We start from the raw sequence: 190,561 nt of genomic DNA, 5'->3' as shown, positions 1-190,561 counted from the left end.
CGAGAACGGACAAAACAAATAAACGACCGGGCTTCCGCCCAACGTCAGATAACAATAACGCGGGGTGGAGCAGCCCGGTAGCTCGTCAGGCTCATAACCTGAAGGCCGCAGGTTCAAATCCTGCCCCTGCAACCAAATTCATCAAAAAAACCCCGTAGCACATGCTACGGGGTCAGACTGTTGACAAACCCGTCGATTTTTTTCGGCGGTTTTTTGCATTTTGGGAATTGGGGGCTCAGGTGATGTTTCCGCGAGGGTGGGGCGGAGTTTGAAGCTGGCTTGAAGCCCTCATCCGCAGGCTGGTTTGGGGGCTTTGGTCATTGCCATTGCGATCTTCTTGATGTTCTGCGCTGCGGCGGCAAGTAGGCATTGCCACCTCACCTTGATGAGGCCGCGGAAGCGGGCGTAGCGGTGCCCGTGAAGTTGTTTGGCATCGGCGAAGGAACGCTCGACCGTCTCCTTTCGTCGTTTGTAGATCGCCTTGCCCCAGGGGGTCTTTCGGTGGCTGTCGGTGCGCTCACGAGCATCTTGCCAGACATGCCGAGTGATGGTGCGCTCCGCCTTGGCGTTTGAGGTGCACGACGCCAGAAGCGGGCAGTCGCGGCAGACGGACGGGTCCGAACGGTAGTGCTTGTAGCCGTTGCGGTCAGTGGTGGCGTAGGTGAGCAACTGACCTTCAGGACAGCGATAACCGTCGGTTTCGGGCTCAAAGACGAACTTCGATTTGCGCATCATCCCGTCCTTGGGCGGGGTCGGATTGCGATAGCCGGTCACGCCGAGGATTTGCCTGTCCTCCAGCCCCTTGGCAATGCCGGTCGTCGCATAGCCCGCATCGAGCCCAACCGCACCGACATCGAAGCCGAAGCGCTCGCGTTGACGGTCGAGCCGCTCCAGATAGACGATACTGTCATGCACATTGGCCGGGGTCACATGCGTATCGGTGATGATCGCATGGCGGCCATCGACCGTGCGATGATCGAGATAAAAGAAGCCCTTGGGCTTGCCGTCGCGCACCATGTAGCCAGCCTCCGGATCGCTACGGCTGACCTTGGTTTCCTTCACCTCCGGCTCGCGCTCTTTTTCCTTTAGAGGTTTCTGGCCGCGTGCTGCACGCTCCACCTCGATCGCCCGATCGAGATCGGTCCAATAGTCGGCGCGTGACTTCTTCAGCATCTCAAGATCATATTTGCCCTTGTTGGCATTCGCCTTCAGATGGGTCGAATCCGTATAGAGCACCGTGCCATCCACCAGGCCATGCCCGATTGCTTGCTCCACGATCGCATCGAAGATGTCCTGAGCCACTGAGGTATCGTTGAAACGCCGACGGCGATTTTGGGAAAGCGTCGAGGCGTCAAAGACCGGATCGGTCAGCTTCATGCGCAAGAACCACCGATAGGCGACATTCACCTCGATCTCGCGCACCAACTGACACTCGGAGCGAACTCCAAACAGGTAGCCCAGAAACAGCGCCTTGAACATGCATGTCGGGTCGAGCGGAGGACGGCCATTGTCGGCACAGTAAAGATCGGCAACGCGATCATGGATGAAGGAGAAGTCGATCACCGCGTCGATCTTGCGAAGCAGATGATCCTTCGGCACCAGCCCATAGAGCGTCACCATCTCGAGAGCCGTCTGTTCGGGAGCAGGTTTCTTCAACATGGCCCAGTGAATCATAAACCCCCGGCCAAGACCAGGGGTTTGTCAGCAGTCTGACCCCGTAGCACATGCTACGGGTTTTTTGATTCCTGGGCGACGGTACATTCAGGCGGGAAGAGGAGCCAGGTCCAACGAGAACCTTATTCGCGCTTGAATTGTCTTTCTCCATATCAGCGGGACATTAGGATCATCCGGACCAGATCTTCCCAAAGGCTTTCGGAGAAGCCACGCAGCACAATGAGTTCAAATGACGAGTCATCCACGCGAGTAAGGTGTGTGGCGATGTGACCGATGAGCGTCGTGGCGGACTTCCCGACTGGGAAAACCTCAGGCCATAAATCTAACGCCGTTGCTTGCGTCAACATGCGCTGAGCCATACTGCCTTCAACGCGGATGCGTATACGTCCATGACTTTGGTCGACCCCCGTCGCGGTTGGTTCGAGGGCTGCGAAAAGTGCTTTCATGTCGGCGTATGGAAGCGGTGTGTCACTGACAATAAACCATTGTCCGGGTGCCACGGTGCGCACCGCGCCTGGTTGCAGATTGCGAAGCCGGGTCTCCATCTCAGGCGAGTCTGATTTGCTCAGAACGTGAATAATTGTGCCCTCTGCAACGGCTGAAAGCTGGATGGCGTTCAATGAAACGGGCTGCTTTGCAGCAAGTGCTGGGCGGAGTGTTGGGCAAAAATCACCCTTGAAATCAGACATGGAGCCTCTCATTCTGAGGGTCGAAGAAAACAGGATGGCAAAGGCGGGCTGCGGTGAATTCGTTGCGAATACCGTTCCAAACAACCACCTCTTCGCCATGTCGATTTACGCCATTTTTCACAAGCGCGAGACCGATAGTCGAGCCAAGATGCGGTGAAAATGCGCTGGAGGTGACATAGCCTTGGTCGTTTTCCAAGGTTGCGTCTTCATCCTTGGCGAGAATATGTGCGCCTGTGCGGAAGGATTGGAGAGGGTCGAGTGGCCTGACCCCGACAAGGCGCGGCCGGTTTTGCTCCTTAAGCCCTTCGCGCTCTAGCATATGCTTGCCGATGAAATCGGTCTTGTTTGGCGAAACCATTTTGGCCATGCCGAGATCGGCTGGTGTGACTGTGCCGTTGATCTCGTTGTGGGTGACGTGGCCTTTTTCGATGCGCAGCACCCCGAGGGCTTCAACGCCATAGGGCGTGATATTTTCAGACCTGCCAGCTTCCATCAGGGCGTCGGCAACGCTTTCGCCATAACCGGCTGGAACAGCGAGCTCAAAAGCGAGTTCACCAGAAAAGGAGATTCGAAACAACCGTCCGTGCAATTTGCCGCCAAATAGCGAGATTTCGCGTGCAGCAAGGTAGGGAAAGGCGTGATTGGAGAGATCAACGTCTACGATTTTTTGCAGAATGTCGCGGGCCTTTGGGCCTGCAATCGCCATTTGCGCCCATTGGTCAGTGACAGAGGCAAGGCGCACATCCAGATCGGGCCACAACACCTGAGCACAGAATTCGAGATGGTTCATAACGCCCGCTGCATAGGCGGTGGTGGTGGTCATGAAAAAGCGATTTTCCTCTAGTCGACTGGTGGTGCCGTCGTCGTAAATCATACCGTCTTCGCGCAACATCAAACCGTATCGTGCCTTGCCGACCGGGAGCTTCGAAAAGGCGTTGCAATAGACACGGTTGAGGAATTCGCTGGCATCCTCGCCGCAAATCTCGATTTTGCCGAGCATGGAGACATCGCAGAGGCCGGCGTTTTTGCGCACATTTAAAACTTCGCGGTCCACGCTTTCCCGCCAGTTAGTTTCGCCAGCGCGGGGATACCAGCTGGAGCGGTACCACAGGCCGGTTTCGACAAACACTGCGCCGTTTTTCTCGGCCCAGCCATGCAGGGGCGATTTGCGCACAGGCTGGAAATGATGAGCGTGATAGGCCCCGGTCAGTGCGCCAAAAGAGACAGGCGTGTAAAAGGGTCTAAAGGTCGTTGTGCCGACATCGGCTGGAGAAACGCCCTTTGCTTCGGCCAGAAGACCGATGGCGTTGACGTTGGACAGCTTGCCCTGATCGGTCGCCATGCCATTGGTTGTATATCGCTTGGCGAGTTCGACATGGCCGTATCCTTCATGGACGGCAAGGCCGAGATCTTTGCTGTGCACATCGTTTTGATAGTCAACAAAGGCTTTTGCCTTGATGCCCGGAATCGACCAAAGCGCTTTTGCGGGCTGGGCTATGATATCATTTTCGACCGAGCCAAACGAAGATGCTGTGACAGCAAAGCCCAGATCTTGCGCCAGTGCCGCAGCGTGTCTCGCGCCATCTTCCAGGCAGGCAGCGATGCCATGGACGGCAGAGGCTGCTCCAGCAAGCGCCAGCCCACCGAGATTGTCGGGGGCGAGAAAGGCAGAATGACTTTCTGACCAGACGGGCTTGCCGCCGCGATGGCAGGCAAGATGAATGATGGGGCTGAAGCCGCCAGACATCGCCAGCGCATCGATGGACAGGTTCTCGGTGTGCCCATTCGCGCGGATTTCGATAGACGACAGTGCTTTGCCGCCCTTTGCGTTCGAGACCACCCCACCTTTGATGACACGCGCCTTGCCGCGGTAGTCGGGATTTCCTTGGGGGCGGCTGTCAATGATGGCGGCGAGCGGCACGCCCTTGGTCTCAAGGTCGCGGGCAAGGGCATAGCCACTGTCATTGGTGGTGAAAATTGCGGTGGCGTCTCCTGGGCTTAAAGCGTATCGATTGAGATAGCTGCGCATCGCGCCCGCCATCATGATGCCGGGGATGTCATTGCCGCCAAACACCAGTGGCCGCTCCTCTGCACCCGTGGCAAGCAGCGCCCGCTTGGCAATAATGCGCCACAGGCGCTCCACCGGCACATTGCTGTTTGGATTGGGCAGATGTTTTTGCACCCGCTCGACTGCGCCGAAAACATTGCCATCATACCAGCCAAAAACTGTGGTGCGGGTTAGCACGGTGGCATTTGGCATGGTTTGGAGTTCCGCAACGCATTGTGCGGCAAAATCCGGGGCGCTGTTATTGCCGATTGTCGCGGTTTCTGAAAGAAGGCCGCCGCCGGCAATGGCATGTTCATCGACAAGAATAACCCGTAAGCCAGCGCGTGCAGCGGTGAGGGCAGCGGCTAGACCGGTCGCGCCTGCGCCAATCATCAGCAGATCGCAATGGGCCCAGCATTTGTCATAGATGTCTGGATCGGCTTCATAGCTTGCCTTGCCAAGGCCTGCGGCCTTGCGGATCAAGGGCTCATAAACCTTTTCCCAAAACGGCGCGGGCCACATGAACGTTTTATAGTAAAAACCTGCCCCTAGAAAGGGTGACAGAAGACTGTTCAAGGCACCAATGTCAAAATCCAGCGATGGCCAGCGGTTTTGGCTTTTCGCTTCCAGTCCGTCATAGAGTTCCTGCATGGTGGCGCGGGTGTTTGGCTCCGTGCGGCCCGCCGTGCCAATGGTCATCAGGGCGTTTGGCTCGGCGGCACCCGCCGTTAATATGCCGCGCGGGCGATGGTACTTGAAGCTGCGGCCAACCAGTTTCTGACCATTGGCCAGCAGGGCAGAGGCGAGGCTGTCGCCTTCAAAGCCCGACATCGGCTTACCATCGAACGTGAATGACAGGGGTTTGGTGCGGTCGATGAGACCGCCGGTCTTCAGGCGGTTATTTCTCATGCGCATGTCGCTTTCTGTTGCGCGGCGTCTTGGCAGGCGAATATTTCATGCGTGACGGTATCGCGGGTGACAACCAGCCAGCGGCGGCAGCCGGAGGTATGATGCCAATGTTCCTCATAGGCTCCGCGCGGATTATCGCGCAGATAGACGTAATCGAACCATACATCCGCTTTCGCATTGGCTGCTGGCCTCTGAAGTGCTGCACCTTTGATGGTGAATTCTTCTTTGGGTCTTGGCCCGCAATGCGGGCAGGGCACGAGACTTGCCATTTCAAATGTCCTTGATCCGCGTGGTTAATGAAGGTTCGGCTGGGCTCCCTGGCCCTTTTCATCAATGAGATAGCCGCGTCGGAAACGATCCAGCCGAAAGGCGGCAGCCGTTTCCTGCGGTGTGTCGCGGGCCAGAAGATGGGCAAAGCAAAAGCCAGAGGCAGGCGTTGCCTTGAAGCCGCCGTAACACCAGCCGGCGTTCAGGTAGAGATTGTCGATCGGAGTGCGGTCGATAATGGGTGATCCGTCCATCGACATATCCATAATGCCACCCCAAGCGCGCAAAACGCGCACACGCGACAGCGCCGGGATCATGGCTTTGCCCGCTTCTGCAACGTGTTCGACCGTGGCCAGATTGCCGCGCTGGGCATAGGAATTGTAACCGTCAATATCGCCACCGAAGACCAGACCGCCCTTATCCGATTGCGAAACGTAAAAATGTCCGGCTCCGAAAGTGACGACACCATCAATAAAGGGCTTGAGCCCTTCCGAGACAAACGCCTGCAACACATGGCTTTCGATTGGCAGCTTCAATCCTGCCATGCTGGCGACCTGCGAGGAATTGCCTGCCGCCGCCAGTGCCAGCTTGTTGCAGCCGATGAAGCCCTGGCTGGTCTCCACACCCACAACCCGGCCGTTTTCGCGACGAATGCCGGTGACCTCGCAGCCTTGAACAATATCGACCCCGCGTTGGTCGGCTCCGCGGGCATATCCCCAGGCCACGGCGTCATGGCGCACGGTGCCACCACGCCTTTGCAGCAAGCCGCCTTGAATGGGAAAACGGGCATTTTCAAAATCCAGAAATGGCAGCATGGCCTTGACTGCGGCTCGGTCCAGCAATTCGGCATCGACACCATGCAGGCGCATGGCATTGCCACGCCGGGTATAAGCATCGCGCTGGGCGTCGGAGTGGAAAAGGTTCAAGACGCCCCGTTGCGAAACCATGGCATTGAAATTGAAATCCTGTTCCAGCCCCTCCCAGAGCTTCATGGACAGTTCGTAGAATGGATTGTTGCCCGGCAGCAGATAATTGGAGCGGATGATGGTGGTGTTGCGGCCAACATTGCCAGAGCCGACATAGTTCTTTTCCAGAACTGCGACATTGCTGATCCCGAAGTCCTTGGCAAGATAATAGGCCGTCGCCAATCCATGCCCACCGCCACCGACGATAATGACATCGTAATGCGGTTTAGGGGTCGCGTCTCGCCACGCGGGCTTCCACGCTTTGTTGCCAAAAAGGCCGTTCATCAACAGGGAAAGAGCAGAATAGCGCATCTGGCAGACCTCAAAGCTTATGGCAGCAGCTTAGCGGCTCGCCTGAGAAGCACATTGCAAAAAAGAGACGTTTCGATATAGAAAAAGGACATGACATCCTCTGAGCCTAAAAATGTCCAGCGCATCGGTTTCGTGCTTGTTCCGAATTTCGCGCTGATGTCCTACGCCTCGGCAACCGAGCCGCTGCGGGCTGCCAATTTGATCGCCGGAACTGATCTTTACGACATGTGCCCTCTGTCTTTCGATGGCGCTTCGGTGAAAAGCTCATCAGGACTTTCGGTGCAATGCGAGGCACTTTTGGCGGCTGGCGAGCGATGTCATACGATTTTCGTCTGTGCTGGCGGCGGCCCACAGGACTGGGGTGTTGCCGAACACTCCTACGGCCTGTTGCGACGGCTGGCGCGGCAGGGTGTCAGGATTGGCGGCATTTCTAGTGGCGCTTATCTGTTGGCGGCGGCCGGGCTTTTGAACAATCGCGATTTCACCATTCACTGGGAGCATGCAACGGTGCTGAAAGAAGCCTTCGGCCACCTTTCACCCCGGCAGGCGCGTTTTGTCATTGATGGGGACCGGATCACCTGCGCTGGCGGTGTTGCACCGCTGGACATGATGCATGCGATGATTTCGGATCGAATGGGCGCGCATTTCGCAAGACGGGTCAGCGATTGGTATCTGCACACGGCGGTGGCGGAACCCGGCGCACCACAACGCGGTTCCACGGCGGAGCGCTTTGGCACACACCATCCCGCCTTGCTGACGGTGCTGGAGAAAATGGAGGCCACCATCGAAAATCCGCTGGATCGGCAAACCATGGCTAAACTGGCAGGCACCAGCGCGCGCCATCTGGATCGGCTTTTTGCTTCCCATCTCAAAAAGTCGTTTCTTGAAACCTACCGGGCTATCCGCCTTGATCACGCCAGACGGCTTTTGGAGCAGAGCGCGCTCTCTCTTGCTGAAGTGGCTTTTGCCACCGGCTTTTCCAGTGTGGGCCATTTTTCGGGATGTTTCAAGGCCCACTTCGGCCAGTCGCCGAATGTGCTGAGAGCAAAGATTTCCTCTGAATTAAAATAGATTTCCTTTAGAGTTTGTCAGGGAAAAGTGGAATCCGGTTTTCCCAAAAAGACAAACTCAAGCAAAGAATTTTAGAACCTGTCAGGCTCAATCTGAGCCTGACAGGTTCTAAAGAAGAAAACACGTCACATTGGAGGCCCCATGGTAGAACCGACGGTCAAGACCGAACATGCCCAGATCCTGTCACAAGACCCGCACGCCGTTCGGGAGCCGCGGGTCAACAATCTGGAAATGGCTATTGGCCATGAGGTGCGGGCCTATCGCAAAAAACTTGGCATCACGGTCACCGATCTGGCGTCAGCCACCGGCGTTTCGGTCGGCATGCTTTCCAAGATCGAAAACGGCAATATTTCGCCATCGCTCACCACATTGCAGACGCTTTCAAAGGCGCTGGGTGTGCCGATCACGGCTTTCTTTCGCGGCTTCGAAGAGCCTCGCAGCGCCACTTTCGTCAAGGCAGGCCAAGGGGTGAATATTGATCGAAGAGGCACGCGGGCCGGGCACCAATACAGTCTTTTGGGCCATATCGACAACAACACCAGTGGCGTCACGGTCGAGCCCTATCTCATCACCCTGACCACGGATTCGGATGTATTTCCGACCTTCCAGCATGAAGGCATGGAGTTTCTCTACATGCTGGAGGGCGAGGTGGTCTATCGTCACGGCGAGCAGCTTTTCACGATGCAGGCGGGTGACAGCCTGTTTTTCGATGCCGATGCGCCGCACGGCCCGGAGGAATTGGTCAAGCTTCCGGCGCGCTATCTGTCGATCATTTCTTATCCGCAACGGCGGATGACCAATGACTGAATATTGCCTAAGAAGAAAAAAATATTCCTAATAGTTGACGAGGCCAAATTTCCTGTGGTAGCCATTCGTTCAGAAACGAATGGAGGTGCCTGTCGATGTGCGGCATTGTTGGACTATTCCTGAAAGACAAAAGCCTTGAAGCGCAGTTGGGTGCGCTGCTTTCGGACATGCTGGTGACCATGACGGATCGTGGGCCGGATTCTGCGGGCATCGCCATCTATGGCGGCGCGGCTGCGGGCCGCGCAAAAGTGACCATTCAATCGGCCAATCCGGCGGTTGATTTTTCAGGCCTTGCGGATGCGTTGAAAGAAAACGGTATTGATGCGGCTGTCACGGTAAAAAGCACCCATGCGGTGCTGGATATTCCCAGCGACAAGCTGGACGGCATGCGCGCCGCTCTTGCTGTGATCCGCCCGGATGTCCGCATTATGGGGTCCGGTGACAGTGTTGAGATCTATAAGGAAATTGGCTTGCCGAAAGATGTTGTCGCGCGGTTTGGCGTGCGCGCCATGACAGGCAGCCACGGAATCGGTCATACGCGGATGGCCACGGAATCGGCGGTGACCACGCTTGGTGCGCATCCGTTCTCAACCGGCGCGGACCAGTGCCTAGTGCACAATGGCTCCCTCTCCAATCATAACAACCTGCGGCGTGAACTGGTGCGCGAAGGCATGCGTTTTGAAACCCAGAACGATTCCGAGGTGGCCGCCGCCTATCTCACAGCAGAAATGGCCAGAGGCAAGGATCTCGGTGAAGCGTTGAAAGGCGCACTTGATGATCTCGACGGCTTTTTCACCTTCGTGGTTGGCACCCGGTCGGGTTTCGGCGTGTTGCGCGATCCGATTGCCTGCAAGCCTGCGGTGATGGCCGAAACCGATCAATATGTTGCTTTCGGCTCGGAATATCGGGCGCTGGTCAATCTGCCGGGCATCGAAAATGCCCGGGTATGGGAGCCGGAACCGGCGACTGTCTATTTCTGGGACCATGAAAAGGCCGCCTGAGACTCGCCCCTTGCGACATATTGTGAAAGTCAACATCCATGCCAGTTTTCGATCTCTCCCATACGCCCTTGCGTGAACTGAACAGCGCACTTCACGGCCTGTCATCCGGTGCCAATGACACCGCATTTGAAGTGGTCAATCCGCGTGGCCATCATGCGGTTGCTGTCGGCATTGACAGTCCTGTGACTGTCGAGGTGCGCGGCTCGGTTGGCTATTATTGTGCCGGCATGAATGATGGTGGCACTGTGATCGTTCACGGCTCTGCCGGGCCGGGCATTGCCGAAAACATGATGTCAGGCACTGTCGTTATCGAAGGTGATGCGTCGCAATATGCCGGTGCCACCGGGCAGGGCGGGCTTTTGGTCATCAAGGGCAATGCGGCGTCGCGCTGTGGCATTTCCATGAAGGGCATCGATATTGTCGTGAGGGGCAATATTGGGCACATGTCCGCATTCATGGGGCAGTCCGGCCATCTGGTGGTGTGCGGCGATGCGGGCGACGCCTTGGGCGATTCTCTTTATGAAGCAAAGCTCTTTGTGCGTGGTTCGGTCAAAAGTCTTGGTTCTGATTGCATCGAAAAGGAGATGCGGCCGGAGCACCTTGAGAAACTGGCGGAACTCCTCGAAAAGGCAGGCATCACGGATGTCAGCCCGCAGGAGTTCAAGCGCTACGGCTCTGCCCGCACGCTCTACAATTTCAACATTGACAACGCCGACGCGTATTGAGGCGAGGGATTTTCCGATGAGCTATCACAACCCCTTCACCCCGCCGCGCAAATCCGCCACCTTCGACGATCACACTCTGGCGGAGATCCGTCGCGCTGCCGCCACCGGCATCTATGATATTCGCGGCGCGGGCACCAAGCGCAAGGTTCCGCATTTCGATGATCTGCTGTTTCTCGGTGCCTCCATCTCGCGCTATCCGCTCGAAGGCTATCGTGAGAAATGCGACACCTCTGTCACGCTCGGCACACGCTTTGCCAAAAAGCCGATCACACTGAAAACGCCGATCACCATTGCCGGTATGAGCTTTGGTGCTCTGTCGGGCAATGCCAAGGAAGCGCTTGGCCGTGGGGCAACCCTTGCCGGTACCTCGACCACAACAGGCGATGGCGGCATGACCGATGAGGAGCGCGGCCATAGCCAGACACTGGTCTATCAGTATCTGCCATCGCGCTACGGCATGAACCCGAAGGATTTGCGCCGCGCCGATGCCATCGAGATTGTGGTTGGTCAGGGCGCAAAACCGGGCGGTGGCGGTATGCTGCTGGGACAGAAGATTTCCGATCGCGTTGCCAATATGCGCAATCTGCCGAAGGGTATTGATCAGCGTTCGGCCTGCCGTCATCCGGATTGGACCGGCCCGGATGATCTGGAGATCAAGATCCTCGAACTGCGTGAAATTACCGATTGGCAAAAGCCGATCTACATCAAGGTTGGCGGTGCACGCCCTTATTACGACACAGCGCTTGCTGTCAAAGCCGGAGCCGATGTGGTGGTTTTGGATGGCATGCAGGGCGGCACGGCAGCGACGCAGGATGTGTTTATCGAAAACGTCGGCATGCCCACGCTCGCCTGCATTCGTCCCGCCGTGCAGGCCCTTCAGGATCTTGGCATGCACCGCAAGGTGCAATTGATCGTCTCCGGCGGCATTCGCTCCGGTGCGGATGTTGCCAAGGCGCTGGCACTTGGTGCCGATGCGGTTGCCATTGGCACTGCGGCTCTGGTGGCGCTGGGTGACAATGATCCAAGATGGGAAGAGGAATACCAAAAGCTTGGCACCACGGCTGGTGCCTATGACGACTGGCACGAGGGCAAAGACCCCGCCGGTATTACCACACAGGACCCCGAACTGGCGGCGCGCCTTGATCCGGTGGCGGCTGGCCGACGCCTTGCCAATTATCTCAAGGTCATGACGCTGGAAGCGCAGACCATTGCCCGCGCCTGCGGCAAGAACCATCTGCACAATCTGGAGCCGGAAGATCTGGTGGCGCTGACCATGGAGGCCGCCGCCATGGCCCAGGTGCCCTTGGCGGGAACAAACTGGTTCCCGGGAAAAGGCAGTTTCTAAACAGTAGACGGACGCATTTGGGAGGATGCGTCCGTTTTTTCGATGAAGTGTCTGATACCAAAAAAAGGGGAATGACGTGACACTGGACCTCTCCAAATTTGCTGCCGAAAAGGGCATCAAATATTTTATGATCAGCTATACCGATCTCTTCGGCGGCCAGCGCGCCAAGCTGGTGCCCGCAGAAGCCATTGCCGATATGCAAAAGGACGGGGCCGGTTTTGCCGGTTTCGCCACCTGGCTGGATCTTACACCTGCCCATCCCGATCTTTTCGCCATGCCGGATGCTTCTTCGGTGATCCAGCTGCCATGGAAAAAGGATGTCGCCTGGGTTGCCGCCGATTGCGTGATGGACGATCAGCCGGTGGAGCAGGCTCCGCGTGTGGTCTTGAAAAAGCTCATTGCCGAAGCGGCAGGCGAAGGCTTGCGGGTGAAGACCGGGGTGGAGCCGGAGTTTTTTCTGATTTCGCCGGATGGTGCTAAAATCTCTGACGACTACGACACGGCAGAAAAGCCATGCTATGATCAGCAGGCCGTGATGCGCCGCTATGATGTGATTGCCGAGATTTGCGATTACATGCTGGAACTGGGCTGGAAACCCTACCAGAACGACCACGAGGACGCCAATGGCCAGTTCGAAATGAACTGGGAATATGACGATGCGCTCCAGACGGCTGACAAGCATTCCTTTTTCAAATTCATGGTCAAGTCCGTTGCCGAAAAGCACGGGTTGCGCGCCACCTTTATGCCCAAGCCGTTCAAGGGGCTGACCGGAAATGGGTGCCACGCGCATATTTCGGTCTGGGATGTTGAGGGCAAGGTCAATGCTTTCGCTGACAAGGATATGCCCTTCGGGCTCTCCGCCAAAGGCAAGACGTTCCTTGGCGGCATTATGAAACATGCGTCGGCCCTTGCGGCGATCACCAATCCAACGGTGAATTCTTACAAACGCATCAATGCGCCGCGCACCATCTCGGGTGCCACCTGGGCGCCCAATACCGTCACCTGGACCGGAAATAACCGCACCCATATGGTGCGGGTGCCGGGGCCGGGGCGGTTTGAGCTGCGGCTGCCCGATGGTGCGGTAAACCCTTATCTGCTGCAGGCCATTATCATTGCCGCTGGATTATCAGGTGTGCGCTCCAAAGCGGATCCCGGCCGTCACTATGATATCGACATGTATCGTGAAGGCCATACCGTGACGGATGCGCCGAAGCTGCCGCTCAATCTTCTCGATGCGCTGCGTGAATATGAGAAGGATGAGGTGTTGCAGGCGGCGCTGGGCACGGAGTTCTCGAAAGCCTATCTCAAACTCAAACAGGGCGAGTGGAACAGCTATTGCGCGCAGTTTACCGCCTGGGAGCATCAGACCACCCTCGACGTTTGAATGCGCATCTGCACCACCAGACTGCACTGCGGCAAGGTCTGCTGTTGCTATCAAGATCGTGCGCGGCTAAATAACTTGGTACGCCATAATATCAAAAGCCAAAACTGCTTTCGCGCGCGCAAAAGCGGGGTGGCCAAACGAGGTGATACCATGACCGGTGCTTCGCAGGAAACTGCCATTCGCGTTGAGCGTCCGACCAAGACCCTGAGAGAGCTTGCGCTTGATAAGGTGCGTGATGCAATCGTGAACGGTTACTTCCGCCCCGGAGATCGTTTGGTGGAGCGGGATCTGTGCGCCCAACTCGGCGTGTCGCGCACCATTGTGCGCGAGGTGCTGCGCCATCTCGAATCCGAAGGGCTGGTGGCAAACCTGCCGAACAAAGGCCCGATGGTGGCCCTGCTTGATCTTGATGAAGCAAAACAGATTTACGAAATTCGCGGTGCGCTGGAGGGCATGGCGGCCCGCCTGTGTGCCGAACGTCGCGACCCCACCATTGTTGAGGCGCTGGAAGTCTCCCTTGCGAATATCCGCGAAAGCTACCTTGCCAATGATATGCCCGGTGTGTTGACGCATACCTCGTCTTTTTATCAGACGTTGTTCAGCAAGATCGACCGGCATGTCGCCTGGGGTGTGGTCAATTTGCTGACGGTGCGTATCAACCACCTGCGCTCCATGACAATCAAGACGAAAAGCCGTGGTATCGACGGCCCAGCGCAGATGGCAAAAATCATTGAGGCCATCCGGCAAGGGGATGGCGATGCTGCCTACCGGGCAGCCCTTGATCACGTTGCAAGTGCCTGTGCCATCGCGGAAGCCGTTCTGTCCGCGCAAAAAGCCGATTGAGCAAGGGCTCTCTGGAGTTTGGCGGGGAAACCGGGTTCCCGGTTTTCCTCACAGTCTATCCAATGATGGCCGCTACTGCATAATTCCTTAAATCGGAATCGATTTAAAGAGAAAATTATGCAGCAGATTTAAAGTGTTACAGCGTCCTTTGTGCGCCATATATGGCGCACGGCGCTGTAACCGGCTGCCCATGGCAATTTCTGCGTTTCCAGTTCTCACCTACCTTAATGACGCTCCGCTCCGATTCTCGAAATCACCATTTTCTCCAGATCAACAGCAATTCTTGAGCAGACTGTGAGAAACTTATGCGGAAAATCTCTGGATAATATCGATAGTTTACAGCGATTTATAAAAAATCTGCCGGCTCATTGACAGGTCAAGTCATTTGGTGTGATGGTATGCCATAATCAGCAATGCCAAGAACTGAACATCCCATAAACTGGAAACCTCATTCGCGGAAATTCCCACCTGCCCGTCTTCACACCCGATGGCAGCAGTGGTGATGCCTGTCCTGCCCATGCCGTCGCAGCTCAGGGCCTGTTGGCCAAAAAGCCCAAATGCATGGCCCGACGGCATACGCAGTATCAAACGAAATATCTGGGGCGCTCCCTTGGTGTCGGGATTGCGGGGTATATTTTAAATAACTGATAATAATGGATATTTTCCAATTTTGAATGAAGTTGGACCGTCTCTTGACAGTAATGTATTATGGTATACCATAAGCTATCACATTTACGGAGCGCGCTTATGTCCATTCAGATCCGCAAGACCCTGATGCAGGTCGAAACGACGTTGATTGAGGGGGGCAAGGCTGCTGCGACGCCTTTGAAGCTGTTCAGCGCCATTGCCGTCATCAAGAACCCCTGGGCTGGCCAAGGCTTTGTGGCCGATCTGAAACCGGAGATTCACGCGAATGCGCCCATTTTAGGTGAATTGCTGACGAGGATGATCCTTGATGCCGTTGGCTCTGGCGAGGCCGTCGAGGCCTATGGCAAGGCGGCAGTTGTTGGGCTGGATGGCGAGATCGAGCATGCGTCTGCGCTTATCCATACATTGCGGTTTGGCAATCACTATCGTCAGGCTGTTGGCGCAAAATCCTATCTCGCCTTTTGCAACACTCGTGGTCCGGGCAATGCGCCGATCATGATTCCGTTGATGGACAAGAATGATGAGGGGCGTCGCTCCCATTATCTGACCATCCAGACGGCCATTCCCGATGCGCCAGCGGCCGATGAAATCGTTATTGCCCTTGGTGCGTCGGTGGGCGGCAGACCTCATCATCGCATTGGTGACCGTTATCAGGATCTGAAGGATCTCGGTCAGGATGTCGCCAATCCGGCTGGTGTTTGAGGGTGGCACCGATGCAGGAGGCGGCCCCCCTATCCGATGTCAATGTTGCAAAGGCACAGGCTGCTTCATTTCCTCGCAAGATGACGAAAGGTGGGGCAGCCTATTTTGAAGCGGGTCAAGGCGAGGATCTGCTTCTCATTCATGGTGTTGGCATGCGGCTCGAAGCGTGGCAGCCGCAGATCGAGACATTTTCAAGAACGCATCGTGTCATCGCGGTGGATATGCCTGGGCATGGCAGCAGCGAACGATTGCCCGCTGGCAGCACGCTTGTGGATTTCGTCGGCTGGTTTGGCCGTTTTCTTGATGATCTTGCAATTGTGCGCGCCAATGTTGCCGGACATTCCATGGGCGCTCTGATTTCTGGCGGTGCAGCGGCGACATTTGGAGATCGCATTAAACGTGTTGGTTATCTGAACGGAGTTTATCGGCGTGATCCAACGGCAAAGGCGGCGGTTCTTGCCCGTGCTGCCGCCATCCGCACGGACGGCGTGGACAAGGAAGGCCCGTTATTGCGCTGGTTCGGTGGGGATGTGACGAGCCAACAGGCGCGGGAGTTGACGCGGGGCTGGCTGGAAATGGTAGATCTGGAGGGATACGCCGTTGCTTACACGGCCTTTGCGGGTGGCGATGAAACCTATGCCGATCGCTGGCCGTCTGTGCGCTGTCCGGCTCTTTTTCTGACCGGGTCGGATGATCCCAATTCCACGCCGCTGATGGCCGAACAGATGGCGGCGATCACGCCGCACGGTTATGCCCGCGTTGTCGAAGGGCATCGGCATATGGTCAATCTGACTGCGCCAGAGACTGTCAATGCACTGTTGGCCGAATGGCTGTCTATTGAGGAGGAGCCGCAATGACTGTTGCAACGCTTGATCCGCGCGCCTTGCGCGATGCCTTCGGCGCTTTCGTAACAGGTGTCACGATTGTGACCACCAGAGATGATGCGGGACATCCCATCGGCTTCACTGCCAATTCCTTCACCTCGGTTTCTCTTGATCCGCCATTGCTGTTGATCTGCCTTGCACGCACGTCGCGCAATTTCGCCGCCATGACAGGGACGAAGACATTCGCCGTCAATATCCTGTCGGAGGGTCAGAAGGATCTGTCCAACACATTTGCCCGCCCGGTGGAAGATCGCTTCGCGGCGGCGGTTTGGTCCGATGCGCCGCAGGGATCGCCGGTTTTTGCCGATGTTGCGGCATGGTTCGAGTGCTCGATGCAGGACGTGATTGATGCAGGCGATCATGTCATTCTGCTTGGCCGTGTCAGCGCCTTCGACAATAGCGGCCGCAACGGTCTTGGCTATGCGCGCGGCGGATATTTCACGCCAACATTGGCGGCCAAAGCGGTCTCGGCGGCAGCCGAGGGCGAAATTGCAATTGGTGCGGTGCTGGAACGCCATGGCGAGATTTATCTGCTGGGCGATGACGTGCTGTCTCTGCCCGGTTGTGTCATCTCAAGCGGTGATCCGGTTGCGGCGCTGACAGAGCTGCTTGAAGACCTGACAGGTTTTTCCGTCTCGACGGGTTTTCTCTACTCCGTTTATGAAGACAAGGCGGATGGATCTCAGCATATAGTCTACCACGCGCTGGCCGAGGGCGATGGCGTGCCGCGCAAGGGCCGTTTCCTGCCCCCAAGCGCACTCAGTGGCGCAAAATTCAATTCCAGTGCGACGGCGGATATCGTCAATCGTTTTGCACTGGAAAGCTCCATCGGCAATTTCGGCGTTTATGTCGGCAACGAGACCGCAGGCAAGGTTCATCCCATTTCCATGAAGGTGGCAAACCCATGAAATTTTCCCTCTTCGTTCACATGGAGCGGCTGGACGCTTCGCAGGATCACAAGACCCTCTATGAGGAGTTTGTGACGCTGTGCGAAATTGCTGATCGCGGCGGCATGCATGCCATCTGGACCGGCGAACATCACGGCATGGATTTCACCATTGCCCCCAATCCTTTCGTGACCATTGCCGATCTTGCGCGCCGCACCAAGACAGCGCGCCTGGGCACCGGCACGGTGATTGCGCCCTTCTGGCATCCCATCAAGCTTGCCGGTGAAGCGGCAATGACAGACCTGATTTGCGATGGGCGTCTGGATATCGGCATTGCTCGCGGCGCCTATTCCTTCGAATATGAGCGCCTGCTCCCCGGTCTAGATGCCTGGGGTGCGGGGCAGCGGATGCGAGAGCTTATTCCTGCCGTCAAGGGCTTGTGGGCTGGTGATTATGCCCATGAGGGCGAGTTCTACACATTTCCTGCCACCACCTCTGCGCCCAAGCCGCTGCAACAGCCCTTTCCCCCCATCTGGGTTGCGGCACGCGATCCCAATTCCCATGAATTTGCCGTGGCCAATGATTGCAATGTGCAGGTGACGCCGCTGTGGCAAGGCGATGACGAGGTGGAAACCCTGATGGGGCGCTTCAACGATGCCTGCGCCAAAAACCCGGAAAAACCGCGGCCAAAAATCATGCTGCTGCGCCACACCTATGTCGGCTCCGATGAAGCCGATATTGCGCAGGCGGCTGATGAAATGAGCGTCTATTACAATTATTTCTTTGCATGGTTTAAAAATGAAAAGCCGATCCATCAGGGTCTTATCGAGCGCATTGCGCCGGAAGATATTGCTGGAAATGCCATGCTGTCGGGCGATGTCATGCGCAAGAACAATGTTGTCGGCAATGCCGATGAGGTTATTTCCCGGCTCAAGGCCTATGAAGCCATGGGATACGACGAATATTCCTTCTGGGTTGATACGGGCATGAGTTTCGAGCGCAAGAAAGCCTCTCTGGAGCGCTTCCTGTCCGATGTCATGCCGGCTTTCAAGGAGTAGCACCATGCGCCGTTTCCAGTGCTATATCGATGGACGTTTCGAAGATGGCGAGGCGCAGTTTGCAAGTCTTGATCCGGCAACCGGCGCACCCTGGGCTGAGATGCCGGAAAGCCGCGAGGCGGATGTGGCCCGCGCGGTTGAGGCCGCACACCGCGCACTCTACCAAGACACAGCCTGGTCAAAACTGACAGCAACCCAGCGTGGGAAGTTGCTCTATCGGCTGGCGGACCTTGTGGCAGCCCATGCCGGGACACTGGCTGAACTGGAAACCCGCGATACCGGCAAGATCATCCGCGAAACCTCGGCGCAGATTGCCTATGTCGCCGATTATTATCGCTATTATGCCGGGCTGGCTGACAAGATCGAAGGGGCCTATCTGCCCATCGACAAGCCAGACATGGACGTGTGGCTGCGCCGAGAGCCGGTTGGTGTGGTGGCCGCGATTGTGCCTTGGAACAGCCAGCTTTTTCTGGCGGCGGTGAAGATCGGGCCAGCGCTGGCTGCGGGCTGCACCATCGTTGTCAAAGCATCGGAAGACGGCCCCGCGCCGTTGCTGGAATTTGCGCGTCTGGTGGATGAGGCAGGCTTTCCCGCCGGTGTCGTCAATGTCATCACTGGTTTTGGCACCTCTTGCGGCAATGCACTGACCACCCATGCCAAGGTTGCGCACATCGCCTTTACCGGCGGGCCGGACACGGCGCGGCATATCGTGCGCAATTCCGCCGAGAACCTTGCTTCGACGTCGCTGGAATTGGGCGGCAAATCGCCGATCCTCGTTTTTGCCGATGCGGACCTGGAGAGTGCAGCCAACGCGCAGGTGGCGGGCATTTTTGCCGCGACCGGCCAAAGCTGTGTTGCCGGATCGCGCTTGATTGTTGAGAGCAGCATCAAGGACCGCTTCCTTGCGCTCCTGAAGGCAAAGGCGGAAGCGATCCGCATCGGCGCACCGCTGGACATGACAACAGAAGTGGGACCATTGGCAACCGAACGCCAGAGAAAACACATTGCAAGCCTTGTGAGCGCCTCCGTGGAGGCGGGCGCGAAGGTGGTGACGGGCGGCGCACCCGTGGACGGTGACGGCTATTTTTATCGTCCGACCATTCTTGATTGTGACGGCATCCGCTCGCCATCGATGGAAAAAGAGTTTTTCGGCCCGGTTCTTTCGGTTGTTTCCTTTGAAACGGAGGCGCAAGCCCTCTCTCTCGCCAATGATACGGCCTATGGTCTGGCCTCTGGCGTGTTCACACAGAACCTGACGCGGGCGCATCGGCTGATGAAGTCCATTCGCGCAGGCATTGTCTGGGTCAATACCTATCGGGCGGTATCACCGATTGCGCCGTTTGGCGGTTTTGGCCTGTCGGGAGACGGTCGCGAAGGTGGGCTTGCCGCAGCGCTGGATTATACCCGTACCAAAACCATCTGGCTGCGCACCTCTGATGATCCGATCCCCGATCCTTTCGTGATGCGCTGAGCCATGGCTTTCGACAGCGCCACCATGACGCCGGTGTGTTTTTCATCACCTATCTGAAAAGAGCCGGACGAGACGTGCATACCAACAACAAACTCTCAAACGGAGTAAGGGAACATGAGATCGAAACTGGTAGTGTCCACATGCGTCGCACTTTTTGCTCTTTGCGCCAACGCGCAGGCGAAGGATCTGGTCTTTTCGAGCTGGGGCGGGACCACGCAAGATGCCCAGAAAGCGGCCTGGGCTGACAAGTTCACCGCCGCCACCGGCATCAAGGTGCTTCAGGATGGCCCAACCGACTATGGCAAGCTGAAAGCCATGGTCGAGGCAAATGCGGTGACATGGGATGTGGTTGATGTCGAAGGTGACTACGCGGCGCAGGCTGGCCCGAAAGGCCTGCTGGAAAAGCTTGATTTCAGCGTCATCGACAAATCCAAGCTCGACCCGCGCTTCGTGACGGATTATTCGGTTGGCAGCTTCTATTATTCCTTTGTCATTGGCTGCAATGTTGATGCGGTGTCTGCCTGCCCCAAGACATGGGCTGATTTGTTCGATACGAAGAAATTTCCGGGCAAGCGCACCTTCTACAAGTGGTCTGCGCCGGGCGTGATTGAAGCCGCGCTTCTGGCGGATGGGGTCGCGCCAGACAAGCTCTATCCTCTTGATCTCGACCGTGCTTTCAAGAAACTGGATACGATCAAATCCGATATCATCTGGTGGTCTGGTGGCGCACAGTCTCAGCAATTGATCGCCTCTGCGGAAGCGCCTTTCGGCAGCGTCTGGAATGGTCGCATGACAGCACTTGAGCAAAGCGGCGTGAAGGTGGAAACGTCCTGGACGCAAAATATTACCGCTGCCGATTCGCTTGTCATTCCAAAGGGATCCAAGAATAAGGAGGCGGCCATGAAGTTTATTGCCTTGGCCACCTCGCCGCAGGCACAAGCGGATATGGCAACAGCCACGGGTTATGCCCCGGTCAACATCGAATCTGCCAGACTGATGGATGCGAAAATCGCCAAGTCCCTGCCGGATCAGCAGACCGCAAGTCAGGTGAATGCCGATATGAACTATTGGGCGCAGCATCGCGATGAAATCGGCGAGCGCTGGTACGCCTGGCAGGCGAAATAACATAACGGCGCGGGTGGCCAACGCCGCCTGCGCAAATTTCCACGTTCGGGAGGTTAGAACATGGTGTCGCTTACCACTGAAACAGTCGGCCCGAAGGGAAGGCGGGCTTTTCGTCTTGGAAACTTTGCGGCGACCGTGCCGGCGCTTGCGCTTCTCATCCTGTTTTTTGTCATTCCCGTTTTGATTCTTCTGTCGCGTAGCGTCACAGATCCGGTTTTTGGCTTTAGCAATTATGCGGCCTTGCTGGGCAGTACCACCTATCTGAAGATTTTCTTCAACACCTTCACCGTGGCAGCATTAGTGACGGTGGTCTCTCTTATCATCGGCTTTCCCGTCGCCTGGGCCTTGGCCATCATGCCGTCGCGGCTTTCTTCCATCATCTTTGCCGTTCTGCTTTTGTCGATGTGGACCAATCTTTTGGCGCGCACCTATGCGTGGATGGTGCTGCTGCAAAGAACAGGCGTGATCAACAAGATGCTGATCGGCCTTGGCATCATTGATAAGCCGCTTGCGCTGGTCAATAATCTCACAGGCGTTACCATTGGCATGACCTATATCATGCTGCCCTTCATTATCATTCCGCTCTATGGGGTAATCCGCAAGATCGATCCCGCCATTCTTCAGGCCGCAGCGCTATGCGGCGCAACCCGCTGGCAAGCCCTGACAAAAGTGCTCATTCCGCTGGCCGCCCCCGGCATGATGGCCGGGGCATTGATGGTGTTTGTCATGTCGCTTGGCTATTTCGTAACCCCAGCGCTGCTTGGCGGAACCGCAAACATGATGCTGGCAGAACTGATTACGCAATTCGTGCAGTCGCTGGTCAACTGGGGCATGGGCGGAGCCGCCGCACTCGTTCTTCTCGTGGTGACGCTTGCGCTCTACGCGGTGCAGCTTAAATTTTTCGGTGTCACCGGGGCGGGGGAGCGCTGATATGCTTTTGAATTACAACAGCCTTGGTGTGTGGAAATGGGTGCTTTTGCTGATAACAGTGCTCACCGCAGCATTTCTGATTTTGCCGATTGTCTTCATCGCCGCCCTGTCGTTTGGCTCATCACAATGGTTGATCTTTCCGCCACCCGGTTGGACATTGAAATGGTATGCGGAGTTCTTTGCGGATCCAAGATGGCTGGAGGCCGCCTGGACAAGCCTTCGCATCGCCCTGATGGTCACGGTGCTGTCTGTTCTCATCGGTCTGGTGGCGTCTTTCGGGCTGGTGCGTGGCCGGTTTATCGGCCGTAACACGCTGCGTGCGCTGTTTATGACGCCGATGATCTTGCCGGTGGTGGTGCTGGCGGTGGCGCTCTACGCTCTTTTCCTGAAAATTGGCCTTGCCGGAACCACAACGGGTTTCGTGATCGCCCATCTTGTTGTGGCGCTGCCATTTTCCATTCTGGCACTGACCGGCGCGCTGGAAGGTTTTGACAAATCCATTGAAGATGCTGCCGTGCTGTGCGGTGCCTCGCCTCTGCAAGCGAAAATCCGCATCACGCTGCCTGCGATCAGTCACGGCCTTTTCTCGGCCGCAATTTTCTCCTTCCTGACATCCTGGGACGAGGTGGTGCTGGCGATTTTTATGGCCAGTCCAACATTGCAGACACTGCCTGTGAAAATCTGGGCCACGCTGCGTCAGGATCTGACTCCTGTGATTGCTGCCGCATCCACGCTGCTCATCGCGGTGACCATTCTTCTCATGCTGCTTGTCGCGGCTGTGCGAAAAGGACTGAAAACATGACCCAGCCGCTCCTGCAAATTCGCGGTATCCGCAAATATTACGGCCCTGTTGTTGCCGTTCAGGACGTCAATCTCAATGTGCAGCCGGGCGAGTTCATGACCTTTCTGGGGCCGTCGGGTTCGGGCAAAAGCACCACGCTTTATATTCTCGCAGGCTTTGAGCAACCGACAGCGGGCGATATCCTGCTGAACGGCGAGAGCCTGCTGTCCACACCATCGCACAAGCGCAACATCGGCATGGTGTTCCAGCGTTATACGCTGTTTCCGCATCTTTCCGTGGGCGAAAACATTGCCTTTCCGCTGAAAGTGCGCGGACGCAGCAAGGCCGACATTGATGCCAAGGTCAAAGAGATGCTGCGGCTTGTTCGCCTTGAGGGTTTTGAAGATAGAAAGCCGGTGCAAATGTCGGGTGGCCAGCAGCAGCGCGTGGCGCTGGCGCGCGCCCTTGCCTATGATCCGCCAGTGCTGTTGATGGATGAGCCACTGTCCGCTCTGGATAAAAAGCTGCGTGAAGAAATTCAGTACGAAATCCGCCGCATTCACCAGCAGACGGAAGTAACCATCCTCTACGTCACCCATGATCAGGAAGAGGCTTTGCGGCTTTCGGATCGGATCGCCGTCTTTTCCAAAGGGGTTATCGACCAGATTGGCACCGGGCCGGAGCTCTACGCTCATCCCGCCACCCGTTTTGTCGCGGAATTCATTGGCGATAGCGATTTTATCGCCTGCGATCTCCTCTCAGCGTCAGATGGTCGGGCGACGGTGTCGCTGGGCCGGGATACGGTTATCGAGCATGTTCCCATGCATGGTGATGCTGCTCCCGGCAAAAAAGCGGCCTTGATGTTGCGCCCGGAGCGGCTACAGCTCAGCCGCAAGCCATCCAGCACAGCCAATGGTTTTCAGGCCACCGTCAGCGATATCACCTTCCTTGGCAGCAACGTGCATGTGGCCGCCCATACCGGCTCGGGCGAGTCCTTGGCCGTGCGACTGCCATTCGGCCATGAAGCGATTGCGGGCCTTGCGCGCGGCGATCTTGTTCACCTTGCGTTTGATCCGGCGTCTGCTCAAGTATTCTGTTGAGCGAGAAGAAGGTTAGGCTCGCCCCGTCTGAAACCTTTCAGGCGGGGCGCACGCTGTTGCGCCACACGGGTGCAGCACCTAAAATCAGGCTCTGACGTTCACCTACGTCTTCACCGGCATGTTCCAGCAGATCAGCAATGGCATCGACTATTCGCGTCATCGGTTGAGCAAAGGTGGTCAACCGATAGCCAAGCCAGCTGGCCATCTCAATATCTTCAAAGCCGACCACGCACATGTCTTGTGGTATCCTCAAGCCGAATTCCTGGCGGGCTGCATCCATGAAGCCGCAGGCAATCAGGTCCGTGACGCAAAATATGCCCTCTGGGCGATCCCGCACCGCCAGCAATTGTCGGGCTGCTTCCGCTCCGGTGCGGTAACTGGTTGGTCCGATGCGCGTCAGGGTGCAGATGTGGCCAGCCCGTTCTGCCGCCGCCATGAACAGCTGTTCGCGGGCAATGAGGCTGGGCGATGCTAGGGTGGATGATACGATGGCCATGCGCGTGCACCCCGCCCGACTGAGCATATGGTGTGCATCATTCATGGCCGCAGCATAATCAATTGTGATGTGGTCTGCACCGTCCAATTGTTCCGCCCGGTTGATCAGGATGACATGCTGGCCGCTTTTGACGCAGGTTTCCACCAAAGACGAGGGCGGCGTGCCAGACAGAACAATGGTGGCGGAGGCCCGGTAATTCAGCGTTTGCCGGAGGGCGTCATCGGCATTGGCCTCGCCGTCTGAGGTGTTGATCACCATCACAGCGCGCCCTGCCAGTTGCAGCCTTTGCGTGAGGGCATCCAGCAGGCTTGCCGGATAGGGCGCTTTGAGATCAGCCCCCAAAATGCAGACCGGGCGGCTCTTTTCTTGGCTGAGACCGCGCGCCAGATGATTGACGTGATAGCTCAGGGCTTCCGCTGCCGCCAAAACGCGGGCGCGGGTCTGTTTTGAGACCGAGGCACCGGGCGTAAATGTTCGGGAGACAGCGGAGCGCGAAACGCCTGCGAGTTTGGCAACCTCGGCGGCACTGGCAATGGTTCTTTCTGGTGTTTTTCGCGGGTTTTTGCCGGGCGTCTGCGGTGTCATGGGGTTTCAAAGCCGAAGCCGGCCGCCTCCAGTACATGTGCCATCTTGTGCTTTCTTCTGTCCGTAACCCGACGAGTGGGATAATGGCTTTCGATGACAGTGCGATGACTGGCTTGCACTTATGTGCATAATATTTCTGTGGTGATGATCAGAGGAATTATGCAGTCGTTATGCAGCAGGTTTGAGATGTGACTGTGTGCCATGTGTGATAACACGCTGACCCATGAGCTCTCACGTGGTAAAGGATCTGAACATGGCACAGACACCCCGGCGACCCGTTAATCCAATGGATGCGGCGGAAGCCTTGTTTAAGCCCGCAAAAAAGGCAGCAGCGCCAGCGGTGGAAAAACCTGCCATTCCCAATGCCAGGGAAATGGTTTCCATTCGGATCGATAGTGATGTGCTTGCGCATTTTCAAGAAGACGGACCGGGCTGGCAAGATCGCATCAACGACGCGCTGCGGGCAGCGATGAAAAGCGCGTCATAACTGCATTTCATCGATGCGTCCTAGTTGGGCGGATGTTTTCCGAGCAGCAGTGCGGCGAGTTGCCTGTTTTTTAATGTGATTTTTTTATATAAAAAACAAATTGCTTTCAGGCTTAAGGTCTTTTACCCAAAAAGAACAAAAGCCCATTCGTGTAAATGAAGCGCTCATGTGTGCGAAAATTGGCGCGCCAAAACTGGCGGCTTTTGGCATAGCAGATTGTATGACCAAGTCTTTGAGGAAACATCATGAAAGCGCTTCTGTGCGAAGAACCGGGCCGTTTGCAGATTGTGTCGCGCCCCGCGCCGGTGCGGCGGGAGGGCGAGGTGCTGGTGCGCATTCGCCATGTTGGTATTTGTGGCACGGATTTTCATATTTTCGCGGGAAAGCATCCCTTTTTGGAATATCCGCGGGTGATGGGTCATGAGCTTTCGGGCACGGTGGAGGAAGCGCCCGCCGATAGTCCGTTAAAGGCTGGCGATCCGGTCTATATTGTGCCCTATCTGTCTTGCGGCCATTGCCATGCTTGCAACAAGGGCCTGACCAACGCCTGCTGCAACATTCAGGTTCTGGGTGTGCATTGTGATGGCGGCATGGCTGAATATGTTTCAGTGCCTGCGGCCAATGTGGTGCCCACCGGCAATATCCCGCTGGAAGATGCGGCGATGATCGAGTTTTTGGCCATTGGTGCCCATGGCGTCAAGCGCGGCCATATCACGGCGTCCGATCGGGTGCTGATTACCGGCTCTGGCCCGATTGGCATGTCAGCGATTATTTTCGCAAAAGCCCGTGGCGCGCATGTGACGGTGATGGATACGCGGCAGGACCGGTTGCGCTTTGCCGTCGATCAGCTTGGTGCTGATGCCATTTTATTGGCCGATGAACAGGCTGAGACAGAAGCCTTGCGCCAAACCGATGGCAATGGTTTTGATGTGGTGGTGGATGCCACCGGCAATGCTATCCCGATGCAGCGCGGCTTCAATTTCCTGGCCCATGGTGCGCGTTATGTGCTGCTCAGCGTGGTGCGTCAGGATATTACCTTCTCCGATCCCGATTTCCACAAGCGTGAAATCACCCTCTATGCCAGCCGCAATGCCCAGCCGGATGATTTCGCAGAAGTTGTGCGCCAAATGGAGGCGGGCAAAGTGCCAACGCGGGCGCTCAACACCCATCGAGGCCGTCTTGAAGACGCTGAGACTTTGCTGCCGGAATGGTCAAAGCCGGAAGCGGGGGTCATCAAGGCTATTCTCGAGGTGTGAGGGTAGCCTTCTATTCATGGTTATGGATGACCTCTAAAAACGCATCGCCATAGCGTTCCAGCTTGGATTGGCCAACACCGGAAATGCCAAGCAGGTCTTTGCTGTTCATTGGCCGCTCGGTGGCAAAGGCCACAAGCGTGGTGTCGGGAAAAACCACATAGGGCGGAATGGCCAACTCTTTGGCAATGCTCATGCGCTTTGCGCGCAGCGCCTCAAACAAAGCCATATCCGTCTCGGAAAGAGCTGATTTGGCGTTGGCAGAGCTGGGCGAGGCACTTCGCGACGCCTTGCCCTTGGTGGGGCGGTCCTTGCGAAAACGCACCTCGCGCTCGCGCTTGAACACAGTGCGGGCCTCGTCAGTCAGCGTCAAAGCACCATAGGCTTCGTGATTGACTGTGATGAGGCCTGCGGCCAGCAATTGCCGATAAACCGATTGCCAGGTCTTGACCGGCAAATCCTTGCCCGCGCCAAACACCGGCATATCGCTATGGCCAAAGCGGATGGTGCGCTCATTTTCATTGCCCATCAACACGTCGATCAAATGGCCCGCACCAAAGCGCTGACCGGTGCGATAAATGGCGGCCAGCGCCTTGATGGCAGCATCGGTGCCATCCCATGTTTCCACGGGCTTGAGGCAGGTATCGCAATTGCCGCAACTGCCCGCATGGGCCTCGCCAAAATGGGCGAGGATGGCTTGCCTGCGGCAGCCGGGGGTTTCACAAATTGCCAACAGCGCATTCAGCTTGGCGCGCTCCACCCGTTTGACATCGGTGCTGGAATTGCCTTCATCAATCATGCGCCCGCGCTGGATCACATCGGCCATACCATAGGCCATCCATACTTCCGATGGCAGGCCGTCGCGGCCAGCGCGTCCTGTTTCCTGATAATAGGCCTCCACCGAGCCGGGCAAATCCAGATGGGCAACATAGCGCACATTGGGTTTATCAATGCCCATGCCAAAGGCAACGGTTGCCACAAGGCAGAGGTTTTCCTCCCGCAAAAATGCATCCTGGTTGCGGTCGCGCAGCTCGCGCTCCATGCCGGCGTGATAGGGCAGGGCATAGATGCCTTGTGCATTCAGCCATTCTGCGGTGTCTTCCACTTTCGCCCGTGACAGGCAATAGACAATGCCGCTTGAGCCTTTGTGGCGCGATAAAAACCGCAAAAGCTGCTGGCGCGGCTGGTCGCGCTCAACAATCTCATAGGCAATGTTGGGCCGGTCAAACGAGGTGGTGAAGACACTGGCACTATGAAGCGCCAGCTTGTCGACAATATCGTCACGGGTGTGCGGATCGGCGGTGGCGGTCAGCGCGATGCGCGGCACGCCGGGATAGTGATCGGCAAGTTGCCCAAGCTCGCGATATTCCGGGCGAAAATCATGGCCCCATTGCGAGACGCAATGGGCTTCATCAATGGCAAACAGGGCAATTCTGGCATTGCCCATCACCTCCTTGAAGGCGGGGGTGACAATGCGCTCTGGCGTAACATACAAAAGATCAAGCGCACCATCGGCAATGGCCCGGCGCACCTCGACAAATTCTTCGCGGCTGAGCGATGAATTCAGGGCCGCCGCCCGCACGCCCAATTGCTTGAGCGCCTGCACCTGATCGCGCATCAAGGCAATCAAGGGTGACACGACAATGCCAACACCTTCCCGGCACAGGGCCGGAATTTGAAAGCACAGCGATTTGCCTGCACCCGTTGGAAACAGCACCACCGCATCACCACCGGAAACCACATGGCCAATGACATCGGCCTGCTTGCCGCGAAAGGACGGATAGCCGTAGATTTTTTGTAGGACGGAGAGCGGGGTGGGCGCGCTGGCGTTTTCAAACAGAGAATCGAGGCTGTTGTCCGTTTGCCGCATGCGGGTGCTGTCCATCAAAAGTTGAAGCTCCATGATTTGCAGTCGGTCTTGCGCGTTTTATAAAACGCACGGTGCTGTAAAGCCTGTCGCAGTGAATCCTCTTCAATGCAACCGGCTTTAGGCCGACATGCGTAGCAGATTAAAGATCGCCTCGCGGTCAAAGCCGCCAATGCCTTCGCGAATATCGGCATGGATTGCCTGGGCAACGGCATTTTCGTCGCGTTTTCGCAGCGCCTCAATGGCTTCCTGGTGCCGGTCGACCCGGTAAAGCTCTGAGACATGCTCCATGGCGATCCTGAGAAATGGTCCCAGTTGCAGCCACACGCTTTCGACCATGGGCATAATCATCTGATCAGGATGGGCCTGATAGATCGTGCGATGAAAAGTTTGGTTGAGAACCAGAGCCCCAACATTATCATTGTTCGAGATGGCCTCGTCCTGCGCTTTATCAAGCGCAACGAGTTCGTCGATCTGCCTCTCTGTGATATGAGCCACCGCCCGCCGCGCGGCATGTTGCTCAAGCGTTGAGCGCAGGGCAATCAATTCGCCGAGGCGCTCAGGTGTCATGTGAGGCACAACAATGCGTCTGTTATCGAGAACCTTTAAAGCCCCTTCAGAGCTCAGCTGGCGCAGGGCCTCGCGCACCGGCGTGGGGCTGATGTCCATGGCATCGGCGATGCCGCGGATGGTCAGCGCTTCGCCGGGTCGAATATCGCCGACCATGATGGTCTGGCGCAGTCGACGATAGGCATATTCGCGCGTGGTCATGCCCGCTGTTTGCTCAAGGGTCATCATAAATGGCTTGCTCATGGCAGTCTCGATGCGGGTTATCGGGTTTGTAGCCTTTATCAGGTGCTGATTGGCCCTGCTAAAGTCTCGCATTTTGTTTTCGTTTGTCTATTCGGAAAAGTTGAGTACCACTTTTCCAAAACGCACTCTACTGCATAATGCCTTAAACCGGAATCGATTTAAGGTGAAAATTATGCAGCAGATTTAAAGCGTTACAGCGTCCTTTGTGCGCCATATCTGGTGAGAGGTGCTGTAGCAACTTGACGGCTTCATGAATAGCAGCCATAGTCATTAATGTGATCACAAGTTTTGTTTTGTGATATTCATCTGACAGGAGTTTCCCATGCCTTCGAATATCGAGGCGATCGGCAGTGCCATTGATGTGTCTGCAATTGATAGTGTGCAGGCAGTCGTCTGTGATTTGAACGGTATTTTGCGTGGAAAGCGCGTGCCGGTTGATCAGATCGAGAAGGTTCTCAGCGGTGGCATTCGTATGCCCCTTTCCATTGTGGGTGTTGATATCTGGGGCGAAGATATTGTGGGCAGCTCCCACGTGTTTGCCAATGGCGATATTGACGGTATCTGTGCCTCCACAGGGCGCGGTGCCTTGCCAGTGGGCTGGACGCTAAAGCCCAGCGCCGTTGTGCCTTTGTGGTTGGTGAAGGAAGACGGCACACCATTTCTGGCCGATCCCCGGCAGGCGCTGGCCGCGATTGTACGGCAATATCATGAGCTGGGCTTGAGGCCGGTTGTGGCATCCGAGATGGAGTTTTATCTCGTCGATCCTGAGCCAGATCACGCCGAACCGCCGATTTCGCCTTATACCGGCAAAAGATTGGACTCCGACGCCATCCTTTCGATCGATGAGCTTGATGATTTTGGTGAGTTTTTCTCGGACGTTTACGCCGAATGCAAACGTCAGAATGTGCCAGCCGATTCGGCGGTTGCCGAAAACGGCATTGGTCAGTTTGAAATCAATCTGCTCCATTCTGACGATCCGCTGAAAGCCGCCGATGACGCTCTGTTTTTGAAGCGCATCATCAAGGGCGTCGCCCGCAAGCACCGACTGGCGGCCACCTTTATGGCCAAGCCCTATGGCGGGCGCTCCGGCAGTGGCATGCACATGCATTTCAGCATTATTGATGCGAATGGCAAGAATATCTTCGACGATGGCACGGCTGAAGGTTCGGACGTAATGAAACATGCGGTCGCAGGTCTTTTGCGCGGCATGGAAGAAACCACGCTGCTGTTTGCACCGCATTTCAACTCTTATCGTCGTCTGCGACCCGATACCCATGCGCCGACCCGGATTTCATGGGGTTATGAAAACCGCACCGCCGCCATTCGTATTCCCGGCGGCAAAAGCTCGGCCCGACGTATTGAACATCGCGTGGCGGGCGCGGATGCAAACCCCTATCTGGTTATGGCTGCGATTCTGGGGGCGGCGCTGGTGGGTATTCGTAACAAATGGATGCCCGCCGAGCCAACCTCGGGCCGCGCCTATCAGGGTCGGGGCGCAAGCATTCCAAGTGAATGGGGGGCGGCGGTGACAGCCTTTGAAAACGGCTCGATCGTGCCGGAAATTTTTGATGCCGAGCTTCGCGCCATGCTGATTGCCTGCAAACGTCAGGAAATTGCTGGTTTTGCTGAACAAGTGACCGATTTCGAATTCGGTGCCTATCTGGAAATTGTATGATGAGCGCACAAAAAACATCCTATGCCGGAAACGGTGCCTACCCCGACAGCTATTACGCCGCCTCGCGCAATATCGAGCGAACACCGAAGGTGCTGGAAGGCGAGGTTACAGCTGATGTGGCCGTGCTTGGCGCTGGCTACTCGGGCCTTTCCACCGCCATTCATCTGGCTGAAAAAGGCTATAAGGTGGTGGTCGTTGAAGGTGCCCACATCGGCTGGGGCGCATCGGGCCGCAACGGTGGACAATTGGTCAATGGTCTCAACGCCAGTCTCGATACCATCACCCGCCGTTACGGTCAGGAGGCCGGGGCTTTTGTTGGCAGTCTTGTTCAGGAAGGTGGCAAGATCATTCGTCGGCTTGTCAGCCAATATGATATTCAATGTGACCTGAAGCCCGGTAATATCTATGCCGCCTACACCAGCGCCCATATGAAAGAGCTGGAGCATAAAAAGGCGCTGTGGAAAAGCCATGGCATGGACGATCATCAACTGCTCGACAAGGAGATGATCCGCAAGCTGGTCAACACCGACGCCTATGTTGGCGGTATGCTCGACACCACCGGCGGACATTTGCATCCGCTCAATCTTGCTCTTGGTGAGGCCGCAGGCTTTGAAAGTCTGGGCGGGGTGATTTATGAGCATTCGCCAGCCGTCAAGGTCACTCATGAGGCCGAGAAGCCCGCCATCATCACAGACAGGGGGCGGGTGGTTGCCAACACTGTGGTGCTATGCGGCAACGCCTATCTGGGCCATGTCGTGCCAAAGCTGGTGTCGCGCGTCATGCCGGTTTCTACACAGATGATGGCCACTGAGCCTTTGGGCGAGGAGCGGGCGAGAGGGCTGATTCCGAGCGATATGTGCGTTGAAGATGTGCGCTATATTCTGGATTATTTCCGCCTGTCGGCGGATAATCGCCTGATTTTCGGTGGCGGCACAGTCTATGGCGGCACGGATGCTGCCGATGTGCGCGCTAAATTGCGCCCCAATCTGGAAAAAGTCTTTCCGCAGATGAAGGGCGTGAAGATTGACTATGCCTGGAATGGCAATTTTGCCCTGTCGTTTTCGCGCGTGCCGCAGATGGGCCGGATTGGCAAAAACACCTATTTTGCCCATGGCTATAGTGGTCATGGCGTGACCGGATCGCATCTTTTTGGCAAGATTTTGAGCGAAGTGATCAGCGGAGCCGATTCCAGCCGATTTGATCAATTTGCCAAACTGCCGTGGATTCCTTTCCCCGGAGGTCGCATGTTCCGGGCGCAATATTCCACCATCGGGTCGTGGTGGTATCAGTTCAAGGATGCCTTTGGTCTTTAAAGATGCAGATTAATAAGTGTTGCATACTAATCCAAATCGTTCTTTAGTGTGAAACTATCGATTGCTCCCTGGGAGAGGGTGCAATCGATATTCACGAAGGGCGTGAAGGATATGGGTGAGGAGGACCCGGAGTATGAAACCATTCACTGCATTGCAGCTTGGCAGCTTTGTGGTTGCCGCTGCCGTCCTTGGCTTTGGCTCGACTGCCATGGCCGCCGGAAAAATGGCCTGCGTCGACTTGGGCCGCACCGCATTTGACATTCCTGGTCTGACAATTCAGTCCAGCAGGACTGTTTCAATCGGAGATGTGATCGACAAGAGAGACAAATCGCCGATCAATCACTGTGTTGTGCGGGGCCAGATTGGTGCCCATACCGGCATTGATGGAAAATCATACGCCATTTCGTTCGAACTGCGTTTGCCCGATGACTGGAATGGTGACTTTGTTCACCAGTTTAATGGCGGCAATGATGGATTTGTTGTGCCCGCTCTGGGACAGGTCATGGGTGCTGATCGCACACAAACGGCGCTTGGACGGGGCTTTGCTGTGGTCTCCAGCGATTCTGGCCATGATGCCATGGCCAACAAGGATGCAGGGCTTGTTGGTGGTGCGCTCTTTGGTCTGGACCCGCAAGCGCGGCGTGATTATGGCTACACCGCCGTTGAGACACTCAATCCCGCCGCCTTGAAAATTGTCGAGACCTATTATGGCAAGCCTGTTCGGTTTCGCTACGGCATTGGTGGCTCCAACGGTGGTCGCCATGCGCTGGTTGAAGCAGAACGGATGCCCGGCGCGTTCAATGGCTTGTTGGTTGGTTACCCCGGTTATCGTTTGCCAAAAGCGGCTGTTCAGCATGGGTGGGATGTGCAAGCGATGAAGCCGATCACCGGTGATATTCGCACAGCATTCACACCCGCTGCCATGAATGTTTTGAAAAAAGGCATTCTGGCCGCCTGCGATGCGCTGGATGGTCTGAAAGACGGCTTTGTGGCTGACAGTGCGGCCTGCCAGCAAAAATTTGAGATTACGACATTGGAGTGCAAGGCCAACCAAACGGACGATTGCCTGAGTGCTGCACAGATCAAGGCACTTTCCACCATGCAAAAAGGGCCGCACAACAGCAAAGGTGAGCAGCTCTATAGTTCCTGGATCTGGGACACGGGCATGGCATCCGATAATTGGCGTGGATGGAAGTTTGATGGTGGAAAAGTACCGGACGGCACTGCTTTAATGCCGCGCATTGTGGCGCTGGGCGGGCCGTCTTTGGCCTATGTGTTCATGACGCCGCCAGTAAAAATCGGTGGCACAGTCGATGAGGTGGAGAATTTTCTGCTGCATTTCAACTTCGATACGGATGCGCCGAAAATCTTTGACAAAACGGCAGATTATTCAGAATCCTCCTATGATTTCATGGTGCCACCAGGGGCAGACAATCCCGATCTTGCGGCCTTTCGCGATGCGGGTGGCAAGATGATTGTCTTCCACGGCAATAGCGACCCGGTGTTTTCAGTGGTGGATACGATTGACTGGTACAAAAAGCTGGATGCCAACAATGGCGGCAAGGCAAAAAACTTTGCCCGTTTCTATGAAGTTCCCGGCATGCCGCATGGGGCAGGTGGCCCATCGACCGATGATTTCGATATGTTCGCAGCCTTGGTCAATTGGGTTGAAGATGGAAAAGCGCCGGAAGCCATTGTGGCCGGGGTGACGGCAGGCAACAAGGAAGGTCAGGAAACTCTGGGCGATGTGAAGCGCAAGCTTTGCCCCTATCCACAGGTTGCACGCTATACAGGCTCTGATCCAAAATCGGCCGATAGTTTTACTTGCCAATAAGAACCATCGGGTGGGCGCGTCTATTGGATTGCGCCCACCGGCCTGAACCCATCTTTGTGCCGCTCAAGCATCGGGGTTGCAAAGCAGCCTTCGACGATCTCTGTGAGGTTTGGCATTTCGGGCAGGTTTGGCGCAAAGGCGTCAAGCGCCGTTTTCCATCTGTCCGATTGCAGCATGGCGGCCCCGATCACGACCGGATTGATGTTTAGGGTTTGCAACAGGGACAATCCGGCCTTGATGGAGGTGCCACTGGAGATGACATCATCGATCAAAGCAACGCGCGCGCCTTCAATCAAGGGCAACATGCGTGGATCAATATAGAGCCGCTTGATCTGATCCGGGGTGGTGATCGATGATAGAGGCACGGAGAGCGCCTCCTGATACCAGAACTTGCGCGAGGTGCCGAGTGGCACATAGCGGCTGTGACCGAGCTTTTTTGCCACTTCAGAGGCCAGTGTAAGCCCCAGTGTCGGCAAGCCAATCACCATATCCGGCCTGTATGCGCGAAGTTTGGTCGCCAAATCTTCCGCCAAGGCATCGACCACGGCAAAGCTGGCCTGATTGATAATCAACGAGGCCAGCGCGTGGCGGCCATCTGCGAGCGGGCGGATGGGCAATTGCACCTGCCGTCCATCTGCCAATGTCGCCGGGAAGAAATGCTGAAGGGCAATGTCACTGGCGAAGGTGTGCGGTGGATGCAAGGTCTGCCAAAAATCATGCGGCTGCATTTTTATCCTCCGCATCTATCGGCAATTCACGCTCAACCAGTCGCGTCCAGAAGCGAACGCCTGAGACGATGGCATCATCGTTGAAATCATAGGCGGTGTTGTGGTGCAGCGCGCCATCCACAGCCGGGCCGTTGCCCAACCAGACATAGCAGCCCGGCGCTTCACCTGCAAAGAAGGCGAAATCATCGCCTGCGGTGGAGGGCGGAAATGTGGTGCGGACCTTCTCACCAAACACGTCCTTCGCGGCAACCAGTGCACGGGCTGTGGCATCGGGATGGTTGATGACCGGCGGAATACGGCGGATGAACTGATAGTCTGCCTTTATGCCAAACATGCTGGCCGTGCCATGGGCAAGACGGCCGATTTCCTCTTCCAGCTGATTGCGAACATCCGCGCTATAGGCGCGAGCGGTGCCGCCAATTTCGACTAGATCAGGAATGACATTCAATGCCTTGGGATCACCTGCCTGCACCGAGCAGGCGCTGACCACGGCAGGCTGGAGCGGATCCACCACACGCCCAACAATGGTTTGCAAAGCAGAGAGAAACGCACCCATAGCCGTGATCGGGTCGCGGCCCAGATGCGGCTTTGCACCGTGCGTGCCGGTGCCGCGAAAGGTGACGCGCCAGCTATCGGACGAGGCCAGTTGCGGACCTTCCACCACGGCCATTTCGTCGGTATCGAGGCCCGGCATGTTGTGCAGCCCATACACGGCATCGCAGGGAAAAAGTTGAAAGAGACCATCCTCCACCATGCGCTTTGCACCGCCGCGTCCTTCTTCGGCGGGCTGGAAAATAAAATGCACCGTGCCGGAAAAATTGCGCGCTTTGGCAAGCTCGCGCGCCGCCCCGATCAGCAATGTGGTGTGGCCATCATGTCCACAGGCATGCATTTTGCCCGCAAATTTTGATTTATAGGGGCGCTCTGCCACTTCCGGCATGGCCAGCGCATCCATATCGGCCCGAAGGCCAATGGTGCGGGTGCCATTGCCCACCTTCAAGGTGCCGACCACGCCGGTGCTGCCCAAACCGCGGTGCACGGAAAGTCCTGCTTCTGCTAAAAGCCTGGCAACGATATCTGATGTGCGCTCTTCCTCGAACCCCAGTTCTGGATGGGCGTGCAGATCATGGCGAAGGGCGGTGAGAAAGGCGATGTCATCGGTCATCGGGAGATCCTATTCCACTATGCCAAGAACGGGCGATGTCAGCACCGTACCTGTCAAGACATCGGCAATGCCGAGGTCGGTTTGATGCGGTCCCGCATTGCAAGCAAGTGTTGCGCCGAAACAGGCCTTGAAAATCAGGTAAGGCGGTTGCCAATCGACTATTGTGTCCATGCTGGCGCGAAGGGCGGCAAAGCCATCGGCCACGTCTGCTAAAGGTGCTTCAGACACCAGCCCGGATATGGGCAAGGGCAAAAGTGCCTGCACCACGCCACCACGGGCCGAGGCCATGCCACCACCTGCGGCAATCACGGCATTGGCGGCCACCGCCATATCCTCTTCATTGCCACCAAAGACCGTGAGGTTGTGGCTATCATGAGACACCGTGGTGGCAAAGGCACCTTGCCATCTGCCCCATTCGCGCAAATATCCCACTTTCGGCGCGCTGCTGGACAGGCCATGGCGATGGGCGACGGCAATCAGGGTGGCTCCCTTCGGCGGGGTGACAAAACCATCAATCACATCGGTTTCCGCCTCGCCCCAGCGGGTGAAGCGGGGGCGGTCAATGGTTGCCACCCGAACGCGTCGCCCCTGAGATCGATTGCGAAAATCATCGGAGGTGAGGGGGGCAATTTTCATCGATTGTTTAAATGTGTCTGAAGACGTTGGCTCAGGGCATTGGGCGAGCTGTCCAGCCTGGGCCAAAGTTTCGCCATTGACCAATACATATTGCGCTTGAAAATCGACCAGATTGTCAAAAATCACCAGATCGGCGCGGCGACCAGCGGCAATCAGGCCAAGGTCATCGCGGCCCAGACGCCTTGCGGCATTCAGGGTGGCGGCCTGCAAGGCCCATTCTGGCTTGAGGCCATAGCGGGTCAGTCGCCGCACCACATCATCCAGCCCGCCTGCACTGTGTAAGTCATCGGGAAACACATCATCGGTGCAGAGCGTCACGGTTTGCGGCAGATGGCCTAGCCTGTTGAGAGCGGCGACAAACTCTGGCAGCAGATGATCATGGGAACCGCGAAGCTCAATGACGAGGCCCGCCCTGAGTTTTTCCATCAGGTCATCGCCCGAGACCAACTCGTGGTCGGAGCTGACACCGGCGGCCATAAACGCCATAAGATCAGAGCCTGTGAGGCTGCGGGCATGGCCACAGACCGGTTTGCCGGATGCGAGACCGGCATGAACGATGGCGCTCATGCGCGCATCACCGTCGATCACGCCGCGCATGTTCATCACCTCGGCAATGCCGCCGATCTCGGATCGTTTGAGAAGATCACGGATAATGGTGGCATCAAAATCCGCTCCCGCCAGTTCCAGCCCCGGTGCCGATGGCACACAGGACGGAGCCAGCACGATAAACCGCAAAGGAAGATCACGGGTGGCGGCCATGGCCCATTCCACACCCGCCACACCATGCACATTGGCAAACTCATGCGGATCCCACACCACGGTGGTGACCCCGCGCGCCACCACGGCATTGGCATAGGTGGCAGGTGTCACCATTGAGCTTTCGACATGCATATGCGTGTCGATCAGGCCGGGACAGATGAAGCCACCTTTCGCATCAATTATCTCACCGGCATCGCTGCGTGATCTCGGCTTATGCACGGAGGCAATCAGCGGCCCAACAACACCCACATCGGCGGCACGATGCTCGCCGGTAACCATATCCACCACGATGCCATTGGTGATCAATCGATCAAAGGGCATTGCCCCTCGGGCGGCGGCTGTGGCGCGAAGCCGCAAGGCTGGATCGGCAAGATCAAGGGGTTCGGAACGTGTCATGGTTTTGCGGCCTCGGCTTTGAGGGCATCCAGAATGATGCAACGAATGGCATTGGCATTGCAATCGGCTGCAAAGGCGGCATTGAACGTGGCATGGCTTGCGCGGGTTTCCACCACCGTTCGCCCACGGGTAAGGGTGCCAGCCAGCTCAACCCCGATAAACGCAGGCTCAAACGTCACAAGGTCTGGCCGCACAAAGGCAACGGCAGCAGCCGGATCATAAAGCGCCATCCGGTCGCGGCCTCGCGAGACGGCAATGTTGATGAAACCTTCGGTGAGATCGGCCAAAAGTGCTGCATTTTTGCCCTTTGATGCACGAATGGGGACAACATCGTCCAAGTCAGCGTTGATTTTACGACAAAAATCGAGATCGATCATTTTAATGGGAAGGTTATGGGCCAGCACAATGGCCAAAGCTTCCGGATCGGCCAAGGCGTTAAATTCGGCAGAGGCCGTGTGATTGCCACGGGTGATGCCACCGCCCATCCAGACCAGTTCATCAATTTTGGCAGCCAATTCGGGCCGCGCCAGCGCAAGCGCTGCGATATTGCTCAAGGGCCCAAGGGCGAGAATGTGCTTTGGCCCATCACCTCGGCTTAACCAATCACACAGGGCGACAAATGCGGGACAGTCGGGCAAATCGTCAGCCTGTGGCAGGCACAAGCCTGTTGTGGGAATGCCGCTGTCGCCCAAAATTGTGGTTGCTGTTTCAAGCTTTGCCAACACGGGTTTTTCGCGCCCGGTATGGATGGGGCATGTCCAGCCGAAAGCTTTTGCCGCTCCTGCCGCGTTGCGGCGCACCTGCGGCAATGGCGCATTGCCAAAGCACAGGGAGATACCGTCGATTTCCGTGCCATGATGCATCACCACCAAAATGGCGGCAATGTCATCAAAACCCATATCGGTATCAATCCAAACACCCATGCTCTGTCCTCTACTGGCGCGATAAGATAGCGGCATTTTGAATGGGCAGATCAAACACCACATCCTCACCAGCACGATAGGCGGGCAAAGCGGCGTCTACTTCCGCTTTCACAACGCCAAAGGTGGTTTCCAACACATATTCGCGGGTGCCACCGGCAAAGGAGACACCACGCACGGTGCCGCGAAAAGTGCCTTGACCCAGCACAACAGCGCGGGGGCGAAAGGCAAGGCCCGCCGCATCGGGCAATGGGCCTTCAATCGGCAGCACACCCGCATTCGAATGCAGTTTGCCATCCTTGATGGTGTAGATATTTTCAAAGCCAACAAAATCGGCGACGAAATGCGAGACAGGAGCGTTATAAATCTCTTCTGGCGTGCCAATCTGCTCAATCGCCCCTTTGCGCATCACCACAATGCGGTCGGCCAGCGCTAAGGCTTCGGCCTGATCATGGGTGACGAAAATCATGGTGACGCCGGTTTCTCTTTGTACGCGTTGGAGTTCGGTGCGCATATCAAGACGCAGGCGGGCATCAAGGTTGGACAAAGGCTCATCCAGCAGCAGAACTTTCGGCTCCATTACCATCGAGCGGGCTAGTGCCACACGCTGCTGTTGGCCACCGGAAAGCTCTGGCGGTTTGCGTGCTGCGTAATCCATCAGCCCGACGGATTTCAGTCCGCTTTCCACCCGGTTGCGCAGGTCAATTCCTTTGATGCCCTTCAGCTTCAGGCCAAAGGCCACATTGTCAAACACCGTCAGATGCGGAAACAGCGCGTAGGATTGAAACATCAGGCCGATGTTGCGCTTGTTGGCGGACACGTGGGTAATATCGACACCGTCAAGGCGAATGGTGCCTCGGCTTGGGGCCAAAAGGCCTGCAATGGCCCGCATGGTGGTGGTTTTGCCGCAGCCCGACGGACCAAGCAGGGCCACAAGTTCGCCTTTGCCAATGGTGAGATCAAGATTGTCCACGGCGGTGGTGTTGCCATAGCGCAGTGTGAGTTTTTCAAGAGAAAGGGCGGTCACATCAGACATAGCGGGAAAATCCAAGAAAGCGTTCGGCAAGAAGGACTATGCCCATGGAGAGAAAGGCAAGCAGCGAAGACAGGGCGGCAATGGAGGGATCGAACACGATTTCCATATAACCCAGCATATCAATTGGCAGTGTTCTCACCCCCGGACCGGAGAGAAACAGCGACACCGGCACCTGATTGAAACTGGTGACAAAGCCGAGAATAAAGGCCGAGAGAATGCCACCGCGAATATTGGGCAGCACCACGCGAAAAAAGGCCCCGATGCGCGAGCAGCCCAAAAGCACCGCCGCCTCTTCCATATCAGAGCGCAGATTGCCAAGGCTTGCCGACACCACCCGCACGGCGTATGGCAAAACCAAAGCGGTGTGGGCCAAAAACAGCGCAAGCGTGATGGGCATGCCAATCGGCACGACAAAATAGCGCAACAGCGCAAGGCCGACGATAATGCCCGGCACAATCACCGGAGCCGAGACAATGGTGCGCACCGTCTCAGAAAAGGGCAGCCGATACCGCGACATGGCGTAGGAGGCCGGAACGCCCAGCAGCAACGCCACCAGCGTACCGCCAATCGCCAAAATCATTGAGGTGACAAAGCTCTGGCGGAAGCTTTCCACCGTAAAGACCTTGAAAATCCATTTCAGTGACAGGCCTTGCGGCGGAAAGGCCAGCGTATCGCCAGCCGAAAACGAGGCGGCAACAATGATCAGAAACGGCCCGATCAAAAAGGCGATCACCAGCCATAAGATCAGGTTGGAAGGGGTGAGCGAAAAGCGCAACTGTCTCATACATTTGCCTTTGCTGTTGCGATGCGTTTGAGCAGCAGGTTGGCGGCAAAACTCATGGCCACCAGCACAAGCGCGATGACACTGGCCGAGACGAAATCATTGGCCACCGTGACGCGCTGATAGAGCAGGGTCTCCAGCATCAGCACCTTGGAGCCACCCAGAATGGCAGGCGTGATATAGGCGGTGAGCGAGCCGGTGAACACCAGGGTGCCACCAATCACCAGACCTTCCTTGGTCAAAGGCAAAATCACTTTCCAGAAAATCTGAAACCAATTGGCCCCCAACACGCGGGCAGCAGGCACAACATCCTTTGGCAGGTTTTCCAAAGCACTGATCAGCGAAATGATCATCAGCGGCAAAAACAGCTGCAAAAGGCCAATGAACACGGCTATTTCGGTAAACAGAATACGGGCGGGACTATCGAGAATGCCAAGGCCTTGCAGCGCCTGATTGACAATGCCGGTGCGGCCCAAAATGACAATCCATGCATAGGTGCGCGCCACTGGCGAGATCATCATCGGCAACATCACCAGCCCGATCATACGGCCTTTGGAACTCGCGGGTAGCGACACAATGGCATAGGCCGCCGCATAGCCAAGAACGGCGGCAGCAGCGGTAACCTCAAGGCCCAGTTTCAAGGTGCGCCAGAAGACTGTGCGATTAAGCGTTTCTGAGAAAAAGGCACTGTAGGCCGAAAAGCTCCATCCGCCGCTCCCCTGAAAGCTCTCGGACAAAAGCAGAATAACCGGGACCAGAAACACCACGCCCGCAAACAATGCAGCTGGCAACGCCAACATCAGGGCTTCAGTGCGGTTTTGAAACATGTCTGGTCCTTTTGATCATCATACACGGCATGAAAATGGAAGGCGTTTTGAAACCCCTCCCCAATCCTCCCCACAAAGGGGAGGGGTCTTTTTGAGTGTCATCACACATCAAAAAACGCGCAGCGTTTAAGCTCTTACTGCCCAACCTTGGCGTTCCATTCCTTCAACCAGGCATCCCGGTTGTCGAGGGCAACAGCGGAGGGGATCAGATCGAGGCTTTTGGCGGTGTCTTCACCATAGGTGATGTTGTTGGCGACCGCATCCGACACCTTCACCTCCTTGTTGGCGGGGCTATCCACCAATTTTTCGGCCAGCTTGGTCTGCACCTCGGTCGAGAGCCAGAAATCCATGAATTGCAAGGCGAGATCCTGATGTTTTGAGCCTTTGGTCATCACCATCACATTCATGCCGCCGGTCTGGCCTTCTTTGGGGGTGGCCCAGGCCAAGGGCAGATCCAGCTTGGTAAAGGGTGCCCAGGAGAAGCGGCCAATCGGCGCCGCCCAGATTTCGTCCTGTTGCATCAATTGCACCAGCTGCGAGGATTTGACGTAGAAGGTAACGATGTCGTCTTTCTTCTCACCGATTGCGGCAATGGCAGCCTTCAAATCCGGGCTATCCTTGCCCAAAGCCTTGCCCAGCATGTAGAGCGCTGGCGGTCCCTGATTGGTTGTGATGTTCGGAAAGGCGATGTGCGATGCATATTCCGGCTTGAGCAGATCGGCCCAGGAATTGATCTTCATCTTGTCCGTACGATAAACAATCGATGTGGCGTAAAAGGTATAGCCCACACTCATGCCATCGCCATTGGGGTCTTTGGCAATATCGTAGAGCTTATTGAAGTTAGAGAGTTTAGACGTGTCGATCTTGTCAATCAGACCGGCGCGGCTGGCTTGCAAGGCATCGGCCATGGAAACAACGGCCATATCCACCACGGGATTTGCCTTGTTGGTTTCCATCTTGGCCAGACGCTCAACGCTGTTGCCGGTTTCCACCACCAGTTTGCAACCGCATTTTTGCTCAAACGGAGTATAAACAATGTCTTTGAACTCGTCTTGCGCAAAGGCATAGACCGAGATCGTCAAGGTCTTGTCGTCGGCATGGGCAAGGCTGGTAAAGGCACCGCTGGCAAGCAATGCCAGGGCTGATACACTCAGAGCTGTTTTCAGCATGTTCCTGTTCCTCTTTTATGGTGATGGGTGTTTGATACCGGGCCGGGACCGCTGGTCTGGCGGGTGATGAGCGACATGGGAACCCGCGTGTTTTCGCCAACCTCGTCACCGGATTTTCCATCGATTGCGCAAACAAGCGAGGCGATGGCAATATCGGCAATGCGCGGCATATCCATACGCACGCTGGTCATGGCGGGAGTGATGGCGGATGCCCAGAACAGATCGTCAAAGCCGGTGATGGTTGCCTGTTCCGGCACGCGAATATTGGCGCGGTGCAGCTCGGTCATGGCGCGAAGCGCATGAAGGTCCGAGACAGCGGCAAAAGCCGTTGTGCCGCTCTCGAATCTTTCTGCAAGGCCTAAAAGTGCTCCGGCTCCGTGCTTGGCTTCATGCTGTTCGATCCATAAAACATCCACGGTCGCGCAGCCTGACAGGGTGGAGCGCATGCCGCCAATGCGGTCATTTTGCACGTTGGAGGCTGGGTTGTTGCCGATCAACAGGATGTTGCGATGGCCAAGCAAGGCCAGATGTGTGCCGATCAAGGCACCGCCCTGCCAGTGATCGGCGGACACCGTATTGCCGGGTGTTGATGGACTATCAATCACCGCAAAGGGAATATCCATCGAGGCAATACGGGTGCCGCGCCTTGGCACAATGATCAGCCCATCAACGCCGCGCTCAATCAGCCGGTTGATCGCTTCTGTCTGCACGCCGACATCGCCGCGTGAGTCGGCAATCAGAATGCCGTAACCGCTCGCACTTGCCGCACGCTCAATGGCCTGGGCAATTTGCGGAAACAGCGGACTGGCAATATCGGGCAGCACCAGACCCAGAACGCCGCTTTTGCCGGTGCGCAAGGCCCGCGCCGCCTGACTGGGCACATAGCCCATCGCTTCGGCCATGTCGCGAATGCGCGGCACTAGGCTTGCCGAAACCCGCCCCTTGCCGGAGAGCGCGTTGGACACCGTGGCCACAGACACGCCAAGGGCGCGGGCAATATCACCAAGATTGATCGTCTGCTTCGGGTTTGGCGTGACGGACATGGCTAAGCGCTTTGATTAAACGATTAATCATACTTGCATAAGGCAGAGTCCGCGTTGATGTCAACGCTATTCCCCTCTAAAAAATCATGGGTTTTGACTCTGGAGTCTGTCGGGTTCAAATTGAACCACAGTACACGACACAAACGCCTTTATGTGCCGTTTACCCCCCTCTGGCTTGCCAGCCATCTCCCCCACAAGGAGGGAGATCGGATAGGCGCTCCCGCTCGTTTTTAACACTGAACCTATGATTTCCGACACATACAGCGCCGTGCGTTTTATAAAACGCACAAAGGACGCTGCAACGCTTTAAATATGCAGTAGGACGTATGCTGTTGAGCAATGGGGTTGCTTTTTGTCGATCTCCCTCCTTGTGGGGGAGATGCCCGGCAGGGCAGAGGGGGGTGAGCTATACGGTAAAACCTATGCGTCGTGTACTGTGAAATTTAACCAGACAGACTCCAGAGTCGCTTGTTTTCATTTGTCTGATCAGAAAAACCGGATTCCACTTTTTCCTGACAAACTCTAGAAACTCGGTGGCGTGCAGGCGCTGATCACTTCGCAGGGCACGGGGCCGACACAGCGAAAGCGGTGGGGCCTGCGGCTTTCAAAATAATAGGCATCGCCGGGACCAAGGATTTGGCGCTCATTATCCACCGTCACTTCCAGCCGACCGGACAACACAATGCCGCCTTCCTCGCCTTCATGGGTGAGAAGAACCTTGCCGGTATCGGCACCGGGCTGGTAGCATTCTTTTAGCATTTGCAGGCTGCGGCCAAACAGATTGTCGCCGATCTGTCGATAGGAAAGGCCGCCCTTGCCAATCTCCGTCAGTTCATCGGCGCGATAAAAGGCCTTGTTGGGCTTGTCTGGCTCAAAGGCGAAAAACTCGGCAAGACCAATCGGAATGCCATCGAGAATACGCTTCAAGGCCCCTACCGACGGATTGGAAGCATTGGACTCGATCAGCGAAATGGTCGAATTGGTCACGCCCACCCGCTTTGCCAGCTGCCTCTGGGACAGGTTGTTGCGTATGCGTAAGTAACGTAGCCTGTTGCCGATATCGACTGTCATGCTTGATCCGTTTCTGTTGTTCGAAATATCGCAAACATAGACATATCAGTCCTTTAATTTCAATGGATTAAGAATATCAAGAAAAGGACTTGTTCAGAAAATAAAATCATGGCGGTGATAGCCAGATACAAGGAGATTCCCATGACCGATCATGCCAAACCGAATGCGCCGGGCCTCGACAGTTTCTGGATGCCATTTACCGCCAATCGCCAGTTCAAAGCCGCACCGCGCATGCTCGCCGGTGCCGAGGGCATGTATTATACATCCGTAGACGGCCGCACTGTGCTGGATGGCACCGCTGGTCTTTGGTGCGTCAACGCAGGCCACGGCCGCCGCCAGATTTCTGCTGCCGTTGAAAAGCAGCTGATGACGCTGGATTTTGCCCCTACCTTCCAGATGGGCCATCCGATTGCCTTTGAATTTGCCGAGCGTTTGGCCGAGATTGCCCCAGGTGAAGGCGAAAACAAGCTGGATCGTATTTTCTTCACCGGCTCTGGCTCTGAATCGGTCGATACGGCGCTGAAGATTGCCATTGCTTACCAGCGCTCCATCGGTCAGGGCACCCGCACCCGTTTGATTGGCCGCGAACGCGGCTATCACGGCGTGGGCTTCGGCGGTATTTCGGTGGGCGGTCTGGTCAACAACCGTCGCGTATTCCCGCAGATCCCGGCAGACCATTTGCGCCACACGTTTGATCTGGAGCGCAATGCCTACGTCAAGGGCCAGCCGGACTATGGCATGGAACTGGCGGATGATCTGGAACGCTTGGTGGCGCTGCATGGGGCTGAAACCATTGCGGCCTGCATTGTTGAGCCTGTGGCAGGTTCCACCGGTGTTTTGCCCCCACCCAAGGGCTATCTGGAGCGCCTGCGCGCCATTTGCAGCAAGCACGGCATCCTGTTGATTTTTGATGAAGTCATCACCGGCTTTGGCCGTCTTGGCAGCCCGTTTGCCGCCAACTATTTCAACATTACCCCAGACCTGATCACCACAGCCAAGGGCATCACCAATGGCTCTATCCCCATGGGTGCGGTGTTTGCGGCGCGTAAAGTTCATGATGCCTTGATGCACGGTCCCGATGGTCAGATCGAGCTGTTCCACGGCTATACCTATTCCGGCCATCCGACAGCCTGTGCCGCCGGTATTGCCACAATGGATATTTACCGGGATGAGTCGCTGCTGACCCGCGCAACTGAGGTGCAGGATGCCTGGCATGAGGCAATCCATTCGCTAAAGGGCCTGCCACACATTATCGACATTCGCACCATTGGTCTGATTGCCGGTATTGAGCTCAGCCCCCGCAACGGCGAAGTGGGCAAGCGCGCCTATGACGTTTTTGTTGATTGCTTCGAAAAAGGCCTGCTGATCCGCGTGACGGGCGACATCATCGCCCTTTCGCCGCCGCTGATTATCGAAAAATCGCAGATCAGCGATATCGTCTCGATCCTTGGTGATGCGCTGAAGCGCGCAGCTTAATCCTCGACATGCATCCCCTTGGCTGCACATTCGCGGCCAAGGGGATGATCACTGTTTTTTGACAGATTTTTTGCTGCGGCAAAATTGATCTATGTCATGTTCTGTCAGGCCACAGCGGTTAAACAAGCGCTGTAAAGACATGCATTTTAGGTTTGGCCGTGACATTGCGCAAAAAAAAGACAACAGATCCCGGTGCCGAAAGGCTGAAGGCCATTGAAGCCCGCGTGGCGCGGCAACTTCGTAAGGCCGGATTGCTGGCATTTTGTGCCAGCATGCTTGCTCTGCTGCAAAGCCTTGTGGTGGGCATAAGCCTTGGTGCGCTGGCATCAAGTTCGATAGCACCGTTTACGACCGGCCTTGCCGCCCTGCTTTATCTTGGGCTTGGCTTTGTGCGCCATGGTCTGGATGCTTTAGGCGGGCGCGTCGCTTTTGTTGCGGCCCAAAAGGTGATTGCCGAGGAGCGCACGGCCCTGCTTTTGCGCGAAAGCCGGGTGTCGCCGCTATCAAGCCATGATTTTTCGTCTGCGCAAGGCGCGCAGTTGATTGCCAATAAGCTCGACATGCTCTTGCCCTATCTGTCGCGCTACCACATCGCTTCGTTTAAAACCCGCACAGTGCCCTTGGTTATTCTGGCCATTGTTGCTTATTATTCCTGGGTTGCGGCGCTGATTTTCATCATCGCAGGCCCGATGATTCCGGTGTTCATGGCCCTTATTGGGTATGCAGCCCGCGATGCCAGCTTGAAGCATCTCAAAGAAACCGGCTCGCTCAATGCATTGTTGCTGGAGCGGCTGAACGCTTTGGTGGACATCAAAGTGCTCGATGGCCGCGATATGATGGTCCGGCAGTTTTTTGACACCGCCGATAGCTTGCGCCAACGCACCATGGCCGTGCTTAGAATTGCCTTTTTATCGTCAACCGTGCTGGAGCTGTTTTCGGCCATCGGCATTGCCATGGTGGCGGTCTATGTCGGCTTCAGCCTGTTGGGTGAGATCAATTTCGGGGCCTATGGCACGCCGCTCACCATTGGTGGCGGTATTTTTCTGCTGTTGCTGGCGCCCGATTTTTTTGCACCTTTGCGCGAGCTGGCTGCCGCCTGGCATGACCGGGCCAGCGCGCTCGGTGTTGCCGAAGAACTGGCCGAGCTGGAAGCAAAGCCCAAAAGCTTCATGCTCGGCTCCGGCAATCCTGCGCCAGCACTGGTAGGTGCTGCCTCTCTTCAGACCCGCAACCTGTGCTACACCCGGCCAGACGGGTGCGTGATCACCTTTGCTGATTGCAAAATCCAAGCCGGAGAGACGGTGGCAATCACCGGCCCCAGTGGCATTGGCAAAAGCACGTTCCTCGCCTTGCTTGCAGGCTTGGTGCCCCAAAGCCAGGGCTCAATCACCGTTGCCGGGGTGCCCTTGGATGATGATACGGCAGATGCATGGCGAGCGCGTCTCGCCTGGGTGTCGCAAACCCCGCATTTTCAAAATGCCAGCCTGCGCGCCAATGTTGCAGGCGCAAAAACCTTTGATGCAGACCGTTGGAATGCGGCGATGACCGCCGTGGGGCTGGAGGCGCTGGTTGCCAATCTGCCGTATGGCGATTTGACCCGCCTTGGTGAGACTGGCAACGGCCTTTCGGGCGGCGAGGCGCGGCGGGTGATGCTGGCGCGCGCGCTTTATATGGATGCCGATGTGATTTTGGCCGATGAGCCAACCGCTGATCTCGATGGTGACAATGCGCGGCGTGTCACAGAGAGCCTGCTGGCCTTGGCACAGCGCGGCAAGACATTGATTGTTGCCACCCATGATGCGGCATTGGTGGCGCGCTTGAGCCGCGAGATCAGGCTGGGTGCTACACAATCTGAGGAGCAGGTGGCATGATGCGGCTGTTTCGTTTGTTTTTGCGCATTTGGCGGGCGCATCTTGGGGCTTTCTTGCTCGGCACGGTGTTGTCCGTGTTGGTGCTCAGTGCTGGCACGGCCCTTTTGGGCCTGTCTGGCTGGTTTATCACGGCAACGGGCATGGCCGGGCTGATGGGCATCGGCATTGCCTTTAACGTGTTTGGGCCAAGCGCTGGCATTCGTGCTTTGGCGCTGGGTCGAGCCGCGACGCGCTATGGTGAAAGAGTGCTGAGCCATGATGCGACATTGAGGGGCCTTGCGGCCTTGCGCGGCCAATTGCTGGCGGCAATGACCAAGGCTCCTCTGCGGGTGCTGGCCGCTCTGCGCGGATCGGAACGGCTGAACCATCTGACACTGGATGTTGATGCGCTGGATGGGCTGGCCCTGCGGCTGATCATTCCGCTCGCAACAACCCTTGTGGTGCTGACTGGCTTTATCGCCCTGGTGTGGTGGCTGGAAAGTGGCCTTGTCGCCTCATTACAGGCTATGAGCTATCTGTTGGGCTTGACGCTCGCCATTGTGCTGGTGCTGAAAACCACCAGTCAGCCCTCGCGGCTGGCGCAAAAAGCGCTTCAGGCATTGCGTGAGCGTTATATTGATGTGGTTCGGGCGCGGCCCGAATTAATGGTGTCCGGCACGCTGGCAAGCCGCAGCCGCAAGGTCTTGGAGGCGCAAGACAGATTGCAAAACGCGCAAGGCAAGATTGACCGGTTTGAGCGTCTGGCTGGCCTTTGCCTGAGCGGCGCTGGCACGGTGGCGGCTTCCGCCAGTCTTTATCTCGGTATCACCCTTGCCCAGCGCGGAGTGATCGATGCTCCCATGGCCGCCTTTGGCTTTTTCACCGCCCTAGCTCTTACCGAAGTGATAGCGCCGGTTCATCGCGGCCTCACCGAACTGGGGCGGATGAAAGATGCCGCACGGCGGATTGATGCGCAGATACAACACGGTGAAACGCTGCCCACACAAGCAGCCAAACCGGCACGGGTGGGCAAGGCTGATCAACCCGTTTTGGCGCTTTCAGGCGTGTGCTACAGTCAGTTTGGCCGCGCAATTTTGAAGGATTTTTCTCTCACTGTCCGTGCTGGCGAGACGGTGGCTCTCATCGGGCCAAGCGGCGTGGGCAAAAGCACGGTGCTCCTTTTGGCTCTTGGTCAACTCAGGCCGCAAGCGGGCCAGATCGATCTCGCTGGACACGATGTTTTTGCCCTGTCTGAGGCGCAGCTATTCTCGCTCTCGACCCTCTTGCCGCAGCGAAGCGCGTTGATGAGCGGCACGGTGATGGATGCATTGCGCCTTTCGCGCCCCGATCTTGATGAAGCGCAAGCATGGAATGTGCTGACAGCCGTGCAGCTTGCGCCTGTGATTGTCGATCGCGGCGGGCTTGATAGCAGGTTGGGGGAGGGTGGTTCTGGTCTGTCAGGCGGCGAGCAGCGACGTCTCTCACTTGCCCGCGTATTGTTGCGCAATCCAAGACTGCTTTTGCTGGATGAACCTACCGAAGGCCTTGATCATGCCACGGCACAGGCTGTTTTGGCTGGCATTCGCCAATTTCTGCCAGACGCCGCCATTTTGATGGCGTCACATCAGAGCGTGGAAAAGGCCGCAGCCGATCGAACTGTTTTGCTTAAGTGAGAGGAGGTGTGTCGCGGGGGTGCGGCGCATTGGCGCATTTTTATATCGCATAACTGCTTTTTGATTTCGATCAACTCTGACTGCCGATCCGGGGGGTAAATACCCCTCATATGCATTGCAAAATGTATCCTTCGGGTCAGAAAGAGCAAAGACAATGGAACTCAATATCATTGAGCTATCGCGCTTGCAGTTTGCCGCGACCGCGCTTTATCACTTCCTTTTCGTTCCCCTGACACTCGGGCTTTCGGTTATCGTTGCCATTATGGAAACCGTCTATGTGATGACGGGACGTCCCATCTGGCGGCAGATGACCAAATTCTGGGGCACATTGTTTGGGATCAACTTCGTCCTTGGCGTGGCTACGGGCCTCACCATGGAATTCCAGTTCGGCATGAACTGGAGCTACTACAGCCAATATGTCGGCGATATTTTCGGCGCACCCCTGGCCATTGAAGGCCTGATGGCCTTCTTTCTGGAAGCTACATTTGTCGGCCTGTTCTTCTTTGGCTGGGACAAGCTCTCGCCAAGGGCGCATCTGGTTGTTGCGTGGCTGGTGGCAATCGGCTCCAACATGTCGGCGCTGTGGATTTTGATTGCCAATGGCTGGATGCAAAATCCGGTTGGCGCGGTCTTCAATCCGCAAACCATGCGCATGGAAATGACCAGCTTTTTTGATGTTGTGTTCAACGAAACAGCTCAGGCCAAATTCGTTCACACGGTGTCGGCAGGCTATGTCACGGCAGCCGTCTTCGTGCTCGGTGTCTCCGCCTGGTATCTGCTAAAAGGCCGCCACGTTGATCTGGCCAAGCGCTCAATTGCCGTTGCCGCAAGCTTTGGCCTTGCCGCATCGCTTTCCGTTGTGGTGCTGGGCGATGAGTCTGGCTATGGCGTGAGCCACTCGCAAAAAATGAAAATGGCCGCCATTGAAGGCATGTGGGAAACTCAACCTGCACCGGCCAGCTTCACCCTGTTTGGCTTTCCCGATCAAAAAGCGCGCGAAACCCATTATGCTATCCATATTCCCTATGTCATGGGCTTGATTGGCACACGCTCCTTGACCACCGAAATTCCGGGCATTGACCAATTGGTCGCGCAGGCAGAGGTGCGGATTCGCTCCGGTCTGATTGCCTATGACGCACTGATGAATGTGCGCGCCAACAAGGGCAAGATGACGGATGCCGATAAGGCCGCCTTTGAAAACCACAGTGCGGATCTGGGTTTTGCCCTGCTGCTGAAGCGTTATAACGATGATCCACGCACAGCCACGCCTGAGCAGATTGTCATGGCTGCCAATGATACCGTGCCAACCGTCTGGCCGCTGTTTTGGGCTTTCCGCCTGATGGTTGTCCTCGGCTTTGCCTTCATCGGTGTGATGATCTGGTTCTTTTATATGGTGTCTTTCCGCAAGATGCAGTTCCCGCGCTTTGCTCTCTGGATTGCGGTTCTCATCATTCCGGCTCCATGGATCGCCGCGGAACTTGGGTGGATTGTTGCCGAATTTGGCCGTCAGCCCTGGACTGTGGACGGCGTCTTGCCCACCGCTCTGTCGGCTTCCAGCCTGAGTGTGACCGATCTTTTGCTCACCCTTGCAGGCTTTGTGCTGCTGTACACCGTTCTGTTTGTGGTCGAGATGGGCTTGATGCTCAAGTATATTCGCAAAGGCCCGCATATCGACGTGCATGAAACCGAAAACTGGCAGAAGCAGCACAGCGCTCGCCTTGCTCCCGCCACCATTCCTGCTGCGGAGTAACGATCATGATCCTCAATCAACTCATCGACTTTGACGTCTTGCGTGTGATCTGGTGGGTGCTGCTGGGCGTGTTGCTCACAGGCTTTGCCCTCACCGATGGTTTCGATATGGGCGTCGGTGCGCTGCTGCCCTTTGTTGGTCGAAACGATGTGGAGCGCCGTGTTGCCATCAACACCATCGGCCCTGTCTGGGAAGGCAATCAGGTCTGGTTCATTCTGGGTGGCGGTGCCATTTTTGCCGCATGGCCTCCGCTCTATTCGGCCAGTTTCTCGGGCTTTTATCTGGCCATGTTCGCCGTTTTGGCAGCCTTCATCCTGCGGCCTGTTGGCTTTAAATATCGCTCCAAGCGCGACAGTGCCACCTGGCGCAATTGCTGGGACTGGGCCCTGTTTGTGGGCGGTGCCGTGCCTGCGCTGATTTTTGGTGTGGCCATGGGCAATGTGCTGCAAGGCGTGCCATTTCGCTTCGATGACGATCTTCGGATTTTCTATGAAGGCACGTTCTTTGGCCTTTTGAACCCCTTTGCGCTTCTGGCCGGAGTGGTGTCGCTGATGATGCTGGTGACCCATGGCGCAGCCTGGCTCAACCTGAAAACCGAAGGTGCTGTGCGCGATCGCGCCCGTGCCATTGGCTCCATCACCTCGCTGATTACCATTGTGGCCTATATTCTGGCCGGTGTCTGGCTGGCAAAGGGAATTGTAGGCTATCAGGTAACCCTTCCCGCCGTGGCCGATGGTCCATCCAACCCGCTCTACAAGGATGCTGTTCAGGCCGGGTCGTGGCTGTCTGCCTATGCTGTCCGTCCGTGGATTGCCGTTGCACCTGTGGTGGGTATTCTGGGTGGCTTGCTGACATTCCTTGGTCTTCGGGCCGGTCGGGAAGTCTCGACGCTGTTGTTCTCGAAACTGTCGATCATTGGCGTGGTGTCATCGGTGGGGTTGACCATGTTCCCCTTCATCCTGCCATCGACCATTGATCCGCGCTCATCCCTCACGGTTTGGGATTCGTCTTCATCGCACCAAACCCTGTTTGTCATGCTGGTGGCTGCTGTGATTTTTGTGCCGATCATCCTTGCCTATACCTCATGGGTCTACAAAGTTCTGTGGGGCAAGGTCACGGAAGCCGACGTCAAAGCCAATTCGGAATCGGTCTACTAAACAGGCATTGTTCGGGCGCAGAACCGCTCTGCGCTTTTGCAACACGATGCTCTAACGGGAAAGGAAATATCATGTGGTACTTTGCCTGGCTTCTCGGACTGCCGCTGGCCGCCATGTTTGCCGTCTTGAACGCCATGTGGCTGGAAATGCAGGAGGATGCACGCACAATGAAACAGCCTGCATCGAAAGCCAAAAAATAAGTCGGGATCATAGATTCTGAGAAAAAAGGGAGAGGCGAAATGCCTCTCCCGTATGTGTTTTGGATCAGAAGGGATAATGCTGATTTGGATCTTCAATGGTGATCCAGCGCAGATCGGTGAACTCGGCAATGCCTGCCTTGCCACCGAAGCGGCCATAGCCTGAGCCTTTCACGCCGCCAAAGGGCATTTGGCCTTCGTCGCCAACTGTTGGACCGTTGATGTGGCAAATGCCCGATTCAATGCGCGAAGCCACGCTCAAAGCGCGCTGAATATCGCGGCTGAAAACGGCCGATGACAGGCCATATTCGGTGTCATTGGCGATGCGAATGGCTTCTTCTTCGTCTTTGACGCGAATGACAGGCTTGACGGGGCCAAAGCTTTCTTCATCAAAGCTGCGCATGCCTTCCTTGACGTGATCAAGCAGGGTTGCCGAGACAACGCTGCCGTTGATCTGGCCACCGGCGGCGAGATTTGCACCCTTGCCAACCGCATCATCAATAAAGGCCTGCATTTTGACAGCCGCTTCCGGGTTGACCAGTGAGCCAAGCACGACATGGCCGCGCGGATCGCCTGCCGGCAACGAGGCAACGCGGGCCGAGAGCTTTTGCACGAATTCATCGGCCACAGACTCCACCACAATCAGACGCTCGGTGGACATGCAGATCTGGCCGTTGTTGGCATAGCAGCCAAATACGGCAGCGTTGACTGCACCATCAATATCGGCGTCTTCCAACACAATCAGCGGAGCCTTGCCGCCAAGCTCCAACAGGGCTGGCTTGAGATGGCGGCCGCAAAGCTCGCCAATGATCCGGCCAACCTTGGTGGAGCCGGTGAAGTTGACGCGACGCACTTCCGGTGCCGCCACCAGCGCTTCCACCACCTGGGCTGCGTCTTCTGGCGCATTGGTGATGACGTTGATGACGCCATCGGGAAGACCGGCTTCCACCAGCACTTCGCCGATCAAGACGTGAATGGCCGGGCAAGCCTCAGACGCTTTCAAGATGGCGGTGTTGCCGCAGGCGATTGCCATGGCAATTGCGCGTGTGCCAAGGATGATGGGTGCATTCCAGGGCGCAATGCCAAGGCACACGCCTGCCGCCTGACGGGTCGCCATGGCCAGCGTGCCGGGCTTGTCAGACGGAATGATCTCGCCCTGAATCTGCGTGGTCATGCTGGCCACTTCGCGCAAGATTCCAGCCGCCAGCATGGCGTTAAAACCAGCCCAAGGTGCGGTGCCGCCGGTTTCTTCGATCATCAGCTTGGCAAATTCGCCTGTCTTGGAATCCATAATGTCAGCGGCCTTCAAAAGCAGGGCGCGCCGGGCGTTGGGGCCGGTCTTAGACCAGGCCGGAAAAGCCGCCTGTGCCGCTGCAACGGCCGCTTTGACATCTTCGATGCTGGACGCAGGCGCGCGGGTGGCAACTTTGCCGGTGAACGGATCAAGACGATCAAATGTCTTGCCCGAGAGAGCGTCGACTTTTTTGCCGTTGATGATCTGTTTGATTTCAAACATGGTTTTCCTCCTGTATGTGGTCTTCTGTGTTTAAATCGGGTAGTGTTTTGGGTCAGATGAAACGGTCATCCAGCGCAGTTCGGTGAATTCATCCAGCGCCGCTTCTCCTCCGAAACGGCCATAGCCAGAGGCCTTGACGCCGCCAAAAGGCATGTGTGGATGATCTTCAACAGTTGCCGAATTGATGTGTAAAATGCCGGTTTCAACCCGCCGCGCCACGGCCATGGCCTTTGGCACATTGCGGCTGAACACCGCACCGGACAGGCCATATTCGCAATCATTGGCAACCGTGATTGCCTCATCCACATCGGCCACGCGCATGATGGACACCACAGGGCCAAAACTCTCTTCGCGGTAAAGGCGCATGGTGGGCGAAACATGGTCGATCACCGTTGCATCCATCAGCGCGTCGTGCACCTGCCCGCCAACCACCACTTTCGCACCTTTGGTAACGGCATCATCAATCATTGCTGCAATGCGGCGGCCGGAATCGGCAGAAATCAGCGCGCCAAGCGGGCGGGTCTTGGCCATTGGATCGGCGGCGGTTAGTGTTTTGGCTTTTTCGACAAACAGGGCCATGAAGGCATCTGCCACCGCATCAAGCACAATGATGCGTTCCGTTGACATGCAAACCTGACCTTGATTGAAAAAGGCACCAAAGGCCGCAGCCTTCGCGGCTTCATCCAGATCGGCATCGTCCAGCACAATCAACGGTGCTTTGCCGCCCAGTTCCAGCAGGCAGCGCTTTAAATGGCGGGCGGCCATTTGGGCAATGATGCGGCCAACGCGGGTTGATCCGGTAAAATTCACCCGGCGCACGACGGGGTGAGCAATCAGTGCTTCAACAATCAAAGACGCATCCGCAGGCGCATTGGAAATGATGTTCAAAACACCATCCGGCAGGCCCGCCTGATGCAAGACATCGCCTAAAAGCCTCTGGGTGGCGGGGCACAGTTCCGAGGTTTTCAAAATCACCGTATTGCCGCAGGCCAGCGCCAGCGCAATGGAGCGCACAGCCAGCAGGATGGGCGCATTCCATGGCGCAATTGCCAGACAGACACCCGCAGGCTGGCGGATTGAAACCGAATAGGGTTCTGGCAGCGGATCGGGAAGCGGTGCTTCCTCCATATAATGGGTCATGCTGGCGGCATCGATCAGGATTTTTGCGCCATACTCTATATTGAATTCGCACCATTGGCGGGTGGCACCCGTCTCGGCCATCATCACCGGGATAAAAGCCTCCTTTTGGTGCAGCAGTAATTCTGCGGCTTTTTCGAGACGTATTTTGCGCTCGAACGGAGAGGTCGCTGACCAGCCGGGAAAGGCGGACGCTGCACTCAAAGCAGCGCGATCCACATCGTCAACGGTGGCCGCGCTGGCAATGGTGACAACATCACCGGAGATTGGATTGGTGCGTGTGAAGGTGGCGTGCGACACTGAGCCACTGGCTTTCCCGCCCAACAGGAGATCGGCGCGAAAAGGTAAGGCGTGAGTGTGACCATGCGCGGGCGCACTGACGTTTTTCATATCTGAAGATAAGCCCCGCTTCGACCCCATGCTGATCGCCTCCTCCCAAAGGCTGAATGGGAGCTTACAGCATTGTCAGCCAAGAAGAATGTCTATATCTGGTCTATAATTGTAGAAAAATGGGTCTTTGTTGGCGCGAGGCGGGAGGGATATGCATGGCTGACGAATTTGCCCTGATGCGCCATTTGCGGGCTGAGGTGTGGGAGCCAGCCTTGTCGGAGCGCAGCTTTCGCACCGGTGCTGCCCCCCATCGTTGGTTTGTCCATCTGGTTTTCCTCAGCCATGGTCGTTTGACACTGGAGGCGAATGATCAGCTTGAGGTGCTGGATGGGCCAAGTCTGGCTTTGGTGCCGCCTTCCCATGGACGGCGTCTGCGTCTGGCGGCTGGCTCACGGGCGTATGTGGTGGGGGCCGCGATGGATGTTATGACCCAAGCCATTGGCGATTATCCCGAATCGCCTGCCATTCGCCGCTTTATCAGCCACGCCAGTTTGCTGAAGGGCATCGATACCGGTGCGCGGCACTCTCTTGAGCAGCAGTTTCAGGCGCTCATTGCCGAAGTGCAAGCCCAAAGTCAGCCGTCACAGATGGCTGTCTCGGCCCATTTGCAACTTCTTTTGCTCTGGGCCTGGCGGCACAACACACCGGATGAGCCAGCGGCTGTGCTCTCACTGGGCGGCGGCACACTTTTGCAGCAATTTCGGCAATTGGTCGAAACCGAGTTTCGCCAACACCGGCCGATTTCTTATTATGCCCAGCAGCTTGGCATTTCCATGGATCGCCTGCATGCCATTTGCAGCCGCAATCTCAATCGCGCCCCGCTTGAATTGCTGCATGAGCGCCTGGCGCAGGAAGCCCGTATCCGACTTGAGCGCTCCGACCGCAGTGTGCGCGACATCTCCGATGGACTGGGCTTTAAGGATCCAGCCCATTTCAGCCATTTCTTCAAAGGTAAAACCGGCCTGTCACCGGCGCGCTACCGCAAGGCGGTGCGCCAGACATCAGCTCCATCTGCGGCCCGCGTCAATGTTGAGTATCATGATTGGCCGTGAGAGCTATTTTAGCCGCTTGCCATCCGCATCAAACAACAGGCATGTGGCGGCGGAAAGGCCAAGGGTGACAGAGGTTTGCCGCGCACCTATCTGCCGCTGACGCTGCTCAACAATCAGCGGTTCGCCTCCTCGCAGCTTGGCGTAGAGAAAGCTGGTGCTGCCGAGGTTTTCCGATACATCCACCTCGACGCTCAATTGGGCATCGCCTTGGCCCTCAGCCAGAAAATGTTCCGGTCTGATACCCAGATTAACATTTTGGCCAAGAGTGACGGCATCCGAAATTGGCAGGGTCAGTTTTGTCTCAGCCTGGGTTGCAAGCGCAATTGTCACCTGACCATTTTGGCGATCGACAATGGTTGCCGGTAGAAAATTCATTTTGGGTGAACCAATAAAGCCCGCCACAAACATATTGTCCGGGTCATCATAGAGGCTCAAAGGTGTGCCGACCTGCTCCACCTTGCCAGCGCGCAACACGACAATCTTGTCGGCCAGGGTCATGGCTTCCACCTGATCATGGGTGACATAGATGATGGTGGTGTTGAGCTCCTTGTGCAGACGGGCAATCTCGATGCGCATGTTGACGCGCAATTCGGCATCGAGATTGGAGAGCGGCTCGTCAAACAAAAACACGTCGGGTTGACGCACAATCGCCCGGCCGATGGCAACCCGCTGGCGTTGACCGCCAGAAAGCTGCCCCGGTTTGCGGGTCATGAGCGCATCCAGCTCCAGAATTTTGGCAGCATCCGCAACGCGGCGATCAATCTCGGATTTTTCCATGCCCGCAAACCGCAGCGCAAAGCCCATGTTTTGCTCGACCGTCATGTGCGGATAGAGCGCATAGGTTTGAAACACCATGGCAAGGCCGCGCTTGGACGGATCAACATCATTCATCTGCTGGCCGCCGATGGTCAGCGTGCCGGAGGAAATATCCTCCAGCCCGGCAATCATCCGCAAAAGCGTGGATTTACCGCAGCCGGACGGGCCAACAAACACCACGAATTCCCCGGATTTGATCTCCAGATCGACGCCCTTGATCACTTCAAGGGCACCATAGGTTTTGCGAATGGCGGCAAGCGAGACATCAGCCATGGGTCTGCCTCATGCAACGGTAAAGGTGATGGATTGGCTGCCAAATGGACGGCAGGTGGCGGTGAGCGTGATCGTGCCTTTCTCGTCGCCCGCCTCAATCCAAAGGCCGGTAACGCCACCCTTGAAGCTGGAAAGCTCTGGCCCGATCAGGCGGCCCGGTCCCTTCAGCTTAAGGGAGACAGGATCATCGAAGAAGGGCAGGACATTGCCGCCCTGATCAAGAGCCCGAAGGATGACCCGCACAGTGTCTTTTTCGCCCGCACTCAAATCGGTCGCGTCCGGCGCAATCTGCAAGGTGGTTGGCAGCGGATCGGCGGGCAATTCGACGGTTTTGACCGCTTTTCCATCGACAAAGCCAGTGATGGTGCCGCCCATCCATCGCAGGCCCCAGGTGCCGAACTCTTCCTTGGTCATGCTGCGCTCGTCGATAATCACCGGCGGATGGGCAAGATGAGGATAGGTCTGGCGGTCGGGCGAGACGCGCTTGGTCAGCGTTTTGCCAAGCGAGATTTCAACATAATCGCAATTGGTGAGAATGATCAGCGGCAAAACGCCACCGATATTGCGCTCGCCGCGCGCCCAGAAGGTCACGGGTTGCAAAACAACGCCCCCCGATGGATCACCCTGAGAGGCATAGGCATAGGCCGCAAGCTTTGGCTCGCGGTACATGTCCATCACACCATGGTAGCAGATACGGTCGCCAGAGCCGAAATCCTTGTGGGTGTTATAATCAAACATGCACCAGCCGGTGCAGCCGGAAATGGCGGGATCGCCCGCTACGGCATTGAGCATGAGCAGGTGGCGGGTGACGTGCTCGGCCTGCCGCTGCTCCTGATCCCAGCGCTTTGTAGGATACATATGCCCGTTATATTCGGTGATCATATAGGGCACTTTGGTTGACAAGCCGGTGATTTCTGCCTGCTCGCGGATGACCAGACGACCACGATTGTTGCCGGGCATTTCTTCCATGCCCAGAACAAAATCATTCATGGTGTAGACATCTTCCAGCAATTCGCTGTTGGGAATGCAGCGCACCCCGCCGGTCTGGCGGGTGGTGTCGAGGGCGCGGGCAACGCGGTTGGTCTCGACATAAAAGTCGTGATTGTCTTTGGATTCGTTGATGCGCACGCCCCAGATGATAATCGAAGGATGGTTCCAGTCACGCTCAATCATGCGGCGCACGTTCTGGATGGATTCCTGCTGCCATACCGGGCCGCCAATATGCTGCCAGCCGGGAATTTCTTCAAACACCAACAGGCCAATCTCGTCGCAGCGATCCAAAAACCACTTGGATTGCGGATAATGCGAGGTGCGCACAATATTGCAGCGCAGATCAAATTTCATCTGATCGGCGTCTTTTTCCTGGCCTCTGCGCCCCATGGCATAGCCCAGATGCGGCCATGCCTGATGGCGGTTCAGCCCGCGCAGCTTGATGTTTTGACCATTGAGGAAAAAGCCATCGGTGCGAAATTCAACCGTGCGGAAGCCAAAGCGGCTTGAGACGCTGTCTTTGCCGTGCTCGGTGGTGATCTCGGCCGTCAACGTGTAAAGCACCGGATTGTCGAGGTCCCAAAGGGCGGCCTGTTTGATGTTTTCCAGCGTGATCAGCGTGTCTTTGCCAGCAATCGCCGCATCTGCGCTGGCAAGCGTTGCGCCGTCCTTGTCGGTGATGGTGACACGCACCGTGCCGCTTGCATCCTGCTGGGTGTGATTGGCCAACATGACTTTGACTGTGACGGTTTTGCTGTCATTCAGGGCATCGGGTGTTTCGATCTTGATGTTATGGATCGAGACGGGATCGGTGACTTTCAGCCACACATCGCGGTAAATCCCGGCATAGGTGAGATAATCAATCTGACCGCCAAAGGGTGGGATTTCCGGGTTCTCCGAGCCGTCGATCTTGACCGTCAGCAGATTGTCACCGGCTTTTAAATGTGGGGTAAGACGCGCTTCAAACGGGGTATAGCCATCCTTGTGGGCAATAATCTCGACGCCATTGAGGGTGACCACAGAATCGGCCATGGCGGCATCAAACACCAGTGAAACCTCACGGCCTTCAAAACCCGGCTCCCAGGCAATCACCTTCTGATAGGTGAAGGCCTTTTGATAGAGCTTTTCATCAAAATAATTATAGGGAAGCTCAACGGCGGTGTGCGGCAGGCGCACGGTTTCGCCGCTCTGCGGGGCATGGACCCAGGCCGGTTCAAACCCGTGCAAAAATGTCCAGTTGGCATTGAAATTTTCATAACGACGCATGGTCATACCTTTATTTAACTGAGCCAAGCATGCCTTGTACAAACTGGCGCTGCATGGCGAAAAACACGAGCAATGTGGGAAGGGTTGCAAGAATGGTACCGATCATGACGGTGCCATATTCAGGAAAATAGGCCGAGGCGAGCGACGAGACGACCAGGGTGATCGTCTTGGAATCGTTGGATTGCAGCACAATCAGCGGCCAAAGATAATTGTTCCAGTTGAGCATGAAGACGATGACAAAGGCGGCCGCAAAGGTTGAGCGCATCACCGGCAGATAGATATAGAAAAATATCTGCCATTCTTTCAGCCCGTCCATTTTGGCGGCATCGCGCAGCGCCGACGGAAATGCTTTTGAAGCCTGCCGGAAGTAGAAAATGATAAAGGCAGACGCCAGCGTGGGCAGCACAATGGCAACATGCGTATCAATCAGCCCCATTTTCGAGATCAGCAAAAACAGCGGGATCATCAGCGCAGCAAAGGGGATCATCAGCGTCAGCAGCACAACGGCATAGATCTTGTCGCGCAGTTTGGAGCGAAACATTTCAAAGCCATACCCGGCCAGCGACGACACCAGCAGGGTGATGAGCGTGCCGAAAACGGCAATCTTCACCGAATTCCACATGATCAGCGGCACATTCAAGGCGGTGAAGAAACTGCCGATGTTGTCAAACAGCGCAGATCCGAGCGAGAGTTTGCCACGGATAATGTCTGGCGTTGTATTGGTTGCGCAAATGACCATCCAGATGAAGGGAAACACCGAGATAAAGGCGGCCAGCGATAAAAAGCTGTATTGCAAAAAGGAGCCGGTATGAGACCGCAAACGATGGACGTTCATGGGCGCTCCTTTGCTGCAAAAAACTGCACCATGGATAACAGCGCCACCATCACCACAATCACATAGGACACAGTGGCGGCGTAGCCAAAATTGGGCATGAATTTGAAAGTCAGGTTGTAGATGTAAAGCGACAGCGTCAGCGTGGCATTGGCCGGTCCGCCTGTGCCTTCCGTCAGGGTGTAGACCTCATCAAACAATTGCAATGTGCCAATGGTGGAGGTGACGGTGGTAAACAGAATGACGGGTTTGAGCATTGGCACCGTGAGGTGCAAAAAGCGGCGGTGAGCGGGAACTCCATCAATCCTTGCGGCCTCATCAATCGAGCGATCGATGTTTTGCAAGGCTGCCAGATAGAAAATCATGTTATAGCCGGTCCAGCGCCAGATCAGGGCGATGATAATCAACACCTTGGCCCAGAAGGGATCGGATATCCAATTGATGGGAGAGGACAAGACCCCCATCAGCATGAGTGTGTTGTTGATGACGCCATCGACCGCGAACATGCTTTTGAACAGGATGGAATAGGCCACCAGCGATGACACGCAGGGCAAAAAGATCAAGGTTCGATACAGGCCGGAAAAGCGCAGCTTCGGATTGTTCAGCGCAACGGCCAAAAGCAGGGCCAGCACCAGCATGATCGGCACCTGAATGACAAAAAATGTCATCGTGTTGCTGAGCGCTTTCAGAAAAGTCGGATCGTTGAAAAGGCGGGTGATGTTGCCGAGGCCGTTGAACTTCATCATCATGCCCCGACCGGAATAGAGGGACAAAATGAGGGAACGAACAATCGGGTAGAGCATGAACACCGATATCAGTGCCAAAGCGGGTGCCACAAACAGCCAACCGTTGACATCGTAATATCGGCTCAATCCGCCACGTTTTACCGCTGCCATGATTTCAATCGCTTTGAAAAGATGTGTGATGAAATGGCCGCGCAGCACGACTGCCACGCGGCCGCCCGGGAGGAGGGCTTATTGGATTTGCTGCTCGGCCTGAGTGGTAATATTCTTGATCACCGTATCAATCGGTGTGCCGTTGATGACGGCGGGCATGTTGGCAATCACAGCCTGATCCACTTCGCCGGTGAAAATGCCATAGTTGACAGGCGGAATTTCACCCAGCCATTTCGAGAATTTCAACCAGACTTTATCGCCACCAAAAAACGGATCGGGCTGGTTGTAGGCCTCGCCTTGGCGTGCTGCCAAAAGCGAACCGACTGCGCCGCGTTCTGTGAGGATTTTCTGGTAAAAATCGAGATCCTTGCCGTAAATCTCGTTAAGAAAATCAATAGCCTCGTCTTTTTCCTTGGATTTTTCCAGCACATACCAGCTTGAACCGCCAAGATTGGAAGCCCCGACCGCCCCTTGCAAATCCAGTTTCGGAATGGGTGCAACGCCCCATTTCCCAACCTGATCGGCTTGAGTCTTGATGCTGCCGGTGATCCATACACCGCTGACCACGGTTGCAACATCGCCGGAGTTGAAGGCGTTGACGGCTTCTGTCCAGCCGCTGGTGCGCTTGATGAGGCCGTCTTTCGTCAGCTTGGCCTGAATTTCCATTGCAGCCTTGAGAGGCGCATTGTTTTCAACATTCAGGTTGCCTGCCTTGTCAAAATACCATTCACCACCCGATTGCATGATCAGACGGGTGAGACCATTATCGCTCATATCCAGTGTGAGCATCTGCTTGCCGGTCTTTGCCAGCACCTGCTTGCCGATTTCGATATATCGGTCCCAGGTGATGTTTTGCATATCTTCCGGCTTGAAGCCGGCCTGTTCCAGATAGTCTTTGCGATAGTACATTCCGGTGACACCGGAATCGAAGGGCATGCCATAGACCTTGCCGTCCACGGTCATCAGGTTGACCTTATAGGGCGCAAACCCGCTGTAATCGACCTTGCCCGACATGGAGGCAAAAGCGCCGGGGAATGATTGCAGATATTTTTGTGCGCCGTAATCTTCGATCAGCACAATATCCGGTAAAGCGTCGGTGGCCCCTGAGGCAAGCCCAGTTTGCAGTTTTTGCTGAACGGATTCCTTGGAAAAATCCACCACGTTAAAGGTTGTGTCGGGGTGCTTCGCCGTGTAGCGCGCGCCCGCTTCCTTCATGATGGCAACATTGAAATTCGGATCCCAGCACCAGATGGTGATTTCACCGGCCATGGCGGCTGTTGCCGTCAGCAGGCTTGTGCCTGCAATGGCCAATCTGACTGCTGCTGCTTTGCCTGAAAAATACCGCACGCTCATCCTCCCAAAACGAGTGCCTTACACGGCTCCCAACCGTCGAACAGAGAGTAAGTCGAAAAGGAAGAAAAACACAAGAAAAAATTTACTAAATATTTTTCACGGTAGATGATGCCAGTTTACGTCTCGGCAACGACAGGAGGGCGGCAGCTGCCGCGCCATTGCATTTTTGTCGGAATGATCACGTGTTTGGTGTAGTCGCGGCCGCTTAAGCGCTCGACCAGAAGATCCACTGCGGTTTCGCCGATATGTTCACCGGGAATATGCATGCTTGAGAGAGGTGGATTGAGAAATTGCGTGACAGGAATGTCATTGAATGACGCAAGAGCTATGTCGTTGGGAATGGCAAGACCCGCCTCTTGAATGGCCCGATAAGCGCCAATCGCCATATTGTCATTGGCGCAGAGAATGACATCCGGCTTGGGATCGAGCTTCAGAAGAAGCTGGGTTTGCTCATAGCCGGTTTCCAGCCTCAGGCTGCGGGAATCGGTGTTTTGCTGATAGCCAGGTGCCATGAGCCGCGGATCAAACGTCCCCCGCGTCTTATGCCAATCCATATAGGCTTCACAACGACCACTTTGCACGGCCGCATTCTGGTCCAGATGGCCGTAGCTGCCAATAAAACCAATGTGTTGATAACCTGCCGAGGCCAGACCATTGAGAATTTTGGTGGTGGCGGTGCCGAGATCAGACAGGACGCAATCGTAATCGTCAAGGCGCGGATTGATGTCGGCAAAAACAATGGGGCGCGACGACTGGATCAGGTCTTCCATCGTGGCGAGCGAGTGTTTGCCAATGACAATCATGCCGCCCGCCGATTGCAAGACTTTGGATTCTTTCAGATCCTGGGTGCGTAAAACCTTGATGATTTCCAGTTGATGCTCATTGCAGCGCCGCTCTATGCCCAAACGCACGCCGACATAATAGGGATCGGCGAGCTCGTCTTCCGGCTCGAGAAAATGCACGATGGCAATCGGTGCCCGCGCGCCAGAGGGGGAGGGTGCAAGGCCATAAGGATTGCTGCGGCGATTTCGGCTGCGCGGCGTCTCATAATTCAGCGCTTCTGCCGTCTCAATGATCGCCTGCCGTTTGCTCTCCGAAATCGACAGGGTTTGATCGTAATTCAACACGCGCGAGACGGTGCCGGAGGAAACGCCAACAGCTTTGGCGATTTCGCGCAATGTGACCATGGGCTGCCCCTCCGAAAATTCTACAGCATCGCGCCATAGTCAGGAATAAATTGGTAAAAATTTACTACTGAAACTCCAAGGTTTACGCAAGTTCAATGATGATACCCCGAAAGGCTTTGGCTATCGGGAATTACAGGGGCTGCGCATGGCAGATGCCATCCACAACGGCAAGCCAGCCGCCAGAAGACTGCTGCTGCGCATCCACATGATGCATGCCCTTGCCGTTCCATCCATTTCCAGCGGCCTGGAAGATGGGGCTGTTGGCGCATTCCTGCTCGGCGTAGGCATCAACTGTCAGCTGATGAATGGCAAAGGCCCGCACCGCACCGCCGTAACGTTGCCCACAGTCCTGCGCAAAGCGATGCAGCACGCCGTTGATGCTGACCACCCGGCCCGCCGGGCGGGCGCGGCGGTTGTCGCGCGCTACTATGGGGCTTGCCGGGTGCCTGTGCCATGGCCCGAACAGATGATCGGCATGAAACAGGCTTAAATGATCGTGGGTGCTGGGGGTGGTGCAGCCAAACATCCACCAGCGGCCCTCAAACTGAAAAGGCGTTGGGTCAGCGAGTGTGCCGGTGACAAGATCGGCAACATGCACCCATTGTGTGGGGAAAGGCTCGGCGCGATAAAGTCGCACGGCACCGGCTCCCAATGTTTCCGGCACCATATAGATCTGGCCCGCGTGTTCAAAAACCAAAGGATAAGACAGGTGAAATGTCTCTCGCAACACCACGCCCTGATAGGTCCATTGCAGGGCATTTTGGCTGGATGCATATCCGATTTCACCCAGTCCACGCTCGTGGTTCAGGATTTCGAAAAACAGATGCCATGTGCCGTGATGGTGGATAAAAAACGGATCGGCAATGAAGCTGGCGCGAACATCATTGATTTGTGCGCGTGCCATTGCGGGATGGGCAATGTCCGGGTGTGGTGAAAGTGACAAGGGGCTTTCGCCCACAAAGACGCTGATCGACCATGGATCCTTGGGCAAATCTGCTGTTGTCATGGCAGACGGCCTATGGTGCGGCAATCCGTGGCCCATTTCATCTTATAGGCTTCCGGGCCGCGCAAGTAGTCAAACTCTGCAAAGCCACAGGCCACGGCTTCGCGAAGGGCCGCATGAATCATCAGCGTGCCCGGCGAGAATTGTGCAAAGGCCGATTTGAATCCGGCGTTCCAATAGCCCAGACTGTTCGGCCCCACCATGCACAGGTTCAGCCCGATCAGGTGACCCTGTGCCCAAAGGCCAAAAACCATGGCATCCCCGGTGTGAAAAAGGCGCGGCAGGGCTGCTTTGACAAAAGCGGCCGCCGTGGGTGTGTGGGCAAACAGGCTGGCCGCGCCAAACCGCTCACGGTGCAATGCTAAAAACAGGTCCGAAAGGTTGAGATGACCATGGCGCGAGGGGGTGAGCTTTTCCACAAACAGGCCATGGGCGGCGGCGCGCTTTTCCGCAGCTTTCAGTGTTGTTTGAAAACGCTTGCTGCGGGTTTCAAGCCATTTTTCATATCCCCTTGAGATATCCGCAAATGGGCAGATCGTGGCGGGTGCCGTTAAGGCTGCCCCCGCCGCACATGCCGCATCCGCTCTGATGCAGTCGAGTTCTAACCGGGCAGGCTGAAGCAGCGATAGATGGTGTCTGGCATAAAGCAAAAGGCCTTGAGCGGTGGCGTGGTCGTTAGCCGAGACCACCACATCATTATAATCGCTGAGGTTTGTGGCGAAGCGGCAGGTCTGGCTGTCCTTGACAAGGGCGAGCACGCCAACAAGCTCATTGTTGCGATAGGCCGTGACCACCCAAGGCGATAGGTGCGGCTGGGCATCGAGGGCGGCAAGATACCACGCGGGACTGCCAAACGCGCGGTTGCAATGGGAGCGGCGCAAAAGCGCCTGCCACGCAGGCGCAAGGGCTTCAACGGCGGTGCGGGTTTTGAGCGTGTCGTAACGACAGGTGATGATGCTGAGGTCCGCAGCCACCACCGCGCGCTCCGGGTGTATCAAGGTGGCAAGCCCAAACACCGCATTGGGTGTGGGCCTTACTGTCTCACTCCAACTGACTGTGCGGACCGATGGTAACATCTCGATCATGCCTTGCAGGGTTTTATCACGCAGCAAGGCCATCACCGCCCCACCCGGCAGAGGATAGCGCTGATGAATATCCTTCAGAAATTGATCTGGTTGCAAACAGGATTGCACCAGAAGATCCATCTGACTGAAGCCAAGGGTGTCAAAGCTCATGCGATGCGCGGCCGGGCCGCCGTGCAGCCGGGATGCGGCTTCGACCAGAACAGGGCCATGCTGATCGACAATGATTTCGCAATGGCCTGCGCCATGGACAATGCCCAAGGCATCCAGCACCTGAGCGGCAAAGGCAAACAAGCGCTCTGCAAGCGGACTGTCGGCATTGAGCAATTCCTTGGTGCTGATCAACCCGATGGTGTCGTAATCGGCCTCAGGTTTGCCATAGGCCCAGACACCCGCAAGGCGGTGGTTTCCGGCAACGCTCACGGTATCCAACACATATTCGGTGCCGCACACATAGGCTTGGGCCAGCACCGTGCGATTGATGTGGCCCATCGTGTCGGTCTTGTCGTAAATATCCGCAAAGGCCTGTGCCACCGCATCGCGTGATCGGCACAGGCGCACACCATCGGCCCCCTTGGACTGCGGCGGTTTCAGCACCACGGGCAGCGGACAATGCTGATCGACCCATTTGAGAATATCATCTAGCCTGTCGGATTGCATTTGGGGCGGGGCGCGGAGGCCTGCCCGGCGCACCTGCTCGATCATGATGAATTTATCGCGCCGGGCCAGACTTAAAGCCGTGCCATTGCCGGGCAAGCCAAGTGCTTCTGCCAGATGATCGGTGAGGATGGTGCCGCGCTCTGATCCGGCAAGAACGTGTGTCACACCCTCATGGCGCAGAGTTTCGACCAGTTGCGCCATATCATCTTGCCAAAACAGCAGACGACGGAAGGTGTCGGGGTCGAAAACCGTGCCTTCCTGCGGGGCAATATCGGGGGTGCTGCCCACCATGATGGCGGAAACGCCTTTTTGGGCAAAGGCCAAGGCCAGATTGGAACCGGCATCATAGGGATCCACAATGGCAACGGTGCGGGGCGGAGCATTTTCGGATCGAAAGCCGGGTGCAGCTTTGGTCGAGAGGTCCGCCATTACATGCTGTCCATCCCTTCAAGGCAATGCCCCATTTTTGCTGCCTTGGTGGCAAGGTAATGGTGATTTTCCGGCCGCGGTGTTGGCCGCAGAGGCAGGCGCTCCACAACGGCAATGCCAAGCGCCTGCAGGGCCTCCATTTTGCGCGGATTATTGGTCATCAGCTTTACTCTGCGCACGCCCAGATGCATCAGCATGGCGGCGGCACTGTCAAAGCTGCGCTGATCGGCGTCAAAGCCCAACAGCAGATTGGCATCGACCGTATCGTGCCCTTGATCTTGCAGGGCATAGGCGCGCAATTTGTTGGCAAGGCCAATGCCGCGTCCTTCCTGACGAAGATAGAGGATGATCCCAGCGCCTTCCTCGGCAATGCGCTGGCGTGCGCCCGCCAGTTGCTCGCCACAATCGCAGCGATAGGAGCCAAACAGATCGCCCGTCATGCATTCCGAATGAAGACGCACCAGTGTGGGCTTTGCGGGGTCGATCTCGCCCATCACCATCGCCACATGCTCCTGCGCCGTCTGCCGGTCTTGAAACACGATCATGCGATATTGCCCGTCTTGCGTTGGAATCATGGCCTCTGAGAGAGGTTGCACGGCATCTTTGATATGGACTTGGACGTTCATAAGGGTACCAACATAAATTTACGACTGTGCAGAGAATATTGCACACAAATAGGTTGCAATCAAACAATATAATGTCTTATGCTTGCATTACTTGTTGCTTAATATTGGTCACGGCAATGCTCTGTCCCTTTATACACATCAACTTTGCGATGCAGGATGCAACACTGTTGCAGCCGCTATCTCTGGATGCCGGGAATGTCTCTTGCGGTGCCGATTGGCAGCGTGTTCATCGCTTGCGTGAGCGTTATGATGCGATTGCGGTGGGCGGGCGAACATGGAATCTCGACCAACCTCGTTTAACCGTGCGGGCCGAGCGGTTGGGGCGGGAGCCAAAGCGCCAGCCTGTGCGGGTTATCTTTGCCGGTTCGCAGCCCTGTGCCATCCAGCCAGCGTCGGTGCAGACATTTGTTATCGGCAATGGAGGATTTTTCGAAGGCTGTGATCACGCGTCTGATACGGTATCTTTGCCCATGCAGGGCCATGATTTGCGCCAGCCCCTCCAGGCGCTTTACAGACATGGTGTTCGCAGCCTGCTGGTGGAAGGTGGGCGTACGCTGCTGCACTCGTTTTTTCGCCAGGGCTTTGCCGATGTGGTGACCGTTTTTGTCCGCGCCTCGTCGGTTGATAGCGCTGTTCAAGCGGCGTGTGCGGAATTGGGCGTCACGTTTGCTGATCTAAGGGCAAAACCCTTCGGTGAAGGGTTTCTGCTTGAGGCAGGGCGCGCTCACGCCCATGGCTTGCGCGAGGGATTGGAGCAGGCATCATGAAGAGCCGGCCTTCTCCCGTTCGCTTTGTTATTTTTGCTGCCCCCCGCACCGGCAGCAATCTGCTGTGCAGTTTGCTGAATGCGCATCCTCACATTCTCTGTCACCATGGCATGTTTAACCCCGGCGGCATCCACCATGCCCGTGATCGCGGCGATCTGGCGGCGGCCTTGGGCACACCGCTTGAGCGCGATGCAGACCCTTTGAGCTTTCTGGACAAGATCTGGCAAACGGCAGGCCGTGAAGCCGCGGTAGGCTTCAAGATCAATCGCGGTGAAGATCTCTTTGCCAGCGATGTGCTGCTGCGTGATCCGAGCGTACGCAAGATCATGCTCAAGCGCCGCAACCGGGTACGCGCTTATGTGTCCGAAAAACTCGCTCAGATCACGGGTGTTTGGGAAAGCTATGATTCGAGCGTGGTAGCGGAGCCGCCCAAGCTTGAGGTTGATGCGCAGGCTTTGCAAAAGCACGCGCAAAACAACGCCGTCTATTATGCGCAGATGGAAGCGGTGCTGACGGCGACCGGGCAGGGCTGGTTTGAAACCCATTACGAATTGCTGGGCGACTGGGCCGAGGTCACGCGCATTCTGGCCTATCTCGGTATCGAAGCCACTGCTCCTCTCACGCCCACATGCCGCAAGCGCGGGGTGGATGATCTGGGCAGGGTGATTGCCAATCTGCCGGAGCTATCGGAGGCGCTGCGCGACACCCCTCTATTTCAAGATATTCACAGTCGGGATGTGCCTGACATTCATAGTCATCAACCTGTTAGATGAGGATATTGCAATGACCTATGCAAAGATGAGTGCAAGGGCGAACCCGGATGAAATCTTCACGCGCCATAGAGGGCCGGTCACCTCGGTTGCCGCGATTGCTGGCACAACGGCCGCGGTCAGTGCCGCTTATGACGGCGCAGTTGCACTGTTTGATTTCAAGACGCACACTGTAGAACTGCTGGGCTACCACCGCCATCTCGTCAACCACATCACGGTGGACAGCGAGGGCAAGCGGGCAGCATCATCCTCGTCTGATTACGATATTTACATCTGGGATCTGACCAAGCGCCGCCTGCAACAGGTGTTGCGCGGCCACAATGATGATGTTGAGTGCTTTGTGTTTGTGGATGCGGATACGGGGGTGTCGGCCTCGCGTGATCGTCGCATTATCGTGTGGAATTTGAAAACCGGTGCCATTCGCCGCGTGATCGAGGGGCATGAAAAGGATGTTTTGTCGGTCAGCTATCATGATGGCCTGATCTATTCCTCCGGCGATGACATGACGCTGCGGCAATGGAATCTGCAAACCGGTCAATTGTTGCGCACCTGGGGGCCGTTTGAAACGGAAACAGACACCTGCGCCATTGATCTGCTGCATGGTCGCGCCGTGCTGGGCTGCGATGATGGTGTCATCCGTCTTTTTGATGTGCGCAGCGGCGACAGCATTGCTGTGATTGAAGCGCATAGCTCGGCCATCAAGAAGGTCGCGATTTCTCCAGTCAATGGCGATATCCTGTCTTGCGCCTATGATCAGCGAATCCGCATCTGGGATGCGCATACATTTACCGCCAAGGTCGAGCTTCAGCCGCATGCCACCAAATGGGAGCGTTCGTTCAGTTGGGCACCGGATGGCCGCTCGGTGCTGGCAGGCACATTTGATGGCACCGTTGTGCAATGGGATGCGGCAACCGGCGAGCGCCTGAGTGAGCTGGGCGGTGGACCCGGCGACGATGGCAATGCCTGTTTCAACGAAATTTCGGGTGCGGCTGACGGCACGGTTGCGACGGTTACCGATGATGGTTTCGTGCGTTTGTTGCAGCTGACAGATAAGGACGCCAGCCTGCTTTCGTGCATTGAGCCGCAAGGTGGCCGCCGTTTGATGAATGCGGTGACGCTTGATCCATGGTCGGATCGTGTCATCACCGGCGCACATGACCATAAGCTTCATGTGCTGAAGCGCACATCAGATGGTCTTGCTGCCGTTGCAAGTGTGGAATTGGGGCAGGGGCCGATCAATTCTCTGCGGGTTGCCCATCAGCCGGGGCATGAGGGTGCAATTTATGCCGCCTGCTACAGCGGGGCGATTGCAAGGATTTCAAACGATGGCGGGAGCATGACGGCCTATCCCTTGCATGATGGCGCGGTCAAGGCGCTGCGCCTGCATCCAACCGCAGATCTCGGTGTCAGCTGCGGGGCCGATGGCAGCCTTGCCACCTGGACGCTGGATGGTGAGCTGGTCAACGCCTTCGCAGGCCATACGGCCATTGTTGACGATGTGGATTTCTCACCCGAGGGCGACCAGATCGCCAGCGCCTCGCGTGATTTTACCCTCAATGTTTACAATGTCGCAGAAGTGCGGCTGACCCATGCGATCGAGCTCGGTTGGCGCTCGCCCAAATGCCTGTGCTTTTGGGATGCCAAAACGGTGATTGTGGGCGATTATTGGGGCGCGCTTCTGAAGGTTGATCTTCGCACTGGCACGGTGCAGCGCCAGACCATTGCCGCCAATGGCATCAGCTCGCTCTCGCGCGGTTTTGGCGGGCTTTTGGCCTCCTCCTATGACGGCGGCGTTTACCTGATCAAGGTTGATGATCTGTCTGTCACCAATGTCTATCGGGCCATGGTGCAGCAGATAGCGCCGCCCGCGCTTGAGGTGTCTGCTCTGGAGCCAGCTCTGGGGATCGCTGCGCGCGTCGCTTGATATCACCGTTTCAAGACTTTGCCGGGGACGCTCACTTTGAGCGCCCCGTCGGGAAACGCCGGACACGTGGGGTGCCGGTGAAAATTTCATCACTATCTTTTATCGTCACAATTGGAGAGAGACATGGGACAAAAAACAACGATCAGGCTCTGTAGTCTGGCCCTGCTGTTGGCAGGCGCCGCCTTCCAGCAAACCGCTTATGCGCAGGCCATGCCCGCACCGGCCCCAACATGTGCTGTGACACCGGATATGTTCAAGGCATGGCAGGATACATCCTACGGTGGCGGTTTGAATTTCAAACCTGCCAACAGCGCTTCCTTTAACGATGCGACCAATTGTGACTTTTACCAATGGGGTGCCCAGATGTTTCTGTGGCTGACAAGCCGCGATAGATCCGGCAACCTCGTGATTTTCTCGCCCAACTTCTACACGGCCTCTGAGAAGCCGGACGGAACCTTTGCATTTACCAAAAATGCAGAGGGTGTCAGCGCATCGGCCAACAAGGCAAAAAAGCCATCGTTGTTCAAAGTGCGGGTGAACAAGCCGAAGGAAGCGCCCGAAGAGGTGGTTGAAAAGGTCAAGGCAAAGCTAAAAGCTGGCTCCAAGGGGGCTGCTTTGACAACGCCCACTGCTGATTCAACCGCACAAGCGGGCGGAAGTGGCGTTCTGGTTCTGAATGGTGCTCCGGTGCCGGTCGCCAATAAGGCCGGTTATGCCACCTATCCGATTGTCTACTATACCATTCAGGTGAACGACGTTTTTGCAGGCCTTGCGCAAAATCAGGCAAAGGTCAAATATTACAACGATACAACCAATCCAAACGCCGGGAATTTTCCAATCACGCTGGATCAGGTCAATGATATCGCTAAGGCCTCTGGCACAACCTATAGCGACGCCGAGCAATTGGCCATGGAGGTTAAAAGTTCCTGGGTTGACGTGACCTATTTGACCGCAGAGCAAAAGGCCGGTCTGCAAACCATTGAAGCGGACGTTCCGGCTTTCAAAAGCGGGTCGACAAACGGTCTGGTGACCTTGACCAGCGACGGCACCGTGACCGCAACCAGAACATTGGCGCTGGTGGGCATGCATGTTGTCGGCACCGTCAAAGATCATCCGGAAATGGTCTGGGCGACGTTTGAATCCAAATTCAACGCGCCAGACGCCGATTTCAATTACCTCAACACCAACTATAATATCACCACAAGTGCCTGCAACAGCGGAACGGATTGCATCTCGACAGTTCCATTGAGCACCAGCACTCAAAGCAGCTATATTTTCTATAACGGCAACCCCGGAGCTGCGGTCGCACCGTCTGCGATCACCCAGACCGCAACCTCTGGCTCTGATGCCAAGGGCAATATGGTGATCACCTTCACCTCCAGCACCTCTGTTCCCGCTGCGGGCTCGCCGCCGCAGTTGACACCTACCAGCGTCGTTCGCCTCAACCCTTGGGGCAGTCTGCAATCAACGACACCACAGGTCAGTGATTTCGCGGTGGTCAACAACACGCTGCTGATGTCGTTACAGGCATCGCTTGAGCCGCAATTGGTTAGTGCCGGTGGTCCGGTTTATGCCAATTATTTCCAGGGCGGCTCAATCTGGGCCAAGGGGCCAATTCCCTTCAAACCGGGCTATGTGGAAAAGGGAACGCAGTATCTCGCCAACAGCACCATGGAAACGTTTGAGCAATACAGCCTTGGCAGTTTGACTCAGGCCAGCGCCAGCCAGCCCACCACCAATTGCTTCACCTGTCATGGTCTCTATGGCAGCGGCACCAACTATCCGAACGGAACCAGCGTCAGCCATATTTTTCCGGATAAGTAAGGGTAGCCTTGACGTGATGTGAATGGCGAAGGGGCAGTGCTTGGCACTGCCCCTTCAGCGTTTTAAAACCGAAGTGTATTTTTAAAATCGAAGTGTTAGGCGGTGCAGCTTTCGCGACATCAGAGGGTCGCCGCCTTGCGCAAAATAGGCTTCTCGGTATTCGCGGGCATTCATGCCATTGACGCTGCAATTGCTGTGGTCTGAACCATAGAGAAAAAGTGCGGGTGCCTTATCGGCCAGATGGTTGATCCAATGTTCGTAAAAGCTTTGCTTTTCTTCGAGGCTGTGGTGTGTCGCACTGTAAATGGTGCAAAAGGCGTTGCTCCACCAGATTGCAGATCCAGCCTCATCGATAATTCGCTCCAGCAAAGGTTGCGGGCTGAGGATATTGCAGGGCAGATATTCTTTTTGAATGGTCTGGTAGCTCTGCCAGTGGGATTTGAAGGCATCTGCGCCGCCCCAGCGATCGAGCTCCAACGCCCAGAGCCGATCCAGCTCTTGCCAATCCATCGTCTCAGGGCTTGCGCCGGGCCACAAATAATAATGGGTGTTCGGCCTGTGTGTGAACGTTTTTCGCAGATAGGCGGGGTAGTCAGAGCCATCCCATTCCGCATCCAGCCGACGGCGAAAATCCAGCGCGTCTTCGCTGTAGTCGAAGAAGACCACTCTGCTGTGATCGGCAATGCCATGGGTGTGCAGAATCCGATTGGGCTTGAGCCCGGCCGCCACGCAATAGAGGGTGGAAAGCGGGCGCTGGAATGTTTCTGCCGGAAGCTCCACGTCATCGTAGGATTCGTAGTTGAGCACAAAAACGCCGCGTCCAGCCTTTTCGCTCATGTCATTGAGGAAGTTAAAGAAATCCGCAGCCTCGCTCAGGTCTGGCTGAAGATCTACCATATGACCGGCAAGCTCTGGCCCAAACGGCATAAGTTTGGCTTGCTCCATCCTGGGCTTGCCATGCTGCTGCCATGCTTCAAGATCGACGAGAAGGCAGCGGTCTGCCACACCGGCAAAGATGAAGGTGCGGTCCTTGGCCCACGTGCGCAAGGCATCGAAGGCGCTGATGGCTTTGCCGCCGTTGGGGCCTGCGTGTTCGGTCAAAATATGGCCATAGCCTTGAACAAGGCAATAGCGTACGCCGGTGTTGGCCGCCCGTGTGAGCAGATTGTCAACGCTGCTATCTTCAAAAATATCGCCAAAATAGTTCCACCGCAGCCATGAAACTGTCAGCGCGCGGGCGCGGGCGCTGTTGGCATGGGGGATTGGCGGAATGATCAGGCCGCAAGCGATGCCATCCACGGGGCTCTCCTGTAAATGTAAAATCTAAGCGATAGTTATCTTAAAAATACCCTTTATACGAGAAATTTATTTTGACAAAACCCTATCTGCTCCGCTTAATGGCAGCATGAAAACCAAGATACTTCTCTTGCAAGATGCCGTTTATCTGCCCTCTTTCGGTGGTGGCAACAAAGCCAATCGCCTGTTGATGCGCGAGCTTGCCAAACTTGGGTTTGATTGCCGGGTTGTGGCCCGCTTGCCGGGGCCAGCCCAGCACAATCCTTCGGTGTTTTTGCCGGAAGCTTTGGCGGCGCGCGGAGCCATTGTGCACGAGGATGAACGTGGACAGCAGCATTACACCCATGAAGGGGTGCAGGTGCTGGCGATGGACACCGCAGCACCCACTGCGGCCGCCGAGCTGGAGGCGATTATTGAGCGCGAGCGCCCCGATTGGATTTTGGTGTCGGATGATCACCGCGCCGTCTTTTTGCCAGTGGCGCTGAGTTTTTCTGCTGAACGGACCATTGTGGTGGTTCACACCCATTTCCATTTGCCGTTTGGGCCAGAATCGCGCGCGCTCAATCCCGCCCAGCATCAGCGCATGCGACAGGCGCGTGATATTGTGGTGGTGAGCGATTATAGCCGCCATTACTTGCGGGAATTTGGCGGGCTGGAGGCAAGATTGCTGCGGTTTCCGGTGTTTGGGGACGCTCCCTTTGCTGTGCGCGGCAGACCGGATTCCGGTTATGTCACCATGATCAACCCTTGTGTCTTGAAAGGCCTGCCGATCTTTCTCGATCTGGTGGATCATTTTCCAGACATTGGCTTTGCCGCCGTGCCCACCTGGGGTGCGGATGATGCCGTTATCGCGGCTTTAAGGGCGCGCACCAATGTGACACTGTTGGAAGCAGCCGATGAGATCGACACGGTTTTGCAAGATACCCGCATTGTGCTTGCGCCGTCGCTGGTGCCCGAAACATTCGGCTATGTCGCGGTTGATGCCATGGTGCGGGGCATTCCGGTGCTGGCTGGCGGATTGGGTGGGCAAACAGAAGCCATGCTGGGCATTGATTTCATTCTTCCTGTTTGCCCGGTTGAGCAGCGTGACGGGCAGGTGCATGTTCCTTCGCAAGATACGGCCCCATGGCGGGCTACGCTATCGCGGTTGCTGGGCGATCCGCAGTTTTATCGGACCTGTTCAAAGGCCGCCCGCCATGCTGCCCTTGGCTTTTTGCCACAAACAGACGCCCGCCATTTTGCCCGGCATCTCGCCAAGCTTGGCGAAAAGCCCGGCTTATTTTGAGCGTTGCACCATGCCAAACAGATCACGCGGATCATCGGGGTCGGCAATTATGTCGAGTTTCTGAAAAAAGTCCGTGCCCTGTATTTTGTCGCGGACATAGCGAAGCGCCGAGAAATCCTCGATGGCAAAGCCAACACTGTCAAACAGAGTGATCTGGCTGGCGTCTTTGCGCCCCGGAGCGTCGCCATTGATCACCTGCCACAGCTCGGTGACCGGATAATCCGGCTCCATTTGCTGAATCTCGCCCTCGATGCGGGTCTGCGGCGGATATTCTACAAACGTATCGGCACGTTTGAGAATGTCAGGGTGCAGTTCAGTCTTGCCCGGACAGTCGCCACCAATGGCGTTGATATGAACGCCTGCACCGACCATATTGTCAGTGAGAATCGTGGCATATTGCTTGTCTGCCGTGCAGGTGGTGATGATCTCTGCCCCCTCAATGGCGGCTTGGGCCGAGGTGCAGGCGGTGACGGTCATGCCCATGGACTCCAAGTTGCGGCGCGCTTTTTCTGTCGCTTTGGGGTCGATGTCATAGAGTTTGACATGATCAATGCCGACAACGGCGCGCATGGCCAGCGCCTGAAATTCGGCTTGTGCGCCATTGCCAATCACGGCCATGGTGCGTGCACCCTTGGGGGCCAGATAGCGGGCGGCAAGGGCCGAGGTTGCCGCAGTCCGCAGCGCGGTCAGAAGGGTCATTTCTGACAAGAGCACCGGATAACCATTGGACACCTGCGCCAAAAGGCCAAACGCCGTCACCGTTTGCAGACCCTTGGCGGTGTTTTGAGGATGGCCGTTGACATATTTAAAGCCATAAATTTCACCGTCTGATGTCGGCATCAGCTCAATCACCCCTTCCAGCGAATGGGAGGGCAGGCGCGGCACCTTATCAAAGGCGGGCCAGCGGCGAAAATCAGCCTCAATCGCATCGGTCAGCTGCAACAACATCGCTTCAATGCCAATGTGATGCACCAGCCGCATCATATTCTCGACGCTGACAAAAGGAATAAAGGCTTTTTCGGAAGGGGCGGTGGCGGGCATGGTCATCTCCTCTTGCCAATGCGTTGAAAAAAGAGATTAGCAGACAGAAATATCCACCCGAAAGGCTATTTTTAAAGCAAAATAACCGCTAAATTGTGCAGATTGATCATTGCTTTTGTCAAAATGAGAGATGAGCGTTCGATGGCCTCAGCAGATTATGTCCCAGACAGTCTTGATCGGCGCATCATTGCCCATTTGCGCTCTGATGGACGTGCTTCGCTCTCAACACTATCGGATACGCTGGGGGTGGCCCGTGGTACGGTGCAAAAGCGGCTGGAGCGCTTGCTGGAAACCGGCACGATCATGGGCTTTACCGTGCGGGTGCGCCAGGACTATGAGCATGACACTGTGCAGGCGGTGATGATGATTGAGGTCACCGGCAAGTCGACAAGCCAGGTCATTCGCAGGCTCAAATCTCTCCCGGAGATTTATTCATTGCACACCACCAATGGCAATTGGGATCTGGTGGCCAATATCCGGGTTGCCAGCCTGTCCGATTTTGATCGGGTGTTGCGCGAGGTGCGGATGATTGATGGCGTGGCCAATAGTGAGACGAGCCTGTTGCTCAGCAGTGTGTGATTGAGCATCTGTTAAAAAACTGTCACAGCTTACGCCTACTCGTGATGAAGGCGGGCCTTGATACGGCTTTTTAGCATTTTCGGGAACGGTGATGACTTTGCTGCAACAAATTGCGTTGAAGGCTGGCTGCTCTGTGGCCACGGTCTCGCGGGCGCTCAACAGAAGCGGACCCGTGAGCGAGCGCATGACGCGGCGGGTGGAAAAAGCGGCATTGGAACTGGGCTATCGGCCCGATGCCAACCCCGCATCTGTGCCGCGACTGCGGCATAAGCCGATGATTGGTGTGCTCATTCCCAGCATTACCAATCCGGTCTTTGCCGCCTCCCTGTCGAATATCCAAAAGCGCGCCCGCGTGTCTGGTCATGGGGTCATCATTGCCCAATCCGATTATGATCTGGTGCGCGAGGCCGAGGCGATTGCCGATCTGGTGTCGGAGCGGCCGGTGGGCTTGATCATGACGCTTTGCGACCCGAAAGCCGCAGGTAACCTGCCCAAAACGTTGCCGCCAACGGTTCTTTTGCATAATCTGCCAACCGTGCGGTTTCCGGCATCGGTTGCTGCGGATAATTTTCTGGCGGGGCGCGAGCTTTGTGAGCATATGCTGGATCACCATCACACCAGCATTCTGTTTGTGTCAGGGGCTTTTGCTGCGTCTGATCGCGCCAAGCTGCGCTATGACGGCTATTGTGCGGCGATGAAACAGCGTGGCCTTGTGCCGCATCCACCCTTGGAAGTCGGCTTTCTCAATGGTTATGACGCGCTGGATCTGGGCCAATCCCTCAAACTATTTGCGCCCACCGCCATGATTGCCTCCAACGATTTACTGGCCTTTGGCGTTATCGGTGCCTTGCGCCGCGAGGGACTTCGGGTTCCCGATGATGTCTCGGTGGCCGGCTTTGACGGCATCTCGCTGGGTCGGCTGATCGATCCGCCGCTGACAACCATTGAAATGGCCGATGCCAGCATGGGAGCCGCCGCCGCCTCGCTTTTGATTGATATGACCGAAAATGGCAGCAGCCCCCGCCATCTGAATGTGGCGCATAGTTTGCGCGTGGGTGGTACGGTGCGGGCTCTTTAATGGCATAGAAAAACGCCGCCCTTTTCAGAGCGGCGTCTTCCAATCTCGCTTTTATTTGCGTGGCAGAAGGTCAGCCACATCGGCGGCCGCATCATCAAGCGCTTCTTTTGGTGTGGCGCTCTGCTCAACAATGCGTGACATGTTTTCAACGATGGTCTGGGTGACCTGCACACCATTGGTGCCGGGGAAGGCATACCATGGGATCATGCGTGGCATCTGCTTCAGACCTGCCAGAAACAGCGGGTTGTTTTTGTAGAAATCGCCCAGATATTTCGGAGATTTCGCAGCCAGCTCATTGTTTGGCACATAGCCGGTGCCGGGAACCACCACAGAGGCACCGTAGGGTCCTGCGGCAAATTTGGCAAATTTCCAGGCGGCGTCCAGCTTGTCCTTGTCGTGGGTCAGGATCACCACGGCATTGCCGCCGGTGGGCAGCTTGCCATTGACCGGATCAATCAAAGGAATTTCGGCGGTGCGCAGGTCAAATTTGTTGCCAACATTCTTGATGGTGTTGCGAAGCGCGCCTGTGGTCTGAAACTCGAAACCAACCTTGCCAGCGGCAAACGCCTGTTCGCCCGCTGCCTTGGTAAACATTGGCAAGCCGCCTTCTTTGGCCATGCGCGACAGAACGTCTACGGCCTTCACGCCAGCAGGGCCGTTGAAGGTCACCTTGGTTTCATCAGGAGACAGCATGGTGCCGCCAGCCCCAAACAGCAGTGCCGAGAACATCCAGTCATCGCCCTGCCAGCGGAAGTCGATGCCTTCAATGCCATCACCGAGTTTCTTGATCTTGCCGCCAAGTTCAATCACTTCATCCCAGGTCTTTGGTGGAACATCGGGATTGCCGCCAACTTTGCGGATCAGGTCGGCGTTGTAATACATGATTGGGGTGGAGGTGGCGAAAGCCAGACCAACCTGCTTGCCATTGACTTGAGCGAGTTTCAGAATGGTATCCGAAAAGCCTTGCTCGGCCATCTGTGCACCTTCTTTGGTGACCAGAGGCGTCAGATCCACCGGAATTTTGCGCTCTTCCAACATGCGAAGACGGTTCAGGCCCGTAAAGGTGATGTCGGGCATTTCCGAGGTGCCAGCCTGACGCATGATCGTCTGAATGCCATCTTCATAGGTGGGCGATGGGCTGGCAAACTGGATCTTGATGCCGGGGTTTTCCTCCATGAACTTCTTCGAGATCGTGTCCATCACGTCCTTGAAGAAACCGGGCATAGGATAATGCACGGTCAGCACTGTCTCTGCATGGGCCTGCACGGTGAAGCCCATGCCAATTGCCGCAATGGCAACAAGCTTTTTGAAGTGGATCATAGCGCTCTCCTGGTTTTGTTGATTGGTCAGCCTTTGAGACCGGTCATGGTGATCCCCTCGACAAAGCGTTTTTGGGCAAGCAAAAAGGCAAGGACGAGCGGAAGGGTGATGATGAGGGTGGCGGCCATCAGCGCGCCGTAATCGTCGCCAGCTTCGGCGGCGCGGAAAAACAACAGCCCAAGCGGCGGCGTGGCAAAGCCCTGTTTGGAAATCACAATCAGTGGCCAGAACAGATCATTCCAGTGGGCAACCACCGAGAAGATCGAAAAGGCGGTGATGGCAGGCCAGGCATTGGGCACAATCACGCGGGTAACGATTTCCATCTCCGACATGCCATCCAGACGGGCCGCATGGATCAGATCATCCGGCAGGGCGCGAAAGAATTGCAAAAACAGGAAGATGCCAAACACTGAAATGGAGAAGGGTGCGACCAGAGCCGTATAGCTGTTGAGCAAGGACAGGTCATTGAAGGCCACATAAAGCGGAAGGGCGGTGGCGTGGATGGGGATCAACAGGCCCAGCATGACCATCATCATCATGGTCTGGGCAGCCCGAAATTTCAGCTTGGCCATGGCGTAGGCGCAAGGCACGGCCACAATCACTTGCAAGATCAGGATCAGACCGCAGACCAGAACCCCGTTCCACAAAAGTTGCGGCATATTCACCCGGGTAAAGGCCTTGGTGAAATTCTCGATGAAGTACCAATGCTGCGGAATGATCGAGAGCGATGAGGTGAAAATATCAGCCTGCGCCTTACCCGCTGTTGAGACCAGAAAAATATAGGGTGAGAAGAAGACCAGCGCGATCAGACTGAGCACACTCAGGCGGATCATACGACCAGGTGTGATGGTGTGGGGGCGTGAGGTTGCCATCAGTAATGCACCTTCTTGTCCAGAACCCGGTATTGGATGAGCATCAGCACAATCAGGATGGCCAGAAACACCACCGTCATGGCTGAGGCATAACCCACCCGCAGGTAGACAAAGCCTTCGCGGTAGATGGTGTAGAGCAGCACTTCAGACGCCTTGTTCGGCCCGCCTTCGGTGAGGGTTTTGACGGTCTCAAACACTTTGACGGCGTTGATAATGCTTATGGTGGTGACAAACAGGGTGGTTGGTCCCAGCATTGGCCATGTGACGAGGCGAAAGCGATCCAGCCAATGTTTGGCACCATCAATTTCGGCGGCGGCATAAAGATCACGCGGGATGGCGGTAAGGCCTGCCAGAAACAATACCATGTTAAAGCCGACGGATTGCCACACACCAATAATCGAGAGGCTGTAGAGCACCGAGTTTGATGCCCCCAGCCAGTTTGGCCCTTGAATGCCGATCATCGACAGGATGATGTTGATCGGCCCCATAGTCGGGTGGAACATATATTGCCACACGGTTGCCATGGCGACGATGAGCGAGGCGACCGGCAGAAAAAACACCGTGCGGAAGAAGGATTTCGCCCAAGGCTCGGCCTCAATCATCAAGGCGATGCCGAGGCCCAGAATGATCGACGCTGGCGCGACCATCAGGGTGTAAAGGGTGGTGTTCCACAGCGAGATCCGAAAGGTGCGGTCTGAAAACAGATGGATGTAGTTTTTCAAACCGACAAAGTGAAAGCTCTGATAGCCCAGTTCATAATCGGTAAAGCCCAGCACAATCACCGCAAGGGTTGGCAGGATAATGAACAGCAGGATCAGGGTCAGGGCCGGGGCAACCAACAGCCAGCCGATGCGGGCCTGCCGGTCTTGATGCACGCGCTGTGGAACGCTGATGGAAGAGTGTAGGGCTGCAACGCTCACTGCACCGCCTCCAGCTTGCCTGTATGGGACACGGCTTCGATTTTCATCCGCGCCCCATCTTCGCCAAACAGAAAGATTTTGTCGCTCGGCAATGTGAGGCCAATCGTGCTGCCAATACGGATGCTGGCAGATTGCTGGGGTGAAATTTTTGCCACCACCAACTCAGCAATGGCGGCAAGGCGGGCATAAACCACCACTTCGGAGCCTAAAAACTCCAGCCTTTCGACCCGTGCGGGCAAAGTGTCGCCACTTTCCGCACCAACACCGACAAATTCCGGGCGAATGGCGAGCATTACCTTGCCAGCCACCTCCGGCACGCGGGCCGCCAGCGTGAGAGTGCCAAAGCGCACAAGGCCTGCCTTGTCCATCTGGGCGTTCAGCACATTGATGCGCGGCTGGCCCAGGAAACGGGCGACCTCGACATGGGCCGGATTGTCGTAGATTTCCTGCGGCGTTGCCAATTGCAGAAGATTGCCGCCGATCATCACCGCCACGCGGTCCGCCATGGAAAGTGCTTCAGACTGGTCATGCGTCACATAGAGCGTCGGCACTCCAGCGCGGCGATGAAGATCGACGATTTCGCCACGCGCATGCACACGCAAGTTGGCATCGAGATTGGACAGCGGCTCATCCATCAAAAACACATTGGGCTGGCGCACCATGGCGCGGGCCAAAGCCACACGCTGGCGCTGACCGCCGGACATCTGGCCGGGTTTGCGATCCAGCAGATGGTCGATTTTCAGAGCAGACGCCATTTCCTGCACGTGGTTTTGAATGCTGGTGCGAATGGCTTTTTGCCCCGGCAGAAGATTGCCAACAATCGGCAGGCGCTGGGCCGCACTCAAGCGGCGCATGGCCAGGGGGACTGCAATATTTTGCCCGGCCGTCAAATGCGGATAGAGGGCATAGGACTGAAACACCATGGCCACATTGCGATCAGCGGCATTGATGGTGGAAACATCGCGCCCGCCAATGATGATGTCGCCACCATCGGCATGATCCAGACCGGCCACAATGCGCAAAAGCGTGCTTTTGCCACAGCCGGAAGGACCAACCAGCGCGATGAACTCGCCGTCTTTTGCCTCAAAGCTCACACCTTTGAGGATCTGGTTGCCACCGAAGGATTTTGTAATGCCGTTGAGCGAAAGCACGGTCATTGCGCGGCCTCCTCAGATTGATGGCGGACGGCCTTGGGATAAAGCTCAGCGGCGAGATCATCAAACACGTAAGGCACCAGTTGCGGCAGGCTGACGATTTCGCTGGAAACGCCGTGATCACTCAGGGTGTGGATGACCGCACCGACCAGCCGTTCGCCGGGCATTTCGCGCTCAAACTCCTGAATGATGAAAGAGGAGGGTGGGCCCCACACCAGCGTGATACCAGCGTGTTCGCCTTGCCATGCCCAATGCAAATGGCCGCTGGCGTGCAGCTTGACCGGATGATCTTTAAACAGATCAAACAGCCGCTGCCGCTGTTTTGGGGCGATGCCCCAATAGCCGCTATCGCCTTCATCGGCGCTATCCACAAACAGGGGCTTGTGGGCAAAAATCGCCACTTGCCGACCATCGCGGCTGGCGAGCTGGGCTTCCAGCCATTGAAACTGTGCCTCGTCTTCCTCGCTTTGCGCGCCAATGATCAGACTGTTCAGGCCAATCAAGCGCCAGCCGGGATGATCGGATACCCAGCGATCAGGCCCCACCAGCGTTTGCCAGCGGGTTAGTCGCTCCTGATTGACCGGCTGATCGGAACCCGGCAGATGGCCGACATCGTGGTTGCCCGGCACGATCAGCATGGGAATGGGAAGTGAGCGCATTTTCTCAATGGAATAGACCATGTCTTCATCAAGGTCCGCGCCATCAATGGTCAAATCGCCGGTGTGCACCACAAGATCAGCACCGGCCTCAACAATCCATGCGGCCAGCCGATCCCAGTTCTCGGTGAAGTGCGACTTGACCGGGCTGAGGTGGGTATCAGTGATCTGAATGATTTTCATGGAGGGCTCCGGGCAATGGTCAAACGGCATCGTCTGCCGCTCTCCATAGAGCCCGTGCATGTCATCTCCATAACAGCGCCTTACACGCCGCTTCCATTTTTGTCACAGCATTGTCATGCTGAACATTTGCAGGGGACTATTGCTGCCCCGTGCGTGTGATTCAGCCATACCGCACGAGGGCGTCGCCTAACGAGGCATGGAAGAAATCAGAGCAGACGAAAAAATCAGAGCAGACGCTCGTCATCGTTCTGGCTGGTTGCGCGTTTGGCAGGTGCTTTTCGGCTCTTTGGGGCAGCTTTTTTGTTTTCCTCAGCAATAGGGTCAGCCTTCTGGGCAGGCGTTACCTCGGTGGGCTTGTCGGCCTTGCGGTCTGTTTTTCGGTTTTCGTCGCTGACGGTGCCAGCCTTGGCGTCGGGGTCAATGGTAAAACGGATCATGGTTGTGTCCTCTAAGGTTGGCGCTTGCGACTATGCATGACATCTGACAGCCGAAATGCCGATTTTAGGCCTGGCATTTGGGATCAAGGTCGCAATCTGGCAGAAGCGTGGGCGATTGGCAGGTCTATCCTGCGCCATAGTTCCTGCAATCGGAATCGATTTCATGAATTATGCAGCAGACTGAAAGCGTTACAACATACTTTGTGCGCCATAGATGGCGCACGGTAGCGTTGTGGCCCATTCAGCGCGCTGAGTAAACAACGATGGAGCGTTATCATTGTTCCTTCATCCAAGAATCTATGATTTTCGCATTAAAATAATTTGCATCCTAATTATATTTATGGCATATGTCAGGAATGGAACAAAAATCAGATTTTCAACGCAGCTTGACCAGCCAGCTTTTCACCGCAGCGCGCCTGTGGCGCAAAGTAGTGGATCAGGCTTTGATCGAGCACGGAATTTCAGAGGCCTGTGCGGCTCCGCTTTTGTGGATCAGCCGATTGGGCGGAGGGGTGCGGCAGACTGCCTTGGCCGAGCATGTTGGCATTGAAAGCCCATCGCTTGTGCGGTTGCTTGATCAGCTTGAAGCGTTGGAGATGGTGGTGCGCAAGGATGATCCTTCAGACCGTCGCGCCAAAGGGCTGTGGCTGACAGAGACAGGGGTTGAAATGGCCGCCCGGATCGAGGCCGTGCTGGATCGGGAGCGCGCAAGAGTGCTGGGGAATATGTCGGAGAGGGAACTCGAAACGGCATATCGCGTTCTCGATGTATTCCAGGGGCGGTGCTTTGATGCCCTTCAAAGCGGGAGCAAAAAGGAAGACGGGCAATGATGGCACACTCGTGGAGAGATTGGGCCTTTTCCGGCAAGGCATTCCTTGCTGGTATGCTCGCACTCTATATTGCTATGGCGCTGGATCTGTCCCGGCCCTACTGGGCGTTGTCGGCGGTCTATATCGTCTCCAGTCCATTTTCCGGTGCCACGAAATCCAAGGCACTCTATCGTATTTTGGGAACATTGCTGGGGGCGGGGGCAGCCGTTTTCTTTGTCCCACTCTTTGTGAACGCTCCTGAGCTTTTGTCCTTGGTGGTGGCGCTGTGGACGGGAACCCTGCTGTTGATCTCCATGCTGGATCGCACCGCGCGCAGCTATGTTTTCATGTTGGCCGGATATACGCTTCCTTTGATTGCCCTGCCATCACTGGATGCGCCGGATACAGTCTTTGCAACGGCTCTGGCGCGCTCTGAGGAAATCGCCCTTGGCATTATCTGCGCAAGCGTGGTCAACTCCGTGATTTTTCCGGCCAGCCTGAACGCACAATTTGGCAGCCGTATTCAGGGCTGGCTGAGCGATGCGGGTTCCTGGGCTGATGAAATCCTGCGTGGGGAAGGGGCCAGTCCAACCACGCCCGTCAAGCGTCAGCAGTTGGCCACCGACGTTGCGGGGCTTGATCTGCTGATCAGCCAATTATCCTATGATCTCGAAGCCCGCGATGTTGTCCACCACGCACGTGAACTGCGGGGACGCCTATTGATGCTTCTGCCGGTGTTTTCCTCGGTGGCAGATCGTTTGCATGCCGTGCGGCAGGGGTGTGACCGTTTGCCCGAGAGTCTGACTGGTTTGCTAAGCGACGTTGCGGATTGGTTTAAAACGGGTGGCCCGTCAGATGCCGCGCAAAGGGCGCAAGTCCTGCTCGACCGGATGGCGCAACAACAAGCCGCCCATCAACTCCATGGCTGGAACGATCTTGTTTTTTCAGGCCTTTTGATGCGCCTGAAGGTGGCAGTAGAGCTTTGGCGCGATTGTCTGCTGTTGCAGGATCGGATTGCCAACGGACGCCACACGACAGTGGATACACTCTCGGATCGCCATTTCTCGGTGGCATCGCGCCATTTCGACCATGCTTTTCTGGCTCTCAAAGCGGGTATTGTGGTGGTTGGCATTGTCGTGGCCTGCGCCATCTGGATTGGGCTTGAATGGTCTCAAGGGGCAGGTTTTGTTGCCATGGTGGCCGTTGCCTGCTCGTTCTTTGCGGCACAAGATCGTCCCGCTCCTATGATCCGTTTCATGCTGGTCTGGACAACGGTGTCGGTCTTTGCCTCTTTTGTTTATCTTTTCGGCATTTTGCCCTTTGCCACCAATTTTGAAATGATGGCTTTGGCACTCGCTCCCTTCCTGCTGTTGCTGGGCCTCAAGATGACCAATCCGCAAACGGCGGTTATTGGCATGTTGGTTGCAGTCAATGTGGCGACGCTGGTGGGTATTCAGGATCGCTATACCGCAGACTTTGAATCCTTTGCCAATGGCGGTGTTGCCACTGTGCTTGGTATTGCCTTCGCCTATGTGTGGATCAGTGTTGCCCATCCTTTTGGTGCAAGATTGGCCGCAAAGCGCCTGCTGCGATCGGGATGGCGGGATCTGGCCGATACGGCCGCAGGCCTGCGGTCAGCCGATTCCGAGCGGCTCGCTGGCCGCATTCTCGACCGGCTTGGCCAGCTCGTGCCACGCTTGGCAGCGTTGAATGAGCGTGAGTTGGTCAATGTTGACGGTTTTGCCGATGTGCGTCTCGCCATCAATGTCGTGACATTGCAAGAGGAGCGCCGCCGTTTGTCTGTTGAGAGCGCCGCAAGCGTGTCTCAGGTGCTGGTTGCTGTTGCGGACCACTATCGGCGACAGCTCAGGGCCGGACGTGCGCAGGATTCGGATGCGACCCTGATGGTGCTGATCGACAACGGATTGCAAACTGTGGTGCACAAGGAAGGGGATGAGGCCCGGCGGGTGATTGATGCCCTTGTTGGCTTGCGCCGCGTGTTCTTCCCGCAAGCATCTGCGCCCGACCTTCAAGCCTCTCCGCAACCCTTGCCGCAGCCCCAGACACCCTCGATCGCTGCTGAGTAAACCAATGCCTGCTGAACTCGACCTTTATGGCGTCTATTTTCCGCGCCTTCTGCTTCTTATGCTCATCACGTTTGTGATCAGCATCCTCATTCGTAAAGTGCTTGGCCGTATGGGGTTTTACGCCCTTGTTTGGCACCGTGGCCTGTTTGATGTCGCACTTTATGTTGTTTTGCTTGGAGGTGTTTCCTCCATAACACGCTGGTTTTTCGCATGAATACGTTGAAGTTGATGGGCAGAATCTGCCTGACCCTGATTGTTGTTGTGGCTGCCGTCTTCGTGGGGCGCCATCTGTGGCATTATTACATGGAAGAGCCCTGGACACGGGATGGCCGGGTGCGGGCAGATGTGGTGGATATCGCCCCGGATGTCACCGGGTTGGTGAGTGATGTTTTCGTCAAGGACAATCAGATCGTGCACAAGGGCGATATCCTGTTTCGGGTGGATCGCTCCCGCTTTGAACTGGCTTTGGCGCAAGCCGAGGCCGCGCTGACGGAGGCAAAATCAACCTGGGATCTGGCAAAATCGGAGCGCGAACGCAATGAGCGCCTTGGCGATTCGGCTTCGGCCCAAACCAAGGAAAAATCCGTTGCGACCGAGCAGCAGGCCGAGGCAGCCTACATGAAGGCCATGGCAGCCCGCGATCTGGCAAAGCTGGATCTGGAGCGCACTGATGTGAAAACCACGGTCAATGGCAGTGTTACCAATCTGAATTTGCAGCCGGGAGATTTTGTCACCCGCGGTGCGGCCAAAGTGGCGGTTGTGGATAGCGATTCCTTGCGGATCGAGGCTTACTTCGAAGAGAACAAACTGCCACGGATTCAAAAAGGTGACCGCGCGCTGGTGCATATTCTGGGCCAGAAGGGCGATCTGGAAGGCCATGTCGATAGTATTGCAACGGGCATCGAAGACCGCGAGCGCACATCCAGCTCAGGGCTGTTGGCCAATATCAACCCCACCTTCAGTTGGGTTCGTCTGGCCCAGCGCGTGCCGGTTCGCATCCATCTGGACAAGGTGCCGGAAGGCGTAAAGCTGATTTCTGGTCTGACGGCAACTGTTGATATCAAGCCCAAAAGCAATTGATTGAGGCAGAGCATCTGTGCTTGCGGAGCAGGGGCGCGGCTCCGCAAGCGGGTCATATTTCCTCATAATTTGGTATGTGCGGCCATTTTCTGAAGACATTTTCATTGTCGTTACAGCGCCTCTACAGGGTCGTGCGCCATAGATGCGCGTAGAGTTTTGGGGTAGCACTCAGCTCCTGCTGTGTGATTTTATCCGTACTCCGATTCCGGTTTAATAAATTATCCAGTAAATTCCGCTTACAGCTCGAATAGGGGCGAGAGGGGAATGATATGAGATTTGCATTAACTGCCTTGGCAGTGCTGCTGCCTGCATGCCTTATTGCTTCGCCATCTTATGCTGGCAAGGCAGATGACACGCTTCACATTGCATTTTCAAAAGAACTTGAGCATCTGGATCCTTATTTCAACACCGCCCGTGAAGGTGCGGTGATGGCGGCGGCTGTTTGGGATGGTCTGCTCTATCGAGATCCTATAACCAATCAATATCTTGGCAATCTTGCTACCGGCTGGACTTGGGAAAACCCGACGACGCTGGAGCTTATTTTGCGTCAGGGTGTGACCTTTCACAACGGCGAGCCCTTCGATGCCGATGATGTGGTCTATACGCTCAATTTTGAAATTGACCCCAAAAACCAGGTCCAAAACAGATTTGCGGTCAACTGGATCGATTCTGCCGAGAAAATCGATCAATTCCGGGTGCGCCTGCACACCAAATACCCTTTTTCAGCCGCATTGGAATATCTCGCCGGGCCGGTGATCATTCACCCCAATGACTATTACGCCAAGGTTGGTCCGGCGGGTGTTGCAACACGTCCTATCGGCACCGGCCCTTACAAGGTGGTCAGTGTTGATCCGGGCAAGCATTTTGTGCTCAAGCGCAATGATGACTATTTTGCCGCAGCCAAGCGGAAAGCAAAGATTGAAACGATCGATATTCGTAGCATTCCTGATCCCAATGCCCAAACGGCAGAGCTGTTGAAGGGCGGTCTAGACATGGTGTGGCAGGTGCCGCCCGATCAGGCACAGAAGGTGCAGGGTGTGAACACATTTCAGATTATCAATGCCCCCACCATGCGCATTGGTTTTATCTCTATGGATGCTGCCGGTCGCTCTGGTGCGGATAACCCGATGACCAAGCTGAAGGTGCGCCAGGCGATCAACCATGCCATCAACCGCAAGGGTATGGTCGATACGATGATAAAAGGGGCAAGTCAGGTGATCAACAGCGCCTGTGCCCCCATGCAATTTGGGTGTGAAGGCGACGTCACCAGCTATGCCTATGATCCGGCAAAAGCCAAAGCGCTTCTGGCAGAAGCGGGTTACCCCAGGGGATTTGACGTGGATTTTTATGCCTATCGGGATCGCCCGCTGGCAGAGGCAATGATTGGCATGTTGGCAGAGGTCGGCATTCAGGCCCATTTGCATTACATGCCCTATGCCGCACTTCGGGAGAAGCGGCTGAAAGACGGTGCGGCTATGTCGTTCCTGACGTGGGGCTCCAATTCCCTTGCGGATGCCTCGGCCAGCACCGGCTATTTCTTCACACTTTCGGGGGAGGATGAAGCGCGTGATCCGGAGGTGGCCGATCTCCTGAAAAAAGCGGATAAGACCGCAGACCCGGCGGACCGCAAAATGCTTTTCAGCAATGCCCTCGCGATCATTGCCAATCAAGCGTATTTTGTGCCGCTTTGGCTTTACTCCACCAACTATATTCTCGCCAAGAATGTTTCGTTCACGCCAACGCCAGATGAATTGGTGCGGTTTTACGATATAAGCTGGAAATAACCAGCCAATCATGCCTGCCGCATGGGGCTGTGCAAAAGAAGCGAGATGATGAAAGATGGTGCGCAAAAGACTGTATGGACTGCTCTGCATGCATGTGGTTCTTGGGCGTTTGAGGTTGAAGGCAGGGGGAATGGCCTCGCGCGCACCCACTTAAACAATTGATGCATAAACGATAAGGCACAGGATATGGAACGGGACACAGTTGTTAAGTTGGCATCAGATTATGCCTTGAGCGGCCAGTTGGTCGATGATCTGGCGCAACTGGTGGCGCGCAAATCCGTAAGCCAGTCGGAAGGGGTGCCAGAAGAACTGCAAGCCTATTTGCAACAAAATATGCAGCCATGGTTGGCGAATTTAGGCTTTGACACCGAAATTTTTGCCAATCCGCGTGAGGGCGGCGCGCCCTTGCTCTTGGCATCGCGCGTTGAGAGTGCCGATTTGCCCACGGTGTTGGTCTATGGCCATGGCGATGTGTGCAATGGTGAGGCCCATCGCTGGCGCGAAGGGCTTGATCCGTTTCTTTTAACGCAGGAAGGCGACAAGCTTTTTGGGCGCGGCACGGCCGATAACAAAATCCAGCATCTGATCAACATCAAATCGATGGAGCAGATCATCAAGGCCAAGGGCAAGCTTGGCTTTAACGCCAAAATCATTCTGGAAATGGCCGAGGAAACCGGCTCTTACGGCCTGCGCGAATTTTTCCATGCCCACAAAGAGGCGCTGAGCGCCGATGTGTTGATTGCCTCGGATGGCCCGCGACTTGCAGCCGAAACACCCACGATGTTTATGGGCTCGCGGGGCGGCCTTGCCTTCAACCTCATTGTCAATTTGCGCGAAAGCGACCACCACTCGGGCAATTTTGGCGGTCTTTTGGCCGACCCGGTGATCATCCTCTCCCACGCGATTGCATCAATAGTCGATCAAAGAGGCCAGATCCAGATTCCCGAATGGCTGCCCAACAGCCTCACGCCCGATATTCGCGCCGCCTTGAAAGACCTGCCGCCGCGCAAGCATGATGCTGATTGGGGACAGGCAGATTTGACGCCGTCTGAACGGGTGTTCGGCTGGAATTCCATGGCGGTTCTGGCGATTTCGGCAGGCAATATCAATGCACCGCAAAATGCCATTTCCGGCAGTGCCAGAGCAACCTGCCAGCTGCGTTTTGTGGTGGGCACCGATATGGATGCGATTTTGCCAGCGCTGCGCAAGCATCTTGATGCCCACGGTTTTGGCATTGTGCAGGTGGAAATGGCGCGCGGCGAATCCTTCAAGGCCACCCGGTTCTCGCCAGATCATCCTTGGGTCAAATTCGTCGAGCAATCGGTGACCAAAACCTGTGGCAAGCCTCCCCATGTGCTGCCCAATCTGGCCGGATCACTGCCCAATGACGCTTTTACCGATATTTTGGGCCTGCCCACCATTTGGCTTCCCCATTCTCACGCGGAATGCGGCCAGCATGGTCCCAATGAACACGCGCTTTTGTCAATTGCAGAGGAGGGGATGCGGATCATGACCAGTCTTTTTCTCGACATCGGCGAGAACGCGGAGCACTTGAAGCGCATTGCCTGATAGCGCGAGACCCACGGGCTTCGGGGGCATGATTGCCGCAGATTATAGCGCCGTGCGTCATGTCTGGCGTACGGCGCTGTCGTTTCGCAAGCATGTCTTGCCGGGCGTTTCCCGCGCCCGGCAAGACATTTGTTCCTCAGATCACAGGTGCCAACACCTGGGCGCGGGCTTCCAGAATGGCCTTGCAGGCCGAGGCCGCTTCCTTGCCCTTCAGCACGAAATGCTGCTTGAAGAAGGCGATATGGGCTTCGCTTTCCTGAAAGTTATGAGGTGTCAGCACGGTGGACAGAATGGGCGTGTCGGTATCCAGCTGCACGCGCATCATGCCATCCAGCACGGTGCTGGCGACGAAATCGTGGCGGTAGATGCCACCATCCACCACAAAGGCGGTACCGATAATGGCGCGGTAACGGCCGGTTCGCGCCAGGGTCTGGGCGTGGAGTGGAATTTCCAGCGCGCCGGGCACATCGATAATTTCGACATCGGCGGCGGAGCCGCCCAGCGCCTGCCACTCATCGACAAAGGTGTTGACGCAATTGTCAACGATGTCTGCGTGCCAGCGTGCACGGATGACGGCGATTTTGTTGGTTTCAAGTCGTGGTGCAATTGTCATGCTTCTGCCTTTCAAGGGTTAAGTCACCAATGAAGTGACCAAAAATGCCCTTGGGCGAACAGGCAAAATTCACCATTCATCTACAGAGCCGTGTGCAACATATGGCACACAAAGGTTCTCCGTAGCCCTTTGTATCTGCTGCATAATTTTCTCTTCAACCTGACTCCGGTTTAAAGAATCATGCAGTAGAATGGTGTCTTTCGCTTGCTCTCTTCCATCCGGACTATACCGTCGGCTCCGGCTTCTCACCGGATCTGCTGACCTTCTTAACTTTTGCCAAGAAGCGCTCGCGGGCTCCGGGATTTTACACCCGATACCGCCGGTGGGGAATTTCGCCCCGCCCTGAGAACAATGCGATAGTAAGGCGGTGCTTTCGATCAAGCAAGACAATGTCATGCTGTTTTTTGCCAACTTGCCGCATGGTTTTTGCTAAACACAGCGTCTGTAAAAGAACGCCACTTCTGTTTATGTCCTGTGCATTTCGGTTTCTTTCAAAATCCAGTCACGAAACACTTGCAGCGGCGGATGGGCCGCACGCTCATTGGGCCACACAAGGAAATAGGATTCGGCGCTTCTCATCGGCAGATCAATGGCTTTCACCAGTCGGCCCGATGCCAGTTCTTCTTCGATTAAAAATTCCGGCAATAGTGCCACCCCGAGCCCCGCCATGGCCGCTTGTGAGGCCGTGGCAAATTGATCAAACAACATGCCGCGTACGTGGTCGGCATCAACACCATGTTGTAAGAGCCATCGCTCCCATGCGTCGGGCCGTGTGGTCAGGTGTAGCAACGGAGCCTTGCGCACATCTTCAGCCGATTGAAAGTGGTATTGATCGCGCAGCTCCGGGCTACAGGCAGGCACTACCGTTTCCGAGCGCAAAAGCGACATTTCTGCCCCTTGCCATTCGGCTCTGCCAAAATGAATGGCGGCATCGACAGGCTCAAGGCGAAAATCAAAATAGGAGATTTTGGTGACGAGGTTGATGGTGATGCCGGGATGCGCTTTCAAAAAGGCGGGCAGGCGTGGGGCCAGCCAGCGGGTGCCAAAGGTGGGCAGAATGGCAAGGTTCAAGGTGCCGCCAAAAGGATTGGCTTTCAGCGTCAATGACGCCGTACTGATCATGCGCAGCGCATCGCGTATTTCCCGCGCATAAACATTGCCGCCCGCCGTCAGGCGGATCGTCTGGCGCTCGCGATGAAACAGCTCGACCCCGATTTGCTCCTCCAGCGCTTTGATCTGGCGGCTGACCGCACTTTGGGTCAGGCTCAATTCGCGGGCGGCTGCCGTGACGCTGCCGGTGCGGGCGGCGGCCTCAAAGGCCGAGAGAAGGTGCAGCGATGGTAAAAATCGGCGTGGACTTTGCATGGTTGTTCCAAAACAGGCGGTGTGACGAGCAAGGTCATTCTAAAATGGAATGAACTCTTGCGTAAACATCGATATATTCATCACCGATCAATGGATAGACCGCTCGATAAAACAATCATTCAGGTTCATATTGATCAACAACACCCACAGTAAGAGGCAAGGCAATGCTCGGCAATTCGCGTTCTCATGGGCTTTGGGAAAAAACAGCCCCGGTTGCTCCGGCAACATCCATTCTGGATGCGCAATTGCTGGCGGATGTCGTGGTTGTCGGGGCAGGTTATACCGGCCTGTCGGCGGCACTGCATCTGACTGAGGCCGGCATGTCGGTGGTTGTTTTGGAAGCGGTTGAAGCTGGCTTTGGCGGCGCTGGCCGCAATGTTGGCCTCATCAACGGCGGCATGTGGGTGATGCCTGATGATGTGCCCAAAGTGTTAGGGGCTGAGCATGGCGAGCGCGCGCTTTCACAATTGAGCCAGGCACCGCTTCTGGTGCGGGAGGTGATTGAAAAGCACCGGATCGAGTGTGAATTGCAAACCAACGGCACTCTGCATTTGGCCGTGGGCGAGGAAGGCCTGCAAGAGCTGCGTCAGCGCCATCAGCAATGGTCGGCGCGTGGTGCGCCGGTTCAATTGCTGGATGCTGAGGAAACGGCGAGGCGGGTTGGTAGCTCTGGTTATGCTGGTGCCCTGTTTGATCCGCGGGCTGGTACCTTGCAGCCTTTGGCCTATGCACGCGGCCTGGCCCATGCCGTGCTTCATGCCGGAGCAAAGCTGTTTACATCAAGTGCCGTGATTGATGCGCGCAAACAAGGCGAGGATTGGCTGGTGGAAACCGCCCGTGGCAGCGTGTCCTGCCAATGGGTTATTGTCGCCACCGATGCTTATTCCACCGGCCCTTGGCAGCGCGTTCGGCAAGAGCAGGTGCATTTGCCCTATTTTAATTTTGCCACAAAACCACTGAGCGATAATCTGCGCCGTTCGATTTTGCCCAATCGCGAAGGCTGCTGGGATACCAAAGAGATTTTATCGTCCTTCCGAATGGATCAGGCTGGGCGGCTGGTGTTTGGCAGCGTTGGTGCCTTGCGCAACAGCGGAGCGGCTGTGCACCGCGCCTGGGCCAAACGCAGCCTTAAACGGCTGTTTCCGCAGCTTGGCGCGCTGGAGTTTGAGGCAGAATGGTATGGCCAGATTGGCATGACCAAAGATGCCGTTCCGCGGTTTCATCGGTTTGATAATCGGGTTGTTGGCTTCTCTGGCTATAATGGCCGTGGAATCGCGCCGGGGACAACATTTGGCAAAACATTGGCCGATCTGGTGTTGGGCAAGATCGGTGAAGAGGACTTGCCATTGCCGCTTACCGCGCTGGAGGTGGTGCCGTTTCGCACCCTCAAAGAGGCCTATTATGAGATGGGTGCCCAGGTTGCCCATCTGGTGGAAGGCCGATTTTAACGCATACGTTTTGTCACGCAGCCTGTTTGCCGCCTTTCAGGCGCATCCGGCGACGATATTGCACTGGTTTTTCCAGAAATCGCCGCTGAAAGGCGTCGTAAAAGGTCGAAAGTGAGCCAAAGCCGGATTCAAACGCCACTTCGGTGATTGGCAAATCTGTGGCAATCAGCAAGGATTGGGCGGTATCCAGCCGGTGGCGGACAATGGCCTGATTGATGGTCATGCCCACCGCCCGCTTGAACAATCCCATGGCATAATTGGGATGCAGTCCCGCAGCGCGCCCAACATCCTCGGCAGAAATATTGCCGGGTGCATGTTCGCCAATAAAGCGCAGCATTTTTTCCACATGCGGCACCCAGTCGTCGCTGCGTTTGCCAAGGCTTGCCAGCGCCGAGCCTTGTTCACGCAGATCTTGCCAGCCTTCACGTTCAATGCGCATCACCCGGGCGGTCAGCTCTGAGCGGACAATTTCAATCGCCCCTTCATCGCCGGATAAAAGTTCCTCGCGCCAGCGCGAAAACACCTCGCGATCCCAGGGTCGGATGTCCAGAGCCTCAATCACCGCGCCACGAAATACCGCATCGCGAAACCGGCTGAGGCTGGCCAGTCCCAAAAACACCGACATGGGTACATAGAGGCAAATAAACAGAGTGCCTTCGCGTCGATCAATCACCTGATGGGGGATCATGCCCCAAAACAGGCAAAGCCGCCCCTCGGAGACAGTCAGTTCACGCCCGTCGAACCAATAGGTCATATCGCCTTGCAGCACAAAATTCAGCTCGATCTGACTGTGCATATGCGGGCCAGTCATTTTTTGCACTTCCAGCATTTCGCCCGCGCAAAAGCGATGATCGCCAAAAACCACCAGAGGATGGGCCGGATTCAACTCCGGGTGGACGGGAACGGATTCATACCTGTTGATGATAGGGGTATTGCTCATGGTGATCTTAGGATACCGGAAATATTTCTGGAAAATCTGGTAGATCATTACGGCTATTGCGGAAATGATCAAGCCAGTTTCGCGAAATACCCTCGGAGGGACCGGGTTTTGCGAAAAAGCGCAAGAATGGATGATGCAGATGACGATGGGCGGAGTTGTTTCCGGTCCGTCTGAACCCACAGGGAGGAAGCTATGAATTTTTCTAAAAGCCTCAGCGGGCTTGCCATTTCGGCAGCTCTGATTTCGACTGGTGCTTATGCTGGCCAGATCACCTTGAACTCCGACCAGTCCGACCCTGTGCCGAAGAAGGCCATGGAAGAGATGATTTCGGATTTTCAGAAGAAACATCCCGATATCACCGTTAAGTGGAATAATTTCGACCACGAAGGCTACAAAGCTGCGGTGCGTAACTTTTTGACCGCTGATGCGCCGGACGTTATGGCCTGGTATGCGGGCAATCGAATGGAGCCTTTCGTCAAGGCAGGCATGTTTGAAGATGTCAGCGATATCTGGGCTGCCAATGGGCTGGATGAGCAGCTGAAGTCTGCCGCACCCTCGATGACCATTGACGGCAAGAAGTGGGGCGTGCCTTACACCTACTATCAGTGGGGTATTTACTACCGCAAAGACATTTTTGCAGCTCAAGGCATTACCCCGCCCAAGACCTGGGCCGAGCTGCTCGCCGCTTGCGAAAAGCTGAAGAAGGCTGGCATTACGCCGTTTACCATCGGCACCAAGGCTCTGTGGCCAACGGCTGGCTGGTTCGATTATCTCGATCTGCGCGTCAACGGCTATGATTTCCATATGCAGCTGACCTCCGGCAAGGTGCCTTACACCGATCCGCGCGTGAAGGCCGTGTTTGAAAAATGGGCTGAGCTGGTCAAGCCAGGCTATTTCATCAACAATCATGCCGCCATTGACTGGCAGGATGCCATGCCGCAATTCGTGCAGGGCAAGGCTGCCATGTATCTGATGGGCAATTTTGCCGTTGCCACCATGAAGATCGGTGGTCTGAAGGAAGATCAGATCGGTTTCTTGCAATTCCCGGAAATCACCCCCGGTCTTCCGGTTGCGGAAGAAGCGCCGACCGACACGTTCCACATTCCGGCCAAGGCCAAGAACAAGGCTGATGCCAAGGTATTCCTTGCCTATCTTGCAACCCCTGAAGCCCAGACCAAGATCAACGAGATTCTTGGTCAGCTACCCGTCAACAACAAGGCGACCAAGCCGTCAGATCCGATTTTGGAGCAGGGCTTCACCATGTTGTCCAACGCCAAGGCGCTCGCGCAGTTCTATGACCGCGATGCCCAGGCCGATATGGCCAAGGCAGGCATGGAAGGCTTCCAGGAGTTCATGGTCAAGCCTGACAAGATCGACCAGATCCTGGCCCGCCTCGATAAGGTCCGTCAGCGGGTCTATAAATAACCTCATCCTCCCAAGGACCGGGTGCTGCTTTGTGCGGCATCCGGTTTTATGTTTGTCCTATTCTGGAGGTGCTCGTCATGAGCGATACCGCCACACCGTCTTCCGGCTTCTGGAAGCGTAACCAGCAGCGCATTGCGCCCATGCTGTTTTTGGCTCCGGGCATTGTGATGTTTATCATCTACGTCATCCTGCCCATTTTCCAGTCCGTCTGGATCAGCTTTTTTGACTGGGATGGTCTGGGCCCCAAGGTCTGGATTGGTCTCGGCAATTACAAGGAATTGCTGACCGATGATGCCTTTTACACGTCGCTCAAAAACAATGTGATCTGGCTGGTTCTGTATCTGCTGGCTATTCCGGCCGGTCTTGCCGTTGCTCTGTTTCTCAATCAAACGGTCACAGGCATTCGCGTCTATAAATCTTTGTTTTTCTTTCCATTTGTTATCAGTCAGGTTGTTGTTGGTCTGATCTTCACCTGGTTTTATGCGCCCAATTTCGGCCTGTTCTCCGTTCTGCTCAAGCATCTCACCGGTGTGGATTTTGCGGTGCTGGCGGATGAGCGCTATGTCACGTATGGGATTATCGTCGCGGGCCTCTGGCCGCAGACGGCCTATTGCATGATCCTTTACCTGACGGGTCTCAACAACATCAATCCGGAACAGGTTGAAGCCGCGCGCATGGATGGTGCCAAGGGCTGGTCGCTGTTGAAAAATATCATTCTGCCGCAGCTGGCACCGGCAACCTTCATTGCCATGGTGGTGACGGTGATTGGCGCGCTGCGCTCGTTTGATCTTGTATCCATCATGACCGCAGGCGGGCCTTACGGCTCCAGCCGGGTTCTGTCCTATTACATGTATGAAGAGGCGCTCTCGGAATACGGCTTCCGCATGGGCTATGGTGCGGCCATTGCCGTGGTGCTGTTCCTGATCATGATGGTGTTCATCACGCTGTTCATTGTTCGCATGTTGTCTCAGGAAAGGAATTCCTGATGTTTCCGACACCGATTCAAAAAGCCAGCCCCGTTGTGCGGATTGGCTATAAGCTGTTCTTGCCGGTGGCGCTGGTGCTGTGGCTGCTGCCCTTGATTGGCGTGGCGCTTACTTCGATCAGGCCCGCAGGCGATTTGGCGGCTGGCAATTATTTCGGCATTCCCTCCGGCTTTGCCGGTGTTGAAAATTACAGCGCCGTTTTTGAGAACTCGCCCATTGGCTGGTATATCCTCAACTCGTTCAAGATCACCATTCCAACGGTCATTGGCGCTGTGGCGCTGTCCTGCCTCACAGGTTTTGCGCTGGCGACCTATAAGTTCAAGGGCAATCTGTTTCTGTTTTTCCTGTTTGTGGCCGGTAACTTCATTCCGTTTCAGATCCTCATGGTGCCGGTGCGCGACATGACCCTCAAAATGGGGCTTTATGATACGGTCACGGGGCTTGTGCTGTTTCATGTGGCCTTTCAAACCGGCTTTTGCACGCTGTTCATGCGCAATTTCATCAAAGGCCTGCCGTTTGCGCTGATTGAATCGGCGCGGGTTGAAGGTGTCTCCGAGTGGCGGATTTTTGTCCATATCGTGCTGCCCTTGATGCGGCCCGCCATTGCGGCCCTCTCGGTTCTGGTTTTCACCTTCGTGTGGAATGACTATTTCTGGGCCACCGTTCTGGTGCAGAGCCAAAGCGCCATGCCGGTTACGGCCGGTCTGTTTACCTTGAATGGTCAATGGGTTGCGGCCTGGAATCTGGTGTCGGCAGGCTCGATTGTCGCAGCCCTTCCGCCAGTTGCGATGTTTTTCCTGATGCAGCGGCATTTCATTGCCGGTCTAACGCTTGGAGCGACCAAGGGATGAGTGAGATTGTTTCTATTGGGTCCGGCGCCTGCGCGCTGAGCCTTCGGTTGCCGGAAGCCGGCATGCCGGAAATTCTGGCCTTTGGTGCCGCGCTCAACGCGTCTTCTCTTTTTGAGGTTGAACGCTCCAGCCGCGTCAATGGTATGGATGAGGCTGTGCCGTCTGCCGTGCTGTTGCCCACCGGCGGCATGGGCTATTTCGGCTGGCCTGCCATTGTCGGCCACCGCATGGGGCGTGACTTCATTTTGCAGTTTTCTGGCTGGACCAGCAAAACCAGCGGCAATGTCACGGTGTTTAGTGCTTCCGACAAGGTTGCAGCGATCTCGATTGCCATTCGTCTTGAGGTCTTTGCGTCTGGCGTGATCTCCATGGCAACCGAGCTGCAAAATCTTGGCAGCTCTGATTATGTGCTCGACCGCTGCATGGCGGCCAGTTTTCTGGTGCCTGCGGGCAAAGTGGATGTCACCAGCTTTTCCGGCATGTGGGGGCGTGAGTTTCAAACCCGCAGCGAGACCTTGGGCAATGGCATCTGGGCGCAGGAAAGCCGCCGTGGCCGCACCTCGCATGATCGTTTCCCCATGCTGCGCCTTGAAGGCGAAGGGCAAAATTTTGGCGTCACACTCGGCTGGAGCGGCAACCACCAGGCCGTGATTGATCGGCTGGATGATGGCCGCCGCCTTGTGCATATGGGCGAGCTGTTTGAACCCGGCGAAATGATTTTGGCCCCCGGTGAGCGCTATCAAAGCCCGGTCGCCTATGTCGGGCCAGACAGCGCTGCCTTCCATGCTTTCGTGCGCAATGATCTTTTGACATGGCATGGTGGCCAAATGAGTGCGCGTCCGGTGACGCTGAACACCTGGGAAGGCAATTATTTCGATCACCAGATGGACTCGCTGAAAGCGCAGGCGACCTCTGCCGCCGAGCTTGGCATCGAGCGCTTTGTGCTGGACGATGGCTGGTTTGGCAAACGCGATGATGACACCACCAGCCTTGGCGATTGGGATATTGATGCTCGCAAATATCCTGACGGTCTGAAACCACTGGTCGATCATGTCACCGGTCTTGGCATGCAATTTGGCATCTGGTTCGAGCCGGAGATGATCAATCCGGTGTCGGAGCTTTATAAAGCTCACCCTGATTGGGTCTTGCAGGTCGAAGGGCGTCCGCTGCTTTTGTCGCGCAACCAGCTGGTGCTGGATTTGACCCGGCAGGAGGTGAGCGATTACCTGTTTGAAAAGATCAACGCGGTTTTGGCAGGTCATGCCATCTCTTACGTCAAGTGGGACATGAACCGCGACCTGACCCATGCAGGCGGGCGCGATGGCAAGGCAAAAATTGCCGCCCAGACCCGCGCCGTCTACGCATTGATGGATCGCATTCGTGCCGCCCATCCAGCCGTTGAGATTGAAAGCTGCGCCTCTGGCGGTGGCCGGATTGATTATGGCGCGCTGGCGCGCACCCACCGTGTATGGACATCCGATTGCACCGATGCACTGGAGCGGTTAGAGATTCAGCGCGGGGCATCCCATTTTGTGCCGCCGGAAATTTTGGGCAGCCACATTTCAGCATCGCCCAACCACCAGACCGATCGGCGTCACACGCTGGCGTTCCGGGCGCTGGTGGCCATGGCCTATCATCTGGGTGTGGAGCTGAACCCGCTGGAGCTGGAAGGGCTAGAGCGCGAAGAGCTGAAAGGCTACATCGCCACCCATAAGCGCCTGCGCGATCTTTTGCATGCGAAGGGTGCCAATTTCCGGATGGAGCCAAAAGATGGACGTTACGTCTGGGGTGCGGCAAGCGCTGAGAAGCTTGCCGTCTTCGTTGCCCAAGGCCCGCAAATGGTGGCAGAACAGCCAGAGCCGTTGACACTGCCAGAGCATGTTATCGCGGCTGGTGGACGCTTCCGTATTGCAGCGGTTCACCCAGCCGAGCCGAATTTTATCCGCATTTCTGAGGGGCAAAAGCGCTTGCTGGCAGGCGAGGTAAGCTTTGAAGGCAAGGATCTGGCAAAGAGTGGTTTGCCGCTGCCGATGCTGCGGCCGGAAAGCGCCTTGCTGCTCGAAATTGAACTGATTGAGGAAGGAAAACACCATGGCTGACGTGCGTCTGAAAGGTGTCACAAAGAATTTTGGCGCGTTGAGTGTCATCAAAGGCGTTGACCTTGAAGTGAAGGACGGCGAGTTCTGCGTGTTTGTTGGCCCATCGGGCTGCGGCAAATCCACGCTGCTGCGCGCCATTGCCGGGCTGGAAGAGGTTTCCTCCGGCACCTTGGAAATCGGCGGCAAGGACATGACCAAGGTTGGCCCGTCTGAGCGCGGTGTGGCCATGGTGTTTCAGTCCTATGCGCTTTATCCGCATATGACCGTGCGCGACAATATCGGCTTTGGTTTGAAAATGACCGGCCATTCCAAAGAGCTGATTGCTGAGCGCACCAATGTGGCGGCAAAGCTCTTGCAGCTCGATGCGCTGCTGGATCGCAAGCCGGGGCAATTGTCGGGTGGTCAGCGCCAGCGCGTGGCCATTGGCCGCGCCATTGTGCGCAAGCCCGATGTGTTTTTGTTTGACGAGCCACTCTCCAATCTTGATGCCGCGCTTCGTGTGCAAATGCGCACCGAGCTGTCGAAACTGCATCAGGATTTGCAGGCGACGATGATTTACGTCACCCACGATCAGGTGGAGGCCATGACCATGGCCACCAAGATTGTGGTGCTCTCGGCTGGCAAGATCGAGCAGGTGGGATCGCCGCTGGAGCTTTATCATCGCCCCAACAATCTCTTTGTCGCAGGCTTTATCGGCTCGCCCAAGATGAACTTTGTGTCGGTCACGGTGGCCCCTGCGGATGGCGGCAAGATTGCCGTCACTTTGCCCGGCGGTGCCCTGATCACCCTTGATGGCCAAGGCAAAACCATCAAGGCGGGCAAAATGACGCTGGGCATCCGCCCGGAACATATCGATGCCACCGGCCAAGGTGATCTGACCTTGCAAACGCCGGTGCGTCTGGCTGAATATCTGGGTTCTGAAACGCTGTTTTTCGTAACACTCGATGCTGACAACGAATTGGCCGTCAAGGCTGGCGGCTTGGCCGCGACAAAACCGGGCGAAATGCTAACCATCGGCTTGAATGCACGCGCCTGCCATTTGTTTGACGAGGCGGGACAAGCGGTTATCAATGGGGATTTGACACGATAATGCTGGGCGTTTGTTATTATCCAGAGCATTGGCCAGAAAGCCAATGGGAGCTCGATGCCAAGCGCATGGTTGAGCTTGGCATATCCTTTGTCCGTGTGGGCGAATTTGCTTGGTCGCGGCTGGAAAAACGCCGGGGTGAGTTCTCGTTCGAGTGGCTGGATCGCGCCATTGACGTGTTGCATGCGGCGGGCCTGAAAGTGGTGATGGGTACGCCCACCGCCACCCCGCCAAAATGGCTGATGGATGAATTTCCAGAGATTGCCCCCTATGATGCTGATGGCAAAGTGCGCGGCTTTGGCTCTCGCCGCCATTACAGCTTTTCTTCTGAAATATGGTGGAAGGAGAGCGCACGCATTGTTGAGATTGTTGCCAAAAGATATGGTGAGCATCCCGGCATCGTTGGTTGGCAAACGGACAATGAATATGGTTGCCATGACACCACAGTGTCTTGGGGCAAGGAAGATCTGAAGGCGTTTCGCCGCTGGCTGCGGCTGCGCTATCAAACCACTGATCAGCTGAATGAAGCTTGGGCTTCCGTGTTCTGGTCGATGGAATTCAACAGCTTTGATGAGGTTGAGCTGCCGACTTTGACCGTGACAGAACCCAATCCGGCCCAGCGGCTGGATTTCTGGCGATTTTCGTCCGATCAGGTGGCCGCCTATGATAAAATGCAGGTGGAGATTATCCGAAAATATGCGCCCGGTCGCTGGGTGACCCATAATTTCATGGGCTTTGTCTCGGATTTTGACCACTTCAAGGTCGGTGACAATCTCGATCTCGCGTCTTGGGATAGTTACCCGATTGGTTTTGTGGAGAAATTCCCCTTCACCGAAGAAGAGCGTAACCGCTGGGCCGAAACCTCCCATCCCGACATTGCCCCTTTCCATCACGATCTCTATCGCGGGGTCGGCAAAGGCCGTTTCTGGGTGATGGAACAGCAGCCCGGCCCGGTCAATTGGGCACCATGGAACCCGGTGCCCAAGCCCGGCATGGTGCGGCTGTGGACGTGGGAAGCTTTGGCCCATGGGGCAGAGGTTGTCAGCTATTTCCGCTGGCGGCAGGCCCCGTTTGCGCAAGAGCAAATGCATGCGGGCCTTAATCTGCCCGGTCTGGATGAATGGTCGGTGGGTGGCCTGGAAGCCATGCAGGTTGCCAAGGAATTGGCAGCGCTCGGCCCCCTTCCTGAAGGGCAAAAAGCCTCGGTTGCGCTGGTGCATGATTACGCCAGCTATTGGGCGACCATGATCCAGCCGCAAGGCAAGGATTTCCGCTATGAAGAACTGGCGTTTCGCTGGTACGAGGGCTTGCGCAGACTGGGACTGGACGTGGATTTTGTGCGTCCGGGTGATGATCTGTCGGGCTACAAGCTGGTGGTTGTGCCATGCCTGATGCAGGTGGATGACAGCGCGCTTGCGGCCTTCAAAAACACCGATGCCGTTGTGCTCTATGGTCCACGCTCTGGCTCGCGTGATCGCCAGTTCCGTATTCCTGAAAATCTGCCTCCTGGCCCATTGGCACCTTTGACCGGCACCCGTCAAACGCAGGTGGCATCCCTTCGCCCGGGATTGGGGGATGAGGTCAGCGGAGCGGTGTCTGGCGAGGCCATTCGCTGGCGCGAATATCTGCAAACCTCAGCCGAGGTGCTTGGCACGTTTGAAAATGGTGATCCGGCTTTGACGGGCAACAACGGCCATTATTATCTGGCCTGCTGGCCCGATGAGGCGCTGCTGTCCTCCACCTTGGCGCATGTTGCCAACAAGGCGGGTCTGCAAACGCTGGATGTGCCAGCCCATATCCGCATCCGTCGCCGTGGCAATTTGACCTTTGCCTTTAATTATGGCTCGCAAGCGTGGACTGTTCCGGTGTCCGGCACCTTTGTGCTGGGTGATCGGGTGCTCCAGCCGCAAGATGTTGCGGTGTGGAAGTAAGATTTGAAAAAGCCCTGCACGGTCACGTGCAGGGCTTTTGTCCGTTTGGCTTTATAGAGCTTTCGCTTTGTAAGGATTGTCCAGCAAAATACTCTCATCAACGTCGCTGAGCAATCGCTTGCCGCAGAGCGCCATGGTCACATCCATCTCTTTGGCGATGATTTCCAGCGCCCGCGTCACACCTTCGCGGCCACCAGCGCCCAGACCATAAAGGAAGGGGCGGCCGATATAGGTGCCCTTGGCACCCATTGCGACAGCTTTCAAAACATCCTGGCCTGAGCGGATACCGCCATCCATATGCACTTCGATCTTGTCGCCAACCGCTGCCACAATGCGCGGTAGCATGGAGATGGAGGACGCAGCGCCATCAAGCTGGCGTCCGCCATGGTTTGACACAATAATCGCATCCGCGCCCGTATCGACAGCGGCGCGGGCATCGTCTTCATCCAGAATGCCCTTCAGGATCAGCTTGCCGCCCCAGCGCTCCTTGATCCACGCCACATCGGCCCACGACAATTTCGGATCAAACTGCTCTGCGGTCCAGGAGGCGAGTGAGGAGAGATCTGAAACATTCTTGGCATGGCCCACGATGTTGCCAAAGGTGCGCCGCTTGGTGTTGAGCATCTCCATGCACCATAGCGGGCGGGTTGCCATTTGCCAGATATGCTTGGGCGTAAACTTGGGTGGTGCCGATAGACCATTGCGAAGATCTTTGTGGCGTTGTCCCAGAATCTGCAAATCCAGCGTCAGCACCAGCGCCGAGCATTTGGCGGCTTTGGCGCGATCAATGAGATTGTTGACGAAATCGCGGTCTTTCATCACATAGAGCTGAAACCAGAAGGGCTTGCGTGTGTGTAAAGCCACATCCTCGATCGAGCAAATGCTCATGGTGGAAAGCGTAAAAGGCACGCCAAAGGCTTCGGCAGCTTCGGCGGCCAGAATTTCACCATCGGCATGCTGCATTCCGGTCAGGCCGGTTGGTGAAATTGCCACCGGCATGGTCACCGGCTGGCCAATCATGGAGCTGGCCAGCGAACGGTTGGTCATATCCACCAGCACCCGCTGGCGCAGTTTGATTTTGCCAAAATCGCTTTCATTGGCGTTATACGTGCTTTCTGTCCATGCGCCACTGTCCGCATAATCAAAGAACATTTTTGGCACGCGGCGGCGGGCCTGTCGCTTCAGATCATCAATTGTAAGCGCGGTAGGCATGGGATGGGCTTCCTCTTAATAACTGCACGCACGAAGGTTGAGGCAGACGGTGCAAGACTGCGCAAGACTGCTCGGCCATGCTCAGTCGTAGCGCTTCCACCCCCGTGCCGCCAAGAGAGATTTTGCCGCAGTCTTCACTTTACAACGTCGCACAGTTTTTGATCCGTTGTCAGAGCGATGGGCATTTGGAAGCAGCACTTGCGTTTCAGGACTGTAAGAAAAACAACAAATGAATAAATTTTCATTGCTAAAAGTCATCTCTTTGCCCCTTCATTCATCTTTAATTCCAACTTGACAAAGCATTCATCCCGTAGTTTCGTCAAAAAAATTGAAATTGTTTGATGTTATGAAAATCATGTCGCCAAGTTCAATAAAATAATTTCATGATCGAAGGGAGGCGTTCATGGCTCATTTTAACCCGCTGACAAAAGGCGATAACGATCCCGTGTATGTAGTACACCATGGTGAGACAATCACGTCCTGGGTTGTGTCGCATTTGTCTGCCACCTATTTTCCGGGCGAGGCTGCGGTTGCGCAGGATCGCGCCAATTACCGTTTCATCAATGGCTTCGTCGATGTGGGTGATCTGCCGTGTCGCAAGGCTTTCTGGGCAACCATGGTGGGGCGCGACATTGCGCCGGATGTGTCTTGGGAGCCATCTCATCTCAACCTGCCGGGTGCCAATCGCCGGGTTGAGTTTACCAATTTCTGGCACGTGCCTCACCATGTTCGTCGTTGGCTTAGAGGTGGTTTTCGGGTTGATGCTGATCGCCGCTTGAGCTTGAGGGTCAAGACCTGTGGCGGGGTGCGCATCTTCGTCAATGGCAATGAGCAGGTGCGATTCGAGCCCTTTCGCCGCAATGTCGAATCAGTGACAGATGTGTCGCTTCAGCTGGTGGCGGGTGAAAACGACATTCTGATACACACGGAAGATCTGGCGGAGCGCGATACATTCTGGTTTGTTGAGCTGGAGGTCACCGATCCGCAGCCGATTGCTGTTGTGTTGCCGGTGGCTCTTGATGGTGCGGAACTGGCCCGGCTGGAAGCGCTGGTGCGCGGTGTGCGGCCGTCTTGCGATGTGTTTGTGCGCCAACCGCTGGAGCTTATGTTTGATGCGGCACCTGAAAATGATCTAGCCGTTGCGATTGAGGTTTTCAGCCACGGGCATGATCGCGCAATTTTGGTGTCGCAAACCGTGGTGCTCAAGGCGGGCGCAACACGGCTGCTGATTCCCGAAACGCATGACTTGCCCGACGGCTATCATGGGGTACGATTGCGGCTTGGGGAAGGGGCAGGCACCGTAAGCCGCACAATCGATGCGGCCTTTATGTCCGATCTGGCCCTGCCGCCGGGGGCTGCTACGCTGGAGATGCGAAAGCGGGAGGCCCTGATTTATTCCGCCCGCTTCGGCGCGCCGCGCATTGGCCGGGTTCTGGCCATGGCCGCCAGCGGTGAGATCGACCAAACCATTCTCCGCCAATTGGTGAATGATACGCTGGATTCGATTGATTGGCGAAAGGACTGCTCCGATTTTATCATGGTGCCATTGCTGTGGCTGCTGGCGGATTTTGCCGAGATTTTGCCTGATGATCTGCGAGACCGTGTGCAGCAATCGGTTCTGTCCTATCGCTATTGGGTGGATGAGCCGGGCAATGACACCATGTGGTTCTGGAGTGAAAACCATGTGCTGTGCTTTCACACAAGCCAGCTTCTGGCCGGGCAATTGCTGCCGGATTCGGTGTTTTCGGCTTCACAGCGCGTCGGGCGCGAGCAGGCGGCGCTTGCTGTCGAGCGCCTGAACAAATGGTTTGACAGTGTGGAGGCCCACGGTCTCGCCGAATGGAACTCGGCGGCCTATTACCCGATTGATTTTATTGGCCTGCTGGCTTTGGAGAAATTTGCGCCAAGCGAGATTGCCAGCCGCGCCCGCCATCAGCTCGATCTGATTTTCCGCATGATTGCGCTGCATACGCTTGCGGGCGTGCCTGCTGGCTCGCAAGGTCGCGCCTATGATAAAGAGTTGCGGGCTGGTCCGCTGACCGAGCTTGCGCCCTTTGCCTGGGTGGCGTTTGGCAAGGGCTGGTTGAATGGTGGCGTGGCATCCTTGCCAATGTTTTGTGCGTCATCCTACACGCCGCCCACCGATCTTGAGGCATTGGCACACATCGTCCCCGGTCGCTGTATCGAGGCGCGCTATGCGCAAGGGCTGGAAAGCGGCAAACTGGTGGTGTTCAAAACCGAGGCCTCGCAGCTTTCCACCGTGGTTGACCATAAAACCGGCACCCGTGGGCACCAGCAGCATGTGCTGGATATTCGGCTGGCTGGCCACCCCATGGCGCGGTTGTGGATCAACAATCCTGGCGAGGATGATCCGTGGGGCCATCAACGCCCATCCTATTGGGCTGGAAACGGCATTTTGCCGCGTGTTGCCCAGCATCGCGATATTGCCTTGATGATTTTTGACAGCCGCAAGAGTCGCTTGCCTCTGACCCATGCCTATCTCGGCCGCGATGGTCTGGACGAGATTATTTTGGAAAAAAACTGGCTTTTTGCGCGATCAGCGCACGGGTTTGCCGGTCTTTATAACAGCCATGGTCTTGAGATGATGGAGACGGGGGCCATGGCAGGCCGCGAGGTGCGCAGCAATACGCCGATCTCCGGTTGGGTCGCCGTGGTAGGCAGCGGCAATGAGGCTGATTTTGCCGCTTTCATGGATCGATTGCGGGCAACCCCCATCGGGTTTGATGCTGAAAGCCTTGTGCTGCGGGTGTCGCCTCCGGGGGCGGAGACATTGCAGCTGAATTACGATGGCCGGTTTTTGATCGGGCAAGAGGAACAGCCGTTTGCGCATGAACAGCCCGTTCCCACGCTGACCTATGACAGTGAGGCGGCTCCTGCGGATGGGATGGGTCCGCTTTTTCAACGCACACAAATTCAATAATCGGGTGGACGCTATGGATGGGAAGATTATGAACGCTCACGCATTGCAACAGACCATTGATCGCGTGGCCGGTGCCTTCAGCCGCCTGAAAGGCATTCAAGAAGGGCTGGTTGGCGCTGATGCAGGCCGGGGCATTCAATTTGATGAATGGGACTGGGAAGTGGGCGTTGGCCTTTATGGTTTCTTGCGCCGCGCTTTGGCGGCAAAAGACAAGGCCGCCCTTGATGATCTGGTCGATTGGTATGCCATGCAGATCGGGCGCGGTCTGCCGCCCCGCCAGATCAACAGCACAGCGCCCATGCTGCCGCTGGCAATTTTGATTGAACATGTCGATCGCCCCGATTTTGAAGCCTTGGTGCAGGATTGGGCCGATTGGCTGGTGAAAAGCCTGCCAAAAACCGAAGGCGGCGGCTTTCAGCATGTGGTCAAAGAACGGCTGAACGAGGGGGAGCTTTGGGATGATACCCTGTTTATGGCCGCCTTGTTTTTGGCCCGCGCCGGTGTGTTTTTTGATCGCAAGGACTGGGTGGATGAAGCGGTGCATCAATTTATGATCCATGCCCGTTATTTGTCCGATCCCGTCACCGGGCTTTGGTACCATGGCTGGACGTTCAACGGACGGCATAATTTTGCCAAGGCTTTCTGGGCGCGCGGCAATGCGTGGATCACCGTTGCCATTCCGGAACTGTTCTTTCTGGTGCCGGGTCTGGAGGCCAAAGACAAGCGCTTTTTAAGCCATGTTTTGCAAAGTCAGGTGGCGTCGCTCAAAGCGTTTCAAAGGCCCGATGGCGCTTTCCACACGCTTCTTAATGATCCCACATCGCCCACCGAAACCTCCGCCGCCGCTGGCATTGCCTATGGCATTTTGCGCGGCATTGAGGCGGGCATTCTCGAACCCGACGACAAGGCCCATGCGGATCGCGCACTTGCCGCCATCATGCGCCAGATTGACGACGAAGGCGTTGTGCATGGCGTTTCTGATGGCACGCCGATGGGCCATGATCTTGAGTTTTATCGTAAAATTCCCAACCTACCGACCCCTTATGGTCAGGCGCTGGTGCTGCTGTTGCTGACAGACGTGCTGGTTGCCCAAGGAGACACTGCATGACATCCCCGACCTATCTATCCATTACCGCCTCAGAGGCCAACAACACCGCAGGCATTCAAGCCGCTATCGATAGCGTCTCAGCGGCGGGCGGCGGCACCGTTGTCTTGCAGGCTGGCCTGCACAGTGTTGGCGGCCTCAAGCTGAAGACAGGGGTGGAATTGCATCTGACAGAGGGTGCCGTGTTGCAGCCCGTCCCGGATTATGCGGCTTACAGCGACAATATCGTTGATGTGATTGCTGAAAAATCCAACCGTGCCATGCTGGTGGCCAGCCGCGTCGAGAAGATTGCCATCACTGGTCCCGGCCGGATTGATGCGGGCGGTGATCACTTCATCATTGGCGATGACGAGAGTGTTGGTACCTTCACGCCTGCCGAGTTTCGCCCCCGTGTGCTGGTGGTGGAACACTGCAAGAATGTGCGCCTGACAGGTCTGGATGTTGCCAATTCGCCGATGTGGACCCTGCATTTTGTCAATTGCGAAGACCTGACAATCCGCAATGTGCGCGTCACCAACAATCGCCGGCTGCCCAATACTGATGGCATTGTGCTGGATGCCTGCCGTCGGGCACAGATTGAAGATTGCCAGATTTCCACCGCCGATGATGGTGTTTGCCTCAAAACAAGTGCTGGGCCGGATGGCACCGCCATTGGCACCTGCGACGATATTGTCGTGCGTCGCTGCACGGTTTCCAGCGTCTCATGCGCCTTGAAAATCGGCACGGAATCCTTTGGCGATTTCACCAATGTGGTGTTTGAAGATTGCAAGGTGGAGCAATCCAACCGTGGCCTTGGCATTTTCTCGCGCGATGGCGGGCGGGTGTCGAACGTGCGGTTCTCGCGGATTGATCTTGATTGCTTTGAAACGCCCGATGGCTTCTGGGGCTCAGGCGAGGCCTTGACGGTGACGGTGGTGGATCGCGTGTCTGAACGCCCTGCGGGTGCGGTTGAAAATCTGATCGTTGAAGACATCACCGGCAAGATGGAAGGCGCTGTGACCTTGGTGTCTGTTGCGCCTGCTGGCATTCATAATGTGCAGCTTTCGCGCATTCGGCTCGCGCAGCAGGCTGGCAAGCTCGGAACCGGTTTGCGCTACGATTTGCGCCCCACCAATGCCGATTTGACACCCGATCCCAATGCAGAAGGCCGTGCCAACGCATGGACCCGCGGCTCTGACGGCCGGATTGTCGGTTTGCTGGATTACCCCGGCGGCATGCCCGGTGCATTTGTGCAAGGCGTTACGGGCCTGAGCGTCGAGGATGTTGCCTTTGATCGGCCACAGCCTTTGCCACAGGGCTGGAACAGCCAGGAGCTTGTGCAGGCTGCTGCTTAAGGCGTTTTACCGATGATTAATCGCGGGGTGGCGCAACGCTGCCCCGCAACACCAGTTTACAGCCCAGTTCCAGCCGATGGGCAGGGCGCAAAGCATCATTGGCAATCACCCGCTGCTCCATCAGGCCTATGGCAGCCGCGCCCAAGCGGGCGCTTGGCAGTTGCACGGTGGAGAGCGGCGGTACGCTGAACTCTGCGGGCATGATGTCGTCGCAGCCCAGCACCGATACATCTTCGGGAACCCGGATTCCAGCGCCACTCAGCGCTTTCAGGCAGCCGAGGGCCAGATTGTCGGCGGCGCAGAAAATGGCGGTTGCTCCCTTCAACGAGCGGTCTTTTTCCAAAAGAGCCTTTATCGCCTTTTCACCCTCTTCCGGCTCAAAGCTGGCCGCTTCAACCACCATATCGGTGGGAGCTGGTAGACTGGCCGTCAGAAACGCATCAATATAGCCGTCCAGTCGGCGGCGAATGGTGGTGCGCCCCGGCCAGGTCAAATGCAGAATGCGGCGGTGGCCCAGCGATAAGAGATGTTCTGTGGCCTGCCGCGCACCAAAGCGATTGCCTGCCGTTACTGTGTCCAGCAGCATGGCGGGGTCTTCACCGTTGATGATCACGGTGGGGATGGGCAAATGGGTCAGGCTTTTGATCAACTCTGGGCGATCATCATTCAAGATAACAATGCCGTCGACTTTTTCGGTCTGCGACAAACGTTTGATCTCGCTTGCGTCAATGCGGTTTCCGGGGCTGATGGATGGCACAATGCGAATGGCGCGGCGTTCGCATTCCTGCCGCAGGCCGTTCAAAATGGTCCAGCTGACCAGATTCAGATCGCTCTGCGGGGCCGCATCGCCGGTGACGGCGAGAACAATGGCACGCAGGCTGGCAATTGAGCCTTTGTTGCGCCGCTTTTCAAGGTAGCCAAGACGCTGCGCACAGGAAAGCACCCTGTCTCGCACTTCGTTGGTCAAGGGGGCTGTGCCATTCAAGGCGTGAGAAGCCGTGCTCAAAGAGACGCCAGCTTCCTGAGCAACCTCACGCAAACCAATTTTTGTCTTCACGCATTCTCCTCACACGCTAGAACATCGGACCGAAAACTGGCTGCCAAATATCGACCGATATTTTATCTTCACAGCATAGTTTGTCATAAACTGTTATGAAGCCATACAAAACACTGTGAAGATTTTAATCTGCCGTGAGGATATCACCATTTTTATTGGATATGCGCCCTCAGCTTGATCAGGATTTTACATTTAATCTGCGTTCGCGCGTCAAGTCAAAGATCTGAACACCATCTTTCGGGCGGCTGCGGTTGCGCCACTTCGGATGTTTGAGTGTGTAGGACACATCGTCATAGCCCGCCTGCCAATGTTCTGTCACGGATTTGCGCGAGAACTCGGCGTCCATGGAATGAGTGGCATGAGCAGCACGGCGGTGGATGAGATGCACAATGGTGACATCATATTCATGACCAATGGAGCGTAGAATTTTGGCGTCTTCGTCATCTTTGAATTCTGCTGGCAGTTTATCCAATAGCCGTTTTGCGGCCCGCCGTACAATCTGCCTTTTGGCAAATTCATCGGTGTTCATGCGGGTTCGGCTGGAGAAGCGAATTTCTTTGGTGCGACTTTCGACTTCGAACTGGTCTTTGGGCATATCGCCGCGGGCGCTGAAAAGGTCGACCTGAAAAATATCCAGATCCCGTTCGCTGTCGTTGTTGTCCAGCACATATTGCAAAGGTGTATTGGACACCAACCCGCCATCCCAATAGTAACGTCCACCAATTTCCACCGGCGGAAAGCCCGGTGGCAAGGCACCCGAAGCCGCAATGTGACGAACATCAATCTGGGTGTGTCGGCTGTCGAAATAGGCGAAATTGCCCGTTTGCACCTCCACCGCGCCAAGGCTGAGGCGGGTTAAGCCATTGTTGATCAGCTTGAAATCGATCAATTCGTTGAGCGATTTCATCAAAGGCTCGGTGTCATAATAGCTGATCTGCGCCAGCGGATTGAACAGCCATTGATAGGGCGTGTGCAGGCGCGGAGAGAAAAATCCGGGAATGCCAAACGTTGCTCCAAGGGTGGCCGACATGTCATTGGTTGCCCGGCGCATCGGTGTTTCCTGCTCGCCGAAGTCATAGGTCAGGCCGGATGAGACCATATCCCAGAAGGTTTTAAGATTTTCCACGCGCTTTTCATGCGGGCTGCCCGCAATGATCGCAGAATTGATGGAGCCGATGGATATGCCAGCCAACCAGTCGGGTGCAACATCATGGTTGTGCAATGCTTCATAGGCTCCTGCCTGATAAGCACCCAGTGCACCGCCACCTTGAAATACAAAAATGCGGTCTGTTGTAGAATTTTTTGTAATGTCTGACATGAGCCACAAAATCCGTGCCGTTTATTGCAATGCGGCAACAATAACCAGATGTGGTTGGGGGCGCCACCGTTTAAACACGGGGGTTGGCTGTGATGATGTCACAATATTGTGGCGCAAAAGAATGCCGCGCGTCTTGTAGACGCGCGGCTCGAGATAGATAGAGAGACTGCATAATTCCCTACAGCGTCTTTTGTGCGCCCCGTTGGGTGAGATGCGCTGTCATGTGGATCAACTTGCAAGATCCAGAACGATACGTCCGTCGATCTTGCCTTCTTTCATGCGATCAAAGATGGCGTTGATATTTTCGATCTTGTCCCAGGAGAAATGGGCTGCGACCTTGCCTTCTCCGGCAAAAACCAGCGATTCTTCGAGGTCTTGCCGGGTTCCGACAATCGATCCACGCACGGTGATGCGCTTGAGAACGGTATCAAACACCGGAAGCGAAATGAAGCCCGGCGGCAGGCCCACTAGCGCCATGGTGCCCTTGGAGCGCAAGAAGCCATAGGCCTGTTCCATCGCTTTTGGCGAAACGGCCGTCACCAGCGCACCATGCACGCCACCGGTGGCCTTTTGCACCTGTTCAATCGCATTAGCATCACGGCCATTGACAATGACATCTGCGCCGAGCTTTTTCGCCAATGCCAGTTTGTCTTCAAAAATATCGGCGGCAACCACATGCATGCCCATGGCCTTGGCGTATTGCACGGCCATATGGCCAAGGCCGCCAATGCCGGAAATGACCACCCATTCGCCGGGCCGCACTTCTGTTTCTTTCAAGCCCTTATAGACGGTCACCCCTGCGCACAAGACAGGTGCTGCCGGGCCAAACGCCAGATTATCTGGCAGGCGACCGACATAATCAGGATCGGCAAGCCCATATTCGGCAAACGTGCCGTTGACTGAATATCCGGTGTTTTGCTGTGATCCGCACAAGGTTTCCCAACCCGTGCGGCAGGGTGTGCAGCAACCACAGGCGGTGTGCAGCCATGGCACGCCGATGCGATCGCCTTCCTTGATGCGGGTGACACCTGCGCCGAGCTTTGCCACAAAGCCAACGCCCTCATGGCCAGGAATGAAAGGCGGTGTGGGCTTGACCGGCCAGTCACCTTCAATGGCGTGAAGGTCGGTGTGGCAAACACCGGTCGCTTCATATTTGACCAGAATCTGGCCCGGTCCTGGATCAGGAATTGCGATTTCTTCGATGTTCAGAGGTTTGCCAAATTCCCGCAAGACGGCGGCTTTCATCAGCGATGCCATAGCGTTTTCACTCCCTTTTTAGGCGTATGCAATGATGGCAAATTCGCCATCTTGCGCCATTGAGTTGAGAGCAAGTTATGGGAGGGGATGCCTGTTTGAGTTGATTAGGATCAAACTTCTTTCAAATTTCACTTCCCGCCATGTGTGAGCATTGCGAAAACAACAATGCCCGGATCGGCGTTTATGTCGATCCGGGCATTTTGATCTTGGATATATCTCAAAAAGGATTATGCCGCGCCGGGATAATTTGGGCTTTCGCGGGTGATGGTCACACCATGCGGATGGCTTTCGCGAAGGCCAGCCCCGGAAATGCGGACAAACGTCGCCTTTTCCTGAAAGTCGATAATATCCTTGCCGCCAACATAGCCCATGGCTGCCTTGAGACCGCCTGCCAATTGATGCAGCACGGCAGAAACCGGACCTTTATACGGCACCTGACCTTCAATGCCTTCCGGCACCAGCTTCAAGGTGTCGCGGACTTCGGCCTGGAAGTAGCGGTCGGCAGAGCCTCGCGCCATAGCTCCCACGGAGCCCATGCCGCGATAGGCCTTGAACGAGCGGCCCTGATAGAGGAAGACTTCGCCTGGGCTTTCATCGGTGCCAGCCAAAAGCGAGCCGACCATGACGGCGGATGCGCCAGCGGCAATGGCCTTGGCCAGATCGCCCGAGAACTTCACACCACCATCGGCAATCACCGGAATGACGTGCTTATGGGCTTCTTCCACAGCGGCCATGATGGCAGCCAGCTGCGGCACGCCCACGCCTGCCACAATACGGGTGGTGCAAATGGAGCCGGGGCCAATGCCGACCTTGACACCATCTGCGCCCGCATCAATCAGGGCAAGGGTGCCAGCGCCCGTTGCCACATTGCCCGCAATCACCCGTACATTGCCGGAGAGCTTTTTAACGGCTGTCACAGCATCCAGCACGCGCTGGGAATGGCCATGAGCGGTGTCCACCACAATCACATCCACGCCAGCATCAATCAGGCGTTCTGCCCGCTCAATGCCATCTTCACCGGTGGAGATGGCAGCAGCGGCGCGAAGACGGCCTTGTGCATCCTTGGCAGCATGGGGGTTGAGCTGGGTCTTTTCAATATCCTTGACGGTGATCAGGCCAACGCAGCGGCCGTCATTGTCCACCACCAGCAGCTTTTCAATGCGGTTCATATGCAAAAGGCGCTTGGCTTCCTGCTGATCAACCCCATCTTTAACCGTGACGAGATTGTCCTTCGTCATCAGCTCATGAATTTTCTGGGAGTGGTCAGAGGCAAAGCGCACATCACGGTTGGTCAAAATGCCAACCAGACGACCGGGACGGCTGCCATTTTCCACCACCGGAATACCGGAGATGCGGTGCGTTTTCATCAAGGACAGGGCTTCGGCCAGTGTGGCTTCAGGATTGATGGTTACAGGGTTGATCACCATGCCGCTTTCAAACTTCTTGACCTGACGGACTTCCTCGGCCTGCTCAATCGGGGTCAGGTTGCGGTGGATAACGCCAAGACCGCCAGATTGTGCCATGGCGATGGCCAAACGGCTTTCCGTCACCGTGTCCATTGCGGATGACAGAATCGGCAGCGAAAGCTCGATATCCTTGGCGATGCGGGTGGAGATATTTGTCTGTCCTGGCATCACTTCAGAATGCCCGGGCTGCAAGAGGACATCGTCAAAAGTAAGCGCTTCTGCGCCGGTTGCCGATATTACGATGCGTGCCATGCCAATTTCCTTCGTGTGAATAGACAGAGTCCACCGGAAGATGACTGATCCACCGGTTTGCTTCTGCATGAAATGCTTGGAAGTTGGCGAGGGCTGGTAACACGTTCATGACAGGAAGGGAATAGCAAAAGAAACACTTGTGCATTATCGCGAAAATCATGACGCGGCTTCGGCTTTTGTCTCGTAAGGGGCAATTGGTGCCGATCATGGGCGCGCAACGCATCGAACCGCATGGTCAGGCTGTGTATAACTTTTGCAGCGCTTTCGCATAAAATTGCATGATTTTGTCTTGAATCGAAACGGTTTGCACCAAAGTAGGACTAGCTGTTTCATCGCATTTTCATTGAATTTACCAGTTGGCATTAATCAAAACTGAACGCCCTTCCGTTAGGCCCGTTTGTCGTGTTCCACATGATGTGAAACGAATCCTGCAAGTCTATGACGGGACGATGACGGCTATGAAGCTGCCCAATGAAGAGTCGCGCATTAACCCGCGCAAACAACCAAAGCAGAAGCGTAGTATCAAGCGCTTTGAAACGATCCTGGAGTCAGCAGAAACACTTATTGTTGCCCATGGCGTTGCACAGATGAAGATGACCGACATTGCTGCCCATGCTGGCGTGCCAGTTGGTTCTGTCTATCAATTCTTTCCGGAAAAAGCAGCCATTCTCAAGGCCATTCTCGACCTTCGTCTCAAGGCTGTCATGCAAGGTATTAAAGCCAGATTAAAGGATGTGCGCAGCGAAGCCGACGCGCGCGCAAGGGTCATTGATTTGATCGAGGATGGAGCGCAAATTCATCTTCATCATCCGCTCTGCCGAGAATTGTGGATGGCCACCTCGGTCGATCCCGATCTGGCACAATTGCAGTATCAAGCCCATGAGGATCTGGGTGCGTTGGCGTGCAATGTACTTGGACCATTTGTTGGTGAACGCGAAGCCGACTCTGAGCGCGACCGTTTTGTGCTTGTTTCCTTGCTGACTGGTTCTGTGCTGCGCTGTCTGGCGGATGGCAATGAGCGGGCAGGGGCATTGCTGGATGAATGGAAGAGGCTGGTGTGCGACATTGTTCTGTCGCCCGCCAAACCAGCGCCCAAAGAGTGACGCAACAACCAAACAAAGCAGGGCCGCGCAAGCGACGCCGTTCTTACCAGCCGGGAATGATATGGCCCGGCTTTAAGCGCGGAAACTGACGGCCGAAGCTTTTTACATCCGTATCCAGATCATCTTCGTGGGGTGCCGGTGTCATGTTGTCCAGACATGCGGCGATGTGATCGCTGATGGCGTTCATCAGCGATGGCGAGAGGCCGGGACGCTTCATGATCCCGATTTGCACCGGCGGCAGCGGTGGGAAGCCATCGGCCTGGGTCAGCACTTTCATGCCGCCGCGAAGGGCGGACTCCGGCATGATCGAAACCGCAAGCCCGGCGAGAACAGCGGCCGCGACAACGGTGGAAGACCAGCTGGTGAACAGCACCTGATAGTCGCGCCCATCCGCATCCAGCGCCGAGCAGGCAAGCTGGCGCCAGTTGCAATCACGCCGCCCCACAGCAAGCGGCACGGGCGCGCCTTCCTTGAGCGCATGATTGGCAGAGCCAACCCAGCAAAGCGGCTCGGTGCGCACCACATCTGAGTGTCGCGCCACCGGATTGTGAGTGACAAGGGCAATATCGAGTTCGCCGCGGCCCATTTTTTCCGCAAGGCTGACAGAAGGTTCGCACACAATAAAAAGCTCGACATTGGGATGCGTCTTGGCAAAACGCCCAATAATTTCAGGCATGTACCTGTCGGCGTAGTCGTCTGGCGTGCCAATGCGCAATGTGCCTTCCAGCCGGTTGTCGTCAAAGGCGGCCATGGCTTCGCTGTTGAGGCGAATGATGCGCCGCGCATAATTCAGCAGCTTGTCGCCTTCCGCAGTCAGTCGATTTCCACGCCCGTCTTTGATGAACAATTGCTTGCCAATGCGCTCTTCCAGCCTGCGCATCTGCATGGAAACGGCGGATTGTGTTTTGAACACCCGCGCTGCCGCTTTGGTAAAGCTGCCGGTGTCAATAATGGCGACAAACGTCTGAAGCTGGTCAATATCAAGGGGCGCGGACATGGTTCACATTCCATCAGAAGGATTGATGATTATCATTAGAAACATTCGTTGGACTGATCAATACAAATTTGGCATTTCTCCCCCACAGCGTCTTGCACCATGGATGATGCACAAAGGACGCTGTAGCAGTAAACGATCAATCGGTCTGGCCGTTCGCGGCTTTCCCCTCAACGCTTTTCCATCGCTGTAGGTCTGGTTGTCAGACTGGCGGCTTTTCTCGTGCCAAACGCAAAAGGATGATGATCATGCGCACGACCTTTGAAATGACCCACCGTACATTTGCCGATGTTGCCATGGCTTCTGCGGTCACGCTTCGCAAATATGCACAGCAGGTCAAGGCGGTCGTTCGTCTCTGGAGCAATCGTCAAGCGGTCATAGGTCTTGAAGAGATGGATGATTATCTGCTCAATGACCTTGGCCTGACGCGCACAGATGTCAAGCATGCCTTGAGAAGCGGTTCCTATATGGCAGACCCATCGATCACGCTGGCGCTTCAAGCGAAGACGAGACGGTCTCGCTCTGAGCTTTCTCTCGGATAAGTGCGCAATCGCAACTGCAAATCTCAAATCCCCGCAGGGAGTTATGCCAATAATCCCTGCTTTTGCCCGGTAACAGCCGCCTGTTGCCGGGCCTTTTTATGTCAGGCTTCGCTCTTGTCAGCTTTCTCTGCCGATGGTGCCGATTTGCTATCGACTGCATAGGTTTCGAAGATTTTCTCCATGCTCTTCTGGTAGTTCTTTTGAACTTCCAAACCACTATCAAACATGGTGTTGATCATATCTGATACGCTTTTCTTGGCATCTGGCTCCGGCTCTGGAGTTGTCTGCACCTCAGGCGTCGTGCCAAAAGAGGTGTTGAGCATATCCTGCCAGGCTTTGGCATAAGGATTGTCCAAAAACGGATTGGTGCTGGCCTGTGGCTTTGGTGCAGGCTTTGCCTGCGCTAATCCCATCATGTCTTTCCAGGCATTCATGAAGGGATTGTCAAAAGGATCGACGGATGGTTTTGGCGCTGGCTTCGGCGCAAAGCCTGTTGCTTCCAGCCATTGCTGCACCATGGGCGCAATCGGCGTGGCGGTAAATGGATTGGTACCTGCTCCCATTTGGCCCAGACCCTGTTTCATCAATCCGCCCATGATCGTGTCGGCCATGGTGGGTAACATGCTTTTCAGAATGTCCTGACCAATGCCGGTGACCTGTGCGGCCTGCGCGGCAATGGCCTTTGAAACCTCTTTCGAGCCAAACAATTGTTGCAGCACCTGATTGCCGTCAGCCACGCCCTGTGGCGTGAAGGCTTTGCTGAGGTCTTCAAAATATTGTCCGTAATTGCCAGACGACATGGCGGAGAAAAGCCCCGATAAATCGTAGGGGTTTGTAGCGGTGCGCTTTAATCCGGAGGAAAAAGCCGGAGTCAAAGCGGCCAAGGCCTGTGCGACCTGCTCTTGTGCCAAGCCAAATTGTTTGGCCATAGCGTCCATGGCCGCACCGTTTTGCGCTTTCAGCATCATTTCAAACAGTGTCATCATCGGCTTTCGTTCCCCTCGCGCAGGCTTTCCACACAACACCTGAAAGCGATAGCAGCCTGAGGTGGATGATGCATAAAGCGACAATTTTATAGCCGCCAAAGCCTGTTACATCAGACGAATGGCGTTACTATCCAACAGTATAACGGGAAAAATGCGCCTGCAAATGGCTTTTTCCCGTTATCGCAGGCGTTTCTTATAAATATTGATGAGGTGTCCGGCAAAACCGCAGCGTGTGATCAATATTGGTAGGCGGAAAAGATCGGATCGACCGATTTGTTCCATTGATGCGCGTAGCTTTCCAGCATGGCTTGCGCAACGGTGCGACCGGTCTGAGCAATGGTATCGAGCGGATCGAGATAGAGCGATTCGTCCTGCCCTGCCGCATTCAGGCGCGCGCGCGCCTTCAGGCCGGCCCTCGAAATCTTCAAGGCCTCCCGCACGATATCCAAGGCGGTGTGGCCCTTGATTTTCGCGCTCAACCCTTCTGAAGGAACGGCATCGCGCAAAGCCGTCACATCACTCAGATCCCAGTCCGCGGTCAATGCATCTGTGGCCGCCAGCGTTTGCTCATCATAGAGCAAACCAACCCAGAAGGCTGACAGTGCAGTGATATGGCTTTTGGGGCCACAGTCAGCACCGCGCATTTCCAAAAAGCGCTTCAAGCGCACATCGGGGAAGAGTGTGCCGAGGTGATTGGTCCAATCGCCCAATGTGGGCTGCCATTGGGCAATTTCACCCTTGAGCGCGCCATTCATGAATTGGCGGAAGGTGATATGGGTACAGTCGTGATAACGGCCATCGCGCACCACGAAATACATCGGCACATCCAGCGCCCAATTTGCGTAATCGGTAAAGCTGAAATCAGGCTGGAACACAAATGGCAAAAGCCCGGCACGGGCATTGTCGGTATCGCGCCAGATCTCGCCGCGCCAGGATTGCATGCCATTTGGCCTGCCCTCGGTAAAGGGCGATGCGGCAAACAGCGCGGTGGCGATCGATTGCAGCTTGGTGGAAACGCACATTTTCGTGCGCATATCGTCTTCAGAGGAGAAGTCGAGGTTAACCTGAATGGTTGAGCTGCGATACATCATGTCGAGCCCGAATCTGCCAACTTTCGGCATGTAGCGGGTCATGATCTCATAGCGGGATTTCGGCATTTTCGGGGTCTGCGCAAGGCTCCACAGCGGGCTGCCGCCCATGCCAAGAAAACGGATGCCCATCGGTTCGGCAATGTCGTGCAAAACCTTGAGATGGTGCGCGGTCTCGGCCTCGGTCTCGTGCAGGGTTTCGAGGGCAGCCCCGGAAAGCTCAAACTGGCCACCCGGCTCGATGGAAATCGCCCCTTCACCGCGCCCGCCTGCAAGACCAATGATGTGCGGGCCATCCATGATCGGTTCCCAGCCAAGCTTTTCCTGCATGCCGGTCAAAAGCGCATGGATGCTGGCCTCACCGAAATAGGGAACCGGGCTGTGATCGGCCATGAAAAACCCGAATTTTTCATGCTCGGTGCCCAAGCGAAATGCCGATTTTGGCTTTGCACCCTGCGCCATATAATCAGTCAGTTCCCCAACAGAGGTCAAAGGTGTGTCATCAGTGGTATCACGGGCCATGGAGACGACCTTATTTTGTCCATTTCGGTTCACTGCGCAATTGCGGCGATCTGTGGTGGCTCACAGGGTCGCATGCAGCGGGTTTTGTGTTTTGCAACGTATTAGAGCCTGTCAGGTTCAGATTGAACCAGACAGGCTCTAAACTTCTTTGTTTCGTTTGTCTTTTCGGGAAAACCGGTTTCCACTTTTCCCTGACAAACTCTAGATACGGCAATCCGGTCTGGGTGATAGGGCGTAATCCCGCTGTTGCGCAAGCAAATTTTGCGATTTTGGCGTTCAGTTTTATTGAACAAAGGTCTATGTGTTGTATCGCCCTTATTTCCAGTCGCCTACTGAAGCCTGCACAACGGCAAGCGCCGCAACGGCTGCCGTATCGGCGCGCAAAATGCGTGGTCCAAGCGGAATAGCGGTGACAAAAGCAAGCGAGCGCAGAAGAGCGCGCTCTTCGTCTGAAAACCCGCCCTCGGGGCCGACCAGCAGAGCCAATTGTTTTTCTGCGATCGCCTGCAAGATCGTCATCGGATTATTGGTCGCGCTGTCTTCATCGCAAAAAATAATGCGCCGCTCTGGTGACCAACGCTCCAGCAGGTCTTTAAGCTTTGCGGGGGCTCGAACCTCCGGCAGTGCCAGAATGCCGCATTGTTCTGCCGCTTCCAGCGCATTGGCTTGCAGGCGCTCCAAGCTGCCGATCTTGCCCTGGACATGCTGGGTCATCACGGGTTGCAAGATGCCTGCACCCATTTCAACCGCCTTTTGTACCAGATAATCCATGCGCCCGACTTTGAGTGGAGCAAAGAGAAACACAAGATCGCTTGGGGCTGGTTGCGGGCGAGCCTGCTCAAAGGGGGTCAGCAGAATGCGCTTGCGGGCTGGAAAGGAAAGGCTTGCCTGCCACTCGCCATCGCGGCCGTTAAACAACAGCACGTTTGTGCCATCCGTCATGCGCAACACATTGGCAAGGTAATTAAACTGCTCAGGCGTGGCTTCAATGGCGATGTTTTGGCTCAAGTCTGCATGTACGTGCAATCTCTGCATACGATAGTTTGCCCGCATGGCAATGCCTCATTCTCTTGTCGTCTTGCATTCAGCCGAAATTCGGTTTTCCCGCTCAACCAATGCCTTTCTTATCCAATCAGCGCGAACATAGCGCGGTAAACCACGGCTGCAAGCCCGGCTGAAACCGGCAGCGTTACGGCCCACGCGCCCATGATGGTCAAAATATGAGAACGGCGCACCAGACGACGCCGTTTTTGCTCATCAACATTGACGGCTTTGGGTTTTTTGACCTGCCATTCGGAGGATTTCATCTGCAAATACGCCATCCGTCGGCGCGAATTGTTGTTATACCACTCGCGAAAAAATCCCACGCCAAATACCCCGCCAATGGCAATATGAGTGGAGCTGACGGGCAGGCCCAAAGTGGAGGCAGTGATGACGGTGACGGCCGATGACATGGAAACACAATAGGCGCGCATGGGGTTCAGCTTGGTGATTTTGCTGCCGACAAGCTTGATCAGCCGCGGACCGAACAACAAAAGGCCAATCGAGATGCCAAATGCGCCAATGACCAGCACCCAGAAGGGGATAAAGTCCGCATTTTGCAAATTGGTCTGGCGAATGATGTAAATAATGCCGGTGAGCGGACCAATGGCATTGGAGACGTCATTGGCACCATGGGCAAAGGAGAGCAAGGCGGCCGAACCGATCAAAGGCAAGCGAAACAGTTTGCGCAAGGACTGGTTGCGGTTTTCCAACCCTTCGGCTTGCCGTGACAAAAGCGGTATGCTGCCGAGCCAGGCAGCGCATCCCGTTGCGATTCCGAGCAGAAGTGCAGAATGAGAGACTGTGCTGAAGCCTTGGCCGACCGCTTTCACGCTTAAATAGCAGGTAAAACAGCCCATCATCAGGCCATTCAACACGGGCACCCAGCGTTTTGCGGCAGCTATTTTATTGGGGCGATAGACGATGAACTCGTAGATCAGATAGAGAATTCCGGCTGCAATCAGCGCGCCGAGAATGGGAGAGATCATCCAGCCCAGGGTGATGTTGATGATAACCTGCCAATTGATGGCTGAAGAGCCAATGGCTGCCGCTGCTGCGCCAAGTACGCCTCCGACAATCGAGTGGGTTGTCGAAATCGGCGCATTCAGCCATGTGGCAATGTTGATCCAAAGAGCTGCGGCCAAGAGTGCTGCCATCATGATCCCGATGAAAATCTGAGGATCTGGCAGGAAAGACGGTGAAATGATGCCCGTGGCAATTGTAGCCGTGACGCGCCCGCCAGCAATAAAGGCTCCCGCGATTTCAAAGATAGCCGCCATCACCAAAGCCCAACCCATGGAAATGGCTCTCGCACCCACGGCGGCCCCGACATTGTTGGTTACGTCATTGGCACCAATGTTCATGGCCATATAGGCGGCCAGTGCCGAGGCTGCGACCACAATACCCGCCTGCGCATGATTCTGGGTAAAGCCAAGACCGAGAATACCCGCGACAATCAAAAAGATGAGGGCGACACCAAGCGGCGCGATTTTTCGGCTCACCTGTTGAGCTGCCTGCTCCAGGAAGGTCAGGCGGTCCAGATCTTTATCGAGCGTCTTTGCTGCGCGTTTTGGGGTCGGATTGTTCATGCTGAAGACACGGTTCGTTGAAATGAGGCAAGATATGTGCCGCATACTCTCGTGAACCAATTCCGGTACAGCGAAGATTTACACGGCCTATTTGATTCGGCACCGGAGCTGGCCCTGTAAATTGGCCCTCTAACAAGGCAAGACAGGGCAGCGGTGTCGCCCTGGCTGATAACACTTTTTGCCTCGCGGTTGATAATATAAAAGGGCGCGATTTAGCGAGTGACGTTGCCAGCTTTGGCTGCATCTCGTTTACGCGAAAGCGACAGCAAATGGAACAAACGTTTCAATTGCGGCTCACGGACCCGATCGGCGGCCTCCTCACAACTGACCCATTCCAGCGTGCGGGTGCCTTTTTCCGGGTAGTCCTCAAGCAATTCCTGGACGCGCAAAAGATAGACCTTGACTTCGCAGGGCACTTTCAGGCCGCCGGGCATGGCTTTGTCATAGCTAAAAGAACCGAAGCTGTCTTTTTCGGCTCGGCCTTTCACGCCTGCTTCTTCATAAGCTTCGCGTTCTGCCACCGCATGGGACTTTTTGGAGCCCATGGGCCAGCCTTTGGGAATCACCCAACGGCCCGTATCGCGGCTGGTGATCAGCAATACCTCGATATCAGAGCCGTTGCCTTCAGAGACGGGCCGATAGCATATCGCGCCGAATTGCTGCTTCGGCGGGCGCCGGAACATTAATTCCAATTCGGACAAGATACGGTTGAGCACGGCCAAAAAACAAATCTCCTACTTTCAAGAATCATAATATAACCAATCCTTGCATGAATTGCGCGCGGATTCTTTGGTTGTTGACGCCAATGTTTGACGTGGGTTGGAATGCTGACCGGGTTGAATTGTGTGACGTCAACCCATGGTTCGGCGTGGATTTTATGGTGGCAGTCTATGTGAAAACACCGGGCGTTGCCTGCTGCAAGCAGTGTGCCTTGGTTGTGCATATTTTGATCCGATATACCAATTTATAAAAAATTCACGTTAAAAATGGGGTCTCTCCCGAAATTGGTCGTTTGATCCATCACGCTTACGTGATCGTTTGCCTTGCAGTTCCGATTTTTGCGGCATCCTTTCTGATTTCCTTGGGCATTATCGGTTTTTCGCTTTAAAAGCCGCAAAATGCAGTGCCAGAAACAGGCATGTTGGTGCACTCGCTCATAGCTCTATCAAGACAACTGGGCTGTATAAGGGAGACTCGGATGGCAAAGAAGACGAGTGTCAAATTTGACAAGAAAGGTCTGTCCAGCCTCGGTGCCGAGAAACTGGCCGAGATTTTGCTGGAAGAAGCCGCAGCCAACAAGCCATTGAAGATTCGGTTGCAGGCCGCCATTGCGGGCGAAGTCGGCTCTGAAAAAATCTGCGCCATGCTCGACAAGCGTCTGGATCAGATTGAAAAATCGACATCCCGCATCACCGCTGCCAAATCCAGAGAAATGGCAGTGGAATTGAGTGGTATGGTTCGCACCATTCGTGGCGAGCTAGGAGCTGCGGATGGTGTTGCGGCGTCCGAGCGCATGTTGCGGCTGGTGGCCATGCAATTGGCGCTAATGCATCGCCTTTATGATCGCAGTGCCAAGCTCGAGAAATTCTTTGAACAGGCCGAAGATGCCGCTGTGGCGCTGGTTGTGGAGCTGACACCGGCCCAGCAGAGCGCGATGGTGCCTAAAATCGAAAAAATGCGCAGTGCTGATCTGTTGGGCGAGCAGAATGAGTTTTTCACCCGTTTGATGAGCGGGCTCAGTCTTGAGGCCGCCGAGGCTTGGCAGGCATTTTTGCAAAACGTGCCAGCGAAAAACAGAACTTATCCAATGGCCCTTGGGCTTTTGCAGCTTCTGGCGCAAAAGCAGGGCGACTTCAAACGAATGAGCGCCCTTGAAGAGCTCAAGCCAGAGATGTTTCAAAACTCTTTGCAGATGGCCCAGCTTTTGTTTGAGGCCGGGCAGTTTGAAGACGCTTTGGTTTGGGCAAGGCGAAAGCCCAAGGGCATGCATATGGTGTATGTGGGCGGCATCCGCGCCGCTGCCGGTCCCGAATATGGTGCGCGCGAGCGCAGATTGCTGGAGACCGAGATTCTCGACCGGCTGAAGCGGCGCGAGGAAGCGCAAAAGCTGCGCTGGGATGCGTTTTGCGAGAGTTTCGACGTTGATATGTTGCGGCAGTATCTTTCCAAACTGGATGACTTTGCCGAGTTCGACGAGATGGACAAGGCCATGGCGCTGGTGCTGGCAGATAAGGATATCTACAAAGCCTTGCTGTTTTTGGTGAAGTGGCCAAAGCTGGATCTGGCCGCGCAATACATTATCGACCATGCAAAAGAATGGGATGGTCGCTATCATGAAATGCTCTCAGATGTCTCTTTGGCTTTGCATGAAGATTATCCAGTTGCGGCCACCGTGCTTGATCGCGCACTGATCAGCGATATCCTGAACCGCAACCTGTCACCGGCCTATGAATTTGCAGTTCGGTGTCTGGCCGGGTTGGAAGAGATGTCATCGCGGATTTCGGATGACGCATCTTTGCCAAGCCATGAGCAGTTCATGCATGGTTTGCGAACCAGACATGGCAAGAAATATTCGTTCTGGATGCTGGTGCCGCATGAATATCGCTAGATTTTCACCGCTCCCAGTAAGGCACCGGCCCGTAGAGTGCTGTGAGATAATCAATGAAAAGCCGGATTTTGGCCGGTAAAAACTGACGGCTGGGATAGACGGCAGACAAGGACAGATGGCGCGAGCCTTCATAGGCGGGCAGAACCTGGATCAAGCGCCCGTTTTTCAATTCGGCACCCACATCCCAAGTTGAGCGAAGGGCAATGCCGAGCCCTGCCAGAACGGCTTCGCGAATGACTTCGGATGAATTGGTGATCAGCATGCCATCCGGCCTGTAGTTGATGGGGCCTTGGGGCCCGACTAACCGCCAGCTCTCGTTATTATGGGCCGGGACGCAATGGTGATGCTTGAGGTCGTCGAGCGTGTGCGGCGTGCCATGCTCAGTGAGATAATCGGGGCTGGCGCAAAGCACCCGGCGCACCGTTGCCAGTTTTTTGGCCACCAGTGACGAATCCGTGGGATCATTGATGCGGATGGCCATGTCATAGCCACCGCCGACAATATCGGTAAACTCGTCGCTGAGCATCAATTGCAATGACAATTGCGGATGAGCCTGCATGAAGGGTTTGAGATGCGGCGCAATATGCATACGGCCAAAGGAGGTGGGAGCGGATATTTTCAAACTGCCAGTCACCTGCGATGCGCGGCCAGCGGCAAAGGCTTCTGCCTCTTCCAGCCCGGCCAACACGCCGATCACCCGTTCATAATAGCCTTGGCCCGCTTCTGTCAGCGAAATCTGCCGGGTGGTGCGCTGGAGCAGCCTTGTGCCCAGCCGCTCTTCCAGCCGCTTGATGCGTTTGGAGACCACGGCTGGCGAAAGCCCCATCTCTCTTGCCGCCAGCGACATGCTGCCCAGCGCAATGACCCGGCTGAAAACATCAAGATCACCAAGGTTTGTCATAAATCATGTCCACTTTTGTCCATTCAGTCATAAATTATTAGCACAAAACAGCGCTTGCAGGCACCTGTCTCGCGCTGATACCAGTTGCTATTGGCGGGAAACTGTCAGCGAATACAGGCGGAGGAGCGACAGGATGGAGGCCATTGCATTTCTGGCACCCGATCAGAAGGTTCTGGATCGGCGCGATCACATCATCGCGGATTTGGCTGATCTCTTGCCAAAAGAGCGGCTGATTCATCGCAAAACCCAATTGGTGCCCTTTGAGACCGATGGATTTGTGGCCTATCGCCGTATGCCGCTCTGCGTCGCCTTGCCGGAAACCACAGCGCAAGTGGCCGCCGTGATGAAATATTGCCATCGCTATAAAATTCCGGTGGTGCCGCGTGGGGCGGGAACCTCGCTCTCGGGTGGTGCCATTGGTCAGGAAGATGCAGTTATTCTGGGGCTTTCCGCCATGACCAGAATACTCGACATTGATTTCATGAACCGTACCGCCACCGTGCAGGCGGGTGTAACCAATCTGTCAATTTCGGATGCGGTGGGCCATGAGGGTTTTTTCTACGCACCCGATCCCAGTTCGCAACTGGCCTGCACCATCGGCGGCAATATCGGCATGAATTCCGGCGGCGCACACTGTCTGAAATATGGTGTGACCACCAACAATCTGCTGGGTGTGAAAATGGTGCTGGTGGATGGCACCGTGATCGAGCTGGGCGGCAAGGCGCTGGACAGCGCAGGCTATGATCTTTTGGGCCTGATTTGTGGTTCTGAAGGACAGTTGGGCATTGTCACGGAAGCGACCGTGCGGCTGCTGGCCAAGCCGGAAGGCGCAAGGCCGGTGCTGTTTGGCTTTGACAGTGCCGAATCGGCTGGCAATTGCGTGGCCGACATCATTGGTGCGGGCATTGTGCCGGTGGCGATCGAGTTTATGGACCGCGAGGCCATTGCGATTTGCGAGGCCTTTGCCAAAGCCGGTTATCCCATGGATGCCGAGGCCTTACTGATTGTGGAGGTCGAAGGCTCGGATGCTGAAATGGACGCCATGCTGGCCGACATCTGCGACATTGCCCGCGCCCATGGTGTGAAAACCGTGCGCGAAAGCCAATCGGCCACCGAGGCCGCCCTGATCTGGAAAGGCCGCAAATCGGCCTTTGGGGCCACGGGCCGCATTGCCGATTATATCTGTATGGATGGCACAGTGCCGCTCAGCCAATTGGCCTATGTGCTGAAAAAGACATCGGAAATCACGGACAGCTATGGTCTGCGCGTTGCCAATGTGTTTCACGCAGGTGATGGCAATATGCATCCGTTGATCCTCTATAATATCAATGACCCGGAGGATGCCGCCCGCGCCGAAGCCGCTGGCATGGAAATCTTGAAGCTCTGCGTGGATGCTGGCGGCTGCCTGACCGGCGAGCACGGCGTTGGCATCGAAAAGCGCGATTTGATGCGCCATCAGTTTTCAGAGGCCGATCTGGCCCAGCAAATGGCGGCCCGTGCCGCCTTTGATCCTGATTGGTTGCTCAACCCATCCAAGGTCTTTCCGCTGGAGGGGCGCTGATGACGGAAAGTGCAATGCTGACACCACAATCCGAAGCAGAGGCAGCCGAGATTGTTTTGAGTGCCGCCAGGAGCGGGAGACCTCTGGCCATCAAAGGCAATGGCACACGCTCCGGCTTTGGCAATAAAGTTGTTGTGGATGCCACTTTGTCATCGCGCAGTCTTTCCGGCATTACGGCTTATAATCCGGCGGAGATGGTGCTGAGCGCCAAGGCCGGTACGCCGGTGGCCGAGATTGAGGCGGCCGTTGCAGAGCATGGCCAGTCTCTGGCGTTTGAGCCACCGGATCACCGTTTGATGATGGGCACCAGCGGTGAGCCAACCATTGGCGGTGCATTCGCCTGCAACGCCTCCGGCCCACGCCGATTTGTGGCCGGTGCGGCCCGCGATCATCTGCTGGGCCTTCGCTTTATCAATGGGAAGGGCGAGGTTATCAAGGCCGGTGGCCGGGTGATGAAAAACGTCACCGGGCTTGATCTGGTCAAGCTTCTGGCTGGCTCTTACGGCACGCTGGGCTTTATCACCGAAGTGACGTTCAAAGTTCTGCCGCGACCCCGCGCTGTGGAAACCATTGTTCTCTCCGGGCTGGATGATGCAGCCGCTGCCCGGGCCATGGCTGTGGCCATGGCCATGCCGGTTGAGGTCACGGGTGCTGCCCATCTGCCGGATATGGTTGCACCGCGCATGTTGGCGGGCGCTTTGTCATCGGCCTCTGCGACCGTGCTGAGGCTGGAAGGGCTGGCAGCCTCGGTTGCGGAACGCTCAAAAAAATTGCAGGCCGTGATGGCAAGGCTTGGCCCGGTCTCGGTGCTCGATAGTGCGCAAAGCGCCATCCTCTGGCAGGAAATCCGCAATGTTAAGCCCTATACGGATGCGCTGCATAAGCCGCTGTGGCGGGTTTCGGTTGCCCCCACCGCCGGGCATCAATTGGTGGCGGGCTTGCGCCTACAGGCGGGCATTGATGCTTTCTATGATTGGCAGGGTGGCCTTGTCTGGATGCAGATGGAAGGCGAGCCAGAGGCCGAGATGATTCGTGCTGGTATCAAGGCGCTGGGCGGTGGCCATGCCACAGTGATGCGCGCCGGCGGCTACCGTGTGCAGGCCTTTGAGCCGCAGCCCGCCGCTGTTGCTGCCCTGTCGCAGCGCATTGCTGCCCAATTTGATCCTCACGCCATTTTCAATCCGGGTTTTATGACGGGCGTTGAAGCGCAGCAAGCCGGGAGAGTTTGATCGATGCAAACCAATTTCACCCCAAGCCAGCTTGCTGATGCCAATATTGCGGAAGCCGAGAGCATTGTGCGCAAATGCGTGCATTGTGGCTTTTGCACCGCCACCTGTCCCACCTATGTCACGCTCGGCAATGAGCTGGATAGTCCGCGCGGGCGGATTTATCTGATCAAGGATATGCTGGAAAATGGCCGGGCGGCGGATGAGGAAATCGTCACCCATGTCGATCGCTGTCTGTCTTGCCTTGCCTGCACCACCACCTGTCCATCAGGGGTGGATTACATGCATCTGGTGGATCATGCCCGCAACCATATTGAAAAGACTTATCAAAGGCCGCTGCTGACGCGCATCACACGGGCGATGCTGGCCAAGGTCTTGCCCTATCCAGGACGGATGCGGGTGGCGCTCACGCTTGCCCGGTTTGGTGCGCCTTTTGCGCCGATGATGGAGACAATAGCGGCGCTCAAGCCTTTGGCGGCCATGCTGAAACTGGCGCCCAAACAGGTGCCCTATCCGTCCAAACTCTCCAATCCCGGCACACATGCGGCCAAGGGCGACAAGCGCGGGCGCGTTGCTGTGTTGACTGGCTGCGCGCAATCGGTGCTTGATCCCGGCATTAATGCCGCCACCATCCGGCTGTTGACACGGCTGGGTGTTGAGGTGGTGGTGCCAAAAGGCGAGGGCTGTTGCGGCTCTCTGGTGCACCATATGGGCCGTGAGCAGGAGGCAAAAGCCTCGGCCCGCAACAATGTTGATGTATGGATGCGCGAGCTTGAGCAGGGCGGTCTGGATGCGATTATCATCACCACATCCGGCTGCGGCACCACCATTAAAGATTATGGTCACATGCTGCGGCTTGATGCCGCCTATGCCGAAAAGGCCGCCAAAATCTCCGCCCTTGCCAAGGATGTCAGCGAATATCTGGCCACGCTGGATTTGCCCCAGCAACCGGAGAGAGGCATGACCGTGGCTTATCATTCGGCCTGTTCGTTGCAACATGGGCAAAAAGTGACCATGGCTCCGAAAATGCTGCTGAAAAAAGCAGGCTTTACCGTGCGCGAGCCTGCTGAGGGGCATTTATGCTGTGGCTCGGCAGGCACGTATAATATTCTTCAATCGGATATTGCTGACAAGTTAAAGGTCCGCAAATTGCGCAATATTGAAGCTGTGCGTCCCGATGTGATTGCAGCGGGCAATATAGGCTGCATGACACAGATTGGCTCTGGCACTGAAATCCCGGTTGTGCATAGTATTGAACTGCTTGATTGGGCTTTTGGCGGAGAAATCCCGTCAAAGTTAAGGGTTTCCTAAGCGCGGCGATCTATAATTTGTGCTTTGGCGTTGCTGTAACGCGAAAGGACAACTCATGGTGAAAACTATGGAGTACCGGGTCGAAAAGCGGGAGCCGATTTTCGGAAAAATCCGTTGCAAAGGCAACAATCGCAAAGCTGGAAGCGGCTCTTTTTTCCGAGGCTATGATTGCGTGCTAACGCTCTTCATACTGCTGGCCTCGAGTGCAACATGCCATGCCATGGACCGATATTACTGTGCCGTGGACAATGCTCAATTGAAGATGTCGATCGAGAGCACGTTTGAGGAGGGGCCAACCTGGCCGCTCAGTACGTTGCATGGCATTGTGGTTTTCAAGCCGGGCCAAGGCAAGACGCTGGAGGGTATTCTCAAAGTTGGGCCGGATGATGTGGTTCAGTCAAAGCGTGATGACACGAGCATGAGGATCGAAACATCCTCTGAAACCGGCGTGGACGCGACCGCGACCCAGGTGCAGCTGACGCTGGATACCAGACAGATGAAAAGCAACCTCAATCACTTTGTTGGAACCTATAAGATTGTTGTTCGGCCGTTGGGTGAAAATGACGCATCCTCTGCGCTCACGCGCGCGGGCAAGATCAGTTGCGCCCGGTTCTAAAGGATGTCGCAATCAATCCTACTCAATGCGACGGGCCGCAGCGTTTGTCAGAAAAATTGGATTACCCTTTTCCGTGATAAACGACAGTGACCAAAGTCGTTCGCATATATTGAACGATACGTCTATTTTTGTCTGTCTATCGGATACAATCGAAGTGTGAGAGAAAAGCGTCAACGCCGCTTCATACGGCATTCACCTTTCAGGAGCTTCACATGTCGAATGTTAACAGCACAGTTCTTCTGGTTGCCAGAATTCTTCTTTCCTTCATTTTCATTCTCTCCGGCTTTGGCAAGCTGACCGATCCAGCCAGCACCGCTGGCATGATCACCGGCGCAGGCTTTCCGGCAGCCACGGCCCTTGCTTACCTCGCGGGATTGTTTGAGCTGGTCACCGGCCTTTGCGTTCTGGTTGGCTTTCAAATCAAGATTGTTGGCGTTGCGCTGGCACTGTTTTGTGTGTTCACCGGTGCTGTTTTTCACAGCGGCACAGTTGCTGTTCCCGGTTGGCCTGATGCAGCGCTTGGCTGGATCAACACACTCAACGGCATCATGATGATGAAGAATTTCACGCTGGCCGGCGCTTATATCCTGCTCGCAGCAGCCGGTGCCGGTGCCTATTCTGTGGATGCCCGCACATCAAAAGCGTATGCCGCTGCATAATTACAGCGCCGTGCGCCATATATGACGCACGGCGCTGTAACACTCTTAATTTGCTGCATAATTTTCTCTTTAAATCGATTCCGATTTAAGGAGAAAATTATGCAGTAACAGGCTGAAGATGCAAAAAGCCCGCTGAACATTCGTTCAGCGGGCTTTGTCATTTTGAATTTCTTACAAAACCTCGCGCACGGCACCGATGATTTTGGCCACCAGCGGGTTGCCCTCGTGCTCAGCCTTTCGCGCCCGCACCAGACAGGCTTCAGAGCGCAGGATCACGCCATCATTGAGCACTTTCAAATGATTGGCGGTCAAGGTTGAGCCGGTCGAGGTAATATCGACAATAATATCGGCCTGACCCGCCGCCGGTGCGCCTTCGGTTGCACCGAGGCTTTCCACGATTCGATAGAGCTGAATGCCATGCTGGCGCGAGAAAAACTGCTGGGTCATGCGCCAATATTTGGTGGCAATGGCCAGACGGCGGCCATGGCGGGCGCGAAAATCAGCCGCGACATCGCCCAGATCGGCCATGCTGTCCACATCCAGCCAGATTTGCGGCACGGCCACCACCACATCGGCATGGCCAAAGCCAAGACGCGCGGCAATTTCAACCTTGGCATCAGCATCCGCCAGACCTTCGCGGATCAGGTCTTCGCCGGTCACGCCAAAATCGACGGTGCCATTGCCAATCTCGCGGGAGATTTCCGAGGCCGACAAGAAGGCAATCTCAATATCCTCGCCCTCAACCCGGCCGCGATAGGAGCGATCATTGCCAACGGCGGTGATTTTCAAACCCGCACGCTCGAAAATCGCAGAAGAATCGTCTTTCATGCGGCCCTTGGAGGGCAATCCGATGGTAATTGTCATCAGCGTGACCTCGCCAGTTCTATGCGATCCAGCCACAGCGAAAAGCCGACGGCAGGAATAGTCTCTTTTGCACCCAAAAGCGTCAGCAGCCGATCAAACCGGCCACCACCGGCCAGAACAGCCGTTTCGCCAAGCTGCGACACCTCAAATACCAGGCCGGTGTAGTAATCCAGCGGACGGCCAAAGGCGGCGCGATAGGTGATGCGCGATAGATCCAGACCAAGCTGGGCCATGGCAGCACAGCGCTCTTCAAACTGGCCAAGCGCGCTGCCAAGGTTAAGCCCGGCAACAGAGGCAAAATCCGTCAAAGCCTTTGCGGCATCACTCAAGGGCATTTCCAGCGCCAGAAAATTGCGCAAAACGGTGAGTGCTTTCTCATCCAGCCGGGTTTCAGCCAAGGCGAGCTTTTCCTTCAACCGGGCAGCAATTTCGCGCGGGCTGCGGCTGGCGTTGGTGGAATAGCCCGTGTCTTGCATGGTCTGGTCGATATAGGCAATCAACCCGGCTTCATCGCCCGCCGTTATCAGCGCTTGCGACGTTGCATCCAGACCGGACGCAATTTGTGGGCTTGCAAGTTTATGCAGCAGTTGATCGAGGTGCTGGCTATCGCCAAAGGCCTGAATCAGCCGCTTTTGCCAGCCAGATGGCAGGCCTAGCGTTTTCACCACCGCTTCAAACACCGCCTGATCACCAATCATCACCGACAGCGGCCGACCGGGCAACAGCGTGGTGAGAATACCAACCGCATCATTGATGGCGCGGGCATCGGCGTGGGCGGTTGCTGTTTCGCCCAGATCTTCAATGCCCGCCTGATAAAACTCATTGCTGCCATTGCGGCGCTGGCGAAACACTTCGCCCAGATAGCTGTAGCGCTTTGGCGTGCCGGTGGCGGTTTCGATATGGCTGAGACAGACGGGAATGGTAAATTCCGGCCGCAGACACAGGCTTTCGCCGGTCTCACTTTCGGTCAGAAAAATCCGTCTGCGCAGGTCTTCGCCTGCCATATCCAGAAACGGCTCGGCTGGCTGAATAACCGGCGTATCAACCCGTGGCGCACCACGGGCAGCGAAATCGTCAAGAAGAGTACCGGCAAAATCCGGCATATTGATCAGTGGCATAGAACCAATCCTTGCGTCGCGCCGAACATGCATGACGCTATCGTGTTTATGCTGGGCCTACCCCCCTCTGTCCTGCCGGACATCTCCCCCTCAAGGGGGGAGATTGGCGAGGGTGTTGCCTTTGCCTCAAATTTGCGTTGAGCTTTTTGATGTATTGCAGATTTGATGTAGGAACCATAGGCCAGCCGCAAACTGATCTCCCCCCTTGAGGGGGAGATGGCTGGCAAGCCAGAGGGGGGTAAGCCACGGGGATCATCGTGTTGATGTGGACGGCACCCACCGAGCATTAGATTTGCGATAACTGCAAAACCGGGCATTACGACTTCGCCCGTGCCCGATCTTCGGCTTGTGCGGCCAAAATCTCTTTCACCTTGGCCACCAATTCCGCTTCCGGCACCACAATCTGCGCCACGCGGGCTTCGCGCCACTCAGCGTTATCGGTGATTTCACCCGACAGACGCTTGCCCTCAATCAGATCCTTGATCTGCACCACGCCCTGTTCACGCTCATCACCGCCCTGAATGATGGCAATCGGCGAGCCGCGACGATCGGCATATTTCAGCTGATTGCCGAATTTCTTCCAATTGCCCTGATACATTTCAGCGCGAATGCCCTCAGCCCGAAGCGCCTGCGTAAAGCGCTGATAGCGCCCCATGCTGTCCACATCGCCATCCATAACCGTGACCAGGACCGGCGCAATCACTTCGTCAGCTCCAAGCTTGCCAAGGTTTTTCAAGGCTGTCATCAGGCGCGATACACCGATGGAAAAGCCGGTGGCGGGAACAGGCTGGCCCATGAAACGCGACACGAGCCCATCATAGCGCCCGCCGCCACCGACCGAGCCAAACACGACCTTTTCGCCCTTTTCATTGGTGACGTCGAAGGTGAGTTCTGCCTCATAGACGGGGCCGGTGTAGTATTCGAGCCCGCGAACGCATGAGGGATCGACTTTGATCCGCATATTCTCTTCGTTATATCCCGCAGTCTCAACTAACGCCGCTATTGTCGAAAGCTCAACGTATCCATCATGTCCAATCCCCCCCACTCCAAACGCGGAGCTTTCGGGAAATTTTTCTTTGATGTGGGACATCATTGAGTGAATATAGCCAAGAGTAAGTGCGTTAATTCTACCAAATTGTTTGGCCTTTTCTTGAGTGCTTTCAGGTTCAAATTTCACATCGGCTATGTTATCCTTAGAGACAATGGAAAATTCGACGCTGCCTGGATTTTGTCCGTGTTTAGCTACTGAAATATTATCGCCTTCATTTTCAAATGTGAGAATTGGCTCAAGGCAATAAATCTGGTCTGCATTCAAGCCCGCACCCTTGGTGAAGTCACCGCTCTCATCTTTGCGGCCTTCGCCCAGCAGGAGCTTCACCCCCTCTGGCCCAAACTTATCCAGCTTATCAATCGCCCGCAGCACATTCAGCCGCCGCGCTGCATTCTCATCACCACCAAGGCCGATGGCTTCCATCACGCCATCCAGAACCTTGCGGTTGTTCACCCGGATCACGTAATCGCCGCGCTTGATGCCAAGGGCTTCCAGCGTGTCGGCCATCATCATGCACATTTCTGCGTCAGCCTGCACGCCGGGTGCGCCAACGGAATCCGCATCAAACTGCATGAATTGGCGAAAACGGCCGGGACCCGGCTTTTCATTGCGGAAGACGTAACCGGCGCGATAGGTGCGGTAGGGCAGCTGGATTTCGTTGAAATTCTCGGCCACATGGCGGGCCAGCGGCGCTGTGAGATCGTAGCGCAGGCTCATCCATTGGTCGTCATCGTCTTGCAATGAGAACACGCCTTCATTGGGGCGGTCGCTGTCGGGCAGGAATTTGCCCAGCGCATCGGTATATTCAAACAGCGGTGTTTCCACTGGGTCAAAGCCGTAACGCTCATAGACCTCGCGGATTTTCGCAGTCATCTCATTGACGGCGCGGATGTCATGCGCTTCCCGGTCCACAAAACCGCGCGGCAGGCGGGCTTTCAACTTCTGTGGTTTCTTGGTTTTTTCGCTCATGATGGCACCGCATGTTGGATAAGAATGTCAGACGGACTATTTTCCGCATGTCATAGTGGATGAAGCCTTGAGCGGCAAGGGCGAAGACTGGTTGATGTGCCTCGGCTGTGCTAGAGGCTTTTCATGATCCTCGAAGCCCTGCAATATGCCGCCACATGGCGGGTGACACAGCCACAAAACCGGCCCCATATCCGCTATTCTGTCAATCTGTGGTCCCGCGCGCGGCGCTGTGCGAAAGACTGGGCCGAGCATGAGCAAAACACCAAACGGGCCATTTTGGCTGCCGCATCGCAGATAGACATGCGCCGCACGGTGGTGGTGCTTGGCTCTGGCCTGTTGCGTGATGTGCCGATTGTCGAGCTTGCGCGCGCTTTTGATCATGTGGTGTTGGTCGATTTGGTGCATGTGGCCAGCGTGCGCAGTTGGGTGGCGGCAAAGGGATTGAAAAACGTCAACTTCGTTGAGCGTGATCTTTCCGGTTATGACAATGTGAAGGCGGAGAAGGTGCCAGAGCCGCTTGATTTTCTAAGGCGGGTTCCCTGGCTTGATTTTGTTATCTCAGCCAATCTTTTATCGCAGATTGCCATGGGGGCGAAAAAGCAGCTTGATAAAGAGCCATCCGGCACCATGCCTGAGGATTGTTTGCCGCAATTAATCCGTGCCCATCTGGATGGATTGGCGCAAGTGGCTGCCAAAACCTGCCTTGTCACCGATATTGCCTTTGAGGTGATTGACCGCACCGGCAAACTGCATGAACAAACCGATCTGCTGTTTGGCGTTGATGTGCCTGAGCCTGCTGCTGCTTGGGATTGGCCGGTGGTGCCGCTGGGCGAAGAAAGCAAGGATTACCGAATTGTCCATAAGGTGATTGCACGATAAACTCACCCTCTCAGAAGACAGGATGAGACAATGACCCGTGCGCTTACCACCATCGGTCTTGATGCCGATGATACGCTTTGGCAAAACGAGCATTATTATCGGCTGACAGAAGAGCATTTTCGCACGCTTCTTGCTGATTATGCCGAACCCTCAATGATTTCGGATCGCCTGCTGGAGGCAGAAAAGCGCAATCTTGCCTATTACGGGTTTGGCATCAAAGGCTTTACGCTCTCCATGATCGAGACGGCGCTGGATATTACTGAGGGTCGCGCCTCGGGTGCGGTGATTGGCGAGATTCTGGCCATTGGCCGTGATCTCCTGAGTCATCCGGTCGAGACCATGCCGGGCGTTGGTGATGTGCTGGAATCATTGGCAGGGCGCTATTTTCTCGCGCTGATCACCAAAGGCGATTTGTTTGATCAGGAGCGCAAGCTGGCGCAATCCGGCCTTGGTGATTTTTTTGATGCGGTCGAGATTGTCTCTGATAAAAACGCCACCACCTATCGCCGGATTTTTTGCAAGCATGGCGATGAACCGGAGCGCGCCATGATGGTCGGCAATTCGCTGAAATCTGATATTGTTCCCGCCTTGGCGGTGGGGGCATGGGGCGTGTTCATTCCCCACGAGCTGACATGGGTGCTGGAGCATGTTGAAAAGCCCGAAAGCTCACCCAGATTTCGCGAACTTGCGACGATAAAAGATCTGCCTGAGTTAATTGCGTCGATTGAGTAGGGGGGCAGCTGCGGCGCAAAACGCCTATGTCGAAAAGGCCCGTGTAGAAAACGCCTATGTCGAAAAAGCTTGTGTCGAAACGGCGTTGCTGTAGATTGTGCCTATGCGAGCTTTTCTGCGTTTTATGTTGATTTTTGCTGCTTTGGCCTATGGGGCCATGCCGCTGAATGGCATGGCTATGCAGGAGATGAATTCGGCGTCACACCCTCAAGGCCAGATGATGCATAGACATGCAGATGATCGCGCCGCATCTTTCAACAGCCTGTCATCTCATCATCGCGATTGTGGTGACAAACACAGCATGTTTGGTTGTGGCCATTGTGCTGCCTGTTTGACTTTGCCAGCCGTTTTGAGCGGGTTTACTGCAAGAGCGGTTTTGCATGGTGCGCCTTTACCAGCGCTTGGCCATCAGCTTTTCTCAAAAAATAGCCAGCCTTTGCTGCCGCCGCCTCGGGCTTGAGCAATAGAAACCGCATGAGGATCCTGATGACCATCGGGATCTGTGAATTCTATTCTCTTTCTTGAAAAGGTACGATGATGATGAAAAAGCTGATTTTTGTGGCTTCAATGCTGCTTGCCTCCACCTATGCGATGGCCGAAGACACAATGCCGGGAATGCAGCATGATATGCCAATGGCTGCGGGTGGCAAATCGCACGGCAAGTCGGATAGTCCGTCCACTGCTGCTTTCATGGAGGCCAATGCCAAGATGCACAAGGCCATGTCTATCTCGATGACGGGAAATGCGGATGTGGATTTTGTTCGCGGCATGATTGGCCACCATCAGGGCGCGATCGACATGGCCAGGATTGAGCTGCAATACGGCAAGGATGAGAAAATCCGCAAACTTGCGGAAGAGATTATCAAGGCACAGGAAGGCGAAATTGCCATGATGAAGGCCTGGCTCAAGGCCCACGGCAAATAGCCGGTTCGATCTAAGTTGGACGCACAAAGCTGCCGCGCAAGGCTTCCACCTTGGCGCGGCAGACGCAGCCCTCAATATGATCATTCACCAGCCCCATGGCCTGCATGAAGGCATAGACGGTTGTGGGGCCAACAAAGCTCCAGCCGCGCTTTTTCAGCTCTTTGGAAAGCCGAATGGAAGTGGGCGAGGTGGGGTTGGCGCGCAAAGTGGCGTAATCCATTGTGGCCGGGCGCTCTTCAGGCCCCGGCTCGAAGCGCCAGAAATACCGCGCCAGTGAGCCAAACTCGGCCTTTATTTCCAAGGCCCGGCGCGCATTGTTGATGGTTGAGGTGATTTTGCCGCGATGGCGGACAATGCCGGTGTCAGCAAGGCAGCGGGCAATGTCATTGTCATCAAATTGCGCGACTTTTTCAAAATCAAAACCGGCAAAAGCAGCCCGAAAATTATCGCGCTTTCGCAAGATCGTCAGCCACGACAGGCCGGATTGAAATCCTTCAAGGCAAATTTTCTCAAACAGGCGGTGATCATCGATGACCGGGTGGCCCCATTCTTCATCATGATAACGGCGATAATCCGCCAAACCGCCATGCCAAAAACAGCGCAGCGCGCCTGTCTCATCTGCAATCAAGCCTGTGTTGTCCATCCGCCCGAATCTCCGTGGTTGAGATATGTTTACTCTTTGTTCACCATTTCGCGCAACCCCTTGCTAACCTTGCTGCGCAGTTTACGGCATGGATACAAGTTTAATGAATGCTTGTTTACCATTTCAAAAATCCCAAAGTGGCAGGGTTTAAACGTGGGGAAAATCTCATTCCTGTCGGTTTTGTTGTGAGTGTATGTCGATGGCCCGGTCCCGTTTTTTGTTGAGTGCCTGCCTTGTGGTTTCGCTTTTGCCCGGTTTAGGGATGGCGAATGATCGTTATCAGGCAAGGCCGCCTGTTATGGTCAGTCCGGATTTGGCCGCGCCGTGGTTGTTGCAACTGGGGGTGAGGTCGCAGCCCGCATATCAAGCTCAGCGGCCTGTTCGTCAGCCTGTGGTGTATCAGCGGCGTGCCGTTTATCAGGCACCGATGCCGGTGCGCGAGACCTATCCGGCAGCCCCCCAAGCATTTCGTCCCCAAGCACTACATCCGCGTGAGGCAGCCCCGCTTCGGCCCGCCATTGAGCAGGCAGCAGCCATGCCTGCGCGCAGACCAACGGCGATTGCACCACAATTTCTGCCGCAAGTGGTGCACTATGACACCAAGGAAAAACCGGGAACATTGGTGATTGATACCAACAATCGCTTTCTCTATCTGGTGATGGACAATGGCATGGCTCGCCGCTATGGCGTCGGCGTGGGCAAGCCCGGTTTTGAATGGGCAGGCGAGCACCGCGTAACGCGCAAGGCCGAATGGCCAGAGTGGATTCCGCCACAGGAAATGATTACGCGTGAAGCGGCCAAAGGCCATTATTTGCCAGCCAAAATGGAGGGCGGGCCGGAAAATCCGCTGGGCGCGCGCGCCTTATATCTCGGATCAACACTTTATCGCATTCACGGCACCAACGCGCCGTGGACGATTGGTTATGGCGTATCCTCGGGCTGTATCCGCATGCGCAATGAGGATGTAACCGATCTCTATGGGCGGGTGCCGGTGGGGACCAAGGTGATCGTTATGTAATGTCCGTGCCAGAGTGCTGTTCTGTGGCCATTTATGGGTGGACAGGCCTTGCTCGCTTGCGCCGGAAGGTGACTTTGGTAAATATCCTATCATACAAAGGGGGAATCTGCGCATGAAGAAAACAGCGATCCATGCTGCCATGGCCTTTGCCATGACAGCCGTTCTTGCTTTGCCCGTGAGCGTCTCTGCGGCTCCGCGGGTGGATGATCCGGCCAATTCAACGGCCAGCAGCGTTGTCACGCGCGAGATGATGAAGCGTCCGGTTCCTGACAAGTTCAAGCGCCGTCTGGTGCGTTTGGTAACCAATGAGGCTCCGGGTACGATTATCATCGATACCAACAATAAGTTTCTCTACCTTGTTGAAGGCAATAACAAGGCGATCCGCTATGGTGTCGGCGTTGGCCGCGAAGGCTTTGGCTGGTCGGGAGTTGTCAAGATTGGCCGCAAGGAAGAATGGCCAAGCTGGCGTCCGCCCGCTGAAATGCGCAGCCGTGAAGCCCGCCGTGGTCACTTTTTGCCAGAAGTGCAAAAAGGTGGGCCGGACAATCCTTTGGGCGCACGGGCCATGTATCTCTATAAGGGCAATCGCGATACGATTTTCCGCATCCACGGCACCAATCAGCCTTGGTCGATTGGGTTGAACCTCTCTTCCGGCTGCATTCGCATGAACAACAAGGACGTGCAGGATCTTTACGAGCGCGCTGATATTGGCAGCAAAGTGGTGGTGATTGGTCCGGGAAACAAGCAGGGCGATGTCAGCTTTGATGATCGTGGCGTTGATATTCTGCGTACCATTTTTGGCGGCTGAGGCGCTTCAGTTGCAAGCGGTTGCATTTTTCACTGCAACCGCTTTTAATGGACGTTGGGGAAAATAAAGATGCCGACGATGGAATCAGGGCAGGGTTTGCCTGAATCGATTGAGCGTCCCATGCAGAAAACCGGCCTTTGGATCTGGTCGGGTGTTTCTGAGATGATGGTGGTTGAAAAGCAAAACGACGATGGCTTGGTGGCTGCTTTTTCAAACAGTTCCAGCACGGAACTGCGGTCGCGCTGATCGTAGCGGCGGGTCATCGTTAATAATCCGCACTCTATGCAGGGCAGGCCGTGTAAAGATGCAGCCGAGGCGCTGAGTTTTAATACACCGCTGCCAAGATTGCTCGACCATTCTTCGACAACGCCATAAGGCATCAGCCAGTTGCTCATGCCGCCTGTCAGATCAAGGCCTTCAAATCTCTCCGTATCCGTTAAGCCCGCAATTTTAAACATGAAACTCCCCATTTTTTCTTAGAGACGTCTTTGACGAGCGTATTTCATCGTTTCATCGAAACTCAAAAATAGTCTCAGTCTTTCGTTATGCATCCCCCTGGCGTTTGTCTGTCTCAGACTACAGCGCCTCTCACTAAATATGGCGCACAAAGGACGCTGTAGCACTTTTAAGCTGCTGCATAATTTTCTCCTTAAATCGATCCCGATTTAAGGAATTATGCAGTAGAGAAACGCTCCATTTCCTTGTCGTCGCATTGGATTTGTACGAAAATCGGTGTTCATTTTCGCTCCGACGTTGCAAGCAAGTCGCCATAGGATCGCGTTGGAAATGCTTTCCATAGAGTGCCCCACAACCCTCTATGTCAGGCTTTGGTGTGTAAATTGCAGTGCCGATATTCGGATCTCATCATGGCGAAACCGGATTTTTCTGGTTGTCAGACTCTAAAATTCTTTGCTGGAGTTTGTCTTTTGGGGAAAACCGGCTTCCACTTTTCCCCTGACAAACTCTAACAACGACTTTTGGCTTGTCATTTGCCAAAGGATCGCTGTGGTTTTTCTATTGACTGCATAAGGTCTTAAATAGACCTCTACCGTGAAGTGCATTTCAGGTTGATTTATAAAATTCGCCATCGCTTATGGTTGCTATCGGTTTGACGTCATAAATTGAGAGTCGTCTGGTGTTTGTGCGCATCGGTTCTTTTTATCCTACATGTCTTCTTAATATGGTGGTGCGCAAAAAATGAATGAAATTCACTTATCCAAATTTGCCGCAAAAAAAAAGCATTAAATTGAGGTGTGAGCATTGAAAACTATAATAGCATCCGCAATCATGAATTGATTTCGAATATTTTTATTTTATGTCGTTATAACTCGTGCGGCAGATTTTTTGTTGTTCTTACTTATTTTCTTTTGTCTTGATTATTATCATTTTCAGACCCGGCGACGTTTGTATGTCCATCAACCTCTCTACAGTGGATGCGCCCTTCTTTCCGAACAAAGGTTCGCGAGAGGATTTGATATTTCCTGAATGATTTTCAGTATTGACTCATATCCTCAATTGGAACAAATAAAGAACATTCAGGTTCTGGTGATCGTGAAAGTGTAGAAGGGACCTTTGAGGATGGCGGATAGTGTCTCTAATCCGGTTTTAACTGCGCTTCGCGCCAAGGTTCAGGCGCTGGAAGGGCAAAGTGGCCGGGTGCGCGATGTCTTGCCCTTTGGTGTGGCTGGCATTGATCGGCAATTGCCTGGTGGAGGGCTTGCCCTAGGAGCCCTGCATGAAGTGGCGGGTGGAGGTGCCGATGCCGTGCATGGGTCGGTGGCTGCTCTGTTTGCGGCGGGCATTGCGGCGCGCGTGAACGGCAAGGTGTTGTGGTGCGTCACCCAGCGCGATTTGTTTGCACCTGCGCTGGAGCAGGCCGGTCTTGTGCCGGATCGGGTGATTTTCATTGAGGCGGGTGACGAAAAGAGCTTGCTGTCGTGTTTTGAAGAAGGCCTGCGCCATGGCAGCCTTGGTGCAGTGGTGGCCGAGATTGCCCGCCTGCCCATGACGATTTCGCGCCGCCTGCAATTGGCAGCGGAACGCTCCGGCACCATTGGCATTGCGCTTAGGCGTTGGCGGCATCCTTCAGGAGAGGCAGATTTTGGTCAGCCCACAGCGGCTGTGACCCGCTGGCGAACCTATTTTGTGCCGTCAGCGCCCTTGCCGGTGGCGGGCATTGGCCGGGCGCGCTGGCGGTTGGAATTGGTGCGGTGTCGCGGTGGTGAAGCGGCCGAATTTGAAGTGGAGGCTTGTGATGCCCAGGGTCATATCGCTTTTCCTTCCAAACTGGTCGATCGACCGGCTGCGACGAAAATCGCCAGACGATTTGCCGCTTCATGATCAGCCCCTTGTGCTGGTGGCGCGGGTGGGCAGCCGTCGCGTTGTGGCCGCTGTGGATGCAAAGGCCAAGGCCGCGGGTTTGCGCCTCAATATGCCGCTGACCAAGGCGCAGGCACTGGTTGCCGGACTCACCATTCGCGATTTGGATTCGTCCGCCGATCTGCAGGGACTTCATCGTCTGGCCTTGTCGGTCTTGCAGCATGTCTCGCCTGTGGTGGCACCCGATGCGCCGGATGGTCTGGTGCTGGACACCACCGGTGTTGAGCATTTGCACGGTGGCGAAGACGCCATGCTGCATACATTGCTTGAGCGGTTTGACGGCATGGGGGTGGAGGCCAAAGCAGCCATTGCCTCGACATGGGGTGTTGCCCATGCCGTTGCGCGCTTTTCCGGCCGTCGCATTTCCATCATTGCGCCGGGGCAGGAGGAAGAGGCGCTTTATCCCCTGCCAATCGCCGCCTTGAGGCTGGATCGTAACACGGTGGATGGCTTGGCGGTTCTGGGGTTTGAGCGAATTGGTGATCTGCTTGGCCAGCCGCGTGCACCACTCATTCAGCGGTTTGGCCCACAACTGGGTCGCAGGCTGGATCAAGCCCTTGGGGTTTTGGCAGAGCCTGTCGATCCGCTTCGCTCACCGGAACTGCCCTATGTTGAGCGTCTGTTTGCCGAGCCCATCGGGGCGGCGGAAACCATTGCCCGTTACATCGAAAAGCTGGTGGTGGCGCTCTGTCTGGAGTTGGAGCAAAAGGGCATGGGGGCAAGGCGGCTCGATTTGATCTGCCAGCGGGTGGACAATCAGCGAGAAGTGGTGCGGGTGGGCATGGCCCAGCCGGTGCGGGATGTAAAGCGCCTGACCCGGCTGTTATGCGACCGGATTGAGAGCATCAATCCCGGTTTTGGCATCGAGCTTATGTCATTGACGGCAAGCTTGATCCAACCGCTTCAGGCGCGCCAGGCGAATTCGCTGCTGGATGAAGAGCAGGAGGCCGATATTTCCGGGCTGATCGACGTGCTGGCCAACCGGGTTGGGCACAACAGGCTCTATCGCATTGCGCCGGTGGCAAGCGACGTACCAGAGCGGTCGGTACGGCGGATTGCGCCGCTGTCACCAGATGTCGGGCAGGGCTGGCATCATGAATGGCCTCGCCCGTCGCGTCTGCTGCCCTATCCTGAACCCATTGAAACCATGGCGCTTTTGCCAGACCATCCGCCCGTGTGGTTTTCCTGGAAGGGCAAGCGGCGGCGGGTCAGTCGTGCCGATGGCCCTGAGCGGGTGTTTGGCGAGTGGTGGACACGCGATGCCGAGCTGGAGGCGGTGCGCGACTATTTTCGCGTCGAAGATGAGACGGGCGAGCGCTATTGGATTTTCCGCGCCGGCGATGGCGAACACGCCGAAACCGGCTCTCATCGCTGGTTCTTGCATGGGATCTTCGCATGATGCCGGGCTATGCCGAATTGCAGGTCACGTCGCACTTTTCCTTTTTGCGGGGGGCTTCGTCCTGCGAAGAGCTGTTCGAGCAGGCCAAAATTCTTGGCATCGAGGCTTTGGCTATTGTGGATCGGCACTCGCTGGCGGGCATTGTGCGGGCGCATCAGGCCGCCAAAGACACAGGCGTGCGGCTGATTATCGGCTGTCGGGTCGATCTCACCTGCGGCATGGCAGTTTTGCTTTACCCCACGGATCGGGCGGCCTATGGGCGGCTTTGTCGGCTTCTGTCGCTTGGAAAAACAAAAGGCGGCAAAGGCAAATGCCAACTGGAATGGGCCGATCTTGTGACCTATGCGGAAGGCTTGCTGGCGGTTTTGGTGCCGGATCTGGCCGATGATGCTTGCGCTTTTCGCCTGCGCCGTCTCAAAGAGGTTTTTGCCGATCGCGCCTATCTGGCGCTGACATTGCGCCGCAGGCCCAATGACCAATTGCGGCTGTTTGAACTGTCGTCACTTGCCGAGGCCGCAGGCGTGCCGACCCTTGTGACCAATGATGTGCTGTTTCACGCACCAGAACGGCGCATTTTGCAAGATGTTGTCACCTGTATTCGCCATAACGTCACAATTGACAATGCCGGTTTCCGGCGCGAGCGCCATGCTGACCGGTATCTGAAACCACCAGCGGAAATGTATCGCCTGTTTGCGCGCAACACAGATGCCGTGGCCCGCACACAGCAATTTGCAGCGCGGTGCAGGTTTTCGCTGGATGAATTGATCTATCAATATCCCGAGGAGCGGCAATTCCCGGATTTGACTCCGCAACAGACCCTGGAAAAACTGACATGGGAAGGTGCCAAAAATCGCTATCCCGATGGGATCTCGGAGAATGTGCGCAGAACTCTTGAGCATGAATTGCGGCTTATTGCGCAACTGGATTATGCGCCCTACTTCCTGACCGTCAATTCCATTGTTCAATTTGCCCGCTCGCAAAACATTCTCTGTCAGGGGCGTGGCTCTGCGGCCAATTCGACAGTCTGTTATGTTCTGGGCATTACCTCCATTGATCCGGTCCAGAGCAATTTGCTGTTTGAGCGCTTCATCTCGGTTGAGCGCCGCGAACCGCCAGATATTGATGTGGATTTTGAGCACCAGCGCCGCGAGGAAGTGATCCAGTGGATCTATAAGACCTATGGTCGTACGCGTTCGGCACTTTGCGCGGTGGTGACACGCTATCGCAGCAAGGGGGCTTTGCGCGATGTGGGCAAGGCTTTGGGTCTGCCGGAAGATTTGACCAAGACCCTGTCATCGCGGGTCTGGGGCTGGTCTGACAGTGTTTCGGAAAAGCATGTCAAGGATTTGAACCTCAATCTTCAGGACCGGCGTTTGCGCCTGACCTTGGAGCTGGCGCAACAATTGATTGGCGCGCCCCGCCATTTGTCGCAGCATCCGGGTGGCTTTGTGCTGACCCGCGACCGGCTGGATGAACTGGTGCCGATTGAACCTGCCGCCATGGACGACCGGCAGGTGATTGAATGGGACAAGGACGATATCGACATTCTGAAATTCATGAAGGTCGATGTGCTGGGGCTTGGCATGTTGTCGTGCATGCGGCGCTGTTTTGAGATGATCGAAAAATATAAGGGAGTACGGCATGATCTGGCGACCATTCCACAGGAGGATGAGCAGACCTACGCGATGATCTCCAAAGCCGATACCATTGGCGTTTTCCAGATCGAGAGCCGCGCGCAAATGTCGATGCTGCCGCGCATGAAGCCAAATACCTTCTATGATCTGGTGATCGAGGTGGCCATTGTGCGGCCCGGACCCATTCAGGGCGATATGGTGCATCCTTACCTGCGCAGGCGTCAGGGCAAGGAAAAGGTCGAATATCCAAAGCCCGAACTCTATAAAGTCCTGCATAAAACACTTGGTGTGCCGCTGTTTCAGGAACAGGCCATGCGGGTGGCAATTGAATGTGGCGGGTTTAGCCCCGGCGAGGCCGATCAATTGCGTCGCTCGATGGCCACCTTCAAGCATACCGGCGGTGTCAGCAAGTTCGGTGAAAAGCTGATTTCCGGCATGGTCAAAAATGGCTATGAGCGGGAGTTTGCCGAGCGCACCTTTCGCCAGCTTGAAGGCTTTGGCTCCTATGGCTTTCCGGAAAGCCACGCCGCTTCCTTCGCGCTGATTGCCTATGCGTCGTCCTGGGTCAAATGCCACCACCCGGATGTGTTTTGCGCAAGCCTGCTCAATTCGCAGCCCATGGGGTTTTATGCCCCCGCCCAGATTGTGCGCGATGCCGAGGTGCATGGGGTGACTGTTTTGCCCGTCTGTATCAATGCATCGCGATGGGATTGCACATTGGAAAAAGAAGCAGGGGAGAAAGAAACAGGCCGAGGTCTTTTTGCGGTGCGTTTGGGGTTGCGCATGGTCAAAGGTTTGAGCAATGCCGAGGCGGCACAATTGGTGGCCAATCGCGGCGAGGGTCGGTTTGTCTCGGTGGATGATCTGTGGCAGCGCGGCGGTGTGTCAGCCTCGGCACTGGTGCATCTGGCGGAGGCCGATGCGATGCGCCCATCGCTCAAGCTTGCCCGCCGCGAAGCATTATGGGCCATCAAGGCGTTCAGTGATACGCCTTTGCCATTGTTTGCAACCGTTGCAAAGCCGGGTGCGATTGTTGAGCAACTTGAGCCAGCAGTGGCGCTGCGCCCCATGACGGCGGGCAGCGAAGTGGTGCAGGATTATGGCCATGTCGGGCTGACTTTGCGCGACCATCCTCTGACCTTTTTGCGCAAGGACTTAAGCCGCAAGGGAATTGTCAGCTGTCATGATGCAGTTTCGAGCCGCGACAGGACCCGCGTGACCGTTGCGGGCATGGTGCTGGTGCGTCAGCGTCCCGGCTCGGCCAGAGGTGTGATTTTCATGACCATTGAAGATGAAACCGGCGTGGCCAATCTGGTGGTGTGGAAAAAAATGTTTGAAAAATTCCGCCCCGTTGTGATGGGAGCGGCCATGGTGGGGGCGCGCGGCTATATCCAGCGCGAAGGTGAGGTGGTGCATCTGGTGGTGCAGCATATTGAGGATCTCAGTCGGCAACTGGCCAGCGTCGGGGCGCGGGATACGCCGTTTCCGCTGCCCCATGGGCGGGGTGATGAATTTCACCACGGCATACCGCCCGTTGACCCACGCACAGTGGCAAAATCACCCTCGCCGAACATGCCCCGGCCTGCGACCTCAAAATCGCCACTTCCGCCGCCGCGCACTCTGGTTGATCCTTATGAGCATCTGGATCAGATAAGAGTGCGCTCACGCGATTTTCATTGAACGCAGCCCTTACCAACCGTAGCTGAAGGTCGCGCCGCTCTGATTATTGCCATACTGGCGCACATTCACATCGCTTCTGCGGCCAAACTGGAAAATGCCATAGGCGTTGTCATTGCCATCCTGTTCCAGCGTGGCTGTGTGCTGGCTGCCTTGCTGGCGAATGATGCCCAGATTGCGTCTGCCATTTTGGGCAAGGCCCGCCGAATTGTTGCGGCCCAATTGCTCGATATTGCCATCTTTGAAATTGCGATAGAGCGAGTAGAGCTGCAAGCCGCTGGAGATCATATCACCGTCGCCGCCGTTTGAAGGCGAGAAATTCATCGAAATCGAACCGCCAGCCTGGGCCGGGGCGCTGATTGCCATTGTGCCAAGACCACCGATGAGAATGGCAGTGGCCAGGCTCTTGAAAGACAAATGGTTCATAGTGATCTCCATCGTGACAGTTTTTTTGGTCTGTGTTTGGATTGGTTTAAGCACTGTCGCCAATGCGCTTGGTGCAGCTGACTGTTTTCTTGTCGACCGTCAGCTCGAGTGTTGCTTTATAAGTTGCCCCGCTGGCATCCAGCATCACAGAGCCAAGTGTGGCGGGCTTGCCGGGGCTTGCACTGAATGCGCCGCTTTGGTCGATATTGGTGCCATTCGACGCGCCAGTGCTGCTGACGTGGAATGTATAATTGCCGTTGACGCTGCGATCAGTCGAGGCGAGGGCGTTGAGTGTGATCTGCCCACCCGATTGGCTGGTGCGAATGTCGCAACTCAGCGGGCCAGCGGATTGTGTGCCTGTGCCCATGGTTGCAAAAGCACCGATGGGGAGCAAAACCACACCCATGGCAATTGCGAGATGGCGATGATTTTTGACAATGCTCTGCATGACTTCATCTCCTGAGGGTGACTGGTGATCCGCATCGTCTTGCGGATCTACCATTGCAAGAAGCGGGTGTTTTTGAATTAGGGGCAGGCCTGAACAAAGGCGGCGACATTGCCATTGCCACCTTGATTGACGTTTGCTGCACAGCCATGGCCAACCTGCACGCCTGCGGTAATGTTGCCATTGCCGTCCTGGGTGATGATTGTGGTGTGGTTGGAGCCAAACTGGCCAATGCCAGCGGTGTTGCGATTGCCGGACTGATAGGTCTCGCCGTAGTTATTACGGCCCTGCTGGCCGACAGCAGAAAGATTATCGCTGCCATATTGGCGGCCGTTCATCCGATTATAGCCGCCGTCCTGATAAACGCGAATGCGGTTTCTATAACCGTTCTGGGCACCGCCAGCCGAATTGGACCAGCCATATTGCTCAATCCGCACATCATTGGCCATGGCTGGAGCGATGATGGTAAAGCCGACAAGAGCCGTAGCGATAAAAATTTTAGCGATCATGAGAGCCTCTCCTCTGAGGGATGGTGCCGTTGTTGAACGCTCTCTTTCTATGCTGCTGTGTTGGAACGGATGCTGAAGGCATCATTCAGATATCGTTCACCCGAATTTTTTTTGGCAGGCCTTTTCACTATTAAAATCAAGGCTGAGGCTTGAACAAAAAAAGAGCGGCCCGAAGACCGCTCTCTCAAAATCTGAACCGTATGGGTCAGAGCAACAAGGCCTACGCCTTATTACATCATACCACCCATGCCGCCCATGCCGCCCATGTCAGGCATGCCGCCAGCCGATTCCTTCTTAGGAAGTTCGGCAATCATGGCTTCAGTGGTGATGAGCAAGGATGCAACCGAAGCTGCGTTCTGCAGAGCTGTACGAACAACCTTAACAGGGTCAACGATACCCATGGCAATCATGTCACCAAACTCGCCGGTCTGGGCATTGTAGCCGAAGTTGTCGTCGTTCTTGTCGAGAACCTTGCCAACGATGATCGAAGCTTCGTCACCGGCGTTGGTTGCAATCTGGCGAACCAGAGCCTGCAAAGCGCGGCGAACGATGTTGATGCCAGCTTCCTGATCGTCGTTTACACCCTTGACAGTGATCTTGGTCGAGGAGCGCAGCAGAGCTGTACCACCGCCAGGAACGATGCCTTCCTGAACAGCAGCGCGTGTTGCGTTCAGAGCGTCGTCGATGCGGTCCTTGCGTTCCTTCACTTCGATTTCCGTGGAGCCGCCAACGCGGATCACGGCAACGCCGCCAGCCAGCTTGGCAAGACGTTCCTGCAGCTTTTCGCGGTCGTAATCGGAAGAAGTTTCTTCGATCTGAGCCTTGATCTGAGCAACGCGGCCTTCGATGTCGGACTTCTGACCAGAGCCATCAACGATGGTGGTGTTTTCCTTGGAGATCGAAACCTTCTTGGCGCGGCCGAGCATGTCGAGGGTGACAGTTTCGAGCTTGATGCCGAGGTCTTCAGAAATCACGGTACCGCCAGTGAGGATCGCGATGTCTTCCAGCATGGCCTTGCGGCGATCGCCGAAGCCAGGAGCCTTGACAGCAGCAATCTTCAGGCCGCCACGCAGCTTGTTGACAACCAGCGTTGCAAGAGCTTCACCTTCAACGTCCTCAGCGATGATGACGAGTGGCTTGCCGGTCTGCACAACAGCTTCCAGAACTGGCAGCATGGCTTGCAGGTTGGAGAGCTTCTTTTCGTGCAGCAGGATGTAAGCGTCTTCCAGGTCAGCAACCATCTTTTCAGGGTTGGTGACGAAGTAAGGCGACAGGTAGCCGCGGTCGAACTGCATGCCTTCAACGACTTCCAGCTCGGTTTCAGCGGTCTTGGCTTCTTCGACGGTGATAACACCTTCGTTGCCAACCTTCTGCATGGCTTCAGCAATGTCTTTACCGACCTGTGCGTCGCCGTTTGCAGAGATTGTACCAACCTGAGCAACTTCTTCAGATGTGGAGATCTTCTTGGCCTTGGCCTGAAGGTCCTTCACAACTTCAGCAACAGCCAGATCGATGCCGCGCTTCAGGTCCATTGGGTTCATGCCAGCAGCAACAGCCTTGTTGCCTTCGCGCACGATAGCCTGGGCCAGAACGGTAGCGGTCGTGGTGCCGTCGCCTGCGATGTCGTTGGTCTTGGAAGCAACTTCCCGAACCATCTGTGCGCCCATGTTTTCGAACTTGTCTTCCAGTTCGATTTCCTTGGCAACAGATACGCCGTCCTTGGTGATGCGTGGAGCGCCGAACGACTTGTCGATGATAACGTTACGACCCTTAGGGCCGAGTGTTACCTTTACAGCGTCAGCAAGGATATCAACGCCGTGCAGCATCTTTTCGCGCGCAGTGCGGCCAAACTTGATTTCTTTAGCAGCCATTTTCAAACTCCCGGGTATCTAACCCATTGGTGAATTGGTTAAAAGGAAGAAGGGGTATCCGGCTAGATCAGCCGATCACGCCCATGATGTCGGCTTCCTTCATGATCAGCAGGTCAACGCCGTCGAGCTTGACTTCAGTGCCAGACCACTTGCCGAACAAAACGCGGTCGCCAACTTTAACGTCCAGAGCAACCAGAGCGCCCTTGTCGTCGCGTGTGCCTGGGCCAACAGCGATGATTTCGCCTTCAGCTGGCTTTTCCTTGGCGGTATCAGGAATGATAATGCCGCCCTTGGTCTTTTCCTCAGATTCAACACGCTTAACAACAACGCGGTCGTGCAGCGGACGGAAATTGGTGCTTGCCATTGTCTAATCCCTCGATCAAATGACATTCGCGGGCCGAAACGGCCCCGCATGGATATTGTTAGCACTCAGTCTGTTCGAGTGCTAGCGAGCCTGAGATAAGGATGAGGTTGCGTGGAGTCAAGGACGGACACATAAAAAATCACGCCAAAAAATTGAAAGCCCAGAAAAGAAAATCGAGGCATGACGAACATCCTAGACCCGGGAATGCAACAGGATGATGCCAAAACCGTGACATTTGGCGAAATCTGTAAAACTTTCGCGAAAATCGGCTGTTTGAGCTTTGGCGGGCCTGCCGCCCAGATCGGTTTGATGCACAAGATTATCGTGGATGAAAAACGCTGGCTCTCGGAAGCCCGTTTTTTGCATGCCCTGAATTATTGTATGCTGCTGCCCGGCCCGGAAGCGCAGCAATTGGCGACCTATATCGGCTGGTTGAATGGGGGATTGCGCGGCGGCGTGGCAGCCGGGCTGTTGTTTGTGCTGCCCGGATTGGCCGTTATGCTGGGTCTGTCCACAGTTTATGCGCTCTACCACAATGTCGGCTGGATTGCCGGATTGTTTTTCGGGTTGAAAGCGGCGGTGCTGGCCATTGTGGTGCAAGCCTTGCTGCGGATTGGCAAAAGGGCGCTGACATCTCCCTTTCATAGAATAATTGCGCTTTTGGCCTTTCTTGCCTTGTTTTGCCTGTCCTTGCCGTTTCCGCTGGTTGTTGTGTGTGCTGCAATGGCTGGCCTGATAAGGGGGCGCTTTGCGACGATGGATTTAAGCCCGAGGGCTGCGCGTTCTGCACCTCTGGCGTTAAAGTCAGTGCTTTTGTCATTGATCACGTGGCTCTGTATCTGGCTTGCACCGTTGGCACTTCTGTCGCTCATGTCAGGGCATGACCGCCTGCTGGATGTGTTTACATTTTTTGCCCGCATGGCGCTGGTCACCTTTGGCGGTGCCTATGCCGTTTTGGCCTATGTGGCACAGGTGGCGGTGGAGCATTATCACTGGCTGAAACCGGGCGAAATGCTGGATGGTCTGGCTTTGGCCGAAACCACGCCCGGCCCTTTGGTGCTGGTTTTATCCTTCACAGGGTTTCTCGCAGCCTTTCGCGATCCCGGCGGCCTGATGCCGGTTGTTGCCGGGCTTATGGGTGGCTTGCTTACGGCTTGGGCGACCTTTGCCCCCAGCTTTCTGTTTATTTTTGCCGGAGCGCCATTGATTGAGCGGTTGCGCGGCCATGTGCTGGTGGATGCAGCACTCTCAGCCATCACCGCTGCTGTGGTGGGGGTGATTCTCAATCTGTCTGTGTGGTTTGGCTTGCATGTGCTGTTTGCGCAGGTGGTGCAGCGCGACATTGTGGCGGCGATTGGTTTTTCATTGCCGATGCCAGACTGGGCAACGCTGAATGGAGCCGCCTTGGTGATTGCCCTTGTCACGACCGTGCTGCTGTTTGGGTTGCGGCTTGGCATTGCCACGGTGCTGGCAACGGCTGCGGCCTTGGGGGTATTGATCCGGTTCATGGCATAAATTCTCTATGCTCGACGCCTGATTGCCGCAAAAGCTCTTGCTATCGACGCTATCCTTTGCCATGTCACCGACACCTGTTCATCTCTCAAGGCAGATTCATGACCCAGCGCCTCTCCACGTTTCTTGATGCAACCGACGCTTATGATGTTGTGCTTTGCGATGTTTGGGGCGTGCTCCACAATGGCGTGGATGTGTTTGCAGGGGCGGGCGAAGTTTTGAGTGCGGCGCGCCAAAAAGGCCTGACCGTGGTGCTGATCACCAATTCGCCCCGGCCATCGCCGGGCGTGATCAGCCAGTTGAAGGCCATGGGCGTGCTTGATGGCGCTTTTGACCGGATTGTCACCTCAGGCGATGTCACCCGCACGCTGATTGCGCAAGGCCCAAAGAAGGTTTTTCTGCTGGGGCCAGAGCGTGACCTACCGCTGATGGATGGGCTGGATGTCTCGGTCGTAGGCGCTGATGAGGCTGAATGCATTGTCTGCACCGGCCTGTTTGATGATGAGTCGGAAATGCCGGAAGATCACCATGATATGCTGGTGGCATTCCAAAAGCGCGCAGTGCCGTTGATTTGCGCCAATCCTGACCTGATTGTCGAGCGCGGCCATAAAATGATTCCCTGCGCTGGAGCCGTTGCGGCTTACTATCAGCAATTGGGCGGCGAAACCCGCGTGGCGGGTAAACCACACAAGCCGATTTACGAGGCAGCTTTTGCCGCAGCCCGTGATGCGCGCGGCGCTGACATTGATAAGGCGCGGGTGATTGCCATTGGCGATGGCATGCCCACCGATGTGAAGGGCGCTGTCGATGCCGGTCTTGATCTTCTGTATATCGCAGGTGGCATTCATGCGGCCGAATATACCGTGAATGGCCAGATTGATGAGGCGATCTTGAAAGCCTATCTGACAGGAGAGGGGGTAACGCCTGCCTTCTGGATGCCAAGACTCGCCTGAAGCCTTTAGTGGATATAAGCCAATGACCGTTTTTCATCGCAATGAAAAAAAGACCCCGTTGCCGGATGGCCTCAAAGGCGGCGTGGTGGCCATTGGCAATTTTGATGGCGTGCATCGCGGCCATCAAACCGTGTTGCGGCGGGCGCTGGAACTGGCAAGACAGCGCAATGTGCCCGCTCTGGTGCTGACATTTGAGCCGCATCCGCGCACGGTGTTCAAGCCGGATACGCCGGTTTTTCGCCTCACACCTGCCCCTTTGAAAGCGCGTTTGCTGGAAGCCATCGGCTTTCATGCGGTGATTGAATATCCGTTCGATCTCGAATTTTCCCAGCGCTCTGCCGATGCGTTTATCCGCTCTGTTCTGGTTGATTGGCTGGGGGCGAGCGAAGTGGTGACCGGCTTTGACTTTCACTTTGGCAAGGGCCGCGAGGGTGGACCGGCCTTTTTGATGGAAGCGGGCGCTCGCCACGGTTTTGGTGTGACCTTGCTGGATGCCTTTCGCGACGAAAATGCCGAGGTGGTGTCTTCCACCCGCATTCGTGGCCTGTTGCCCGAAGGGGCGGTGAGCGAAATGGCCGGCTTGCTTGGCTATCGCTATACGGTTGAGGCCGAGGTGATCAAAGGTCAGCAGCTTGGCCGCACGCTGGGCTTTCCCACGGCCAATATGGCGCTGGCACCGCAGGCCAATTTGCGCCCCGGTATTTATGCCGTGCGGCTGCGCAGGCCCGATGGCGTGATCCGTGATGGTGTGGCAAGCTTTGGCTATCGCCCGACCGTGACCGAAGATGGTGCCGCCCTTTTGGAAACCTTCGTGTTTGATTTTTCCGGCGATCTTTATGGCGAGGTCTGTGCCGTATCCTTCTTCGGCCATTTGCGCGATGAATGGAAGTTTGATGGGCTGGAGCCCTTGGTGGCCCAGATCAAGCGCGACGAGGAAGAAGCGAGAGCGCTTTTGGCGGGTGTGCGCCCGCTGAGCGCGTTGGATGAGACAATCGCGTTTTAAGCGACAATCTCTTGTCGGCAATGCGCTGAATGCATGACAGTATTGCACGAAATCTGCGGGTGTTTTGTCACGAAAGCTTTAAAAAGCCCCTTCGATCTTCAACAAGGTTTATAGGAAGCCGCAAGCATAAGGAGTACGTGTCATGAATGAGGTCGTCAATCAGCGTTCGCTGTTTCAGTCCGCTCCCCGTTTTACCATTGGCCGCAATCAGAACGGCTGCTGGGTCCTTCAGGATGCGACTGACAAACTGGGCGGTTTTTTCGCCAGCGAGGAAGCAGCGCTGAAATTTGTATCGAAGGAATGCAAGAATCATTTCAAAGATATTCGCCGCGCTCCCGCATCCATGACGGTTGAGCTTATGACCGGCGAGGCCGCTTTTTCGTCCGCGGCCTGATCTTTCACCATTTTTCCAGAAGGCTCTGCATACGGGCGGTTCACAGCTTTTGATGCTGAGCCGCACGGAGGCGCATTCTTTGCCATCGGCAATTTCATAGCCAATAGGGTGGTTACGCCGCCTTGTTGTTTTGCCTCTTTTCTTTCAAAGGGAAACCGCTTAAACAAGCGCCATCATGAGAAAAGTTCGGCTGACCATATCTCTGCGAATTATTAGCCCGGCCTTCCGTGCGCTCTGAGAGCAGCAGGAAGGTCCGGGTTTTTGGCGCTTTCTCAATCATGCGCCCCGTCACCGACTTTATTTAATTCAGGCGCACGCTTTGACGCCTCTCATCCATGGCTGAATGATGACCGATACTGTTGACAAAAAAGACTATTCCGCAACGCTGGCGCTGCCGCAGACAGATTTTCCCATGCGTGCGGGCCTGCCGCAAAAAGAGCCGGAAATCGTTGCCCGCTGGCAGAAAATGGGCCTTTATAAAAAGCTCCGCGCCTCTGCCGCTGGCCGCGAAAAATTCGTGCTGCACGATGGCCCTCCCTATGCCAACGGCAATATCCACATCGGCCACGCGCTGAACAAGATCCTCAAAGACGTGATCACCCGCTCGTTCCAGATGCGCGGATTTGATAGCAATTACGTGCCCGGCTGGGATTGCCATGGCCTGCCGATCGAGTGGAAGATCGAGGAAAAATACCGCGAAAAGGGCAAGGACAAGAACGAAGTTCCGATCAACGAGTTCCGCAAGGAATGCCGTGATTTTGCAGTAAACTGGATCAAGGTGCAGTCGGAAGAGTTCAAGCGCCTCGGCATCGAGGGCGATTTCGACAATCCCTACACCACCATGAATTTCCATGCGGAAGCCCGCATCGCTGGCGAGTTGCTGAAAATCGCCAAATCCGGCCAGCTCTATCGTGGCTCCAAGCCGATCATGTGGTCGGTGGTGGAACGCACCGCCTTGGCCGAGGCCGAGGTGGAGTATCACGAGGTTGAAAGTGATACGATCTGGGTGAAGTTTCCGGTCCAGCCGCACGATTCTACTAAAATGTGGCATGATAAGGCTAGCAATCAACCTGTGCCGGTTCCTCAGACTTTTGTAGAGCTTGCAGGTGCTTTCGTTGTTATCTGGACCACTACTCCGTGGACCATCCCGGGCAACCGTGCCATCTCGTTCTCCTCCAAGATCGAATACGGCCTGTATGAAGTCACAGAGGCGACCAACGATTTTGGCCCGCAACAAGGTGAAAAGCTGATCTTCGCCAAACGTTTAGCACAAGATTGTGCAACCAAGGCCAAGGTTGCGCTCGAACTGCGTCGGGATGTTTCCGGTGAGGAACTGGGAGCCATCATCTGCGCCCATCCACTCGCCGATCTCGGCTATGACTTCAAGGTGCCCCTGATCGACGGCGATCACGTTACCGATGATGCCGGTACAGGCTTTGTCCACACCGCCCCCGGCCATGGCCGCGAAGACTTTGACGCATGGATGTCGGCGGCTCGTTTGCTGGATGACCGTAAGATTTCCACCAAAATCCCCTTCACCGTCGATGACGCTGGCTTCTACACGGAAGATGCCCCCGGCTTTGGCCCGTCTGCTGAAGGTGGCGCTGCCCGCGTGATGGATGACAACGGCAAAAAGGGCGATGCCAACAAGCGCGTGATTGAGGCGCTGATCGCTGCCAATAACCTGTTTGCCCGTGGCCGGATCAAGCATGATTATCCGCATAGCTGGCGCTCCAAGAAGCCGGTCATCTTCCGCAACACGCCGCAATGGTTTGTCTATATGGACAAGGAATTGGGCGATGGCACCACGCTGCGCTCGCGCGCCCTTGGAGCCATTGACGACACACGTTTTGTGCCCGCCGCTGGCCAAAACCGTCTGCGGGCGATGATCGAAGGCCGTCCTGATTGGGTGCTGTCGCGTCAGCGCGCATGGGGCGTTCCGATCTGCGTATTTGCCGATGAATCTGGCGAAGTTTTGCAAGACGAGACCGTCAATGCCCGCATTCTGGAAGCCTTTGAGGTTGAAGGGGCGGATGCATGGTTTGCTGACGGTGCCAAGGAACGCTTCCTTGAAGGCGTGCCCAATCAGGACCGCTGGACGCAGGTTCGCGATATTCTGGATGTGTGGTTCGATTCGGGCTGCACCCACACCTTTACGCTGGAAGATCGCCCGGACCTGAAATGGCCTGCCGATGTTTATCTCGAAGGCTCGGACCAGCATCGCGGCTGGTTCCACTCGTCGCTGTTGGAAGGCTGCGCCACCCGTGGCCGTGCACCTTACAATGCTGTCATCACCCATGGTTTCACCATGGCAGAAGACGGCCGCAAGATGTCAAAATCCATCGGCAATACTATTGCGCCACAGGACGTTATGGCGCAATCCGGTGCCGATATTCTGCGCCTTTGGGTGATGAACACCGATTATTGGGAAGATCAGCGTCTGGGTAAAACCATAATCCAGACCAATGTTGATGCTTATCGCAAAATCCGCAACACCATCCGCTGGATGCTGGGCACGCTGGCGCACGACCATGGCGAAGAGATCGCCTATGACACGCTGCCAGAGCTGGAAAAGCTGATGTTGCATCGGCTGGCCGAGTTGGATACGCTTGTGCGCGAAAGCTATGATGCGTTCGAGTTCAAGAAGATCACCCGTGCGCTGACCGATTTTGCCAATGTCGAGCTCTCGGCCTTCTACTTCGATATCCGCAAAGATGCGCTCTATTGCGATGCGCCATCGTCTGCGCGTCGCCGTGCCGCCCTGTTTGTGATTCGCAAATTGTTCGATTCGCTCACGCTTTGGTTTGCACCAATGATGCCCTTCACCACGGAAGAGGCCTGGTTGTCGCGCAATCCTTCGGCTGAATCGGTGCATCTGGAACAGTTCCCGGTCGTTCCCGCCGAGTGGCGCAATGATGCGATTGAGGCCAAATGGCAAAAGGTGCGCAAGGTTCGCTCTGTTGTGACGGGTGCTTTGGAAGTGGAGCGCAAGGACAAGCGCATCGGCTCGTCTTTGGAAGCAGCACCTGTTGTGCATGTTGGTGATGCCGAGCTTATGGCCGCGCTGAACGGCCTTGATCTGGCCGAAATCTGCATCACATCCGCCATCACCGTGGTGGGCGATGAAGGCCCGGCTGATGCCTTCCGTTTGGGCGAGGTTGCTAAAGTATCGGTTGAGCCGACGCTGGCAAAGGGCGTAAAATGCGCCCGCTCGTGGCGGATTACCGATGACGTAGGCTCCGACCCCGAATATCCCGATGTATCGGCGCGCGATGCCGCCGCTCTTCGTGAGCTTGGTGTGACGCTGTGATGAATATTTACTGGATGATTTGCGCTTTTAGCGCAATTCCGGTACAAGCGGCCTGAAATTGGCCGGATTTTTCTTTCAGGCGGAATATTCCCGCCTGAAAGAATTGTTGGAGGCGGTCCCAAGGGCTGGAAGGTGTGTATGGTTAAGGCAGGTATGTTTCGCGTTGGCGCCACAGTTTTCGGTGTGTTTGCCGCTTGCTCAGCCTTGAGTGGCTGCATGAGCAGCCCAACTTACGGCACGGACAAGACGGCTCTTGAGCAGCTGGGAGACGATGTGGGTTCGGCTGTTTCTTTGGGCGCAAGCAAGCCGAAGAACGCGGGCACCAGTTATAATCCGCGTCCTGATCTGGTTTTGCCACCCAAGGGTGCCACCGCAGATTTGGTTCAGCCACAACAATCGCTGGCGTCCAAGGACAATCCGGAATGGGTCGAATCACCTGAAGATGTTCGCGCCCGCCTTGTGGCCGAAGCCGATGAGAATAAGGATACCCCCGGATATCGTTCTCCTTTGCTGAATGGGTACGGCACCAATGGCACAATGACCGAGACGCAAAAGTGGGAAGCTTTCCGCAAGGCGCGCGCCGAGCAAAAGGGAGCCTATATCGACCAGCGTCGTCTGTTGTCTGATCCACCGGCCTCTTATCGCTCCATTGACGAAGCAAAGCTCAATGATCTGGGTGAGCCAGAACTGAAAAAAGAAAAGCGCCGCGAGAAGGAAGCGAAAATGTCCAACTCGAATAAATCGTGGTGGCTACCCTTCCAATAAGACCGCTTGCATTGGTGTTTTTAAAAAAAGCAGGTCAGAGATGGCCTGCTTTTCTTTTGGAGATTTCGCATGACATTTTCTATTCGCAGAGCGCGTGAACAGGATGTTCCTGTTATTTTGCGCTTCATTACTGATTTGGCGATTTTTGAAAAAGCCGAGCATGAAGTCTTGGCAACACAAGACAGCCTCAAAGCCACATTGTTTGGCACCGGCTCCGTCACAGAGGCTGCGATTTTGGAAAAAGACGGCGTGGCAGCAGGCTTTGCTGTGTGGTTTTACTCTTACTCAACATGGCTTTCGCGCAACGGATTATACCTTGAAGATCTTTATGTGGATCCGGCTCATCGCGGTGGCGGTGGTGGCACAATGTTGCTGCGCTATCTCGCAAAGCTTGCCGTCGAAAAAGGCTGCGGCAGGGTCGAATGGAGTGTTCTGGACTGGAATGAGCCAGCCATTCGCGTTTATAACCAGATTGGTGGCGAACCCCAAACCGAGTGGATCAAATATCGCCTCTCCGGCGACGCGCTGAAACGCTTTGCCGCCGAAGAGGGGTGATCAGACGATCAGGTGTCTTTCACCTTCACCAGCAGTTTGCCAAAGTTTTTGCCCTCCAGTAGGCCAATAAAGGCCTCTGGTGCGGCTTCCAGCCCATCGACAATGTGCTCGCGGTAACGCAAACGACCATCTTTGATCCAGCCTGCCGCCTGCTTGTAAAATTCGGGAAACTGGGCCACGAACTCCGTCTGGATAAAGCCGCGAATGGTCAGGCTTTTGGTCAGAATATCGCGCATCGTGGCCGGGAAGCGGTCGGGGCCAGCCAGTTCGCCGGGCGTTTGATTGTATTGGGCAATCAACCCGCAGACCGGCACACGGGCATAGGTGTTGAGCAGAGGAAAAACGGCATCCCACACTTTGCCACCAACATTTTCAAAGTAGACATCAATGCCGTCCGGGCAAGCCTCTGCCAGCTCCGCCGCGAAATTCGGGGAATGATGGTCGACAACGGCGTCAAAGCCCAATTCGTTTTTCACAAAGGCACATTTGTCTGGCCCACCGGCAATGCCCACGGCGCGTGCTCCCTTGATGCGGGCAATCTGGCCCACCACGGAGCCAACCGCGCCACTGGCGGCTGCCACCACCACGGTCTCGCCCGGCTGTGGTTTTCCAAGGGTCAAAAGACCGGCATAAGCGGTAAAGCCAGTCATGCCCAACACGCCAAGGGCGGTGCTGACCGGAGCAACAGAGGGGTCAAGCTTGCGCAGGTTCTCGCCCTTGGCAATCGCATAGCTCTGCCAGCCGGAATAAGAGAGCACCACATCACCCTCTTTGAAATCCGGGTGTTTGGAGGTCTTGACCCGCGCAACGGTACCGCCCTCCATGACACTGCCGATCTCGGTGGGTTTGGCATAGGATTTTGCGTCGCTCATGCGACCGCGCATGTAGGGATCAAGCGAGAGATAGAGAATTTCAAGCAGCACTTCGCCATCATTGGGCGCGGCAACGGTTTCTGTGGTGATTTTAAAATTACTCGTGGTTGGCTTGCCAACAGGCCGTGACGCCAGAAGAATTTTTTGGTTGTGAATGTCCGTCATGGAATATCCTTTTGGGCTATGCAATTCTGTTTCCTATATGGGGCGCTCCGTGCGGGTTTCGATCAGAAAGGCAAATTTTCTTTTGAGCTGTCGCCTATCTTGCCCGTCGGTCTTGCTCGATTGACCTCTGGCACAGGCTTGGTTAGCTGGTGGGCAGAGAAGACGACAGGTCTGGATTGCTTGATGATGGACGATGATGAAAGCCGTGAGCAAAACACCCAGCCGACGCCCCGTATGCTGGCCTGGGCGCGCAATTCGGCCGCCTACAGGCTGGCGCGTCGCATGATGAGCCGTCAGGAGCTGATGCAGGCGGTGAGCCGCAAGGCACGGCAAAAATATGAGGATATTGCACCCGAGACAGTCGAGATTCTGGCGCAAGAAGCTGTGCGTTTTGGTGAGACCATGGGCGCGATTGATGATCAGGCCTATGCCGATGTCAAATCGCAATCGGCGGCGCGCAATGGTAAATCGCGGCGGGCCATTGCCCAAACCCTTGCCCGAAAAGGTATTGAGAAAGAGCTGGTAACAGCGGCTCTGGAAGAGGTCGATGATGTGCTGGCGGCGGTGCGCTTTGCCCGCAAACGCGGCTATGGCCCGTTTCGGCGTAAAGAGGCCGATCAGCGGCAACTCACGCGCGAGCTCTCCTCTTTGGCGCGCAACGGCTTTGGTTTTGCTCTGGCACAGCGCGTGGTGGAAATGGATCAGCAGGAGGCTGAAGATCTTCTCTTGCCTCCGCTTTGATCTGCGGGCAAAAGAAAAGCATTGCTGAAAGATCTGTGTCAGTTCTGATGTTTACGAAAGTTATAGATCACCATGTATCAAGAGTTGGATGCGCCAAGCCTGTTTGATAGAAGTGTTGCGCATCGGGCGGTTCGCTTTCACGTCGAAGCTTATACATCAGAACTGGCGGATAAGCTGGGAATTACGCTGCCGCAGACCATGGGAAAAGCCGTCGCCAAGCGCAAGGCGGAATATGTGGCCGGGCGCTTGTGCGCCATGCGCGCTATTGAGGCGCAAACGGGGCAGGTTGGGGTCAGCATTGCCACGGGGACCAGTGGTGCGCCGGTTTGGCCAGAAGGTCTGGTTGGATCCATCACCCACACCCACGGCTTTGCGGCGGCAGCCCTTGGTGATGGAAAACTCTTTCGCGGTCTGGGTATTGATAGCGAAGAAATCATGACAGAAAAAGTCATGGCCAATGTCAAGGCCCGCATCTGCCGTCCTGATGAGGCTTATGGGCCGCAAACGCCCATGACCGAGCAAGTCTATACCACCATGATCTTTTCGGCCAAGGAAAGCCTGTTTAAATGTCTACATGCCCTGGTCGGCAAGATGTTCTGGTTTGAAGATGCCCGCATAGAGATTGTGGATCATGCCGCAGGTATCTTTCAAGCTGAGTTGATGACAGATTTGACGCAAGAGTTTTGCCGTTCTGTAAAATTGACTGGTCATTTTCGCGTAAGTGCCGGTTTGGTGCATACGGGAATCAGTCTTCCAGTCTCAGGGTGATTGCGACGGGTTTTGCGCCAATATTTGCCCCTGCTATACTAGGGGTTTCTGTTTTTATTGTGAGGGATTGATGGGATTTTCTGTCAAAAATCTCAATGAAACAGTGTTCTAGCTTGCTAAAGTCAAAACGACGGCGCATTTTCCCTTCATGACGATCGAGACCCGTTTTTTACCGCCTGTGAGTACGCAGCATGCCGTTATGCGACATGCAATTTTGGCGCAGTTACAGAGTGCGGGGGTGAAGCGCGTCACAACCATTATCGCGCCCGCAGGCTATGGCAAAACGTCGCTTGCCTCACAATGGTTTTCATCGCTGCGGAAAGAGGGGTTTCGTGTTGCCTGGTTGCCGCTCGATCAGGAGCATGGTGATCCCATTGTTTTTCTGCGTATGCTTTTGGATGCTGCCAGCGCGACCTTATCGGATGATGCGCCGAGTGCCGATGGGGCTATGGCGGCGGCCTCTCTGCTGGCCATGCTGGCCACACGGTTGCGAAAAACATCGTCGCCCGTGGTTTTGTTTCTGGATGATTATCATTTTGCCCAGACCGATGAGACGGAGGCCATTGTTGCCCGTCTTGTGGTTGATCGCACCCTCGATCATGTGAAACTGGTGCTGATTTCACGCACACCGCCGCGGTTTCCGGTTTCGGCGCTGCGTCTGCGGGGCGAGTTGAAGCAGATCAATATTGCCGATCTCGGATTTTCCGAGTGTGAAACCGCCGAATTGTTTGCGGAGCAGACCGCTGGCCTGACGCGCGAGCAGTTGGTGGAACTAAACAAACGCACTGAAGGCTGGGTGGTGGCCCTGCAAATGGTGCGCCTTCTGGTCGCTGAAAATAAAGATAGCAGCGCGCTGCTATCATCCTTCGGCGGCAGCAGCGTTGAGATGGGAACCTATCTGTCGGAGCAGGTTTTCAGCAATCTGCCTGCCGAGATTCAGGATTTTCTGATCAAGACGTCGCCGTTTCCCGCCGTTTGCCGAAGTCTGCTGGAAACGGTCTTTCAGAGTGAGGATTTCGCAAGCGTCATTGGCCGCCTGAATGAATATGCTCTGCCGATCGCAATTTTGGGCGGAAAATTTGGCTGGGTGCGCTATCATCCTGTCTTTAATGACTTTCTCAAGGATGAGGCATCAAGGCGCGGCTTGCTGACTGCGCCCCTGTTGGAAAAGGCAGCGCATTGGTTTCAGGCCCAGGGCGATCTGGATGCAGCGGTGCGCCATGCGCTGATGAGTGGAAATGCCAATCTGGCCGCGGATATTGTGGAAATGTCTGGCGGATGGCGGCGCGTTTATGTCAGCAGTCGCGGTGAGACCAATCTGTTCAACGCGATTTTGAGCAATGTTGCACTGATTGATCTGGCCCGCTTTCCCTTGACCACTCTTGGTCTGGCGGTGGTGAGTGCAAAGGCTGGGCAGCTCGATGCCGCCAATCACTATATGGAAATTGCCGAGCGCGGTGCCAGCAGATCATTGGAGCGCTACCTGTGCGATTTGCGGGTGGTGCGGGCGCTGATGGGGCTTTATTTTGATGAACAGGTGTCATCAGAAGATTTGGTCGGGCTTGAGAGCGATCTCGCCAATCCAGCCAATAGCGAATTGGTCTATCGCGCTTTGGGCCTGAACATGCTGTGCTACAATTATTTGCAGCGTAGCGAGCTGGATCGGGCGCTGCACTACGGTCATGTTGCCATTCGTGTTTTTCGAGATGCCGGAGCCGATTTCGGGGCCGTTCACCTCTACGCACACATTGGACAGGCCGCCTATATGGGCGGCGATTGTGCCGGAGCACTGGAATATTACAACACCATTATTGATGAGGTGCAAACCAACATTGGCAAAGGCAGCGATCTGGATGCCCTTGGGCAGGTGCTGAAAGCCGAACTCTTGGCAGTCCGCGGCGATTTTGACGGTGCCAACGATATTTTGCGCTGGGCATTGCCGCATCTGGAGCGTCACGATGCGTGGTTTGATGTGCTGGCGGCGGGCTTTATGGGCCAACAGATTCTCTCCAGGCTGACCGGAAATGCAATGGCCAGCCATGGACTTATGGACCGCGCCCGCCCTGTGGCCAAGCGCCGGGGTTTTGACCGGCTGATGCGCCTGATTGATGGGGAGCGCGCCTTGCTCTTGGTGCAAAGCGGAGATGTGGATCAGGCCATTCGCTATGCGGAGGCCAATGGGTTTGGCAAGGCGACGATCCGGTCTGAGGCCGATAATGACCTTGCCACGCATTTGCGTGGAACCACGCCGGCTTTGCTCTGGACACGGATTTATCTTGCATCCGGTGATATAGCTCAAGCGCGGGTGACGTTTGAGTGGCTGTTGGCGCAGCAGACGAAAAAGCCACATGTGGTCAGGGCGATCGAGCTTGCCTTGATCGATATTCTCTTGCTGGGAACTGAAGGCAATCGGTCTATGCTCAGTGTGCGGCTGGCGGATCTTTTGTTGAATTTCCCGCTGGAGGACTATCGTTCTCTGGTTTTGGTTGAAGGTGCGCCCCTGATCAGCCTCTTGCTGGAATGCGCCAGCTCAAGCGGGTTTTCACCGGTGCTGCGGTCGCGTCTTCAGGCTATGTTGAGCTCTTCTGAAACCGCGCAGGCCCTGCCGGATGCCGCACCGCAGCCGACACCTGCCGGTGCGCTGGATGCCTTGACTGAACGCGAGCTAGCGGTGATGCAGCTTTTGAGCGAAGGTTTCAGCAACAAGGAAATTGGCCGAAAATTGTCTTTGAGCGACAATACCATTAAATTTCACCTCAGGAATATTTTCACCAAGCTTAACGTCACCACGCGCACTGCTGCCGTGACCGCCGCGCGCAGCCTTGGGATTTTGGTGTAACCAAAGGATGTGGCGGCGCTGTTGCCCTTGCAACCACCCATATGGGTAGGGTGTGGTGCGCGACCCTACCCATATGGCAGGCTTGTGTGAGGTTGGTTTGGCGTTACTCTGCTCCCAATGATTGAATTGGGATGAGAATATCATGCAGATGGGTGAACGCCATTTTGACCCGGTGACACAGGAGATCATCGAGGGAAAGCTGATCGCAATCGTCGACGAGATGGGCATCGTCATGGCGCGCACCAGCATGAGCCCGGTCATTTATGAGGTTCTTGACTTTGCTTGTGGCCTTTTGACCGCCGACGGCGAACTCGTGGCCCAGATGAATGGTATCACCCTGTTTACCGGCACATTTGGCCGCCAGGTGAAGTCGCTGATTGCCCGTTTTGCCGATAAGCTTGCCGATGGCGATGTGCTTCTGACCAACGACCCCTATGCAGGTGGCACCCACGCCTGTGACTTTGCCATCGTCAAACCGATCTTTGTGGATGGGCAAATTCTGGCCTATGCCATCAATGTTGCCCATTATCTGGATGTGGGTGGCTCTGTGCCGGGCAGTCTTGCCCCCAATGCCACCTCTGTGTTTCAAGAGGGGCTGCGGCTGCCGGGCGTGAAGATCGTACGCAATGATGTGCTGGCCGATGACATTCTGCACGTTATTTTGGAAAATGTTCGTATGCCGGATGTGGCAATGGGCGATTTGACGGCGCAGATTGCCACGGTGCGGGTGGCGGCCCGCCGCGTTGGCGAAATGGCGCAGAAATACGGATTTTCCACCGTCTTTGCCAGTTTCGAGCATCTTTTGAGCGTCAGCGAACGCATGAGCCGTGCCGCCATCGCAGCCTTGCCAGATGGTACCTATCATGCCACCGACACGATTGATGGTGATGGGGTGTCAGATGCGCCGATTTCCGTGCAGGTTGCCGTGACCATTGCCGGAGACACCATCACGGCCGATTTTACCGGATGCCCGCCCGCCGTGGCCGGGCCGATCAATTGCGCCCGTGGTGCGCTGGAATCAGCGGTGCGGACCATATTGAAAGCGCTTGTTGGGCCGCAAACACCTTCTAACGAGGGCTGGTTTCGCCCGCTGACCGTTGTGGCACCGGCAGGAACAGTGTTTACGGCGGAAAAGCCAGCACCAACGGGCTGGTATTATGAGGGTTCTGTCCATGCCTCTGAACTGGTTTGGAAGGCGCTTGCACCGCTGGTGCCGGAGCGTTTTTCGGCAGGCTCCTACTCCAGCCTTTGCGTGGTCTATATTGCCGGTGAAGACCAGAGTGGTGCGCCCTTTATTCATATCGAGCCGCAACACGGTGGCTGGGGTGCCAGCCACGATCGCGATGGTGCCAACGCGCTGATCGCACTCACCGATGGCGATACCTATAATTATTCGGTTGAAGTGATGGAGGCGCGCTTTCCGCTGTTGGTCAAGCGCTACGGCTTCAACACGGAAGGCGGGGTGGGTGCCGGTCGTCGCCGTGGCGGTTACGGCATTGTCCGTGAGTATCAGATACTGTCTGGCAAGACCTCGGCTTATTGCAGCTTTGGTCGCACCAAAACCATGCCTTGGGGCATGGAGGATGGGCAGAATGGGTCGGCCAATGGCCTTCAGGTTGTGGCGGCTGATGGCGAAACCCATCATCACGGGCGCTCTGCCCATATCTCGCTCAATGAAGGTGATGTGGTGCGGATCATCACCGGCGGTGGCGGGGGCTGGGGCGATCCTATGGAGCGCGAACCGGAATTGGTTGCTGCGGATATTAAAAACGGGTTTGTGAGCGAGGACATCGCTTGCGCGCTCTACGGTTTTAAAGGGAGGAATGCGCAATGATTCGTTTGGCAACAGATGTCGGCGGTACCTTTACAGACCTCGTGGGTTACGACGAGCGCACCGGAGAGGTGTTTACCGCCAAAAGCCTGACCACGGTTGATGATCAGTCCGAGGGTGTTCTTTCTGCCATTGACATGAGCGAGAAGAAGGACGGTTTGCGGGTTCGTGACGTGACGTTCTTTGCTCATGGCGGCACAACCGTTATCAATGCCATTACCGAGCGCAAGGGGGCGAAGACGGCGCTGATCACCACTGCCGGTTTTCGCGATGTGCTGGAGATTGGTCGCGGCAATCGCCCTGATCTCTATAATCTTCAATTCCACAGCCCTGAGCCTTTTGTGCCGCGCCATTTGCGTTTTGAGGTGCGTGAACGGGTGGATGCATCCGGGCGTGTGGTGCAGCCGCTGGAATTATGCGATTTGCGCCCGATCATCCGCGCCCTTGAGGCGGAAGATGTCGATGCCATCGCCATTCTGTTTCTGCACAGCTATGCCAATCCAGAGCATGAGGCAACCTGCGCCGATATTTTGGCCGATGCGCTGCCATTTGCCACCATTTGCACCAGCCATCAGGTGTCGCGTCAGTGGCGCGAATATGAGCGCAGCAATACCACCGTTCTGAATGCCTATGTGCAGCCGATTATCCAGCATTATTTCGAGCGGCTGGAGGATTCGCTGACCCGGCGCAATCTGACCTGCCCCTATTATGCCATGCAGTCCAATGGCGGTATTTCCTCCTTTGATCATGTGACGAAAAGCCCGCTCACAATGGTCGAGTCCGGACCTGCTGGCGGCGTGGCCGGTGCTGCCCGCATTGGTGCGGAACTGGGCGAAAGTGAAATTCTGTCTCTCGACGTTGGCGGCACCACCGCAAAATGTTCGCTTATCCATGGCAACAGACCGACATTGAATGCCGAGTACAAGCTGGAACACACGCGCATCGAACCCGGCTATCCGGTGCAGGTTCCGGTGGTCGATATTGTCGAAATTGGCGCAGGCGGCGGCTCCATTGCCTGGCTGGACGAGCGCGGCGCGTTGCGGGTCGGGCCGGAAAGTGCGGGGTCCAATCCGGGGCCTGCCTGTTATGGTCGCGGTGGTACAAAGCCGACCTTGTCGGATGCTCTGCTGACCCTTGGCATTTTTGACCCCGCAACCTTTGCGGGTGGCACGATGGTGCTGCAAAAGGATAAGGCCGCAGCCGCAATTGCGACGATTGCCAAGCCTTTGAACCTGTCGATTGAAGATGCAGCGCAGGCCATTGTTGATATAGCGCACGCCACCATGATCAATGCATTGAAGCTGGTGACGGTGCAGCGCGGTCATGATCCGCGGGATGTTTCCCTGCTGATCAGCGGTGGGGCCGGTCCTGCCATGGCCAGCAGTCTGGGTCGCGAGCTTCAGGCCAAATCAATCATTGTTCCTCCCCATCCGGGAATTTTTTCAGCCTGGGGCATGTTGGCGGCAGAGCCGCGTGCGGATTTTCGCGAAACATGGTTTTCGCAATTGCAAGGCGATGCGCTCTTAAAGGCCAAAGCGCGATTTGCACAGATGGAACAAGAGGCTATCGCTTATTTCGCAGCGGGCTCAAATGCCGATATTCGCTTCAATTACCAGATCGAAGCGCGTTACAAAGGCCAGGAGCACGGGGTTTTTGCCCAATTTGCCGATGGCTTTACCATTGAAGACTTCCGCCAGAGTTTCCACGATGTGCATGAGCGGGCCTATTCTTTCCGTTTGGCGAATGCTGAAATCGAATTGACCACGCTGCATCTTGAAGCCGTGCTAAAGGGCAAAACAATTTCTCTTTCCAAGATAAAGGCGGAGGGTTTGAGCGAAGCCGCGTCAAGAACGGGTGAGAGATCTGTTTATTTTGGTCATCATGGTGGATGGCAGTCATGTTCTGTGTATGATCGGGCAAAATTGCCGCTCAACGAAACTATGGCTGGGCCTCTGTTGATTGAAGAAACAACCGCGACAACTCTGGTTCTTTCTGGGCAGACCGTGACCGTGACGGATACAGGCATACTGGTTATTCGAGAGCAGGAGGCGCTGGCAATCTGATATGGCTATATCAATCGGGATCAACAATGTCACGCGCGCCTACGGGCCTGTTCGAGCGGTGGACGACCTATCGCTTGAGATCAGGGCTGGTGAGTTTTTTACGCTCCTTGGTTCGTCAGGCAGTGGCAAAAGCACGCTTTTGAAAATGATTGGTGGCTTTGAGCGCCCAAGTTCGGGAGAAATCCTGTTTGATGGGCGCGATGTGGTTGATATCTCGGCCAATAAACGTCCCGTTAATACAGTCTTCCAGTCCTTGGGGCTGTTTCCCCATATGACGGTTGCGCAAAACATCGAATACGGCTTAAGATTGCGTGGCCTGTCGGGCGGGGAGCGTGCCAGGAAAGTCGGGAATATTCTCGAACTGGTGGAATTAAGCGGGTTTGAGGAGCGCAACGTGAATTTATTGTCAGGCGGTCAGCGGCAACGGGTCGCCTTGGCCCGCGCGCTGGTGATGGAGCCTGGCATTCTTCTGCTGGATGAGCCGCTCACCGGACTGGATGAACGCCTGCGTCAGCAGATGCGCGATGAATTTGGCCGCTTGCACAAGCGCACCGGCGCGACCTTTGTTCTCGTCACCCACAATCAGGATGAAGCTTTAAGTCTGTCTGACCGCATGGCGATTATGCACAAAGGCAAAATCGAACAATTGGACCGACCGGAGCAGTTTTTTCAATCGCCTGCCAACGCCTTTGTGGCGCGGTTTGTCGGTATGGAAAATCAGGTTAAGCCTGAACGGTTGGAAGAGGTTGGCGGCGGTGTTGTGGCTGTTATCTGCGGCCAGCGTGTACCCGTGCAAGGCGCGCTTCATGATTCCGCAACAAGCCTCGTGGTAATTCGATCTGACCGTATTGTTTTGGGTGAAGGCGATACGGATGGCGATCGGCTGCGGCTGAAAGTGGTCGAGACCATGTTTCGCGGCCTCTATCGGGATGTGAAACTGGCCTTTGCTGACGGGCAAACTTTGGTGATGGCGCTGGATGCGGGAGGGCCATTGCTGAATGTGGGCGAGAATGTGGTTGTGACACTGAAGCCAAAGGCCGCTTTGCTGACGGCAGCTTAAAGAACGAGTTAAGTCTATAAAAAAAGGGGAAGATAATGACAGGACGCATACAGAACGGATCTTCGGCAGGCTGGAGCAATCTTCAGCGTCGCGGACTTTTGAAAATGGCAGGCGTTGGCTCTTTGGCGGCTGCTGCGGGCAGCCTCGGCTTTCTAAAAGGTGCATCTGCTGCCGATCCAAAGACCATTGCCTTTTGGGGAACGGGCACGCTGGATATTGGTGCCAAGTGGGCCGAATTTACCAAGCAGACAGGCGTGGCACCCGAGTTCACCGACAATGGCAATGACCTTGGGCCGGTTATTGCACGTCTTGCGGCTGGCAACGCCAATGATCTTTTCGACATTGGTGGCTTTCAGGGCGGTGCCGAAAAGGAATTGGCCCGCCAGGGCGTGATTATTCCTTGGGATGTCAGCAAGATCGCCAATTACGATAGCCTTTGGCAATGGGCGCGCGACATTCCTTATCTGAAGCAGGATGGCAAGCAATATGGCATTCCAACGGTGGTCAATGCCGACTCGATCATTTATCGACCCGACAAGCTGGGCAAGGTGGATAGCTATGGCGTGATTTTTGATCCCAAGCTCAAAGGCCGCGTGGCCATGGAAGATGCCTGGATCAATAGCGCGATTTTTGCCGCGATTTATCTGAAAGAGGCCGAAAACAAGCCAATCAAGGACCCAGGCAATCTGAGTGAATCCGAGCTTGGTCTAGTGATGGAATTCCTGATCAAGCACAAAAAGGATGGCCAGTTCAGAACCTTCTGGAATGGCTGGGAGCAGGGCGTGCAATTGGTGGCCAATGAAGAAGTTGACGCCATGACCGGCTGGGAGCCGATTGTGTATGAAGGTCGCAAGCGCGGTTTGAAGGTCGATTATGCCGCGCCGGTCGAGGGATATGAAGGCTGGGCCAACAACACTGTGCTGCTCAAAGGCGCGGGCGAACGCGGCGTCACAGACATTGCCCATCAATTTGTCAATGGTCTGCTGGGCGGCTTTTATGGCTGCGAGTTGGGGCAGGCGCGCGGTTATCTGGTTCCAACAGACAATAACCTCGCTTACGCCAAAGCCCATCCCGATGAATATAAGCCGGATGCCGTGGCAGCACTTGCCGACCATGTGAAGGCCAAATTTGCCGGTAAGGTCTTTTGGCAAAATGCGCGGCCCGACAACTTCCAGCTCTATGAAGAATGGTGGCAGAAGCTGCGTAACGCCTGATAGGCACCTGTTTCAAGCGTTGCGCTGCTCTGCGTCGCGCAATGCCTTTAGAGTCTGTCAGGTTCAAATGGAACCAGACAGACTCTAAATTCTCTTGTTTTCGTTTGTCTATTCGGGAAAACCGGATTCCACTTTTCCCTGACAAACTTTAAAAGGGAACATCGGCGCTGCAAAGGAAAATTGGTATGAAGCGCGAATTTCGCGGGGCTGGAATAAAGCTTTTGCTGCCGCCACTCTCAATTATCATTCTGCTTGGCATTTTGCCGCTGATGGTGATTTTGGTGTGGAGCTTCTGGTCCTGGGACCCGTCCACCTATTGGATCAAGCCTGATTTCAGCCTTGCCGGCTATGCTGGTATTTTGAAAGACGGGCGCTGGACGGTGATTGTCTCCACCTTGGCCAAAGCGTTGCTGACGGCGGGCATATGTCTGTTGCTGGCCTATCCAGCCGCCTATGCCGTGCAGTTTCTGGCGGGACGCCGGGGCGGCATTATTTTGCTGGCGCTGATGACCATTCCCTTTTTCACCTCCTATTTGATCCGCGCCTTTTCCTGGCGGCTGGTTCTGGGCCGCACCGGGGTGATCAACACCTGGCTGCAAACCATGGGCATCACCCATGCCCCGGTGGACTGGTTTTTGTTCAGCAATTTTGCGGTGATCGTTGGTCTGGTGGCTTCTTATCTGCCCTTTGCCACCTTTCCGCTGCTGCTGGCTATGCGACGGGTGGATCGCACCATTCTGGCGGCAGCGCAGGATCTCGGCGCGGGCTTTTGGCACATCTTGATCACCATCCTTTTGCCTTTGACGCGCTCTGGCCTGTTTGCAGGTTTTCTGTTTGTTTTTGTCATGGTGGCCGGCTCATCCACGGAAGTGCAAATGCTTGGCGGCGCAGGCGTCTCTGTGGTGACCATCATGATCAATGATGTGATGCGGGTGGCCAATTATCCGATGGCCTTTGCCATCTCGGCGGTGATGCTGGCGGTTATTTTCGGCATGGTACTGGTTGGTAACAAGCTATTTGGTCTTGCGTCGCTTTTTGAGGATCGTTCAGCATGAGCAGCTTGGAAGGACATTCAAACCGCGTCTTGATCTGGTCGCTGACCGTTCTGGGGCTGATCGTTATTTATGCCCCGCCGCTCTATCTGCTCGGCGCATCCTTCAATCCGGCACTTCAGCCGGGTCTGCCGAATTTGAGCGATATGACGTTGAAATGGTATGAAGCCTTGCCCGCTGATCGTGCCTTGATTTCCGCCTTGCAGGAATCGCTTCTGGTTGCCATCGCCACGGCGTCATTGGCGACATCGCTGTCTCTTCTGGCTGCGCTTGCCTATTTCGAGCTGCACAAAACCCGCGCAACCTGGTTTATGACCGTGATCCTGCCGATGTTTGTGCCCGGCGTCATTCAGGGGCTGGCGCTATCCACAGTGTTCAGCCATATGGGGATTAAAGCTTCGGCCATGACAATCGTGGCGGGGCATTTGCTATGGGCCATGCCCTTTGCCTTCATTGTCATTCTGACCAGTTTTTCTGCGGTGCGCCCGGCTTATCTGATGGCGGCGGCAGATCTGGGGGCGAGCAAATGGCGGCAGTTTCGCGATGTGACCTTGCCCTTGATCCGTCCGGGCTTAATCAGCGCCTTCATCTTTTCATTTCTGCTGTCGCTGAATGAGTTTACCCGCGCATTTTATCTGGCCGGGCGGCAAAACACGCTGCCTGTCGTGCTTTTTGGCAAAATGAATGGCGGCGCATCACCGGTTATTTATGCCATGTCCGGCAGCATCTTCATCGTCTCGGTCTTTCTTGTGGCGATCATTGTCGCCGCCGCAGGTGGAAAGCGGGCGGCATAGAGTTTCAGCCCGCATATTGGCCCGCCCAGCGACTGGCGGGCTCAATGCCACCCAGCGGAAACATGTGGATTTTGCTGATAATGCTGTGAGGGGTCTTGGCCTTGTAAGCCACAAGCTGGCTGACGATCTCCGTTGGCTCATAGGGTGTGAGCAATTTTCGAAAATCAAGCGCGCGCTTTTGCAGCACTTTCAGCGAGGGACCAACGCCGCAGGCAATGGCATATTTAATCAATGTTTGCAGCTTGGCAGGGCCAGCAATGCCGACGTGAATGGGCAGATGTACGCCCAGGGCTTCAATGCGCTCTGCCCAGTCGATGATGCATTTGGCATCAAAGGCAAATTGCGTGGTAATCGCCATTTTCGCATCGGTCCGATTGGCAAAATCACATTTCCACAGCAGGGCCTTATCCACCTCGGTGGTTGAACTGTCGGGGTCGATATCCTTGCTGCCCTCCGGGTGGCCTGCGATATGCAGGTTGGTAAACCCCATTTTATCAAACAGACCGGTTTCAATCAGATCGATCGAACTGGTTAAACTGCCGCGCGGCTTGGCATTGCCGCCCGCCAGCAACAAGGCCTGACGCACATCGGCTTCGCTTCGGTAACGGTTGAGCAGGTCTTCCAGCATGTCGCGGCTTTCAAGGCTGCGGGCCGGAATATGCGGCATTACTGCAAATCCTTCCTTGTTCAGCCGCTTTGCAGTCGCCACCATATCCTCAAGGGGCGTGCCGTCCAGATGCGCAATGTAGACCCGGGTATTCGGAGGCAAAAGATCGCGGAAACTGTCAATCTTGGCGGCGGTTCGGGGCATGACCTCAATCGACCAGCCAGAGATCAGGCTATCGTGCCCCTCACGATTGCCCTCAGGTTTTGATATTCGCGAGAAAATTGGCTGTTCCATCATATCCTCCCGTCCTCCTGCGCAGATATGTATACATTTTTTAACGCGCAAACAACAATCAAATTTGAAATCGGCGAAATTGCGATTGTTTCAAGATATTTTGACCGATGTTGTGTTGTGAATGTATTCATTGTTAACCTGAAGCGCATGTCTGGTGCTTTGGGGTGTGTGTTGTCTGCACGGATTATGGTCATGTCACTGAAGCTGATCGCGCAGGTGTAGCAGGATTGGCATTGTTTGCGCGTCTTAAAGCGTCAATTGCTGCTCCGCAATGTGCAGCATTTTGCACTCGGCCGAAGGGGTGCGGCTGCAAATGTTTTTTGTGTACACAGTCGGTGCCAATAGGCGACGTTATCGCCATCTCTGGTGTAAGGGGATGCTAAAATGTATGCTTGTTTTCCTGAATTTGCGTCTGTAACAGTTTTGGTTGCAATGCGCCCCCTGTCTGTTTGGAGAATGGTTGATGAAGCAAACGGAAGCTGCAACGCATGGTCGCCGGGCTGTGATTGAGTTGCGGGAGAAGATTCTAAGCGGCGAATTGCAAGGTGGAATGCGGCTGTTCGAAGTGCCGCTTGCGGAGCTTTTGCAGATTTCCCGCACGCCGGTGCGCGAGGCCATGTCGCGCCTGGTCGAAGAGGGGTTGCTGGATCGCCTACCAAACGGTGGCTTTATCGTGCGGCGTTTTCGCTTCAATGATGTGGTGGATTCGATTGAGTTGCGCGGCGTTGTTGAGGGGATGGCGGCGCGCCTTGCGGCAGAGCGCGGCGCGAAACCAGAGGCCATGGCGGCGATCAAGCATACGCTTGAACAGCTGGATGCCTGTTTTGGGTCGCAGTTTGATGAGGTGGATTTCGATGCCTATTCTGATCTCAATCGGCTGTTTCACCAGCAAATGGCAGAGCTTTCGGGCAGTGAAATCGTGCGCCGCGAGGTTGAGCGCGTCAGCGCCCTGCCATTTGCATCGCCGTCTGCCTTTTTGCCTGGGCGCATGAATATCACCGTTTTTCGTCGCTCGCTGTGGACAGGGCAGGAGCAGCACAAAGCCATGGTCAGCGCTGTTGAGCTTCGTGAAGGCGCGCGTGCCGAGGCCATTGCGCGAGAGCACGCCCGCACTGCTCGACATAATCTTGAATACATCTTGAATGAAGATCCGAGCCTTTTGGAGCAGGTGAAAGCTTTGGCCCTTATTCGGGGCTAGCCCGTCGATTTCGCCATTTTTTCGAAATTTAAAGCGGCTCAGGCCGCTTTTTTTAATTTTTGTCGCGCTAAAAACAGGGCGCTGTCGAAATTTTGACTTGCAAATTTTAAATGAATGGGCATTTCATGTATACATGCAGTGGGTATTTGAGAGTAGGAGATACCCGCCTTGCTGTTCGTTTTGATGCAGCCCTCAGGATTTTCAGGGAGGAAATTCAATGACCAAGGCTAACCTCACCAGCGCCATTGCCAAGGCTGGCAACGCTGTTGACATGTTGCGAAACTCCAAAACCGGCATCTATGTTTATCCGGTTGTGGCGTCCGAATTTACCAATTGGCGCTCCGAGCAGGCGGCATGGCGCAATTCTGCGGTGCTGTTCGATCAGTCGCACCATATGGATGAGCTGATCGTGGAAGGGCCGGATGCTGAGGCTTTCTTGCAAAGCCTTGCCATCAACAGCTTTGCCAATTTTGGCACCAACCGCGCCAAGCACTATGTGCCGGTGACGCCTGCTGGCAACGTGATCGGTGATATGATCATCTTTCGCGAGCGCGAAGACAAATTTGTGCTGGTTGGTCGCGCACCAACGGCCAATTGGCTGAAATACAATGGCTCTTTGGGCAAGTATAATGTCAAGCTGACCCATGATCCGCGCTCGCCATCGCGCCCGGAAGGCAAGCTGGTCACGCGCGTGCACTATCGTTTCCAAATTCAGGGACCGGATGCGCCGAAGATTTTCGAAAAAATCAACGGCGGCCCTGTGCCGGATATCAAATTCTTCCATGTTGATTGGATCAATGTCGGCAACAAAAAAGTGCAGGCTTTGCGCCATGGTATGGCTGGCGCGCCGGGTCTGGAAATCTGGGGGCCTTACGAAGACAAGGATTATATCCGCGAAACCATCATGCAGGCGGCTGTTGATGTTGGCGTTGATCTTCACCCGGTTGGCAGCCGCGCTTACTCGACCAATACATTGGAATCAGGCTGGATTCCGTCGCCGCTTCCGGGCATTTACACTGGAGAGGAATTGCAGGCCTATCGTGATTGGCTTCCTGCCGATGCCTATGAAGCTGTCGGCTCGATTGGCGGAAGTCTGGTCTCCAGCAATATTGAGGATTATTACGTGAATCCTTATGAGCTGGGCTATGGTGTATACGTCAAGTTTGATCATGATTTTGTTGGTCGTGAAGCCCTTGAGAAGATCAAAGACAATGTGAAGCGCAAGAAAGTCACCTTTGAGTGGAACGCCGAGGATGTGATGCGTGTCATCGCGTCTGCTTTCGAGCCCGGCGGCGAAAATTATAAATGGATTGATTTTCCGGTCGCCAATTATGCCTCTTCCGGCGCAGACCTGATCTTGCGCGATGGCAAGCAGGTGGGCATGTCGATGTTCACGGGCTATAGCTTTAATGAGCGTTGCATCTTGTCGCTTGGTGTTGTGGATGTCGATGTGCAGGAAGGCGATATCCTGACGTTGGTGTGGGGCGAGCCCAATGGCGGTTCGGCCAAGACCTCGGTTGAGCCGCACAAGCAGGCGCAGATTCGGGTGCGCGTGGCAGCAACGCCCTATGCTGCCGAAGCCCGTGAGAACTACGCTGAAAGCTGGCGCACCAAGCGCGCCCTGTAATTGATGAAAAATCCCTCTGCGCAGGATGATGTGCAGGGGGATTTTGTCCTTGCCGACTTCATTGGCAATTGTTTTTCGCCTTATCTGGCTCAAATTGTGTTGGCCTGTTAAGCGCCACTACAGGTAATCTTCAAAAGGAAAAGTGTTGTACCGCCGTGCGTTTTATAAAACGCACGGCGTTGTCATGAGCAGTGAAGTATTTTAGCAGTTCTATGTATACATAATCTCGCGTGTTGAAAATCACACAGAGTACATTTTTCTCACGAATCAACGAAAAGAGCGAATGTTTAGTCTCTTTCCCTTTTAAATAGTTTGTGATACACACTATTTTTATTGCAAATGTATACATATATTAGCCTTTGCAATGGATTTCTTCAGTTCTCTTGGAGGAGGGAGTGAAGAAGGCCACGGGTATGCGCGCACCTATAGCCCCATGCGCCATTTATGGCGCACAAAGGGCACTGTAACGCTTTCAATTTGCAGCATAATTTTCTTCTTAAATCGATCCCGATGTAAGGAATTGTGCAGCAGCAGGCGGATCAGGAGGTTTGCGTCGATCAATCGAAATCAACCATCATTTGGGAGGATGATATGGAGTGTTTTGATTTTAACGTAAGGTCAGGTTTGGGTTTGCTTGTGACCGGACTGGCTTTGACATTGATGTCCAGTGTGTCCAATGCTGCTGAATTTGGTCAGACGACCTTGCCCGGTGGCACAAGCGATATCAGGGCAGCAGAACTGCCGCCGGAGCCGGGGTTTTATCTGCTGGGTGGTGGTGTTGGTGTCTGGCAAAACATATTTACAGACAACAATGGCAATAACCAGTTTCCCGATACCTTCAACAAGGTCGGGCTTGTGAATTTTGGTGGTCTTTATGTGTATCCCGGCACGTTTTTAGGCGGTCGCCTCGCATCGTCATTCGTGATGTCGGCGGGCGATCACCGGCTTGTGGTGACCAAGACGCTCCCCGTCAATCTGACCGGCAAACACCAAGGTTTTTTTGATGCCTATTCCGATATGTTTATCTGGTCGAAAAGTTGGTATGACAAGCCCGTTGCTGGACAATCCGAGCCCCAAAATGCCTCCGGCGAGCCGGGCCTGCCAACGGGCTTCAGTTTTGCCATGGGACTTGGGATTGGTATTCCCATGGGGCAATTTGAAAAGACCAATGTGGTCTCCAATCTGGGTTTCAACACCTGGACATTGTCGCCCAACATCGCATTTACCTATCGCACCAAACCGATTCTGTTGGATGCGACTGAATTTTCGACCAAAATTTCCTATAACCATCCCTTCAACCGGGATGACTCAACAGGCGGTTTCACATATCGCGATGGGGATTACATCTCGGCAGATTTTGCGGTGACAGAGCGCTACAGTCGCTATCAATTCGGCCTTGCCGGCAATGTGCGCCAGCAGGTGACGGATGACCGGGGTACGCCCGCCATGCCTGCTACAAATGGTCAAAGGCTTTATTCCTTGCGGCTTGGCCCGGTTCTGGCCATCGATTTTCCAGAGGTCGGTGCCGGTCTGACATTCAAATATTTGCGCGATATTGATAGCCGAAATGCCTTTGAGGGGGATGCACTGCAAGTGAGCTTTGTCAAAAAGCTCTGGTAATAGTTGCAGAGCAGATGAGCCTGCCGGATGCTGGATTCCGGCGGTCTCTTCCTCTGTTTTTCATATTGCATGATTCCTTCAATCGGGATCGATTTAAAGAGAAAATTATGCGGCAGATTTAAAGCGTTACGGCATCCTTTGTGCGCCATATGGTGAGAGGCGCTGAAATCGCTTTTCTGAAAAAGGACAGGGCGTTTTCGTTCACGCGCGCCGGATCGGTCGGGCATTGTTGATAGACGGGGTTGCTATCGCCCGATGTTTTCATACCCTTGTCGCATTTCTCCTTGAAAACGAGGGAGCCGCTTGCCTTATAAGGTCAAATTTCTTAAGGACGCTCGGTGAATTTCTTGGAAAAGGCGTGACAAACATTGATCCAGACACCTTATTACCTGATCGACAAGAGCAAGCTGCTTCAAAACATGGAGAAGATTGCATTTTTGCGTGAAAAGTCTGGTGCCAAGGCACTGTTGGCGCTCAAATGCTTTGCCACATGGTCGGTATTTGATCTGATGCGCGAGTATATGGATGGCACCACGTCCTCCTCGCTCTACGAAGTGCGCCTTGGCCGTGAAAAATTCGGCAAGGAAACCCATGCTTATAGCGTGGCCTATGGCGATAACGAGATTGACGAGGTTGTCTCTCACGCCGACAAGATCATTTTCAATTCCATTGGCCAGCTGGAACGCTTTGCTGATAAGGCGTCGGGCATTACGCGCGGTTTGCGTCTGAACCCGCAGGTCAGCTCGTCGAGCTTTGATCTGGCCGATCCGGCCCGTCCGTTCAGCCGTCTGGGTGAATGGGATTTGCGCAAGGTTGAGCCGGTGATGGACCGCATCAGCGGGTTCATGATCCATAACAATTGCGAAAACAGCGATTTTGATCTGTTTGACAAAATGCTGGGCGAGATTGAAAGCCGCTTTGGGCCGCTACTCAAACGGGCCGAATGGGTCAGCCTTGGCGGCGGTATTCATTTCACCGGCGAGAATTATCCGATTGAGCGCTTTGCCGAACGCTTGAAGAAATTCTCGGGCGATTATGGTGTGCAGGTCTATCTCGAGCCGGGCGAAGCTTCGATTACCAAGAGCACCACGCTGGAAGTCACCGTGCTGGATACGCTCTATAATGGCAAGGATCTGGCCATTGTTGATAGCTCGATTGAAGCCCATATGCTGGATCTGTTGATCTATCGTGAAAAGGCCAAGATTGCGCCGAATGAGGGGCCGCATTCCTATATGATTTGTGGTAAATCATGCCTCGCAGGCGATGTGTTTGGTGAGTTTCAGTTTCCGCAGCCGTTGAAGATTGGCGATCGCATTTCTGTTCAGGATGCTGCGGGCTATACGATGGTGAAGAAAAACTGGTTCAACGGCGTGAAAATGCCAAGCATTGCCATCAAGGAACTGGATGGCAGCATCCGTACCGTTCGCGAATTCGACTATTCCGATTTTGAACAGAACCTTTCTTAAGGTTCTGACCCAGGTTTAACGCAAGGAGATCAGCAGGCATTATGAAGAAGAATGTTCTCATCATTGGCGCGGGCGGCGTCGCCCAGGTTGTTGCGCATAAATGCGCTCAGAATAATGATGTCCTCGGTGACATCAATATTGCATCGCGCACCAAGGCCAAGTGTGACTCCATCATTGCCAGCGTGCATGAAAAGAAGGCGATGAAACAGCCGGGTGTGCTTGAAGGCCACGCGCTGGATGCGCTTGACATCGAAGCCACCAAGGCTCTGATTCAGAAGACCGGCTCGCAAATCGTCATCAACGTTGGTACAGCCTTCCTCAACATGTCTGTGCTGCGTGCCTGCATGGATACCGGCGTAGCCTACATCGACACCGCCATTCACGAAGAGCCCAACAAGATCTGCGAAACCCCACCATGGTACGGCAACTATGAGTGGAAGCGGGCGGCTGAATGCGAAGAGAAGGGCATCACCGCCATTCTCGGCGCTGGCTTCGATCCGGGCGTGGTCAATGCCTATGCCAAGCTGGCCAAGGACGAGTACCTCGACAAGGTGACTGATGTTGACATCGTTGACATCAACGCTGGCAGCCATGGCAAGTATTTTGCCACCAATTTCGACCCCGAAATCAACTTCCGCGAATTCACGGGCGTTGTCTATTCGTGGCAGAAGGGCCAATGGCAGGTCAACAAGATGTTCGAAATCGGCAAGGATTACGACCTGCCGGTGGTTGGCACGCGCCGCGCCTATCTCTGCGGCCATGATGAAGTGCATTCGCTGGCCAAGAACATGGACGGTGCCGATGTGCGCTTCTGGATGGGCTTTGGCGATCACTATATCAACGTCTTTACCGTGCTGAAGAGCATTGGTCTTCTGTCGGAACAGCCGGTGAAACTGGCGGACGGCTCTGAAGTTGTGCCGCTGAAGGTGGTCAAGGCTTGCCTGCCTGATCCGTCATCGCTGGCACCAGACTATGAAGGCAAGACCTGCATTGGTGACTACGTGAAGGGTCTGAAGGACGGCAAGGAAAAGACCGTTTTCATCTACAACGTGGCCGACCACAAGGAAGCCTATAACGAAGTGGGCTCACAGGGTATTTCCTACACCGCAGGTGTGCCGCCCGTGGCTGCTGCCATGCTGGTGGCAACCGGCGAGTGGGATGTGAAGAAAATGGCGAACGTCGAAGAACTGCCACCACGGCCGTTCCTTAACATTCTCAACCATATCGGCCTGCCAACACGGATCAAAGACGAGGACGGCGACCGCGCTTTGGACTTCTCGTAAGATATAGAAGCGCCGGGCGTGTGATGCGTCCGGCGTTTTCAATTGTATTTGATGATGCGAGGTGGCTTGCGGGAGTGCAAAATCTTCGCGCTCACTCTCGACGTCATGCTTGGCCTTGTGCCAAGCATCTAATCACGCAAAATTCGTAAATAACATCAATGCTTTGATGCGCATTTTAAAGCCATGTGCGCGGAGCGTGTAACAAGCCTTTAGGGGCTTCGCCACCCCCTCATCCGGCTGCCGCCACCTTCTCCCCGATGGGGAGAAGAGACAAAGCGGATAGGTCTGAGCCTTCGTTTGAAGTTGAGCGAAAGGTTGCTTCGCACCTCTTCTCCCCAGCGGGGAGAAGTCCCCGGCAGGGGGATGAGGGGGCAAGCGACACATCAAAACGTTTGTTTCAGTTCCTTCAAGCAAGCCTGAATGGACTTACCCCTCAATCACCAACAACGTGCTGCCAGCACTCACATAGTCACCCTCAGCCGCCACAAGCCGCACGGTGCCTGCCGATGACGCGATGATCTGGGTTTCCATCTTCATGGCTTCCATCACTGTCAGCAAATCGCCCTCAGCAACAGTTGCTCCATTCTCGACCTTGAACGATTGCACAGTGCCGGAGATCGGAGCGGTGACGGCTCCCTTTTCCACGGGATTTACACCATTGGCGGCAGGCACAGAACCCCCGCCAAGACCACCAAGCCCCGCCAGCAATTGCGCCGGAATACCAAGCGCATGGCGCTTGCCGTCGATTTCTACATGGGTGCGGATCAGCGATGAATCATGGGCTGGCTCTGGCCGTTGCTCGGCTTGCGGCATCTCGGCAAAGTCAGTTTCGATCCAACGAGTATGAACGTTGAAACCCTGATCACCAATGAAATCACTGGCCTCCATGGCGGCGCGGTGGAAGGGCAGCACAGTTGCCACGCCCTCAATGTTGAATTCCTTTAACGCCCGACGCGCCCGCTTCAAGGCATCCTCACGGGTTGGCCCTGTGACAATCAATTTCGCCATCAGCGAATCGTAAACACCGGGAATGGTGGAGCCGCTTACCACGCCGCTATCGAGCCGCACGCCCGGGCCAGAAGGTGCCTCAAACCGGGTGATGGTGCCGGGCGTGGGCAGAAATCCGCGACCGGGATCTTCCGCATTGATGCGAAATTCGATGGAATGGCCGCGTGGAATGGGTGTTTCGGTGATACGCAGCGGTAGGCCTTCGGCAATGCGGAATTGCTCGATCACCAGATCAATCCCGGTGGTTTCTTCCGTCACGGGGTGTTCGACCTGAAGCCGGGTGTTGACTTCGAGGAAGGAGATTGTGCCGTCCACGCCGAGCAGAAACTCCACCGTGCCAGCACCGCTATAGCCAGCGGCGGCGCAAATTGCTTTGGCAGAGTCGTGGATGGATTGGCGCTGTGCGTCGCTCAAAAACGGGGCCGGGGCTTCTTCCACAAGCTTTTGATTTCGACGTTGCAAAGAGCAATCGCGGGTACCCAGCACCAGCACCGTGCCGTGCTTATCGGCCAGAATCTGTGCTTCAATATGGCGGGGGCGATCCAAAAAGCGCTCCAGAAAACATTCGCCACGGCCAAAGGCGGCAACCGCTTCGCGCACCGCCGAATCGTACGACTCGGAAATCTCTTCCATATGGCGCACCACCTTGATGCCGCGTCCGCCGCCGCCATGGGCGGCCTTGATGGCAACGGGAAGGCCATGCTGTTTGGCAAACTCAATCACTTCAGCGGCTGTTTCCACAGGGCCGTCGCTGCCAGCGGCCAAGGGTGCGCCAACCTTGAGCGCCAAACGGCGGGCAGCAACCTTATCGCCCAAGACCTCGATCACCTCTGGATAGGGGCCAATCCAGATGAGGCCGGCATCGATCACAGCGCGGGCAAATTCGGCCCGTTCCGACAAAAAGCCATAGCCGGGGTGAACGGCATCGGCACCAGAGCGCTTGGCGATAGTGATCAGCTTATCAATATCCAGATAGGTTTCTGCCGGACGCACGCCATCAAGGCCATAGGCCTCATCGGCCAGCGTCACAAACAGCGCGTCCATATCGGGATCGGCATAGACGGCAACCGATTGCAGGCCATAATCGCGACAGGCGCGGATAATGCGAACGGCAATCTCGCCCCGGTTGGCAATCAGAATTTTCTTCATGGCGTGTTCCTCTCTGTCTTTTTATGGCTTGTTCGGGGCAATCTCGCCAAAGGGCGCGATGGGCCGAAAACGGATTTTGGCATTGATCGGGATTTGTCCGGCCAGATCGAGATGATATTCGGCAACCGCGCCAATCACCGGATAGCCGCCCGTGAGCGGATGATCGGCCAAAAACAGCACCGGCTGGCCGCTATGGGGCACCTGAATGGCTCCCGTGGCCGTGCCTTCGCTGGGCAGTTCCTTGCTATCAAACCGCTCCAGCGCCACATCACCAGAGAGGCGGATACCCACGCGGCTGGATTGGGGCGTCACCTGCCAAAGCTGGTCGGTGAGGGTGCTCAGGCCGTTTTCGGTAAACCAGTCGGTGCGGGGGCCGAGAACCACGTCCAGTGTCACTACATCGCCCGCTGTGGGGAAGGCAAAGGCGGGGGCTTCGGTGAGTGAGACGCTGGTGAGGTTGGTCGTGTGTTCTGCCAACGCTAAAACTGTTCCAACAGTGACAGGATCAGGCCCAACAACGGCGAGTGTATCGGTGGCAGCACTGCCCAGTACGGGTTTCACTTTAAAACCACCGCGTACCGCCAGATAGCTGCGCATTCCAGCCGTGGGCTGGCCAAGGGTGACAACATCGCCTGCTTCCAAGGCAAGCGGTTGATAGGGTGACGCTTCCAGCACGCGGCCTTTGCTATCACGAATAGAGATAGGGCAGGGTGCGCCCGTGAAGGCAATCACCGCCCGCGCGGCACTCTCAAACGAGAAGCCTCCAAGCGTGATCTCAAGACAGGCGTTACCCACCGGATTGCCAACCACACGGTTGGCAGATTTCAAGGCCGATTGATCCAGCGCACCGGAGGCGGATACGCCTTGACCTGTTTGGCCAAAACGCCCCAAATCCTGAAACACCGCTGGCATAGGGGCTGCCAACACTTTAAAATGCGGCGCATCCACTGCTGTTGCGGCGCTTATGGCGCTGGTCTCGGTGGGAAGGTCATAAACCTTGGCTGATTTCGCCATATCGCTAAACCGCACCCGATGTCCAGGTTGAAATAGCGCTGGCGGATCGCGGCTCAAGTCCCACATTTTCAAAGGCGTCACGCCAATAATCTGCCAGCCGCCGGGGCTTGCTTGCGGATAAACACCGCTGAAATTGCCCGCCAGTGCCACGGCACCGGCAGGAATGCGGGTGCGCGGGCTTTTGCGGCGTGGCACATGCAAAGCAGGGTCGCCACCCACGAGATAGCCAAAGCCGGGGGCAAAGCCGCAGAAAGCAACGGTAAAGGTGCTCTCGGTATGGCGGCGGATCACCTCTTCGATACTTAAACCCGTCAGTTCGGCCACATCACTTAGATCTTCGCCGTCATAGGTGACGGGGATGTCGACCAAATGCTCAGATGGCTTCAGCTTGGCGGAGAGATCACGGGTGCTGATCTCGCTTGCCAAAGCTTCCGCGCTGATAATTTCTTGCTGATAGCGGATCATCAAAGTGCGGGCAGCAGGGACCATGTCCAGAATGCCCGCCACGGGATTGGCTTGCAGCGAGGCAAACAGCGCCAAGGTTTCGTCAAGATTGGCCAGCTCAATCAGGAGAGTTGTGAGGCTGACGGGGAGAAAACGCATGGACACCTCAGGCGTGATAGGCGGAATCGGGAATATCCGTGATGAACATGTGGCCCGGCGCATGGGTGATGGCGAAAGGCACACCGGAGGCCATCACTGCCGCTTGTGGCGTGACACCGCAGGCCCAGAACACCGGCACTTCACCGGGCTCAATCCGCACCGCATCGCCAAAGTCGGGTTTGGAGATGTCTGCAATGCCAATCAGCTCCGGTGCACCCACATGCACGGGTGATCCATGCACAGACGGAAAACGACCGGAAATCATCGCGGCATCAGCAACGCGATTGGCCGGAATCGGTCGCATGGACACAACCATATTGCCATGCAGGCGACCTGCGGGGCGGCAGGGCTGGTTGGTGAGATACATTGGCACATTGCACTTATCCGTCATGTGGCGGATTTCGATGCCAGCCTCCACCATCGGCGTCTCAAAGGTAAAGCTACAGCCAATCAAAAAGCTAACCAGATCAGGATGTTCCGCCCATGCTGCGGTGGCATCAGCGGTTTCTTCAGCCAACTTGCCATCGCGCCAGATGCGGTAAAGTGGAATATCTTTGCGAAGATCGGCACCTGCCGCCAAAATCGTGCTGTGCGAACCGGGATCAGACACATCCAGCACCGGGCAGGCTTTTGGATTGCGCTGGGCATAGAGCAGAAAATCAAAAGCCCAATCACGCGGCAGCACAATCATATTGGCCTGGGTAAAGCCGGGGGCAATGCCGGAGGTTGGCTCAATCTTACCGGCCCGATAGCTTTCGCGGGCAAGGCGGGCGGGTTCCACGTTCACGTGGCGGAGATGGTCCAGAGCAATCATCGGTCAAGCCTTTGCAAAGGGTTCAACAGCGATGCCACTCGCCTTGAACTGAGCTGCAATCTCGCGGGCAATGGCAACAGCGCCCGGGCTATCGCCATGGACGCAGATGGATTGCGCCGCAATTTTGATCACGCTGCCGTCAATGGCTTGCAGCGTGCCTTGGGTGGCAAGCTGCACCATGCGGCGGGCAATCTCATCGGCATCATGCAGCACGGCCCCAGCCTCGCGGCGGGACACAAGCTGGCCTTGCGGCGTATAGGCGCGATCGGCAAAGGCTTCTGCCACGGTGGCAAGACCGGATTTTTGCGCCAGTTCCAGAATGGGGGCATTGGCAAGGCCCATCAACACCAGCGAGGAATCAATCGCCTTGATGGCGTCAATCACGGCTTGGCCCTGCTTGGCGTCATTGGCAATGCGGTTATAGAGCGCGCCATGGGGTTTGACGTAGCGCACGGTGGTCCCAGCCGCCGCTGCAATGCCCTTGAGCGCACCGATCTGGTAGATCACATCGGCCACCAGTTCATCATAGGTCACGTCCATGTCGCGGCGGCCAAAGCCGACGCGATCAGGGTAGGAGACATGGGCACCGATGGAGACATTGTTCTCGGCAGCCGCCTTCACGGTTTTGAAAATACCGGACGGATCACCGGCATGAAAGCCGCAGGCAATATTGGCGCTGGAGACTATGGACAGCATGGCGCTATCATCGCCCATGCTCCACGCGCCAAAACTTTCGCCGAGGTCGCTGTTCAGATCAATCGATGCCATGGGATTTCCTCCTTATTTGCTCAAAAGCGCAAAGATAGGGCCAACAGAATTGGCGGCCATATACCATGTCAATGCACAGGTCAGCGCACCCAAAATCAACAGGGAGCGCGGATAGCGATAACCACCCATCAGATCAGAGCGTGCCCACCCGGCATAGATGAAAATGCTCAGGCCAATTGGCAGGATCAAGCCGTTCAGGCCACCGACAAACACCAGCATGGCGGCAGGCGTGGTGGTCATCAACACAAAGCACAGCAGCGAAAAGGCAATGAAGATCACTGTTGCAATGTTGCGGGCGTGTTCGCTCATGTCTCGTTTGAACACGGTGAGGAAGGACACCGACGTGTAAGCGGCACCAATGACGCTGGTGACGGCGGCTGCCCAGAAAATCAGACCAAACAGGCGAAGGCCCACCGAACCCGCGGCCGCCTGAAAAGCCTGCGCTGCGGGATTGGCAGCCTTGCCGGATACGTCGATGACAACGCCGCTGGCAACAACGCCGAGAATGGCAAGAAACAGCACATAGCGCATAATGCCCGTGGCAGCGATGCCGGTGAGGGCGGCGCGATTGACGGCTGGCAGGTTTTCAATGCCGACCATGCCGCGATCCAGCAGTCGGTGCGCGCCCGAATAGGTGATGTAACCACCCACAGTGCCGCCAACAATGGTGGTAATGGTGGCAAAGCTGATCGTGTCTGGCAAAATTGTCTGGCGCAGTGCCTCACCCAGCGGTGGATTGGAGGCGTAAGCGACATAAACCGTCAGCGCGATCATCATGATGCCTGCACCGACTATGAAGCGGTCGACAGCGACACCTGCGCGCTTTGATAGGAAAATGCCGATGGAAATCAGCGCGCTGATGGCACCGCCCCATTTGACATCAAGGCCGAACAGCGCATTCAGTCCAAGGCCCGTGCCGCCAATATTGCCGATGTTGAAAAACAGCCCGCCGATGATGACGAGCACCGCAAGAACATAGCCAGAGCCGGGAATGGCGGCATTGGCAATGTCGGAAGCGCGCATGCGGGTCAAGGTGACGATGCGCCAGATATTCAGCTGCACCACAAAATCAATCAGAATCGAGGCCAGAATGCCAAAGGCAAAAGCGGCTCCCATTTTAGAGGTGAATGTGGCCGTCTGGGTGATAAACCCCGGACCAATGGCCGATGTGGCCATGAGAAAGATAGCGGCAACCAGCGATGCGCGGCGCGATTTTGCGGTGTGTATCAATCCGCCGCTTGCTGCCTTCTGTGGGCCGCTTGCAGGCAATGAGCTCTGTTCCATGGAAGATCTCCGGTGAGCAGTCTTGTTCATTCGCCCCTCTGCGAATGATTCATCGAATTAATCTGCCATGTTTTACAAAATGGTCAATATTGTTCAACAATATTTCCGCAATTCTGCCGTATTGTGTATATTCGATGGGCGATTTGCTCAAATTTTAAGCGAAAACTGCCCGCTATTGGTGCAATATCGAGCCTTGAAACGGCTGTTGCTTGCCAGCACTCACCGGTCTGGTAATAGTCGGCCTATGGGAGATCAGCCGGACTCTTGAGAGAGATTTTGGCAGAAGGGACATGCATGACGCAGGATATAGCAAGCCTCACGCTCGCCGAGAGATTGGCGCAGCGTATTCGCAACAAGCTGATTGCGGGCGAATTGCGTCCCGGCCAAAGACTGTCTGAAGAAGCGCTCAGCGCCCGGCTTGATGTGTCGCGCAATTCGTTGCGCGAAGCCTTTCGCTTGCTGACCAAGGATGGTTTGTTGCGCCATGAGCCTAATCGCGGTGTGTTTGTTGCCACACCCAGCATGGCCTCGATTATCGATATTTATCGCGTGCGTCGATTGGTCGAGTGCAAGGCGCTTTCCCAATCCTATCCCAATCACCCGGCGGTTGCGCGTATGTGCGAGGCGGTAGATGTGGCGAAGGAGTGTCGCAGCAACCAGGACTGGATGGGCATTGGCAGCGCCAACATGGTCTTTCATGCTGCCATTGTTGATCTCGCCGACAGCGTGCGCCTTAGCGAATTTTATGCGCGCGTTGCTGCTGAACTTCGGCTGAGTTTTGGGCTTCTGGATGATCCGGAATTGCTGCATGTGCCTTACGTGGATCAGAATGCAGCGATTTTGGCGCTTCTTTTGGAAGGAAAACCGGCGGAAGCGGCCTCGGCACTGGAGGCCTACCTGATGTTGTCTGAGCGTACCGTTTTGGCCGCATTTGCGCGCACTGTTGAGCCTGCACGCTAGAGCATCGTGCCAAAAATTGGAATCCACAGTACACGACGCATAGGTTTTACCGTGTAGCTCACCCCCCTCTGTCCTGCCGGACATCTCCCCCTTGTGGGCAGGCCTATCGCATATGGTGAATGAGCTCGAGTAGGTATTTCTCGTTCCATGCGGCCTTTTTGAGTTTTCGTCGCATGGGAACCCTTTCTGGATGCATGGTGGCAATGTTGAGTGCGAGCCGTCGCATGATGGCAAGGTTTTGGGGCGCATTGTTCTTTCGTGAGCGCCCCGCATCTTCGGCAAAGACGGTATCAAGAACCCAGTGCA

The 190,561-nt window shown here is 55.7% G+C and carries 160 protein-coding genes, 1 tRNA gene and 1 riboswitch; of the genes, 90 read left to right on the top strand and 71 right to left on the bottom strand.

Annotation, left to right across the window (positions count from 1 at the left end):
• Positions 1-58 precede the first annotated feature (58 nt).
• A tRNA-Met gene (locus E6C51_RS15980) sits at positions 59-135 on the top strand.
• A 153-nt stretch (positions 136-288) separates the two neighbouring features.
• On the opposite strand, the gene E6C51_RS15975 is transcribed toward E6C51_RS15980, so the two are convergent.
• The 5 genes from E6C51_RS15975 to E6C51_RS15955 all read right to left on the bottom strand — a co-directional run bounded on the left by E6C51_RS15975 (position 289) and on the right by E6C51_RS15955 (position 6,863).
• Positions 289-1,659 (bottom strand): IS1182 family transposase, encoded by a 1,371-nt coding sequence (locus E6C51_RS15975; protein ID WP_190236699.1) that lies wholly within the window; start codon positions 1,657-1,659, stop codon positions 289-291.
• A gap of 167 nt (positions 1,660-1,826) precedes the next feature.
• Positions 1,827-2,363, bottom strand: a complete 537-nt coding sequence (locus tag E6C51_RS15970) for a sarcosine oxidase subunit gamma family protein (RefSeq protein WP_190236698.1) — start codon at positions 2,361-2,363, stop codon at positions 1,827-1,829.
• The gene (locus tag E6C51_RS15965; RefSeq protein ID WP_190236708.1) at positions 2,356-5,319 is read right to left on the bottom strand and encodes a sarcosine oxidase subunit alpha; all 2,964 of its coding nucleotides are present in this window, start codon (positions 5,317-5,319) and stop codon (positions 2,356-2,358) included. Before E6C51_RS15965 ends, E6C51_RS15970 begins: the two co-directional genes overlap by 8 nt.
• Positions 5,316-5,588, bottom strand: a complete 273-nt coding sequence (locus E6C51_RS15960) for a sarcosine oxidase subunit delta family protein (RefSeq protein WP_190236697.1) — start codon at positions 5,586-5,588, stop codon at positions 5,316-5,318. The genes E6C51_RS15965 and E6C51_RS15960 overlap by 4 nt, the downstream gene beginning before the upstream one ends.
• A 24-nt stretch (positions 5,589-5,612) precedes the next feature.
• Positions 5,613-6,863: a sarcosine oxidase subunit beta family protein gene (locus E6C51_RS15955; protein ID WP_190236696.1), complete on the bottom strand. Its 1,251-nt coding sequence runs from the start codon at positions 6,861-6,863 to the stop codon at positions 5,613-5,615.
• A gap of 90 nt (positions 6,864-6,953) precedes the next feature.
• On the opposite strand from E6C51_RS15955, the gene E6C51_RS15950 reads away from it, so the two are divergent.
• From E6C51_RS15950 to E6C51_RS15875, 16 genes are all read left to right on the top strand, one after another.
• The gene (locus tag E6C51_RS15950) at positions 6,954-7,934 is read left to right on the top strand and encodes a GlxA family transcriptional regulator (RefSeq protein WP_190236695.1); all 981 of its coding nucleotides are present in this window, start codon (positions 6,954-6,956) and stop codon (positions 7,932-7,934) included.
• Between the two features lie 141 nt (positions 7,935-8,075).
• Positions 8,076-8,741: a helix-turn-helix domain-containing protein gene (locus E6C51_RS15945; protein WP_190236694.1), complete on the top strand. Its 666-nt coding sequence runs from the start codon at positions 8,076-8,078 to the stop codon at positions 8,739-8,741.
• 95 nt (positions 8,742-8,836) lie between these two features.
• Entirely contained in the window at positions 8,837-9,742 is a 906-nt protein-coding gene (locus tag E6C51_RS15940; RefSeq protein ID WP_190236693.1) for a class II glutamine amidotransferase, read from the top strand.
• 38 nt (positions 9,743-9,780) lie between these two features.
• Positions 9,781-10,467, top strand: a complete 687-nt coding sequence (locus tag E6C51_RS15935; RefSeq protein ID WP_190236692.1) for a GltB/FmdC/FwdC-like GXGXG domain-containing protein — start codon at positions 9,781-9,783, stop codon at positions 10,465-10,467.
• 16 nt (positions 10,468-10,483) lie between these two features.
• On the top strand, positions 10,484-11,812 hold the full coding sequence (locus tag E6C51_RS15930) for an FMN-binding glutamate synthase family protein (RefSeq protein ID WP_190236691.1): 1,329 nt from the start codon (positions 10,484-10,486) through the stop codon (positions 11,810-11,812).
• A gap of 76 nt (positions 11,813-11,888) precedes the next feature.
• Positions 11,889-13,196, top strand: coding sequence for a type III glutamate--ammonia ligase (gene glnT / locus E6C51_RS15925; protein WP_190236690.1), 1,308 nt, complete (start codon positions 11,889-11,891; stop codon positions 13,194-13,196).
• 150 nt (positions 13,197-13,346) lie between these two features.
• Positions 13,347-14,039 (top strand): GntR family transcriptional regulator, encoded by a 693-nt coding sequence (locus E6C51_RS15920; RefSeq protein ID WP_190236689.1) that lies wholly within the window; start codon positions 13,347-13,349, stop codon positions 14,037-14,039.
• Between the two features lie 747 nt (positions 14,040-14,786).
• Positions 14,787-15,389, top strand: coding sequence for an amino acid synthesis family protein (locus tag E6C51_RS15915; RefSeq protein ID WP_146935349.1), 603 nt, complete (start codon positions 14,787-14,789; stop codon positions 15,387-15,389).
• Positions 15,390-15,400: 11 nt separating this feature from the next.
• A complete protein-coding gene (locus E6C51_RS15910) occupies positions 15,401-16,246 on the top strand; it encodes an alpha/beta fold hydrolase (protein WP_190236688.1) in 846 nt (281 codons plus the stop codon).
• Positions 16,243-17,181 (top strand): flavin reductase family protein, encoded by a 939-nt coding sequence (locus tag E6C51_RS15905; protein WP_190236687.1) that lies wholly within the window; start codon positions 16,243-16,245, stop codon positions 17,179-17,181. The genes E6C51_RS15910 and E6C51_RS15905 overlap by 4 nt, the downstream gene beginning before the upstream one ends.
• The gene (locus E6C51_RS15900; RefSeq protein WP_190236686.1) at positions 17,178-18,218 is read left to right on the top strand and encodes an LLM class flavin-dependent oxidoreductase; all 1,041 of its coding nucleotides are present in this window, start codon (positions 17,178-17,180) and stop codon (positions 18,216-18,218) included. Before E6C51_RS15905 ends, E6C51_RS15900 begins: the two co-directional genes overlap by 4 nt.
• Positions 18,219-18,222: 4 nt before the next feature.
• Complete coding sequence (locus E6C51_RS15895; protein ID WP_190236685.1) at positions 18,223-19,689, top strand: aldehyde dehydrogenase; 1,467 nt, start codon at positions 18,223-18,225, stop codon at positions 19,687-19,689.
• Positions 19,690-19,803: 114 nt separating this feature from the next.
• Positions 19,804-20,814 carry an ABC transporter substrate-binding protein gene (locus tag E6C51_RS15890; protein ID WP_190236684.1) on the top strand — a complete coding sequence of 337 codons (1,011 nt, stop codon included), beginning with the start codon at positions 19,804-19,806 and terminating at the stop codon, positions 20,812-20,814.
• A 60-nt stretch (positions 20,815-20,874) separates the two neighbouring features.
• Positions 20,875-21,744 carry an ABC transporter permease gene (locus E6C51_RS15885; protein WP_190236683.1) on the top strand — a complete coding sequence of 290 codons (870 nt, stop codon included), beginning with the start codon at positions 20,875-20,877 and terminating at the stop codon, positions 21,742-21,744.
• A 1-nt stretch (position 21,745) separates the two neighbouring features.
• Positions 21,746-22,546 carry an ABC transporter permease gene (locus E6C51_RS15880; RefSeq protein WP_190236682.1) on the top strand — a complete coding sequence of 267 codons (801 nt, stop codon included), beginning with the start codon at positions 21,746-21,748 and terminating at the stop codon, positions 22,544-22,546.
• On the top strand, positions 22,543-23,625 hold the full coding sequence (locus E6C51_RS15875; protein ID WP_190236681.1) for an ABC transporter ATP-binding protein: 1,083 nt from the start codon (positions 22,543-22,545) through the stop codon (positions 23,623-23,625). Before E6C51_RS15880 ends, E6C51_RS15875 begins: the two co-directional genes overlap by 4 nt.
• Before the next feature lie 37 nt (positions 23,626-23,662).
• On the opposite strand, the gene E6C51_RS15870 is transcribed toward E6C51_RS15875, so the two are convergent.
• On the bottom strand, positions 23,663-24,706 hold the full coding sequence (locus E6C51_RS15870; RefSeq protein WP_190236680.1) for a LacI family DNA-binding transcriptional regulator: 1,044 nt from the start codon (positions 24,704-24,706) through the stop codon (positions 23,663-23,665).
• 253 nt (positions 24,707-24,959) lie between these two features.
• On the opposite strand from E6C51_RS15870, the gene E6C51_RS15865 reads away from it, so the two are divergent.
• Both E6C51_RS15865 and E6C51_RS15860 read left to right on the top strand, forming a co-directional pair.
• Positions 24,960-25,193 (top strand): BrnA antitoxin family protein, encoded by a 234-nt coding sequence (locus E6C51_RS15865; RefSeq protein ID WP_146935331.1) that lies wholly within the window; start codon positions 24,960-24,962, stop codon positions 25,191-25,193.
• 245 nt (positions 25,194-25,438) lie between these two features.
• Positions 25,439-26,449 (top strand): zinc-binding alcohol dehydrogenase family protein, encoded by a 1,011-nt coding sequence (locus E6C51_RS15860; RefSeq protein WP_190236679.1) that lies wholly within the window; start codon positions 25,439-25,441, stop codon positions 26,447-26,449.
• 10 nt (positions 26,450-26,459) lie between these two features.
• Here the strand turns inward: E6C51_RS15860 and recQ are convergent, their stop codons facing one another.
• Both recQ and E6C51_RS15850 read right to left on the bottom strand, forming a co-directional pair.
• Complete coding sequence (recQ, locus tag E6C51_RS15855; RefSeq protein ID WP_190236678.1) at positions 26,460-28,316, bottom strand: DNA helicase RecQ; 1,857 nt, start codon at positions 28,314-28,316, stop codon at positions 26,460-26,462.
• A gap of 117 nt (positions 28,317-28,433) precedes the next feature.
• The gene (locus tag E6C51_RS15850; protein WP_146935275.1) at positions 28,434-29,126 is read right to left on the bottom strand and encodes a GntR family transcriptional regulator; all 693 of its coding nucleotides are present in this window, start codon (positions 29,124-29,126) and stop codon (positions 28,434-28,436) included.
• A 322-nt stretch (positions 29,127-29,448) separates the two neighbouring features.
• Here E6C51_RS15850 and E6C51_RS15845 point away from each other — a divergent pair, with 322 nt between their 5' ends.
• The 3 genes from E6C51_RS15845 to E6C51_RS15835 all read left to right on the top strand — a co-directional run bounded on the left by E6C51_RS15845 (position 29,449) and on the right by E6C51_RS15835 (position 33,948).
• Positions 29,449-30,801: a glutamine synthetase family protein gene (locus E6C51_RS15845; protein WP_146935273.1), complete on the top strand. Its 1,353-nt coding sequence runs from the start codon at positions 29,449-29,451 to the stop codon at positions 30,799-30,801.
• The gene (locus E6C51_RS15840; RefSeq protein ID WP_407920822.1) at positions 30,801-32,114 is read left to right on the top strand and encodes an NAD(P)/FAD-dependent oxidoreductase; all 1,314 of its coding nucleotides are present in this window, start codon (positions 30,801-30,803) and stop codon (positions 32,112-32,114) included. The genes E6C51_RS15845 and E6C51_RS15840 overlap by 1 nt, the downstream gene beginning before the upstream one ends.
• A 133-nt stretch (positions 32,115-32,247) precedes the next feature.
• Positions 32,248-33,948: a tannase/feruloyl esterase family alpha/beta hydrolase gene (locus E6C51_RS15835; RefSeq protein WP_210235011.1), complete on the top strand. Its 1,701-nt coding sequence runs from the start codon at positions 32,248-32,250 to the stop codon at positions 33,946-33,948.
• Between the two features lie 20 nt (positions 33,949-33,968).
• Here E6C51_RS15835 and E6C51_RS15830 read toward each other — a convergent pair whose 3' ends face one another.
• The 10 genes from E6C51_RS15830 to E6C51_RS15785 all read right to left on the bottom strand — a co-directional run bounded on the left by E6C51_RS15830 (position 33,969) and on the right by E6C51_RS15785 (position 44,479).
• Complete coding sequence (locus E6C51_RS15830; protein WP_407920821.1) at positions 33,969-34,676, bottom strand: phosphoribosyltransferase; 708 nt, start codon at positions 34,674-34,676, stop codon at positions 33,969-33,971.
• Complete coding sequence (locus E6C51_RS15825; protein ID WP_190236675.1) at positions 34,663-35,841, bottom strand: M20 aminoacylase family protein; 1,179 nt, start codon at positions 35,839-35,841, stop codon at positions 34,663-34,665. The genes E6C51_RS15830 and E6C51_RS15825 overlap by 14 nt, the downstream gene beginning before the upstream one ends.
• 9 nt (positions 35,842-35,850) lie before the next feature.
• The gene (locus E6C51_RS15820; RefSeq protein WP_190236674.1) at positions 35,851-37,632 is read right to left on the bottom strand and encodes an adenine deaminase; all 1,782 of its coding nucleotides are present in this window, start codon (positions 37,630-37,632) and stop codon (positions 35,851-35,853) included.
• The gene (locus E6C51_RS15815) at positions 37,629-38,555 is read right to left on the bottom strand and encodes a nucleoside hydrolase (protein ID WP_190236673.1); all 927 of its coding nucleotides are present in this window, start codon (positions 38,553-38,555) and stop codon (positions 37,629-37,631) included. Before E6C51_RS15815 ends, E6C51_RS15820 begins: the two co-directional genes overlap by 4 nt.
• Positions 38,556-38,565: 10 nt before the next feature.
• On the bottom strand, positions 38,566-39,588 hold the full coding sequence (locus tag E6C51_RS15810; protein ID WP_190236672.1) for an ABC transporter ATP-binding protein: 1,023 nt from the start codon (positions 39,586-39,588) through the stop codon (positions 38,566-38,568).
• Positions 39,581-40,372, bottom strand: coding sequence for an ABC transporter permease (locus tag E6C51_RS15805; RefSeq protein WP_146935259.1), 792 nt, complete (start codon positions 40,370-40,372; stop codon positions 39,581-39,583). Before E6C51_RS15805 ends, E6C51_RS15810 begins: the two co-directional genes overlap by 8 nt.
• On the bottom strand, positions 40,369-41,196 hold the full coding sequence (locus E6C51_RS15800; protein ID WP_190236671.1) for an ABC transporter permease: 828 nt from the start codon (positions 41,194-41,196) through the stop codon (positions 40,369-40,371). Before E6C51_RS15800 ends, E6C51_RS15805 begins: the two co-directional genes overlap by 4 nt.
• Before the next feature lie 134 nt (positions 41,197-41,330).
• Positions 41,331-42,365, bottom strand: a complete 1,035-nt coding sequence (locus tag E6C51_RS15795; protein WP_190236670.1) for an ABC transporter substrate-binding protein — start codon at positions 42,363-42,365, stop codon at positions 41,331-41,333.
• Entirely contained in the window at positions 42,359-43,408 is a 1,050-nt protein-coding gene (locus E6C51_RS15790) for a LacI family DNA-binding transcriptional regulator (RefSeq protein WP_190236669.1), read from the bottom strand. The genes E6C51_RS15795 and E6C51_RS15790 overlap by 7 nt, the downstream gene beginning before the upstream one ends.
• Positions 43,409-43,930: 522 nt before the next feature.
• Positions 43,931-44,479, bottom strand: a complete 549-nt coding sequence (locus E6C51_RS15785; protein WP_146935252.1) for a cupin domain-containing protein — start codon at positions 44,477-44,479, stop codon at positions 43,931-43,933.
• A gap of 141 nt (positions 44,480-44,620) precedes the next feature.
• Between E6C51_RS15785 and E6C51_RS15780 the strand changes: the two genes are divergently transcribed.
• From E6C51_RS15780 to cydX, 6 genes are all read left to right on the top strand, one after another.
• Complete coding sequence (locus E6C51_RS15780; RefSeq protein ID WP_190236668.1) at positions 44,621-45,955, top strand: aspartate aminotransferase family protein; 1,335 nt, start codon at positions 44,621-44,623, stop codon at positions 45,953-45,955.
• A 158-nt stretch (positions 45,956-46,113) separates the two neighbouring features.
• Positions 46,114-47,826, top strand: a complete 1,713-nt coding sequence (cydD, locus tag E6C51_RS15775; RefSeq protein WP_210235010.1) for a thiol reductant ABC exporter subunit CydD — start codon at positions 46,114-46,116, stop codon at positions 47,824-47,826.
• On the top strand, positions 47,823-49,478 hold the full coding sequence (locus E6C51_RS15770) for an amino acid ABC transporter ATP-binding/permease protein (protein WP_190236667.1): 1,656 nt from the start codon (positions 47,823-47,825) through the stop codon (positions 49,476-49,478). Before cydD ends, E6C51_RS15770 begins: the two co-directional genes overlap by 4 nt.
• Before the next feature lie 154 nt (positions 49,479-49,632).
• Complete coding sequence (locus E6C51_RS15765; protein ID WP_190236666.1) at positions 49,633-51,228, top strand: cytochrome ubiquinol oxidase subunit I; 1,596 nt, start codon at positions 49,633-49,635, stop codon at positions 51,226-51,228.
• Positions 51,229-51,233: 5 nt separating this feature from the next.
• Positions 51,234-52,385: a cytochrome d ubiquinol oxidase subunit II gene (gene cydB, locus E6C51_RS15760; RefSeq protein WP_146935244.1), complete on the top strand. Its 1,152-nt coding sequence runs from the start codon at positions 51,234-51,236 to the stop codon at positions 52,383-52,385.
• A gap of 71 nt (positions 52,386-52,456) precedes the next feature.
• The gene (gene cydX / locus E6C51_RS15755; RefSeq protein WP_146935243.1) at positions 52,457-52,585 is read left to right on the top strand and encodes a cytochrome bd-I oxidase subunit CydX; all 129 of its coding nucleotides are present in this window, start codon (positions 52,457-52,459) and stop codon (positions 52,583-52,585) included.
• 64 nt (positions 52,586-52,649) lie between these two features.
• Here cydX and E6C51_RS15750 read toward each other — a convergent pair whose 3' ends face one another.
• Positions 52,650-54,098 (bottom strand): aldehyde dehydrogenase, encoded by a 1,449-nt coding sequence (locus tag E6C51_RS15750; RefSeq protein ID WP_190236665.1) that lies wholly within the window; start codon positions 54,096-54,098, stop codon positions 52,650-52,652.
• Between the two features lie 30 nt (positions 54,099-54,128).
• The gene (locus tag E6C51_RS15745; protein ID WP_190236705.1) at positions 54,129-55,625 is read right to left on the bottom strand and encodes an aldehyde dehydrogenase; all 1,497 of its coding nucleotides are present in this window, start codon (positions 55,623-55,625) and stop codon (positions 54,129-54,131) included.
• A gap of 155 nt (positions 55,626-55,780) precedes the next feature.
• Between E6C51_RS15745 and E6C51_RS15740 the strand changes: the two genes are divergently transcribed.
• Complete coding sequence (locus tag E6C51_RS15740) at positions 55,781-56,677, top strand: AraC family transcriptional regulator (RefSeq protein WP_190236664.1); 897 nt, start codon at positions 55,781-55,783, stop codon at positions 56,675-56,677.
• 3 nt (positions 56,678-56,680) lie between these two features.
• Here the strand turns inward: E6C51_RS15740 and E6C51_RS15735 are convergent, their stop codons facing one another.
• The 9 genes from E6C51_RS15735 to ribA form a co-directional block, all read right to left on the bottom strand.
• Positions 56,681-57,766, bottom strand: a complete 1,086-nt coding sequence (locus E6C51_RS15735; RefSeq protein ID WP_190236663.1) for an ABC transporter ATP-binding protein — start codon at positions 57,764-57,766, stop codon at positions 56,681-56,683.
• A 9-nt stretch (positions 57,767-57,775) separates the two neighbouring features.
• Positions 57,776-60,022: a glycoside hydrolase family 2 protein gene (locus E6C51_RS15730; protein ID WP_190236662.1), complete on the bottom strand. Its 2,247-nt coding sequence runs from the start codon at positions 60,020-60,022 to the stop codon at positions 57,776-57,778.
• A gap of 10 nt (positions 60,023-60,032) precedes the next feature.
• Positions 60,033-60,857 carry a carbohydrate ABC transporter permease gene (locus E6C51_RS15725; RefSeq protein WP_190236661.1) on the bottom strand — a complete coding sequence of 275 codons (825 nt, stop codon included), beginning with the start codon at positions 60,855-60,857 and terminating at the stop codon, positions 60,033-60,035.
• A complete protein-coding gene (locus E6C51_RS15720) occupies positions 60,854-61,750 on the bottom strand; it encodes a carbohydrate ABC transporter permease (protein WP_190236704.1) in 897 nt (298 codons plus the stop codon). Before E6C51_RS15720 ends, E6C51_RS15725 begins: the two co-directional genes overlap by 4 nt.
• Before the next feature lie 78 nt (positions 61,751-61,828).
• Complete coding sequence (locus E6C51_RS15715) at positions 61,829-63,097, bottom strand: ABC transporter substrate-binding protein (RefSeq protein WP_230987362.1); 1,269 nt, start codon at positions 63,095-63,097, stop codon at positions 61,829-61,831.
• Between the two features lie 122 nt (positions 63,098-63,219).
• A complete protein-coding gene (locus E6C51_RS15710) occupies positions 63,220-64,290 on the bottom strand; it encodes a LacI family DNA-binding transcriptional regulator (RefSeq protein WP_190236659.1) in 1,071 nt (356 codons plus the stop codon).
• 130 nt (positions 64,291-64,420) lie between these two features.
• Positions 64,421-65,296 carry a glucosamine inositolphosphorylceramide transferase family protein gene (locus E6C51_RS15705; RefSeq protein ID WP_190236658.1) on the bottom strand — a complete coding sequence of 292 codons (876 nt, stop codon included), beginning with the start codon at positions 65,294-65,296 and terminating at the stop codon, positions 64,421-64,423.
• Positions 65,293-67,464: a GNAT family N-acetyltransferase gene (locus E6C51_RS15700; RefSeq protein WP_190236657.1), complete on the bottom strand. Its 2,172-nt coding sequence runs from the start codon at positions 67,462-67,464 to the stop codon at positions 65,293-65,295. Before E6C51_RS15700 ends, E6C51_RS15705 begins: the two co-directional genes overlap by 4 nt.
• Positions 67,464-68,090, bottom strand: a complete 627-nt coding sequence (ribA, locus tag E6C51_RS15695; RefSeq protein ID WP_146935222.1) for a GTP cyclohydrolase II — start codon at positions 68,088-68,090, stop codon at positions 67,464-67,466. The genes E6C51_RS15700 and ribA overlap by 1 nt, the downstream gene beginning before the upstream one ends.
• A 167-nt stretch (positions 68,091-68,257) precedes the next feature.
• On the opposite strand from ribA, the gene E6C51_RS15690 reads away from it, so the two are divergent.
• The 4 genes from E6C51_RS15690 (at position 68,258) to E6C51_RS15675 (ending at position 73,375) form a co-directional block, all read left to right on the top strand.
• Positions 68,258-68,857: a RibD family protein gene (locus E6C51_RS15690; protein ID WP_190236656.1), complete on the top strand. Its 600-nt coding sequence runs from the start codon at positions 68,258-68,260 to the stop codon at positions 68,855-68,857.
• Positions 68,854-69,630, top strand: a complete 777-nt coding sequence (locus tag E6C51_RS15685; RefSeq protein WP_146935219.1) for a hypothetical protein — start codon at positions 68,854-68,856, stop codon at positions 69,628-69,630. The genes E6C51_RS15690 and E6C51_RS15685 overlap by 4 nt, the downstream gene beginning before the upstream one ends.
• 10 nt (positions 69,631-69,640) lie before the next feature.
• Positions 69,641-71,551, top strand: a complete 1,911-nt coding sequence (locus E6C51_RS15680; RefSeq protein ID WP_190236655.1) for a WD40 repeat domain-containing protein — start codon at positions 69,641-69,643, stop codon at positions 71,549-71,551.
• Positions 71,552-71,674: 123 nt separating this feature from the next.
• Positions 71,675-73,375, top strand: a complete 1,701-nt coding sequence (locus E6C51_RS15675; RefSeq protein ID WP_190236654.1) for a hypothetical protein — start codon at positions 71,675-71,677, stop codon at positions 73,373-73,375.
• 81 nt (positions 73,376-73,456) lie between these two features.
• On the opposite strand, the gene E6C51_RS15670 is transcribed toward E6C51_RS15675, so the two are convergent.
• Positions 73,457-74,674 (bottom strand): hypothetical protein, encoded by a 1,218-nt coding sequence (locus E6C51_RS15670; protein WP_190236653.1) that lies wholly within the window; start codon positions 74,672-74,674, stop codon positions 73,457-73,459.
• 106 nt (positions 74,675-74,780) lie between these two features.
• Between E6C51_RS15670 and E6C51_RS15665 the strand changes: the two genes are divergently transcribed.
• Complete coding sequence (locus E6C51_RS15665; protein WP_190236652.1) at positions 74,781-75,956, top strand: glycosyltransferase family 4 protein; 1,176 nt, start codon at positions 74,781-74,783, stop codon at positions 75,954-75,956.
• Here the strand turns inward: E6C51_RS15665 and E6C51_RS15660 are convergent.
• On the bottom strand, positions 75,948-76,997 hold the full coding sequence (locus E6C51_RS15660; RefSeq protein ID WP_190236651.1) for an ornithine cyclodeaminase: 1,050 nt from the start codon (positions 76,995-76,997) through the stop codon (positions 75,948-75,950). The genes E6C51_RS15665 and E6C51_RS15660 overlap by 9 nt on opposite strands.
• A 141-nt stretch (positions 76,998-77,138) precedes the next feature.
• Here E6C51_RS15660 and E6C51_RS15655 point away from each other — a divergent pair, with 141 nt between their 5' ends.
• Both E6C51_RS15655 and E6C51_RS15650 read left to right on the top strand, forming a co-directional pair.
• Positions 77,139-77,576 (top strand): Lrp/AsnC family transcriptional regulator, encoded by a 438-nt coding sequence (locus E6C51_RS15655; RefSeq protein ID WP_146935208.1) that lies wholly within the window; start codon positions 77,139-77,141, stop codon positions 77,574-77,576.
• Between the two features lie 91 nt (positions 77,577-77,667).
• A complete protein-coding gene (locus tag E6C51_RS15650) occupies positions 77,668-78,654 on the top strand; it encodes a substrate-binding domain-containing protein (RefSeq protein WP_190236650.1) in 987 nt (328 codons plus the stop codon).
• Positions 78,655-78,705: 51 nt separating this feature from the next.
• Here the strand turns inward: E6C51_RS15650 and E6C51_RS15645 are convergent, their stop codons facing one another.
• The 6 genes from E6C51_RS15645 to E6C51_RS15620 form a co-directional block, all read right to left on the bottom strand.
• The gene (locus E6C51_RS15645; protein WP_190236649.1) at positions 78,706-79,974 is read right to left on the bottom strand and encodes an ABC transporter substrate-binding protein; all 1,269 of its coding nucleotides are present in this window, start codon (positions 79,972-79,974) and stop codon (positions 78,706-78,708) included.
• A gap of 26 nt (positions 79,975-80,000) precedes the next feature.
• Positions 80,001-80,846, bottom strand: coding sequence for a carbohydrate ABC transporter permease (locus tag E6C51_RS15640; RefSeq protein WP_190236648.1), 846 nt, complete (start codon positions 80,844-80,846; stop codon positions 80,001-80,003).
• Positions 80,846-81,739: a carbohydrate ABC transporter permease gene (locus E6C51_RS15635; protein WP_407920824.1), complete on the bottom strand. Its 894-nt coding sequence runs from the start codon at positions 81,737-81,739 to the stop codon at positions 80,846-80,848. Before E6C51_RS15635 ends, E6C51_RS15640 begins: the two co-directional genes overlap by 1 nt.
• A gap of 23 nt (positions 81,740-81,762) precedes the next feature.
• A complete protein-coding gene (locus E6C51_RS15630; protein WP_190236646.1) occupies positions 81,763-82,923 on the bottom strand; it encodes an ABC transporter ATP-binding protein in 1,161 nt (386 codons plus the stop codon).
• Entirely contained in the window at positions 82,920-83,759 is an 840-nt protein-coding gene (locus tag E6C51_RS15625) for a metallophosphoesterase family protein (protein ID WP_190236703.1), read from the bottom strand. The genes E6C51_RS15630 and E6C51_RS15625 overlap by 4 nt, the downstream gene beginning before the upstream one ends.
• 224 nt (positions 83,760-83,983) lie before the next feature.
• Positions 83,984-84,196, bottom strand: a complete 213-nt coding sequence (locus tag E6C51_RS15620) for a hypothetical protein (RefSeq protein ID WP_146935194.1) — start codon at positions 84,194-84,196, stop codon at positions 83,984-83,986.
• 356 nt (positions 84,197-84,552) lie between these two features.
• Here E6C51_RS15620 and E6C51_RS15615 point away from each other — a divergent pair, with 356 nt between their 5' ends.
• The 6 genes from E6C51_RS15615 to E6C51_RS15590 all read left to right on the top strand — a co-directional run bounded on the left by E6C51_RS15615 (position 84,553) and on the right by E6C51_RS15590 (position 91,525).
• A complete protein-coding gene (locus E6C51_RS15615; RefSeq protein WP_146935192.1) occupies positions 84,553-85,026 on the top strand; it encodes a MarR family winged helix-turn-helix transcriptional regulator in 474 nt (157 codons plus the stop codon).
• Complete coding sequence (locus tag E6C51_RS15610; RefSeq protein ID WP_190236645.1) at positions 85,023-87,092, top strand: FUSC family protein; 2,070 nt, start codon at positions 85,023-85,025, stop codon at positions 87,090-87,092. Before E6C51_RS15615 ends, E6C51_RS15610 begins: the two co-directional genes overlap by 4 nt.
• A gap of 4 nt (positions 87,093-87,096) precedes the next feature.
• Positions 87,097-87,306: a DUF1656 domain-containing protein gene (locus E6C51_RS15605; protein ID WP_146935188.1), complete on the top strand. Its 210-nt coding sequence runs from the start codon at positions 87,097-87,099 to the stop codon at positions 87,304-87,306.
• Entirely contained in the window at positions 87,303-88,172 is an 870-nt protein-coding gene (locus E6C51_RS15600; RefSeq protein WP_190236644.1) for an efflux RND transporter periplasmic adaptor subunit, read from the top strand. Before E6C51_RS15605 ends, E6C51_RS15600 begins: the two co-directional genes overlap by 4 nt.
• A gap of 269 nt (positions 88,173-88,441) precedes the next feature.
• Complete coding sequence (locus E6C51_RS15595) at positions 88,442-89,956, top strand: ABC transporter substrate-binding protein (RefSeq protein WP_190236643.1); 1,515 nt, start codon at positions 88,442-88,444, stop codon at positions 89,954-89,956.
• A 186-nt stretch (positions 89,957-90,142) separates the two neighbouring features.
• Positions 90,143-91,525 carry a M20 family metallopeptidase gene (locus E6C51_RS15590; protein ID WP_190236642.1) on the top strand — a complete coding sequence of 461 codons (1,383 nt, stop codon included), beginning with the start codon at positions 90,143-90,145 and terminating at the stop codon, positions 91,523-91,525.
• Between the two features lie 136 nt (positions 91,526-91,661).
• Here E6C51_RS15590 and E6C51_RS15585 read toward each other — a convergent pair whose 3' ends face one another.
• Both E6C51_RS15585 and E6C51_RS15580 read right to left on the bottom strand, forming a co-directional pair.
• Positions 91,662-92,138, bottom strand: coding sequence for a 6,7-dimethyl-8-ribityllumazine synthase (locus E6C51_RS15585; protein ID WP_190236641.1), 477 nt, complete (start codon positions 92,136-92,138; stop codon positions 91,662-91,664).
• Between the two features lie 202 nt (positions 92,139-92,340).
• Positions 92,341-92,492, bottom strand: a riboswitch (FMN riboswitch).
• A gap of 111 nt (positions 92,493-92,603) precedes the next feature.
• On the bottom strand, positions 92,604-93,503 hold the full coding sequence (locus E6C51_RS15580; protein ID WP_190236640.1) for a LysR family transcriptional regulator: 900 nt from the start codon (positions 93,501-93,503) through the stop codon (positions 92,604-92,606).
• A gap of 164 nt (positions 93,504-93,667) precedes the next feature.
• Here E6C51_RS15580 and E6C51_RS15575 point away from each other — a divergent pair, with 164 nt between their 5' ends.
• On the top strand, positions 93,668-94,951 hold the full coding sequence (locus tag E6C51_RS15575; protein WP_190236639.1) for an NAD(P)/FAD-dependent oxidoreductase: 1,284 nt from the start codon (positions 93,668-93,670) through the stop codon (positions 94,949-94,951).
• A 13-nt stretch (positions 94,952-94,964) separates the two neighbouring features.
• Here the strand turns inward: E6C51_RS15575 and E6C51_RS15570 are convergent, their stop codons facing one another.
• Complete coding sequence (locus E6C51_RS15570) at positions 94,965-95,891, bottom strand: helix-turn-helix domain-containing protein (RefSeq protein WP_190236638.1); 927 nt, start codon at positions 95,889-95,891, stop codon at positions 94,965-94,967.
• 192 nt (positions 95,892-96,083) lie between these two features.
• Here E6C51_RS15570 and E6C51_RS15565 point away from each other — a divergent pair, with 192 nt between their 5' ends.
• From E6C51_RS15565 to E6C51_RS15540, 6 genes are all read left to right on the top strand, one after another.
• A complete protein-coding gene (locus E6C51_RS15565; protein ID WP_146935173.1) occupies positions 96,084-97,316 on the top strand; it encodes an ABC transporter substrate-binding protein in 1,233 nt (410 codons plus the stop codon).
• A 77-nt stretch (positions 97,317-97,393) separates the two neighbouring features.
• The gene (locus tag E6C51_RS15560) at positions 97,394-98,302 is read left to right on the top strand and encodes a carbohydrate ABC transporter permease (protein ID WP_190236637.1); all 909 of its coding nucleotides are present in this window, start codon (positions 97,394-97,396) and stop codon (positions 98,300-98,302) included.
• A complete protein-coding gene (locus E6C51_RS15555) occupies positions 98,302-99,153 on the top strand; it encodes a carbohydrate ABC transporter permease (protein WP_146935169.1) in 852 nt (283 codons plus the stop codon). Before E6C51_RS15560 ends, E6C51_RS15555 begins: the two co-directional genes overlap by 1 nt.
• Positions 99,150-101,252: an alpha-galactosidase gene (locus E6C51_RS15550; RefSeq protein ID WP_190236636.1), complete on the top strand. Its 2,103-nt coding sequence runs from the start codon at positions 99,150-99,152 to the stop codon at positions 101,250-101,252. The genes E6C51_RS15555 and E6C51_RS15550 overlap by 4 nt, the downstream gene beginning before the upstream one ends.
• A complete protein-coding gene (locus E6C51_RS15545; protein ID WP_190236635.1) occupies positions 101,245-102,342 on the top strand; it encodes an ABC transporter ATP-binding protein in 1,098 nt (365 codons plus the stop codon). Before E6C51_RS15550 ends, E6C51_RS15545 begins: the two co-directional genes overlap by 8 nt.
• Positions 102,342-104,270, top strand: a complete 1,929-nt coding sequence (locus E6C51_RS15540) for a beta-galactosidase (RefSeq protein ID WP_190236634.1) — start codon at positions 102,342-102,344, stop codon at positions 104,268-104,270. Before E6C51_RS15545 ends, E6C51_RS15540 begins: the two co-directional genes overlap by 1 nt.
• A gap of 51 nt (positions 104,271-104,321) precedes the next feature.
• On the opposite strand, the gene E6C51_RS15535 is transcribed toward E6C51_RS15540, so the two are convergent.
• Positions 104,322-105,482, bottom strand: a complete 1,161-nt coding sequence (locus tag E6C51_RS15535; RefSeq protein WP_190236633.1) for an alpha-hydroxy acid oxidase — start codon at positions 105,480-105,482, stop codon at positions 104,322-104,324.
• Between the two features lie 403 nt (positions 105,483-105,885).
• On the opposite strand from E6C51_RS15535, the gene E6C51_RS15530 reads away from it, so the two are divergent.
• Genes E6C51_RS15530 through pglB form a run of 3 tightly spaced genes read left to right on the top strand, consistent with a single transcriptional unit; the run spans position 105,886 to position 110,862 of the window.
• A complete protein-coding gene (locus E6C51_RS15530) occupies positions 105,886-108,423 on the top strand; it encodes a hypothetical protein (RefSeq protein WP_190236632.1) in 2,538 nt (845 codons plus the stop codon).
• A 28-nt stretch (positions 108,424-108,451) separates the two neighbouring features.
• Positions 108,452-109,531, top strand: a complete 1,080-nt coding sequence (gene bglB, locus E6C51_RS15525; protein ID WP_230987359.1) for a beta-galactosidase BglB — start codon at positions 108,452-108,454, stop codon at positions 109,529-109,531.
• Positions 109,528-110,862, top strand: a complete 1,335-nt coding sequence (gene pglB / locus E6C51_RS15520) for a polygalacturonase PglB (RefSeq protein ID WP_190236630.1) — start codon at positions 109,528-109,530, stop codon at positions 110,860-110,862. The genes bglB and pglB overlap by 4 nt, the downstream gene beginning before the upstream one ends.
• Positions 110,863-110,878: 16 nt before the next feature.
• Here the strand turns inward: pglB and E6C51_RS15515 are convergent, their stop codons facing one another.
• The 4 genes from E6C51_RS15515 to guaB all read right to left on the bottom strand — a co-directional run bounded on the left by E6C51_RS15515 (position 110,879) and on the right by guaB (position 116,212).
• Positions 110,879-111,919, bottom strand: a complete 1,041-nt coding sequence (locus E6C51_RS15515) for a LacI family DNA-binding transcriptional regulator (protein WP_190236629.1) — start codon at positions 111,917-111,919, stop codon at positions 110,879-110,881.
• Between the two features lie 178 nt (positions 111,920-112,097).
• Complete coding sequence (locus E6C51_RS15510) at positions 112,098-113,237, bottom strand: DUF3734 domain-containing protein (protein ID WP_190236628.1); 1,140 nt, start codon at positions 113,235-113,237, stop codon at positions 112,098-112,100.
• Between the two features lie 228 nt (positions 113,238-113,465).
• Positions 113,466-114,494: an alcohol dehydrogenase AdhP gene (adhP, locus tag E6C51_RS15505; RefSeq protein WP_190236627.1), complete on the bottom strand. Its 1,029-nt coding sequence runs from the start codon at positions 114,492-114,494 to the stop codon at positions 113,466-113,468.
• 227 nt (positions 114,495-114,721) lie between these two features.
• The gene (gene guaB, locus E6C51_RS15500; RefSeq protein WP_190236626.1) at positions 114,722-116,212 is read right to left on the bottom strand and encodes an IMP dehydrogenase; all 1,491 of its coding nucleotides are present in this window, start codon (positions 116,210-116,212) and stop codon (positions 114,722-114,724) included.
• Between the two features lie 449 nt (positions 116,213-116,661).
• Between guaB and E6C51_RS15495 the strand changes: the two genes are divergently transcribed.
• A complete protein-coding gene (locus tag E6C51_RS15495; protein WP_146935147.1) occupies positions 116,662-117,315 on the top strand; it encodes a TetR/AcrR family transcriptional regulator in 654 nt (217 codons plus the stop codon).
• A 43-nt stretch (positions 117,316-117,358) separates the two neighbouring features.
• On the opposite strand, the gene E6C51_RS15490 is transcribed toward E6C51_RS15495, so the two are convergent.
• Positions 117,359-118,312: a LysR substrate-binding domain-containing protein gene (locus E6C51_RS15490; protein WP_190236625.1), complete on the bottom strand. Its 954-nt coding sequence runs from the start codon at positions 118,310-118,312 to the stop codon at positions 117,359-117,361.
• Between the two features lie 245 nt (positions 118,313-118,557).
• Between E6C51_RS15490 and E6C51_RS15485 the strand changes: the two genes are divergently transcribed.
• Positions 118,558-118,851: a DUF1127 domain-containing protein gene (locus E6C51_RS15485; protein ID WP_190236624.1), complete on the top strand. Its 294-nt coding sequence runs from the start codon at positions 118,558-118,560 to the stop codon at positions 118,849-118,851.
• A gap of 101 nt (positions 118,852-118,952) precedes the next feature.
• Here E6C51_RS15485 and E6C51_RS15480 read toward each other — a convergent pair whose 3' ends face one another.
• The 5 genes from E6C51_RS15480 to E6C51_RS15460 form a co-directional block, all read right to left on the bottom strand.
• Positions 118,953-119,837, bottom strand: a complete 885-nt coding sequence (locus E6C51_RS15480; protein WP_190236623.1) for a DUF937 domain-containing protein — start codon at positions 119,835-119,837, stop codon at positions 118,953-118,955.
• 236 nt (positions 119,838-120,073) lie between these two features.
• On the bottom strand, positions 120,074-121,447 hold the full coding sequence (locus tag E6C51_RS15475) for a glutamate--cysteine ligase (protein ID WP_190236622.1): 1,374 nt from the start codon (positions 121,445-121,447) through the stop codon (positions 120,074-120,076).
• A gap of 315 nt (positions 121,448-121,762) precedes the next feature.
• On the bottom strand, positions 121,763-122,500 hold the full coding sequence (locus E6C51_RS15470) for a 16S rRNA (uracil(1498)-N(3))-methyltransferase (RefSeq protein WP_190236621.1): 738 nt from the start codon (positions 122,498-122,500) through the stop codon (positions 121,763-121,765).
• A gap of 71 nt (positions 122,501-122,571) precedes the next feature.
• Entirely contained in the window at positions 122,572-124,077 is a 1,506-nt protein-coding gene (locus tag E6C51_RS15465) for an inorganic phosphate transporter (protein ID WP_190236620.1), read from the bottom strand.
• A 212-nt stretch (positions 124,078-124,289) separates the two neighbouring features.
• Positions 124,290-124,793: an NUDIX hydrolase gene (locus tag E6C51_RS15460; RefSeq protein ID WP_330999776.1), complete on the bottom strand. Its 504-nt coding sequence runs from the start codon at positions 124,791-124,793 to the stop codon at positions 124,290-124,292.
• 482 nt (positions 124,794-125,275) lie between these two features.
• On the opposite strand from E6C51_RS15460, the gene E6C51_RS15455 reads away from it, so the two are divergent.
• Positions 125,276-126,685 carry a DUF6880 family protein gene (locus tag E6C51_RS15455; RefSeq protein WP_190236619.1) on the top strand — a complete coding sequence of 470 codons (1,410 nt, stop codon included), beginning with the start codon at positions 125,276-125,278 and terminating at the stop codon, positions 126,683-126,685.
• 4 nt (positions 126,686-126,689) lie between these two features.
• Here the strand turns inward: E6C51_RS15455 and E6C51_RS15450 are convergent, their stop codons facing one another.
• A complete protein-coding gene (locus tag E6C51_RS15450) occupies positions 126,690-127,586 on the bottom strand; it encodes a LysR family transcriptional regulator (RefSeq protein WP_190236618.1) in 897 nt (298 codons plus the stop codon).
• Positions 127,587-127,719: 133 nt separating this feature from the next.
• Between E6C51_RS15450 and E6C51_RS15445 the strand changes: the two genes are divergently transcribed.
• The 5 genes from E6C51_RS15445 (at position 127,720) to E6C51_RS15425 (ending at position 132,959) form a co-directional block, all read left to right on the top strand.
• On the top strand, positions 127,720-129,147 hold the full coding sequence (locus E6C51_RS15445) for an FAD-linked oxidase C-terminal domain-containing protein (RefSeq protein WP_190236617.1): 1,428 nt from the start codon (positions 127,720-127,722) through the stop codon (positions 129,145-129,147).
• A gap of 14 nt (positions 129,148-129,161) precedes the next feature.
• Positions 129,162-130,376 (top strand): glycolate oxidase subunit GlcE, encoded by a 1,215-nt coding sequence (gene glcE / locus E6C51_RS15440; protein WP_190236702.1) that lies wholly within the window; start codon positions 129,162-129,164, stop codon positions 130,374-130,376.
• A gap of 3 nt (positions 130,377-130,379) precedes the next feature.
• On the top strand, positions 130,380-131,684 hold the full coding sequence (gene glcF, locus E6C51_RS15435) for a glycolate oxidase subunit GlcF (RefSeq protein ID WP_190236616.1): 1,305 nt from the start codon (positions 130,380-130,382) through the stop codon (positions 131,682-131,684).
• A gap of 55 nt (positions 131,685-131,739) precedes the next feature.
• Positions 131,740-132,300 (top strand): hypothetical protein, encoded by a 561-nt coding sequence (locus E6C51_RS15430; RefSeq protein ID WP_190236615.1) that lies wholly within the window; start codon positions 131,740-131,742, stop codon positions 132,298-132,300.
• Between the two features lie 212 nt (positions 132,301-132,512).
• The gene (locus E6C51_RS15425) at positions 132,513-132,959 is read left to right on the top strand and encodes a DoxX family protein (RefSeq protein ID WP_146935124.1); all 447 of its coding nucleotides are present in this window, start codon (positions 132,513-132,515) and stop codon (positions 132,957-132,959) included.
• A 171-nt stretch (positions 132,960-133,130) separates the two neighbouring features.
• On the opposite strand, the gene hisG is transcribed toward E6C51_RS15425, so the two are convergent.
• The 3 genes from hisG to E6C51_RS15410 form a co-directional block, all read right to left on the bottom strand.
• Positions 133,131-133,823: an ATP phosphoribosyltransferase gene (hisG, locus tag E6C51_RS15420; protein WP_146935122.1), complete on the bottom strand. Its 693-nt coding sequence runs from the start codon at positions 133,821-133,823 to the stop codon at positions 133,131-133,133.
• The gene (locus tag E6C51_RS15415; protein ID WP_190236614.1) at positions 133,823-134,941 is read right to left on the bottom strand and encodes an ATP phosphoribosyltransferase regulatory subunit; all 1,119 of its coding nucleotides are present in this window, start codon (positions 134,939-134,941) and stop codon (positions 133,823-133,825) included. The genes hisG and E6C51_RS15415 overlap by 1 nt, the downstream gene beginning before the upstream one ends.
• A 316-nt stretch (positions 134,942-135,257) precedes the next feature.
• Entirely contained in the window at positions 135,258-136,961 is a 1,704-nt protein-coding gene (locus E6C51_RS15410) for a histidine--tRNA ligase (protein ID WP_190236613.1), read from the bottom strand.
• A 123-nt stretch (positions 136,962-137,084) separates the two neighbouring features.
• On the opposite strand from E6C51_RS15410, the gene E6C51_RS15405 reads away from it, so the two are divergent.
• The 3 genes from E6C51_RS15405 to copM all read left to right on the top strand — a co-directional run bounded on the left by E6C51_RS15405 (position 137,085) and on the right by copM (position 139,496).
• On the top strand, positions 137,085-137,840 hold the full coding sequence (locus E6C51_RS15405; protein WP_190236612.1) for a hypothetical protein: 756 nt from the start codon (positions 137,085-137,087) through the stop codon (positions 137,838-137,840).
• A gap of 30 nt (positions 137,841-137,870) precedes the next feature.
• Positions 137,871-138,572, top strand: a complete 702-nt coding sequence (locus E6C51_RS15400) for an HAD family hydrolase (RefSeq protein WP_146935114.1) — start codon at positions 137,871-137,873, stop codon at positions 138,570-138,572.
• Positions 138,573-139,106: 534 nt separating this feature from the next.
• The gene (gene copM / locus E6C51_RS15395; RefSeq protein ID WP_190236611.1) at positions 139,107-139,496 is read left to right on the top strand and encodes a CopM family metallochaperone; all 390 of its coding nucleotides are present in this window, start codon (positions 139,107-139,109) and stop codon (positions 139,494-139,496) included.
• A gap of 10 nt (positions 139,497-139,506) precedes the next feature.
• Here the strand turns inward: copM and E6C51_RS15390 are convergent, their stop codons facing one another.
• Entirely contained in the window at positions 139,507-140,139 is a 633-nt protein-coding gene (locus E6C51_RS15390) for a DNA-3-methyladenine glycosylase I (RefSeq protein ID WP_190236610.1), read from the bottom strand.
• 199 nt (positions 140,140-140,338) lie between these two features.
• Here E6C51_RS15390 and E6C51_RS15385 point away from each other — a divergent pair, with 199 nt between their 5' ends.
• Positions 140,339-141,157 carry a L,D-transpeptidase gene (locus E6C51_RS15385; RefSeq protein WP_146935109.1) on the top strand — a complete coding sequence of 273 codons (819 nt, stop codon included), beginning with the start codon at positions 140,339-140,341 and terminating at the stop codon, positions 141,155-141,157.
• A gap of 151 nt (positions 141,158-141,308) precedes the next feature.
• On the top strand, positions 141,309-141,965 hold the full coding sequence (locus E6C51_RS15380; protein WP_407920823.1) for a L,D-transpeptidase: 657 nt from the start codon (positions 141,309-141,311) through the stop codon (positions 141,963-141,965).
• A gap of 44 nt (positions 141,966-142,009) precedes the next feature.
• Here E6C51_RS15380 and E6C51_RS15375 read toward each other — a convergent pair whose 3' ends face one another.
• Positions 142,010-142,423, bottom strand: coding sequence for a hypothetical protein (locus tag E6C51_RS15375; protein WP_230987355.1), 414 nt, complete (start codon positions 142,421-142,423; stop codon positions 142,010-142,012).
• A 1,120-nt stretch (positions 142,424-143,543) separates the two neighbouring features.
• Between E6C51_RS15375 and E6C51_RS15370 the strand changes: the two genes are divergently transcribed.
• Genes E6C51_RS15370 through E6C51_RS15360 form a run of 3 tightly spaced genes read left to right on the top strand, consistent with a single transcriptional unit; the run spans position 143,544 to position 149,057 of the window.
• Positions 143,544-144,305 (top strand): ImuA family protein, encoded by a 762-nt coding sequence (locus tag E6C51_RS15370; RefSeq protein WP_146935107.1) that lies wholly within the window; start codon positions 143,544-143,546, stop codon positions 144,303-144,305.
• The gene (locus E6C51_RS15365) at positions 144,220-145,743 is read left to right on the top strand and encodes a Y-family DNA polymerase (RefSeq protein ID WP_190236609.1); all 1,524 of its coding nucleotides are present in this window, start codon (positions 144,220-144,222) and stop codon (positions 145,741-145,743) included. The genes E6C51_RS15370 and E6C51_RS15365 overlap by 86 nt, the downstream gene beginning before the upstream one ends.
• Entirely contained in the window at positions 145,740-149,057 is a 3,318-nt protein-coding gene (locus E6C51_RS15360; protein ID WP_190236608.1) for an error-prone DNA polymerase, read from the top strand. The genes E6C51_RS15365 and E6C51_RS15360 overlap by 4 nt, the downstream gene beginning before the upstream one ends.
• A gap of 9 nt (positions 149,058-149,066) precedes the next feature.
• On the opposite strand, the gene E6C51_RS15355 is transcribed toward E6C51_RS15360, so the two are convergent.
• From E6C51_RS15355 to groES, 5 genes are all read right to left on the bottom strand, one after another.
• Entirely contained in the window at positions 149,067-149,480 is a 414-nt protein-coding gene (locus tag E6C51_RS15355) for a curlin repeat-containing protein (RefSeq protein ID WP_190236607.1), read from the bottom strand.
• Positions 149,481-149,526: 46 nt separating this feature from the next.
• Positions 149,527-149,928 carry a curli-like amyloid fiber formation chaperone CsgH gene (csgH, locus tag E6C51_RS15350; protein WP_190236606.1) on the bottom strand — a complete coding sequence of 134 codons (402 nt, stop codon included), beginning with the start codon at positions 149,926-149,928 and terminating at the stop codon, positions 149,527-149,529.
• A gap of 77 nt (positions 149,929-150,005) precedes the next feature.
• Positions 150,006-150,434: a curlin gene (locus tag E6C51_RS15345; RefSeq protein WP_146935099.1), complete on the bottom strand. Its 429-nt coding sequence runs from the start codon at positions 150,432-150,434 to the stop codon at positions 150,006-150,008.
• 230 nt (positions 150,435-150,664) lie between these two features.
• Positions 150,665-152,305 carry a chaperonin GroEL gene (gene groL / locus E6C51_RS15340; RefSeq protein WP_146935097.1) on the bottom strand — a complete coding sequence of 547 codons (1,641 nt, stop codon included), beginning with the start codon at positions 152,303-152,305 and terminating at the stop codon, positions 150,665-150,667.
• Between the two features lie 67 nt (positions 152,306-152,372).
• Positions 152,373-152,669, bottom strand: a complete 297-nt coding sequence (gene groES / locus E6C51_RS15335) for a co-chaperone GroES (protein WP_012654127.1) — start codon at positions 152,667-152,669, stop codon at positions 152,373-152,375.
• A 180-nt stretch (positions 152,670-152,849) separates the two neighbouring features.
• On the opposite strand from groES, the gene chrA reads away from it, so the two are divergent.
• The 4 genes from chrA to E6C51_RS15315 all read left to right on the top strand — a co-directional run bounded on the left by chrA (position 152,850) and on the right by E6C51_RS15315 (position 156,531).
• The gene (chrA, locus tag E6C51_RS15330; RefSeq protein WP_190236605.1) at positions 152,850-154,184 is read left to right on the top strand and encodes a chromate efflux transporter; all 1,335 of its coding nucleotides are present in this window, start codon (positions 152,850-152,852) and stop codon (positions 154,182-154,184) included.
• 98 nt (positions 154,185-154,282) lie between these two features.
• Positions 154,283-155,134, top strand: a complete 852-nt coding sequence (locus tag E6C51_RS15325; protein WP_190236604.1) for a TIGR01459 family HAD-type hydrolase — start codon at positions 154,283-154,285, stop codon at positions 155,132-155,134.
• A 22-nt stretch (positions 155,135-155,156) separates the two neighbouring features.
• Complete coding sequence (locus E6C51_RS15320) at positions 155,157-156,137, top strand: bifunctional riboflavin kinase/FAD synthetase (RefSeq protein WP_146935094.1); 981 nt, start codon at positions 155,157-155,159, stop codon at positions 156,135-156,137.
• 142 nt (positions 156,138-156,279) lie between these two features.
• Positions 156,280-156,531: a hypothetical protein gene (locus E6C51_RS15315; RefSeq protein WP_190236603.1), complete on the top strand. Its 252-nt coding sequence runs from the start codon at positions 156,280-156,282 to the stop codon at positions 156,529-156,531.
• Positions 156,532-156,643: 112 nt separating this feature from the next.
• Here the strand turns inward: E6C51_RS15315 and E6C51_RS15310 are convergent, their stop codons facing one another.
• Positions 156,644-156,811, bottom strand: coding sequence for a hypothetical protein (locus tag E6C51_RS15310; protein ID WP_186827761.1), 168 nt, complete (start codon positions 156,809-156,811; stop codon positions 156,644-156,646).
• 66 nt (positions 156,812-156,877) lie between these two features.
• Between E6C51_RS15310 and ileS the strand changes: the two genes are divergently transcribed.
• From ileS to E6C51_RS15295, 3 genes are all read left to right on the top strand, one after another.
• Positions 156,878-159,841, top strand: coding sequence for an isoleucine--tRNA ligase (gene ileS, locus E6C51_RS15305; RefSeq protein WP_190236602.1), 2,964 nt, complete (start codon positions 156,878-156,880; stop codon positions 159,839-159,841).
• Positions 159,842-159,979: 138 nt separating this feature from the next.
• The gene (locus E6C51_RS15300; RefSeq protein WP_146935089.1) at positions 159,980-160,606 is read left to right on the top strand and encodes a hypothetical protein; all 627 of its coding nucleotides are present in this window, start codon (positions 159,980-159,982) and stop codon (positions 160,604-160,606) included.
• 69 nt (positions 160,607-160,675) lie between these two features.
• Positions 160,676-161,161 (top strand): GNAT family N-acetyltransferase, encoded by a 486-nt coding sequence (locus tag E6C51_RS15295; protein ID WP_190236601.1) that lies wholly within the window; start codon positions 160,676-160,678, stop codon positions 161,159-161,161.
• 8 nt (positions 161,162-161,169) lie between these two features.
• Here the strand turns inward: E6C51_RS15295 and E6C51_RS15290 are convergent, their stop codons facing one another.
• Complete coding sequence (locus tag E6C51_RS15290) at positions 161,170-162,198, bottom strand: NADP-dependent oxidoreductase (protein WP_190236600.1); 1,029 nt, start codon at positions 162,196-162,198, stop codon at positions 161,170-161,172.
• Between the two features lie 186 nt (positions 162,199-162,384).
• Here E6C51_RS15290 and E6C51_RS15285 point away from each other — a divergent pair, with 186 nt between their 5' ends.
• The 9 genes from E6C51_RS15285 (at position 162,385) to E6C51_RS15245 (ending at position 174,560) form a co-directional block, all read left to right on the top strand.
• Entirely contained in the window at positions 162,385-162,939 is a 555-nt protein-coding gene (locus tag E6C51_RS15285; RefSeq protein ID WP_146935375.1) for a regulatory protein RecX, read from the top strand.
• A gap of 72 nt (positions 162,940-163,011) precedes the next feature.
• On the top strand, positions 163,012-163,707 hold the full coding sequence (locus E6C51_RS15280) for a 4'-phosphopantetheinyl transferase family protein (RefSeq protein WP_190236599.1): 696 nt from the start codon (positions 163,012-163,014) through the stop codon (positions 163,705-163,707).
• A 199-nt stretch (positions 163,708-163,906) separates the two neighbouring features.
• A complete protein-coding gene (locus tag E6C51_RS15275) occupies positions 163,907-166,546 on the top strand; it encodes a LuxR C-terminal-related transcriptional regulator (protein WP_230987353.1) in 2,640 nt (879 codons plus the stop codon).
• A 142-nt stretch (positions 166,547-166,688) separates the two neighbouring features.
• Entirely contained in the window at positions 166,689-168,380 is a 1,692-nt protein-coding gene (locus E6C51_RS15270; protein ID WP_190236597.1) for a hydantoinase B/oxoprolinase family protein, read from the top strand.
• Complete coding sequence (locus E6C51_RS15265; protein WP_190236596.1) at positions 168,377-170,440, top strand: hydantoinase/oxoprolinase family protein; 2,064 nt, start codon at positions 168,377-168,379, stop codon at positions 170,438-170,440. Before E6C51_RS15270 ends, E6C51_RS15265 begins: the two co-directional genes overlap by 4 nt.
• 1 nt (position 170,441) lies before the next feature.
• Positions 170,442-171,500 (top strand): ABC transporter ATP-binding protein, encoded by a 1,059-nt coding sequence (locus tag E6C51_RS15260; RefSeq protein ID WP_190236595.1) that lies wholly within the window; start codon positions 170,442-170,444, stop codon positions 171,498-171,500.
• Between the two features lie 35 nt (positions 171,501-171,535).
• A complete protein-coding gene (locus tag E6C51_RS15255; protein WP_146935070.1) occupies positions 171,536-172,714 on the top strand; it encodes an ABC transporter substrate-binding protein in 1,179 nt (392 codons plus the stop codon).
• Positions 172,715-172,899: 185 nt separating this feature from the next.
• On the top strand, positions 172,900-173,769 hold the full coding sequence (locus E6C51_RS15250; protein WP_190236594.1) for an ABC transporter permease: 870 nt from the start codon (positions 172,900-172,902) through the stop codon (positions 173,767-173,769).
• Entirely contained in the window at positions 173,766-174,560 is a 795-nt protein-coding gene (locus tag E6C51_RS15245) for an ABC transporter permease (RefSeq protein ID WP_190236593.1), read from the top strand. The genes E6C51_RS15250 and E6C51_RS15245 overlap by 4 nt, the downstream gene beginning before the upstream one ends.
• Before the next feature lie 4 nt (positions 174,561-174,564).
• On the opposite strand, the gene E6C51_RS15240 is transcribed toward E6C51_RS15245, so the two are convergent.
• The gene (locus E6C51_RS15240) at positions 174,565-175,464 is read right to left on the bottom strand and encodes a methylenetetrahydrofolate reductase (RefSeq protein ID WP_230987351.1); all 900 of its coding nucleotides are present in this window, start codon (positions 175,462-175,464) and stop codon (positions 174,565-174,567) included.
• Between the two features lie 460 nt (positions 175,465-175,924).
• Between E6C51_RS15240 and E6C51_RS15235 the strand changes: the two genes are divergently transcribed.
• The 5 genes from E6C51_RS15235 to E6C51_RS15215 all read left to right on the top strand — a co-directional run bounded on the left by E6C51_RS15235 (position 175,925) and on the right by E6C51_RS15215 (position 182,655).
• Positions 175,925-176,659, top strand: coding sequence for a GntR family transcriptional regulator (locus E6C51_RS15235; RefSeq protein WP_190236592.1), 735 nt, complete (start codon positions 175,925-175,927; stop codon positions 176,657-176,659).
• A gap of 217 nt (positions 176,660-176,876) precedes the next feature.
• Positions 176,877-178,286 carry a vanillate/3-O-methylgallate O-demethylase gene (gene ligM, locus E6C51_RS15230; protein WP_146935056.1) on the top strand — a complete coding sequence of 470 codons (1,410 nt, stop codon included), beginning with the start codon at positions 176,877-176,879 and terminating at the stop codon, positions 178,284-178,286.
• Between the two features lie 636 nt (positions 178,287-178,922).
• A complete protein-coding gene (locus E6C51_RS15225; RefSeq protein ID WP_190236591.1) occupies positions 178,923-179,906 on the top strand; it encodes a SphA family protein in 984 nt (327 codons plus the stop codon).
• Positions 179,907-180,274: 368 nt separating this feature from the next.
• Complete coding sequence (gene nspC, locus E6C51_RS15220) at positions 180,275-181,372, top strand: carboxynorspermidine decarboxylase (RefSeq protein WP_146935050.1); 1,098 nt, start codon at positions 180,275-180,277, stop codon at positions 181,370-181,372.
• Between the two features lie 41 nt (positions 181,373-181,413).
• The gene (locus E6C51_RS15215; protein ID WP_146935046.1) at positions 181,414-182,655 is read left to right on the top strand and encodes a saccharopine dehydrogenase family protein; all 1,242 of its coding nucleotides are present in this window, start codon (positions 181,414-181,416) and stop codon (positions 182,653-182,655) included.
• A gap of 426 nt (positions 182,656-183,081) precedes the next feature.
• Here the strand turns inward: E6C51_RS15215 and E6C51_RS15210 are convergent, their stop codons facing one another.
• From E6C51_RS15210 to E6C51_RS15190, 5 genes are read right to left on the bottom strand one after another with little or no spacing between them, the layout of a single operon-like run.
• On the bottom strand, positions 183,082-184,812 hold the full coding sequence (locus tag E6C51_RS15210) for an acetyl/propionyl/methylcrotonyl-CoA carboxylase subunit alpha (protein ID WP_190236590.1): 1,731 nt from the start codon (positions 184,810-184,812) through the stop codon (positions 183,082-183,084).
• Between the two features lie 21 nt (positions 184,813-184,833).
• A complete protein-coding gene (locus E6C51_RS15205) occupies positions 184,834-186,429 on the bottom strand; it encodes a 5-oxoprolinase subunit B/C family protein (RefSeq protein WP_190236589.1) in 1,596 nt (531 codons plus the stop codon).
• Positions 186,430-186,436: 7 nt separating this feature from the next.
• Positions 186,437-187,243: a putative hydro-lyase gene (locus tag E6C51_RS15200; protein ID WP_190236588.1), complete on the bottom strand. Its 807-nt coding sequence runs from the start codon at positions 187,241-187,243 to the stop codon at positions 186,437-186,439.
• 3 nt (positions 187,244-187,246) lie between these two features.
• Positions 187,247-188,011, bottom strand: coding sequence for a LamB/YcsF family protein (locus tag E6C51_RS15195; RefSeq protein ID WP_190236587.1), 765 nt, complete (start codon positions 188,009-188,011; stop codon positions 187,247-187,249).
• 12 nt (positions 188,012-188,023) lie between these two features.
• Positions 188,024-189,295 (bottom strand): NRAMP family divalent metal transporter, encoded by a 1,272-nt coding sequence (locus tag E6C51_RS15190; protein WP_190236586.1) that lies wholly within the window; start codon positions 189,293-189,295, stop codon positions 188,024-188,026.
• Positions 189,296-189,589: 294 nt separating this feature from the next.
• Here E6C51_RS15190 and E6C51_RS15185 point away from each other — a divergent pair, with 294 nt between their 5' ends.
• The gene (locus E6C51_RS15185; RefSeq protein ID WP_190236585.1) at positions 189,590-190,255 is read left to right on the top strand and encodes a GntR family transcriptional regulator; all 666 of its coding nucleotides are present in this window, start codon (positions 189,590-189,592) and stop codon (positions 190,253-190,255) included.
• Between the two features lie 103 nt (positions 190,256-190,358).
• On the opposite strand, the gene E6C51_RS20090 is transcribed toward E6C51_RS15185, so the two are convergent.
• Positions 190,359-190,561: transposase (locus tag E6C51_RS20090; protein WP_407920820.1), on the bottom strand; the 203-nt coding region annotated here is incomplete at its 5' end.

Origin of the sequence: Gillisella terrae (assembly GCF_004801395.1) — a bacterium.
In the GTDB taxonomy this organism is placed as follows: Bacteria; Pseudomonadota; Alphaproteobacteria; order Rhizobiales; family Rhizobiaceae; genus Allorhizobium; species Allorhizobium terrae.
This window is presented reverse-complemented; position numbering and strand designations above follow the sequence as displayed.

What these genes read in the sequence shown, in the direction of transcription:
- E6C51_RS15450 (WP_190236618.1), bottom strand. Translation starts at nt 127,586, where the DNA reads ATGACAAACCTTGGTGATCTTGATGTTTTCAGCCGGGTCATTGCGCTG.
- E6C51_RS15465 (WP_190236620.1), bottom strand. Translation starts at nt 124,077, where the DNA reads ATGAACAATCCGACCCCAAAACGCGCAGCAAAGACGCTCGATAAAGAT.
- E6C51_RS15320 (WP_146935094.1), top strand. Translation starts at nt 155,157, where the DNA reads ATGACCGTTTTTCATCGCAATGAAAAAAAGACCCCGTTGCCGGATGGC.
- E6C51_RS15870 (WP_190236680.1), bottom strand. Translation starts at nt 24,706, where the DNA reads ATGACACCGCAGACGCCCGGCAAAAACCCGCGAAAAACACCAGAAAGA.
- E6C51_RS15835 (WP_210235011.1), top strand. Translation starts at nt 32,248, where the DNA reads ATGAAACCATTCACTGCATTGCAGCTTGGCAGCTTTGTGGTTGCCGCT.
- E6C51_RS15800 (WP_190236671.1), bottom strand. Translation starts at nt 41,196, where the DNA reads ATGTTTCAAAACCGCACTGAAGCCCTGATGTTGGCGTTGCCAGCTGCA.
- E6C51_RS15280 (WP_190236599.1), top strand. Translation starts at nt 163,012, where the DNA reads ATGTATCAAGAGTTGGATGCGCCAAGCCTGTTTGATAGAAGTGTTGCG.
- E6C51_RS15720 (WP_190236704.1), bottom strand. Translation starts at nt 61,750, where the DNA reads ATGGCAGCGGTAAAACGTGGCGGATTGAGCCGATATTACGATGTCAAC.
- E6C51_RS15535 (WP_190236633.1), bottom strand. Translation starts at nt 105,482, where the DNA reads ATGCCTACCGCGCTTACAATTGATGATCTGAAGCGACAGGCCCGCCGC.
- E6C51_RS15270 (WP_190236597.1), top strand. Translation starts at nt 166,689, where the DNA reads ATGCAGATGGGTGAACGCCATTTTGACCCGGTGACACAGGAGATCATC.
- E6C51_RS15400 (WP_146935114.1), top strand. Translation starts at nt 137,871, where the DNA reads ATGACCCGTGCGCTTACCACCATCGGTCTTGATGCCGATGATACGCTT.
- E6C51_RS15490 (WP_190236625.1), bottom strand. Translation starts at nt 118,312, where the DNA reads ATGTCCGCGCCCCTTGATATTGACCAGCTTCAGACGTTTGTCGCCATT.
- E6C51_RS15365 (WP_190236609.1), top strand. Translation starts at nt 144,220, where the DNA reads ATGCCCAGGGTCATATCGCTTTTCCTTCCAAACTGGTCGATCGACCGG.
- E6C51_RS15645 (WP_190236649.1), bottom strand. Translation starts at nt 79,974, where the DNA reads ATGATCCACTTCAAAAAGCTTGTTGCCATTGCGGCAATTGGCATGGGC.
- E6C51_RS15790 (WP_190236669.1), bottom strand. Translation starts at nt 43,408, where the DNA reads ATGTCCGTCACGCCAAACCCGAAGCAGACGATCAATCTTGGTGATATT.
- E6C51_RS15210 (WP_190236590.1), bottom strand. Translation starts at nt 184,812, where the DNA reads ATGAAGAAAATTCTGATTGCCAACCGGGGCGAGATTGCCGTTCGCATT.
- E6C51_RS15255 (WP_146935070.1), top strand. Translation starts at nt 171,536, where the DNA reads ATGACAGGACGCATACAGAACGGATCTTCGGCAGGCTGGAGCAATCTT.
- E6C51_RS15325 (WP_190236604.1), top strand. Translation starts at nt 154,283, where the DNA reads ATGACCCAGCGCCTCTCCACGTTTCTTGATGCAACCGACGCTTATGAT.
- E6C51_RS15290 (WP_190236600.1), bottom strand. Translation starts at nt 162,198, where the DNA reads ATGACGGACATTCACAACCAAAAAATTCTTCTGGCGTCACGGCCTGTT.
- E6C51_RS15910 (WP_190236688.1), top strand. Translation starts at nt 15,401, where the DNA reads ATGCAGGAGGCGGCCCCCCTATCCGATGTCAATGTTGCAAAGGCACAG.
- E6C51_RS15845 (WP_146935273.1), top strand. Translation starts at nt 29,449, where the DNA reads ATGCCTTCGAATATCGAGGCGATCGGCAGTGCCATTGATGTGTCTGCA.
- E6C51_RS15595 (WP_190236643.1), top strand. Translation starts at nt 88,442, where the DNA reads ATGAGATTTGCATTAACTGCCTTGGCAGTGCTGCTGCCTGCATGCCTT.
- E6C51_RS15355 (WP_190236607.1), bottom strand. Translation starts at nt 149,480, where the DNA reads ATGAACCATTTGTCTTTCAAGAGCCTGGCCACTGCCATTCTCATCGGT.
- groL (WP_146935097.1), bottom strand. Translation starts at nt 152,305, where the DNA reads ATGGCTGCTAAAGAAATCAAGTTTGGCCGCACTGCGCGCGAAAAGATG.
- E6C51_RS15405 (WP_190236612.1), top strand. Translation starts at nt 137,085, where the DNA reads ATGATCCTCGAAGCCCTGCAATATGCCGCCACATGGCGGGTGACACAG.
- E6C51_RS15380 (WP_407920823.1), top strand. Translation starts at nt 141,309, where the DNA reads ATGACAGCCGTTCTTGCTTTGCCCGTGAGCGTCTCTGCGGCTCCGCGG.
- E6C51_RS15885 (WP_190236683.1), top strand. Translation starts at nt 20,875, where the DNA reads ATGGTGTCGCTTACCACTGAAACAGTCGGCCCGAAGGGAAGGCGGGCT.
- guaB (WP_190236626.1), bottom strand. Translation starts at nt 116,212, where the DNA reads ATGGCACGCATCGTAATATCGGCAACCGGCGCAGAAGCGCTTACTTTT.
- E6C51_RS15430 (WP_190236615.1), top strand. Translation starts at nt 131,740, where the DNA reads ATGGTGAAAACTATGGAGTACCGGGTCGAAAAGCGGGAGCCGATTTTC.
- E6C51_RS15740 (WP_190236664.1), top strand. Translation starts at nt 55,781, where the DNA reads ATGGCTGACGAATTTGCCCTGATGCGCCATTTGCGGGCTGAGGTGTGG.
- E6C51_RS15195 (WP_190236587.1), bottom strand. Translation starts at nt 188,011, where the DNA reads ATGGCATCGATTGATCTGAACAGCGACCTCGGCGAAAGTTTTGGCGCG.
- ligM (WP_146935056.1), top strand. Translation starts at nt 176,877, where the DNA reads ATGACCAAGGCTAACCTCACCAGCGCCATTGCCAAGGCTGGCAACGCT.
- glcE (WP_190236702.1), top strand. Translation starts at nt 129,162, where the DNA reads ATGCTGACACCACAATCCGAAGCAGAGGCAGCCGAGATTGTTTTGAGT.
- E6C51_RS15285 (WP_146935375.1), top strand. Translation starts at nt 162,385, where the DNA reads ATGGACGATGATGAAAGCCGTGAGCAAAACACCCAGCCGACGCCCCGT.
- csgH (WP_190236606.1), bottom strand. Translation starts at nt 149,928, where the DNA reads ATGCAGAGCATTGTCAAAAATCATCGCCATCTCGCAATTGCCATGGGT.
- E6C51_RS15590 (WP_190236642.1), top strand. Translation starts at nt 90,143, where the DNA reads ATGGAACGGGACACAGTTGTTAAGTTGGCATCAGATTATGCCTTGAGC.
- adhP (WP_190236627.1), bottom strand. Translation starts at nt 114,494, where the DNA reads ATGGCATCGCTGATGAAAGCCGCCGTCTTGCGGGAATTTGGCAAACCT.
- chrA (WP_190236605.1), top strand. Translation starts at nt 152,850, where the DNA reads ATGACGAACATCCTAGACCCGGGAATGCAACAGGATGATGCCAAAACC.
- E6C51_RS15455 (WP_190236619.1), top strand. Translation starts at nt 125,276, where the DNA reads ATGGCAAAGAAGACGAGTGTCAAATTTGACAAGAAAGGTCTGTCCAGC.
- E6C51_RS15580 (WP_190236640.1), bottom strand. Translation starts at nt 93,503, where the DNA reads ATGCAAAGTCCACGCCGATTTTTACCATCGCTGCACCTTCTCTCGGCC.
- E6C51_RS15250 (WP_190236594.1), top strand. Translation starts at nt 172,900, where the DNA reads ATGAAGCGCGAATTTCGCGGGGCTGGAATAAAGCTTTTGCTGCCGCCA.
- E6C51_RS15655 (WP_146935208.1), top strand. Translation starts at nt 77,139, where the DNA reads ATGGCCTCAGCAGATTATGTCCCAGACAGTCTTGATCGGCGCATCATT.
- E6C51_RS15620 (WP_146935194.1), bottom strand. Translation starts at nt 84,196, where the DNA reads ATGATCCGTTTTACCATTGACCCCGACGCCAAGGCTGGCACCGTCAGC.
- E6C51_RS15300 (WP_146935089.1), top strand. Translation starts at nt 159,980, where the DNA reads ATGGTTAAGGCAGGTATGTTTCGCGTTGGCGCCACAGTTTTCGGTGTG.
- E6C51_RS15825 (WP_190236675.1), bottom strand. Translation starts at nt 35,841, where the DNA reads ATGACCGATGACATCGCCTTTCTCACCGCCCTTCGCCATGATCTGCAC.
- E6C51_RS15630 (WP_190236646.1), bottom strand. Translation starts at nt 82,923, where the DNA reads ATGACCGTGCTTTCGCTCAACGGCATTACAAAATCCTTCGGTGGCAAC.
- E6C51_RS15940 (WP_190236693.1), top strand. Translation starts at nt 8,837, where the DNA reads ATGTGCGGCATTGTTGGACTATTCCTGAAAGACAAAAGCCTTGAAGCG.
- E6C51_RS15725 (WP_190236661.1), bottom strand. Translation starts at nt 60,857, where the DNA reads ATGAACGTCCATCGTTTGCGGTCTCATACCGGCTCCTTTTTGCAATAC.
- E6C51_RS15965 (WP_190236708.1), bottom strand. Translation starts at nt 5,319, where the DNA reads ATGAGAAATAACCGCCTGAAGACCGGCGGTCTCATCGACCGCACCAAA.
- E6C51_RS15615 (WP_146935192.1), top strand. Translation starts at nt 84,553, where the DNA reads ATGGAACAAAAATCAGATTTTCAACGCAGCTTGACCAGCCAGCTTTTC.
- glcF (WP_190236616.1), top strand. Translation starts at nt 130,380, where the DNA reads ATGCAAACCAATTTCACCCCAAGCCAGCTTGCTGATGCCAATATTGCG.
- E6C51_RS15545 (WP_190236635.1), top strand. Translation starts at nt 101,245, where the DNA reads ATGGCTGACGTGCGTCTGAAAGGTGTCACAAAGAATTTTGGCGCGTTG.
- E6C51_RS15665 (WP_190236652.1), top strand. Translation starts at nt 74,781, where the DNA reads ATGAAAACCAAGATACTTCTCTTGCAAGATGCCGTTTATCTGCCCTCT.
- E6C51_RS15570 (WP_190236638.1), bottom strand. Translation starts at nt 95,891, where the DNA reads ATGAGCAATACCCCTATCATCAACAGGTATGAATCCGTTCCCGTCCAC.
- E6C51_RS15970 (WP_190236698.1), bottom strand. Translation starts at nt 2,363, where the DNA reads ATGTCTGATTTCAAGGGTGATTTTTGCCCAACACTCCGCCCAGCACTT.
- E6C51_RS15605 (WP_146935188.1), top strand. Translation starts at nt 87,097, where the DNA reads ATGCCTGCTGAACTCGACCTTTATGGCGTCTATTTTCCGCGCCTTCTG.
- E6C51_RS15275 (WP_230987353.1), top strand. Translation starts at nt 163,907, where the DNA reads ATGCGACATGCAATTTTGGCGCAGTTACAGAGTGCGGGGGTGAAGCGC.
- E6C51_RS15840 (WP_407920822.1), top strand. Translation starts at nt 30,801, where the DNA reads ATGAGCGCACAAAAAACATCCTATGCCGGAAACGGTGCCTACCCCGAC.
- E6C51_RS15680 (WP_190236655.1), top strand. Translation starts at nt 69,641, where the DNA reads ATGACCTATGCAAAGATGAGTGCAAGGGCGAACCCGGATGAAATCTTC.
- E6C51_RS15890 (WP_190236684.1), top strand. Translation starts at nt 19,804, where the DNA reads ATGAGATCGAAACTGGTAGTGTCCACATGCGTCGCACTTTTTGCTCTT.
- E6C51_RS15610 (WP_190236645.1), top strand. Translation starts at nt 85,023, where the DNA reads ATGATGGCACACTCGTGGAGAGATTGGGCCTTTTCCGGCAAGGCATTC.
- recQ (WP_190236678.1), bottom strand. Translation starts at nt 28,316, where the DNA reads ATGCGGCAAACGGACAACAGCCTCGATTCTCTGTTTGAAAACGCCAGC.
- E6C51_RS15360 (WP_190236608.1), top strand. Translation starts at nt 145,740, where the DNA reads ATGATGCCGGGCTATGCCGAATTGCAGGTCACGTCGCACTTTTCCTTT.
- bglB (WP_230987359.1), top strand. Translation starts at nt 108,452, where the DNA reads ATGAACGCTCACGCATTGCAACAGACCATTGATCGCGTGGCCGGTGCC.
- ribA (WP_146935222.1), bottom strand. Translation starts at nt 68,090, where the DNA reads ATGAACGTCCAAGTCCATATCAAAGATGCCGTGCAACCTCTCTCAGAG.
- E6C51_RS15880 (WP_190236682.1), top strand. Translation starts at nt 21,746, where the DNA reads ATGCTTTTGAATTACAACAGCCTTGGTGTGTGGAAATGGGTGCTTTTG.
- E6C51_RS15480 (WP_190236623.1), bottom strand. Translation starts at nt 119,837, where the DNA reads ATGATGACACTGTTTGAAATGATGCTGAAAGCGCAAAACGGTGCGGCC.
- E6C51_RS15860 (WP_190236679.1), top strand. Translation starts at nt 25,439, where the DNA reads ATGAAAGCGCTTCTGTGCGAAGAACCGGGCCGTTTGCAGATTGTGTCG.
- E6C51_RS15930 (WP_190236691.1), top strand. Translation starts at nt 10,484, where the DNA reads ATGAGCTATCACAACCCCTTCACCCCGCCGCGCAAATCCGCCACCTTC.
- E6C51_RS15960 (WP_190236697.1), bottom strand. Translation starts at nt 5,588, where the DNA reads ATGGCAAGTCTCGTGCCCTGCCCGCATTGCGGGCCAAGACCCAAAGAA.
- cydB (WP_146935244.1), top strand. Translation starts at nt 51,234, where the DNA reads ATGATCCTCAATCAACTCATCGACTTTGACGTCTTGCGTGTGATCTGG.
- pglB (WP_190236630.1), top strand. Translation starts at nt 109,528, where the DNA reads ATGACATCCCCGACCTATCTATCCATTACCGCCTCAGAGGCCAACAAC.
- E6C51_RS15745 (WP_190236705.1), bottom strand. Translation starts at nt 55,625, where the DNA reads ATGAAAAACGTCAGTGCGCCCGCGCATGGTCACACTCACGCCTTACCT.
- E6C51_RS15820 (WP_190236674.1), bottom strand. Translation starts at nt 37,632, where the DNA reads ATGACACGTTCCGAACCCCTTGATCTTGCCGATCCAGCCTTGCGGCTT.
- E6C51_RS15935 (WP_190236692.1), top strand. Translation starts at nt 9,781, where the DNA reads ATGCCAGTTTTCGATCTCTCCCATACGCCCTTGCGTGAACTGAACAGC.
- E6C51_RS15265 (WP_190236596.1), top strand. Translation starts at nt 168,377, where the DNA reads ATGATTCGTTTGGCAACAGATGTCGGCGGTACCTTTACAGACCTCGTG.
- hisG (WP_146935122.1), bottom strand. Translation starts at nt 133,823, where the DNA reads ATGACAATTACCATCGGATTGCCCTCCAAGGGCCGCATGAAAGACGAT.
- E6C51_RS15200 (WP_190236588.1), bottom strand. Translation starts at nt 187,243, where the DNA reads ATGATTGCTCTGGACCATCTCCGCCACGTGAACGTGGAACCCGCCCGC.
- cydX (WP_146935243.1), top strand. Translation starts at nt 52,457, where the DNA reads ATGTGGTACTTTGCCTGGCTTCTCGGACTGCCGCTGGCCGCCATGTTT.
- E6C51_RS15685 (WP_146935219.1), top strand. Translation starts at nt 68,854, where the DNA reads ATGAAGAGCCGGCCTTCTCCCGTTCGCTTTGTTATTTTTGCTGCCCCC.
- E6C51_RS15640 (WP_190236648.1), bottom strand. Translation starts at nt 80,846, where the DNA reads ATGGCAACCTCACGCCCCCACACCATCACACCTGGTCGTATGATCCGC.
- ileS (WP_190236602.1), top strand. Translation starts at nt 156,878, where the DNA reads ATGACCGATACTGTTGACAAAAAAGACTATTCCGCAACGCTGGCGCTG.
- E6C51_RS15810 (WP_190236672.1), bottom strand. Translation starts at nt 39,588, where the DNA reads ATGTCTGATGTGACCGCCCTTTCTCTTGAAAAACTCACACTGCGCTAT.
- E6C51_RS15850 (WP_146935275.1), bottom strand. Translation starts at nt 29,126, where the DNA reads ATGAGCAAGCCATTTATGATGACCCTTGAGCAAACAGCGGGCATGACC.
- E6C51_RS15830 (WP_407920821.1), bottom strand. Translation starts at nt 34,676, where the DNA reads ATGCAGCCGCATGATTTTTGGCAGACCTTGCATCCACCGCACACCTTC.
- E6C51_RS15310 (WP_186827761.1), bottom strand. Translation starts at nt 156,811, where the DNA reads ATGATTGAGAAAGCGCCAAAAACCCGGACCTTCCTGCTGCTCTCAGAG.
- E6C51_RS15560 (WP_190236637.1), top strand. Translation starts at nt 97,394, where the DNA reads ATGAGCGATACCGCCACACCGTCTTCCGGCTTCTGGAAGCGTAACCAG.
- E6C51_RS15565 (WP_146935173.1), top strand. Translation starts at nt 96,084, where the DNA reads ATGAATTTTTCTAAAAGCCTCAGCGGGCTTGCCATTTCGGCAGCTCTG.
- E6C51_RS15370 (WP_146935107.1), top strand. Translation starts at nt 143,544, where the DNA reads ATGGCGGATAGTGTCTCTAATCCGGTTTTAACTGCGCTTCGCGCCAAG.
- E6C51_RS15875 (WP_190236681.1), top strand. Translation starts at nt 22,543, where the DNA reads ATGACCCAGCCGCTCCTGCAAATTCGCGGTATCCGCAAATATTACGGC.
- E6C51_RS15425 (WP_146935124.1), top strand. Translation starts at nt 132,513, where the DNA reads ATGTCGAATGTTAACAGCACAGTTCTTCTGGTTGCCAGAATTCTTCTT.
- E6C51_RS15235 (WP_190236592.1), top strand. Translation starts at nt 175,925, where the DNA reads ATGAAGCAAACGGAAGCTGCAACGCATGGTCGCCGGGCTGTGATTGAG.
- E6C51_RS15495 (WP_146935147.1), top strand. Translation starts at nt 116,662, where the DNA reads ATGACGGCTATGAAGCTGCCCAATGAAGAGTCGCGCATTAACCCGCGC.
- E6C51_RS15895 (WP_190236685.1), top strand. Translation starts at nt 18,223, where the DNA reads ATGCGCCGTTTCCAGTGCTATATCGATGGACGTTTCGAAGATGGCGAG.
- E6C51_RS15865 (WP_146935331.1), top strand. Translation starts at nt 24,960, where the DNA reads ATGGCACAGACACCCCGGCGACCCGTTAATCCAATGGATGCGGCGGAA.
- E6C51_RS15185 (WP_190236585.1), top strand. Translation starts at nt 189,590, where the DNA reads ATGACGCAGGATATAGCAAGCCTCACGCTCGCCGAGAGATTGGCGCAG.
- E6C51_RS15475 (WP_190236622.1), bottom strand. Translation starts at nt 121,447, where the DNA reads ATGGCCCGTGATACCACTGATGACACACCTTTGACCTCTGTTGGGGAA.
- E6C51_RS15585 (WP_190236641.1), bottom strand. Translation starts at nt 92,138, where the DNA reads ATGACAATTGCACCACGACTTGAAACCAACAAAATCGCCGTCATCCGT.
- E6C51_RS15375 (WP_230987355.1), bottom strand. Translation starts at nt 142,423, where the DNA reads ATGTTTAAAATTGCGGGCTTAACGGATACGGAGAGATTTGAAGGCCTT.
- E6C51_RS15815 (WP_190236673.1), bottom strand. Translation starts at nt 38,555, where the DNA reads ATGGGTGTTTGGATTGATACCGATATGGGTTTTGATGACATTGCCGCC.
- E6C51_RS15710 (WP_190236659.1), bottom strand. Translation starts at nt 64,290, where the DNA reads ATGGTCACATTGCGCGAAATCGCCAAAGCTGTTGGCGTTTCCTCCGGC.
- E6C51_RS15390 (WP_190236610.1), bottom strand. Translation starts at nt 140,139, where the DNA reads ATGGACAACACAGGCTTGATTGCAGATGAGACAGGCGCGCTGCGCTGT.
- E6C51_RS15805 (WP_146935259.1), bottom strand. Translation starts at nt 40,372, where the DNA reads ATGAGACAGTTGCGCTTTTCGCTCACCCCTTCCAACCTGATCTTATGG.
- E6C51_RS15975 (WP_190236699.1), bottom strand. Translation starts at nt 1,659, where the DNA reads ATGTTGAAGAAACCTGCTCCCGAACAGACGGCTCTCGAGATGGTGACG.
- E6C51_RS15345 (WP_146935099.1), bottom strand. Translation starts at nt 150,434, where the DNA reads ATGATCGCTAAAATTTTTATCGCTACGGCTCTTGTCGGCTTTACCATC.
- E6C51_RS15950 (WP_190236695.1), top strand. Translation starts at nt 6,954, where the DNA reads ATGACATCCTCTGAGCCTAAAAATGTCCAGCGCATCGGTTTCGTGCTT.
- E6C51_RS15660 (WP_190236651.1), bottom strand. Translation starts at nt 76,997, where the DNA reads ATGCCCGCCACCGCCCCTTCCGAAAAAGCCTTTATTCCTTTTGTCAGC.
- copM (WP_190236611.1), top strand. Translation starts at nt 139,107, where the DNA reads ATGATGATGAAAAAGCTGATTTTTGTGGCTTCAATGCTGCTTGCCTCC.
- E6C51_RS15555 (WP_146935169.1), top strand. Translation starts at nt 98,302, where the DNA reads ATGTTTCCGACACCGATTCAAAAAGCCAGCCCCGTTGTGCGGATTGGC.
- groES (WP_012654127.1), bottom strand. Translation starts at nt 152,669, where the DNA reads ATGGCAAGCACCAATTTCCGTCCGCTGCACGACCGCGTTGTTGTTAAG.
- E6C51_RS15415 (WP_190236614.1), bottom strand. Translation starts at nt 134,941, where the DNA reads ATGCCACTGATCAATATGCCGGATTTTGCCGGTACTCTTCTTGACGAT.
- E6C51_RS15900 (WP_190236686.1), top strand. Translation starts at nt 17,178, where the DNA reads ATGAAATTTTCCCTCTTCGTTCACATGGAGCGGCTGGACGCTTCGCAG.
- E6C51_RS15315 (WP_190236603.1), top strand. Translation starts at nt 156,280, where the DNA reads ATGAATGAGGTCGTCAATCAGCGTTCGCTGTTTCAGTCCGCTCCCCGT.
- E6C51_RS15750 (WP_190236665.1), bottom strand. Translation starts at nt 54,098, where the DNA reads ATGTTTGAAATCAAACAGATCATCAACGGCAAAAAAGTCGACGCTCTC.
- E6C51_RS15540 (WP_190236634.1), top strand. Translation starts at nt 102,342, where the DNA reads ATGCTGGGCGTTTGTTATTATCCAGAGCATTGGCCAGAAAGCCAATGG.
- E6C51_RS15650 (WP_190236650.1), top strand. Translation starts at nt 77,668, where the DNA reads ATGACTTTGCTGCAACAAATTGCGTTGAAGGCTGGCTGCTCTGTGGCC.
- E6C51_RS15785 (WP_146935252.1), bottom strand. Translation starts at nt 44,479, where the DNA reads ATGACAGTCGATATCGGCAACAGGCTACGTTACTTACGCATACGCAAC.
- E6C51_RS15955 (WP_190236696.1), bottom strand. Translation starts at nt 6,863, where the DNA reads ATGCGCTATTCTGCTCTTTCCCTGTTGATGAACGGCCTTTTTGGCAAC.
- E6C51_RS15905 (WP_190236687.1), top strand. Translation starts at nt 16,243, where the DNA reads ATGACTGTTGCAACGCTTGATCCGCGCGCCTTGCGCGATGCCTTCGGC.
- E6C51_RS15485 (WP_190236624.1), top strand. Translation starts at nt 118,558, where the DNA reads ATGCGCACGACCTTTGAAATGACCCACCGTACATTTGCCGATGTTGCC.
- E6C51_RS15410 (WP_190236613.1), bottom strand. Translation starts at nt 136,961, where the DNA reads ATGAGCGAAAAAACCAAGAAACCACAGAAGTTGAAAGCCCGCCTGCCG.
- E6C51_RS15510 (WP_190236628.1), bottom strand. Translation starts at nt 113,237, where the DNA reads ATGTCAGACATTACAAAAAATTCTACAACAGACCGCATTTTTGTATTT.
- E6C51_RS15550 (WP_190236636.1), top strand. Translation starts at nt 99,150, where the DNA reads ATGAGTGAGATTGTTTCTATTGGGTCCGGCGCCTGCGCGCTGAGCCTT.
- E6C51_RS15700 (WP_190236657.1), bottom strand. Translation starts at nt 67,464, where the DNA reads ATGGCGGACCTCTCGACCAAAGCTGCACCCGGCTTTCGATCCGAAAAT.
- E6C51_RS15445 (WP_190236617.1), top strand. Translation starts at nt 127,720, where the DNA reads ATGGAGGCCATTGCATTTCTGGCACCCGATCAGAAGGTTCTGGATCGG.
- E6C51_RS15920 (WP_190236689.1), top strand. Translation starts at nt 13,347, where the DNA reads ATGACCGGTGCTTCGCAGGAAACTGCCATTCGCGTTGAGCGTCCGACC.
- E6C51_RS15260 (WP_190236595.1), top strand. Translation starts at nt 170,442, where the DNA reads ATGGCTATATCAATCGGGATCAACAATGTCACGCGCGCCTACGGGCCT.
- E6C51_RS15245 (WP_190236593.1), top strand. Translation starts at nt 173,766, where the DNA reads ATGAGCAGCTTGGAAGGACATTCAAACCGCGTCTTGATCTGGTCGCTG.
- E6C51_RS15190 (WP_190236586.1), bottom strand. Translation starts at nt 189,295, where the DNA reads ATGGAACAGAGCTCATTGCCTGCAAGCGGCCCACAGAAGGCAGCAAGC.
- E6C51_RS15780 (WP_190236668.1), top strand. Translation starts at nt 44,621, where the DNA reads ATGACCGATCATGCCAAACCGAATGCGCCGGGCCTCGACAGTTTCTGG.
- E6C51_RS15530 (WP_190236632.1), top strand. Translation starts at nt 105,886, where the DNA reads ATGGCTCATTTTAACCCGCTGACAAAAGGCGATAACGATCCCGTGTAT.
- E6C51_RS15625 (WP_190236703.1), bottom strand. Translation starts at nt 83,759, where the DNA reads ATGAAAATCATTCAGATCACTGATACCCACCTCAGCCCGGTCAAGTCG.
- E6C51_RS15770 (WP_190236667.1), top strand. Translation starts at nt 47,823, where the DNA reads ATGATGCGGCTGTTTCGTTTGTTTTTGCGCATTTGGCGGGCGCATCTT.
- E6C51_RS15915 (WP_146935349.1), top strand. Translation starts at nt 14,787, where the DNA reads ATGTCCATTCAGATCCGCAAGACCCTGATGCAGGTCGAAACGACGTTG.
- E6C51_RS15945 (WP_190236694.1), top strand. Translation starts at nt 8,076, where the DNA reads ATGGTAGAACCGACGGTCAAGACCGAACATGCCCAGATCCTGTCACAA.
- E6C51_RS15600 (WP_190236644.1), top strand. Translation starts at nt 87,303, where the DNA reads ATGAATACGTTGAAGTTGATGGGCAGAATCTGCCTGACCCTGATTGTT.
- E6C51_RS15215 (WP_146935046.1), top strand. Translation starts at nt 181,414, where the DNA reads ATGAAGAAGAATGTTCTCATCATTGGCGCGGGCGGCGTCGCCCAGGTT.
- E6C51_RS15385 (WP_146935109.1), top strand. Translation starts at nt 140,339, where the DNA reads ATGGCCCGGTCCCGTTTTTTGTTGAGTGCCTGCCTTGTGGTTTCGCTT.
- E6C51_RS15705 (WP_190236658.1), bottom strand. Translation starts at nt 65,296, where the DNA reads ATGACAACAGCAGATTTGCCCAAGGATCCATGGTCGATCAGCGTCTTT.
- E6C51_RS15730 (WP_190236662.1), bottom strand. Translation starts at nt 60,022, where the DNA reads ATGCGTCGTTATGAAAATTTCAATGCCAACTGGACATTTTTGCACGGG.
- E6C51_RS15205 (WP_190236589.1), bottom strand. Translation starts at nt 186,429, where the DNA reads ATGCGTTTTCTCCCCGTCAGCCTCACAACTCTCCTGATTGAGCTGGCC.
- E6C51_RS15240 (WP_230987351.1), bottom strand. Translation starts at nt 175,464, where the DNA reads ATGATGGAACAGCCAATTTTCTCGCGAATATCAAAACCTGAGGGCAAT.
- E6C51_RS15765 (WP_190236666.1), top strand. Translation starts at nt 49,633, where the DNA reads ATGGAACTCAATATCATTGAGCTATCGCGCTTGCAGTTTGCCGCGACC.
- E6C51_RS15575 (WP_190236639.1), top strand. Translation starts at nt 93,668, where the DNA reads ATGCTCGGCAATTCGCGTTCTCATGGGCTTTGGGAAAAAACAGCCCCG.
- E6C51_RS15470 (WP_190236621.1), bottom strand. Translation starts at nt 122,500, where the DNA reads ATGCGGGCAAACTATCGTATGCAGAGATTGCACGTACATGCAGACTTG.
- E6C51_RS15295 (WP_190236601.1), top strand. Translation starts at nt 160,676, where the DNA reads ATGACATTTTCTATTCGCAGAGCGCGTGAACAGGATGTTCCTGTTATT.
- E6C51_RS15675 (WP_190236654.1), top strand. Translation starts at nt 71,675, where the DNA reads ATGGGACAAAAAACAACGATCAGGCTCTGTAGTCTGGCCCTGCTGTTG.
- E6C51_RS15795 (WP_190236670.1), bottom strand. Translation starts at nt 42,365, where the DNA reads ATGCTGAAAACAGCTCTGAGTGTATCAGCCCTGGCATTGCTTGCCAGC.
- E6C51_RS15735 (WP_190236663.1), bottom strand. Translation starts at nt 57,766, where the DNA reads ATGGCTGATGTCTCGCTTGCCGCCATTCGCAAAACCTATGGTGCCCTT.